Origin of the sequence: Microvirga ossetica, assembly GCF_002741015.1 — a bacterium.
GTDB lineage: Bacteria > Pseudomonadota > Alphaproteobacteria > Rhizobiales > Beijerinckiaceae > Microvirga > Microvirga ossetica.
The window spans coordinates 282,638-513,323 of sequence record NZ_CP016620.1 but is presented as its reverse complement, the minus strand read 5'-3'; the positions used below and the strand labels follow the sequence as shown (position 1 = coordinate 513,323).

197 protein-coding genes, 1 tRNA gene and 21 pseudogenes (1 of these 219 only partly in view) are annotated in these 230,686 nt (G+C 61.1%); 106 read left to right on the top strand and 113 right to left on the bottom strand.

What is annotated here, in order from left to right:
• From BB934_RS45455 to BB934_RS45445, 4 genes and pseudogenes are all read right to left on the bottom strand, one after another.
• A protein-coding gene (locus BB934_RS45455; RefSeq protein WP_418294697.1) for an IS3 family transposase occupies window positions 1-835 on the bottom strand; the annotation gives its coding sequence in 2 pieces (ribosomal slippage) (window positions 1-577 and window positions 577-835; 1,143 coding nt in all); it reaches 307 nt to the left of the window's first position.
• A complete protein-coding gene (locus BB934_RS48270; RefSeq protein ID WP_157934741.1) occupies window positions 816-959 on the bottom strand; it encodes a hypothetical protein in 144 nt (47 codons plus the stop codon). The genes BB934_RS45455 and BB934_RS48270 overlap by 20 nt, the downstream gene beginning before the upstream one ends.
• Window positions 960-1,040: 81 nt before the next feature.
• Window positions 1,041-1,565, bottom strand: a pseudogene (locus BB934_RS45450) (IS110 family RNA-guided transposase); the annotation flags it as partial.
• A 230-nt stretch (window positions 1,566-1,795) separates the two neighbouring features.
• A complete protein-coding gene (locus BB934_RS45445) occupies window positions 1,796-2,395 on the bottom strand; it encodes a M15 family metallopeptidase (RefSeq protein ID WP_157934740.1) in 600 nt (199 codons plus the stop codon).
• Here BB934_RS45445 and BB934_RS51545 point away from each other — a divergent pair.
• Entirely contained in the window at window positions 2,287-2,676 is a 390-nt protein-coding gene (locus tag BB934_RS51545) for a peptidoglycan-binding domain-containing protein (protein WP_472436452.1), read from the top strand. The genes BB934_RS45445 and BB934_RS51545 overlap by 109 nt on opposite strands.
• A gap of 298 nt (window positions 2,677-2,974) precedes the next feature.
• Here BB934_RS51545 and BB934_RS45440 read toward each other — a convergent pair whose 3' ends face one another.
• The 4 genes and pseudogenes from BB934_RS45440 to BB934_RS50095 all read right to left on the bottom strand — a co-directional run bounded on the left by BB934_RS45440 (window position 2,975) and on the right by BB934_RS50095 (window position 6,928).
• Window positions 2,975-3,592 (bottom strand): hypothetical protein, encoded by a 618-nt coding sequence (locus BB934_RS45440; RefSeq protein WP_099516054.1) that lies wholly within the window; start codon window positions 3,590-3,592, stop codon window positions 2,975-2,977.
• 528 nt (window positions 3,593-4,120) lie between these two features.
• A pseudogene (locus BB934_RS45430) lies at window positions 4,121-4,300 on the bottom strand (MbcA/ParS/Xre antitoxin family protein); the annotation flags it as partial.
• 237 nt (window positions 4,301-4,537) lie between these two features.
• On the bottom strand, window positions 4,538-5,152 hold the full coding sequence (locus BB934_RS45425; protein WP_099516052.1) for a peptidoglycan-binding domain-containing protein: 615 nt from the start codon (window positions 5,150-5,152) through the stop codon (window positions 4,538-4,540).
• 1,128 nt (window positions 5,153-6,280) lie between these two features.
• Window positions 6,281-6,928, bottom strand: a complete 648-nt coding sequence (locus BB934_RS50095; protein WP_237050852.1) for a hypothetical protein — start codon at window positions 6,926-6,928, stop codon at window positions 6,281-6,283.
• Window positions 6,929-7,649: 721 nt separating this feature from the next.
• Here BB934_RS50095 and BB934_RS45410 point away from each other — a divergent pair.
• From BB934_RS45410 to BB934_RS45390, 5 genes and pseudogenes are all read left to right on the top strand, one after another.
• A complete protein-coding gene (locus BB934_RS45410) occupies window positions 7,650-7,997 on the top strand; it encodes a DUF3572 domain-containing protein (RefSeq protein WP_099516049.1) in 348 nt (115 codons plus the stop codon).
• A 365-nt stretch (window positions 7,998-8,362) separates the two neighbouring features.
• A pseudogene (locus tag BB934_RS50790) lies at window positions 8,363-8,602 on the top strand (helix-turn-helix domain-containing protein); the annotation flags it as partial.
• 86 nt (window positions 8,603-8,688) lie between these two features.
• The gene (locus tag BB934_RS45400) at window positions 8,689-9,432 is read left to right on the top strand and encodes an IS630 family transposase (protein ID WP_237050850.1); all 744 of its coding nucleotides are present in this window, start codon (window positions 8,689-8,691) and stop codon (window positions 9,430-9,432) included.
• 241 nt (window positions 9,433-9,673) lie between these two features.
• Window positions 9,674-9,856 (top strand): PAN/Apple domain-containing protein, encoded by a 183-nt coding sequence (locus tag BB934_RS51435; protein ID WP_099516047.1) that lies wholly within the window; start codon window positions 9,674-9,676, stop codon window positions 9,854-9,856.
• Window positions 9,857-10,005: 149 nt separating this feature from the next.
• Window positions 10,006-10,998: an IS481 family transposase gene (locus tag BB934_RS45390; protein WP_099516046.1), complete on the top strand. Its 993-nt coding sequence runs from the start codon at window positions 10,006-10,008 to the stop codon at window positions 10,996-10,998.
• A gap of 177 nt (window positions 10,999-11,175) precedes the next feature.
• Here BB934_RS45390 and BB934_RS45385 read toward each other — a convergent pair whose 3' ends face one another.
• Together BB934_RS45385 and BB934_RS45380 are read right to left on the bottom strand one after the other, a co-directional pair.
• Entirely contained in the window at window positions 11,176-11,448 is a 273-nt protein-coding gene (locus BB934_RS45385; protein WP_237050849.1) for an SWIB/MDM2 domain-containing protein, read from the bottom strand.
• A 143-nt stretch (window positions 11,449-11,591) separates the two neighbouring features.
• Window positions 11,592-11,861 (bottom strand): hypothetical protein, encoded by a 270-nt coding sequence (locus BB934_RS45380; protein ID WP_099516044.1) that lies wholly within the window; start codon window positions 11,859-11,861, stop codon window positions 11,592-11,594.
• 110 nt (window positions 11,862-11,971) lie between these two features.
• Between BB934_RS45380 and BB934_RS45375 the strand changes: the two genes are divergently transcribed.
• Complete coding sequence (locus BB934_RS45375; RefSeq protein WP_099516043.1) at window positions 11,972-12,313, top strand: hypothetical protein; 342 nt, start codon at window positions 11,972-11,974, stop codon at window positions 12,311-12,313.
• A gap of 671 nt (window positions 12,314-12,984) precedes the next feature.
• On the top strand, window positions 12,985-13,674 hold the full coding sequence (locus BB934_RS45370; protein ID WP_099514059.1) for a CYTH domain-containing protein: 690 nt from the start codon (window positions 12,985-12,987) through the stop codon (window positions 13,672-13,674).
• 776 nt (window positions 13,675-14,450) lie between these two features.
• Here the strand turns inward: BB934_RS45370 and BB934_RS45360 are convergent.
• On the bottom strand, window positions 14,451-15,020 hold the full coding sequence (locus tag BB934_RS45360; RefSeq protein ID WP_099516042.1) for a hypothetical protein: 570 nt from the start codon (window positions 15,018-15,020) through the stop codon (window positions 14,451-14,453).
• A gap of 742 nt (window positions 15,021-15,762) precedes the next feature.
• Here BB934_RS45360 and BB934_RS45355 point away from each other — a divergent pair.
• The gene (locus tag BB934_RS45355; RefSeq protein WP_099516041.1) at window positions 15,763-16,308 is read left to right on the top strand and encodes a CarD family transcriptional regulator; all 546 of its coding nucleotides are present in this window, start codon (window positions 15,763-15,765) and stop codon (window positions 16,306-16,308) included.
• Between the two features lie 135 nt (window positions 16,309-16,443).
• Here the strand turns inward: BB934_RS45355 and BB934_RS45350 are convergent, their stop codons facing one another.
• From BB934_RS45350 to BB934_RS45325, 5 genes are all read right to left on the bottom strand, one after another.
• A complete protein-coding gene (locus BB934_RS45350; RefSeq protein WP_099516040.1) occupies window positions 16,444-16,722 on the bottom strand; it encodes a hypothetical protein in 279 nt (92 codons plus the stop codon).
• Between the two features lie 67 nt (window positions 16,723-16,789).
• Window positions 16,790-17,284 (bottom strand): c-type cytochrome, encoded by a 495-nt coding sequence (locus BB934_RS45345; RefSeq protein ID WP_099516039.1) that lies wholly within the window; start codon window positions 17,282-17,284, stop codon window positions 16,790-16,792.
• Between the two features lie 887 nt (window positions 17,285-18,171).
• A complete protein-coding gene (locus BB934_RS50785) occupies window positions 18,172-18,414 on the bottom strand; it encodes an excalibur calcium-binding domain-containing protein (protein ID WP_335645693.1) in 243 nt (80 codons plus the stop codon).
• 49 nt (window positions 18,415-18,463) lie between these two features.
• Entirely contained in the window at window positions 18,464-19,039 is a 576-nt protein-coding gene (locus BB934_RS45330) for a thermonuclease family protein (RefSeq protein ID WP_237050847.1), read from the bottom strand.
• A 272-nt stretch (window positions 19,040-19,311) separates the two neighbouring features.
• Entirely contained in the window at window positions 19,312-20,304 is a 993-nt protein-coding gene (locus BB934_RS45325; RefSeq protein ID WP_099516036.1) for an IS481 family transposase, read from the bottom strand.
• A gap of 116 nt (window positions 20,305-20,420) precedes the next feature.
• Between BB934_RS45325 and BB934_RS45320 the strand changes: the two genes are divergently transcribed.
• Complete coding sequence (locus tag BB934_RS45320; RefSeq protein WP_099516035.1) at window positions 20,421-21,458, top strand: IS110 family RNA-guided transposase; 1,038 nt, start codon at window positions 20,421-20,423, stop codon at window positions 21,456-21,458.
• A 365-nt stretch (window positions 21,459-21,823) separates the two neighbouring features.
• Here BB934_RS45320 and BB934_RS45315 read toward each other — a convergent pair whose 3' ends face one another.
• Both BB934_RS45315 and BB934_RS45310 read right to left on the bottom strand, forming a co-directional pair.
• Window positions 21,824-22,969 carry a calcium-binding protein gene (locus BB934_RS45315; RefSeq protein WP_099516034.1) on the bottom strand — a complete coding sequence of 382 codons (1,146 nt, stop codon included), beginning with the start codon at window positions 22,967-22,969 and terminating at the stop codon, window positions 21,824-21,826.
• 388 nt (window positions 22,970-23,357) lie between these two features.
• On the bottom strand, window positions 23,358-26,255 hold the full coding sequence (locus BB934_RS45310; protein WP_099516033.1) for a DEAD/DEAH box helicase: 2,898 nt from the start codon (window positions 26,253-26,255) through the stop codon (window positions 23,358-23,360).
• 333 nt (window positions 26,256-26,588) lie between these two features.
• Here BB934_RS45310 and BB934_RS48515 point away from each other — a divergent pair.
• A pseudogene (locus tag BB934_RS48515) lies at window positions 26,589-26,718 on the top strand (IS6 family transposase); the annotation flags it as partial.
• Here the strand turns inward: BB934_RS48515 and BB934_RS50390 are convergent.
• Window positions 26,680-26,811, bottom strand: coding sequence for a hypothetical protein (locus BB934_RS50390; protein WP_257792404.1), 132 nt, complete (start codon window positions 26,809-26,811; stop codon window positions 26,680-26,682). The pseudogene BB934_RS48515 and the gene BB934_RS50390 sit on opposite strands and share 39 nt — an antisense overlap.
• Before the next feature lie 31 nt (window positions 26,812-26,842).
• Complete coding sequence (locus tag BB934_RS45295) at window positions 26,843-27,301, bottom strand: YybH family protein (protein WP_099516032.1); 459 nt, start codon at window positions 27,299-27,301, stop codon at window positions 26,843-26,845.
• 214 nt (window positions 27,302-27,515) lie between these two features.
• On the opposite strand from BB934_RS45295, the pseudogene BB934_RS51430 reads away from it, so the two are divergent.
• Window positions 27,516-27,853: pseudogene (locus BB934_RS51430) on the top strand (SWIB/MDM2 domain-containing protein).
• Window positions 27,854-27,895: 42 nt separating this feature from the next.
• Here BB934_RS51430 and BB934_RS50780 read toward each other — a convergent pair.
• On the bottom strand, window positions 27,896-28,366 hold the full coding sequence (locus tag BB934_RS50780; protein WP_099516031.1) for an HU family DNA-binding protein: 471 nt from the start codon (window positions 28,364-28,366) through the stop codon (window positions 27,896-27,898).
• A 250-nt stretch (window positions 28,367-28,616) separates the two neighbouring features.
• Window positions 28,617-28,988 (bottom strand): hypothetical protein, encoded by a 372-nt coding sequence (locus BB934_RS45280; RefSeq protein ID WP_099516030.1) that lies wholly within the window; start codon window positions 28,986-28,988, stop codon window positions 28,617-28,619.
• Window positions 28,989-30,862: 1,874 nt separating this feature from the next.
• On the opposite strand from BB934_RS45280, the gene BB934_RS48265 reads away from it, so the two are divergent.
• Window positions 30,863-31,012, top strand: coding sequence for a type 2 periplasmic-binding domain-containing protein (locus tag BB934_RS48265; RefSeq protein ID WP_157934738.1), 150 nt, complete (start codon window positions 30,863-30,865; stop codon window positions 31,010-31,012).
• On the top strand, window positions 30,994-31,338 hold the full coding sequence (locus BB934_RS51425) for a LysR substrate-binding domain-containing protein (RefSeq protein ID WP_099516029.1): 345 nt from the start codon (window positions 30,994-30,996) through the stop codon (window positions 31,336-31,338). Before BB934_RS48265 ends, BB934_RS51425 begins: the two co-directional genes overlap by 19 nt.
• Window positions 31,339-31,437: 99 nt before the next feature.
• On the opposite strand, the gene BB934_RS45270 is transcribed toward BB934_RS51425, so the two are convergent.
• Both BB934_RS45270 and BB934_RS45265 read right to left on the bottom strand, forming a co-directional pair.
• Complete coding sequence (locus BB934_RS45270; RefSeq protein WP_157934737.1) at window positions 31,438-32,190, bottom strand: LuxR C-terminal-related transcriptional regulator; 753 nt, start codon at window positions 32,188-32,190, stop codon at window positions 31,438-31,440.
• 372 nt (window positions 32,191-32,562) lie between these two features.
• Window positions 32,563-32,820, bottom strand: coding sequence for a hypothetical protein (locus BB934_RS45265; protein WP_099516027.1), 258 nt, complete (start codon window positions 32,818-32,820; stop codon window positions 32,563-32,565).
• Between the two features lie 838 nt (window positions 32,821-33,658).
• Here BB934_RS45265 and BB934_RS45260 point away from each other — a divergent pair.
• Window positions 33,659-34,189: an ImmA/IrrE family metallo-endopeptidase gene (locus BB934_RS45260; RefSeq protein ID WP_157934736.1), complete on the top strand. Its 531-nt coding sequence runs from the start codon at window positions 33,659-33,661 to the stop codon at window positions 34,187-34,189.
• Between the two features lie 312 nt (window positions 34,190-34,501).
• Here the strand turns inward: BB934_RS45260 and BB934_RS45255 are convergent, their stop codons facing one another.
• Together BB934_RS45255 and BB934_RS45250 are read right to left on the bottom strand one after the other, a co-directional pair.
• Window positions 34,502-35,797: an ISNCY family transposase gene (locus BB934_RS45255; RefSeq protein WP_099513308.1), complete on the bottom strand. Its 1,296-nt coding sequence runs from the start codon at window positions 35,795-35,797 to the stop codon at window positions 34,502-34,504.
• Window positions 35,798-36,020: 223 nt separating this feature from the next.
• A complete protein-coding gene (locus BB934_RS45250; protein WP_099516025.1) occupies window positions 36,021-36,563 on the bottom strand; it encodes a hypothetical protein in 543 nt (180 codons plus the stop codon).
• Between the two features lie 493 nt (window positions 36,564-37,056).
• Here BB934_RS45250 and BB934_RS45245 point away from each other — a divergent pair, with 493 nt between their 5' ends.
• Window positions 37,057-37,401 (top strand): translation initiation factor 2, encoded by a 345-nt coding sequence (locus BB934_RS45245; RefSeq protein ID WP_237050843.1) that lies wholly within the window; start codon window positions 37,057-37,059, stop codon window positions 37,399-37,401.
• Between the two features lie 532 nt (window positions 37,402-37,933).
• Here the strand turns inward: BB934_RS45245 and BB934_RS45240 are convergent.
• From BB934_RS45240 to queC, 3 genes are all read right to left on the bottom strand, one after another.
• Window positions 37,934-38,914: a DMT family transporter gene (locus BB934_RS45240; RefSeq protein WP_162299293.1), complete on the bottom strand. Its 981-nt coding sequence runs from the start codon at window positions 38,912-38,914 to the stop codon at window positions 37,934-37,936.
• Window positions 38,915-39,077: 163 nt separating this feature from the next.
• Window positions 39,078-39,644, bottom strand: coding sequence for a VUT family protein (locus BB934_RS45235; protein ID WP_099516156.1), 567 nt, complete (start codon window positions 39,642-39,644; stop codon window positions 39,078-39,080).
• A gap of 46 nt (window positions 39,645-39,690) precedes the next feature.
• Window positions 39,691-40,407 (bottom strand): 7-cyano-7-deazaguanine synthase QueC, encoded by a 717-nt coding sequence (gene queC, locus BB934_RS45230; RefSeq protein WP_099516022.1) that lies wholly within the window; start codon window positions 40,405-40,407, stop codon window positions 39,691-39,693.
• Between the two features lie 321 nt (window positions 40,408-40,728).
• Between queC and BB934_RS45225 the strand changes: the two genes are divergently transcribed.
• Window positions 40,729-41,295, top strand: a complete 567-nt coding sequence (locus BB934_RS45225) for a TetR/AcrR family transcriptional regulator (protein WP_162299292.1) — start codon at window positions 40,729-40,731, stop codon at window positions 41,293-41,295.
• A gap of 275 nt (window positions 41,296-41,570) precedes the next feature.
• Here BB934_RS45225 and BB934_RS45220 read toward each other — a convergent pair whose 3' ends face one another.
• Complete coding sequence (locus tag BB934_RS45220) at window positions 41,571-41,789, bottom strand: dodecin (protein ID WP_099516020.1); 219 nt, start codon at window positions 41,787-41,789, stop codon at window positions 41,571-41,573.
• Window positions 41,790-41,881: 92 nt separating this feature from the next.
• The gene (locus BB934_RS45215; protein ID WP_099516019.1) at window positions 41,882-42,667 is read right to left on the bottom strand and encodes a Crp/Fnr family transcriptional regulator; all 786 of its coding nucleotides are present in this window, start codon (window positions 42,665-42,667) and stop codon (window positions 41,882-41,884) included.
• Between the two features lie 2,077 nt (window positions 42,668-44,744).
• Between BB934_RS45215 and groES the strand changes: the two genes are divergently transcribed.
• Both groES and groL read left to right on the top strand, forming a co-directional pair.
• A complete protein-coding gene (gene groES / locus BB934_RS45205) occupies window positions 44,745-45,059 on the top strand; it encodes a co-chaperone GroES (RefSeq protein ID WP_099509915.1) in 315 nt (104 codons plus the stop codon).
• 43 nt (window positions 45,060-45,102) lie between these two features.
• Entirely contained in the window at window positions 45,103-46,752 is a 1,650-nt protein-coding gene (gene groL / locus BB934_RS45200; protein WP_099516017.1) for a chaperonin GroEL, read from the top strand.
• Window positions 46,753-47,406: 654 nt separating this feature from the next.
• On the opposite strand, the gene rpoD is transcribed toward groL, so the two are convergent.
• A complete protein-coding gene (gene rpoD / locus BB934_RS45195) occupies window positions 47,407-49,302 on the bottom strand; it encodes an RNA polymerase sigma factor RpoD (RefSeq protein WP_418294842.1) in 1,896 nt (631 codons plus the stop codon).
• Between the two features lie 809 nt (window positions 49,303-50,111).
• On the opposite strand from rpoD, the gene BB934_RS45190 reads away from it, so the two are divergent.
• From BB934_RS45190 to BB934_RS45150, 8 genes and pseudogenes are all read left to right on the top strand, one after another.
• The gene (locus BB934_RS45190) at window positions 50,112-50,486 is read left to right on the top strand and encodes a tudor domain-containing protein (protein ID WP_099516016.1); all 375 of its coding nucleotides are present in this window, start codon (window positions 50,112-50,114) and stop codon (window positions 50,484-50,486) included.
• 490 nt (window positions 50,487-50,976) lie between these two features.
• Window positions 50,977-51,414, top strand: coding sequence for a Thoeris anti-defense Tad2 family protein (locus tag BB934_RS51420; protein ID WP_418294851.1), 438 nt, complete (start codon window positions 50,977-50,979; stop codon window positions 51,412-51,414).
• 460 nt (window positions 51,415-51,874) lie between these two features.
• Window positions 51,875-52,084: pseudogene (locus BB934_RS45180) on the top strand (terminase small subunit); the annotation flags it as partial.
• Between the two features lie 55 nt (window positions 52,085-52,139).
• A pseudogene (locus BB934_RS45175) lies at window positions 52,140-52,337 on the top strand (IS6 family transposase); the annotation flags it as partial.
• A 54-nt stretch (window positions 52,338-52,391) separates the two neighbouring features.
• On the top strand, window positions 52,392-53,120 hold the full coding sequence (locus BB934_RS45170; protein WP_099516014.1) for an IS6 family transposase: 729 nt from the start codon (window positions 52,392-52,394) through the stop codon (window positions 53,118-53,120).
• A 925-nt stretch (window positions 53,121-54,045) separates the two neighbouring features.
• Window positions 54,046-54,327, top strand: a complete 282-nt coding sequence (locus tag BB934_RS45160) for a hypothetical protein (RefSeq protein ID WP_099516013.1) — start codon at window positions 54,046-54,048, stop codon at window positions 54,325-54,327.
• Between the two features lie 100 nt (window positions 54,328-54,427).
• Complete coding sequence (locus tag BB934_RS45155) at window positions 54,428-54,772, top strand: integration host factor subunit beta (RefSeq protein WP_099516012.1); 345 nt, start codon at window positions 54,428-54,430, stop codon at window positions 54,770-54,772.
• 234 nt (window positions 54,773-55,006) lie between these two features.
• A pseudogene (locus BB934_RS45150) lies at window positions 55,007-56,124 on the top strand (IS110 family RNA-guided transposase).
• 305 nt (window positions 56,125-56,429) lie between these two features.
• On the opposite strand, the gene BB934_RS45145 reads toward BB934_RS45150, so the two are convergent.
• From BB934_RS45145 to BB934_RS50075, 3 genes are all read right to left on the bottom strand, one after another.
• Complete coding sequence (locus tag BB934_RS45145) at window positions 56,430-56,927, bottom strand: hypothetical protein (protein WP_099516011.1); 498 nt, start codon at window positions 56,925-56,927, stop codon at window positions 56,430-56,432.
• 365 nt (window positions 56,928-57,292) lie between these two features.
• Complete coding sequence (locus tag BB934_RS45140; protein WP_099516010.1) at window positions 57,293-57,688, bottom strand: hypothetical protein; 396 nt, start codon at window positions 57,686-57,688, stop codon at window positions 57,293-57,295.
• 877 nt (window positions 57,689-58,565) lie between these two features.
• Window positions 58,566-58,901 (bottom strand): hypothetical protein, encoded by a 336-nt coding sequence (locus tag BB934_RS50075; RefSeq protein ID WP_237050841.1) that lies wholly within the window; start codon window positions 58,899-58,901, stop codon window positions 58,566-58,568.
• A 664-nt stretch (window positions 58,902-59,565) separates the two neighbouring features.
• Here BB934_RS50075 and recD2 point away from each other — a divergent pair.
• The gene (gene recD2, locus BB934_RS45130; protein ID WP_237050839.1) at window positions 59,566-61,824 is read left to right on the top strand and encodes an SF1B family DNA helicase RecD2; all 2,259 of its coding nucleotides are present in this window, start codon (window positions 59,566-59,568) and stop codon (window positions 61,822-61,824) included.
• Between the two features lie 470 nt (window positions 61,825-62,294).
• On the opposite strand, the gene BB934_RS45125 is transcribed toward recD2, so the two are convergent.
• Window positions 62,295-62,699, bottom strand: a complete 405-nt coding sequence (locus tag BB934_RS45125) for a DoxX family protein (RefSeq protein ID WP_099516008.1) — start codon at window positions 62,697-62,699, stop codon at window positions 62,295-62,297.
• 368 nt (window positions 62,700-63,067) lie between these two features.
• Between BB934_RS45125 and BB934_RS48260 the strand changes: the two genes are divergently transcribed.
• The gene (locus tag BB934_RS48260; protein ID WP_157934735.1) at window positions 63,068-63,646 is read left to right on the top strand and encodes a hypothetical protein; all 579 of its coding nucleotides are present in this window, start codon (window positions 63,068-63,070) and stop codon (window positions 63,644-63,646) included.
• A gap of 154 nt (window positions 63,647-63,800) precedes the next feature.
• Here BB934_RS48260 and BB934_RS45120 read toward each other — a convergent pair whose 3' ends face one another.
• Both BB934_RS45120 and BB934_RS45115 read right to left on the bottom strand, forming a co-directional pair.
• Window positions 63,801-64,259, bottom strand: a complete 459-nt coding sequence (locus BB934_RS45120) for an IS1096 element passenger TnpR family protein (RefSeq protein ID WP_099516007.1) — start codon at window positions 64,257-64,259, stop codon at window positions 63,801-63,803.
• Between the two features lie 228 nt (window positions 64,260-64,487).
• Window positions 64,488-64,994: a GNAT family N-acetyltransferase gene (locus tag BB934_RS45115; protein ID WP_099516006.1), complete on the bottom strand. Its 507-nt coding sequence runs from the start codon at window positions 64,992-64,994 to the stop codon at window positions 64,488-64,490.
• 712 nt (window positions 64,995-65,706) lie between these two features.
• Here BB934_RS45115 and BB934_RS45110 point away from each other — a divergent pair.
• Window positions 65,707-66,192: a Ros/MucR family transcriptional regulator gene (locus BB934_RS45110; protein ID WP_099516005.1), complete on the top strand. Its 486-nt coding sequence runs from the start codon at window positions 65,707-65,709 to the stop codon at window positions 66,190-66,192.
• A gap of 435 nt (window positions 66,193-66,627) precedes the next feature.
• Here BB934_RS45110 and BB934_RS45100 read toward each other — a convergent pair whose 3' ends face one another.
• On the bottom strand, window positions 66,628-67,113 hold the full coding sequence (locus BB934_RS45100) for a DUF6398 domain-containing protein (RefSeq protein WP_099516003.1): 486 nt from the start codon (window positions 67,111-67,113) through the stop codon (window positions 66,628-66,630).
• A gap of 81 nt (window positions 67,114-67,194) precedes the next feature.
• On the opposite strand from BB934_RS45100, the gene BB934_RS45095 reads away from it, so the two are divergent.
• The 3 genes from BB934_RS45095 (at window position 67,195) to BB934_RS45085 (ending at window position 70,353) form a co-directional block, all read left to right on the top strand.
• Window positions 67,195-67,893, top strand: a complete 699-nt coding sequence (locus tag BB934_RS45095; RefSeq protein WP_099516002.1) for an IS6 family transposase — start codon at window positions 67,195-67,197, stop codon at window positions 67,891-67,893.
• A gap of 629 nt (window positions 67,894-68,522) precedes the next feature.
• Window positions 68,523-69,179, top strand: coding sequence for a TerC family protein (locus BB934_RS45090; protein ID WP_099516001.1), 657 nt, complete (start codon window positions 68,523-68,525; stop codon window positions 69,177-69,179).
• A 220-nt stretch (window positions 69,180-69,399) separates the two neighbouring features.
• Window positions 69,400-70,353, top strand: a complete 954-nt coding sequence (locus BB934_RS45085; RefSeq protein WP_099516153.1) for a D-2-hydroxyacid dehydrogenase family protein — start codon at window positions 69,400-69,402, stop codon at window positions 70,351-70,353.
• 176 nt (window positions 70,354-70,529) lie between these two features.
• Here BB934_RS45085 and BB934_RS45080 read toward each other — a convergent pair whose 3' ends face one another.
• The 6 genes and pseudogenes from BB934_RS45080 to BB934_RS45060 all read right to left on the bottom strand — a co-directional run.
• The gene (locus BB934_RS45080) at window positions 70,530-71,198 is read right to left on the bottom strand and encodes a transporter substrate-binding domain-containing protein (RefSeq protein ID WP_099516000.1); all 669 of its coding nucleotides are present in this window, start codon (window positions 71,196-71,198) and stop codon (window positions 70,530-70,532) included.
• 62 nt (window positions 71,199-71,260) lie between these two features.
• Window positions 71,261-71,512: an AbrB family transcriptional regulator gene (locus tag BB934_RS50170; RefSeq protein ID WP_157934734.1), complete on the bottom strand. Its 252-nt coding sequence runs from the start codon at window positions 71,510-71,512 to the stop codon at window positions 71,261-71,263.
• Window positions 71,488-72,348: an AbrB family transcriptional regulator gene (locus BB934_RS45070; RefSeq protein WP_099515998.1), complete on the bottom strand. Its 861-nt coding sequence runs from the start codon at window positions 72,346-72,348 to the stop codon at window positions 71,488-71,490. The genes BB934_RS50170 and BB934_RS45070 overlap by 25 nt, the downstream gene beginning before the upstream one ends.
• 29 nt (window positions 72,349-72,377) lie before the next feature.
• Window positions 72,378-72,533 (bottom strand): DUF3422 family protein, encoded by a 156-nt coding sequence (locus BB934_RS51415; protein WP_157934752.1) that lies wholly within the window; start codon window positions 72,531-72,533, stop codon window positions 72,378-72,380.
• Window positions 72,530-72,829 (bottom strand): antibiotic biosynthesis monooxygenase family protein, encoded by a 300-nt coding sequence (locus tag BB934_RS45065; protein ID WP_099515997.1) that lies wholly within the window; start codon window positions 72,827-72,829, stop codon window positions 72,530-72,532. The genes BB934_RS51415 and BB934_RS45065 overlap by 4 nt, the downstream gene beginning before the upstream one ends.
• Before the next feature lie 63 nt (window positions 72,830-72,892).
• Window positions 72,893-73,669 (bottom strand): annotated as a pseudogene (locus tag BB934_RS45060) (electron transfer flavoprotein subunit alpha/FixB family protein); the annotation flags it as partial.
• A gap of 43 nt (window positions 73,670-73,712) precedes the next feature.
• Here BB934_RS45060 and BB934_RS45055 point away from each other — a divergent pair.
• Window positions 73,713-74,423 (top strand): IS6 family transposase, encoded by a 711-nt coding sequence (locus tag BB934_RS45055; RefSeq protein WP_099515996.1) that lies wholly within the window; start codon window positions 73,713-73,715, stop codon window positions 74,421-74,423.
• A 116-nt stretch (window positions 74,424-74,539) separates the two neighbouring features.
• Here the strand turns inward: BB934_RS45055 and BB934_RS45050 are convergent, their stop codons facing one another.
• On the bottom strand, window positions 74,540-75,058 hold the full coding sequence (locus tag BB934_RS45050) for a YsnF/AvaK domain-containing protein (RefSeq protein ID WP_099515995.1): 519 nt from the start codon (window positions 75,056-75,058) through the stop codon (window positions 74,540-74,542).
• Window positions 75,059-75,326: 268 nt separating this feature from the next.
• Here BB934_RS45050 and BB934_RS45045 point away from each other — a divergent pair.
• The 4 genes and pseudogenes from BB934_RS45045 to BB934_RS45030 all read left to right on the top strand — a co-directional run bounded on the left by BB934_RS45045 (window position 75,327) and on the right by BB934_RS45030 (window position 78,223).
• Window positions 75,327-76,278: pseudogene (locus BB934_RS45045) on the top strand (IS630 family transposase).
• Between the two features lie 82 nt (window positions 76,279-76,360).
• Window positions 76,361-76,723 (top strand): PepSY domain-containing protein, encoded by a 363-nt coding sequence (locus BB934_RS45040; protein ID WP_173909582.1) that lies wholly within the window; start codon window positions 76,361-76,363, stop codon window positions 76,721-76,723.
• Between the two features lie 79 nt (window positions 76,724-76,802).
• A complete protein-coding gene (locus BB934_RS45035) occupies window positions 76,803-77,819 on the top strand; it encodes a YsnF/AvaK domain-containing protein (protein ID WP_237050837.1) in 1,017 nt (338 codons plus the stop codon).
• A gap of 122 nt (window positions 77,820-77,941) precedes the next feature.
• On the top strand, window positions 77,942-78,223 hold the full coding sequence (locus tag BB934_RS45030; RefSeq protein WP_157934733.1) for a hypothetical protein: 282 nt from the start codon (window positions 77,942-77,944) through the stop codon (window positions 78,221-78,223).
• A gap of 97 nt (window positions 78,224-78,320) precedes the next feature.
• On the opposite strand, the gene BB934_RS45025 is transcribed toward BB934_RS45030, so the two are convergent.
• The 8 genes and pseudogenes from BB934_RS45025 to BB934_RS44990 all read right to left on the bottom strand — a co-directional run bounded on the left by BB934_RS45025 (window position 78,321) and on the right by BB934_RS44990 (window position 86,653).
• On the bottom strand, window positions 78,321-78,521 hold the full coding sequence (locus tag BB934_RS45025; protein ID WP_099515993.1) for a hypothetical protein: 201 nt from the start codon (window positions 78,519-78,521) through the stop codon (window positions 78,321-78,323).
• Between the two features lie 112 nt (window positions 78,522-78,633).
• Window positions 78,634-79,332 carry an IS6 family transposase gene (locus BB934_RS45020; protein ID WP_099515992.1) on the bottom strand — a complete coding sequence of 233 codons (699 nt, stop codon included), beginning with the start codon at window positions 79,330-79,332 and terminating at the stop codon, window positions 78,634-78,636.
• Between the two features lie 340 nt (window positions 79,333-79,672).
• Window positions 79,673-80,920 (bottom strand): ABC transporter substrate-binding protein, encoded by a 1,248-nt coding sequence (locus BB934_RS45015; protein ID WP_099516150.1) that lies wholly within the window; start codon window positions 80,918-80,920, stop codon window positions 79,673-79,675.
• A 68-nt stretch (window positions 80,921-80,988) separates the two neighbouring features.
• Window positions 80,989-81,825: a carbohydrate ABC transporter permease gene (locus BB934_RS45010; protein ID WP_099515991.1), complete on the bottom strand. Its 837-nt coding sequence runs from the start codon at window positions 81,823-81,825 to the stop codon at window positions 80,989-80,991.
• Window positions 81,822-82,757, bottom strand: a complete 936-nt coding sequence (locus tag BB934_RS45005) for a carbohydrate ABC transporter permease (RefSeq protein ID WP_099515990.1) — start codon at window positions 82,755-82,757, stop codon at window positions 81,822-81,824. The genes BB934_RS45010 and BB934_RS45005 overlap by 4 nt, the downstream gene beginning before the upstream one ends.
• On the bottom strand, window positions 82,750-83,904 hold the full coding sequence (locus tag BB934_RS45000) for an ABC transporter ATP-binding protein (protein ID WP_099515989.1): 1,155 nt from the start codon (window positions 83,902-83,904) through the stop codon (window positions 82,750-82,752). The genes BB934_RS45005 and BB934_RS45000 overlap by 8 nt, the downstream gene beginning before the upstream one ends.
• Window positions 83,901-84,727 (bottom strand): annotated as a pseudogene (locus BB934_RS44995) (metallophosphoesterase family protein). Before BB934_RS44995 ends, BB934_RS45000 begins: the two are co-directional and overlap by 4 nt.
• A 552-nt stretch (window positions 84,728-85,279) precedes the next feature.
• On the bottom strand, window positions 85,280-86,653 hold the full coding sequence (locus tag BB934_RS44990; protein WP_157934732.1) for a metallophosphoesterase: 1,374 nt from the start codon (window positions 86,651-86,653) through the stop codon (window positions 85,280-85,282).
• A 1,100-nt stretch (window positions 86,654-87,753) separates the two neighbouring features.
• Here BB934_RS44990 and BB934_RS44985 point away from each other — a divergent pair.
• From BB934_RS44985 to BB934_RS44975, 3 genes are read left to right on the top strand one after another with little or no spacing between them, the layout of a single operon-like run.
• Window positions 87,754-87,981, top strand: a complete 228-nt coding sequence (locus tag BB934_RS44985; protein WP_099515987.1) for a hypothetical protein — start codon at window positions 87,754-87,756, stop codon at window positions 87,979-87,981.
• Between the two features lie 24 nt (window positions 87,982-88,005).
• The gene (locus tag BB934_RS44980) at window positions 88,006-88,998 is read left to right on the top strand and encodes a magnesium transporter CorA family protein (protein WP_099513670.1); all 993 of its coding nucleotides are present in this window, start codon (window positions 88,006-88,008) and stop codon (window positions 88,996-88,998) included.
• Window positions 88,999-89,034: 36 nt separating this feature from the next.
• Window positions 89,035-89,850, top strand: coding sequence for a DUF1194 domain-containing protein (locus BB934_RS44975; RefSeq protein ID WP_099513669.1), 816 nt, complete (start codon window positions 89,035-89,037; stop codon window positions 89,848-89,850).
• A gap of 678 nt (window positions 89,851-90,528) precedes the next feature.
• On the opposite strand, the gene msrA is transcribed toward BB934_RS44975, so the two are convergent.
• Window positions 90,529-91,275 carry a peptide-methionine (S)-S-oxide reductase MsrA gene (gene msrA, locus BB934_RS44965; protein ID WP_099515985.1) on the bottom strand — a complete coding sequence of 249 codons (747 nt, stop codon included), beginning with the start codon at window positions 91,273-91,275 and terminating at the stop codon, window positions 90,529-90,531.
• Window positions 91,276-92,060: 785 nt separating this feature from the next.
• On the opposite strand from msrA, the gene BB934_RS44955 reads away from it, so the two are divergent.
• Both BB934_RS44955 and BB934_RS44950 read left to right on the top strand, forming a co-directional pair.
• Window positions 92,061-92,830 (top strand): IS5 family transposase gene (locus tag BB934_RS44955; RefSeq protein ID WP_099511788.1). Its coding sequence is split into 2 segments (ribosomal slippage): window positions 92,061-92,382 and window positions 92,382-92,830, totalling 771 coding nucleotides; the frame shifts between segments, so codons are not numbered across the junction.
• A gap of 369 nt (window positions 92,831-93,199) precedes the next feature.
• Entirely contained in the window at window positions 93,200-93,898 is a 699-nt protein-coding gene (locus BB934_RS44950) for an IS6 family transposase (RefSeq protein WP_099516149.1), read from the top strand.
• Window positions 93,899-93,954: 56 nt separating this feature from the next.
• Here the strand turns inward: BB934_RS44950 and BB934_RS44945 are convergent.
• Together BB934_RS44945 and BB934_RS44940 are read right to left on the bottom strand one after the other, a co-directional pair.
• Window positions 93,955-94,389: pseudogene (locus BB934_RS44945) on the bottom strand (IS6 family transposase); the annotation flags it as partial.
• A 202-nt stretch (window positions 94,390-94,591) separates the two neighbouring features.
• The gene (locus BB934_RS44940; protein ID WP_099515984.1) at window positions 94,592-95,233 is read right to left on the bottom strand and encodes a PRC-barrel domain-containing protein; all 642 of its coding nucleotides are present in this window, start codon (window positions 95,231-95,233) and stop codon (window positions 94,592-94,594) included.
• A 593-nt stretch (window positions 95,234-95,826) separates the two neighbouring features.
• Between BB934_RS44940 and BB934_RS44935 the strand changes: the two genes are divergently transcribed.
• A complete protein-coding gene (locus BB934_RS44935; protein ID WP_210422189.1) occupies window positions 95,827-97,557 on the top strand; it encodes an ABC transporter ATP-binding protein/permease in 1,731 nt (576 codons plus the stop codon).
• Window positions 97,558-98,047: 490 nt separating this feature from the next.
• Here the strand turns inward: BB934_RS44935 and BB934_RS44930 are convergent, their stop codons facing one another.
• Window positions 98,048-98,659 (bottom strand): hypothetical protein, encoded by a 612-nt coding sequence (locus BB934_RS44930; RefSeq protein ID WP_099515369.1) that lies wholly within the window; start codon window positions 98,657-98,659, stop codon window positions 98,048-98,050.
• Window positions 98,660-98,717: 58 nt separating this feature from the next.
• On the opposite strand from BB934_RS44930, the gene BB934_RS50385 reads away from it, so the two are divergent.
• A complete protein-coding gene (locus tag BB934_RS50385; RefSeq protein ID WP_257792394.1) occupies window positions 98,718-98,999 on the top strand; it encodes a dodecin family protein in 282 nt (93 codons plus the stop codon).
• A gap of 27 nt (window positions 99,000-99,026) precedes the next feature.
• Here the strand turns inward: BB934_RS50385 and BB934_RS44920 are convergent, their stop codons facing one another.
• Window positions 99,027-99,839 carry a class I SAM-dependent methyltransferase gene (locus tag BB934_RS44920; protein WP_175608903.1) on the bottom strand — a complete coding sequence of 271 codons (813 nt, stop codon included), beginning with the start codon at window positions 99,837-99,839 and terminating at the stop codon, window positions 99,027-99,029.
• A gap of 1,146 nt (window positions 99,840-100,985) precedes the next feature.
• Between BB934_RS44920 and BB934_RS50065 the strand changes: the two are divergent.
• The 8 genes and pseudogenes from BB934_RS50065 to BB934_RS44870 all read left to right on the top strand — a co-directional run.
• A pseudogene (locus BB934_RS50065) lies at window positions 100,986-101,343 on the top strand (PAS domain-containing protein); the annotation flags it as partial.
• A 519-nt stretch (window positions 101,344-101,862) separates the two neighbouring features.
• Window positions 101,863-102,699, top strand: a complete 837-nt coding sequence (locus BB934_RS44910) for a universal stress protein (protein WP_099515367.1) — start codon at window positions 101,863-101,865, stop codon at window positions 102,697-102,699.
• Window positions 102,700-102,871: 172 nt separating this feature from the next.
• Window positions 102,872-103,342: an aminoacyl-tRNA deacylase gene (locus tag BB934_RS44905; protein WP_099515366.1), complete on the top strand. Its 471-nt coding sequence runs from the start codon at window positions 102,872-102,874 to the stop codon at window positions 103,340-103,342.
• Window positions 103,343-103,409: 67 nt separating this feature from the next.
• Entirely contained in the window at window positions 103,410-103,733 is a 324-nt protein-coding gene (locus BB934_RS44900; RefSeq protein ID WP_099515665.1) for a cytosolic protein, read from the top strand.
• 395 nt (window positions 103,734-104,128) lie between these two features.
• Window positions 104,129-105,274 (top strand): alpha-hydroxy acid oxidase, encoded by a 1,146-nt coding sequence (locus tag BB934_RS44890; protein WP_099515981.1) that lies wholly within the window; start codon window positions 104,129-104,131, stop codon window positions 105,272-105,274.
• A 553-nt stretch (window positions 105,275-105,827) separates the two neighbouring features.
• A pseudogene (locus BB934_RS44880) lies at window positions 105,828-107,214 on the top strand (transposase).
• 334 nt (window positions 107,215-107,548) lie between these two features.
• The gene (locus tag BB934_RS44875) at window positions 107,549-110,038 is read left to right on the top strand and encodes a class I SAM-dependent methyltransferase (protein ID WP_099515979.1); all 2,490 of its coding nucleotides are present in this window, start codon (window positions 107,549-107,551) and stop codon (window positions 110,036-110,038) included.
• Between the two features lie 325 nt (window positions 110,039-110,363).
• Window positions 110,364-111,476, top strand: coding sequence for an endonuclease/exonuclease/phosphatase family protein (locus BB934_RS44870; RefSeq protein ID WP_099515978.1), 1,113 nt, complete (start codon window positions 110,364-110,366; stop codon window positions 111,474-111,476).
• Here the strand turns inward: BB934_RS44870 and BB934_RS48250 are convergent.
• Window positions 111,463-111,852, bottom strand: a complete 390-nt coding sequence (locus BB934_RS48250) for a hypothetical protein (protein ID WP_157934730.1) — start codon at window positions 111,850-111,852, stop codon at window positions 111,463-111,465. The two genes, BB934_RS44870 and BB934_RS48250, sit on opposite strands and share 14 nt — an antisense overlap.
• A 130-nt stretch (window positions 111,853-111,982) precedes the next feature.
• On the opposite strand from BB934_RS48250, the gene BB934_RS48245 reads away from it, so the two are divergent.
• Window positions 111,983-112,288: a hypothetical protein gene (locus BB934_RS48245; protein WP_157934729.1), complete on the top strand. Its 306-nt coding sequence runs from the start codon at window positions 111,983-111,985 to the stop codon at window positions 112,286-112,288.
• A 48-nt stretch (window positions 112,289-112,336) separates the two neighbouring features.
• Window positions 112,337-113,257 carry a recombinase family protein gene (locus BB934_RS44855; protein ID WP_099515975.1) on the top strand — a complete coding sequence of 307 codons (921 nt, stop codon included), beginning with the start codon at window positions 112,337-112,339 and terminating at the stop codon, window positions 113,255-113,257.
• A 270-nt stretch (window positions 113,258-113,527) separates the two neighbouring features.
• Here the strand turns inward: BB934_RS44855 and BB934_RS44850 are convergent, their stop codons facing one another.
• Together BB934_RS44850 and BB934_RS44845 are read right to left on the bottom strand one after the other, a co-directional pair.
• Window positions 113,528-113,869 carry an HVO_A0114 family putative DNA-binding protein gene (locus tag BB934_RS44850; protein ID WP_099515974.1) on the bottom strand — a complete coding sequence of 114 codons (342 nt, stop codon included), beginning with the start codon at window positions 113,867-113,869 and terminating at the stop codon, window positions 113,528-113,530.
• The gene (locus tag BB934_RS44845; RefSeq protein ID WP_099515973.1) at window positions 113,866-114,150 is read right to left on the bottom strand and encodes a toxin-antitoxin system TumE family protein; all 285 of its coding nucleotides are present in this window, start codon (window positions 114,148-114,150) and stop codon (window positions 113,866-113,868) included. Before BB934_RS44845 ends, BB934_RS44850 begins: the two co-directional genes overlap by 4 nt.
• A gap of 203 nt (window positions 114,151-114,353) precedes the next feature.
• Here BB934_RS44845 and BB934_RS44840 point away from each other — a divergent pair, with 203 nt between their 5' ends.
• The 12 genes from BB934_RS44840 (at window position 114,354) to BB934_RS44785 (ending at window position 135,769) form a co-directional block, all read left to right on the top strand.
• On the top strand, window positions 114,354-115,709 hold the full coding sequence (locus BB934_RS44840) for an IS1380 family transposase (RefSeq protein ID WP_099515972.1): 1,356 nt from the start codon (window positions 114,354-114,356) through the stop codon (window positions 115,707-115,709).
• A 1,015-nt stretch (window positions 115,710-116,724) separates the two neighbouring features.
• Window positions 116,725-117,945: a plasmid partitioning protein RepA gene (repA, locus tag BB934_RS44835; RefSeq protein ID WP_099515971.1), complete on the top strand. Its 1,221-nt coding sequence runs from the start codon at window positions 116,725-116,727 to the stop codon at window positions 117,943-117,945.
• Window positions 117,945-119,006, top strand: a complete 1,062-nt coding sequence (repB, locus tag BB934_RS44830; protein WP_099515970.1) for a plasmid partitioning protein RepB — start codon at window positions 117,945-117,947, stop codon at window positions 119,004-119,006. Before repA ends, repB begins: the two co-directional genes overlap by 1 nt.
• A gap of 481 nt (window positions 119,007-119,487) precedes the next feature.
• Complete coding sequence (locus BB934_RS44825) at window positions 119,488-120,648, top strand: RHE_PE00001 family protein (RefSeq protein ID WP_237050836.1); 1,161 nt, start codon at window positions 119,488-119,490, stop codon at window positions 120,646-120,648.
• A 330-nt stretch (window positions 120,649-120,978) separates the two neighbouring features.
• Window positions 120,979-124,260, top strand: a complete 3,282-nt coding sequence (locus BB934_RS44820) for an adenylate/guanylate cyclase domain-containing protein (protein WP_162299290.1) — start codon at window positions 120,979-120,981, stop codon at window positions 124,258-124,260.
• A 159-nt stretch (window positions 124,261-124,419) separates the two neighbouring features.
• Window positions 124,420-127,791: an AAA family ATPase gene (locus BB934_RS44815; RefSeq protein WP_099515968.1), complete on the top strand. Its 3,372-nt coding sequence runs from the start codon at window positions 124,420-124,422 to the stop codon at window positions 127,789-127,791.
• A gap of 205 nt (window positions 127,792-127,996) precedes the next feature.
• Window positions 127,997-129,442, top strand: a complete 1,446-nt coding sequence (ugpB, locus tag BB934_RS44810; RefSeq protein ID WP_257792393.1) for a sn-glycerol-3-phosphate ABC transporter substrate-binding protein UgpB — start codon at window positions 127,997-127,999, stop codon at window positions 129,440-129,442.
• A 178-nt stretch (window positions 129,443-129,620) separates the two neighbouring features.
• On the top strand, window positions 129,621-130,640 hold the full coding sequence (locus BB934_RS44805; RefSeq protein WP_099515967.1) for an amino acid ABC transporter substrate-binding protein: 1,020 nt from the start codon (window positions 129,621-129,623) through the stop codon (window positions 130,638-130,640).
• A 155-nt stretch (window positions 130,641-130,795) separates the two neighbouring features.
• Window positions 130,796-131,779, top strand: a complete 984-nt coding sequence (locus BB934_RS44800; RefSeq protein ID WP_099515966.1) for an ABC transporter substrate-binding protein — start codon at window positions 130,796-130,798, stop codon at window positions 131,777-131,779.
• Window positions 131,780-132,454: 675 nt separating this feature from the next.
• Window positions 132,455-133,978 carry a peroxidase family protein gene (locus BB934_RS44795; RefSeq protein WP_099514567.1) on the top strand — a complete coding sequence of 508 codons (1,524 nt, stop codon included), beginning with the start codon at window positions 132,455-132,457 and terminating at the stop codon, window positions 133,976-133,978.
• A gap of 239 nt (window positions 133,979-134,217) precedes the next feature.
• The gene (cax, locus tag BB934_RS44790; protein ID WP_099515965.1) at window positions 134,218-135,312 is read left to right on the top strand and encodes a calcium/proton exchanger; all 1,095 of its coding nucleotides are present in this window, start codon (window positions 134,218-134,220) and stop codon (window positions 135,310-135,312) included.
• A gap of 22 nt (window positions 135,313-135,334) precedes the next feature.
• Complete coding sequence (locus tag BB934_RS44785; protein WP_099515964.1) at window positions 135,335-135,769, top strand: potassium channel family protein; 435 nt, start codon at window positions 135,335-135,337, stop codon at window positions 135,767-135,769.
• A 264-nt stretch (window positions 135,770-136,033) separates the two neighbouring features.
• Here the strand turns inward: BB934_RS44785 and BB934_RS48240 are convergent, their stop codons facing one another.
• Together BB934_RS48240 and BB934_RS50055 are read right to left on the bottom strand one after the other, a co-directional pair.
• On the bottom strand, window positions 136,034-136,177 hold the full coding sequence (locus BB934_RS48240; RefSeq protein WP_157934728.1) for a hypothetical protein: 144 nt from the start codon (window positions 136,175-136,177) through the stop codon (window positions 136,034-136,036).
• Between the two features lie 74 nt (window positions 136,178-136,251).
• Window positions 136,252-136,764 carry a response regulator gene (locus tag BB934_RS50055; protein ID WP_099515963.1) on the bottom strand — a complete coding sequence of 171 codons (513 nt, stop codon included), beginning with the start codon at window positions 136,762-136,764 and terminating at the stop codon, window positions 136,252-136,254.
• A gap of 613 nt (window positions 136,765-137,377) precedes the next feature.
• Between BB934_RS50055 and BB934_RS44775 the strand changes: the two genes are divergently transcribed.
• The 8 genes from BB934_RS44775 (at window position 137,378) to BB934_RS44740 (ending at window position 146,194) form a co-directional block, all read left to right on the top strand.
• The gene (locus tag BB934_RS44775) at window positions 137,378-138,670 is read left to right on the top strand and encodes an epoxide hydrolase family protein (protein ID WP_099515962.1); all 1,293 of its coding nucleotides are present in this window, start codon (window positions 137,378-137,380) and stop codon (window positions 138,668-138,670) included.
• Between the two features lie 25 nt (window positions 138,671-138,695).
• On the top strand, window positions 138,696-139,433 hold the full coding sequence (locus BB934_RS44770; protein WP_099515961.1) for a hypothetical protein: 738 nt from the start codon (window positions 138,696-138,698) through the stop codon (window positions 139,431-139,433).
• A gap of 260 nt (window positions 139,434-139,693) precedes the next feature.
• Window positions 139,694-141,004 carry an epoxide hydrolase family protein gene (locus BB934_RS44765; RefSeq protein ID WP_099515960.1) on the top strand — a complete coding sequence of 437 codons (1,311 nt, stop codon included), beginning with the start codon at window positions 139,694-139,696 and terminating at the stop codon, window positions 141,002-141,004.
• A gap of 149 nt (window positions 141,005-141,153) precedes the next feature.
• Window positions 141,154-142,362 carry an epoxide hydrolase family protein gene (locus BB934_RS44760; RefSeq protein WP_099515959.1) on the top strand — a complete coding sequence of 403 codons (1,209 nt, stop codon included), beginning with the start codon at window positions 141,154-141,156 and terminating at the stop codon, window positions 142,360-142,362.
• A 121-nt stretch (window positions 142,363-142,483) separates the two neighbouring features.
• Entirely contained in the window at window positions 142,484-142,897 is a 414-nt protein-coding gene (locus tag BB934_RS44755; protein WP_099515958.1) for a cupin domain-containing protein, read from the top strand.
• Window positions 142,898-142,948: 51 nt separating this feature from the next.
• Complete coding sequence (locus tag BB934_RS44750; protein WP_099515957.1) at window positions 142,949-143,605, top strand: VOC family protein; 657 nt, start codon at window positions 142,949-142,951, stop codon at window positions 143,603-143,605.
• Between the two features lie 192 nt (window positions 143,606-143,797).
• Window positions 143,798-144,916 (top strand): thioredoxin family protein, encoded by a 1,119-nt coding sequence (locus tag BB934_RS44745; RefSeq protein WP_099515956.1) that lies wholly within the window; start codon window positions 143,798-143,800, stop codon window positions 144,914-144,916.
• Between the two features lie 243 nt (window positions 144,917-145,159).
• On the top strand, window positions 145,160-146,194 hold the full coding sequence (locus BB934_RS44740; protein ID WP_099515955.1) for an IS630 family transposase: 1,035 nt from the start codon (window positions 145,160-145,162) through the stop codon (window positions 146,192-146,194).
• Window positions 146,195-146,491: 297 nt separating this feature from the next.
• Here BB934_RS44740 and BB934_RS44735 read toward each other — a convergent pair whose 3' ends face one another.
• A complete protein-coding gene (locus BB934_RS44735; protein WP_099515954.1) occupies window positions 146,492-148,495 on the bottom strand; it encodes a DEAD/DEAH box helicase in 2,004 nt (667 codons plus the stop codon).
• Between the two features lie 88 nt (window positions 148,496-148,583).
• On the opposite strand from BB934_RS44735, the gene BB934_RS44730 reads away from it, so the two are divergent.
• From BB934_RS44730 to BB934_RS50380, 3 genes are all read left to right on the top strand, one after another.
• A tRNA-Lys gene (locus BB934_RS44730) sits at window positions 148,584-148,659 on the top strand.
• A 386-nt stretch (window positions 148,660-149,045) separates the two neighbouring features.
• The gene (locus BB934_RS44725) at window positions 149,046-149,978 is read left to right on the top strand and encodes a phosphatidylglycerol lysyltransferase domain-containing protein (protein WP_099515953.1); all 933 of its coding nucleotides are present in this window, start codon (window positions 149,046-149,048) and stop codon (window positions 149,976-149,978) included.
• 777 nt (window positions 149,979-150,755) lie between these two features.
• A complete protein-coding gene (locus tag BB934_RS50380; RefSeq protein ID WP_257792392.1) occupies window positions 150,756-150,881 on the top strand; it encodes a hypothetical protein in 126 nt (41 codons plus the stop codon).
• 51 nt (window positions 150,882-150,932) lie between these two features.
• On the opposite strand, the gene BB934_RS44720 is transcribed toward BB934_RS50380, so the two are convergent.
• Window positions 150,933-151,853, bottom strand: coding sequence for a phosphatidylglycerol lysyltransferase domain-containing protein (locus BB934_RS44720; protein WP_099515952.1), 921 nt, complete (start codon window positions 151,851-151,853; stop codon window positions 150,933-150,935).
• A gap of 520 nt (window positions 151,854-152,373) precedes the next feature.
• Here BB934_RS44720 and BB934_RS44710 point away from each other — a divergent pair.
• A complete protein-coding gene (locus BB934_RS44710) occupies window positions 152,374-153,198 on the top strand; it encodes an alpha/beta fold hydrolase (protein WP_099515950.1) in 825 nt (274 codons plus the stop codon).
• A 14-nt stretch (window positions 153,199-153,212) separates the two neighbouring features.
• On the opposite strand, the gene BB934_RS51410 is transcribed toward BB934_RS44710, so the two are convergent.
• Window positions 153,213-153,362, bottom strand: coding sequence for a hypothetical protein (locus BB934_RS51410; protein WP_157934727.1), 150 nt, complete (start codon window positions 153,360-153,362; stop codon window positions 153,213-153,215).
• Between the two features lie 159 nt (window positions 153,363-153,521).
• On the opposite strand from BB934_RS51410, the gene BB934_RS51405 reads away from it, so the two are divergent.
• Window positions 153,522-153,839, top strand: a complete 318-nt coding sequence (locus tag BB934_RS51405) for an endonuclease domain-containing protein (RefSeq protein ID WP_099515949.1) — start codon at window positions 153,522-153,524, stop codon at window positions 153,837-153,839.
• A gap of 80 nt (window positions 153,840-153,919) precedes the next feature.
• On the opposite strand, the gene BB934_RS44700 is transcribed toward BB934_RS51405, so the two are convergent.
• The 5 genes from BB934_RS44700 to BB934_RS44680 all read right to left on the bottom strand — a co-directional run bounded on the left by BB934_RS44700 (window position 153,920) and on the right by BB934_RS44680 (window position 163,456).
• Window positions 153,920-155,125: an alpha/beta hydrolase family protein gene (locus BB934_RS44700; protein WP_099515948.1), complete on the bottom strand. Its 1,206-nt coding sequence runs from the start codon at window positions 155,123-155,125 to the stop codon at window positions 153,920-153,922.
• 494 nt (window positions 155,126-155,619) lie between these two features.
• Window positions 155,620-158,634 (bottom strand): CapA family protein, encoded by a 3,015-nt coding sequence (locus BB934_RS44695; protein WP_099515947.1) that lies wholly within the window; start codon window positions 158,632-158,634, stop codon window positions 155,620-155,622.
• 171 nt (window positions 158,635-158,805) lie between these two features.
• Window positions 158,806-160,311, bottom strand: a complete 1,506-nt coding sequence (locus BB934_RS44690; protein ID WP_157934725.1) for a tetratricopeptide repeat protein — start codon at window positions 160,309-160,311, stop codon at window positions 158,806-158,808.
• A 110-nt stretch (window positions 160,312-160,421) separates the two neighbouring features.
• Entirely contained in the window at window positions 160,422-161,789 is a 1,368-nt protein-coding gene (locus BB934_RS44685) for an HlyD family type I secretion periplasmic adaptor subunit (RefSeq protein WP_099515945.1), read from the bottom strand.
• On the bottom strand, window positions 161,786-163,456 hold the full coding sequence (locus BB934_RS44680; protein WP_162299289.1) for a type I secretion system permease/ATPase: 1,671 nt from the start codon (window positions 163,454-163,456) through the stop codon (window positions 161,786-161,788). Before BB934_RS44680 ends, BB934_RS44685 begins: the two co-directional genes overlap by 4 nt.
• A 906-nt stretch (window positions 163,457-164,362) precedes the next feature.
• Between BB934_RS44680 and BB934_RS44675 the strand changes: the two genes are divergently transcribed.
• Both BB934_RS44675 and BB934_RS44670 read left to right on the top strand, forming a co-directional pair.
• Window positions 164,363-166,126 carry a transposase gene (locus BB934_RS44675; protein ID WP_099515943.1) on the top strand — a complete coding sequence of 588 codons (1,764 nt, stop codon included), beginning with the start codon at window positions 164,363-164,365 and terminating at the stop codon, window positions 166,124-166,126.
• 115 nt (window positions 166,127-166,241) lie between these two features.
• Window positions 166,242-167,150, top strand: coding sequence for an alpha/beta hydrolase (locus BB934_RS44670; RefSeq protein ID WP_099515942.1), 909 nt, complete (start codon window positions 166,242-166,244; stop codon window positions 167,148-167,150).
• Between the two features lie 183 nt (window positions 167,151-167,333).
• On the opposite strand, the gene BB934_RS44665 is transcribed toward BB934_RS44670, so the two are convergent.
• The 7 genes from BB934_RS44665 to BB934_RS51400 form a co-directional block, all read right to left on the bottom strand.
• Window positions 167,334-167,957: a hypothetical protein gene (locus BB934_RS44665; protein WP_099515941.1), complete on the bottom strand. Its 624-nt coding sequence runs from the start codon at window positions 167,955-167,957 to the stop codon at window positions 167,334-167,336.
• Window positions 167,958-168,021: 64 nt separating this feature from the next.
• Window positions 168,022-169,560 carry a DnaB-like helicase C-terminal domain-containing protein gene (locus tag BB934_RS44660; protein WP_099515940.1) on the bottom strand — a complete coding sequence of 513 codons (1,539 nt, stop codon included), beginning with the start codon at window positions 169,558-169,560 and terminating at the stop codon, window positions 168,022-168,024.
• A gap of 129 nt (window positions 169,561-169,689) precedes the next feature.
• Window positions 169,690-170,490, bottom strand: a complete 801-nt coding sequence (locus BB934_RS44655; protein ID WP_157934724.1) for a YdaU family protein — start codon at window positions 170,488-170,490, stop codon at window positions 169,690-169,692.
• Window positions 170,487-170,843, bottom strand: coding sequence for a hypothetical protein (locus BB934_RS44650; protein WP_099515938.1), 357 nt, complete (start codon window positions 170,841-170,843; stop codon window positions 170,487-170,489). The genes BB934_RS44655 and BB934_RS44650 overlap by 4 nt, the downstream gene beginning before the upstream one ends.
• Window positions 170,833-171,159 carry a winged helix domain-containing protein gene (locus tag BB934_RS44645; RefSeq protein ID WP_099515937.1) on the bottom strand — a complete coding sequence of 109 codons (327 nt, stop codon included), beginning with the start codon at window positions 171,157-171,159 and terminating at the stop codon, window positions 170,833-170,835. The genes BB934_RS44650 and BB934_RS44645 overlap by 11 nt, the downstream gene beginning before the upstream one ends.
• Window positions 171,152-171,349 carry a hypothetical protein gene (locus tag BB934_RS48230; RefSeq protein ID WP_157934723.1) on the bottom strand — a complete coding sequence of 66 codons (198 nt, stop codon included), beginning with the start codon at window positions 171,347-171,349 and terminating at the stop codon, window positions 171,152-171,154. Before BB934_RS48230 ends, BB934_RS44645 begins: the two co-directional genes overlap by 8 nt.
• Window positions 171,350-171,423: 74 nt before the next feature.
• Window positions 171,424-171,651, bottom strand: a complete 228-nt coding sequence (locus BB934_RS51400; RefSeq protein WP_157934722.1) for a helix-turn-helix transcriptional regulator — start codon at window positions 171,649-171,651, stop codon at window positions 171,424-171,426.
• Window positions 171,652-171,949: 298 nt separating this feature from the next.
• Here BB934_RS51400 and BB934_RS44640 point away from each other — a divergent pair, with 298 nt between their 5' ends.
• Window positions 171,950-173,287, top strand: coding sequence for an ISNCY family transposase (locus tag BB934_RS44640; RefSeq protein ID WP_099508213.1), 1,338 nt, complete (start codon window positions 171,950-171,952; stop codon window positions 173,285-173,287).
• Between the two features lie 1,029 nt (window positions 173,288-174,316).
• A complete protein-coding gene (locus tag BB934_RS51540) occupies window positions 174,317-174,448 on the top strand; it encodes a glycine zipper domain-containing protein (protein WP_472436451.1) in 132 nt (43 codons plus the stop codon).
• A 69-nt stretch (window positions 174,449-174,517) separates the two neighbouring features.
• Here the strand turns inward: BB934_RS51540 and BB934_RS44630 are convergent, their stop codons facing one another.
• The 4 genes and pseudogenes from BB934_RS44630 to BB934_RS44610 all read right to left on the bottom strand — a co-directional run bounded on the left by BB934_RS44630 (window position 174,518) and on the right by BB934_RS44610 (window position 177,063).
• A complete protein-coding gene (locus tag BB934_RS44630) occupies window positions 174,518-175,093 on the bottom strand; it encodes an IS630 family transposase (protein WP_237050334.1) in 576 nt (191 codons plus the stop codon).
• The gene (locus BB934_RS44625) at window positions 175,057-175,479 is read right to left on the bottom strand and encodes a helix-turn-helix domain-containing protein (protein WP_099510510.1); all 423 of its coding nucleotides are present in this window, start codon (window positions 175,477-175,479) and stop codon (window positions 175,057-175,059) included. Before BB934_RS44625 ends, BB934_RS44630 begins: the two co-directional genes overlap by 37 nt.
• A gap of 341 nt (window positions 175,480-175,820) precedes the next feature.
• Entirely contained in the window at window positions 175,821-176,054 is a 234-nt protein-coding gene (locus tag BB934_RS44615; RefSeq protein ID WP_099515934.1) for a hypothetical protein, read from the bottom strand.
• Window positions 176,055-176,105: 51 nt separating this feature from the next.
• A pseudogene (locus BB934_RS44610) lies at window positions 176,106-177,063 on the bottom strand (IS630 family transposase).
• 310 nt (window positions 177,064-177,373) lie between these two features.
• Between BB934_RS44610 and BB934_RS44605 the strand changes: the two are divergent.
• A pseudogene (locus BB934_RS44605) lies at window positions 177,374-178,078 on the top strand (IS6 family transposase).
• Between the two features lie 13 nt (window positions 178,079-178,091).
• Here the strand turns inward: BB934_RS44605 and BB934_RS44600 are convergent.
• A complete protein-coding gene (locus tag BB934_RS44600; RefSeq protein ID WP_099515933.1) occupies window positions 178,092-178,280 on the bottom strand; it encodes a metallophosphoesterase family protein in 189 nt (62 codons plus the stop codon).
• 1,047 nt (window positions 178,281-179,327) lie between these two features.
• Between BB934_RS44600 and repC the strand changes: the two genes are divergently transcribed.
• The 5 genes from repC (at window position 179,328) to BB934_RS44570 (ending at window position 184,507) form a co-directional block, all read left to right on the top strand.
• Complete coding sequence (gene repC / locus BB934_RS44590; RefSeq protein WP_099516146.1) at window positions 179,328-180,482, top strand: plasmid replication protein RepC; 1,155 nt, start codon at window positions 179,328-179,330, stop codon at window positions 180,480-180,482.
• Window positions 180,483-180,601: 119 nt separating this feature from the next.
• On the top strand, window positions 180,602-180,952 hold the full coding sequence (locus BB934_RS44585; RefSeq protein ID WP_237050833.1) for a WGR domain-containing protein: 351 nt from the start codon (window positions 180,602-180,604) through the stop codon (window positions 180,950-180,952).
• A gap of 255 nt (window positions 180,953-181,207) precedes the next feature.
• Complete coding sequence (locus BB934_RS44580) at window positions 181,208-182,434, top strand: type II toxin-antitoxin system HipA family toxin (RefSeq protein ID WP_099515931.1); 1,227 nt, start codon at window positions 181,208-181,210, stop codon at window positions 182,432-182,434.
• Window positions 182,435-183,041: 607 nt separating this feature from the next.
• Window positions 183,042-184,076, top strand: coding sequence for an AAA family ATPase (locus BB934_RS44575; RefSeq protein WP_099515930.1), 1,035 nt, complete (start codon window positions 183,042-183,044; stop codon window positions 184,074-184,076).
• Window positions 184,073-184,507 carry a hypothetical protein gene (locus tag BB934_RS44570; protein WP_099515929.1) on the top strand — a complete coding sequence of 145 codons (435 nt, stop codon included), beginning with the start codon at window positions 184,073-184,075 and terminating at the stop codon, window positions 184,505-184,507. Before BB934_RS44575 ends, BB934_RS44570 begins: the two co-directional genes overlap by 4 nt.
• A 50-nt stretch (window positions 184,508-184,557) precedes the next feature.
• Here BB934_RS44570 and istB read toward each other — a convergent pair whose 3' ends face one another.
• Together istB and istA are read right to left on the bottom strand one after the other, a co-directional pair.
• Window positions 184,558-185,304 carry an IS21-like element helper ATPase IstB gene (gene istB, locus BB934_RS44565; RefSeq protein ID WP_099508289.1) on the bottom strand — a complete coding sequence of 249 codons (747 nt, stop codon included), beginning with the start codon at window positions 185,302-185,304 and terminating at the stop codon, window positions 184,558-184,560.
• Window positions 185,305-185,317: 13 nt separating this feature from the next.
• Entirely contained in the window at window positions 185,318-186,856 is a 1,539-nt protein-coding gene (gene istA, locus BB934_RS44560; protein WP_099508288.1) for an IS21 family transposase, read from the bottom strand.
• Between the two features lie 145 nt (window positions 186,857-187,001).
• On the opposite strand from istA, the gene BB934_RS44555 reads away from it, so the two are divergent.
• The 3 genes from BB934_RS44555 (at window position 187,002) to BB934_RS44545 (ending at window position 188,898) form a co-directional block, all read left to right on the top strand.
• Window positions 187,002-187,220: a hypothetical protein gene (locus BB934_RS44555; RefSeq protein WP_099515928.1), complete on the top strand. Its 219-nt coding sequence runs from the start codon at window positions 187,002-187,004 to the stop codon at window positions 187,218-187,220.
• Between the two features lie 107 nt (window positions 187,221-187,327).
• Entirely contained in the window at window positions 187,328-188,269 is a 942-nt protein-coding gene (locus BB934_RS44550; protein WP_157934721.1) for a P-loop NTPase family protein, read from the top strand.
• A gap of 344 nt (window positions 188,270-188,613) precedes the next feature.
• Window positions 188,614-188,898, top strand: coding sequence for a MucR family transcriptional regulator (locus BB934_RS44545; protein WP_099515926.1), 285 nt, complete (start codon window positions 188,614-188,616; stop codon window positions 188,896-188,898).
• Window positions 188,899-189,236: 338 nt separating this feature from the next.
• Here BB934_RS44545 and BB934_RS44540 read toward each other — a convergent pair whose 3' ends face one another.
• Window positions 189,237-190,190 carry a hypothetical protein gene (locus tag BB934_RS44540; protein ID WP_157934720.1) on the bottom strand — a complete coding sequence of 318 codons (954 nt, stop codon included), beginning with the start codon at window positions 190,188-190,190 and terminating at the stop codon, window positions 189,237-189,239.
• A gap of 954 nt (window positions 190,191-191,144) precedes the next feature.
• Complete coding sequence (locus tag BB934_RS44535; protein WP_099512825.1) at window positions 191,145-192,500, bottom strand: IS701 family transposase; 1,356 nt, start codon at window positions 192,498-192,500, stop codon at window positions 191,145-191,147.
• A gap of 45 nt (window positions 192,501-192,545) precedes the next feature.
• Between BB934_RS44535 and BB934_RS44530 the strand changes: the two genes are divergently transcribed.
• The gene (locus BB934_RS44530) at window positions 192,546-193,205 is read left to right on the top strand and encodes a DUF7986 domain-containing protein (protein ID WP_099510067.1); all 660 of its coding nucleotides are present in this window, start codon (window positions 192,546-192,548) and stop codon (window positions 193,203-193,205) included.
• A gap of 387 nt (window positions 193,206-193,592) precedes the next feature.
• On the opposite strand, the gene BB934_RS50045 is transcribed toward BB934_RS44530, so the two are convergent.
• The 8 genes from BB934_RS50045 to BB934_RS44490 form a co-directional block, all read right to left on the bottom strand.
• Window positions 193,593-193,940 carry a hypothetical protein gene (locus BB934_RS50045; RefSeq protein WP_237050832.1) on the bottom strand — a complete coding sequence of 116 codons (348 nt, stop codon included), beginning with the start codon at window positions 193,938-193,940 and terminating at the stop codon, window positions 193,593-193,595.
• A gap of 39 nt (window positions 193,941-193,979) precedes the next feature.
• On the bottom strand, window positions 193,980-194,141 hold the full coding sequence (locus BB934_RS50040; protein WP_237050831.1) for a type II toxin-antitoxin system PemK/MazF family toxin: 162 nt from the start codon (window positions 194,139-194,141) through the stop codon (window positions 193,980-193,982).
• A 28-nt stretch (window positions 194,142-194,169) separates the two neighbouring features.
• A complete protein-coding gene (locus BB934_RS50035) occupies window positions 194,170-194,253 on the bottom strand; it encodes a hypothetical protein (RefSeq protein WP_237050936.1) in 84 nt (27 codons plus the stop codon).
• Window positions 194,254-195,934: 1,681 nt separating this feature from the next.
• A complete protein-coding gene (locus BB934_RS44510) occupies window positions 195,935-196,522 on the bottom strand; it encodes an RES family NAD+ phosphorylase (RefSeq protein WP_099515924.1) in 588 nt (195 codons plus the stop codon).
• Window positions 196,519-197,052 carry an antitoxin Xre/MbcA/ParS toxin-binding domain-containing protein gene (locus BB934_RS44505; RefSeq protein ID WP_237050829.1) on the bottom strand — a complete coding sequence of 178 codons (534 nt, stop codon included), beginning with the start codon at window positions 197,050-197,052 and terminating at the stop codon, window positions 196,519-196,521. The genes BB934_RS44510 and BB934_RS44505 overlap by 4 nt, the downstream gene beginning before the upstream one ends.
• Window positions 197,053-197,661: 609 nt before the next feature.
• On the bottom strand, window positions 197,662-198,048 hold the full coding sequence (locus BB934_RS44500; protein ID WP_099513992.1) for a DUF6262 family protein: 387 nt from the start codon (window positions 198,046-198,048) through the stop codon (window positions 197,662-197,664).
• The gene (locus BB934_RS48215) at window positions 198,023-200,329 is read right to left on the bottom strand and encodes a tyrosine-type recombinase/integrase (protein WP_157934460.1); all 2,307 of its coding nucleotides are present in this window, start codon (window positions 200,327-200,329) and stop codon (window positions 198,023-198,025) included. The genes BB934_RS44500 and BB934_RS48215 overlap by 26 nt, the downstream gene beginning before the upstream one ends.
• Complete coding sequence (locus BB934_RS44490; RefSeq protein ID WP_099513993.1) at window positions 200,320-201,507, bottom strand: tyrosine-type recombinase/integrase; 1,188 nt, start codon at window positions 201,505-201,507, stop codon at window positions 200,320-200,322. The genes BB934_RS48215 and BB934_RS44490 overlap by 10 nt, the downstream gene beginning before the upstream one ends.
• A gap of 185 nt (window positions 201,508-201,692) precedes the next feature.
• On the opposite strand from BB934_RS44490, the gene BB934_RS44485 reads away from it, so the two are divergent.
• Complete coding sequence (locus BB934_RS44485; RefSeq protein WP_099515923.1) at window positions 201,693-202,646, top strand: tyrosine-type recombinase/integrase; 954 nt, start codon at window positions 201,693-201,695, stop codon at window positions 202,644-202,646.
• 663 nt (window positions 202,647-203,309) lie between these two features.
• The gene (locus BB934_RS44480; RefSeq protein WP_099515922.1) at window positions 203,310-203,681 is read left to right on the top strand and encodes a hypothetical protein; all 372 of its coding nucleotides are present in this window, start codon (window positions 203,310-203,312) and stop codon (window positions 203,679-203,681) included.
• Window positions 203,682-203,729: 48 nt separating this feature from the next.
• On the opposite strand, the gene BB934_RS44475 is transcribed toward BB934_RS44480, so the two are convergent.
• Both BB934_RS44475 and BB934_RS50030 read right to left on the bottom strand, forming a co-directional pair.
• Window positions 203,730-205,061, bottom strand: coding sequence for a hypothetical protein (locus BB934_RS44475; protein ID WP_099515921.1), 1,332 nt, complete (start codon window positions 205,059-205,061; stop codon window positions 203,730-203,732).
• Between the two features lie 124 nt (window positions 205,062-205,185).
• Window positions 205,186-205,996, bottom strand: a pseudogene (locus tag BB934_RS50030) (LVIVD repeat-containing protein); the annotation flags it as partial.
• Window positions 205,997-206,170: 174 nt separating this feature from the next.
• Here BB934_RS50030 and BB934_RS44465 point away from each other — a divergent pair.
• Entirely contained in the window at window positions 206,171-206,503 is a 333-nt protein-coding gene (locus BB934_RS44465; RefSeq protein ID WP_237050828.1) for an RES family NAD+ phosphorylase, read from the top strand.
• A gap of 257 nt (window positions 206,504-206,760) precedes the next feature.
• Here the strand turns inward: BB934_RS44465 and BB934_RS44460 are convergent, their stop codons facing one another.
• From BB934_RS44460 to BB934_RS44450, 3 genes are all read right to left on the bottom strand, one after another.
• Window positions 206,761-207,195: a VanZ family protein gene (locus BB934_RS44460; protein ID WP_157934717.1), complete on the bottom strand. Its 435-nt coding sequence runs from the start codon at window positions 207,193-207,195 to the stop codon at window positions 206,761-206,763.
• Between the two features lie 333 nt (window positions 207,196-207,528).
• On the bottom strand, window positions 207,529-208,104 hold the full coding sequence (locus tag BB934_RS44455; protein WP_157934716.1) for a helix-turn-helix domain-containing protein: 576 nt from the start codon (window positions 208,102-208,104) through the stop codon (window positions 207,529-207,531).
• 32 nt (window positions 208,105-208,136) lie between these two features.
• Entirely contained in the window at window positions 208,137-209,402 is a 1,266-nt protein-coding gene (locus tag BB934_RS44450) for a porin (protein ID WP_099515917.1), read from the bottom strand.
• Between the two features lie 679 nt (window positions 209,403-210,081).
• Here BB934_RS44450 and BB934_RS44445 point away from each other — a divergent pair.
• Window positions 210,082-210,723 (top strand): annotated as a pseudogene (locus BB934_RS44445) (spore photoproduct lyase family protein); the annotation flags it as partial.
• 68 nt (window positions 210,724-210,791) lie between these two features.
• Complete coding sequence (locus BB934_RS44440) at window positions 210,792-211,436, top strand: IS6 family transposase (protein WP_099516143.1); 645 nt, start codon at window positions 210,792-210,794, stop codon at window positions 211,434-211,436.
• A 260-nt stretch (window positions 211,437-211,696) separates the two neighbouring features.
• On the opposite strand, the gene BB934_RS44435 is transcribed toward BB934_RS44440, so the two are convergent.
• A complete protein-coding gene (locus tag BB934_RS44435; RefSeq protein ID WP_157934715.1) occupies window positions 211,697-212,143 on the bottom strand; it encodes an SDR family NAD(P)-dependent oxidoreductase in 447 nt (148 codons plus the stop codon).
• 92 nt (window positions 212,144-212,235) lie between these two features.
• Between BB934_RS44435 and BB934_RS44430 the strand changes: the two are divergent.
• Window positions 212,236-213,187 (top strand): annotated as a pseudogene (locus BB934_RS44430) (IS630 family transposase).
• Window positions 213,188-213,206: 19 nt separating this feature from the next.
• Here BB934_RS44430 and BB934_RS44425 read toward each other — a convergent pair.
• The 10 genes and pseudogenes from BB934_RS44425 to BB934_RS50375 all read right to left on the bottom strand — a co-directional run.
• Window positions 213,207-213,503, bottom strand: a pseudogene (locus BB934_RS44425) (SDR family NAD(P)-dependent oxidoreductase); the annotation flags it as partial.
• Between the two features lie 28 nt (window positions 213,504-213,531).
• Complete coding sequence (locus tag BB934_RS44420; RefSeq protein ID WP_237050826.1) at window positions 213,532-215,190, bottom strand: ABC transporter ATP-binding protein; 1,659 nt, start codon at window positions 215,188-215,190, stop codon at window positions 213,532-213,534.
• Window positions 215,187-216,617, bottom strand: coding sequence for an NAD(P)-binding domain-containing protein (locus BB934_RS44415; RefSeq protein WP_157934714.1), 1,431 nt, complete (start codon window positions 216,615-216,617; stop codon window positions 215,187-215,189). The genes BB934_RS44420 and BB934_RS44415 overlap by 4 nt, the downstream gene beginning before the upstream one ends.
• A gap of 52 nt (window positions 216,618-216,669) precedes the next feature.
• The gene (locus BB934_RS44410) at window positions 216,670-217,305 is read right to left on the bottom strand and encodes an ABC transporter permease (protein ID WP_157934713.1); all 636 of its coding nucleotides are present in this window, start codon (window positions 217,303-217,305) and stop codon (window positions 216,670-216,672) included.
• A 114-nt stretch (window positions 217,306-217,419) separates the two neighbouring features.
• The gene (locus BB934_RS44405) at window positions 217,420-218,625 is read right to left on the bottom strand and encodes an IS701 family transposase (protein WP_237050104.1); all 1,206 of its coding nucleotides are present in this window, start codon (window positions 218,623-218,625) and stop codon (window positions 217,420-217,422) included.
• Window positions 218,626-218,866: 241 nt separating this feature from the next.
• Window positions 218,867-219,847: an ABC transporter permease gene (locus tag BB934_RS44400; RefSeq protein ID WP_099515912.1), complete on the bottom strand. Its 981-nt coding sequence runs from the start codon at window positions 219,845-219,847 to the stop codon at window positions 218,867-218,869.
• A gap of 22 nt (window positions 219,848-219,869) precedes the next feature.
• A complete protein-coding gene (locus BB934_RS44395; protein ID WP_237050934.1) occupies window positions 219,870-221,351 on the bottom strand; it encodes an ABC transporter substrate-binding protein in 1,482 nt (493 codons plus the stop codon).
• Between the two features lie 525 nt (window positions 221,352-221,876).
• Window positions 221,877-222,086: a WGR domain-containing protein gene (locus BB934_RS44390; RefSeq protein ID WP_257792401.1), complete on the bottom strand. Its 210-nt coding sequence runs from the start codon at window positions 222,084-222,086 to the stop codon at window positions 221,877-221,879.
• Between the two features lie 162 nt (window positions 222,087-222,248).
• Complete coding sequence (locus tag BB934_RS44385; RefSeq protein WP_237050916.1) at window positions 222,249-222,725, bottom strand: hypothetical protein; 477 nt, start codon at window positions 222,723-222,725, stop codon at window positions 222,249-222,251.
• A gap of 958 nt (window positions 222,726-223,683) precedes the next feature.
• A complete protein-coding gene (locus BB934_RS50375) occupies window positions 223,684-223,812 on the bottom strand; it encodes a hypothetical protein (protein ID WP_257792400.1) in 129 nt (42 codons plus the stop codon).
• Here BB934_RS50375 and BB934_RS44375 point away from each other — a divergent pair.
• From BB934_RS44375 to BB934_RS44355, 5 genes and pseudogenes are all read left to right on the top strand, one after another.
• Entirely contained in the window at window positions 223,811-224,791 is a 981-nt protein-coding gene (locus BB934_RS44375) for an NUDIX hydrolase (protein ID WP_099515908.1), read from the top strand. The genes BB934_RS50375 and BB934_RS44375 overlap by 2 nt on opposite strands.
• Window positions 224,792-224,949: 158 nt before the next feature.
• Window positions 224,950-225,948, top strand: coding sequence for a quinolinate synthase NadA (nadA, locus tag BB934_RS44370; RefSeq protein ID WP_099515907.1), 999 nt, complete (start codon window positions 224,950-224,952; stop codon window positions 225,946-225,948).
• 9 nt (window positions 225,949-225,957) lie between these two features.
• Window positions 225,958-227,556 (top strand): L-aspartate oxidase, encoded by a 1,599-nt coding sequence (locus BB934_RS44365; protein ID WP_099515906.1) that lies wholly within the window; start codon window positions 225,958-225,960, stop codon window positions 227,554-227,556.
• A complete protein-coding gene (gene nadC, locus BB934_RS44360; protein ID WP_099515905.1) occupies window positions 227,553-228,428 on the top strand; it encodes a carboxylating nicotinate-nucleotide diphosphorylase in 876 nt (291 codons plus the stop codon). Before BB934_RS44365 ends, nadC begins: the two co-directional genes overlap by 4 nt.
• A 453-nt stretch (window positions 228,429-228,881) precedes the next feature.
• A pseudogene (locus tag BB934_RS44355) lies at window positions 228,882-229,839 on the top strand (IS630 family transposase).
• Here BB934_RS44355 and BB934_RS48210 read toward each other — a convergent pair.
• Window positions 229,836-230,054 (bottom strand): hypothetical protein, encoded by a 219-nt coding sequence (locus BB934_RS48210; protein ID WP_157934712.1) that lies wholly within the window; start codon window positions 230,052-230,054, stop codon window positions 229,836-229,838. The pseudogene BB934_RS44355 and the gene BB934_RS48210 sit on opposite strands and share 4 nt — an antisense overlap.
• A 279-nt stretch (window positions 230,055-230,333) precedes the next feature.
• On the opposite strand from BB934_RS48210, the gene BB934_RS44350 reads away from it, so the two are divergent.
• On the top strand, window positions 230,334-230,582 hold the full coding sequence (locus BB934_RS44350; RefSeq protein ID WP_099515904.1) for a hypothetical protein: 249 nt from the start codon (window positions 230,334-230,336) through the stop codon (window positions 230,580-230,582).
• Window positions 230,583-230,686 lie beyond the last annotated feature (104 nt).

Sequence of the window (230,686 nt, the reverse complement as noted above, 5' to 3'; positions counted from 1 at the left end):
GGTCTTCGGATCGCCAGAGCCTTGCGCAGCGCCTCGAGCGCCAGTTCCTTGTGCAGCCGGTCGCTCACCGCCCAGCCAACCACCCGGCGCGCGAAGAGATCCAGGACCACGGCCAGGTAGAGCCAGCCCTCGCTCGTCCACACGTACGAGATATCCGCGTTCCATTTCTGGTTCGGGCGCTCGGCCGAGAAGTCCTGCTCGAGCAGGTTGGGAGCAATAGGAAAGGCGTGGTGGCTGTCGGTGGTGCGCTTGAAGCGACGTTTCTGCCGGGCCTTGAGCCCATTCTCGCGCATCAGTCGGGCCGTCCGACGGCGCCCGATCGGCAGGCCCTGATCCTGGAGTTCGCGCGTCATCCGTGGGCTGCCATAGGTGCCATTCGATTCTCGAAAGGCGGATCGGACATGGGCGAGCAGCACCAGATCGTCGCGCTGACGCTGGCAGGCCGGACGACTTCGCCAGGCAAAGTAGCCGCTCTGGCTCACCTCAAGAACCTGGCACAGGCGCTGGATGGGGAATTCCGCTTTCGCCGCATCGATGAACGTGAACCTCATCGACTTCCCTCCTTGACGAAAAAAGCGGTGGCCTTCTTGAGGATGTCGCGCTCTTGCCGCAGCACCTCGTTCTCGCGACGGAGGCGCTTGAGCTCGTCCATGACATCCTCATTGGGCGGCGGGGCCGACGAAGGCCGCATATCCTGGTGCTCCGCCATCCAGCGCGCGAGCGTCGAACGGTTCACCCCAAGATCGTCGGCGATCGCGCGTTGCGAGCGCCCACTCGTCAAAACGAGGCGGACGGCCTCATCCTGAAACTCTCTCTTAAAACGGGTCTTCGGCATGGAGATCCTCCTGCTTCATCAGAAGCTCTCCATTTTTTCGAAGCAAGACCACATGGCAGGAATGCCCCGCCTCAACAAAGCGCACCACCCGTTGCCGCAGATCCAGCGAGTAGGACTTGGTCATCGCTCATCTCCTCTAAAGAGGGCCGAGATAAGGGAATCACAAAGCCGTCACGCCGCATAGCCTCCGATTCAATCAGAACAGCCGATGCTCTAGGATGCCTGGCAACGCCTGCCTCAACGGCGCAAGCCCCTGGCGCACGGAGATGCCGCGCTCGAGGAGCAGGCCTCGGATCTGGTTGGTCACGCCCGTGCGCTGACCCACCAGGCGCGAACGCACCCGGTGCAGGGCGAGCAGATCCATCTGGTCCGGGGTCTTGATCGCCACGAAGGACATGGTGGGCCGCTGCACCGCCTCCGCAATCGCCTCCGCATCGCGATAGTCATTCTTGTGCCCCTTGAGGAAGGGCTTGACGTACTGGGCTGGGATCAGGCGCACGTCATGGCCCAACGCCTGGAGCTGGCGGCCGATGTAGTGAGCCCCGGCACAGGCCTCCATGCCGATCAGACACGGCGGGATGTTGGCCAGCCGCTGAGAGAGTTGGGTGCGGGAGAGCTTGATGCGCAGCACGATGGCGCCGCGCTGATCCTGGCCGACGAGATGGAACGTGTTCTTGCCCAGATCGATGCCCAGGGTGGCAACGGCGGTAGAGGCAGAAGACCGTGACATGAGACGTGCTCCTTGCGTGGCTCAAAGCCCCACAGCTTACAGGCAAGCGGGGCAGAAGCACGGCCGGACCATCCCATTAGGAGACCTTCCCGACCGAGCACAGCCGCTGAATTCGCCTCTAACATAATGCGAGGTTTCTCCATCCTTTGCCGGATGTGCAGCCCGAGAGCGCAAGCCCGGCCCGGCTCCCCAGGCCCTCGAACCCAAAAGACAAAGGGCACCCGTTCCGGTCATGGCAGCACGAGCTCAAAATGTGAGCGGTCCAAGTCCTTGAAGCCGTGGAAGTGACCACCCCAGCGGATAGGCACATCCAGTTTGGCGGCGGCCTTCCTGAGCGCGGTGGCAATCCTGTTCTGGGCCTGGGGCTCAAAGAAGACCCGGCCCTCCTGGTCGAGCGGCCACAGGTCCACCGCGTCACCTGTCCGATGCGGACTGTCGTGTGTCCTGGACCAGCCCCAGGCCACCGCCATTCGTTGGAGCCGACCGTTGCGCCATCCCGAGCCGATCACAAAGCGCAGGCCAGGATTGTCGGCCTGCGCCGTCCGTACCACCCTGGCGAGCGCCGGGTTGAGGGCCCTGAGGTTGGCCTCATGGTTTCCGACCGGGTCCGGGTTCCACGCGCGGAACATCGCAAGTTGATCCCGCCCGAACTCATCCCTCGCGGGGATCTTCGCGTAAACGCCGCCCGGTCCGTTGAACGGATTGGCAGAAACATCCGGAGATGCCCGCGATCCGCTGCCGGGTCCGGCCTGGGGCCCGCCATCCAGACCGGAGCCGAGGAGCGCAATACCGAGCGCCCAGAGGCAGGGGGAGAGTAAGGTCCGAGCCATGCGGCACGAACCGTCGCAACCCAATGGCGCCAAAGGAAGGCAGAACAGCTCGGCGTCCGCGGGCATCGCGCAACGGACGTCCTGGCCGGGACCGCATCGGCGACCGGGGCGTCGTCCATCCGGCGCATGGCGCGGTGGCGAGATACCTGCCCCTCACCCGAGCGCCGCCCCATAAGGCCATTGAGGTCTTCGAACAGGTCAAAGGACTTCCTATTACTGGGAAGCTCGGACCTGCGACTCTTCAGGCTTTGAGAAACCACACGGCCTCTGCAATTGAGTAGTTCGCACGGCCATTCTCATGACATCCTGCCCTTTATCACTGGCAAGAGCGTCATTGACCATTGAGTCTCAAGATCAGCTTGCCGGTTCCGTTCAGTGAAGTCTTCAACGCTGCCTTCGAATGAAGAATGACGAGAGCGAATTACGCTGAATAAGCATTTTGACAAGAAGTCCTGTGCGCCTTCCGCCGCGCACAACCTCCTCATTGCGCTGTGCCGGAATTCTGAAGATGGCGAGCGGGCAGAAGTTGAGCCAGTAGCCGTGGACAATCGGCCTAGGAAGTTCATGAGCGAAAATGGTTCAAGGATCCACGGTCAGGTAAGCGGCGACCAGTTCGGCAAAATCACCGAACGTCAGTTCGTCGGGCTCTAAGCCACGATCTGCACAGATCGCTCCCAGCTGAGATTGAAAGACCTCAAACTCCTCGGAAATCTTTCGGCCGCCGGGAATTTTCGTGTCCCGGCTTTGGGTGCGAAGCCACGTCGCGACTTGTTCGATGCACTTACCCGGATCGGCGCCATGGGCGTGGATGTCTGCGCCGGCAATATCGGAGATGAACCGTTGGTAGCGGTACTGCTCCCGATCGAGAACAAGTGCCCGCTTGGTTCTCTGGTCATTGTTCCCATAGCGCTTGGCCCCAAAGAACAGGCCGAGCTCAAGGGGCATATTGAAACGGGGCAAGGGAGGGTCGCCATCCACCTCCGTCCGGGAAATGTCGTGAATGCCGTATCGGCACTCCTCAATGATCGCCTGGATCCTGGCAAGCCGGTTCTCCGACGAATCGTCGGCCTCAAGCGCGCACCGCGGACTGAAGCCGGAGCGCAGGACCGTAAACACGATTGCCCAGAAGACAGGCTTATAGGTGGAATCGAACGGGCAGTTAATGAAAACGTCCCGAGCCGCGGTCGACGTAGGCATTAACGGCGGGCGGTCGACTTATCGCTTAGCGCCAATCCGGTCCGTTGGATTGTCTCGCGAATCTGCTTGGCCGTGAAATGGGTCGGCTTGGCCTTGGCCCGGAGCACGATAACACCGTCGCTGGTCTTCCCGGCGATCTTGGAATTGCCCACACGGCCGGGTTTGGTCAGTGGTCCAGATTTGGTTGTGTGCTTCTTCGCCATAGTACTCATATTGAGACCCGACCTGCTCCGTTCAAGCTCCCCTGCCCTAGCCTGGAGAGGAATCATTATAGCCTTCAGCGGCCTTACGGACAAGCTCGCAGCCCAGTCGTTTAGACTTCCTGATCACTCGGCTCCTTGGCCCCGAGCGATGTCCATGACGCCCTTGAGGCGCCCTGCCCTAAGAGCCTGAAGCGGGGGAAATCCTTTCCAGCGCATCGTCCGAGACCAAGAGTCATTCAACGGGCGGTTTCGCGAGCGGCACAGTCTCGACGACTACGACCCCAACTCCGTGATCAACCTCGTCGATCCGTGCGCCGGCTCTGGTTCATGCATAGACGCCGGCTCTGACCGCCTCCAGATAGGCGAGGACCTCATCCGCCTTACCCTCCAGGACAAGGTCAGAGGCTGTCTTTCCGGCCCAGCCTGGAATCGGCTGATGCTTGAACCAGATCGCAGCGCGCTGCTCATCGCCCGCCATTTCTTCAGCCATCGTGAGGATCCGGATCGTCGCATCATCCATCAAAAGTTATCCAATCTCGTTTTATCGAGACCAGTATAGGCCAAGGCCTATGCCGACACGACCCTCACGCCCAATAGCGCCGCCAGTTGGCAGATTCCGTCGGCGGCACCCTTTGGCAGGAGCGCTCGCTTGGAGATGCAGGATCAGACGTCGGGCAGGCTCGGGTCGACGCCGAAGGTCCACCACCAGTCGCAAGCGGTGTAATGAAGCTCGAAGTGCGTGCTATTGAGTTACCGAGGCCATATGGGTTCTCAGCGCCTGAAGGGTCGCATTTCCAAGCTTGCCCGTGACAGGAAGACCCGTGGCTCGTTCAAAGGCCGCAACGGCCTTGCGCGTAGAGGGCCCTAAAGACCCGTCGGCCTTTAGTTTTCCATATCCGAAGTCGACAAGCGCTTCCTGTGCGGCGCGGACATCTTGCTTGGAAAGACGAACTGATGACGTTGTGCTGACCATGGGATTTTCCGTCAGAGCGGCCGGAGGATCTGACGGTCCAGTCAATTCAAGGCGGGCTTGTTCGATCGCTTGGCTAACGCTCGCCTGGAGAGAATTCAGCTGCAGGATCTCTTCGGTGGCTGCTTCAATCCGCACCAGCATCGTGTTCAGATCCTGTCCTGCCCGGATTTTCTGTTCATTGGCTCTTGCCTGTTGATCGCGCTCTGCTGTGACGGCCTCAATCTGCTGCCGGAGGTGCGAAACCTCCCGCTGGAGCGCGTGCTCCTCAGCTCCCGTAGAGAGGACGGAGTAGATGAACAATCCCCACCCGATGACCGTCGTAGCTGCGAGGCCTATCCCGACTAAACCAACCTGCAAATGTTCGCGGGTTCTATCATAGCTCATGAGCTTACTCACCGATCGTTGGCTGACATTCGAAGCGCGTTGTGTGCTCACATCAGCGCCGCATTGGGTCGAGCGTGTGACGCAAATCGGATCGTCCAAAGCCCATGGCTCTGCATGGTTAAGCAAACGTGTTCCTGCGCTGGCACCGCACAGTTGACCCAGGACGTGTTGGGGTGCGGCGCTTCGACTTGGAGATTTAAACAGGCGGCGCCCAATCGGGTTCTCTCCTGCCGCGAGATTCATGCCCGGCAGCCAATAGCGTCCGGCCTAGCGGGGCTTGGTCAGATCGAATATGTAGATTGTGATGAAGATGTAGTCGATGAAGCCGTCGATGAGGGCCGATGCATAGGCCCAGCGCCCGCCCGTATATCAGATCCTGTGGATGCCCCTGCCCTCGACAGACATGAAATCGATCTACCAGGGTTCCTTTGGACGCGATATGTCGTAGACCACCATGCCTGCAGTCCAGTCACGCGTCTCCTGCGTGGACCTGATTTGCGACACCTTCTCCCGGCTCGCCCGAGCTTCCAGCAATCGCGACGAGGGCTAACGCCTTCAGGGGCGGGGCTTACCGTCCCCGCCCCGTTTCCCCTGAATGGAGGCTGCAGTGTCAAGCCAAACCGCGGACGTTCGGCACAGTGTTCCGCGCACAAATGCGCTTGAAATGCGACTGTTGCCGGTCGAGTGGCGCGCGGTCCTATTCGGCCTAGGCTCGTTCATCCTAGACCTTCAGCATGCGGCCAAGGAACTAGAGGAGGCAGATGCCATTGCCCCGCCGACTCTTGCAACGACGCTCACTGCATTCCAAATGACGATCCGCACAACCCTCTCTCTCCGCTCTGCTATTGAAGCCGCACTCGAGCGCAGCCAGTCACCGCAGCGGTACAATCGTGTGAGGGCTGGTTCTCCACGCCGCGTGTCGGTCCGCCACGCCTCGGTGAGTGTGCTTCCGTCAATCTTGGACGATGCCGCTCAGAAGCTCCGGGACACTGGACACGCCGCGCAGGCTGAAGCCATGCGCTCGATCGCTCGTAAGGTTTCCTTTTCGCTACCCTGAGTGGATCGCAGAGAACCGAGAGCGCCTCCTTCAAGTCTATTCACGGCGTGCGGATGATCGCGGAACACGGGCTACTTGGGGCTCGACGGCCGTGCTGTCAGGCGAAAGGATCCCTCATCGCTCGTCAACTTCGGCTGGTCGAAATTCAGATTCCCCAGCTTCCAGGACTGGAGAACCACGGATGTGCTGCCGATCGACTTCGGCTTCACGCCGCCATCGGCTGCCCGCTCAATGCTCAGTGCCTCGCCGCTCCAATCAAGCAGCAGGCGATCGTCCGGACCAAATCCTGCACGGTCCCACAGCGCACGCGGCATGCGGATCGAGGTGTAGAACCGGTCTTTGCCGTTGGCATCCGCAATGGACTTTACCACGATTTCGGCGGGTTTGCCCTGGACGGTCTCGTTCTTGGCCCTCCGTCTGCCCTTGGACCGACGGGTCGGTTCATGCACCTCCGGCTCTTGTGAAGGGGCCAGTTCGGCATCGGCGGCAGCCTCCGCCGTAGAGGCCCGATCTGTCACATGATGCGGAACAGGGGAGGCCCTATGGATAGCATGAGCCACCTGCCGAAGTCCCTCCAATAGGCCCTCCGTCGATTGGACGAGAGTGGGAGGCAGCTGGGCGAGGACTTCGAACTGCCGGCCGCCAAGCGCGACCAGCTGGCTCACCTGATCAGCCATCAGCTCCACAGCGGAGCGCAGGCCGTTCAGGTCCGCGGCCATGCCGGAGAGAGTCAGTTCTACCTCTTGTGAAAAGGCCGGCGTGGACTGCGTTGGCTGGGGCACTTTTGGAGCAGAGGACTGGGCGGGTTTGACTTCTCTAGGCCGGAAGACTTCGGCTGCGAGTTCCTTCGGCTTGCCCAAGTGTCGGGCCAGGATGTCAGCTATCTCGCCGTACCGATTATCCAAGACTTTGGATCGCGGGGTAGTCGCTCCCATCCTCTGGGATTGGCCTGGTCGGGCGAGGCAGGCTGGGCAGATGTCAAAGGACGCAGCCCGGCCGAGCAGCCAGCCGCGATCTTTGAAGTATGCCCGGACAGCGTCCTGGCTGCTGGACCTGGAAGCCTCGTAAGCGTCAGTCGTGTCGCACTCAGAGCAGCGGATCGTGAAGCGGTACTTGGAGGGAGCGCCACCACTACGGGTGATCTGCGGCTCGAATTGACGTGCGATGCCGGGCATCTAGCAAATCCCGTTAGTTAGAAAAGATCTTTAGGCGGAGGGGCGCGGTGTGCTGATCTCTCCGCCCAGAAAAGCAAAGTGTGGGAATCGGCAGGGGATTAACATCTGTCCCGCCAAATGCCAAGCGGTCGGTTCGGGTATGCCTTCTGAAGATGGAACAGCATCGGCACACTTCCAAGCTTACCCAAAAGCGCTACTATAGGAGGGCCATTGTCGAATATGTGCGGACTGATGTGGACACGGTGGAAGCTGACATGACCGAGACATTCCAGGGAAGGGTATTGCCGGTCGAGGCGATGCCGAGAGTATCGCCATCCAAGTCTTGAATTTCATCGTCGCAGACGTTGATCGAATCATTCAGTTTCTGAACATTACTGGCCTACAGCCCGAGACGATCCGTGAGTCGGCGACGTCATCACATTTTCTGCTGGGCGTCCTCGAATATGTAGCGAACGACGATGAATTTTTGAAGGCAATTGATCAGGAGATGCAAATCCGGCCGGCAGCGATCCAGCTGGCCATTATACACCTGATACAAGAGTCCGAGACTAGGCCAATCGACAAGAAAATCGATCCGGCGCCTCAACTGCCAAGACGCAACCTGTTCCAATAAAAGCAAAAGCTTCTCCACCGGTTGTCGCCGGGTTTATAGAGAGGCCTCCATTCTGAAAAATCTGGATTGGAATTTCGGCTTTCAACTGTTGTAATGCTTGAGCGCAATTTCAAAAGAAGCTCCGGCTCACGGCTGGCTTCCCCTCGTAACAAGAATGGTAGATCAGCATACCGGCGGAGATGCATCTGTATCACTTGATATTTACTGCCAGATGTAGAACACCATGGTGAGTTGTGACTACCAATCCCCCAGCCATCTCGACCCGTACCGTCGCGCTGAACAAGCCAGCTGAAGCATACTAAGCAGGTTTCAGCGGGGTGGCCAACGGATGCTGTCTGTGATTCCATCTCATAGTTTGGTTCGGGATGCGGATCATGGCGGGCAAATCCCCTGTTGTCGCAAGCGCCGCGCAGCGGCGTGAGCTCATGGCTCTCAGCCACTCGCGCGATCGGGGCGAGGCGGATCGGGCGCGGGCGCTCCTGCTGACCCTGGCGGGCTGGACGAGCCCGCGGATCGCCGAGGCCTTCGGCGTGCGCGAGGATACCGTGCGGCTCTGGCGCAGCGCTTTCATGACGGGTGGGGTCGACGCGCTGCGGCGATCCGTTGCCCCGGGACCGGCACCGGTCAAGGCCGAGCGGGCGCTCGCTGTAGCCGAGGCGGTTCTGGCGGGATCGGTCGCAAATCGCCCCAATTGGACCTTGCCGCGGCTGGCCGACGAGATCGAGAAGCGCTCCGGCGTGCGCATCTCGCGCTCACGGCTCTCGGTCGTGTTGCGCCAAAAGGGGATTTCCGCTGGCGCCGGCCGCGCCATACCCTGAAGGGCCGCCAGGATGCAGACGCCGTGGACCGCGCTGGCCTGCGCCGCAAGCTCCTGAAGGCGCAGGCCGAGGCGGGCGATATCGTGCTCTTGTTCGGGGATGAATCCGAAGCGCTCACCCACCCCTATCTCGCCCATGCTTGGGCCAAGAAGGGCGCGGATCTGCGCATTCCCGCGCCCGGCCAAGCCGCCAAGGTGGCGATGCTCGGTCTGCTCGACTGGGCCCCGCGGGACCTGATCGTGCGCACCAGCCGGAGCAAGCGCAGTGCCGATTTTATCGCGCTGCTGGACCAGATCGACACGCAGTATGGCCCAACGTCCGGTCGTGCGACGAAGCCGATCGTGCTCGTCCTCGATAATGGCCCGATCCACACCAGCAAGGCGACGCGCGCCGCCCTCGCCGAGCGGGCGCCCTGGCTCACGGTCGAATGGCTGCCAAAGTACGCCCCCGAACTCAACGCCATCGAAGAGCTCTGGCGCGATCTGAAGCAGCATCATCTTGCTCACCAGACTTTCGCGGGTCCAGAGACCCTCGATGATGCCATCCACGAGGCGGTCGCGATGCTCAATTGCGAGCGAAGTCGCCATCCGTTGGCCAACCACCGAATCGCTGCTTAGCTGCGAAGGTTGTTGGAATAGCGACGCCTTGACTCTTGCTTCCAAGTGCCCTTGGTTGGACGGGGAGATCAGCGTTGCAGCTCTCCAAGTTCCGCCGACTGCGAAAGGGCCAATACCATCTCCGCCTCTGGTACAACCGCAGCTGCCGGCTCCCGCTGTACCGCAGCCGCAACAGGAATTTGTCGCCGCCGACGAGTTCGATATCCCTGGCGGTGACTAACGGGTCGAGAAAGAAGTACCGTTGGAGCTCTGTGCGTCACTGTGCCGATCCGAGTCTCAATGCAGAGCATATACTTACAACAAGACTGCCCGATGGTGCTTCCTCAAGGACCGCGTCGGCGAGGCGCAGCGGTTCATTGGAGCTTTCTCTGGCATGAAGAAGACCGCGCCGACCGCTAATGCCATTACCGGCGAGTGGCGCTAGGGCTCTATCCAGCTGTGGCTTTCCCACTTTCGGAACGGAGCCAGTTCCTGCCCTCGGCTTCACTTGGCACGGTCCTGACTGAGGCTTTCTAGATGTTTGATCCCAGGGTTTGATGGTGCATTCTTATCGCCGGAATGGAGGGATGCGCTATGGGCCAGGTTCTCCATGGGAGCGCCACAACGCTCGATCCAGTCCGTCGAGCAATACAAAATAGTCAAGCGAGCCTGAGGGCCTTGGCCGAGCGCCATGGCATCAACCCGAAGACGGTCGCCAAATGGAAGAAGCGGGATACCACCGCAGATCGCCCGACGGGGCCGAGAGCACCGCATTCAACGGTGCTCTCGGTCCAGGAAGAGGCGATCGTCGTCGCCTTCCGCAAGCACACCCTGCTGCCGTTGGACGATTGCCTTTACGCCCTTCAGCCCACCATCCCGCACCTGACGCGCTCATCCCTGCATCGCTGTCTGCAGCGGCATGGTATCAGCCGCTTGCCAGAGGTGACCGGTGACAAGCCCACCAAGAAGAAGTTCAAGAGCTACCCGATCGGCTACTTCCACATCGACATCGCCGAGGTGCATACGGAAGAGGGCCGGCTTTATCTGTTCGTGGCCATTGATCGCACGTCTAAATTCGCCTTTGCCCAACTGCATGAGAAAGCCACAAGGCGCGTGGCGGGTGACTTCCTGCGGGCGCTGATCGCGGCCGTGCCTTACAAGATCCACACGGTTCTCACCGACAACGGCACTCACTTCACCACACCCGGCAACACCAGTTCGGCTGCCCCTCTGATCAAAGAGGCGATGGCCCACGGCGAGATCTTCCGGGCCCATTCGTTCGAGCTCGCCTGTGCGCAGAACGACATCGAGCACCGCCTGACCAAACCACGCCATCCCTGGACGAACGGACAGGTTGAGCGCATGAACCGGACCCTCAAGGACGCGACCGTCAGGCGCTACTACTACGACACCCACGACCAGCTGCAGGGGCACCTGGGCGACTTCCTCGCCGCCTACAACTTCGCCCGCCGGCTCAAGACGCTGCGCGGCCTCACCCCCTACGAGTACATCTGCAAGATCTGGACAAGCGAGCCTCAACGCTTCAGGCTCGACCCGCTCCACCAAATGCCGGGACTAAACATCTAGGCACAAGAAAAAGCCCCAGCGGAGAGTGTAAGGTCTCTCTGCCAGGGCCAACTCCAAGCATTGGGAGCTATGGAGATTGTTCGGGCAGATACGCAACGCACCCGGTACCTGCATGTTGGAACGGCCACGCTTAACAATTCGTGCACAGGCACGAAGCCTGGCCCAGACCATGACTTCTCAGGAGAGATGCTGAGCGAAGTGCTTGTTCATCTCGAACATGCTGACCTTGTCCTTGCCGCCAAATACAGCCTGAAGCTTCTGATCCGCCAGAATCTCTCGCTTGTTCTCGGGGTTCTGGAGGTTGTTGGCCTTGATGTACTCCCAGACCTTGCTCACCACCGCAGTCCGCGGCAGCGGGGTCGATCCGACAACGGCCGCCAGTTCGTTCGAAGGTTGCAGCGGCTTCGCTAGAGCAGGATTCGGCTTCTTGGCGGCTTTGGCTTCAGTCATTGTCATACTCCTAAACTACGCCTCGCTGCCATCGGCAGGGGCAAAGGGGCGGGACCATGGCGAGCAAGAGCTGAACACTTCCTTAATCCCGCTCTGACGGTGCATATGTGGGAATGATTGTCACAAATGAAAGCACCGGGTCTTTATCGTCCGCGCCGTTTGCTTTGGGGCTTTGACATCATCTGCCGCATCGCTTCCTCTGCCCGAGCTCTGGCTTCTGCATCGCTGTTGAGGTTGCGGACTTCCGACGACTCCTCTTGTTGACTGATGCCATTCTTGCGTGCCCGCCACTGCTTGGCCTGGGCAGCGCTGGCAGCCGCGTTAGCCAACTTTTCCAACCGGTCCAGCTGCGGCGTGCTGGCTTTCCCACTGATTTCAGGTTGTTCGGCCTCTTGCTCCGGGCTCTTTTCCATCTGTTCGCTTCCTTAGGCTCGACATCGTTGATTATGCTATGCCGTTACGTGCTTCAATGTCAGGGGTATTGGTTAACTTCGTCTTACCCATAAAGGTCCGAGGTACGCCGATGCGGAAGATCCACCCCGGCTTCATAGCGGTCGCCATCCTCTTGGGACCCGTCACTCTCATTTTGGCCCATGAGAAGATCACTCGAACCCCAGCCCAAGAGGTCTTTGAATCCTTCGACCCACTGCCGGTCTTGCGACAGGCGTATACACGGTGCGCCAAAGCTCCGAAGCAACAGCGCTCAGTCGAGTGCGACGAGTACGTCAGCTTCTTCGAACAATGCGCTGCCGGGAAGAATGAGTGCGGACCACAATCCGTCTATAAGGTCCTCACCAAGTTCATTCTCTCAGCGGCCCCGAAGAAGCTGAAAATCGAAAAAGTTGCGACTGCAAGCGACGTCTGACCGTGCTTCCAGTGGCGATGCTTTTTCACTCGCGGCGCACTACCACGATAATAGCCTGTTCCCACGAAGCCAGGGCCAGATGGCGTGCGTCGTCACACATCGTCTCGTCGTGGGTCGATCTAAGTGGAAGGCGCAATGCCGGAACACATCGCGCGCTCTGGTAGGGTCTGGTGCTCACCCTCCAGCCAGAGCGCTTCGGACTTGTACACAGCGTTCAATTGCACTTCACGCGTTCGTGGTTCATTGTGGAGGCGTGGTGTTGCAACCGGCATCACAAAAGCGCCCTGACAGCGAGCTCATACGGCTAACTCTGTCAGGGCGTTGTCATGTGTGAAGGATCTTCGCTCATTGATGAAGAGCCTATCCTCAGGGCATAGTCTCCCTGTTGGACGACCAACGCCTGCGTATCTCCCTCTCAGGCTATAGCTGGTCGATGACATCTCACTGCGTGGTTCGGCGTAGAAGATTGTAGAGCTCGGCGAACCTGCGCTGATCAACTGTTTCTCCGAAATCGAGCTTACCTGATCCCAGCAGATCAGCGAGAACCGAAGGTGGCAGGCTCAAGGCTGGCGGCCGATCGGAAACCATAGTGCGGGGTTCAGGGTTGCTTGCCTCTTCCTCTGCCATATACGAATAAAAGGCTTCTCGATCCCTTACCGGCTTTGGGTTTCATGACCGTTCACCGCCGTTTTCTCCTCACCCCGTCCTTCGCCCGCCTAATCCGGCGTGAGAGGGGCGGGCTGCGCCTCGTCGAGGGCTTCTTCCCTGAGCAGGAAAATCGCTCTTCCTGGGTTCGTCTGGAAGAGGAGAGGAGCTTGCTGTTCCTCAAAACGGTCGGCGCTCACGGCGAGGTTGAGGATCAGGCGGAGATCCCGCTGGGCCATGCTCACGCGCTACTTGATGTCTGCGCCGCCAAGGTCGACTACTCCCGGACAGCCCTGCCGATCGGTGAGGGTCACGCCCTGGTCGACGAGATCACCCGGCCCCGTGTCCTGCACCTCGTCACTGTTGAATTCGCCTCTGACGGGAAGGCGAGGGGCTTTCGCCCGTTGGAGTGGTTCGGGCCTGAGGTGACGGCGGATCCCCGCTATACCAACCAAGCCATCGCTCTGAGAGGCCTCGACGAGGCTCCGGAGATCCCGCTGTCCGATGAGGCGCTCAACAGCCTGATCGATACGCTGGAAGGCCGCTTTCCCGCTCAGGCGCAGGTGGCCGTCAACCGGCCCAAGACCAAACAGGTACCGGTGACCCGAGCCAAGGCCCAGGCCAGCGGCGGCACCGTCAAAGTCAACCTCGATGAGATCGAGCAGGCCATGATGCGCGAGATGGAGAAGACGCTCCAGAAGGGCAAGCCCGAGTAAGGGATAGCCAGCCCGATGCCCGACGCCCGCTCGCCCATACGGTATCACCTGGTGCTCTACCGGCGTGATCCGGAGCAGGGTAGAGCGCGCTTCTTCAGCCAGATGATCGAACGCGACCTGTTCGGCACAATCCGGCTGGTTCGCAACTGGGCTTCGTTGGCGGCAACAGCGCAAAGGGTCAGGAGAAGGTCGAGATCTTTCCTGACGAGTCCGAGGCCGGGCAAGCTCTGGAACGCAGGGCAGCGCCCAGCGACGGAAAGGCCATTTGGACCTGTGACGAGTCTACATAAGGCTCAAGCCGGTCCAGACGACCCGTCCCGCCGCCTCAATCCAGCTATTCCGCACCTCGGAAGCCGCCTGCGCCCGTAAGTACAAGATTAAACAATTCGCAGCCGACTTGATTGGGGAAGGCCCGCTGCGCTGGCCTAGGCAGTGTGTCAATTCCTGGATGCCTCAGCGTCTGGCCTGGCGTTTCGCGGACCGCTTCACGATGACCTCCTAGCGCCGAGCAGAGGAGGTATCAGGGACCGAGATGGTGACCTTCTGGCCAGTGCGCGGATCAAGGATGGTGAGGGTCATGGAAACCTCCTGCGATTGACCCCAGCATCGCCCGAAGCCACCCGTCGTTCTGTGGCAGTCGTCACACAAGCCCTTTGTGACCTGGCGCACAGTCATTCATCGACGACACGACTAGACTTTACGAGTGACTTTTGTTCCTCCCTAACCTCAGCGCCTCGGTTCACTACCGAGGCGTTCTTTTGGCCCGTTACACAGTCTTATCGGAACTTCGCATCTCGACGCGCGAGCAGCTTTGCCGCCTTGGCGATCTTGAGCGGACGCGGAGAATGAACGACCGGGAGCCGGGGAGATCGACGCACAGAGAGCCCGTCCGCGCGAAGCGCCTCTTCGACGCTGAACTGCAAGTCCCGGGCGGCTTCATGAAGCTTGTGCGCCGGGACTTGGGACTTGGGTCCGGTCTTGATGTAGCGCGCCTCCGTCGGCTTATCGAAATCCCGGGCTGCATCGCACACGAGCCTGACCCGCTTTCCGATCACTAGCCCCCTCCGCTCCGCCGCATCCGCGAGGTTCGTCAGGCTGTGACTGTAGGGTTGTCTGCCCAGTTCACTCTCCGCGATGCCCTGAAGCCTCAGATAGGCCTTCAGGAACAGTTCGATGGAATGGAAGTACAGAAATCGCACTGGCTCCTCATAGAAGCCGCCCGATGGCTTCGGAGCGGCTTTCAGGACAGCCGCATCGTGCAGATAGGCATGAGCCAGGTTGAACCATGCTAACGGTGTTTCACTCACGCCTGCCCCTTCCAACAGCGTGTCTCTGATCGTCATCATGGCCCTCCAGAGGGGAGGGACAAGCGGTACGGCAACCGAAAAGCGATCTCAACGAGAAGCGCTGGAATCCTGTGCCCGTGAGCGCTGCCCTTGGATTGTCAGCACTCCACCGGCCACGAAGTCCAGTCTGAAACGCTCCGTCCGCTCAAGCGCGACCGACAATATCCCAGAATGAAGGCCAGGCTGCATCGAGATCATGAGACGATCTGCCGGCGTCGGAATGTTGTCGTTCGATGGTTTCGGCGCGATTGGCCGCTTGTCGATATGTCGCTTGCACATGGGAGCCCCCTTTCCCTGTCACCCACTTAGCGCTCCAACATTGTGCGAAGGTCGCTTCACCAATGGGGATGATGGCAAGCGGTGAGGAATTCCGCCCGCAAGTTCGGCAAGAGACTCGGCAAAGGGCAGGGCTTAAACCACCTTGTTCTGGGTTGCAGCCCTTGCCGCTGACGTAAAGACAACGTTAACCAAGGCATTCTATCATCTTATGGTTGCGATTAGGCGTCGGCATCGGGCAGCCGGTGATGAGACTACGCCACAGTGAACCCAGCGTAGCGAGCATTAAGCATCGCTGATGAGCCCTCTTGCACGGCGAAGGTGGGCATCCGATATGCGGGAACCGCACGAAAGTTATCGAGTTCTGACAACCGACGCTCCACAAGCGAGCGTAGCGAATTCGACATCTGCGACACCGATCGTCTCATGTGAAGCATGATCTGTGGCTCAAGGAGATCTTTCCTGAATGACAACGAAGAACAATGCTCTTAGCTTCCAGGCCGGTGAAACGGTCGTGTATCCCGGCCATGGCCTCGGGGTGATCACAGGGATCGAGGAACAAGAAGTTGCCGGGTTCAAACTAGACCTCCTTGTGCTTTCACTCGACTCGGGAAAAGTCACGGTCCGCATTCCCACTGCCAAAGCGAAAAGCAGCGGCCTGAGGAAGCTGTCCGAACCGGCCGTCGCCAACCAGGCACTCGAGATCCTGAGCGGAAAGGCTCGATCCAAGCGTGGCATGTGGAACCGCCGGGCGGCGGACTATCAGGAGCGCATGGGGAGCGGGCAGTTGACTGCCGTCGCAGAGATCCTGCGGGATCTGAACCGTGGGCCGCAGCAGGAAGAGGCGTCCTACAGCGAGCGACAGATTTTCGAAGGCGCCCTGGATTTCATGACGAAAGAGATCGCAGCAGTAAGACAGATAACGGAAACCGAGGCCCGCAAGCTCATCGAGCAGGGTCTAGCCAGCGCTCTCCATTCCAGCAAACCGGCTGGGAGCGAAGCGGCGGCATAACCGCATTGCACACAGTTCCCATATAGGGTTCTCAGAGGAGAATAGGCTATCAGGCCCAGCGCCAGGCCGCGGGTGAGAAGTATCAGGAGCGCAGCACGAGTATCCATGCGGACTATCCAGGCCGCGCCGCGAAGTTCACACCCCCAGCCTGATTTTTGCTGATACGTCCTCGCCTTGCGGCGAGAAGTCGGTTGCGAGCGTGTGCTGTAGGATCCTGTCGCGGATCATCCGCTTCATGCTTCCTACCATTCTCGCCATCTCGTAGACCCGGTTCTGCAGGGCCGTCACATCTGCCATGACCTGGAACGGCGGATCTGGCGGGTGCGGCAGTGCGAGGCTGTTCTCCAGTTCTTGCAGTAGTGCTGCAATCGCCAAGTTGTCGTCGCGCAGCCGCTGCAGCTCTGCCTCGAGCATGTCTGATGTCTCCTGAGCCTATCCAGAGCTGCCGGCTTCTGAATTTTGGGCACACTACGCCGAAAGGCTACTGGGGCATGACCACGGTCAGGTAAGGGGCTGAGGGCTTCTCGTTTGCCCCAACCAGACCCGGCACCTGGTTCCTGACCGGCTTCAGGCTCTTGAGATAGCTGGCGAGAGCCCGGGCATCCCCATCGGTGAGCTTGCCGTAGGAGTGGTACGGCATGATCGGCACAAGCTGACGACCGTCCGGCCTGACGCCGGTCCGCACAGCCTTGATAATATCGGCCTCGCTCCACTTGCCCAACCCAGTCTCGGGATCGGGAGTGAGGTTGGGCGGGTAAAAGATCCCGAGCCCAGGGGTTTGAAATCCAACCTCTGATCCGCCTAAGTAGCGCTGCATATCGGGTTTGCCGAGGAAGGTGCCAGGAGTGTGGCAGCCCGTGCAGTCCATGATGGTCACGAGGTACTCGCCGCGTTGAGTTTGCGTCTGGGCGAAAGCCAACGAGCCTGACATGAGGAAGCTACCGGCTGCCAGGGCGGTCCAGATGATCGATCTCATGTGTCTCTGTCCAAGGTTGAACCCAGCCAAAATGGCAGAGGCCAAGCTGGAGTGAAGTGCGCATAAGGCGTAGAGTGACCTTGGCAGAAGCCTCAGGCTTCTTGTAAAAAGGACACTTGTACGAAGTGTTATAATCTTTTATCGAACTGCCAGTCGTCGACTCCCCGCTGTCGTGATCGGGCAAAGTACTAGCCCTCGTTTCAGACTCTCCTAGAAAAACTGCGGTTTCCCTGAGCTGATAATCACAGCTCTCTGCACACGATATTAGCTCGGCAGAAGCAATCTTGAGCGGCAGAGACCGCCTCGTTACGCTGCTTTGTGGACTGGGTAATCTGGAACCACCAAGTACTCGTAAGGCCTAACGCGATCCGCAGCCGCTTCGAGCCGGCTGCAAAAGCGCAGATGGGCATCCCTGAGAAGCCGCCGCGCTCGTACGCTAGACTGCGGGAACCTGACGTTCTCCCCAACCAGTGCTACCGCCGCCGCATATAGGTCATCGGCAGCGGCCTCGATGCCGGGGTTCCGCTCAAACAGGCGTAGAGCACGAACGAGATGTGAGCTGAGATCGCGCAGATCAGTGCCCCGACCACCTCGCTCGATCTTCTTTAAGACGGGTGCAATTAGCGCAAGGTTCTCGTCAACTGCTTCCGTGAGAGCCTTGAACATCATTTGCCTGCCTCGCGAGAAACAGCTCTGCGACCGCCTCAGAGCACGAGCGAAGAATGTGCGAGTATGATTAACGAGCCGTTACTCGCTCAGCGCATTTAGTTCGCTAAATTCCTCGACTGGACACAGCGGAAGCGATCGCAGGATCTTTTGGGTCGCCGCTAGCCCGAGATATCAGAATCCGCAAGCCAATACCCCGGCAGAAGCAGGTACTGCTGAAATCAGCAGCTGATCTGTTGCTTGGTCCTATCGACCTGAGCCTTCGAACGACAAACGCTTTCACACGGGATACCGTCCCTGTCACGATCAGCCCCGCTATAGCCACCGCACCACATTTCGACAGCTTCCTGGCAGGTGCTGGCGGCGCTGCAACTCCGACGCTGAGCCACTATGAACTCTTTCACCTTATCGACGCTCGGCTTTGCCGACGGGTTCAAGAGGCTTCCCGTTGCTGGTCCAGCCATCGCCATTGCGGCAAATGCCGCGATCAGTGCTTTTCTCATGAAAGGCCCCCTAGCCTCCTGGAGCGCGCCACCCGGCTGCCCTCGCTTCATCTTCGGTGCAGAACCAGCGCTCACCGTTGGATTCCTCGATGTTGGTCTTGGCGTAGTTCTTGCTGCCAGGCACATGATAGATCTTGCCCGAGCTCGAAATGTTGCCCTTGATGGCACATTTGCGGTCTGAGCCCGTCGAAGCCTCCGACGCTAAGCGCTCACCACGGCGCCAATCCCAGGGCTCCACGAACTTTCCGGCCCACAATCCCCGCTTGGCTTTGCGCGCCTCGGCCTCGTCCCCGGAATAGCGGCCATCGGAATATTGCTTGTACTCAAGCGCCCAGCCTTGACGGATCAGCTCAGCGTTGATCTCGCGCCCATTCGCCTGGCACACAGCGACGATCCGGCCGTAACGGTCCCGATCCTCTTCCTGGCAAGACACCCGGCCATTGCGGCCAATCAGGGCTGCGAGAGCGTCCGCCGCCTGAGAGCCACAGAGATAACGCTTGCCTGCAGCATCTTCACAGGTCTGCTGTCCCTCAGGAGTATCGACGCCATAGAGACGAATGCGAGCGGACTGGCCACGAATGGACAAGGTGTCGCCATCGACGACGTCGGCTTGGCCAGACAATGGTGCGGCAGAGATGCCAGTTATGAAAAGAATGCATAGCGCAACGGCGCCGAGGAAAGGCTTCATTCGGGAGGGAAACATCGGTGATGGACGAGACTCGAAGACAGGGATCGACCGGCTGTTTACAGACCAAATCGGCTCTCGTCCATTGCTCAAACAGATGCCGAGATTGGACAGTATGATTTTGCCAAGGGTAACCCGCGCTCCGGCTGCGGCTCCTTTGTTGATAGCGTGTTCTAGATGTTTAGTCCCGGCATTTGGTGGAGCGGGTCGAGCCTGAAGCGTTGAGGCTCGCTTATCCAGATCTTGCAGATGCACTCGTAGGGGGTGAGGCCGCGCAGCGTCTTGAGCCTTCGGGCGAAGTTGTAGGCGGCGAGGAAGTCGCCCAGGTGCCCCTGCAGCTGGTCGTGGGTGTCGTAGTAGTAGCGCCTGACGGTCGCGTCCTTGAGGGTCCGGTTCATGCGCTCAACCTGTCCGTTCGTCCAGGGATGGCGTGGTTTGGTCAGGCGGTGCTCGATGTCGTTCTGCGCACAGGCGAGCTCGAACGAATGGGCCCGGAAGATCTCGCCGTGGGCCATCGCCTCTTTGATCAGAGGGGCAGCCGAACTGGTGTTGCCGGGTGTGGTGAAGTGAGTGCCGTTGTCGGTGAGAACCGTGTGGATCTTGTAAGGCACGGCCGCGATCAGCGCCCGCAGGAAGTCACCCGCCACGCGCCTTGTGGCTTTCTCATGCAGTTTGGCAAAGGCGAATTTAGACGTGCGATCAATGGCCACGAACAGATAAAGCCGGCCCTCTTCCGTATGCACCTCGGCGATGTCGATGTGGAAGTAGCCGATCGGGTAGCTCTTGAACTTCTTCTTGGCGGGCTTGTCACCGGTCACCTCTGGCAAGCGGCTGATACCATGCCGCTGCAGACAGCGATGCAGGGATGAGCGCGTCAGGTGCGGGATGGTGGGCTGAAGGGCGTAAAGGCAATCGTCCAACGGCAGCAGGGTGTGCTTGCGGAAGGCGACGACGATCGCCTCTTCCTGGACCGAGAGCACCGTGGAATGCGGTGCTCTCGGCCCCGTCGGGCGATCTGCGGTGGTATCCCGCTTCTTCCATTTGGCGACCGTCTTCGGGTTGATGCCATGGCGCTCGGCCAGGGCCCTCAGGCTCGCTTGACTATTTTGTATTGCTCGACGGACTGGATCGAGCGTTGTGGCGCTCCCATGGAGAACCTGGCCCATAGATGGAGTATTCGGCCTGCCATCCCATGGCTTGGGCTAGAAAGGCGCGCGCCGCGGGACGATGATGAAACCTGGTCTGTTGGATCAAGCACAAGCATCAGGAAAGGAAGCCTAGCATGAAGCACTATGCTGGACTGGACGTCTCCGTGAAAGAGACGTCGGTGTGCATTGTGGATGAAACGAGGATCTGCCGCGAGACAAAGGTGCCGAGCCACCCAGACGATCTCGCGCAAGTCCTCCACGATCCTGCTTGGCGGCTCGAGCGGATCGGCCTTGAGGCTGGCCCTTTGTCGCAATGGCTGTTCAGTGGGCTTGCAGAAGCCGGTCTGCCTATCGTCTGCATCGAGACCCGCCATACGAAGGCATTCCTCAAGGCACAGGTGAACAAGAGTGACCGCAACGACGCACGTGGCATTGCGCAGATGATGCGGGTGAATCTGTTCCGACCGGTTCATGTAAAAACCCTGACCAGCCAAAAGCGGCGCGCCCTCCTGACCGCCCGCAAGTTGCTGCAGGAGAAGGCGATTGCATTTGAGAATGATATTCGCGGCCTGCTGCGCAACTTCGGCCTCAAAGTCGGCATCGTTGGCGCAGCCAAATTCGACATCCGCATTCGCGAACTCCTTGACTGTCTGCCTGACCTGGCAGAGATCATAGAGCCGCTGCTGGCCAGCCGGCGAAAGCTTCGAGAGGAGTTCGAGCGTCTTCATCGAAAGCTGCTATCGATTGTCCGCGACGACGGTGTTTGTCGACGCCTGATGACCATTCCAGGGGTCGGTCCCGTTGTCGCTTTAGCCTATGCCAGTACTATCGACGTTCCGGCTCGCTTCCGGAACTCCAAAGCCGTGGGTGCCTCCCTGGGGTTAACGCCGGTGCTTCATCAGTCGGGTGAGAGCAACCGGATCGGCCGCGTCTCCCTCTGCGGGGATGGCATGATGCGAACGCTGTTGTACGAAGCCGCTCAAGTCATGCTGACGAATGTTCACGTGAAGTGGTCGTGGTTGAAAGCATGGGCGATGAATATCGCCAAACGGCGTGGTGGGCGAAAAGCCATTGTTGCGCTGGCCCGGCGTCTGGGCGTGATCATGCACCGCATCTGGAGCGATGGCACCGTATTCCGCTGGACGAGGGAAAGCATACCCGCAGCTGTCTAAGATGCCATACCGGAACGGGCAATGAGATAACTCGAATTCCGCCAGAAGGCGGAAGAAAGACGTCCTTCGCAGGACGATGGATCAGGCGAGCTCGTGGATGCGCTTGTATCGGCCGCGCTGCCGCGGCCAGAACGCCCCATAGATTGAGCCACCTCATCCTACGAATCCCATGGTGGGAGGGCAAATGTGCCGATCCCGGAGAGAAGCAAGGCCCTGCGAGAGACGACTGCCTGGAGGTGGGATGGCCGATGCCTTAAAAGCGCTTGACTTGGAGGGGCCGAATAGAGAAGCGCATCCCTCCATTCCGGCGATAAGAATGCACCATCAAACCCTGGGATCAAACATCTAGAGCATCGGACTGGAAATCAGGCGATTAGCCACCCATCCCCAACATTCAGTCCCATGTCCTTCATGATCGCCAAGTCGATCTGCTCGATGTCGTAGCGTAAGCCCCGCATGTAGCCGATGTTCCCCTCCATCAGGTTGTCGTCGAGTCCGTCCGAGGTCTCGTGCCCGTAATGCGCGTAGTTGTTCGCGTCACCTTGAAGCGAATTCGAAAGCGGCAACGGTCCGCCGAACACTGCGGCCGCAGTTTGCCCGTTGAAGAAGGGATTGCCGCCCTGGAACGTGATGAGGCTGTCGTAGACGGAAGCGAACCCCTTGGTCAGCGTGCCGTCCTCATTTCCAAATCCGGCCATGCCCAGTGCATGGCCGAACTCGTGCATGAACACGCTTACGCCGTCGGTCCTGTTCACGGGGACCGGATCGGTGCGCCCGGCCGGGTTCGGGTCGAGCCAGAGCTCATTCAGCAGGTAGTCGATCGGAAGCTCGACACGGGCGTCGGCCTCAGCCCCGTTCAGGTCCTGTCCGGTAATGAGTTCATGGGGAACGCCGTCCCTGACCAGGACATTGCCGTTGAATTCGCCGATCGGGGTGTTGGCCACGCTTGCGGCCGATGCCGTGTCATCTCCCTCCACGATGACGATATCAATGTCGATGGAACCGTCTCCTGAGATGTACTTGGCCCAGTTCTCGACCGCGGCGCTCATGTTTGCGATGATCGCGTCGTGCTGGGAGGTCGCCATGCCGTTCGGGTCGACGACGCGCACGGTGAAATCGAAACCGTCAGCCCCGGGCGTCAGTATGTCGTCGAGGCTGCGCGTGCCGTCCGCGAACTGGAAGCTCTCGACCTTGCGTACGGTGTCGGTGCCGTCGGTCGTCAGCTTGTCGCCCGGCCTCAGGTCCTGGATCGTCAGGGATCCGTCGCCATTCTGCGTGATCCGGTAGTCGGACAGGTTGCCTCGGTATTCCGCCGTGTCCGTGCCCTTTCCGCCAATGATGATATCGTCGCCGTAGCCGCCCCGAACGGTATCGTCGCCATGGCCCGCATGGATGAAATCCCAGCCCCGCCTGCCGTCGATGGTGTCGTCGCCGGATCGGCCGAAGATGAAGTCGGCCGAGTTCCTGCCGGTGAGAGTGTCTGCCCTGTTCGATCCCCAAATGAACGCCATGGAATTTCCTCCCGGATTGCCCCTTGGAGACCCACCTTGGCCGATCGACGGCGTGACGGGTTCATTGGTTGCCCGGTTCCCCAACACCGTTGGACTGGAATTGTGCGCTTCTTGGGACGCGTCTCATCCCCCAGACGGGGTAGGTTCGAATGCCACGCCGAGCCCGTAGGAGTGTGACCTGTCTGGAGCGATGTCCGACAGCCAGGAGCTAGAGAAGGCGCTGCCGGCTCCGATCGCATCGGCCGCTCAATGTCCATCAGGCCAAGGCACTCTATGATGAGCGATGGACAGCCCGCCGCCATGCAGGCCGGGTCGGCGTTGCTCGCTCTCCTTGGCCCTTCGAGGTGGGATCGTGCCACTCCACAACCAAACGAGCAGCCACAGATGATTATGCCCGCAGCCTCTGCTCCCGCGACGCGCTGCTGGCCTGGGACTGCAGGTAGGCATCCCGATTGCGCTTGAACGTTGCGGCCTTTTCGAGGTCCTTGAGGATCTTCTTTTGCGCCGGCACTTGGCGCTGGGCGTATCGGGCGCAGAGCCGGGGCAGTGAGAATGGGACCGCTATGTCGGCCCGGTTCTTGCGGATGGCGTCCTGAATGAGCTCGACTTGCTCGCCTGGCAGCGGTATCCCATCTTCCTCACCGAGGAGCAGCAATAGGTTCATCACCGCAGAAGGCATTGCTCTGACGAGTTCCTTCCCTGGTTTTGCAGCGGCGATCCCGAGATACTCGGTCCTTGCAAGTGTGATTGTCAGCGTCTGGTCCTTGCTCAGGGGAGCATCGGAAAGATCGGTGAGGTGTTCCCGGAAGCTCTGCTCCCTTGCACGAGCCACATCGTCATGGCGGACGAACCCTGCCTTTTGCCGGATCCACTGCTCACTTGGACCTTTGGGTCCAACTGCGACGATGGAGGACTTGATCAGACCCTCAGCGAGACTCGGGCGGAGTTGCTCTTCCTTCTCCGGGTTATCGATAATGAAGAAGCGAACGTTCGTGTTCGCCACGATAGATTTTATTTCCGGAAGCACACTCGGGTCGAAGGTCGTGACAGAGAACGCGGTTGGCTTTCCTCCGAACGCATAGGGGTAGAGGTCGGCAAACCGCTGACGGAGCCGACAATAGGCGGCGAGGAGATCGCGCCGCTGTGGCGTGAGCTGGTTGGGCCGATCCAAAACCACCGAACGAAGGTCAGGTCGCAGGCTGTGGGCGCCTGTTGCTCGCTCGACCAACCGGACAGCAGCGACGTTGAGCAACCTGGCAAGCAGCCCTGCCTTATCCTTGAGGAGATCGATTGCAGCCGACATCTGGGTGGCATTGGCCGGAGCCGCGAACCCTGTCAGCCACGGGAGGGCGAGAGGCCGCGCCTGCTGAAGGCTTGTGACGAACTTACGCTGCTTGTCGGTTGGGCTGGCGCTCTCATAGTCGCCATCGTGCCGGATGCCGACGAAGGCCACGAACTTACGGGCGACGTCCTGGGTCTTGCAGAGGAAGGCCTGCTGCGCTCCTGTCCGTTCATCGTGGGTGGCCACCAGCCAGCGTGGGAGATCCGGGGCGGCTTCCTCATCGTAGAGACCAAATTCTTTGAGGTCGCAGAACAGCGCCACTCGGCTGGAGAATTTCTTGGTTTCGGAGTCATAGCGGCGCATACCCGTTGTCATAAGGCCAGCCGCAAAGGGCTTCGGCACCGGAAGGGTGTCCTCGTCGCCAATCTCCATCGTGGGGTCGAGCGGGTCATCGTACTGCTCGCAATCCCCCTCGCCCATCCGAAGACGGATTTGACGCTGGCGCTCCTCGATCTGCTCACGAAGGCTGGGATCTTTGTCGAACCAGGCCTCGAACTGCTCCCGGATCGGTGCGGCGAGCCCACGCACCTGACGGCGGCAGCGCTCTGGGTCGTTCCGGCGCATGGCGTCGATGTCGCTGAAAATGCGCAGGATGGAATTGCCGACATCGACAAAGACCTGGTGGGTCTTGCCCGACGCCTTATGAGCCCGTTCTCCTCGACCGCTGATCTGCTTCACCGGGCCGATGGAGCGCTCCTGGCAGGCGAGGATATTTAGGTCGGTCTGCGGAACGTCGGTACCGACGCCCAGAGCATTGACATTGACCAGAATGTCGAAGCCGCCCGCGCGTGCCGCATCAAGGAGATCGTCGCGCTTGATCTTGCGACCGGGCTCCTCGCCCTCCTTCAGCCCCTGCTCGGCGCCGTTGCGCCAGACGCGAATTTCGCCGGCCACGACAAAGGCTACGCGGGGCTTCTCTCCTTCCCTGCTGTGACCGGGAGGGAGGCTTTCTTGAGCCAGATAGCCGGAGAGTTCCCTGGCGAACTCGACGCTGTCGCAATGGATCATCGCCAGGGTGGCGCTGGCCGCGCGCTTGGCCCAGATCCGGGCAACGGCTGCCACGATGAGAGACGCAATAGCTTTGTCACCTTCGCTTGCTCCCTCTTTGAAGAAACGGGAGAACGCCTGCTGGGAGGCTTGGTCGACTGACTTGTTTTCGGCCAGCAGCGCGAGGAACGCGCTCTCGATGAGTCGGACGGCATCGGTGCCGAGATGGGCCTCGAATTCACCAGTAGCGATGTCGAACCTGGTGGGAACCGTGCGTCCAGTCGCCAGGACCTCGTCATAGGTCGCAACGTCGATCAGGTCGTGCTCGATGCTGGCGCCGAAAGCCTCCAGAGGGTCTTTGCCGTCGGTTCGAAACGGTGTAGCCGTCAGAACAATGCCGGAGCCGCCGGCGTGCGCGATACGGGACAGAACACGGGCGAGCTCCTCGGCCGCTGCCTTGTGGCCCTCGTCGATGAGGACCACCCCTCCCCTTTTGCCGAAGCGGTCGAGGGAGCGCAGGAATTCCTCGTCATCGAGCTTGTTGACGAGGGACATGTTCGTGGCGGGGATCACATCCGCGTCGAGCGAGTTCCGAACCATCGGGTGCTCGCCGATGGTCTCGTTCTTGGCGACGTAGAAGGCGGTCTGAGCGCCTTTCACTGCCGGAACGCTCTGGAACTGGGCATAGTTCTGGCGCAGGAGGCTGACATCGGGATGAAGGACGAGAATGGGCTTTCCTATGTCAATCGCGTCCTCGGCTGCCCCAGCTGCCAAGAGGCTTTTCCCGCTGCCAGTAGGCGCGAGGACCGCGCCAGAGCGCCCACGGCGAATTGCCTCTCGGACCGATGCGGAGATCCTGGCCTGATAGGGCTCGGCCTGCTTGTCGCCGATCCGTCGGCTGAGTTCCGAAACGGAGGTTTGAGGCACGGTATCGGCAGTATTGGAGATTGGCCGCATTGGTCAAAGATCTGAAAATCAAGGGCAAGGCGTGTGAAGTGGCGGACCAGCCATGTGCCATGATTCGCAAATCAAACCGCAGTCTGCCGATTGCAGTGATTATACCCTGAAGGATTGCGTAGGGCAGCGCTTATTGTCACGTTGTGCTCCAGACAGACGGGAATGCGAGATAAACTTCGGAATGCCGCGACGGAGGGTTCGACTCGTGCGCAATCTTTATAGCTCCTTTGCAACACAGGCGGCGATGCGCCCGGCGTTCAGTGTAACCCGTGATCGTGCGGGTGGAGATGTCACGATAACTGTAGGTCAGGGACCTCTGGCTCGTGCTATGGCATGACCAAGCCTGTCAGCGACAAGCGCCATCGGTTCCCACCCCCGGTCATTGCCCATGCAGTTTGGTTGTGCTTCCGATTTCCCCCTGGGCCTACGGCTCGTCGAGAAGATGCTCCTTGAGCGCGGTATCGTCGCCGGTGCAGAGGAATAGGACATTGCAGGTTCGCTCGGTCATGGGTGCCCCGTGCCAGACACTGCCCCTCAGCCCTGTGCTCCGAAGCACCAAGTTCCTCCAATCGACTGGGTTGCCGCCGCTACAAAGCGGGCGGATGCTCCCGCTTGGTGCCGAAGGAGCGTGAGGGGGTACCAGGGAACAGGGACACGTGCGTGTGCTGGGCGATCCACTCCGCGCCGACAGCCTGCCGCCCGAGCACCACCGTCGCCCGTCCGGGCCGATCAAACGCTTTGCCACCTTCGGTGTAGCCGGTGGACTCGAACACCGCCATGCCGACCGCCGTGAGGCGGTCGGCTGAGATGATGGTCCGCAGATCATCCAGACGCCGGCGGAACTGGTCGATATGGCTCCAGACGTGACGCCACTGCTCTTGCTCGGTTGCCTCGCGCCCAACAGTGAAGGCTGCGAAGGTCCCAAAGGTGACGATGTCGTCGGCGAAGAGCGGGCGGGAGCCCGTGAAATCCACCGCCTGGATGCAGAGTTGGAGCTTCTGGAACCAGCGGCGGATCAAGGCGACATCATCATCTTGTTCAGCCATGACGGGCTCCAAGGGCCGAGGCTAGGTGACAGGATGGTGCGCCTGCGTCAGGACGGGGTCAAGCCGCCCGCCGACTTCAGGTTCGCACCCGAAAGGGCTGGAGAAACTGGCACGATCTTGGCCCGGATCAGGTGATAAAGGCCGCCCTCCAGCAATCGAAGGCCGCAATTTCCATGTGAAGCCGTCCTTGGTTCCACCCAGAGGGCAGGATCATATGCCGACTTCCGAACCTGAGAAACCGACGAAGGCAGCCAAGAGTGCGACCCAAGATCAGACCTCAGCATTCCTTAGCCGTTACAACCGTCGAACGACCTTGCTGCTATTGTCGGCGCGGCATCCTTGCCGGGCCCCGAGGTGGTGACCAAGGTGCGGCCGTCCATCAAGACGCACAAGCTCCAGAACCCGCAGAACAAGCGCGAGATCATGACTGACGAGAAGCTTCAGGCGGTGTTCGGAGGCAAGAACAAGGTGAGCATGTTCGAGATGAACAAGCACCTTGCCCAGTCTCTTCTAAGCGTGCGTAGCGACAGGCCCACCTGGCCAGAGTTCTGACGAGGCGGGCGTGCCATCAGCTCCCCTGTTGATGGCTTCCCATCAGACCGCCTCCTTGAGCTCCTTGGCGGGCCGAAATGCGATCTTCTTGGACGCTTTGATCTTGATCGGCTCGCCGGTCTGCGGATTGCGGCCCATGCGGGCGGCGCGCTTGCGCACCTGCAGGATTCCGAGACCGCTCAGGCGGATCTTGTCGCCCTTCTTCAGGCTCTTGGCGATCATCTCGATCACCTGCGTCAGCACCTCATTGGCCTGGCGCTTGGGCAGCTCATGCGCTTGCGACAGCTGCTCGGCAATATGGCGCAGGGTCAGGATCGGGCTGGCCGATGTGCTGCCGGACTTCTTCGCGACCTTGGGGGCTGCTTTGGCTGTCGCCTTTGGGGCCGCGGCCTTCGTTGACCGCTTGGCGGCCGCGCCGGCGGATCCCGCCGCTTTAGCCGATCCTGACTTCGATGCGGCCACTGTGCGAGTCGGCGTCTTTTTGGCGGTGGTCTTGGTTGTCGCTTTCGCCATGGGTGAATCCCTCCTGATAAGCGCTAGTTCTGGTGATCACCCGATGGGCAATGGGCTTGCCGCCCCAAGGTTGAAATCACCAGCGAACTGCTTCGTTAATATGCATGCCTGAATGTGTTCACAGGATCTTGCGGCACCACAGGATCCTGTGTCGGATTGCGCGCTGGGGCAAAGCGGATCAGGATCTCTTTTGGTGTGAAGGGGCCTGGGTTCCGGCACACCGCGTTGCTGATGCGAAATCCATGGTGCGTTAGGCGGCAAGGAAGAGCTCGTTTCGCCTCCACGGAGCAGAGGGGTTCCTTTCATTCGGGCGTGCCGTCGCGATGCGCTCGTGGAAGCGTGCTTGAGCCTCCTTGAGCAGACGGCGCTTCCGGGCAAGGGGCTGACAAGCCTTTGTGCTGTCGTTCACAACGGCGGCCGCTGCAGCGTACAGGTCGGCTGTTGCTGCATCCAATCCGGGATCTCGCTCGAACAGAACAACAAGGCTTGCGAGGTGCTGCCTGAGCAGCGTCTGCAACTCACCAAGATAAGGCCGATCGCCTCCGAACTCGATGGCCTTCACAGTTGGAGAGATCAAAGCCAACTTTTCCTCAAGCGTGTCGGTGAAACGTCTTTCTGCCATGAGCAACCGTCTCCAAGTCAGAGGAAGCCCGCCCAGCTCCACATTCACAGGTAAGAGCATGGGCTGTCATGGTTAACCAACGGTTTCAGAGGGCTGGTGAAAATGCTGCTTAAGAGCTTGCTGCCATTGTATTGTGATCTGCCCAGGCCACTCTCAGCATCATGATCTGCGATCGTGTTCCTCGGGCGATATCGGAATCGATCGCATGCGCCCTGGCTTAAGCTTGGAAGAGGCTCCCGCTGGGATGGTCTTCCTCCGACAGCTTGCGAAGGTGCCGCGTCGGCCGGGACCGTCTGATGGTGGGCGTCGGATATGCATCCGAAATATTCCACACAGTTCCGATCCCGTCGACGTTTGTTGGGAAGGCTGAAGCGGCCCGGTAAGGCTCTAGCTTAAGATTAGCGAGTTGTCGAAGCGCGCTCGAAGTTACTCTGCACAGATCCCATCGGTGATCACCTCGTCGAGCAACTCGCGGCAAAGGCAGAACGTCTCCACGCCGGCCTGCCTCACCGCCATGCTACTGGACATGGCAATGCGGAAGCTCGTCCCCGCTATAGGAATTAGCTCCGCCTGCTTGGCGCGAAGCTGTTAGATCTCAGATCTCAAACGCCACGCTTCCAAGCTCTGCGGGCGACGTCCATGGCTGAGTGGGATGTTTTTCAACGCCCGGAAGGACGGAGCAGGGAGACGACTGACTGCGGCATGATCGGTTTCCGAGTGTACAGGTTGCACAAGATCTGCGACGGTGCATGACGCGGCTTCAGGAGACGCGGTCTCTATGATCGGTAAAATCCCGGGCCTGACGATCTTCGTCCTGCAAGCGCTGTGCATTGTTGCGATCGCCCTTGCTCCCCGCATCATCGACGCTCTGGGGCTGGCGTCGCACTAATCTCTAAGCGGCCCATGCCGGATGCCTGGTCATGCATCTCCGGATGGAAGCGCAGTCGAACTCTAAGAAGTTGAACCCGACCAAGTCCAACATTGAGAGGGATTGAGGTTCTTGGGCTTGGCCGGGAGTACGGTCGGGCAACCGGCGTCCCAAGATGCGGCTCTGTTACTGAACCATCGGTGAACGCGGATCAGCGTCCCATGCGGATCTGTTCCTAACGGGGTGTCCACCGCTCCAAGGCGCCGCCATGGCGATTGTCGGATATCATCTGTTTCGCGCTCAGTGAAGATGCTGGCCTCCGAGCGGGAGTTACATCCTTGAGCCGCTCTGCTGTTCAGGTGCAAGGCTGGGATGAGCTGTTGCGCACCACGCTGCCCGCGACCTCGCCATTCAGGAGCAGATCATATGCGCCCGGCGTCCCCTGGATCAGGCGATAGGTCATTCCAGGTTCCTATCGCAAGTAGGTGTCGATTAGCCTGCTCCAACGCCTTAGCGGTGGCAGCATTGCGATCAGAAGCTATATGATCAGGGTCGGACGCTGTTCGGGTGGGGCTCGAACGCCACCGATTTCAAGAAGCCGCGGATGTCGGAGATCAATGTTCGCGATCGTTGTAGCCAGCGATCTCGGTTCGTGTGTCCTGTCCAAATTACGGAGCCCTATTTCATCGGAGCCAAGGGCAGGGACCGCATTGACGGCTCCGCCTGAGGTAATGGGACGGTTGGAGGATCTGAAGCCACGCTGGTGTAGAGGAGCGCACGATCGAAGATGCCGCCAGCTAAAGCCAGCTAGGTCCAGACGTGCCTATCCATAAGGCCCTCGTGTCAGAGGAAGCGACCAGTATTGACATGGTTTGAGTCGCTAAGATGGCCTAAGGCTGTTGCATACTGACACTCATGCGGAAACACTCCTCCGGTTTGGCGTCCTGAGCACGGACACCTTTTTTGCGCCTCCGCATCCGCGCTCTCCCCGTCAGGCATCGTTCGCATGACGGCAGCCCAGCACTCAGCCGAGACGGTGCTCTGGCCGCGGCTGTCGAAGCTGATGCGCGATTATCCCGATATTACGGTCGAACTCGTGACTGACGAGGGTCTGACCGACATCGTGAGCGAACGTTTCTGCGGCAGGCGATTGTAGGAACGCCGGATGACTTCAAGTCTCGCCCGCTGCCGAAGCGTCCCGAAGACCTCACTGGCCATCGCTGCATTAACCTGCGGCGTGTCACGCGCGGAGGATACTTCCCCTGGGGGTTCGAAAAGCGAGGCCGCGAAATCAACGTGCGCATCGAGGGCCGGCGTGCGGTCAACAGCCTGGAACTCGCACGGAGCGTCGCACACCAGGGGTTCGGGCTAGTTTACCTGCCGGAGGACTTCGTCGAAGAGCAGATCGCGAAAAAACGCGTTATGCAGGGCTGGAAGATTAGTGCGAACCTTTCCCCGGCTACCAACTCTATCCCCGAGTAGCCGGCAGCACGCGCCTCTCTTTGCGGTCGTGCTCGAAGCGCTTCGAGCACGCGGCTGACAAATCGCAGCAACCCCAAGCCTGCGAAAGCAGCTCCCTGATCAGTTCACGAGAGGACGTTTCTCCGCAACCCGTAGGTTCTCATTGGCCCACATCGCAGCTTGGGTGCGATTGGCGGCACCGATCTTGCGCAGGATCGATTTCACGTGAACTTTGATCGTCGACTCCGTGATATCGAGCCTCCTGGCAATGACCTTGTTGGCGTCACCGCCCATCAGGGACTGCAAGATCACGGTCTCTCGGGGCGACAGTTTCGTCACCTTCGGATCAGGAGTGCTTTGCTCAGAGGGCAAGGACGTCCGACCAAGGCCCGAAACCGTTGACGCGTGAGTGAGAAGGGAGTCGACTGCGCTTCTGGGCAGGATCTGCTCACCGAGCACTGTCAGTTCAAGGACGTTGATCAGCACCTCACGACTTACTGTGGCAAGGCAGAAGCTATCAACCCCGGCCGAGACCGCAAGCTGGATCAGGTTAAGGTCAAAGCTGTCGGCGATGGCCACAATGTGAGCTGAGGGGTGTTGTCTCTTCGCGGCCTCAATAAGTGTGATTGTTTGCTGGGGGGATCCACTGGCATCGACGATATACAGAGCTGGTGTTGGGGCAACTGGATCGAATGACGAGCTATCCCCGATACGTCCTCTTTCAGCCACACTGAAGCGAGTACCAGCGAGAAGATGCGTCAGACCAGCCCCAAGCAGCGCATTTCCGCAAAGTAAGGCAGTTGCGACATGCTGGCTTAAGCCAACCGTCTGCCCATTGGAGTTAGTCGCGCAGCCGTATTCATCGCCAAACATCCCCCGCCCCCATATCGTCCGACGCGAACACCGCGCGTTTAGCAATGATGAAGAAGAACCCTGCACGAGCAAGAGCGGGCCGCTCCATTTAGCCATTAAGGCGTAAGCTTTAATACGTAAGGGTGCCGCAGCATTGCGCTTGATTTATAGAAGCCACGGACGGGGCTCTGATCAGCCCCCGCCATTTTCCGCACCGCGCTGGCAACCTGACGAGCAAGCAAAGTCCTTACGACGAACTGAGGTAAGTTGAACGAGGAGCGAGCGTTGGTCAGCCAACGCTCAATTTAACGCTGCTTCGAGCCCAATTTCGCTCGGCGTGGTGCGTGCGCCCCAAGAGGTGCCGCTCGGCCTTTAGCGGGCCGCCAACGCGGCCTAGCGGGACCGCTCCCACCGGATGGGCTTATACGCCCTGCCCCTCAGCTTCGCGTCGCCCCAGATCGTGTCGAGATATCCCGCATCGGCGAGAATGATGGCGTCCAGCCGGGCCGCGCGGTTGATGTCCACGTTCGCCTTGCCGTTCCGGAGGCGCTCGTGATCCTTCATCGATAGTCTGGTGACAAACGTCACGACAACGCCGGGCGCGCCCTCGACTTCGTAAGCATTGAACAGGGCGAGGCCATCCGGCCTCACTTCGATGAGGTGTTCCTTGAATGCGAACCCATTGTTCTGGGCGTAGGCTCGGATGTCGGCCAGGGTGGTTTTACCGTAGACGAAACCTGGGAAATCGGCAGGCTTGCCGTTAGCGCCACCGCCCCACCTCGTGTCGGCATAGACAATTTTCTGCGTCCCCGGATCTGCGGCGACAGCGAGCTTATTCCCGTTGGGCAGCTTCCATCGCCGTTCCCTGTGCGGATCCCCGCTCTTGGAAGGCAGCGGCCGCGCATCGAGTCTGGAGGCGGACTAGATCTCGTCGCCGACCTTGATCCCCGAAAGGGATTGCGCCTGGGCACTGGTGCCGAAAAGCACGCCCGCAGCGACCGCGACCGCGGCGATGGCCTTGAGATCAAGTCGTCGCATAATGCCCCCGGTGCTTGATTTTGGCGGGAAAGTAGGGACTTGGCTGCTTGTGCGTCAACCCATGCGGGCCGCCAGGAGCATCCTTGGGGCAGACGGTGTCGTATCCATGCAACACTGTCCTACGCGGCGCAGAGGCGTGTCGCCGCCGGCTCTACGGCCTCAGGTTAGCCAGGAGGGGGAGGTTGATCCCTTCGACGTTGAGCGCCTCATAGGTTGGGCAAGAGGCACCTCAAGTTCGCTAGCGGCGCGGGCCAAGTTCAGAGAGGAGTCTGCGTTATACCTCCTGAGCGGGATTGCAAACCCAAGAGACTCCGCGTAATCTAATCTACATTTAGTAGCCGCCGTCCATTCGAGGCCCGATATGTTGCGGCATGTCACGGATGAAGAGATCGAGCAGCGCGTGAGGGTCCTCCGGCAGGAGATCGATCTTCAGAACCAAATCCGCCCTGACATGATGACCGTGATCGAGAGGCTTACAAAGATCTTTCGGCACTTCGCCTATCAGCAGGTACCAGACTCCGAGATGCCCGATGCAGAGGCGCAATGGGATGCCCGAAAAGGCGTCCTGCACATGCGTGAGAGTGTCGTCGGTGCCATACAGAGGGGTGAGCCAAGAGCCCGGATGGCCATCGCCAATGAGATTGGACACTTCGCCATGCGGCACGCGGGTGTTCGCAGCAGGAGCACTATTCAAGCGACGACTGGAAAACGCTTGTTAGAGGCCAAGAAGGAGGAGAGTGAGGCCAGACGCTTTGCTGCGATGTTCTTGGCTCCCAATTATCTCCTCAGTTCGACTGATACGGTTGAAGACATTGTGGACCGTTTTGGCATGAGCTTTGAGGCGGCGATGATCCGCAAGGGCGAGTTCGATGCGTTCCAGCGACGGGCCTCCGGGCACCGGCGCGAGCTACCATCTGTCGTGGTCGATTACCTCAAGGACGCTCAGAGACGGGGCGCGAAGCTGCGGACAGAGTTGAATTAGGGACCTCTGACGTTGGCGAATGAGCTGGTGCGGGGTACCAGGCCCGGCTGGCGGCGCGGTGTAGGAACGCCAATTGCAATCACTGAGCGTCCGGTGCCAGGACCCGCCAACCTGGGGTCGCTTCAAAGAAGGTCTGGATTGCTTCGGCCAGCATCCAGCGCCGGATAAACTCCACACCCAGATCAATGCCGTGCCGCTTAGCGAGTTTCTGAGGACATTTTAACTTTGCCTACAGGAATGTCAGAACTCGTTAGACAAGTCTCTGATTGTCCTCATTAGAGATGTCACCTCCGGGGAGTGACTGCTGAGAGCTCAACCCACCTTGAACAGGCTCTTGCCTTGGCCGCGCCGCCGCGGGGCGCTGTTGCTCCGGCTCATGTCGAGCTCCTTCTGCCGCTCGGCAATGTAGGCCAGAACCGGACCCAGCCGCTTGTTCTCGACGACCGCCGCCTGATCCACCTGCTGGCGTCGGTCAAAGGGCCTGTAGGGCAGCTCCAGGCCCTTGTGCTTGATGGCAAAGCGCCCATCCGGATAGTCGTAGACGGTCACCCGCTGGCGGGCGAGGGACAGCGTGATCGCGTTCGGCTCGAGAATGAACAGCACCTGGTCGTACTGCAGGGTCAGATTGCGCGAGACCGTCCGCTCCTCCCGCCAGGCGAACACGTCATCCAGCTCATCGTCCTCGCTGAGCGGGCGATGCAGGTCCTTGTCGCTGTAGGGCGCCTTGGCAAAGCGGCGGTTGAAGTCCGCCATGAATGCCGGCAGGAAGGCATTGCCCGCCTCAAGGGTCGAGATCCCAGCCAGTCGCATCTCCTTGACCAGGCGGTCCTGCAAGGTGCCGTTGGCGCGCTCGACGCGGCCTTTGGCTTGGGGCGAGTTGGCGCAGATGATGTCGATGTTGAGCTGATGCAGGGCTCGCCCGAACTGGGTCATGCCGTCACCGCCCACCGCTCCTTTGCCGTTGACGCGGAAGACGGCATGCTTGTCGGAGTAGAACGCCACCGGCTTGCCGTAGGCCTCCAGGTACTCCCGGGTCGATCGGAAATAATCAAAGGTCGACTCGGTCTCGACGAACTTCAGGTGCATCAGCCGGCTGGTGGCATCGTCAATGTAGACCAGAAGCGTGCAGGGTGGGCCGCGATCCTCGAACCAGTAGTGCTCGGAGCCGTCGATCTGGACGAGTTCGCCGACGCAGTCGCGCCGATAGCGCGGCTGGTGCACCCCTTTGAGCTTCTGCCGGCGCTCCTGCCAGAGACCCGCCGCGATCATCCAGCGCCGGATCGTCTCGACACCCAGATCGATGCCGTGCCGCTCGGCGAGCTTCTCGCAGGCGAGCGTCGGGCCGAAATCGGCATAGTTGGCTGTGATCAGCGCCAGCACCTCGGTCCGCAGCGCCGCCGGGTAGGAGCGGTTGCTGGGCTTGCCGCGCCGGCGCGACACCAAGGCCGTGGGACCACCGGTCTGATAGGCCTTGAGTAATCGGAACACTTGGCGCCGTGTGATCCGCAGCAGTTGGGCAGCTTCGCGCACCGTAATTCGCTCCGCCACGACGTCCCGCAGAATGTGAACCCGATCGATCTCCGGCCGGCTCATCCCGATCACCGTCATCAGACCCAATCTCCCCAGCACCATCACCCAGGGAGAGTGACATTTGTAACGGGGAGAGGAGTGACCTTTCTAACGGGGTTCTACATACAGGAAATTTCGTTGAACATTTTTTATGGAACCGAAAATTCTGAATCCCGTGCTCTGTGCGCTTGAACCATGTCTAGAACGCAGCTGTTATGGAGCCTTGCGCCTGTCACTGATCGCATCTTCGAGCCCAGAATGATCACTGTGCCTGCGCTTCCGCCGATTTTGTCAGCTGACGCAGACTCGCGGTATCCAGGTCAGGTGCCGGAGCCAGTCTCGCGCTTCGTCGGGACCTTTCGATTACCTTCTGTTCAACCGGAGCTGCGATCCTGACCTCCGGTTGACGATTACTGTTCGATGGCGATGGCTTGTCTCGCGATGCTGCTTTGGTGGTCAGCGACTTAACTGCCTTTCCCGCGATCGATCCGGTGTTGGCTACGGTGTCGCTGGTCGCGATGGCGTTTAGGCTCACCTTGGTTTGTCCAACCAGTGGCGGCAGCCGGGCAATCTCGGTGCGTGCGGCGGCAAGATCGGCGCGCAACTGTGCCATCTCAGACAATGAGACACGGGTTTTTGACTGCTCGGAGAGGAGCTTCGTTTGAGCATCCTGCAGGCTCGCCAAATCACGGCGGAGCTGACCCTCCAGCTTGCTCGAGGACTGACTCGAGACGGCATACGAAACCCACCCTGCGGCGGCCGACAAACTGAGCGTCAGGACAAGAACGCGGTGGGTGCTCAGCACTCGGGTTACAGCTCGCGGACCATTGGACCCTGCCCTCATACACAGCCGATTCCGGTGCGGCTTATTCATGTCGAGCAGTGTGGGCACAAAGAGGCAGACGATGCTTCCGTCTCCGCAAGGGCGGGATTTTCGTTGCTGTGGTTAAGACTGTGTTGCCAACGGCGAGCGCTCATCGGGCTTCAGATCTGGAACTGTGGGAGCGGCATGGTCTCCCAACGATGTCAAAGCCAGGTGTTCCCTAGAGAGCACAGTCTGGTGGCAAGCATTCGACCCAATAAGAAATGTTATTGCCAGAGGGCTGCGCAGCCACCTAACGAGTTATTTGTGAGCTTTCGCGAGGTGCATATCGCCCAAGTGGAAGCCATCTCTGGGGGCAACAATGCGTATCTCATTACTCGCGATTCTCGCGGGCAGCCTTTCTTTGGGTGCCTGCGCTACGGTTACCCGTGGCACGACTGAACAAATTACCTTTGATTCCGAACCGCCGGCAGCCATGAGGACCTCGACTGGGCTGACCTGCCCGACGACCCCTTACACCCTGCAGGTCGATCGGAAATCAGAGTTCGTCGCGACCTTCTCGAAAGACGGCTACGCGAGCCAGGACATCATGGTCCAGACCCGAGTGGCTGGAAGCGGCGCGGCTGGCTTTGCCGGTAATGTTCTGATTGGCGGTATCATTGGGATGGGCGTCGATGCCGCAACGGGGTCGACCCTTGAACACTACCCGAGCCCGGTGACGGCAAGCCTTGCTCCACTCGCAGTGTCCTCGAAATACCGGGGACGCAAGCCCGCAGCTGCTCGTGGGCCTGTGAAGGAAGCTGCCCCACCGACCTCATGATGAGTGGATCGGCGAACGCACAACCCCGGCCTTTGGCCGGGGTTTTTGTTTGGCCGCCCTCAATTCTCTCTTCACCCCACCCGCATCCTCCCGATCTAGCCCCCCTCCTTATGAGCCTACCCGACGAGAGTCCCTGCCTTAGAACCATCGGGAGTGGCCATATCTCCAGAGGGACGACAACGGTTCACGACAACCATGAGCGGAACGGCTTCCCGATAAGCGGCGGCAGGACGTTAAGACCCGTCTGGCCCGCGAAACACGGGTTGGCTTGCCGATCAAAGTCCTTGTGGCCGTAATCATCGTTACGGCTCTGTTCATGTTGCTATACTCGGTTACTTGACAGGCACGAACAGCCTGAACTGATCGACGATGCTGAGGCGCGCGCAGCCAAGGATCCCAACAGTGCAACGATCAGGCGTCGAAAGGAGGAGCGGCCGAGCATCGTGTCCCGGGAATCAAAGAAGTGAGATCGGTCCTGGCAGCCTCAAGCAGCATCCTTGGGCAAGCTCGTAGACGGAGTCTTGTGAGCAACTTAAGACCGGCGGATCCCGGCAGCCGCAAGCCTTGCCTCCCGGGTCCTGATGCGCTCGCGGTGGGCCGTGTAGAGACCGCTCGCCGCAATGACGAGACCGCCGGTGAGGGTCATAGCCCCCGGCACGGTGCCGAAGACGCCAAAACCCAGCAGTCCGGCAAACAGGAGCTGGACGTAGGAGAACGGCGCGATAGTAGACGCTGCGGCCTTGCGGTAGGCCAGGATGATGAGCCAGTGGCCCGTGGTCGAGCAGGCGCCCATCAGGACAGCCAGGCCGACCTCTCCAGCAGTGGGTGTGCGCCAGTGGAACGGCACGAAGGCTGTCAGGGCGATCAGTCCGATCACCGCCGACCATGCCAGGGTCGCCTCGGGCCGCTCAGAGCTCATCAGGCGGGTGGCGATGGCGGCTACGGCCCAGGCAAGCGCCGCGCCGATCGGCAGCAGGGCGGCCAGCTGGAAGGCCGAGCCGCCGGGCTGGACGACCAGCATCACGCCAAGAAAGCCCACGGCGGCGGCGGCCCAGCGTCGGATGCCCACCTTCTCGCCGAGAAGCGGAATCGAGAGGGCGGTGATGAAGATCGGTGAGATGAAGTTGATCGCTGTCGCCTCGGCCACCTGGAGGTATCCCAGTCCGAGAATGAAGAGGACAGCTGAGCCGGCGACCGCCAGGGCCCGGATGATCTGGAGGCGCAGGCGCGGCGTGTGCATCGCCCTCGTGCCGCGTGCGACGAACACCGTCGGAACGACCACCAGGCCGAAAATGAGGTAGCGCAGCCAGGTGACTTCGATCGCGGGTAGCGTGCCTGTCAGCACTTTTGCGGCAACATCGCCCATGGCGAAGAAAATGGTCGATACAAGGGCCACGCCTATGGCGGCGAAGGTTGCGTCTCTGGCAGGAGCGCTGCTCTTCGTGCTCGGTCTCGCGGGGACGACCTCAGTGATGGACGGACAGTCGGCGACGGCGGAGGGAGGTGGGCTCATAGGTGCTTGGAGAATCTCTGCGAGAGCATGGGGCTTCACGCGCTCTGTTGAGCCAGCACGATGAACCGACACTGCTGAATCTTGCGTGAACTGAGCTTCCAGCCTCGCGCAGGACATCCCTGCGCCGGCCGCATGACGTGGCAGAGGTTACTTCCATACTCAATCAGGTCCGCACGGGCATGCCGACCCGTGCGTCGTGCTCGCGCAGCCAAGCCATCACCGGGATGCTCACCAGCACCATCCAGACTTTGCCGAGGATCTGTGGCAGCAGGAACTCGAGGCTGCCGAACGCCAAGAACAGGAAGACGGCACTGTCGATGATCAGCCCCACGACACTGCTCGCGACCACTGCCAGGATGAGGCCCCGCCGCTGCAACGGCGTGTAGACGCTCAAATCCGCCAGTTCGGACAACAGAAACGCCGCTGTCGATGCGAGAATAAGGGACGGAGGCGCAAGAACAGCTGAGAGGATTGCACCAACACCGATGGCAGCCAGCGCCCAGTACCGCCCCAAACGCCGCTGCACGAGGTCGCGCAGCACGAGGGCTAGGCCAACCACGAGCACGCCACTCGGGGCTGCAAGGCCAGGGGCTATAGGGATGAGACATGGGCCGTCCGGAACGCAGACCGTTCCGACATGGCCGACGAGCCAGTTGGCAGCTGGAATGCAGGCCGTAAAGCCCACGAGAAACGCGATCCCCTCAATCCGGCGCCGTCGATCAGGCGTCATGGTCGTGTCCTCCACAGAATTCATCTCATCAGTGTGGTTGCTCTGGCTAAGCCTGAGGCAGCTGCCCGGCTTGGTGCTCGCGGCAAGCCTCGATCCAGTAGTCCGGATCCTCATACGGGGTTGGATCCTCAATACCGGCGAGATGAAAGGCCTCGCGCCGCTCGACACAGGTGCCGCAGCGCCCGCAATGACGCTCGCCACCCTGGTAGCTGGACCAAGTGTCGGCAAAGGGCACGCCCAGCCGTGCTCCTTCACGCACGATGTCGGCTTTGTTCAGCCGCACGAAGGGAGTGTAGAGCGCGATGCGAGCGATCCCCTCCAGCGCATGGCGCTGCATGGTCTCGAAGCTCTCGATGAAGTCCGGGCGACAATCCGGGTAGATGAAGTGGTCGCCACCATGGACCGCAGCCGCCACCGCCTCGACCTGCCCGGCAGCAGCGCCGCCGAAGGCAATCGCCAGCATGATGGCGTTGCGGTTCGGCACGACCGTAATCCGCATCGTCTCTTCGGCATAATGCCCCTCTGGAACAGGCTCCCCGCTGGTGAGGGCCGATCCCGTTAACAGGCGCCCGACTGCGGTAATGTCGACGGTGTCGTGCGGCACAGCGAGGCGAACCGCGCAGGCCCGCGCGGCGTCGAGTTCCTTTTTGTGGCGCTGGCCATAGTCGAAGGACACCAGGCGCGTGAGCGTGTGCTCAGCCGCAACTTTGTGCGCGAGCGTGACGGAGTCCAATCCGCCGGAACAGATAACGAGGGTTTTCACCAGAGCTCCTTGTTTTGACCGGGTAGGCTGCGACCGGATCGGCTGACGTGCCGACGAACGTTGAGCACATGGAAGACGTGAAGGCGTGGCTTCACCAAGCCTTCACCCCATCTGCGTCACGGTATAAGGGCCAAGGCGGGTGCACGTGTCAACGAGAATACATTCCGGCATACTCTCTTCCAAAAGCCTGACCTCGATTGCGCGACAGGACCGCGCCGAGACCCTCCGCCGCGAAGTCATGCTCTCTTCTTGACGCTGGCAGGAGGGGCGCCGATATGGCGAATGGATCTTCGGCTGGACACTTCAGGGCAAGAGTGGTGCATGGCGGGACGGGTTCGAGGCCGAAAGAGTTCCCGTGAGAAAATTCTCGACGCGGCTGCGGAGCTGGTGAGTGAGATCGGGTCGGGACGGCTGACGCTGGACACCGTGGCCGAAAAGGCCGGTCTCAGCAAGGGTGGGCTTCTCTACAACTTTCCCAGCAAGGAAACGCTGCTTCAGGCCATGGTCCAGCGCCTCGTTGACGAGGTTTCTGCGGAGCGGGAGGCCCTTCGCGCTCAGGCCGAGCCCGGGCGCAACCTGGAAGCCCGCCTGTGCACGGCGGCGCTGCTCAAGCTGCGCCAGGACAGGACGAAGGGGGTCGCCAATGGCATGCTGGCCGCGTCGGCCGAAAACCCGCGCCTGCTTGATCCCGTGCGGGCGGTCATCAAGGCGACCCTGGAGACCCTGAAAGCCACGTCGGATGATCTGGACGCGGCGCTGGTGGGCTGGCTGGCCATTGAGGGCCTGAACAGCCTCGAGATGCATGAGCTGAGCCCATTTTCGGAGGAGGAGCACGAGCGGGTCGTCCAGGCGGTCAACCGCCTGTTACTCAGAGGAGTCGCTGAGTAGAGGCCCCAAGCGCAGGGCGGACGAGCCGGATTTGGAGGCGCGGAATCCATCCTTCGTGCTGCTCGAGGTAGCACATCCATGAGCCTACGCTCGCAGGGGCTGCGCTAGTTCCTGATCATGTCAATGCGCTTTGGCAGAAAAGGTGTTGTGGCTCTCAATACACCAGAGCCCTCCGACATCATCGATAAACGCAAATCCGCTGATCATCGACGGTATAAAAAACCGCCGAGCGCCATCGCTTTAATAGGCTAAAAGCGTTCGCTCGCCGCACCCCGCTATGGCCCTTCGCCTTCCAGCGTACAACCGGCCTTGAGCACGACCTGATAATGCTGAACCTCGTCGTTCTCCACGTGACCACGGGTTTGCATCACCTCAAACCAGCGCAGGTTGCGCAAGGTCTGATCGGCCCGCTTGATCGCCGTCTGGATCGCATCCTCGATGCTGTTGGGCGATGAGCCCACCAGTTCAACGACTTTGTAGACGTGATCGGACATCACGCTCCCATCTCCTATCCCAGATCCCAGGTAGCGCAGACAACGTCGCCTGCGAATCCTGCCGGCTCTCAACAGCTGGCATGGCACGACGATCAGGAACCACGACGTGGCTGGCGGAGATCAGGTGTTGGGTTGTTCCTATAGGTGTGAGGCAACAGCCGCTCGAAGCTGCGGCGCACCGTGCCGTAGCACTCGCAGGAGGTCTGCTCCAGGCCGGCCCGATCCATCACCGTGATCACACCCCGGCCCTGCCGGATCAGCCCCGCCTCCTGCAGCGCTCGTGCGATGCTGCTGACGGTGGAGCGCTGCACCCCCAACATGTCGGCCAGGAACTCGTGTGTGAGCGGCACAGCGTCCCGATCCAGCCGGTCGTGCATGCTCAAGATCCAGCGGCAACACCGGGCCTCGACACTGTGGACCGCGTTGCAGGCCACGTTCTGCAGCACGCGGGCCATCATGGCTTCGGCAAAGTTCAGCACCAGCTGGCGCACCTTCGGACGGGTGCCGATCACCTCCTGCAGGCGCTCCAGCTCGATTCGGGAAGCGGTACCGTCAGCTTGTACGATGTAGCGCCCAAAGGACTGGAGGGCTGTCATGGAACTGACGAGGCCCAAGGCCCCTTCCCGGCCATAGACCGCCATCTCGGCCGAGCGGCCATCCTTCAACACGGCCACCAGCGACACTACCGTGTCATGGGGAAAGAAGGCATGGCGCAGGGGATCGCCGGCCTCGTACAACACCTGATCCTGTTGCAGGCTGACCCCGTGCAGGTGCGGCTCCAGTGCCGCAAAGTCATCGGAATCTAAAGCCGCCAGGAGCCGGTTGGTACGGTGATCGACCTTCGGAGCTGGAGCAAGGGCGTAGATATCGGGTTTCATGCCCCAAGCTAGGCAGCGGATGGTCCCGAAGAAAAGCTGGAAATCACACAGGAGTCAGCAAGCTCTGGCTGACGGACGGGTGCGACCTCTCTGACCCGAAGAGCATTGCCATGTCTATGGCCTGCCTTTCAATGATCGCGCGATGGCGACACGCGTCACCTGATGGCCCCATCCCAGCACACCAAATGTTTACTCTGTCGGCTCAGGATGCTTTCACCGGGTCTGATGCGAACCATCTCGATCCGGTGCGGAGCTCTACCCTCCGCTCAACGCCCTGGGTGAGGTTTCAGACAGCCCTCAGCCGGGGCGTTTTCCGTTCACGCCTTGGCGCGCCGATCGTGCGCCACGCTGCCGCGCCCCATTCGTGCCGCTTGTCTCTTCCAGCAAATCACCTCACTCTGGCTTCAGCTGCCTGTCGACGACAGCTGTCGACGAGACCCGGGAGACGGCACGGATGGACTGCCCTCCCGGGCTCCTCGTCGGACTTCAACACACTGCAGGATCTGCACTGGAGCAAGGTACGCAAGCTCTCTGCGCCTTGCGACATCATCGGCGCGTTCTCAGCAAAGTAGGCCCGGTGGCTGTCTTACCTCCGAAGCGCTATGGCGCTTCATCCGGCTCCACAGGCAAAGTGTCACCAGGCGTTTATCCGTAGGGATAGCAATGACAAGGGTCGTTTCCACCATCCTGAATACTGGCGCAGATAGGCTGCTCTCCGCGGCCAATCTCAATCAACAGTATTCGCTGACAGATCCGGAAGCTCAGATTCTCCGCTGCTTGAAGGCCGGCAAGGAGCGTTCCACAATCGCGGCTGAAGTTGGCGCTGACGATGTCGCTGTGAAAGAACACATCAAGGCCATCTTGAGAAAGGCCATTGGGTCACAAGGCGAGCGGCCTTATCCGATGAGGAATTTCGACCTCGTCCCGATAGCATCCTATCCCGTCGCCGAGCCGTGAGTTCCGAGAGCGCCCTTATCACCATGCGTGGCTTCTCGATCAGTCAAATCCCCGGCCAGATGATCTGAGTCCCGCAAGCGCTGCTGACCGTCGTGCTCGCTCTTGCCTGACGCATTTACCGGGGGGTTGGCGTCGCGCCGAGATTGATGCCGTCCAAGCCGGCCGTGTCCCAATGAAAATCCGCCTGCTACGCCTTGGACCCGGCCAAGTCCACGATAAGAGGAATTATGTGTCCTGGGCTTGGCCGGGAGTGCGGTCGGGTAACCACTGTTCCTAGATGCGGCTCCACCATTGAACTGACGGTAAACGCGAAACGACTTTTGTCCGGAATTCATGCGCATCCCAGAATTGGTTTTAACGCAGCCTGCTGAGCCTCATCGCGACTGCTGATGAGCACCTTTCGCGCTGGCACCCGCTCGCCGGTCGACTTCAGTCGTCACGGCCGACCAGAACCGAAATCCCTGCTCGCTGCCTCTGGCGCGGCAGTAATACGCCTGCTGCCGTGCTCGGGCGTAGGCTGCCGCTCCCTCATACGCAATCAGGCAGACCGCTTCATCTTCAACGGCGGTGAGGCCCGCTTGAGTCCTGGTCCTTGGACGACGGGATAGCAGGGTTCGGAGGGATCCGATCAGGCGCTTCATGAGAGCCAGTATGGACACATGATGGGACGGGTCAATGAGCGCCCAGGACGATCAGGAGATCAGCGCCAAGTGGATGGCGTCATCGTCCTGTCAAAGTTCACAAGCAGAGGTGGGTCACTTTCATGTTGCGTAACTGAGTATCACCAAGGCATTTCATCCGCCCCGCTGGCCTCAGGCTGGCGGGGCTATTTTGTTGCCTTTTGGGGCGCCAGCCGCGGTAACAAAGGCCAGACCATTCGTCAGCTGTCGAACGGCGTCGCGATGGACCTCAGCGGATGAGCGACGAGGACCGCAGGGGCAACCGGCTCCGACAGTGCTCTCAAGAGTCCAACGCACCTTAAGCTTGGCCTCGTCAAGAGGTCTTGCCTGAACCGGGGCATCAGGCTATCAACTCGCGTTAGCACTCCCATGCGTCGAGTGCTAAACGTGCTGCTCGGCGCAGACGAGTGCCTCCAATTCCATATTGAGGAGGCTTGCCCATGAAGTTCCGTCCGCTGCACGACCGCGTCGTCGTCCGCCGCATCGAAGCCGAAGAGAAGACGGCCGGCGGCATCATCATCCCGGACACCGCCAAGGAGAAGCCGCAAGAGGGCGAAATCGTCGCCGTCGGCCCCGGCGCCCGTGACGAGAGCGGCAAGGTCGTCGCCCTCGACGTGAAGGCCGGCGACCGCGTGCTCTTCGGCAAGTGGTCCGGCACCGAGGTGCGTATCGATGGCCAGGATCTCCTGATCATGAAGGAATCCGACATCATGGGCGTGATCGAACAGTCCGCCGCGGCTCAGAAGGCAGCTTAAACAGCCCAGCCCGAACAGATAACAAATAACAGGAGTTCAGCTCATGGCTGCCAAAGACGTAAAATTCTCCACTGATGCACGCGATCGGATGCTGCGCGGTGTCGATATTCTGGCCAACGCCGTAAAGGTCACGCTGGGCCCCAAGGGCCGCAACGTGGTGCTGGAAAAGAGCTACGGCGCTCCGCGCATCACCAAGGACGGCGTCACCGTGGCCAAGGAGATCGAGCTCGCCGACAAGTTCGAGAACATGGGCGCCCAGATGGTGCGCGAAGTGGCCTCGAAGGCGAGCGATGTGGCTGGTGACGGCACCACCACCGCGACCGTTCTGGCCCAGGCCATCGTCCGCGAGGGCGCCAAGGCGGTTGCCGCCGGCATGAACCCGATGGACCTCAAGCGCGGCATCGATCTTGCCACCGCCGAGGCGGTGAAGGACATCCAGTCCCGCGCCAAGAAGGTGGCTTCATCTGAGGAGATCGCTCAGGTCGGCACCATCTCGGCCAATGGTGATGCCTCCATCGGCGAGATGATCGCCCAGGCGATGCAGAAGGTCGGCAACGAGGGTGTCATCACCGTCGAGGAGGCCAAGACCGCCGAGACCGAGCTCGACGTGGTCGAGGGCATGCAGTTCGACCGCGGCTACCTCTCGCCGTACTTCATCACCAACGCCGAGAAGATGATTGCGGAGCTCGAGGATCCCTACATCCTCATCCACGAGAAGAAGCTCTCTTCCTTGCAGTCGCTACTGCCGATCCTCGAAGCCGTGGTGCAGACCAGCAAGCCGCTGCTGATCGTGGCGGAGGATATCGAGGGCGAGGCTCTCGCCACCCTCGTGGTCAACAAGCTGCGTGGCGGCTTGAAGATCGCTGCCGTGAAGGCTCCCGGCTTCGGCGACCGCCGCAAGGCCATGCTCGAGGACATCGCGATTCTCACCGCCGGCCAGACGATTTCTGAGGACCTCGGCATCAAGCTCGAGAATGTCACCCTCGACATGCTCGGCCGTGCCAAACGTATTCGCATCGACAAGGAGAGCACCACGATCATTGATGGCGCCGGTGCAAAGGACGCGATTGAAGCTCGTGTTCAGCAGATCAAGGCGCAGATCGAGGAGACCACCTCGGACTACGACCGTGAGAAGCTTCAGGAGCGCCTGGCCAAGCTCGCAGGCGGCGTCGCGGTGATCCGCGTCGGCGGCTCGACCGAGATCGAGGTGAAGGAGAAGAAGGACCGCGTGGACGACGCGATGCATGCCACCCGCGCTGCGGTGGAAGAGGGCATCGTTCCCGGCGGCGGCACGGCTCTGCTGCGCGCCAAGGCTGCGGTTGCGAAGCTCACGACCGACAACCCGGACGTCCAGGCCGGCATCAAGATCGTCCTGCGCGCGCTCGAGGCTCCGCTCCGTCAGATCGCCGAGAACGCCGGTGTTGAGGGATCCACAGTGGTCGGCAAGATCAACGACAACACGAAGTCCGACACCTACGGCTTCAACGCTCAGACGGAAGAGTTCGTGGACATGCTCCAGGCCGGCATCGTCGATCCGGCCAAGGTCGTCCGCACGGCTCTGCAGAACGCGGCTTCGGTCGCCGGCCTGCTGGTCACCACCGAGGCCATGGTGGCCGACGCTCCGAAGAAGGAATCCGCTCCAGCCATGCCTGGTGGTGGCATGGGCGGCGGCATGGGTGGCATGGACTTCTAGATCCTGCTCCTGTCATCCCATAGGAAAGGCTCCGGATCACTCCGGAGCCTTTCCTATGTGGATCTGACCGTGAGACGCTGATCGTTGGTGAGGCATCGCCGCGCGAGCAGGGGTGCCCTTTGGGCTTCGGCGCTTCGGCCGTCTCGGATCGGCAGAAGGCGATTGCAGCCTTCAGGAAGACTTGCCGGACTTGTGAGTGTTGGCTGACCGCCTTGATCCAAGGTTTGTCCGCGACGAGTGTTACCAGCCGCTCGGGCATCAGGCGGCGCTTCTCGTCCTCGGCGGCCACCATCCGTTCGTAGGCATTCAGCAAGTTTGATGGTTTGGCCATGGACACTCCGGACAATGACGGTCAGCAGGCCGGACAGGGTTCCGACGCACCTTTCGTTGTTTACCGGAGATCGGTCTAGCGATCGTTAAGTCGCGTCGGCAGCCTCGGGGAGGCCGTCAGCATGCCTGGTGACAACCCACCGCTGGGCTGTGCCCTATTTGTCACCCGGTGCCACTGCTTGGGGATGCGATGACGGCGAGCGGCATTGGTCTTGAACGGCATGATGGAGATCCGAGATCAGGAGGACGCAGTTCCCCTGTGCCGTGCAGCTTCGGTCGCCAAATCGCTCATCCGCGCAACATGGCACTTTCAGCGGTGAGATGTCAGATGTCGAGGAAGCTCCGGAGCATCCGGCTGCGCGACGGATGCTTCAGCTTACGCAAAGCTTTCGCCTCGATCTGCCGGATGCGCTCTCGAGTCACGGAGAACTGCTGGCCGACCTCCTCGAGAGTGTGGTCACTTTTCAGCCCGATGCCGAAGCGCATGCGCAGCACGCGCTCCTCGCGCGGCGAGAGGGTGGCAAGCATTTGCGTCGTGGTATCGCGCAGGTTCGACTGGATCGCTGCCAGGTCAGGAGAGACAGCATTGTCGTCCGCGATAAGATTGCCGAGATGTGTGTCCTCCTCGTCGCCAATCGGCGTCTCGAGGGAGATCGGCTCCTTGGCGATCTTGAGCACTTTCTGAATTCGGTCCACGGGCATGGCGAGCTTTTCGGCCAGCTCCTCCGGGGTCGGCTCGCGGCCGATCTCGTGCAGCATCTGGCGCGAGGTGCGGACGATCTTGTTGATCGTCTCGATCATGTGCACCGGGATGCGGATCGTGCGGGCCTGGTCGGCGATCGAGCGGGTGATCGCCTGCCGGATCCACCAGGTGGCGTAGGTCGAGAACTTGTAGCCGCGCCGGTACTCGAACTTGTCGACCGCCTTCATCAGGCCGATATTGCCCTCCTGGATCAGGTCCAGGAACTGCAGGCCGCGGTTCGTGTACTTCTTGGCAAGGGCGATCACGAGGCGCAGGTTCGCCTCGATCATTTCCTTCTTCGCCTGGCGCGCCTCGCGCTCGCCCTTCTGCACCATCATGACGATGCGGCGGAACTCCTGGATCTCCAGGCCGGTCTCGCTCGCCAGATTGTGGATGTTCTCGCGCAGGTCGTGGATGCCGTCCTTCGCCTTGGCGACGAAGTCCTTCCAGCCCCTGCCGCCGAGCTTGGAGACGCGCAGCACCCATTTGGGATCGAGTTCCCATCCCTGGTAGTGCTTGAGGAACTCCTCGCGGGCGACGCCGTGGCTCTCGGCCAGGCGCATCAGGCGGCCCTCATGGGAGATGAGGCGCTTGTTGATGTCGTAGAGCTGCTCGACCAGGGCCTCGATGCGGTTGTTGTTCAGCGACAGCGACTTCACCGCGGTGACGATATCCGCCTTGAGCTCCTTGTACTTGCGCTCCTGGGCCGGGGTCAGCTGCTTGTTCTGCATGCGCTGTTCCACATGCTCGACCTGCAGGCGGCGCAGCTTCTTGTAGTTGTCGGCGATGGAGTCGAAGGTCTCGAGCACGCGCGGCTTCAGCTCGGCCTCCATGGCCGAGAGCGACACGTTGTTCTCCATGTCGTCGCCCTCGCCCTCTTCCTCGGACGGGGCCGCTTCGTCGCCTTCGGCTGCTCGTTCCTCCTCCGGAAGGTCTTCGCCGATCCCATCGACATTGGGGAGGATGGTTCCGTCCGGGCCCGCATAGGTCGCCCCCAGGTCAATGATGTGACGGAGCAAAACCTTGCCGGCCAGGAGCTCGTCACGCCAGATGATGATGGCCTGAACGGTGAGCGGGCTTTCGCACAGGCCTGCAATCATCGCCTCGCGGCTGGCCTCGATGCGCTTGGCGATCGCGACTTCGCCCTCGCGGGACAGAAGCTGGACCGAGCCCATCTCGCGCAGGTACATGCGCACCGGATCGTCGGTGCGCTCGGTCGGCTCCTTGGCGGTAGTCTCACGCACCGCGATCGGATGGCTCTGGGAGGCCTCGACGAGGTTACCGCCGTCGGCTTCCTGCTCCTCGGCCTCTGCCTGCTGCCCCTCGTCCACCTCTTCGGACTCGACGACGCTGATCCCCATTGCGGAGAGCTGGCCAAGCACGTCCTCGATCTGCTCGGAGGAGAAGTCCCTGGAGGGCAAACCTTTGTTTAATTCACCGTGCGTCACATAGCCCCGCTGCTTCGCGAGCCTGATCATCTGTCGAACGGCGGCATCAGTCAGGTCGAGCAGAGGCCCATCTGCTTGGTCAGGGTGTGAAGTAATGATGTGATCATCCTTGGAGCGAGTATGTGAGGAGGCTTCTGGCGTTCGGAAAGAGAGGTTAGCGCGGCTCTGATTCAAGGTCGTCTCCAGTACGAAAACATTGTACCAGACTGACCTTGCGACATTTGCGCACGCCACTGCCTTACATGAATCCGGTTAAGAAGGAATTGGTCTGGAATCATGTCCATCTTAGGTGGCAGTCAATGAGGCTGTTGAGTTTGCTTTGTGGCCATAGGAAAATCGGCCGAGGTTATAAAGATAGAGTGCCGGCACAGCCTCCATGGCAAGATGAATGGTTCGAGGCGATGGACCACCTTTGTGCTCATGGCCCCGATGTCGATGAGTTGCCGAACGGATTTGGGGCATCGTCAACTTAACGGGTTTCGCCTGCGTTTTGTGCATTTTTCGTCCAGAGTGGATGACGTACTTTCAATGGCTTAGCGCTGAGCGTGATGACTTCAGACAACCCTTATCGGTTTAAGTTGACGGTGCCTCTGAGAGTCCCATCCGCAACATGTCGCGATGCTCAACCTTTACGTTGAAGAGAGCATCGCTGAGAGGCTGGGACTGTTGAGGTAGCAAGTGAATATGCTCACTTCATGGAGCCGTTCCTCTTTGCCACTACTGTGGGTATTAAGTATCTCGAATGTTAAGCGGCCAGAGTGCCGAAACGTCATTGATCTCTGATCAAGGTATCTATACCCAAGATTTAGCCGTGATCGTGCGGCCTCTCTGGGGGCAATATGAAGAATTCCGTTAAGCTCGGGCTCATTGCCATGGGCCTCATTGCTGGCATCAGTTCAACTCACGCACAGTCAAAGGGCGATTGGGTTTTGGCCAACTACAAAGGTGGTGGCTACTGGTATCCCGGCGTTATCCAAGCTGTGTCTGGTGGAAATATCACCGTGTCATACGATGACGGCGATCGGGAGACCCTCTCTGTTAGCGCTGTAAGGCCATACAACTGGGCTATCGGCGGCCGTGTCGAGTGCAACTACAAGGGTGCCGGAAAGTGGTATCCTGGAAAGATCGCGTCATTAGGTGGTGAGACCATCAGTATCAACTATGATGACGGTGACCGTGAGACAACCAAGACCGGTCGTTGCCGCTCTCAATGATCTTGCTGCCTGGTGATGGTAATGTTCCTTCGCCAGGCATGACTTTTAGCTCGACGCCTCCGGCCAGCACAGGGAAGAGAGCCTCGCTGAGACGCTGGGGCTATTGAGGTAAGCTCGGATGCGTGCCCTCCAGATCAACCGAGACGTCCGTCACAGTTTCCAAGACTGTCCCCGCTACAATGGGCGGCGCTCCTAGCGAGACGCTGATAGCGGCAGAGCATGCCGGGCACGCATAGACCGTGCCGCTCTGTAGGACACCTGAGCTTTCAATGTCGACGCTGTAGGTCTTCACGCTTAATAGTGGTTCTGCGCAGTTTGGGCACTTAGCTGACATGGCACACCCTTAGGCACCTGATCCAAGTGAACCCAGTCGCGATAACCGGTCAATTGAGACTGAATGCCCAAGTCCCTCGACCATAGAGCAAGGCAGAGAGAGCACGACGTCAAGCGTAGGGCAGAGAAGCCGCAGGAAACTATGTAATGCCCTGCCATCATTGCCAGAGCGCCCGACGCGAACTCTCCCAAGCCATCCGATCCGTCGCATCAGGAAACTTTCAACAATCCGCCCAGAGCGCCAAGACTGCCGCCCAGCACGTGGCCGACAAGGCCATGGAGAGCGAGCGCATCAGGCGACTGCTGGGAAGGCGATAGGATTTCTCAGACCGGCCAGGTAGCTGAGGTCTTGCCGTACATCATCATGAAGACGGCAGACGACAAGATCCTCATGGGCTGGCTCGCCTCCCAGACAGACACGCTCGCTGAGGATTGGATTGAGATCGAAGCTCCCGAGCACCGCCGTTCCTACTGGGATATCTGCGCGATCATCAAAGCGCAGAAGCCGAGGCCGCCAATGAGGCCAATCCATCTGAATAGGCGGTCCGTGGACCTGTCAGGCCGAAGGACCTTTGGGCCCACAACGTGGTCCTGATCATCGAATTCATCATCGTCTTGCATTGCCAAGCCTCCCACACGCCCGCGTTATAGGCTTCTCTACGTGGTGGACGATTTCGACTTTTGGCTAATCCATCGGTGCAAAGCCCGAAAGCCTCTTATGGCGCTGATCCTTAATCCGCTAACTTGCTTGAGCGTCTCGCTCGCCTCCCAGTCGGACATGCTCGCTCAGGATTGGGTGGAACTCGCATAAAGAGTCACACCTGAAAGGCCCACATCAGGAGCAATCCTCCGATCCCTATGATCGCGATCCCGATCATAATGGCCCAGAAACGTCTTCTCCCTGACGGGGAGTCACCGAACATGGTCGCCTCCAGACCGCATGCATCTCGCGCAACCGCAGTGAGCTAGACCCTAGCCCGAAATGATCTTGATGCGCATCCTCGACCCTCGCATCGGCTTGTGCGCCTTGCGCGCCTCCATCACTCGTGAAACCCATGGCACTGACCGACAAGCAGAAACGGTTCGCTGAAGAATACCTCATCGATCTCAATGCTACCCAGGCCGCGATACGCGCCGGGTACAGCGAGAAGACGGCTTACTCGCAAGGTGAGAGGCTGTTGAGGAATGTTGAGGTCCAGGCTGCGATTTCGGAAGGTCAGAAATCTCGCTCTCAACGTACCGGTATTACAGTAGACAGGGTCGTATAGGGGGGATGTCACGGTAACTCTCGAGCAGGGCTTCTGCCTTATTAACTGAGGCATGACCAAGCCCGTCAGCTACAAGCGCCACCGGTTTCCACCTCAGATCATCGCCCATGCCGTTTGGCTGTACTTCCGGTTCCCCCTAAGCCTCCGGCTCGTGGAGGAGATGTTGCTCGAGCGCGGCATCCTCGTGTCTTATGAGACGATCCGGCGATGGGGAAAGAAGTTCGGTCCGGAGTACGCCCGGCGTCTCCGGATCTGTTGCAGCCTTGAAGCTTGCTCTGTCTGAGCTACGGGATGAGGGTGGCGGTTGGGGCTAGCGAAGAAGCAAAATAACAAGAATCTGTTCAAAGGTCGGCAGTTCACGGCGGAGATCATTCTGTGGGCCGTGCGCTTGTACCTGCAGTTCCCGATCAGCTACCGTGATCTCGAGCGCATGTTCTCCGATCGAGGCATTCAGGTCGATCACACGACCCTGTTTCGGTGGATCCAGGCCTATGCGCCGGAGTTGGACAAGCGCATCCGTCCGCATCTTCGTATGAAGAACGGCTCCTGGCGGGTCGACGAAACATATATCCGAGTGAAGGGAAAATGGGTGTACCTGTACCGTGCTGTTGATGCGACAGGGCAGACAATCGACTTTCTGCTTTCGCCCAAGCGGGATGCGGCCGCCGCCCGACGGTTCTTCCGGAAAGCACTGAAGCAGGCACATACGGTCAATCCGCGGACCATCACGGTCGACAAGAATGCGGCCTATCCTATTGCGACGAAAGCTATGAAGCAGGGAGGAGAACTCCGGCGCTTTGCCAAACTCCGGCAGGTGAAATTCTTGAATAACATCGTTGAACAAGATCACCGGCGTATCAAGCGCTTGGTCCGGCCAGGACTGGGCTTCAAGAGCTTCACGTCCGCCTCGCAGACGCTTTCTGGTTATGAGGCGATGGCGATGATCCGGAAGGCACCGGTCGCCGGTGTACCAGCGAATGACATGGGCGCTCAGCGCGACTTCATTGCTACCCTGTTCGGTGCCGTCGCCTAGCCTGCGTTCTTGTCCGGCCTTCGCTTGGCCTACGTCAGGAATTGCAACGGAACCCTCGGAAATAGGTGCGGCAAGTACCGCCTCCCTATGAAGCGTCGTCTCGCCAGTGTTGCGGAACCCGTGCCGGTGTCCTGCCGGAATGATCACCGACTGCCCGACCGTCACTGGCGCATGTTCGTCGCCGACCAGACCTCAGCGCGGCCCTCAAGCACAGTCAGGATCTCTTCCACCGCATGCAAATGGGTGGGGTGCGCCGCAGCCAGGATCACACCATTGCTCACACACGCATAGCTGGGCTGCCCCAGCCATGGCCGAGACCCGCATGCGCGTCGTCACACTGGGTCGCCATTGCTCCCTCTTCTGCCCTGCATGATCGACGATGTGCATTATAGCCTCACCTACTGACGGTGTGACTGAAGTGATCGCCCCCTGCTCCCATTGTCGAAGGCGGATCGGGCGGGGCTAATACACAGCCGTCAATAGAGCGCTAAGTACGATGGACCGATGCGTGTGCGACTGCTCCTGATCTGGATCAGCAGCAGTCAGAGCACCTTGGTCGAGCCCGGCAGATGACTGTCCGTCCACGTCGCACCCGCATCAAACCCAACCGACCGGCCCCTGTTTGCTGTCCAGACACGTTCGATGAGCCGATGCCGATACTGATCGTGTGATGTCATAGGCACGGAGAATACATTTCAGGTGAAATCCACCCCCTCTTCGTATCGACAATCGCGAAACGATGCGCAGTGCGTGCCTGAGCTTTCGGGTAAGATCAATTCAAATGCGGTAACTCAGTGACCTCATAGCTATGGCGTGGTCCCAGCAGGGTCTTGGCAGCAGAGGGTTTACCTTAAATTGGAACTCAGTCTGGAAATCCCTGCCTTTAGCCCTCATATGGGTTGGTTTACCACCGAAAGGACATCCTTTGTTCGAGAAGAAAGACAGCTATTCCCCTACGGAAGCGAAGCGGGCCTACGATCACCTGGACCGGTTTGTTGCCGAGAAGACCATGAGCCCGCGACAGGCAGGTGCTCATCGCAGGCACATCGCTAACCACACTCGGGTCGCGTTGAAGTCTTCCTATACTGCGCGAGCCGCACAACGTGCGAAGACCGAGATCGTGAAGCTGACGGAAGCCGGGACAATCACCATGAAGTCAGCAGCGGCATATCGAGCGCATATTACCAAGCGTACCCAAGCAGCTTGACCTCCATGCGGCAGGGCGGTCTCACAGCCGCCCTTGACGGCTTCAAGGCCCTCTGGCAACTTCGCAAAAGTTAGGACCAGATCAAGGGCTTACCCCAGATATGATCAAATCCGAACCGGTCCAGAAGCTCTCTGAGCAAAACCCGCATCTGTATCAGCGTGACATCGAGAAGATTGTAAACGCGATCCTCGACACCATCAGTGATGCCCTCGCACAGGGCGAGCGGGTCGAGCTTCGTGGCTTCGGGACCTTCTCAGTTAAGAAGCGGGGTGCTCGTACCGGACGCAACCCCCGTACAGGTAGGGCTGTTTCCATCTCTGAGAAGGTCGTTCCTGTGTTCAAGAGTGGCAAGGAGATGCGTCACCGCCTCAATCCAGCCTCGCAAAAACGAGCTAAGAGAAGCGTAACGAGTTCGACTTACGTTACGGGTCTCGTAGACGCTTAATCTCCTCGAAGATGGATTTGGTCTCCTTGAACCGGCGCTCTGCCTCTTCCCGCTTATGCGCTGGATAGGTATCCGGGTGGAGGATCACTCGGAATGACCTTCTGGCGGCGGTTAAAACATGGTTTGGACAGACCGTATGTTCGTTGCCGGCGGAGGTGGCTCGTCCACACTATGCGATGAGCGAGGGTTGCGCCGGATGGGCCGGCGCCGAGCCTCCCGCACAGGGGACGAGCCATGCAGCAGAATAGCAAAGTGTTTGTCGGTCTGGATACGTCCAAACTGAAGATCGCGGTCGCCGTGGCTGAAGACGGCCGTCAGGGTGAAGTCCGTTTTCTGGGCGAGATCGACAACACACCCGAGGCAGTGCGGCGCCTCGTCAGTAAGCTCAGTGGCAAGCATCGCGAGTTGCTGTTCTGCTACGAGGCCGGCCCGACCGGCTATGGCCTGCAGCGGCAGATCAGTGCTCTGGGACATGAGTGTGCGGTCATTGCGCCTTCGCTGATCCCCAAGCGCCCGGGCGAGCGCGTCAAGACCAACCGCCGCGATGCCCTGACCCTGGCCGGCTGCATCGGGCCGGGGAGCTGACCGCCATCTGGGTGCCGGATCCAGGCCATGAGGCCGTGCGCGAGCTGGTGCGGGCGCGCGAAGCGGCCATGGCGGACCTGCGCGAGAAGCGCCAGCACCTGCAATCGTTTCTGTTGCGCCATGGACGGATCTTCTCCGGCCACAAGCCCTGGACCCGAGCGCATGCGCGCTGGCTATCCGAACTCATCTTCGAGCATCCGGCCCAGTATCTCGTCCTGCGCGAGTACCGGCAGGCGATCGAGGATGCCGAGGCGCGATTGGAGCGCCTGAACCAGCAAGTCGCCGAGGTGGTCAAGACCTGGTCGATGGCGCCCGTGGTCGAGGCTTATCAGGCCCTGCGTGGGGTGGCGCTTCTGACCGCGGTGACCTTTGTAGCCGAGATCGGCGATGTACGCCGCTTCGAGAGCCCGCGCCAGCTGATGGCCTATCTCGGTCTGGTGCCGTGCGAGAGCTCGACCGGCGAGCGGGTGCGGCGCGGCAGCATCACCAAGGCGGGCAACCCACGGGTTCGCCGGGTGCTGATCGAGGGCGCCTGGACCTATCGCTTTCCGGCCCGGATGAGCCGCGTGCTGCAGGAGCGCCAGGAGGGCTTGCCAGCGATCGTGCGGGCGATCGCCTGGAAGGCGCAGGTGCGGCTGTGCGCGCGGTATCGCCGGCTGATGGCGGCCGGCAAGCGCCAGACCGTGGTCACCACCGCGATCGCGCGGGAGATGGCGGCCTTCCTGTGGGCGATCGGGCGCGAGATCGAGCCGCGCTCGGCCGCATAAAGCCGAACGAGCTCACGGTCATTGCGGAGGACCTCCTCAGTTTGGACTGACATCTGCGGTTGCCCAGCGCCGGCGGCAGGGCCTCGGAGGGGAACCCTCGCGAGAATTGTGTGGCCGATGATGTGTCATCGACGCCCGCTGACAGATCGAGGCAGCCCCGGACGAACACACGGAAATGCGGTGATCAACCCGCGCATCAGAGTTTGCTCAACCGTCGTCTTGACGGCTCTGCCGCCGGCCCTGCGCAATCGCTCCATCCTGCCGCGCCCGGCTTCTGCCCTGGGATCGCACACCCACGTCCAAGCTCATTGACAACGAACATCAGAGTTCTCATCCAGTCCAACCTTTCGATACAACGACTTTGAACGTTCAGCGGTGCAATCCTGGGCAACCATATGAGCCCGAATACGGCTGCGCTCTTTAACCAGCGTCGATATGAGGGAGATCACCGCATCGCGTTCCCCTTTCATCCGACCAAGAGCGCCGAAGAGAATCTGAATCATGTTATCGGCGGAATGATGATCCTCGATGAGGAACTCGTCATAGCTGGACTTCGCAGCCTTTAAGGTCCACTCGCGAATACCCTTATCACCGTCCTCGAAGAACGGCTCGACACCCTTTTCTCCGGATGATCCACCGGGATGCTCTTGGCCCTTCCGAGCCTGCTCTTCACCCTCACGCCGCTTTCGTTGCTGTCTCTGCCGAAGAACCTCCTCGCGCCGCGCCTGATAGGACGCTCTTCGACATTTATTACTCTCTCGTTCCCGATCCTTCTCAGACAATGAAACTCTGGTGGTCGCCATCCTGGCTTCCAGCGCTTCCACCACTCGAATCGTTTTATGACCTCCCGCTCGGCATCCTTGCGTCTCAGGTGAGATCCGGACGCAAGAATGAGCGTCAGAAGTTCCTGCGGATCGGCAATCTTCGATTTGGATGGCCGAGTCGGGGCATTCGGATGGACGCTCATGATCGGCCTCAGGGTCGGTAGACCAGGCTCGGAAGAACATTGCCCTTTGCAAGGAAACGACCCGTTGCATCGCGGGTCTCATTGAGGCTTTTGTCATAATACCCGAGCCACCGACCGCTCGCATCACGAACATTGATCCGGCCAGACACGTTATTGTCTTCGTACCAACCGAGCACCTTTCCAGCCCGGTCTCGAACGATTTCACGCGGCATGGGAAATCCTCTGGTCCGGATCGCTGAACTCATCGTCAATTAGATCCGCGTTATCTCTGAACGGGTCGAGGATACGCGCCAGCCGCGCAACGCGATTGAAACGGACAGCCTGCCAGTGCCGCGCTGGAATCTGGACCCCACAAGCGTGTAGTTTCTCAAGTACGATCCGAGTCGTCGCGGGATCTACGGACGTGTTCTTCACGCCATGGACGGACTCGAAGACCCATCCATCAGAAAGGCTTACAAGCTGAATGATGCAGGGTGTCGGCAGATACTCGACGTAGAGCACTCGCCCAAGCGCACACTGTGTGATTTTGCCTTCAAGGCAATTTTCAAATTGTTTTGCGACATCACGCAGAGCGGCGGCGCTTTGGAGGACGACCATCTCCGATTCATTCACGTCCGGCACAGGGGTCCAAAACTCGGTGGCCTTGTCCAGCCATCGAGTTACCCAGCCCCGGAGAGGCGTTTTAGATTTCAGAGCCTCCAGCGAACTCGTGAGAACGTCGTCGGTGACGCCTGGGTTGACGGGCTTGATGAGTTCGATGGCCCGAACGAAATCTGACGCCTGTTCGACGGATCGTAAGCGGGTAAGGAGGGGTAAGCGGACATAAGGAGCCGGGAGGACCCGGCAGATTTGGATGGCAGACTCGGGAATGCTTGGGAGATGGTAAAGAACAGCAAGCGGGTCCTATGCACAGGTAGAGAGTGTAGCTCGACCAATGCTCTGTAATCGCTTCGAGAATGCGTTTCAGAGAACTTTATGAGCGCTCCGACCAAGCCAACGGCTCCAGGATGAAGTGTCCGCACGAGATCCCGGACCCGCCGATGCAACATGACATGACTCACGAACTCCAAGGGTGAACTGCCCTCGAACTTATGACGCTCACCCAGAGGGCGCAGATGGTCCGCCAGATATCCGGGATGCTCTGGGTCGAGACGGCTCACGACAAGAGCCATTCCATGCTTGCGAAGAGTGCTCGTGCTGCCGCTCAAAAACCGACGTAAGACACCTGGATACGCCGCATCACAAGCAACGAGAGCATCCAAGATCCATCCGGGTATTGGACAAGATTTACAGATCTGACTGGCTGTAAGCGAAATCAATGGCTGCTCCGTGAGAAGTCTCAGACGATTTGAGACTCTCACAGAAGATCGATCTGTCTACTAATTTCACTGCTCTCCAAAAGGGCTATGTCATAGTGAGCAGAGGGCTTCGAAGAGCCGACCTATTCCAGCGGACGGTGCTTCGAACGATCAGGCTACACCGACGAATGGACCACGGGCTTGTATCCGGCAGACAAGACACGCAGGGTCGGTTCTGGCGTGAGCACTATAACTTCTTCATCGGCGATTATAGAACGGCGGTCGTGATAGCCTTCATGCGACCAGCGGTGCAGGTTTCCTTGCCATATCAACCATGCTGCCCCTGGCTCTTCTGGAAAACTGACAATGGCTCCGTCCGGCAGATCGCCTAAACCCGAATGGATTCTGATCTGTCTCTTGTCTTGGGCGACCCGTGCCTGATGCAACAGGTTGTCGATCTCCCCTGCTCGCGGTGGAGCTTCAAGACCATAAGCCTGCTGCCACGCGTTCATGTAACGCCGATAGTCTAAGGGACGACATTGACCACATGGCCGGTGGCCTGCTGCCAGCGCAGTAGCTTCGTCACAGAAAAACAACTCAGTGTAATTGCCGGGCTGCATGAGCGTACGGCGTGCACCCTTGTATGAGAGAACGCACGTGACCCAAGTCTTATGCTTCCATCGAGCCCTTCCAAGATTGCCGTTATCGTCATGAAGGATGCCTCTGTTCCCCATAAAGAGCCCACGAGCAGGGTTGGCCTCGAACTCTCCGAAGGGGGTTACACGATTCTGCCGAGGCATTGGGAGGCCCTTATGTGATGGAGTTGCGATGTTATGGCCTGGACGGACCACGTAACATAGATCCAGCTATTGATACGTTCGTCATCCCAGCCACATCCGTTAGCCTACGGTCCATCTTGACCTCTTGGGAGAATGCCGTAAAAACTAGAACATATCATGAACAAAATAAATCGCGCGTGAGGATGCAATGCTCGGCGAGTTGAACTTCCATAGCAAACCGCGACGGTCTGATTGGGCGTGCTCTACCGTCATCCTCGGAACCATTATGTTCGCGACGACGCTCCTGATGGCTATGTAATGTCTGCTGGGCCTTCTCGTCATCGGTTCAGTCCAGCGGTAGAGTTGGAGAGGCCGGGAATTCCTCCTGGCAGGCACCATGAACCAGATGCTTCGACCACCACAGGCTGATCAGAGATCTGTCTTAGAGACCCTCGCGGGCTCGGTAGAGCGCGTCACGTTCCACAATGCCGAGAATGGCTTTGCTGTCCTCAAGGTCCATACGCGGGGCAAGCGGGATCTTGTGACAGTGGTCGGCCACACCCCTGCGGTCTCTGCCGGGGAATGGATTACTGCCAGCGGCCTCTGGATCAGCGACCGCACGCACGGGCTTCAGTTTAAGGCCGAGGTCCTCAAGACGACACCGCCGACCGGTGTGGAGGGCATCGAGAAGTACCTTGCTTCCGGCCAGATGCGCGGCATCGGACCGGCTATGGCCAAACGGATTGTCACTGCTTTTGGCGTGGACACCTTCGAGATCATCGAAGCCAGCCCTGAACGCCTGACGGAAGTCTCCGGAATCGGCCCGATGCGAGCCTCCCGCATCGTCTCAGGCTGGGCCGAGCAGAAGGCAGTACGGGAGATCATGATCTTCCTGCATGCCCATGGCGTCGGCACCGCACGGGCGGTCCGCATCTTCAAAACCTACGGCTATGAATCCATTCAGGTTATGACCGAGGACCCGTACCGGCTGGCCAAGGATGTGCGTGGGATCGGTTTCAAGACTGCGGATGCCATTGCAGCCAAGCTCGGGATGGAAAAGACCGCGCCGCAAAGGATTCGGGCAGGGATCTCCTTCGCGCTTCAGACCGCAACCGATGAGGGTCACTGTGCTCTGCCGGTCGAGGCGCTCACGCGATTGGCCGAACAGTTGCTCGAAGTGGAGGCTGCCTTAATCCGCGCGGCCATCGTGGACGAGCTTTCCAAAGGAGAGGTCGTCTCGGACACCATTGGTGACGAAACCTGTCTCTTCCTCAAGGGCCTGCACTTGTCCGAGCAGACCATTGCCTCACGGTTGGCTGAGCGAGCCTCCGGCCCACCGCCTTGGCCCGAGATCGACCTCGACAAAGCTGTTCCATGGGTGGAGAGCCGCACGGGCAAGACCCTGGCGGCTTCCCAGCGTGAGGCTTTAAAACTGGTGCTCGGCGCTAAGGTGGCGGTGGTGACCGGTGGCCCTGGTGTCGGAAAGACCACCCTCCTCGATACGATCCTCCGGCTCCTGGTGGCCAAGGGCGTGAAAGTGCTTCTGACAGCCCCAACCGGGCGTGCGGCCAAGCGCATGACTGAGCAGACCGGATTGGAAGCCAAGACCATCCACCGGCTGCTGGAGATTGATCCGAAGCATGGCGGGTTCTCACGTAACGAGGAGAACCCTCTCGACTGCGATCTCCTTGTGGTGGACGAGACCAGTATGGTCGATGTGCCGCTGATGAACGCCCTCACCAAAGCTGTTCCGTCCCATGCTGGCCTATTGCTGGTTGGGGATGTGGACCAATTGCCGTCAGTTGGACCAGGGCAGGTCTTGGCTGACATCATTGGGTCGGAGCGTATTCCTGTCGCTCGGCTGACAGAGGTTTTTAGACAAGCAGCGGAAAGCCGAATTGTCGTCAACGCCCACCGGATCAACCATGGCCAGATGCCTGATCCACCCAAAGCCGGAGAGGAAAGCGACTTCTACTTCATCAGCATCACCGAGCCAGAACAGGGCGTTGGCAAGATCATTGAGATGGTCAAGGAGCGGATGCCCAAACGGTTTGGGCTCGATCCCCTCAAGGACATCCAGGTGCTCTGTCCCATGAACCGGGGCGTGCTCGGAGCCCGCAACCTCAACATCGAACTCCAGCAGGTGCTAAATCCTAACCCACCGGCCACCGTCGAACGATTTGGATGGCGGTTCTCGCCGGGCGACCGAGTGATGGAAACTCAGAACGATTATGATCGTGAGGTCTTTAATGGCGACCTTGGGATGGTGGTCCGGATTGATGATGAGGAAGGCGCTCTGATTGCCTCGTTCGACGGTCGCGAGGTCTCATACCCATTCGGCGAACTCGATACCTTGGTGCCCGCCTACGCCACTACAATCCATAAATCACAAGGCTCCGAGTACCCCGCTGTCATCATACCTGTCGTGACGCAGCATTACACGATGTTGGCCCGCAATCTGCTCTACACGGGCGTTACGCGCGGCAAGCGGCTCGTTGTGCTCGTCGGCCAGAAGAAGGCTGTGGCTATGGCGGTTCGGGGCCGCAACACGAAACGCCGCTGGACCAAGCTGCGGGAATGGCTTGCAGGAGGCAGATTGACCAATTCATCCGCAAATGACCGAGCGAGAGCTAATCACGGGTCCGAAGCGCATTGATGGCGGCAGTCAGGTCCGACTGGTATTTCTCGCGCAGCAGAGTGACCACGTTCTCTGCCGACCCCCTCCCGATTTTATCGACAAGGAAGCGACGCAGCCTGTTTTGCTCGGCCCGACACCTGTCTAAAGCGTCCTCTGCAAGAGCCTCGGAGGTCTGCTGAGATTGGAGCCGACGCCTTACAAACGAAGCCGCACATGCCTGCCACCGATCATTCAGGGGTCGCGCTTCGCTATAGACGGCAAGCGGATCGAATTCGTCTGCGCCAGCAGGAGATCCGCCGACGAGTAAGGCGATTAGGAATGCGGCGGCAGATTCGATCAGCCAACCCGTTTTTGAAAGTTTGATGTATGATGAGCTATGTTGGCGATACGGCCTTTTAAACCGACTTAATCCAACAGCCATCCTCTGCCCCTTTTCGGAGTGCATGGTGCCTGGGGCAAATTGAGAAACTGTTGCCCTTCGTTCAGTCTCACCGAAGGCTGGTCCGGCCCCATCCGCCCGGCCCACTGGCGAAATAGAACAGCAATCCCCCGATGGTCGCGAGATTTTGGAAGAACTCCAGATTCTGTCGGGGGCGGAAGATTAGTCCCGTCACGGATGGGCCGTAGGTCATCCAGAGGGTGACGGCTGTGAAACCGATGAGCGCTAAAGCCGTCCATCGTGGCCACAGGCCGATGATCAGAGCCAATGGGCCGAGAAACTCTGCGGCCACCAGCAAGCCAGCAATAACACTTGGATAAGGGATATCCTTCGCGGCGAGCGAGGCAGCAAAAGCCGAGAAGGCCATCAACTTGGCGAAGCCGGAAGGTAGAAACAGGGCCGCGATGAACAGACGACCCAGCAGCAGTGCTGCATCCTCACTTCGGCTTAGCATGAAATCCCTCCCAGTCTGACTTGGACTCGCGGCGGCACTGATGAGGATCAGACCCTTCCAAGGGGACCGAGTGGATACGAGGCGCGTTAAGAACGGATTACATTGACAGGGTTGTTATCAATCTCGGCACAAGGCGAGCGACAGCATCCGTTTCCCCCTACCCGAAGGAATGCGTATCGACTGACCATCTCGGATCTGAGGACGACCAGATAATTCCAGGCCAAGCATCGCGGCACTCGCTTCCGCCCTCCCAGCGGCGATTGAAGCATATGGTGCATGCTTCCCACCCAGGCAGGAGCTACCTCGAAGGTCTTACACAAACAGGCGGCGCATACGGCCCAGGTATTTCGTGTCTATCAATACATGGAATGACCGAATACTCTTGGTGCTCTTCGGGTTGCGGCAATGGAAACGATATCAGCTTTCTCTTTATCATATCAGGTGTAGCCATCGTCTGTAGTGAGGTTCGCATGCGAACAAAGTACACGCCGGTTTTCGCCATCGCGCTCGTGCTCGGATGGTGGGGGCCAGATGACAGGCAGCAGCCGAGCTTTGGAATTTCCGCAGAGGCGAAGGTCAAATCCCGCGTTTCTGAGACAACAAAGAAGCCTCAGCGCATGGTGCGCAAGAGTGCACCCCGAAAAGCGATCACGAAGCGAGCGGTTGCACCACCAAAGCCCATTGTGGTGACCCAAGTCCCCTCTCCTTCTTCCTCCCCAACTTTGGATTTTCCCGTCCCTCCGATTCCTCCCATCATGATCTTCCCGCCACCTGAGCTACAGGCTCCCACACGCGAACATCAGATGGAGAAGCTCAGACGTGGCCTTCTACGGCTTGCCAAAACATATCCGACCCCAGAAGACCACATGGAGAGGCTCAGAGTTGGTCTTGAGAACCTTGCAAGGGCTATGAACAACCGTGGATCTGAGATCATTGCGCAGCGATGACGTGATGTAATAAGTTACATTCTCGGCGTCCGAGATTCTGCCCGGCGACCGCTCCTCAAACCATTTTTCCAGACAGTTCGCCGTGCGTCCTGGCCCCTACCCTCTTCAAACGATTTTGAGAGCGCCTTGAGATCTTGCGCCAACCCCAGAAGCCTTAGAGTTCGTCCTCATCGTCGTCATCCCAATTACCGTACTGCTCGGGAGCCTTGCCAACCTTTTTGAGCACCTTCGGGTAACGGGTCTTCGCCGCCTTTTGGCCCAGGCGGATGACCTCGACGACGAAGCGCCAGTCGTCGCCATAGTCGAACATGAACAGCATGATGTGGCCCACGTCTGGGAAGGCATCGACAATGCGGGACTTCTCCACGCTTTTGGCTTCGGTCGCCTCTCCCATATCGGCAAACAACTCGTACTTGGGCTGGGAACGCATTACGTCTTGGCCCGTGAGCTTCGAGTAAAATCCGAAGGCGTGATCGAACTCAAAGCCGAAGGCATGCACGATAGCCTCGGCCAGATTACTCAACGTTTTACGGCTTTCGACCTCGATCTCCCGGTAGGTGGTCGGCTCGTCCTGGAGAGTGACCCGGATGATATGCGTGCCAGCCTCAGCCATTCCGATCTCCTCCGTAGCCACCGTGGCCCCTGATACGAGGCCCACCTGTCATCGATCTCGGCACGCCTATCCCAGATTCAAATGACTTTCGCTCGGATACAGGCTGCTCGGTATCCCCAACTCTATCTGAGTCACCTGTACCTTGTGGACCACCCAACCGCTCATTCCAAGGTCGTGCTACACATGCATTATCAATGACAGTACCTGACTGGCGAACAACGGTTTCACTCACGTGTAGGACGTGGGTTGGCGCAACGCAAATTCTATCCGGTTAGGCCGAGGGCCTGGACGCCCTGTCGCATAGAAACCGGTCTTGGTCAGCAGCCAGATGGAAGCGGCATTGTCGGGTCGTGTTTCAGCAAAGACGTGTCGAGGAGCAAGCGTAGGATCGGCGGCAATCTGATCGAGCGTCGCGCGAAGGGCTTCGGACGCAAAGCCCTTGCCCTGGTGATCGACACCAAACCAGCAACCAACCTCGATAGTCCCATCCGGGTGATCAATCACGCCCATCGCTCCGATCAGCGTCCCATCGGGGAGCCGCACGGCGAAGAAATACTCTTTAGTCTCGTTCTGGTTGGCGATGAGGGCCTCGGCCTTCTCCAGTGGAAAGCCACCTTCCATGAAAGCCATCCATTGGCTCACGGCTGGGGTATCGCTGATCCTGGCCAGTTCGGGAGCGTCCTGGATCTGAAATTGACAGATAGCCAAGCGTTCAGTGGTGAATGGCTTCAACATGAGGCCGTCCTCCAGCCTACCATTCTCCTACCATCAAACTTGGACGTGGTGAGGGCGCAGTACGACCAGGAAACGGACGCAGCGCGTCTGCTTAGGATCTTGGGCTCCTGAGGATTGCTGCGAAGCAGGAAATCTTCTGGGGTGATGCACGGGTGGAAGAGGCGCTGGCGTGGGCAACCGGAAGGCACCCCGCCTTTCCAGAATATCGGCTCAAGGCAATTGCAAGCTTAGCCGTTGCCAATAATCTTGTTGGCCAGCGCTGGGCCAGCAGAAATGAGGCTGACGGACAGGATAACGCCCCAGGTGATGATCGTGGGCAGTGCTAGGGCGGTCAGACGCGTTAGCATGGCCGATCTCCTACGCCTTTGACATGGGTGGGTATCAAACGGTTTGCAAGGCCACGGTCGGTCGGCAAGCGGCCCCCTCGGCTCTCACCCTGCCCGTCTCTGCCGGTTCAAACGGTTTTAGCCCCATTACCGATCCGGCACCCCCGAAGCTCCAATCCGTCGATCACCTCGGCGTGACGCGCTTCGGATGCAGAACTGTTTGTCGGCGAAATACCCTATGACAATGCCAGGAGCGCGGAAATCGGGTATAATACTTGCAATTCCTGGACTGCGCCGTTAGCTGCCGCTCATTCGAGACTTGTAACTCGCGAAGGTAGCACACGAGGTCACCGCCCTGGCAGGTGCCTCAAGCAAAGGCTTTTCTGATGTCCGACGATACACCGAACTACATTGAACTTGCGGCTGACATTGTATCAGCCTTCGTCAGCAACAATTCCGTGCCAATTGCTGATTTACCCAGCCTAATCGGGAATGTTCATTCAGCCCTTCAGAATGCTGGCCAGCCCAATCAGGAAGAGGCGAAGCCAACTCCTGCTGTTTCCATCAGGAAGTCGATCACTCCGGATTATCTGATCAGCTTGGAAGACGGGAAACAGTACAAGTCGCTCAAGCGGCATCTCACAAAACTCAGGCTCACGCCCGAAGCTTACCGCGAAAAGTGGGACCTACCCCGCGACTACCCAATGGTAGCAGCAACCTACGCGGCCAAACGTTCCGAGATGGCCAAGAGCATCGGCCTTGGTCAGATGCGCTCAAAGGCAGCCCAGGCCAAAGCCGCCGCTAACGACGCGGTGACGACTGCCCCCGCGAAAGCGACTGCCAAGCGCGGACGGAAGAAGGCTGCTGCTTGAGAGCACAGTCGAAAAACTGCGAGAGGCCGCTCAGGATGAGCGGCCTTTTTGTTGCTCCAGTGCTTCTTCACGGTGCAACCGGCCAGGGCCATCGATTTAGACTGCCTGACCGGTAGACCGAGGCCGCTGCTCCTATCGCGAGAGGATGACGTGACGATTGGAAGCCTTCGAGATCTGTTATGGTATCTCGCCCTCACCTTTGGATGGCTGGCAATCATCCTGCTCGGAAGCGGCTGGTACGCTCGCAGAAGGTTCCACGCCCTTTTGAAAGCTCCTCTGACGGAGGAAGTAGAGCATCTAACCCATGTCTGGGAGCGGCGCGTCACTCATTGGATAAGGATTGGGCTGTCCATGTCAGCCCTTTCAATTCTCTGCCTCGTGTCGTCCTTGATCGCGAGGCAACTCCATACTGTCAGCATCTGAGCGAGGCGGAACTCATCCTCCGTCGCGGTCAGCCGGGATGTACGGGATCATGCCCTTCTCGTAAGCGATTTCCTGAACCTCACGCGGCATTTCACGCAAGTCCACGAGGAAGCCATTGACCTTGGCCATCCAGACCAGCGGATTCCTCTCTATCAGGCTCGGCAAGGACCATTCCGGGTTGAGCGGACTGATTTTGAGCGCCCGTGAAATTGCCTGCGCCTTCGCACTGGCCGTGCTCTGGCCGACGCCGAACCCAGCACACACATCGGCCATGGTCATAAACGGTTTGAACGATCTGTCTGAGAGGTAGTTTGTCTGGCCAAGAGCATAGATGATGCCGCAGGCCCAGGTGCGCGGCTGCCCTGACGCGACTGGGCTCGGTCGCTTCCGGCACAGAGTCGCTGCCATGTCGCTCGCCAGTTCAAGGTATTCGTCGTTCAGGTGCTCTCGGCAGAAAGCATCCGTCAGGGCCGTAATGGTTTCGTAGAGGGCCTGCATGCTCTTGGGCACAGACCTGGAGGCACCGTTGCATTAACCTTGGCGGTTTAGAGGAATGCGGCCAATCGAGGAGTCGCTCTGTTGTCTCTGTTCAAGCGCCGCCGCTTTCCGGTCAAGATCATCCTTCTATGCGTGCGCTGGTACTGCAAGTATGGGATCAGCTACCGCGATCTCGCCGAGATGATGCAGGAACGCGGTGTCGCCGTTGACCCATCCACAATCTTTCGTTGGGTTCAGCGCTATGCTCCGGAGATCGAGAAGCGGATCCGACCCTATCGGGGACCTCGCTCAGGCTCCTGGAGAGTGGACGGGACCTACGTTCGCGTCGGAGGCAAGTGGAAATACCTGTTCCGCGCGGTCGACAAGCACGGTCGGTTGATTGCCTTCATGCTGTCCGATCGCCGGAATACCCACGCCGCTTATCGTTTCCTGCGTAAAGCTCTGAAGGCGATGAGCGACTATCCACCATCCTCCATCACGACGGATAAGCTGGCGCCGTATCCCAGGGCAATCCTGCGCCTGCAGAATGAAGGCCTGCTGTCGAAGGATGTCAAACACCGCACCTCGAAATATCTGAATAACATCCTTGAGGCGGATCATGGCGCGCTCAAGCGCGTGGTCCGGCCGACGCGTGGCTTCCAGACGATGAAAACCGCCGCCGCAACTCTGACCGGTTTCGAAGTCATGCGAATGATCCGCCGAGGTCATTACATCCAGCGGGAACGTCGAGTGACTGGCGAAATCCGTCTCATCAATCAGCTCTTCGGTCTTGCTGCCTGAGCGGCCTGTTCGACGGGGTTCGTTATGCCCTTTTCAAGTTACTGCAACAGTGCCTTGAGCATAGCGTCTAGCGCACGCCTGAGGAGGGCGCAGAAGGAGCATAACGCTAAGGGCGAGTAATTCGCAGAACGCGATGTCATGGAATGCAGCGACCCGCGAGTGTCCGCTCAGGGTCAGGCACGGTAGTTCCATTGCCCTTCAGGAACATCCGGTGTTCGCTGCCAGAGCTGACAATCAGTTTACATCAGAGAAGTGCCAGTTTCGGACCTTCCTTGGGAATGCAAAGTGGAAGGAACTGAACTGCCTCTGGCAGCCCCCTTCCCGCGCTGAGTAGGCTGCAGGGAAGGGTCCGTGGGGAGCCCCTGGGCCCTTAGGTTGCCCACTTCCCTCTTGAGGTCACGTCGCCTCGCCTGCACAGGTTGAGTACCAGACCGGGCCCCTCTGGCAGTTCCGATGAACTGCGATGTCGGACTGGATGTCCAGTCGGGTGCCCGGCACATGGTGTTCTGTCGACCGTAATTTGCTTCGCAACATGCTCTGCTTTGCGGCAGGGCCGATGCTGCGTGGCTGATCTCGCGGTCACTCCAGACGGCATGCCGGCTGCCCCTGTTCATGCAAACGGGAGCCACATGAGCGAATTTTTCACCACAGAAGCCCTCTCCGCCCTCCTCCAGGTCATTATGATTGACCTAGTCCTGGCGGGTGACAACGCCATCGTCATCGGTCTGGCCGCCGCCGGCCTGCCCAAGGAGCAGCGGGCCAAAGCCATCCTGATCGGCATCATCGCCGCCACAGTTCTACGTATCGGGTTCGCCGCAGCAACGACCCAGCTCCTGCAGATCGTCGGCCTGCTGCTGGCCGGCGGCATCCTGCTACTCTGGGTGTGCTGGAAGATGTGGCGTGAGCTGCGCACCAGTCATGCGGAGGAGATCCAGGGCGAAGAGGCCCTGGAAGGACGTGACCTCGACCAGGACGGCAAGATCGCTGGTGCTGCCCCACGCAAGACCTTCGCGCAGGCCGCCTGGCAGATCGTCATCGCCGACGTGTCCATGTCCCTCGACAACGTGCTCGCCGTGGCAGGCGCCGCAAGGGAGCATCCCAACGTGCTGATCTTCGGCTTGATCCTGTCCATTGCCCTCATGGGCGTGGCGGCGACCTTCATCGCCCGCCTGCTTCAGAAGCACCGCTGGATCGCCTATGTGGGTCTTGCCATCATCCTCTATGTCGCCGTCGAGATGATTTACCGTGGCGCTCTGGAGGTCTGGCCATTGGTCAACGGTGGATAGCACTGATGCCTTAGCTTGTGCGATGACCCGCCTTTGACCTCAGAAGCGGGCCATCGCAGAACCAGCACTGGTCCAGGGAATATCATCATGATCAATGCCCTCCAGAGCTCCTGAACTTCTATCCAATGCCTCTCTGAGCTAACCAATTCCATGAATTGGCCGCTCGTGCTTCATTTGGCATGGGGCACACCTTAGGAGGCGCTGCCGGGAGGACATGGCCATGAGAAAGTGCGTTATCCTCGACGATTATCAGGGCGTGGCCCTGAACTATGCCGACTGGAACGCCATCGCTGACCGTGTCGCCGTCACGAGCCTGCGCGAGCACATCGCTGATGAGGACGACCTCGCGGAGCGGCTTGCGGATGCTGACATCGTCGTCCTCATGCGGGAAAGGACCCCATTTCCCGCAAGCCTGTTCAAGAGGCTGCCGAGACTTCGCCTGCTCGTTACCAGCGGCATGCGCAACTCTGCCATCGACCTTGCGGCGGCGGGCGATGTAGTGGTGTGCGGCACCGACAGCAGCTCGGCTCCGCCGGCCGAGTTGACCTGGGGCCTCATCCTGGGTCTGGCGCGGCAGATCCACATTGAGAACGCCCGCATGCGGCAGAATGGGCCGTGGCAGAGCACGGTCGGCGTTGACCTGCACGGTCGCCGCCTCGGCATCATCGGACTGGGCAAGATCGGCACAAGGGTCGCTCAGGTGGGACAGGCCTTCGGCATGCATGTCACAGCCTGGAGCCCCAACCTCACGGACGAGAGGGCTGCCGCCGCCGGCGTCGAGCGGATAGCGTCGAAGGAGGAGTTGCTGGAGAGCAGCGACTTCGTCACGATCCATCTCGTGCTCGCACCCACGACGCGTAGGATCATAGGGGCCAACGAGCTGCGCCGCATGCGGCCGAGCGCCTTCCTGATCAACACGTCCCGCGCGGCGATTGTCGACCAGGCTGCCCTCGTTCAAGCACTTGAGGGAAACTGGATCGCCGGCGCCGGTTTGGATGTGTTTGAGGCCGAGCCCCTCCCAGCGGATCACTCGTTCCGGTGGCTGCCCAATGTTCTGGCGACACCACACCTCGGCTACGTGTCGGAAGCCAACTACCAGACCTACTTCACGGAGGCCGTGGAAGACATCGAGGCATGGCTGTCCGGGTCGTCCATCCGGGTGCTCGGCCGATGAAAGCAGCTGCGTCCGCGGTCCTTCTACGCCTTGCTTCGTGCTGGTTGGCCTTTCAAGGCAGGAATGGCGGAGCCGCAGCTGCGGCTCCTTCCCTCAGGATTGCGACCCGGCCGGTGCGACCGTCGCGTTCTCCATGCCGTGCTGATCGAAGATCTTTCGCACAACCCCTTCGCTCTTCAGTTCCTCGATGATGCGGCTGAAGACCTCCAGTGCCGCCGTGCTCCCCTTCGGCACGGCGACGGCCGTGCCGGCCGCATGAAGTGGCCGTCCAGCATCTTCGCACCGGGAAACTGCGGCAGGAGGTTACGGAGCGACTCCTTGCCGAGGGCAAGCGCATCGACTTCGCCATCGCGGAATTTTGCCAAGGCCTCATCGAGGCTGGAAAGCCCTGTCGCCGTCGTGCGGGTGAGCGTTCGGCGGGCGCTTCGAATCGTGGCGGTGTTCTCGACGCCATAGACCCGCACCCCTTCCCGGTCCACGTCCTCGATGCTGTTGATCGTGGAGCCGTCCGGGACCATGTAGGTGCTCTCACCAAGGAAATAGTTCGGGCCGAACTCGACGACCTTCTTTCGCTCGGCATCGACGGGCGTGAACGACACGTCCCACGCACCCGAGGGCGCCGCCTCAATGATGGCGCCCGAACTGGGATACTCGACCAGGTCCAAGGGCGCTCCAATGCGCGCGGCGATGAGCCTGGCAAGCTCGATGGATGGGCCACCGGGCTCGCCTGTTTCATTATCCCGTGTTGCCCAGACGGCGGAAATTGCGCTGCCCACCGCGATTGCGACCCGCAGCCGTCCCGTTGGCGCCACTAGGTCGCGAGTCTTCTGGTCAATATTCGACATCGAAAGCTCTCTCCTTCAATTTTCCGCCTGCCAAGGACTGATCTCTGACAAGGCACGAACCATCAAAGGCGGCGCAAGATGGCGAACACCGGCGGCGCCGCCAACATGACGATGAACACCCGGACGATGTGATGGGCGGCCACAAAGGCCACCTCAATGCCAAGGGAAAGTGCGACAAGGCTCATCTCTGCCAGACCGCCAGGCGAGTAGGCCAACAGCAATGGGACCTGGTCATAGGATGACACGTGACTCATCCCAGCCGCGAACACGATCGTGATGGTGAGCAGGATCACCGTGGAACCGAGCGACAGCACGAGGATGCGAACGATCTCCCGGGGGCCGTGTTGGCGAAGCGGCACCCAATGCTTGTGCCCAGCGCCAACTGTGCGAGGTTGACGATCTCAACGGCGGGAGCAAAGCGCGTCCAGCCTAGGGCGTGTACCGCCGCGCTGACCAGCATAGAACCGAGAAGTAACCGGGCTGGCAGCCGCAGGATGTGCCCGAGGAAGGCTCCAGCCAGCGCGGTGCCCAGAAGCCATAACTCGTCGCGCCAGGGCGTTTCGAACACCGACGCGCCAAATTGAGGCCTCGAGCCCAAGGGGGCTCCGCTGATCAAGCTAACGAGAAACGGCAATGTGAGCACAATCAGGAGAACACGGGCCGAATGGATGAGCGCGATGACGCGGGTATCGCCGCCTTTGTCCTCACCGGCGAGCACCATCTCGACCAGGCCACCCGGCATTCCTGCAAAGTAAGCCGTCGGGCGGTCAAAACCTGCGATCCGGTGGAAGTAGGTGACGCAGGCCGCGCCACTGACGAGAATAAAGCCCACAAGACCGAGCACCGTCGGGATCCAACTCCCCACTCTCTCGATGATCTGCGGCGTGAACCCAGCCCCCAACATCACGCCGATGATCATCGTCATTGGAGGCCGCACGGCGCCAGGCGCAGCAATTGGCGCACGTACGAGGGAGGCCAGCGTGCACGCCGTCATAGAGCCGAGCATCCACGGCAGGGGCAGGCCTGCTCGCGCGAAGATCCATCCTCCCAGTGCGCCGACCAGCATGGCGGCGAAGAACCGGGCGTAGGGAAATGACGCTGGCGTGAAGGTTCGCAGCCAGCCCTTCAATGCCCTTCGGATCCCAAGCACCTCAACTCACCTCTTTGATGTTCCGGTCCTCAATCCTCGCTGTGGTCCCGGCGAATTCGCATGACCAACCGGGCCACTCCAACGAGGGCAAATGGCACTGCGAGCGCAGTTGCTGCATGGGGACCGACGTGAAGGCCAGCGGCATCAGCACCTTCGAATAGAAAATGGACGAGGTTGGCGCTCAGAACCCAGTGAGCACTTCGGACGTATGCTCAACCACCGACAAACCTTCGAAACAATGTGAGACCAGCCTTCGCCACTCGGCAAATCCCTCCGAGTTCCGGAATTGGGTTATGTGGTCCTCTATCGTGTCCCAGCCGACGATGAGCTGATAGTTGCTCGGGTTCTCAATCAACCGATGGAGCTTAAGACTCCTGCACCCCTTAGCCTTCCGGAATATAGGAGCCGCTTCGGCGACACCCGCCTCGAATTCGGATTCTATTCCCGCCTCGACGTTGATTGCCGCCACTTCCCAGATCACGTTAAGTCCTCCTTATATGGTCAGGTATTGCGATAGGACGACGTTAGAAACATACCATCTTGGCTAAGTGCCTTTGGTCAAATCCTCCTTGAGTTCGGGGAGGATGGTGAAGAGGTCGCCGACGAGGCCGTAATCGGCGACCTGGAAGATCGGAGCTTCCTCGTCCTTGTTGATGGCCACGATCACCTTGGAATCCTTCATGCCGGCCAGATGCTGAATGGCCCCTGAAATCCCGACCGCGATGTAGAGATCGGGCGCCACCACCTTGCCGGTCTGGCCGACCTGCCAGTCGTTCGGCGCATAGCCGGCATCCACCGCCGCGCGGGAAGCGCCCATCGCCGCCCCGAGCTTGTCGGCGATCGGCTCGATGTACTTGGTGAAGTTCTCGGAGCTTCCGAGCGAGCGTCCGCCCGAAATGATGATCCGGGCCGAGGTCAGCTCGGGCCGGTCGGATTGCGCGATCTCCTCGCCCTTGAAGGACGATGTGCCCGGATCTTCAGCGGCATTCACCGTCTCGATGGCAGCCGAGCCGCCCTCGGCCGCTGCCGGGAAGGCGGCGGTGCGCACGGTGATCACCTTCTTGGCGTCGGTTGCCTGCACCGTCTGGATGGCGTTGCCGGCATAGATCGGCCGCTCGAAGGTGTCGGGCGAGACCACCTTGGTGATGTCGGAGATCTGCATCACGTCGAGCAGCGCGGCGACGCGCGGCATCACGTTCTTGCCGGTGGTGGTCGCCGGCGCCACCAGGGCGTCGTAGGAGCCCGCCAGCGACACGATCAGCGCCGCAACCGGCTCAGCGAGCTGGTGCTCGTAAGGAGCGCTGTCGGCGAGGAGGCACCGTCAGGTTAACGCGGCAGTGACCACATGGGGTCATACGTGGGGGATGAAATCGACCCGTCCTCCTCGTTACGCCCGCCACCGCTTTCCCGCCGAAGTGATCAGCCATGCCGTGTGGTTGTACTTTCGGTTTCCCTTGAGCCTGCGCATGGTCGAGGAGATGCTCGCCGCCCGCGGCATCCAGGTCAGCCACGAAACCGTGCGGAAGTGGGCAATGAAATTCGGCCAGAGCTTTGCCAACCAGATCCGCCGGCGCCTGCCCACACCCGGAGACAAATGGCATCTTGATGAAGTCGCGATCAGCATTGCTGGCCAGAAGCATTGGTTGTGGCGGGCTGTGGACCAGCATGGGGTCGTGCTCGACATCCTGGTCCAGAGCCGGCGCAATGCCAAGGCTGCCAAGCGCTTGCTGAGGAAGCTGCTCAAGAAGCAGGGCATGGCACCGCGCGTAATGGTCACGGACAAACTTGCCAGCTACGGCGCAGCCAAGCGGGAGATCATGCCGGGTGTCGAGCATCGGCAGCATCGGGGTTTGAACAATCGCGCCGAGAACAGTCATCAGCCGACCCGACGACGCAAGCGCATCATGAAGCGCTTCAAATCAGCCGGGTGGGCGCAACGCTTCCTCTCCGTTCATGATCAGATTGCAAACCTCTTCCGCCGTCCTGCCAACACCAACGCTGCCGATCATCGTATGGCCCGAGCTCACGCCTTTCGAGTCTGGGCCGAGGTCTCGGGTTTCGCCCCTGGCCTCTGATCTGACGCTCCAGGAGGGGCAGACCTATTTCAAGCCGTTAAGTTGACGATGCTATCCATTGTCATGCAGGAACCGACGCATGCACCTGCCCTCACGATGATGGAGTGCTGCGGTCGTCAACGCGGAACGGAGTTGTCGGTTTCTCCTTCTCTCGCTTCCTCATTGCTGCTCAAGCCTTCCGGAGTTTCACGCTCTACGATAGCGCGCTGTTTGCGCAGGGCGACCGGCACCTCGACGGTCTCGGTCGCGATGCGGCGCCGGATATGCACTTCCTCCTTGAGCAGGAGGCGCTTCTCGACCACGAGAACCTCCTCCACCACCGGGATGATCGTCACATCGCCCTCGGTCCTGATCTGCGGGGCAGACTCGACCACCTTGTCGATAGGAACACGGGTGACATCAACGTCCTCGCGCTGCACCTCTGCACGGGCCAGCTCCTCGACCGTCTCGGTAAGCGTTCGCACGCGCACACGGCCAGTCACGACCTCCTGCTTCGCGACTGTCGCGGTCTCCTCGACGATGGGGATGACCTCCTCCGCCCCTGCTTGGGGATTACTTCTCAAGGCATCATCAAGGACAGGCAACCGCTCTTGATCATCCAAGCGCTTGCTCTGGTCTACGATTGGGTTGGCCATGGTTACTCTCGGTTGAACGACAAACAACGGCCGCTGGGAGTGGGAGTTCCCGGTGAGGAAGTGGCTTCACAGCTCTCGTGCAATCGCTTCGGTGCGGTCATCTGAGGTCAAGCTTGATCGGCTCCAGTGTTGGACTGACATTCCAAATCAAACCTAGCCTTGGGAACAAACAAACCTAGAGCATCGGCTGTTCTGATTGAATCGGAGGCTATGCGGCGTGACGGCTTTGTGATTCCCTTATCTCGGCCCTCTTTAGAGGAGATGAGCGATGACCAAGTCCTACTCGCTGGATCTGCGGCAACGGGTGGTGCGCTTTGTTGAGGCGGGGCATTCCTGCCATGAGGCCGCGCGCCATTTTGAGGTGTCGGTCGCGTTTGTGGTGCGGCTCATGGCGGCGTATCGGGCCACCGGCAGCCTGGCGCCCAAACCAGAGGGCGGCTGGCGCTACTCCAAGCTCGACCCGCATCGCGAGTTTCTGATCCGTCGCGTCGCCGAGAGGAACGACATCACCATGCCCCAGCTCGCGGCCGAACTGGTGGCCTTGGGCACCAAGATCACGCCGGCGTCCATCGCGCGCTGGTACATCCGCCACGGCTATAGCGTCAAAAAAAACTTTGCGGGCCAGCGAACAAGAACGCTCCGACGTGCGCCAGGCCCGCGAGCATTGGCACACAAAACGCCAGCCGCGCATGCGCCAGGAGCCGCACCGGCTCGTGTTTCTCGATGAGACCGGCACATCCACCAAGATGACGCGCCTGCGCGGCCGCTGCCTCAAAGGGCAGCGTCTGTATGCAAGGGCACCATTCGGCCACTGGCTGACCCAGACCTTTGTCGCCGGGCTGCGCTACTGTGGTCTGACGGCGCCTTGGGTGATCGATGGGCCGATGACCCGTCAGATCTTTGAGACTTATGTGGAGACCCAGCTTGCTCCGACCTTGTCCAAGGGCGACGTGGTGATCCTCGACAACCTGCCGGCGCACAAGAGCGAGACGGCGGCGCAGTGTCTGAAGCAACGCGGCGCCTGGTTCCTGTTCCTGCCTGCTTATTCGCCCGATTTGAACCCAATTGAGCAACTCTTCGCCAAGATCAAAGCACATCTGCGCAAAGCCGAAGCCCGCACCTTTGACGCGCTCTGGCGGGCCATCGGGGACATCTGTGATGGGGTCGAAGCTGAGGAATGCCGCAACTACTTCACTGCCGCAGGTTATGGATTCGTCTGAACAGCCGATGCTCTAGCACTAGGAACTGTTGCCGCGGTCAATCCATTGAGAACCTACGCGTTTGTAACATTGGAGAAGAACATTGACACGTCTCGGCTTCGCAACACTGGCCGTCCTGTCGACCCTAGCCACAGCGGCTGCCGCCCAATCCACAAACCCGCAGACATCCGGTTCCCCGTCAACGCAGCCGATGAACAGCAGCGGATCTTCCAATCCTGCCATCGCCAATAAGCCCGCAAACAGTCCGCAGACCACCGGCGCTGTCGAGCCCGGCGCCAACAGCTTCACGGAAGATCAAGCCCGCTCACGCATCGAAGCTCAGGGCTTCAAGAACGTCGCCGAGTTGCGTAAGGATGACCAAGGCGTCTGGCGCGGCAAGGCAGAGCGCGACGGCAAGTCCGTCAGCGTGGCCATCGACTACAAGGGCACGGTGCAGGTCCAGTAAGGCCGATCTGCATCACGTCTCCGCCGGATCTCGCAACGTCGCCTGGCGACCGACCCCTTATCGAGAGAGTAAAACGATCATGACCAACAAGACCATCACGGCATTCTTCGACAACTATGAAGATGCCTCCGAGGCAGTCCGCCGCCTGGAATCCGCAGGTATCCCAAATCGCGACATCAGCCTTGTCGCCAGCAATGAGGGCGAGCGCTATTCATCGCACGCCACACGCACCTTCGATAAGAACAGCAAGTTTGATGATGATGTCAGCGACGGTGCTGGCACAGGGGCTACGGTCGGCACGCTGGCCGGCGGTGGTGCGGGCCTTCTGGCCGGCCTCGGCATGCTGGCCATCCCGGGCCTCGGCCCCGTGGTGGCGGCCGGGTGGCTGGCATCCACCCTCGTGGGCGCCGGAGCCGGAGCGGCCATCGGCGGGCTTTCAGGCGCATTGATCGATGCGGGTGTCGACGAGAATGATGCCCATTCCTATGCTGAGGGCATTCGCCGTGGCGGTGCTCTGGTGACCGTGCGCGCCTCTGAAACCGAGGTGGATCGGGTCCTCGACATTCTCGACGATGAAGGCACGGTCAATTTCGACGAGCGTGAGAACTCCTGGCGCTCCGAGGGTTGGACCGGTGCGGGCACGACCGCGTCTGCCGTCGCGTCGACCTCCGATCGCGCCGATAAGGTGATCCCCGTCGTCGAGGAAAAGCTGAATATCGGCAAGCGCGAGGTGAACCGCGGTCGCGTGCGCCTTCACTCGCGTATCGTGGAGCAGCCTGTGCAGGAACAGGTGAGCCTGCGCGAGGAGCGTGTGAAGGTTGAGCGCCGCCCCGTCTCTGGCAACGCGCAGAGAGGTGCCGTCGGCGGTGATGCTTTCAAGGAGCGCACCATCGAGGTCGAGGAGCGTGGCGAGGAGGCCGTTGTTTCCAAGGAAGCGCGTGTGGTCGAGGAAGTGGTCGTGCGCAAGGAAGCCGACCAGCGTACCGAGACAGTGTCCGATACGGTGCGCAAGACCGAGGTGGACGTGGAGGACGAGCGCGGCAAACAGATCCCGCGCACCGGTACCACGGGCAAACCGAGCGACCGCAATCGCTGACGAACCAACAGAAGCTCGGCTCACGCCGGGCTTCTCCCTCCGCTTTGGGCCAACACTTCATCAAGAAATTGCGCGGCCTGCCGCGAACGCTGATCCGCAGCCTTCGTAGCCGAAAGGAGAACATGATGCTCAACAGGCTCCAGGCTTTTACGATCGTGACGCTCGGTGTGGTGAACGAAGCCCTCGCTCAGGCCACGCCGCCTGCTACGCCCTCACCCGCTGCTCCCGCACCAACAGATGGCGGTTCCTCCTGGCTGTGGATCATCATCGCTTTGGCGATCATTGCCGCTATCATCTGGTACTTCATGCGCGTGCGCTCACGGGCTGCGACAACCGCCACTTCGGCAACCTCTGGGACACCCACAAGCCGCACAAACGTGTACGACAGCGATAAACGCAAATAGGCGGAACGTCATGGGCATGGCAGCTCCTAGCCGAGCTTCGCAGATCGTGGTTCACACCCGAGGAACCGCATAGGAGTACGCCAAGAGGGACGCGCCGTCATTCACCGACTGGTAGCCTGTCATCAAGCCCAGCCCAATACGGCATGCGGACCTTCATGTGGCTCGGGAACTTCGCGTTCATGAGCGGCTCCGCGGACGTAAACAGCAGCCTTCGACGGAAAGCCGGAGGCGTCTCCACGATCTCGATGTCCCGCGCAGTCGGCTCCGTAGACCAGAAGTCGGGAACGCCGTTCCCCATGAACTCTGGCTCCTGGGTCCACTGAGGCACCTTGAGCGCCCGGTGTTGCGCCAGAGGTTTTGTCGCAAATCTTGGCTGCGGACAGAAAGATGCCGGAGTGGCTTGCAACTGCTTATGCGGCGAGCCACTCGAACTGCTCGGCAAGCGACGGTCGCGGACTCCCTGCGCATTTCGCCTGTCCTTTGCGGATCACGTGGATCATCTCGATCCCGCTGAGAATCGCGCGAGCACTGTCCATGGACTTGAAACCGAGCATCGGTCGCACTCGGCGCTTGATGCGCCGATGGTCCTGTTCGATACGATTATTCAGGTAGCGGCTTTGTCGGATCTGGATCGGCTTGAGCTCACGCCTTGACAGATCCTGCAGTCGGGTTGCCGTATCGCAGGCCAGGATCGCTTCCCGGTTGGTCTGGCTGCCATCGATGACGATCCGTTCCGGGCGGCCATGCCGCTTGAGCGCTCGGCTTAGGAAGCGCTTGGCGGCAGTGAGATTGCGCCTTTCGCTGAACCAGAATTCGACGGTATCTCCGTTGCTGTCGATAGCGCGGTAAAGGTACATCCATCGACCACGGACTTTGATATACGTCTCGTCGACGTGCCATCTGCCCGTGACGGCCCGCTTGCTGAGGTTGAATCGTTCAAGCAACAGTGGCGCATAGCGTACGGTCCAGCGGTGGATCGTAGCATGGTCGACGGCGATGCCGCGCTCGGCCATCATCTCCTCGAGATCTCGCAGGCTTAGGTTGTAGGCCAGATACCACCGCAGGCAGAGCAGAATTACTGACCGGTCGAATTGTCTGCCCTTGAACATCTACTTCATCCCCTCCCGCCAACTCAGGCCATAGCCCCGCGAGAGGAAAGAAAGAGTTGCGACAGAACCCTTTGGTCCGTTGCATCTGCCTGGCCCACTCCTGCGCCATACTCGCAGATTGGGAGGTACGGAACGTAGCGTCGAGAGGGAAGATCGCTCCGTGCCAACACACAATCCTCACCTATGGGCAGGGCAGCGGATAAACACCCCCAAGGCATGCCACGTATCGGCTCTTGCGATGCCATTAAAGACGTGCTTGCTAGAAGATCTAGCAGCACGGCGCGCAGCGTACCTGCCCCTTGAGCCGGGCAGGTACGCTGTTTCGTTGAGCCGCCTTGTCCTACATGCGGCGCAGCATGCGCTGGACGTCCCGCCCCGCATCGGCAAGGACCTCCTCGGGGGTCGCCTTCTGCTCAACCACACGCGAGAGGTTATCCACGATCGTCTGGGTGACCTTCACGCCATTGGAGCCGGGAAAGGCATACCACGGGATCATCTTTGGCATCTGCTCAAGGCCCGCCTTGAAGAGCGGGTTCTTCTGGTAGAGCTCACCAAGGTACTGAGAGGACTTCGCGGCGAGTTCGTTGTTCGGGACATAGCCCGTGCCGGGAACGACGACGGAAGCGCCGTACGGTCCAGCAGCGAACTTGATGAACTTCCAGGCAGCTTCCTGCTTGGCGGGGTCCTTGGTCAGCATGACGGCCGCATTGCCGCCCGTGGGCAGACGTCCCTTCTCGGGCGACAGCAGGGGAATCGGGGCGGTCCGCAGGTCGAACTTCTCGCCGACGTTGTTGATCACGTTGCGCAGGGCGCCCGTGGTCTGGAACGCAATGCCGATCTTGCCCGCAACGAAGGCCTGCTCACCATTGCTCTTGGTGAGGACAGGCATTCCTCCCTCCTTCACCATACGGTCGAGAAGCCGCAGGGCTGCGAGGCCCTCAAGACCGTCGAAGGCGACCTTCTTCTCGTCCGGTGTCAGCATGGTTCCACCGGCGCCGAAGAGAAGCGCGCTGAACATCCAGTCGTCGCCCTGCCAGCGGAAGTCGATGCTCTGGATGCCGTCGCCCAGCGTCTTGATCTTGGACGCGATTGCGATCACCTCGTCCCAGGTCCTCGGCGGGACATCGGGATCGGCGCCGACCCGGCGGAAGAGGTCCGCGTTGTAGTACATGATCGGATTCGAGGTTGCGAAGGCGAGTCCGGCCTGCTGCCCGCCGAATTGTGCGAGCTTCAGGATGTTGTCGCTGAAGCCCTGCGCGGCCAGGTTCCCGTCCTTCCCGACGAACGGCTTCAGGTCAACCGAGATCTCCCGCTCTGCCACGACCCGAAGGCGGTTCAGCCCAACGAAGGTCACGTCCGGCATCTCGGCGGTGCCCGCCTGACGGAGGATCAGTTGCAGCCCTTCCTCGTAGGTGGGTGACGGGCTGGCAAAGTTGATCCTGATCCCGGGGTTCTCCTCTATGAACTTCTTGGAAATCTTGTCCATCACGTCCTTGAAGAAGCCCGGCATCGGGTAGTGGACGTTAAGGGTCGTCTCCGCCAGCGCTCCGCTGGCGATCGAAGTGGCCAAAGCCACCCCAGCGAGCATCGTCCTGATCCTGATCACGTATCGTCTCCTTGCATGGTTCGTGGTTGCGTGTTGTTGGGGCTGAGGCTTCAGCCCTTCAGTCCGGTGAGGGTAATGCCCTCGATGAAGCGCCGCTGAGCGAACAGGAAGGCGGCGAGCAGCGGCACGGTGACGACCACGGTTGCGGCCGTTAGCGCGCCGTAGTCGTCGCCAGCCTCAGCCGCGCGGAAGAAGATCAGCCCAAGCGGCGGGGGCGCCATCGCAGTCTCGGTCACCACGATCTGCGGCCAGAACAGATCGTTCCAGTGCGCCACGACGGAGAAGATCGAGAACGCGGTAATGGCGGGCCAGGCATTCGGGACAACGATCCGCAGCTCGATGGCGAGCTCCGACATGCCATCGAGGCGCGCCGCATTGAGCAAGTCGTCTGGCATGGCCCGGAAGAATTGCAGAAAAAGGAAGATCGCGAAGACGGAAATCGTGAACGGCGCCGCGAGCGCGAAGTAGGTGTTCAGGACCCCTGCCCCACTCAATGCGACATAGATCGGCAGCGCGGTCGCATGGATCGGCACGAGGAGCCCGAGCATGATTCCGGCAACCATCGCCCGGGAGCCCGGGAAGCGCAGCTTCGCGAGAGCATAGGCGCATGGTAGTGCGACCAGGACCTGCACCATGAGGATGATGGTGCAGACGATCACGCCGTTCGTCAGGAGTTGCAGCATCGGCACGCGCGTGAATGCCTTGGAAAAGTTCTCGACAATTGCCCAGCGTTCCGGGATCAGAGTTAACGACGAGGAGAAAATCTCCTCGCGCGGCTTCATGGCGGTGGAAATCATCCAGACGTAGGGCGCGAGGAAGACCAGCGCACCGACTGATAGGATCGCCAGGCGCACGGCACGCGCAGGATTCCAGGCCCGTGTCGTCATGTGTAGTGAACCCGTTGATCGAGTGCGCGGTACTGAAGCACCATGAGAACCATGAGGATCGCCAGGAAGACGACCGTCATGGCGGACGCGTAGCCGACGCGCAGATACACGAATCCTTCCTGGTAAATCGTCCAGAGGAGCACCTCGGATGCCCGGTTCGGGCCGCCCTGTGTAACTGTCGAGACGGTCTCGAAGACCTTCACGGCGTTGATCACGCTGATGGTCACGACGAAGAGAGTCGTCGGCCCGAGCATCGGCCAGGTGACGAGCCAGAACCTGTCCCAGGCCGTAGCGGCGCGGTCGACCTCGGCCGCCGCATAGAGTTCCCGCGGGATCGCTGTGAGCCCTGCCAGGAACAGCACCATGTTGAAACCGACCGCCTGCCACACGCCGATGAGGGCGAGGCTGAGGAGGACGGTATCGCTGCTGCCGAGCCAGTTGGGACCATCGATTCCGACGAGGCGCAGGAGCGCGTTCATGGGGCCGATGGTCGGGTGCAGGAGGTACTGCCAGACGGTCGCCATCGCCACGAGCAGCGAGACCACAGGCAGGAAGTAGATCGTGCGGAATAACGCGCGTCCGCGGACCTCCGCGTCGATGAGGAGCGCCGCGCCAAGGCCGAGAACCACGGACAGCGGTGTGACGATCAGCGTGTAGCTCAGGGTGTTGCCGAGCGAGAGCAGAAACGTACGGTCCTCGAGCAGTTCGAGGTAATTATCGAAGCCGACGAACTGGATCTTGTCATACCCCAGTTCGAAGTCGGTCAGGCTCAAGGCCACCACGCCGATGGTCGGCAGCAGAATGAGCAGAGCTAGCAGGACGACGGCGGGCCCCGCCAGCCGCCAACCCGCAACGGCTTCCGAGCGCCTGGCGACCGCCGCTGCATTCGACGTCTTGGCCCGAATTCCAACGGGAAGCGCGACGCTATCCATTGGCGGCCATCCTGATGGGTGGGGCGACCGACAGGCGCGCGCCATCGGCTCCAAAGACCAGGACGTTTTCTGAAGCCACCGAGATCGTGATCGGCTGGCCCGGACCGAAAGCCAGCGCCTCCGTGGGCGTGAGCTTCGCGACCAGTGATGCGCCGCCCCCCGCAAGCTCGACAAAGACAAGGGTTTCGGAGCCGAGGAACTCGATCCGGCGCACGGAGGAGCCCAAGCCCGCTTGACCGGCGCCGCTCAGCTTGAGCGCCTCGGGACGAATGCCGATGGTGACGGACGACCCCGGTGTTGCCTTCACGCCCTCGGCGAAGAGCCTACCGCCGATACGCACCCCGTGGGCCGCATCGACCTCGCCCGTGAGGAGATTGATCTGAGGACTGCCGATGAAGCGCGCGACCTCGAGATGGGCCGGGTTCCTGTAGATTTCCTCAGGCGTGTCGAACTGAAGAAGGCGGCCAGCCATCATCACCGCTACGCGGTCGGCCATGCTCAGGGCTTCCGCTTGGTCGTGGGTCACATAGAGCGTCGTGACGCCCGCTCGTCGGTGCAACTCGACGATCTCCGCACGGGTGTGGACACGCAGGTTGGCATCGAGATTGGAGAGTGGCTCATCCATGAGGAACGCGGCCGGGCTGCGGACCAGAGCCCGCCCGAGGGCGACACGCTGGCGTTGCCCGCCCGACATTTGTCCAGGCTTGCGGTCCACCAGGTGGTCGATCTTCAGGCTGCGGGCCGTATCAATCACCCGCCTCTGGATGTCGGCGCGGATTGCCCGCTGGCCCGGCAGGAGGTTTCCGATCCAGGGCAGCCGCTGCCAAGCCGTGAGGTTGCGCATGGCCAAGGGCACCGCAATGTTCTGTCCTGCGGTCAGGTGCGGGTACAGGGCATACGACTGGAACACCATGGCGATGTCCCGCTCTGATGGGCGCATGGCGGTCATGTCCCGCTCACCCAGCCAGACGCTCCCATAGTCGGGATAATCCAGTGCGGCTGCGATGCGCAGGAGCGTTGTCTTACCGCAACCCGAGGGACCAACCAGGGCGACGAACTCGCCCGGATCAGCCTCGATGGTCACGTCATGCAAGATGGGATTGTCCCCGAACGCCTTGGAGACTTTGCGGAGGGCCAGCCCGCTCATGCCAGCGATGCCTCCACCGGCACGGGCGGGTAGACCTCGTGAAGAACATCGTCGAGAACGATTCGGTTCAGAACATCCAAGGGGACGATGGTGCTCTCGATCGTTGCCCCAAGGTCGTGCACGGCAACGCCCACGATGGCATCCCCGAAGGGCATGTCGACCATCGGGCCGACGACGAAGCCCGAGGATGGTCCCCAGACGCGGCGGAACGGAGCGCCATCGACGATCCGCGCACGGTGCAGGTGGCCGCTGGCGACAAGTTCCACCCCATTCGCGGCAAGGAGCGCGAGCAGCCGACGCCGCGGCTCGGGACGCAGCCCCAGTATCCGGTCTCGCCCTCCTCCGGATCCTCGACAAAGAGCGGCTTGTGCTTGAACACGAGAACCCGTCGTTCCGCGCGGGTGCGGAGGGCGCCCTCAAGCCACTCAACCTGGTCGCTCTCCTCTGAAGAGCCCGATCCTATGATTAGGCTGTTCAGCCCGATCAGTCGCCAGTCGCCGAAATCGTGCGCCCAGCGATCAGGGCCGATGATTTGGCGCCAGCGGGACAGCCGCTCCGCGTCGACGGGCTGCTTGCCCCTCGGCAAGTCACCGATGTCATGATTTCCCGGCACGCACAGCGTGGGGAACCGAAGGTCACGCAGCATCTTACGCCCGTGGATGAGGTCCTCCTCGAAGTCTGCTCCGTCGACCGTGAGATCACCCGTATGAACGATCAGGTCCGGATCCATCGAGTCGATCCATTGCACCAACGGCTTCCAGTTTTCCTGGAAGTGGGGCTTCAAGGAACTCAGATGTGTATCGGTGATCTGGATGATCTTCACGTTCGTCGGCCTCCGGGCACCATGCGTGGTTATGGTGGCGGTGGCTTAGACGTCCCTCGTGACAGGGATGCTAAAGTTCGATGAAGGTTGTGTGTCGCTAGAAGTGCTTGTGTTCCTGCATGTCCCCTTTCATGGGCAGGGCCCACGGTGTACCGTCGCGTACCGTGACGGCATAGGCGAGGACATCGCGACTGAGCTAAGGGTTAATCAGTTCCATGACGGAGAGCGGGGTTACCATCCATGACAATGGAATGCGCCGCATTCGGTGCATCTTGTTCAATAGTTGGTTTTTACCCGAAACCCAGAACTTGACAGACTCACCCTGCGAGCTTCACCGGTGATCCGCGCAGGTCGTTCTGAAAACTTGAGACTTGGCGTTGGAAAAATCGCCTAAGAACCAAAGGAGCGTTCTGGGGCAGCCACGGTGTCCGCGATCTGGACGAGAACCCAGTCTACCAGCGGCGTAGGATGATTTTGTCGGATAGAACCAGCTTCCGCGCATCCAGCAGGTACCATCGAAGTTGCCCCTACCAGGTGGGAGCGCGCTCCCTATCATTGATGGCAATAACAGGCGGCGTAAGAAGAAGAGGCCAGGTTGCTGATGGCGCAGGCGTGGGCCGACAGTGCCCCGGCTGGGATCTCGCCGTGCCCGACGGGGTAAAGTCGACGGAAAGTGCTGCGAACTCCTTCCCCTGATGCCTCGGCTCCCAGCATGGCGTCTGCAATCCGCTTGATAGAGGCGGCCGAGTACGACCGTTCGTTATAGGCTGCGCTGAAGACGTACTCCCGGCGCCACTCGCCTGGAACCGTTGCTGAGGCTTGCTCAAGATTGGTGAGATACCATGTCGAGAAGTCTGTCATGTCACCTGTCTGCCGATCATAGTCGAACAGGTGAAAGCCGGGATTGTTGCCGAAGATCGGGCTGATCGATGGTGTGACCTTCTCGACCCCAACCGGGATACCGGCATCCATCACCAAGCGGTAGCTGTCTTGATGGGTGTGGCCAGAAAAGCCTGCCTGGATAGTGGGGGCATAGTCCCGAAGCAGCCCCGCGAAGCGAGACGCAAACGGCTCCTTGAGAAACGGGGTGACCTGCGCCGGGCAGTTCAAGCCAGTAGGCGCACGAAGCGTCGCATAGGGATCGATGCCGACCGGGATGTGATGCACTAGCCAGATACGTCGACGAGCCGCCCGCGCATCCTCAAGTTGCCGCTCGAACCAAGCCATCATCGCCTCTGCTGTCTGAACTCCATGGGTGCCACAAGTGTCCCTGTAATCGGTCGACCACAGCACGTCATTGACGACGAGGATCGTGACGCCCGCCAGTACCGGATGGTGCATCGCGTAATATCCGCCAGCCTGGTAGGTTCGGGCAAAGTCCTGCGGGAGCCGATCAGGCCCTGCGAGATCGCGAACGGTGTCGCTCAAGGAGGCGAGAAACGGGCCACCCGGCTCAAGCTGGTAGTCGCCGCACTCGGAATCATTGTTGCCCAAGGCGATGAGGATGGGCCGGCCCGGCAGCATCTTGCGCAGGGCATCCGCAACATAGAGCGCAGTCTTGGCGGCAAGCTCTCTTACCGCGCTAGAGCCTGGTAAGACCCCGAGCCGTTGGGCCGCGACCTCCTCGAAGCGATGCGCCAGGAGATCACCGGACACGATGACAAGATCGGCATTTCCTGCGCTTTCGGAGAGTGCACCGATTGCGGAAGTGAGCAATGGTTGGTTCGTATCCTCGCCGCGACCTGAGAAACTCTGCCCGTCGACCGAGGCGAAAATTGCGGGCCACTCCTTGGGCTCAGAATTGGCAAGCCGAGGCGCGAGGTCGCGTGTGGCGAAGGGATCGAAATGAATATCGGAGACGACAGCAATGATCCCGGGCGGATCTGCTGCATAACCAGGCATGTGGGCTGTGGTGAGCCCGGCCAACGCGAGCAGAACACGCATAAAGAATGCCGAATGCCATGAGCTCGCAAGAGTTCGACGGCTCCTCAAGAGGCCGTAAGTGTCATCATGCATCCGCCCGCTGCCTGATCCATGCATCATGGTCCCGCTAGACTAGCTGCCGTTTGATCGCCCGCTCGATCCATTCGTCTTGCGGGCGATCAAGCAAACGTGATTCCAAGCCAAATCGCAACAAAGGCAAGAGAACCGACGATAGCGCCCCACTCCAGCACCGTCAGCCTGCCCGAACGTTGCGTTGATGAACTGTCCTGGACCATGGTATCCCCCGCGGGGTGTGCGTAAGGTACTGACAAGGATATCCCAGGCACTCAATCACACCTGTTCGAGGGTACGGCAAGCCGCAGCATTCGGATGGGCTGGATGACACATCCGTTGCCAAGCTCGCACCTATCGCAGAGGCCGCACTCACGACGATGAGGGTCGCAATCGGCCCAGGGGCAGCCCGGCCAGGCGAAGATCCGGTCGGCTCCTCACGATGCGTCAATCCATCGCGAGAGAACCGACGATGTACCGCCACAAGCACCAACGCCTTGTAGAGCAGCAGTACTGAAACCTTCTCGCACCATGGATAGTCGGCGTCCTGAGTGTCTGCGCCCTGCTGGTGCTGATCATCTAAATTGGCACCATGCCTTTGTGACCCGTGATGGCCGGAGCTGAGAGACTCCAAGCGCAGCAAAGATTATACCATTCGCCTAATCCTGATTCCATGATCGGGATAAAGTGGCCTGCAAGCCCTCCCAATCCAACACCTTCAGGGAGCCGTCTGCGGTGGTGGAACTTGTATTGGGGGCAAGGACAACCCGAGCCACGGCGCTGCTTCGCCCTTCAGGTGCTCGCTGCGAGCGGCCTATTTTTCGGCTTGACCTGGAACCACAACAGGCGCATCTGCCTGTTCATCCGCAGCCTGCTTCGGTGGGCTGCGGACCCACAGGAACCCTGAACCCCATGCCAAGCGACAGTCACAGTCGATTGACCACGCCGTTGCCGGCCTGCGCGCACGCCTGATCGCTTGATCGGCTCCCCCGCGACCGGCCTGCAATGGCTGGTCGGAACCGAGGTGAGCCATGACCCTCCTGAACCTGATCCCGCTCCGCGCCCGTGCGCGCCCCGAGCCTGCCTCCGCGGACGACCGCAGCATCATGCTGATGGTGGTCCTGCTGCTTGGCCTTGTGTTCGTGCCGATCATCGGCCTGCACGTCGCCGCCGTTGCCTTTGACCTCGAAGCGGCGGCCTCTCCGCCGGACAACCTCGCCCATCACGTCATCCCGCCAGCGAAGCCCACGCGCGGCTGATCGTTTCCGCCTGAGGACTCCCCGATGATGAACTTCCATGGCCTGCGCCAGGGCCGTCTCGTGCGCTTGGCGCAGGATGGCACTACGCTCCCTACGCCTTCTGACGTGCTGTGGATCGACCTCCTCGATCCCACACACGAGGAGGAGAAGGCCGTCGAGGCGCTGCTCGGGCTCCAGGTGCCGACCCGGCAGGAGATGGCCGAGATCGAGGAGTCGGCTCGTCTGTACCAGGAGCACGGCGCCCTCGTCATGACGGCCGTGATCATCAACGGCGTGGCCGAGGGCCGGCCCTCCCGCACCCAGGTCACCTTCGTGCTGACCCCAACCCACCTGGTCTCGGTGCGCTACGCCGACCCGGTGCCCTTCCGCACGTTCATGGCCAAGAGCCAGCGGCAGCCGGAAGCCCACAGCACCAGCGACAGCCTGCTGGCCTCGCTGCTGGAGAGCATCGTCGAGCGCGCCGCCGACGTGCTCGAGATGGTGGCGGCCGACCTGAACGAGGTCTCGACCCGCCTCTTCATCGAGGACCGCGATCCGAAGCGCCGGAAGGTCAAGCGGGTGGAGGACGAGCTCCAGGTGCTGATCAAGCGGCTCGGGCGTAAGAACATGACCGTGGCGATCCTGCGCGAGAGCCTGCTGTCGCTGTCACGGCTGGTGCCCTACCTGCGCCAGGGCGCCGAGGAGTGGCTGACCAACGGCAGCCCGGCGCGCCTGAAGCAGGTCGAGCGCGACCTGCGCTCACTCTCCGCTTACGAGGGGCAGTTGTCGTCTGAGATCGTGTACCTGCACGAGGCGACGCTTGGGCTGATCAACCTCGATCAGAACCGCATCATCAAGGTGTTCTCGATCGCCGCCGTGCTGTTCCTGCCGCCGACCCTGGTGGGCACGATCTACGGCATGAACTTCCAGGACATGCCGGAGTTGCAGTGGGACTACGGCTATGCCGTCGCCCTGGTGCTCATGGTGATCTCGGCCGTTCTGCCCTATCATTGGTTCAAATGGAGGGGCTGGCTCTAGCCCTCGCCCCTCCGGCCGGTCGCCAGGAGGGTTGCCATGCTTCACCCCTTGCGTGTGCTGCTGGCCGCCCTCGTCTGGGCCGCCCTGATCCCAGCCATGCCGGCACAGGCGCAGACGGAGGTCGATCTCGCTCTCGTCATCGCGGTGGACATCTCCTACTCGATGGACACGGACGAGCAGGAGTTGCCGCGGGAGGGCTTTGCCGAGGCCTTCCGCTCGCTGCTCGTCCATGACGCGATCCGCCATGGCATGCTGGGCCGGATCGGCGTCACCTACATGGAATGGGCCGGAGCCTACGAACAGCAGGTGATCATCCCCTGGACGGTCCTCGACAACTCCGAGAGCCTGATGGCCTTCGCCGACAGGATCGCCTCATCTCCCTTGCGGCGGGCGCAGCGCACGTCGGTCTCGGCCGCCATCGACGTAGCCGCGAACCTGTTTGATCGCAGCGGGCTGGAGGCCACCCGCAAGGCGATCGACGTGTCGGGCGACGGCACCAACAACCAGGGCCGCCCCGTCAGGCACGCCCGCGACGAGGCAATTGCGAGTGGGGTCACGATCAACGGCCTGCCCATCATGTTGAAGAAGCCGGGTTCCCTCGACGATCCGGACCTCAACCTCTACTTCCGTGACTGTGTCATCGGCGGTCCGGGCGCCTTCATGGTGCCGGCCCGTGAGCGGTCGCAGTTCCAACTGGCGATCAAGGCCAAGATCCTGCTGGAGGTGTCCGCGACGCCTACGGTTGGAGAACCCCTGATCAGGCCGGCACAAGGTGACGTGGCCCGTGACGTGGCCCGGCGGGCGAACTGCCTCTCGGGCGAGGCCGGGTGGAGAGACCGGTTCGGCAATTAGGGTATCCAGAACTGAGAAAGGCCCCGGCGATGCCGGGGCCCTCCCCTTTGACAGGCGCAATGCGATCTTGGGACCGCGCCCTGGAAGCCTGGACTACTTCCGACGCCGGGAACCCTGATCCGTCCTGGCCGGGTTCCGCGCCATGGCCAAGCTCCTGATGCCCATCCAGCTCGCCACGATGCCCAGCACGCTGGCCGGGATGCTCAGCAGCAAAGCAGCAATCTGAAGCAAAGAGAGATGGTCTTGAAGCAGTGTCAGGTAGTAAAACATGGTGGTCGCCTCTGCGAGGCGAGAACCTAACGCCTTTCCTCGTGTCAGCGAGAGTCGCCATTCCTTTCAAGAAGCACTTGGTTCCAGTAAACCAAGTCGATCTATAATATCCTGGACAGGCACCAGCTTGCGCCGGCAGGTACTCACCCCATCCATACTGACACACCTACCAGATACGCCGGCAGCCTACCTTAACTAACGGCAGCCAGTAGGTTGCTCCATCGCGACGTTCCCTGAATTGCTCAAACGGATGGGCCTTCCAGGAAATCCGATCGGCAAACAGCCGCGCGTGAGGCTCTTGCCCCACCTCCTTGACCGACAAGCCACGGGCATACCCAAACGATGCTGGCCATTCGTTCGCAGGCTCGATCAGGAAGACGGTCGGTGGAAACCGGCCTCCGTTCATGATCAGTTCGTTCGGCTCGTCTGCAACGCCAACACCGGTCGTTCGCGGTAAAGGTCCGGGAACAGTCGCTTCAGGTTCTCGATCTTCGGCAGGTCGTTGTACACGATGTAGGGGTAGGTCGGATTGAGCGTCAGGAAATCCTGGTGATAATCCTCCGCCCGGTAGAATTGTCGATCCGGCTCGAGCCGCGTGACGATGGCCGCCTTGTACGTCCGCGCCTGGGTGAGTTGCGCGATATAGGCCTTGGCCACCGCAGCCTGATCCTGGTTGCGGGGAAAGACGGCCGTCCGATACTGGGTCCCGACATCCGGCCCCTGCCTGTTGAGTTGGGTCGGGTCATGGGCCACGGCGAAGAAGATCTGGAGGATCTTGCCGTAGCTGATCCTGCTCGGGTCATAGCTGATCTCGACCGCCTCGGCGTGCCCGGTCGTGCCGGAACCGATCATCTCGTAGTGCGCCGTCTGCTTCTCGCCGCCGGCATAGCCCGAGACGGCGTTCGTCACGCCTGTCACATGCTGGAAGACGCCCTGGACGCCCCAGAAGCAGCCTCCCGCCACGACGGCGGTTTCCGTGGCAACCGGGCGGACGGGGGTATCCAGCACGGGGGCGGGAATAGCAATGCCCTCCTGTGCGCTCGAAGGCTGGGAAGCCGCGACACCTGCCGCCGCAAGCAAGATCGAGAGGAAAACGGCAACTCTCGCACGCCGCCGTGAGTGATGTCTCTCTTTGTCGGATCCGGCTTGTTTCATCGGTGAGCTCCCAGTGGATCAGGCGACAGAAATGAAGTTCATCGCAACATGACTCGACATGGGAGTGAGCCTTCGAGTGTCAACATCATGGCGGATACCTCTCCTCCCTGGGACTGTCATTGGAATCACGTGCATGTGATGGCGACTGAATTTTCTGGTGTCGTTCCTTCGCAATTGCCACTCCGTTGATGCCGGCAACAATGTCAGGCCCAGCAGGTTCGGCGACTGGCAGGATCAAGATCCGCCGGGCGAACGTCGGCGAACCGATGCTTGGTCAGCGATCCAGGTTAACCGAAAACGTGCTTGCTGCACTAGCCCGCTATCCGAGGCAATGATCAGTTCGTTAGCCCCAGTCTCCGTGGAAAAGATCGGCAAAGGGGCATCTGCTGCGTGGTTGCCAGCCGGAGTGCCTCAGCTTGCGTGTCCGCAGCGATGATGTTGACGCCGGCCATGGCATAGGATCGGTCGTCCTGATCGGAGGCTCGAAGCGGCTGCGGTAGACTTGGAGAGCGAACAAGAAGCTATCGGGTGCGAAATGCCGTGCGGAGAAATAGGGCAGGCCGAGCTCGGCTGCGAGCATCGCCCCAATGGCCGCCAAGCCTCCCGATTCAGATATTCGTTCGGTGCGCAAAGGCGGAATCCCGATCAAATTTCGTCTCGTGCGATCAGCGGACTTTCAACGCCAGCTCACTTGAGGTTCCTTCAAGGGCGACGCCTTACGGCCTGTTATGACTTGAACCCTTTGCACCTGGAGGCGTTTTGCTCGTCCTGTCTGAGGAGGAGCCATGCTAACGGAAGCACAATGGGCCATGCTGGAGCCACTGGTGGAGCAATGCCGTCCCAAGGGCAAGACACCGCCACAGGATCTGCGTCGGACGTTCGAGGCCATTCTCTGGCGCCATGAGAACGGCGCCAAGTGGCGCGCCGTGCCGGCTGAATTGGGGCCGTGGTGGCGCGCCGCTCAGACCTTCATCCGCTGGGCCCGTCTGGGTGTCTGGGAGCGCCTGCTCAACCTGGTACAGAAGTGCGGCATCCAGCTCGGGATGACCTTCCTCGACGGCACCAGCGTGCGCGCGCATCAGAAGGCCGCCGGGGCTCGTCGAAAAGGGGCTCTCAAGCTCAACGAGACCATCGTGAAGCGCTTGGTCGGTCTCGTGGCGGCTATGGCACCAAGGCTTGCGTGATCGCCGACGGGCTCGGACGCGCCATCGCGTTTCGCATTGCACCCGGTCAGGCGCACGAGCTGCCTGACGCCATTCCGCTGCTTCACAGTTTGCCGAGTGTGCCCAGCTGGGTGGTGGCCGATCGCGGTTATTCAAGCCACAGCTTCCGCGAGCACATCTGGAGCATCGGTGCGAAGCCGGCGATCCCGGCTAAGTCCAATGAGGCGCCGGTGGCCTGTCCGGACTGGATCTATAACAACCGCAATGTCGTCGAGCGGCTCTGGGCCAGGCTCAAAGAGTGGCGAGCCGTTGCAACCCGCTACGAGAAGACCGCACGATCCTTCATGGGCGTGCTCTGCCTCGCCGCAGCAATCGACTGGCTCAAGCGCTAACAGGCCGTAGTGCCAGGGTCAAAACTTTGTCGATAACAGGACATTGCGACCGTTCGACTTGCTTTTCCCTCGAAAGCCAATACGCACCCGAGCCAACCTGGCAGCGGCTATATGCGCATTTAGGCTCGATGTCGTTCAGAATTTACTTGGAAATGCCGACAATAGTTTGGGTAGATACTTATTAATTATTATAATTCAACTCTGCAAAAATTGACACCCATTTTGCGCGGGCCTACACAGCCAGGCTGGTCCCGGCACGCATCGGGATATTCCACGAAGAGGCATCCATGAAGAATTCCGGCTTTGTCGCAAACGTTTTGTTTTAGAGTTTCAGCTATCGGGATGGGGATTTCGATAGCGGAGGATGACGTGTTCAAGGGCAGGCATTTTGATCGGTCGGTGATCCTGCTCTGTGTCCGGTGGTATCTGGCGTACAATCTGAGCCTGCGCAGTCTTGAGGAGATAATGGCCGAGCGAGGGATCTCCGTCGATCACGCGACCATTCACAGATGGATTGTCCGCTACTCGCCTGAACTACCGAAGCGCTTCAATGCACGCAAGCAAGCCGTCACTGCCAAGTGGCACGTTGACGAGACTTACATCAAAGTCCGAGGCCAATGGAAATATCTCTATCGAGCCATCGACAGCCATGGTGACACGGTCGAGTTCTGGTTCAGCGAGCGGAGAAACCTCACTGCGGCCAAGCGGTTCCTGCGCAAGGCACTCAAGCGTCATGGCAGGCCCGAGCAGATCGTCATCGACGGCAGCCAGACCAATCGGGAAGCCATCCTGTCGTGTGATGCCGAGAGCCGGCTGCAGGACCGGTCAAGGCGCAGGCTCAAGCTAATCAGGATTCGACAGAGTCAATACCTCAATAACCGCATTGAGCAGGACCACCGCGCCGTCAAACGCCGCGTGCGATCAATGCTCGGCTTCAAGTCGGCTGACAGTGCCCGCGTGATCTTGGGTGGCATTGAGTTGGTCCACATGATGCGTAAACAGCAGGCGAAATATGCCTGCAGGAAGCAGCTGTCGCTCGCGGAGCAGTTTCACCTGCTCGCCGCATGAGCGCGTCACGATACATCTGCTGCTTTCTCGCCCCTGTTCCGGATTTGCGACAGAACCCCATAGCTGGGCAGCTTGTCCGTAATCATGACGCGAGGTGACTGGCACTGCCGCTTCAACAGTTTGCGTAGCAGACGCTTGGCCGCTTTGGCGTCGCGACGACTCTCGAACAGGATATCGAGCACGATGCCGTGCTGGTCTACGGCGCGCCAAAGCGAATGCTTTTCGCCACCGATGCTGATAACAACCTCGCCAAGATGCGATTTGTCTCCGGGAGTTGGAGCACGCCAGCGGATTTGGTTGGCAAATCTCTGACCGAACTTTAGCGCCCACTGCCGGACGGTTTAGTCGCTGACCAAGATACCTCGGGCAGCGGGCGCCTCCTCGACCATGCGCAGGCTCAACGGAAATCGGAAGTACAACCAGACGACATAGCTGATCACCTCAGCTGGGAAGCGGTGACGGGCGTAGTGAGGATGAGGGGTCGATCTCATTCCCTACCTATGCCAGCATCCCGTCACCTCCAAGTTAAGCTGATGGTGCCCCTACCGTGTCAAGCACCCGACTAGGATTGGGAGGCTGTCTCGCCGCAAACGAATATATGCTCCGGCCGATTGATGCACCATAGCAAGTTAAAGCATGCGGGAAGAGGCCGAAACGCAAAACCGATCAAGCCCATCGGTTGTTCAGCCTCATTCAGGGCCTTTGAGTTGCCGGTGGAGCAGGAGCGGTGGCGCCTGAACTCTCGATGTTCGAGGAGCTGTCACTCACATTGTCCCGGAAGGCGGGAGCGCTCTGGAGTTGCTCTTTGGTCATCGTCAGAATGAGGCGGTCTGGAATCCCATTATCATGCCGTGCAGCTGCGCTGGTCGCTGGAGGAGATGTGCCTGTTGCCGCTCCAGGTTGGGCATTAGTGACCGGTGGAGATGGGCTCACCGTCTTGCCCATCAGTGAGGTGTCCTGCGAATCTGCTGCAACGGCCCCAGGTTGAAACAGCAACATCGACATTGGAATGGCGACATCCTTCTCACCAATCCCCAGGAAGCCACCCACGCCGATCATGACCGCCACCACCTGTCCATTGCGATTTATCAGAACATCATTGATCTCCCCGATGTTCTCATTGTTTGCCCCGTACACACGTGTTCCACGCAAGTTGGTTGAGCGAAATTGATCCGGTTGGCGATACTCAAGGAAGACAGGGCCTTTAGTCGCTGAGCCTGTGGGCGAAGTGCCCTCCCCCGTTGAGAGCGGCGGCGACGAGGGAGCCTGCGCGGTCGCCTGTCCAGCCACGATCCAAGAGACCATAAGGCAGACGCCCATGTAAGGCTTGTACATGCGTACTTCTCCATTCGACGCAGCATCATTCTGCACTTGGCGGCCAAAAGATACAATCCGCTAAGCAATGGCTCCTATGCTGCGGCGACCGCAGATCCCATAGATATCATACTTGCGCGCTGCAAACCGCATCAGCTCTCTCGTCTGACAAGCATAGCCGTTATTACGATTGGCCGTTGCCATCAACATTGTGATCTCAGGTTTCCTGGAACCTACCGATTTCCATGAGACAGCTCGCCGTCACCTTAAAAAAGCTCATGTGGATGGCGAGGTTGTGCTGTGCGTGGCCGCACGCGATCGTCGCGCATTCGCAGGCGCCCGCAATTTCCGGCCTGCGCAAGCGGGCCTCGGACAGGGGAGCGGGCAACAATCCGTGCCACGACAGATGCATGCATGAACCAAAGGACCTGTCGGGCCGCCATAGCCCTCTTCCCGCCGCCGCTACCGGCGTTGAGCAAGAGGCCAATCTCAGTCCGCCGATTGAGACGGTCGAAGCTGTCGAGCAGGCGACCCAGCACGTCCTGAACGCGGAGGCTGACGGACCTCCACGCGGAGAAGGCGTTGCCGAGGATCTCTACCATATCTTCCGTGACATGTTGCAAGGTCGGACAGGCTGGCCGGTCGTCCGGCTCGTCCTTGCCATTGTCGTGGTGCTCATCGGCAATATGTTCGGGCAGGTTCGGCTGAACGAGTGGAACGGCGCATTCTTCGATGCTGTTGAGAAACGAAACTCTGTGGCGTTTCTCAACCAGCTCCTTGTCTTTCTCATCATCATCGCCGCCTTGCTGGCACTGGTTGTGGCCCAGACTTGGCTTCAGCAACGGCTCAAAATTCGCCTAAGGGAGCGACTGACCCACACCCTCTTCGATAGCTGGCTCCAGCCAGCCCGAGCCTACCAGCTGGGCCACGTTGGTCCTTCCGGCTCCCAAGCCGATCAACGTCTACAGGAAGACTGCCGGCTGTTCTCGGAATTTACCACCGAGCTTGGCGTGGGTATGCTCCAGGCGCTTCTTCTGCTTGTCAGCTTTCTCGGCGTCTTGTGGACACTCTCCTCCTACGCCAGTTTTGAGTTTGAAGGGCGTGAGATCGTGATCCCGGGCTACATGGTGTGGGTCGCTGTCGCTTATGCCGGTATCGGGTCAGGGTTGACGTGGCTCGTGGGCCGGCCTCTCATCCGCCTGAACACCGAGCGATATGCGCGAGAAGCGGACCTGCGCTTTGCTATCGTTCGAGTGAGTGAGAGTGCCGAGAGTATCTCCCTCTATTCCGGGGAACCGGACGAACGTCGCAATCTCAATAGTTTCCTTGACGCTGTCCTCCTGTCGACCCGCCGACTGTCTGGCGCTCTGGCCCGATTGACCTGGATCACGTCGGGTTACGGTTGGCTCGCCATCGTTGTACCGATCCTTGCTGCCGCCCCAGGCTACTTCAGCGGGCGGCTATCTTTCGGCGAGATGATGATGGTCGTCGGAGCCTTCAACCAAGTTCAGGCCGCCTTGCGATACTTTGTCGATAACTACCCCAAAATCGCAGACTGGCGATCGGCCGTGTTGCGACTGGCAGGATTTCGACAGGCTGCGCTTGATCTCGATCGTATCGCGATGGGCACTCGACGCATCGAGATTTGCAATCATCCCGACGGGTGGCTCAGCTTCGAACACCTTTCCATTGCACTGAATGATGGTAGCATCCTCATCGAGGAAGCGACGGCCGAGGTCCGTACCGGCGAGCGCGTTCTGATCATCGGAGTCTCTGGATCGGGCAAGAGCACGCTGTTTCGCGCGATCGCCGGGCTTTGGCCCTGGGGATCTGGCATTATCCGTACACCTTCTGGCAGTGACATGATGTTTCTGCCGCAACGGCCCTATCTGCCGCTTGGCAGTCTCCGCTCGGCGATATGCTATCCCGCAGGCCCTGATGCGTTCGACGATGCAACAGTCAAGGCGGCGCTGCACCGGGTCGGCTTGCATGAATTTGCTGGGCTGCTCGATCGCGCCGAGCGCTGGGACAGATCGCTTTCGCTTGGCCAACAGCAGCGTGTCGCCTTCGCGCGCGTCCTTCTCCACAAGCCGCAATGGATCTTCATGGATGAGGCCACATCGGCTCTTGACGACGATAATCAAGCCTCAATGCTGGCCATATTTGCGCAAGAGCTCGCGCGTGCATCGGTACTGTCTATCGGCCATAGGCCCGGCTTGGATCAGTTCCATGCCCGTACACTGCATATCCGCAAGACCGATGAAGGCGCCATTCTGTTGGCGCTCCCGGTTCCTGCGAGAAGCCGATCTTGGCTTCGCTGGCTTCCCCGAAGGCGTGCGAGATAAAGTTAGGGCCACTCGTTTGCGGATCTAACGCCTTTGAGTGCGTTCATTGTGCTCCATTCTCAGTCGCTGCAACGGAGTCCTTTTTGCCGCGGCCCTATTGCTCCCGCCATCGCGTCGCAGAGACCAGCGGGCACCGTCAAGTTAACGTAGGAGAGACGAGATGCTGGCATAGGCTAGGACATGAAAATGAACCGTCATCCTCGCTATGCTCGTCATCGCTTCCCCGCTGAAGTGGACGTGCTTCGCTTTTGTGGAGAGCGGTTTGCTAGCTATTCGGCCATCCTTTCGAATTGAGCCCAGGAGTTGTAATATCCACTGAACACGGCCGAGGGCCGTTCACAAGAAGTACTGGAAGGCGTCGGGCCGTTGTCGCGATCGGGTCCAGATCGCTGCCGCTCCGCCTGATTGGGCGCCACTGGAACAGGGCGGCACTGCGGGCAACAGGGATGACCTACAGATCCTCATGCTCCCGATCTCGTCCCACCAGGTGTCACGCTGTCGTGATTTGGTCCTCCCGTCCCTCGACCGGCGTCTCGGCGGCACGCCGCAGGATCCCGCGCCGCCGATCATACAGGGGCATGATTCTATCGGGCGCCAGTGCGTCCGGCCAGAACCTAAAGCCGGCGTGCTGCTGCAGGAATGGGTCCCGTCCGCACCCTGGGACCAGGCATTCCCGCTTGCCCTTCGGGCACTGCGAGAAGGAGCAGAGCCGGCCGCAATAGGCGTTCACTTCTCCTTGCAGGATGAAGATCTCGACCTGATGGTGAGCAACCCCGATCTGCTTTTCCTTGAACAACTGGTGGAGGGCCAGGCTACGGGCCCGATTGAGGGTCTGGAGCCGGTCCAGGCGATCGAGCCACACCGCCAGATCGACATCCTTGCATTCGTGCCAGATCGGAATGTCCCAGTATCGGAACGGCTGAAACCGCGGTACCTCTCGCCACAACGGCCGAGCCACTGAGCCGATCAACGCCACCGCCTCGACCTCAGGCACCCCAGCGAGCGCTGCGGTCACGGCATCCGCTGCCAAGCGAAACTGCGCCTGTCGGTCCAGCATGTGGCGGTCCTGCGCGGCAATCTCCCGGTGTGTGGGTCGTCTCATGGTCAAACCCGTTCCAATCGGGCGTCATAAATGCGGATCGTAACTGACTCCATCCCCGTTGAGATCAAGACCTCCGCCAGGGACTAGTAAGCGGGGCATTTTCGAAGGCATTCGTTTTCATGGGGCATGGGCGACAAGCGTCCGCCAGGAGGTAGAGCAAGCCCCGCGCACATTGCGAAACATGCGCTCCGTCTGGGTCAAGGAGTTCGAGGCCGTCGTGGAGAACGATCAGGTCTCCCAGTTCCGGGCCATCCTGAAGATTGCGTTCAAGCTCGATGAGGGCGCCAACGCGCGGAGCACAAGGAGCATGGGAAGCGAGGAGATCCTGGGCTTGGGCTAATGCTCCGGTCAGCTTGGCTCCATCACATCAGGTCCTCACTCCTTCGGCCCAGGCGACACCATGCCAAAGCGCAGCGTCCGGTCGCCTGTGCCATGTGGCAAGCACATCCAGCAGAGCTTGCACGGTCTCGCGCGGCGTGCCGGTCTCGACAATCGCGTCCATGGCTTCCTCGATGATCTTGACCAGGTTGGCGACATAGCCCTCGAAGTCCGGCTGCCCGGAGCAGCCGCCAAAGAACACCCAGGTGTTCCGCCGGGGCTGCGCGCCAGCCTCATGCAGAAGCTGCACGAGGCGGCGGCCGACAATAGGATCGTTGCCGTGGCGGTCGTACGTGCGCTGGTAAGCGTGCCAGACCGGGGCCAGCCCCGGCGGCTCCGGCCAGAGCCGCATCACGTCGTAATCATCGTCCGCCAGGATGATCCGTCCGCCCGGGCGCACAGCGCGAACCATGGTTCGCACGATGAACAGCGGATTGGAGACGTGCTCGAGTAGAAACCGGGCATGCGCCAAGTCGAAAGCGCCCCACTCGCCGTCGGTCAAAGGTGCGATCTCTGCATTTCCCTGCCGCATATCGATGAGATGGGCTTCGCCGTCAGCGTCGGCCTGCCTCTTCGCTTCGAGGATCTGCTCATTGCTGCGTTCGATCCCCACAACCGGCACGCCTGTTACCTTGGCCATGGCTCGCGAGAACTGGCCCAGACCAGCGCCGAAATCAACGATGCGTTCTCCGGGGGCGAGAGCGGCTTGTGCGAGGAACCGCTCGTTGAGGAGATGGTTCATCGCCGTGAGCCGTTGCTGCTCCTCGGGGCTGGTTCCGTGGATGTAGTGAGACGAGGACATGCAGCGCTCCCAGGATGATCTAGCGCGACATCCCAAGCCATGGCCACGAGCGTTCACAGCTTGGTTCCTCTGCTTGCATGAGGTCACCGTGCTGCCGGCGCAGGATACCACCAATGCGTTTCGGCGGCGACGTTGTTGGATGGACGATCGCTCGGTCGGCAGCGCAGTTCCAGGGACCGCATCGGCTCAGGCTGTGATGCCCTTAACAGAACCCGCATGAGCCGAAGCGCTGACCAAAGCGCCTGATCGCTTGATCGGCTCACCCGCGAGCAGCCTGCGACGGCTGGTCGGAACCGCCGTGAGCCATGACGCTCCTGAACCTGTTCTCCTCCCGTGCCCGCGCGGGCACGGGGACGCTCCAGCCGACGACCGCAGCATCGTGCTGATGGTCTTCCTCCTGCTCGGCTCTTCTTCGCGCCCGTCATCGGCCTGCACATCGCGGTCACCGCCGTCAGCCCGTCCCCTGAGGCAGCCTCGCCGGACAGCCTTTCCCGCCACACTATCCCACCGGCGAAGCCGACGCGCGGCTGATCCCATACGCTGAGGATTACCCGATGAGGAACTTCCATGGCCTGGGTCAGGGCCGTCTTGTGCGCCTCGCGCACCCGTGTTGGGGTGCAGCCTTTCATCTCGGCTTGACAAACCGGGGGCTTGGGCCGACAGGCGGTCAAGTCCCGTAGCCGCGCAGCGGTGCGCCAGAGGCGCAGGGCTTGACGGCATGGCGGAGCCCCAAGCGATCAATCATAGGCCGGGATGAATTCGGTCGGACACTGTCCGTCAAATCAAGTCCAGGATTCGACACACCTGTCGTGATGAGGCGTCGCCCGTCTACCTCTTCAGTGTGGCTGGGGGCTGACCACCTGTTGAGGTGGTCCACCTTGAAGGAAGTCCTGTGGCCGCATTCGCCCTCGTCTTGGGATCCATCCTTGTTTGAGCTCCTCACGCTGACCATATCAGCAGTGCTTCCCCCACTGATCTGAACTGCTTACCCGAACGGGTGCCACGATGGCAGAGCAACCGAGATCCGAGATCATTGGCGCTGATTTTGAGCGATTGGTAACAGAGTACAACAAAGCACTCGCCAATGGCGAGGCCGGCCCCATCAGCGCGATCCAGTGTGACGGGACTGAAGCAAGCTCGTGCGCGAGCGAGCAGACATTCCGAAAGCTGCTCGATGCATTCCCGGCCCCGGTCTACACCACAGACGCTGCGGGCCGGATCACCTTCTACAATGAAGCCGCCGTCAAGTTTTCAGGGCGGCAGGCACGGCTAGGCACCGATCGATGGTGCGTGACGTGGCGCTTGTACTGGCCGGATGGAACGCCGCTGCCGCACGACGAATGTCCGATGGCAATTGCACTCAAGGAAGACCGAGCCGTCCGGGGAACACGGGCTGTCGCCGAACGGCTGGACGGCACGCGCGTTTCGTTCATCCCTCATCCGACCCCGCTGCGGGATGCTTCGGGCGCTCTCGTCGGGGCCGTCAACATGCTGCTCGAGATCGATGAGGTCGAGCAGGTCGCGCTGGACGGTGTGCAGGTGCTGATCGTTTCCGATGACATCTTCGTGGCTGCTGAACTTGACCTGTTGATCGACGAGGCTGGAGGCGTTGCGGTGGCCATTGCAGCAACCGGCAGCGAGGCCCTTGCGCTGCTCGACGAGCATTCGATTGACGCCACGCTGGTGAGTCTGCCGCTGCGCGAGGGGCATGGACCTCTCATCAACGCACTTGTGAGACAGGATATCCCCTTTGTGCTGCACGAGGGCAACGAGGAGCATGTTATTCAGATGCTCGGGGATGCCCTCAAGCTTCGTGGCAGGAGGAACCAAGAAGCGATCCTCTAGGATCGCAGACCCCATGCACACGACAAGGTTGCTCGGGGGGCCTGAACCGTGGGTCTGGCGCCCTTAGCAAGGTAAGAGCCGATCCACGGGACTCGGCCTGGCCCGAGACAGATCTCTGCAAGAGGGGTATCATTCATCCTCGCTTCAAGGGGACCATAGTCTGCCGTGAGGATGAGCCATGAAGTCAATCCTCATTCCTGTTGAAGAGCATGTTTTGATCCATCCGGTGCTGGAGACCGCGCTGCTCCTGGGGCAGGTCCTGGACGGCTATCTGGAGGCCATGGCGATCACACCCAACATGCCGCCGTACATCGCCTCCGACATCACCATTGGTGACCTGTCGTTTCTCGATCCCGAGCTTCGCCGCGAGCGGGCCACCGCTTCCCGGCGGCTGTTCGAGACGTTCATGGCAGCACAGGGTGTTCCGCGGTTCGACGCAGAATCCACGGGTCTGTCCTTTGGCTGGCGCAGGATCGATCTGGAGGATGACGACTTCGTCGGCAGCTATGGACGAGCCTTCGACATCATCGTTCTCGGGCGACCCAGCGATCAGCCCAACCACCCGCGCCTGCCATCGGTCGAAGCTGCGCTGTTCGACAGCGGCCGGCCGGTTCTGCTCGTGCCGCCGACCGCACCCGCCACTCTTGGTACGACGGTGGTGATTGCCTGGAACAGAAGCACCGAGACGGCTCGGGCGGTGGCCTTAGCCATGCCGCTTCTGGCTGAGGCGCAACGGATCGTCGTGATCGACTTTGACGACTGGGGCGTGTCCGGCCCCTCAACCCAGGATCTCAGCCACACGCTCGCACGGAACGGGTTGCCGGTGGAGACGCGAACCGTCCCGAACCCGCATGGACATGCCGGCGAGGCCATCCTGACAGCGGCTGTGTCGCTCGGGTGCGATCTGCTGGTCAAAGGTGCTTACACCCAGAGCCGGTTGCGGCAGTTCATTTTCGGCGGGGCCACCAGCCACATTCTGTCGAACACCACAATGCCGGTCCTGATGGCGCACTAGGTTGGGGCGCCCCAGTTCGCCATCGCGGCGGATCACCAGAACGGCAGTTCGATTGTCGCTCGCGAGCCAGAGGCGTATAATAGATGAGTGCGAAGCAGCCGCGCCACGCGGCGCCGGTCTATCAGGACATGCCTCGTGACGCAGGGAACTCCTTGCCAATGGGAGGCACATCATGACGATCGCACCCACACTCCAGAAGTACATGGACGAGCAAGGGATTCGGTACGACCTGGCCCCGCATGAACCGACCCGGTCGGCGCTTGGGTCCGCCCACGCGGGTCACATCCCGAGTGACAGGCTGGCCAAAGCTGTGGTGCTCAACGATGGTGGCCGCTACACGCTCGCCGTTCTCCCCGCCTCGCATCATCTCCGGCTGTCCGACCTCAGGACGGAGCTCGGTCATGAGATTCACCTGGCCAGCGAACCGGAAGCCGCGGAGGTCTTCCGCGACTGTGCGCTCGGCGCGGTTCCGCCAGTGGGCGCCTGCTATGGGCTGGCTGTGATCATCGACAACAGCATCGACCAGAAGCAGGAGCTGTATTTTGAGGGTGGTGACCACGCGACTCTGGTCCATGTGAGCGGGGCCGAGTTTGCCCGGCTCAATCCTCAGGCTCAGCACGGATCCTTCAGCGCCCGCGATTGATGGCAGGGCTCAGGTGAAGGTGGGCATGGAGTCAGACAGAATACGGCTCAAGCTAAGGAGAATGATCATGAAAGCAGCTCTGGTGTTTGCCGGCAGCGGACCCATCGTGATCCTGACATCGCACCCGTCCTTGTCCGACACTGGCCTGTTGCGCGCTCTGAAGGCGCACGGGATCGGCAAGTTCATTGCGTACGAGCTTCCGCTCGATATCGTAGCAGCCCGCTATGGCGGCCATTTCCAGGTGGTGATGAACGACGCGCGCGACAGCGATGACCTGCGGGTGCTCGACGTCAATGGCGATCGTGCCTTCCGGCTCTTCCGGTTTTCCGAGCTTGGTCCGCCGGTCATGCATGACGACGAGCAACCGGATCGGGCAGAGACGGCAGCCTGAAGGGCTGTGTTGCAGTCACTCGGATAGAGCACATTGAGCCCAACCCAATAGGCCATTTAGGCATCAAGACCGAAGAGCTGATTGACGAGACGGGTTTCGGCTGTCCCTCCTGGCGCCCGAAGGATGCAGTGGCTTCGGCGGGTCACGCCCATGACCTCGAGCCCCTTGATCATTGCTGAGGCCGTTTGCAGTCTCTGGAAGACGCGCATCGGCAGGTTCATGCTCTTGAGAGCACCGTGATCCGCCCGGGCAGGAAGTTCGGACCTGATTATGCTTGGCGCCTTCGTCGCAAGCCGCCACGCCCAACTGACATTTGGCAGCTGACGATTTTCAGTCCACGATTTCCTGCGGCGCGGCTATGGTGTCGTCGTTCAAAGCAATAAAGGTTAAGCGTCGTGCGTCTGAAACATTGCCTTAATTTTCATGACTTCCGCCGATTGGCCAAAAAGCGCCTGCCCGGTCCAATTTTCAACTACATTGACGGCGCCGCCGATGACGAAGTCACCTACCATCGCAACACGGCCGCATTCGACACTTGCGACCTCGTCCCCAATGTGCTGCGTGGTGTCACCGAGGTCGACCTTTCGGTAACGGTCATGGGCCAGAAGCTGGCCATGCCGGTTTATTGCTCGCCGACCGCCCTCCAGCGGCTGTTTCATCACCAGGGTGAACGAGCCGTCGCCGCGGCCGCCGCACGTTTTGGTACGATGTTCGGCGTGTCTTCACTGGGCACAACAAGCCTCGAGGAAGCGCGCCGGATCAGCTCTACGCCTCAGGTCTATCAATTCTACTTCCACAAAGATCGCGACCTTAACCGGGAGATGATGACACGGGCCCAAAAGGCTGGTGTCGAGGTGATGATTCTGACCGTCGACAGCATCACAGGTGGCAACCGAGAGCGTGACAAGCGCACCGGCTTTTCGATCCCGTTCAAGCTCAATCTCGCCGGTATCACGCAGTTCGCGATCCGCCCGGCCTGGGCGTTCAATTACTTAACCCACGAGCCGTTCAAGCTGCCACAACTCGACGGTCATGTGGACATGGGCCGTGGGGCCATGTCGATTAGCCGCTACTTTACCGACATGCTTGATCCATCGCTGTCATGGCAGGATGTCGCTCAGATGGTCGAAGAATGGAACGGTCAGTTCTGCCTCAAGGGTGTGATGTCGGTAGAAGACGCAAAGCGGGCGGTCGAGATCGGGTGCACCGGCATTGTACTTTCCAATCATGGGGGCCGGCAGCTTGATGGTTCCCGCACCGCCTTTGAACAGCTTGCGGAAGTCGTTGATGCCGTCGGCGACCGCATCGACGTTATTATGGATGGCGGGGTACGGCGCGGTAGTCACGTCCTCAAGGCGCTTTCGCTAGGGGCTAAGGCCGTGGGCCTCGGTCGATACTATCTGTTCCCGTTGGCAGTTGCCGGTCAGGCTGGCGTAGAACATGCTCTCGAGCTTATGCGCACAGAGCTCGTGCGCGATATGAAGCTTATGGGCTGCACCTCAATCGATCAACTCAGTCGTGACAATTTACGCTTCCGTTGAGTCTTTTTATGTCAGCTTAGGAAAACCCGGATGTCCGTCGTTTCGCAGGGCCCCAGTTCCATCACACATTCGGAGCCGGTCCCCTCTGGGGCTCTGTTGCATTAACTCGGATAGCGCAACCCGCAGTGTGCTTTCAAAGCGCAATTGCCGCTACATCCTGTGGCTTGGCAGATTAACGCAACACAGCCCGGGGTGCCGCGGGCTATCAAGATCAAGGCTCATTCGAAGCTGGAAGCGCTGAAGAACCTCGGCAAATACTTGCGCTTGTTCACCGGTAAGCTTGAGGTGAGCGGCGGTCTCGACATGGTGTCACAGCTGTCCGCCGCACGCCGGCGGGCGAGAATAGCCGCGGACACTGTTGGGATAGGTGAGAATAAGGGAGATACGGCCGCGTAGGATAGCCTCAGACTTATATCTCAACAATGACCGCTTCCGGATCGAAAGCTGAAGTTCGGCTTTGGTCCGCTTCGTGCCGATTTCGTTGAAAAACTCCTCGTGAACGGCGTCGGATCGTGCTCTCCTGAAGAGGCATTCTCAGCAGGAGGCTCGGGCCATGATGGGCAAGCGTCTCGTGATGCAGGAGAGCCTGTTCTACGCGTTCCTGCTCGAAGACCACGTCCCTTCCGATCACCTGCTGAGATCCATCGACCACTTCGTCGACTGCTCGGAGTTGCGCCGGCATCTGGCCGGCTTCGACAGCACGACAGGCCACCCCTCCATCGATCCCGAGCTGATGATCCGCATGCTGCTGATCGGCTACTGCCTCGGCATTCGATCCGAGCGGCGCCTGTGCGAGGAGGTGCACCTGAACCTGGCCTATCGATGGTTCTGCCATCTCGGGCTGGAGGGCAAGGTGCCGGACCACTCCACCTACTCCAAGAACCGGCATGGCCGCTTTCGCGAGAGCGACCTCTTCCGTCACACCTGTTCGAGGCGGTGGCGCAACGCTGTCTGGACGAGGGGCTGGTGGGTGGTGAAGGCTTTGCGGTCGATGCCAGCCTGATCCAAGCCGATGCCAACAAGCAGCGCTCCCTGGCGGGCTCCGACTGGCAAGCCCAGGACCATACTGCCGCTGCCCCGCGAGCGGTGCGGGAGTATCTCGCCACCCTCGACGAGGCCGCCTGGGGTGCAGCGACTGATATTGAGCCGAAGTTCGCCTCGCCTTCCGATCTGGCGGCTCAGTGGACCGTTGCGATGCGTGGCACGGCGTTCTTTGCCTATGCGGACAACGACCTCATCGACCTCAAGTCGGCCGTGATCGTGGATGTGGAGGCTTCGATGTGGAGGCTTCCCGGGCCGTGCGGCAGGCCGAAGTGGGGGCTGCCCGTACCATGCTGGAGCGCACGGCTGAACGCTTTGGCCTCAAGCCCGACCGGCTGGCGGGCGACAGTGGGTATGGCTCGGCCGAGATGCTGCACTGGCTCGTGGAGGAGCAGAGGATCGAACCCCATGTTCCGGTCATCGACAAGTCCACGCGTCAGGATGGCACCTTCTCACGAGCGGACTTCAGCTATGACCCTGGCGCGGACACCTACACCTGTCCCGAGGGCAACACCTTGACGACCAGCGGCCGGATCGTGAACGAGGGGACCACCCGCATCTATCTCGGCAGCACCTTTGACTGTGGTCCGTGCCACCTCAAGGAGCGGTGCTGTCCCAACACGCCAGCGCGCAAGATCCCGCGCAGCATCTACGAGCACGTCCGGGGTAGGGCCCGAGCGCTGGCCGGAACGCCAGCCTTTGAGCAGTCGCGGCAGGATCGCAAGCGCGTCGAGATGCTGTTTGCCCATCTCAAGCGGATCCTGAAGATGGGACGTCTGCGGCTGAGAGGTCCGTGCGGTGCTCAGGATGAGTTCCTGCTGGCAGCGACCGCCCAGAATCTGAGAAAGCTCGCCAAACTGGTCGTCCCATCAAAGCCTCGGGTGACACAAGCGGCGTAAGGGGAGCGAGAGGGCTCGGCTCATTGAGGTTTTGACTTCAGCAAACAAAGCCACGTCGCTGCCTCAGCCAATCCGAGCGCCGACTTTTTCAACGAAATCTGCCAGAAGGCGACATTCCACCTGGCAATATGTCGGCGCGATCCAGCACCTCGGCTTCGATCTCCGAGCGGCATGAGCAACCGAAGCCAGACGGCTTTGCTGCCAAGCTGACAGCGCTCGCGATTTGTGGGAAAGTCCTTCTGCGTCGGATCTCCTGCCGATGAGCCTGCCGGGATCGTTCGGCTGACTGAATGGCAAGAGCCGCGATCGATCCGCCAAGATACGGGGACGACGATTGCAGAAGATTGCGCAACGACTGTCGTTCTATACAGGCCTCGGCCTGATCACCGCAGCAACCCTGATGCTGCAGATCGTCGAAACCCGGATCATCTCCGTCACATCCTGGTATCACCTGGCATTTTTCGTCATCAGCGTCGCGATGTTCGGCCTCACGGCCGGAGCGGTCTGGGTCTATCTCCGGCCCGAGCGGTACCGCCCGGGGCAGCTGTCCTATCACCTGAGCACCGCCTCACTCAGCTTCGCCCTCGCGACGATCCTGGCACTCCTGGTGCAGTTGACCATTGTCACGAGCCTGCCCGCATCGGTCATGTCACTCGTCGTCTGGACTGAGTTCGCCGTTGCCTTGTCTCTCCCGTTCTTCTTCTCCGGCATCGTCGTCAGCCTAGCCCTGACCCGCAGCCCCTTCCCCGTCGGCGTGGTCTATGGGATCGACCTGCTCGGCGCGGCTCTCGGCTGCCTAGGGGCCCTCGGTCTGCTCAATCTGGTCAGTGGTCCCTCGGCAGTGCTCTGGATTGCGGTCCTTATTGCCGCCGGCGGCCAGTTCTTCGCGCGGGCGGATCTCGGGGATGTGCCACTGGGCCGGTCTGTGGCCGGCTGGCTTTTCCGGTATCGCGGCCCTGTGCTTGCAGGCCTTGCGATCCTCGCCTTCGCTAACAGCTTGATCGAGGGCGTCCGGCCGACGGTGGTGAAGGACCAGATCGAGCATCCGGCGACGATCGCCTATGAGAAATGGAACTCGTTCTCGCGCATCACGGTCGGCCAGCCTGAGAGGACGCGACCGGCGCTCTGGGGGCCGTCCCCACGCTTTGTCGCAGATCCGATCGAGCAGCGCTGGATGAACATCGACGGCGGTGCCGGGACCGCGGTTTATCGCTTCTCCGGCGATCTGAACGAGTTGGCCTTCCTCCGCTACGACGTCACCAACCTCGCCTACGCAGTTCCCGGCCTGCAGACCGGGGCGGTGATCGGCGTCGGCGGCGGCCGGGACCTCTTGTCAGCGCGCGTGTTTGGTGTCTCAGAAGTGGTCGGCGTCGAGATCAACCCGATCTTCATCGACCTGTTGACCCGGCGCTTCGCGAACGACACCGCCATCGGTCGGCAGCCCGGCCTCTCCTTCGAAGTCGATGAGGCGAGAAGCTGGTTCGCCCGCGCCGAACGCTCCTTCGACGTCATCCAGATGAGCCTGATCGACACCTGGGCGGCCACTGGCGCCGGCGCCTTCACCCTGTCGGAGAACGGCCTCTACACGGTCGAGGCCTGGCGGATCTTCCTCGAGCGCCTGACGCCGTCGGGTGTCTTCACCGTGAGCCGTTGGTACGCCCCCGGCGAGGTCAACGAGACCGGCCGCATGGTGAGCCTGGCTGTGGCAACGCTCCAATCCCTTGGGGCGACGGACCCGAAGAGACACCTCTTCATGGCAGCGTCAGACAATGTGGCGACCTTGGTCATGTCGCGCTCGCCGCTGTCGGCCCAAGCCTTGGCGGCGCTCCGGCAAGCTGCGCACACCTACGCGTTCTCCGTCCTGCTGAGCCCGCAGGCACCGGCCGCCTCGCCGCTGCTCGAGCGCATCGTGGCGGCGCCCGATCGCAGCGCTCTCGCGCGGGCCACCGAGGCCTCCTACCTCGACCTGAGCCCGCCGACTGATGCACGCCCGTTCTTCTTCAACCAGTTGCGGCTCGGTCGCCTGCTTGATCAGGACGTCTTCACTCTGGCTTCGAGGGTGGGCGTCTATGGAGGCAATCTGAGCGCGACCCTGACACTCGCCATGCTGATCCTCATCTCGGCCATTCTCGTCGCAGCGACGATCATCGTTCCGCTGCGGTCTATGGTGAGTTCGAGGCCATCCGGGCTGATCGGCGCCGGAACCTTCTATTTCGGCCTAATTGGCATCGGCTTCATGATGGTTGAGATTGGCCTGCTTCAGCGCATCAGCGTGTTTCTGGGCCACCCGGTTTATGCTCTCAGCGTCGTCCTCTTCAGCCTGATCCTGTCGACCGGCATCGGCAGCCTGGTGTCCGAGCGTGCCCCACTCGACAGCAGCGCGAGGCTCGTCAGCTGGTCGGCTCTGACCAGTCTGTACCTCCTTCTCCTGCCTTTCTGGCTGCCCGACATCCTGCTCCGGCTTGAGAGCGCAGGCCTCTTGCTCCGAGCCGGACTGGCGGTGCTGGTTCTCTCGCCAGCCGGCTTCCTCATGGGCTTCGGGTTTCCGACCGGAATGCGGCTGGTGTCGGCGATCGACAAGAAACCAACCCCTTGGTTCTGGGGCATCAACGGAGCAGCCGGTGTGCTCGCGGCCAGCGTCGCCGTGCTGACAAGCATCGAGTTCGGCATCGATACGACGCTTCGGATTGGGGCGATCTGTTACCTTCTGCTGCCCGGACCTGCTTTGCTTCTCGCCAGATGTGCCCGGGCGATGCGAGAGAGCGGCCGTTCAATTGGAGACGAAGGTCCACCTTCGACGCTCGACCTGACATCCATCTCATGACAGAGATCCCACGAGGAGTGCATCTCTGCTGAATCCTGATGCGTTGAGGGGTAAGCCGACCGGCCGGACTGAAAGATGGTTATGCCGACATCAAACGCTGCGGGCACCGCTGCTCGGTTGTCGGTGAAAGCGGTGGAGGACTGGCGGAGGGCCACCGCGGGTCAAACTCGGCTCTTAGGCTCGGCCGTATAAAGGTCCGCTTCCGAAATTTGACACGCCCTCCCCTCCCATGCGGCTGCCAGACATCGCGATGCCTCGACCGCTCCACGTCCACTTGGGTGTCACACTCCTGTGCCATGATGCTCCAGACACGGAGGACACTGCGATGGTGTGGCTCGCCCGAACCCTGCTTGTCGTGATCGCGGCTGCCGCCGCAACAGCGTCAGTGGGTCAGGAGTTCCGGACCGTCACGCTGATGTCCTGGAACGTCGAGAACCTCTTCGACACAGTCGATGATCCTGCCAATCCCTTTGACGATACCTTCCTGCCCAAGGCGGTGAAGGACGCGCGCCCGGGGCACGAAGCACACTGCCGGCAGTTCACCCCCATTCCAGCCTTTGCCCGGGAGTGCCGCGACATCGACTGGACGGACGACAAGCTCCGCCGCAAGCTCCAGGCCATCGCCGACGTGATCCGCGCAGTGCGTCCGCAGCCCGACGTCATCATCCTGCCGGAACTCGAGAACCCGGCCATTCTCGCGCGCCTGAACACCGAGTTCCTGGCCGGTCTGGGCTACACGACAGAAATCGAACTCGACACGACGGTCACCGACCTCGACCGTGGCATCGATGTCGGCATCCTCTCGCGCCTGCCCTCCGCCTCCCCGCCCACGGCCCACAAGGTGGAGTTCGGGACTGACAGCGACCTGTGCCGGGCGACGCGGGACATCGTGGCGGCCCCGCTCGCCCTGCCGGATGGCCGCGCGCTCCACCTGTATGCCGTCCACTTCCCGTCCGGCGGCAATCCGATCGAATGCCGCGAGCGTGCCATGCGGACGTTGAACGCTCTTAGCGCGGCGCTGCCCGCAGACGCCATCGCGGTTGCAGGCGGGGACTTCAACTTTCCCTGCAACGAGCCGCAGGGCGACCTGTTCGGGCGGCTCCTGTCCGAGGGCCGCTGGACCGTCCCGCCCGAGGTCAGGACCGGCTGCGACGAGCCCGGCTCCAACAAGTTCCGCAACGCGCGGCCTGGCAACCGCTCCTGGTTCACCTGGTCGTTTCTCGATTTCTTCCTGGTCTCCGACAGCCTGCTGACGGAGAGACCGAGCCCGGTGGGCTGGTTCGCCAATCTGGGAAGTTTCCGGACGGCCGTTGTCTCAGCCCAGCAGGTCGAAACGAACGATCAGGGCTTCGTGTCGCCGCGCCGCTACGATTTTGATGCGGGCAGCGGTATCTCCGACCACTGGCCCGTGCTGATCGAGCTCGTCACGAGACCCTGAGGGCCGGAGGGCTGGATGTTGTGCGGCAGCCGTCGACCGCATCCCCGCCGTCATCCGACACCTTATTCTGGTGCTGGGCGGGCTTCCTTGTGTAGCCGCTATGGCGACCCGCAATCCTGCCAGGCGGGTCCTGGGTGCTGCCCGTATTGCCGCGAGGCTCCATCGGCCGCACGCGGGGCTTTATGATCTGGTGCATGCGAGCCAGCGCCTCATGAACCTCGGGGCGATCGGCGATCTCCTTGGCGGCGAATTCGTGCCGGCACAACCGACAGACAAGATCGGCACCGAACTGCAGCTTCCGGAGCCGGACCTTGAACAACTGCTGGCACTTGGGACAGGCCAGATCGATGCGTGTGCTCCCAACATCCTCGAACAAGCTGTGGCCTCCGTTTCGGATGGATCTGTCGCCCGTGAAGCATGGCAGTAAGGCGACAGAGAGGCGCGGCTCCGCTCCCGGAGGATGCGAGCGGAACCAGCGCACCAGGTCCGGCAAAGAAGTGGGGCCGATGACAGTCGGAGCGGCTAAGTTACTGGCAAAGCTTGGGCATGAGCGGGGTGGAGGTAAAAAACTCAGCGCTCACTACGGTGTGGTAGAGGGCAACCTGCCGTTGCAGGAGTGGCTTCCACGCTACGAACCGAATGGTGCCTGGATGAACCTCGGCCAGAACGCCCGCGCGGGCTGTCAGAGCAGCAGGAAGGCGTCAAAAGCCCTTATTTTAAGCCAGTTTAGCCAACTTGTGGGAAGTCCTTCCTTCCTTAGCTGGTTAACAAAATGGCTCGAAGGACGTTTGCAAACGATCAGTTGCTCATAACAAGCAAAAGTGTACAAAAGGCCTATAATCAAGGTCGGAACCTTGTCGATGGCCCCCTCCCCTATCAAGAAGCGCCTCATTGGCTACGCCCGTGTGTCTACTGAGGATCAGGCGCACGATGCCCAACTCGATGAACTGCGTGCTGTTGGCTGTGCCGAGATCCACCAGGAGCATGGCTCCGGGGCAAGTCGAGCTCGGCCGGTGCTGTTGCGGCTCCTCCGTGAGATCAAGGCAGATGAGGTTTTGGTTGTGGTGCGGCTTGATCGACTGGCGCGCTCGGTGAGCCACCTTCTCGAGGTCATTGAAACCTTGGAGGCCAGGAAGGCACATTTCCGGTCCCTGCGCGACCCCATCGACACCTCGACCCCGCAAGGTATTTTTTCCTTGCAGGTTCTCGGCGCCGTTGCGCAGCTCGAGCGCTCGCTGATCTCAGAGCGAACACGAGCTGGCATCATGGCCGCCAAGGCGCGAGGCAAGAAGCCAGGCAATCCGGGCATGCGCGAACGCAGGCCGGAGGCCATCCGCAAGATCGCCCTCGCCCGTGAGAAGGTCTACCTCGACGAGTTGATTGTCGGTGCCGACCAATGGATGCCAACGGTTCAGCGGATGCGGCCGCACCATCCTTGGGAAGATGTTGTCCGGGTCTTGCATGACAACGGTCAAGCGTGGACGGTAGCGCGGTTGCGGCGTGCGGTCGGCAAACTCGTGTCGCAGCATATGGCGGACCCTGCCCTCCTCCGCCCTGCCCCACGCAAAAACCCGGAGGACCGGCTCATGACGCTGATCGCCGGCATCGCCATGGCCGATCCACATCGGTCGCTGCGGGACATCGGCGCGCAACTCGAGCGCATGCGGGAACGGACGCCGCGCGGCGGCCTCACATGGTCAGCCTCGTCAGTGAAGAAGCAACTTGATCTGGCGAAGAAGCACGGACTTGCGCTCCCGTCAGTGGCTCAGGGCGATCGCTGATCTCCTCCAATACACCGTCCAACTGCATCAGCCACTTCGGTCAGCCTATACTGCGACGGAATTTATCGCGCATGCGGCCAAGGTGCGCGGCCAACGTATAATTGTTGCCCCCTTCACTCTTCTGGAGGGCTTTCCTATCGGCTCAATTGGCGGAGCGTGATCGTCGGTCTCTCCCGGTTTCGCCTGCTGGACCGCCGCGATCTCCCGACCCCGACGCCGGCCGATCTCCGCAAGTCCCGATCGCCCCGGCGTAGTCGGTTCCTAATGGGCTCAAGCGGCCTTTAGCATGAAGTCGACGTGAACCGCGTCATAGGGAAAGACGACGAGTTTCTCGTCAGTCCGGTCGATGATGCCGGCCTCCAGAAGCGCATGGACGTCCCCGTGCACGGCCTTCACATCACGCTCGAGGCGGCGGGCGATCTCGCGGATCGTCAAGGGACCCTGCCCTGTCATCATCTTGAGGATCTCCCAGCGCTTCTTCGTCAGCGTCTGCCAGAGGAGTTCGACGGAAGCGAACGAGATGTGCGCGCCCTGAGCCTCACCCCCGAAGGCCGCAAGGGCGCGCCTGGTCACATCCTCGCGGGAAGCAACAGAAAGGGTCACGGTGGTCATTCGGGCCTCCATTGATCGACGTCACGCCAGAAGTCGGCGAGTAGTTGGGCCGGTGTCGTAAAGCGGTAGCCGGTCTCAACCGACCCGACGTGCTTGTGATCGCCCTTCCCGGCTTCGTTGTCGTAGCGGAGCACGCAAATGCCCTTCACGATATAGGCCAACGCGTACTTGTACTCGTGCTCCGACCCGCGCACCGAATTCGGAACCCGCCAGACCCGAAGCTCAACGAACGCGTCATCTGCTGTTTGGTGGCGCTCACGGAGCAGGAGTTTGGCCTTCATGTTGGAGTTTATGCCAACACGAAGGGGTGTTGTCAAATACTCCAACGCTCGAGGAAAGCGTTTGTGCCGTGTAGAGGTCTAGCCGTTCTTATGCACGAGATGGCTAGAAAGGGCTGGCGGATGTAGCTTAAGCGCTTGAAGCAGCGTAGGATTTGGTTGCTGAGACCAACCCCTGCCACCGATTGCACTGTGCCACACCCGCCATGACGGACGATACAACCCCGACGTTCTCGTTTCCAGCCGTATCCCGCAAGAAGATCACCGCTGCTTTCGACGGTGGGCGCCTGTCGTCGGACGGTGGCGTCATGCTCCTCGCCCAGGCCGAGCGCCGGCTCGGGATCGCCGAGCGGCTCGCTGGTTTCATTCCAGACCGGCGCACTCCAACCCGCGTCAGGCATGCTGTGGCGGACATGATCCGCGCCCGCATCTTCGCCATCGCCTGCGGCTATGAGGATTGCAACGACTTCGGCCCGCTGCGGACGGATCCGGCCTTCAAGCTCGCCTGCGGGCACTTGCCCGAGACGGGTGCGGATCTGGCCTCGCAGCCCACCCTCTCCCGGCTGGAGAACGCTCCGACAATCCGCGATGCGATCCGGTTGACCTATGCTCTGATCGATCAGTGGATGGAAAGCTACGCCACCGCGCCGGACGGGGTGGTGCTGGATATCGACGATACCTGCGATGTCGTGCATGGGCATCAGCAGCTGTCACTGTTCAACGCCCATTATGATGAGCGCTGCTTTCTGCCGATCCATGTCTACGACAGCGCCACCGGCCGCCCCGTCGCCATCGTGCTGCGGCCGGGCAAGACGCCCTCGGGCGTGGAGGTGCGGGCGCACCTGCGCCGGTTGGTGCGCCGCATTCGCACGCGCTGGCCGCTCACCCACATCACGATCCGCGGCGACAGTCACTATGCCCGTCCCGAGGCCATGGACTTCTGCGAGCAGAACGGCATCAGCTACATCTTCGGTCTGGCTGGCACGAGGCCGCTGACAACTAAGGTGCAGGATGTCGCCGATGCGGTGCGCACCCAACGGGCGGTAGAAGATCGTGACGTCGTCCGTGGCTTTGCCGAGACGACGCACCGGGCCAGGAGCTGGTCGTGCGAGCGTCGCGCGGTTGCCCGCATCGTGGCCACCCGCCTGGGGCTCGACATCCGCTTTGTCGTCACCAACCTGATCGGGACGAGCCCGCGCGTCATCTATGAGAGCCTGTACTGTGCCCGCGGTCAGGCCGAGAACTGGATCAAGTTCCACAAGGCGCAACTCGCCTCCGACCGGACCTCGTGCCGGCGGGCCGTGGCCAACCAGGTTCGGCTCGTGCTGCACACGGCCGCGTACTGGCTGATGCTGGCGGTGCGGGAGGCCATCCCGGCGGCACGCGATCTCGCCCGGGCGGAGTTCGTGACGCTGCGGCTGCGCCTGCTCAAGATCGCCGTGCGGGTGCAGGAAACCACCAGTCGCATCCGGCTGGCCTTTGCCTCCTGTTGCCCGGACGCCGACCTCTTCCGCCGCCTTGCGAGCGCTCTGGCACCCCAGCCCCGGGCGGCCTCGCCCTGAGCGACGGGGCTGCTGTCGCCCCGGTCACCCCATGTCTTCTCCGCCAACGCGTTCCGACGTTCCAAACCTCGCCGCGCTGAAAAAGACGCAACGGATTGGCTCGCCCAAGCCGCAAGTCAGGTCATCGCAACCAGCGCAGGTGAATACGATCGGCTAGGCAGCTGGCTACTACGAGGCGCAGGAGCATGCTCGAAGCAAGGCTGTCAGGTGAGAAGTGTATCCTTTTATTTCAAGCCTCAATCGAAAGGGAGCCAAGTTTGCAGCTGCAAACCAGGTACAGAGGCGAGGGCACATCACGGTTTGATCTCGACACGCCCCGAGCTTCTGATGAGTTGAAGACCGCCTGCCGTAGGATCCACTAGCTTTGCGGCCGCAAATTGGACTGCGGACTGATCATAGGTCCTGAAGTTGCTCACCTCGATTGCGGATGATTCCGAAGATTAGGATTTCGGCAGCACTTTTCGGAGGTTGTTGGTGGCAAATGAGATCCAGTAAAGTGGACGGTACTCGCCTGCAATGCCGCAATGAGGGGGCGGCACTCCAAAGAGCCCGGACAGCTTGGGCCCAGCGCATTTTCGAGTTTGTAGCTGCAAACTGGCAAGAGGGATCGCCGATCATGCGTCGACTAAGGGGGGAGGGTGGTCTCCAACTGCTCTCGGATAGATCGGACACTCACTGGTTCATAGCTGCAAACCAAGTGCCATTTCCTCCACGAACTCTACTAGTCGAAGAGCAACAATGTTGCGATACTCGCCGGATGACCGATATCCAGTCCGCTAAAGAGGTTTCATCTGTTGGCGGCTTGGGGTGAGCTTAGGTTGCGACCCTCCCGACTGGTCGGAGATTTCTAGTTTGCAGCTACAAACTGCCTATTCGCACACAACGCTTACAAAGAATGACGCACCACTAAAAATTCATATCCAGACCGGGAATGTTAACAAATCATAAAGGATTTAAGGGCCAACTACGGAAACAGCCATTTTTTTGGCCCGTTTCCGTATCCGTGAGGAATGCCATGGCTCTGGCGCAACAGAAAACTGAGGTACCCGTAAACGAGAACCAGTGGGTGGATGAACTGATTGGCATTCATGCAAGGGATCTCTCCAAACAACTTCAATCCCAACGCCTTGCTCTCTATCCACCGCTCGCTCGCAAAACTCTTCGCAAGTTCACATCTGGTGAGGCTGCCAAGATCCTCGGTGTCGCCGATGCCTACCTGCGTCAGCTCTCCCTGGAAGGGAAGGGGCCCCAAGCCGAAATGCTGCCGAATGGCAGAAGGCAGTATAGCTTGGAAGATCTCCATGCACTTCGGCAGTATCTTGATGAAACGGGCAAGTCCGACCGGCGCTATATGAAGCACCGAACTGGAAGCGAACATCTGCAGGTCATTTCCTGCGTAAATTTCAAGGGTGGAAGCGGAAAGACCACCACCTCTGCTCATCTTGCTCAATATCTTGCCCTGCAAGGATATCGGGTTCTGGCTGTCGATCTCGACCCTCAGGCAAGCCTCTCGGCACTCCATGGCATTCAGCCAGAATTCGATGTTGATCCAAACCATACCCTTTACGGATCGATCCGCTACGATGGAGAACAGCGACATCCGGAGGAGATCATCCGGAAAACCTACTTCCCTGGCCTCGATATCATCCCGGCTAATCTTGAACTCATGGAGTTCGAGCACGAGACGCCTAAGGCGCTAATGGACCGGCAGAATCCATCAACGCCCTTCTTCAAGCGCATCGGCATGAGCCTCAAGGCCGTTGAGGAGAATTATGACGTCGTCGTAATCGATTGCCCACCGCAACTTGGGTTCCTCACGCTTGCGGCGCTTAGCGCCTCCACGTCGATGGTCGTCACTGTTCATCCCCAAATGCTCGACGTCATGTCGATGTGCCAGTTCCTCACGATGGCTTCTGAAATGCTTCGCGTCGTCCGGGAAAATGGCGGCAGCATGAAGTACGATTTTACGCGCTACCTGATCACTCGATTCGAGCCGGGCGACGGACCTCAGAGCCAAATGGTCGACTTCATGCGTACGATGTTCGGACAGCACGTTCTGTTGAATGCTATGGTGAAAAGCACCGCGATTTCGGACGCCGGTCTGACAAAGCAGACCATCTATGAGGTGTCACGGGAGCAGTTCACAAAATCCACGTTCGACCGCGCAATCGATGCGATGAACAATGTGAATAGCGAGATTGAGGCACTTATCAAGCAGGCCTGGGGGAGGGTCTAATGGCACGCGACTTGCAGGCAATTTTGAAAGCCAACTTGGAACAAACCGACGAGGTGGAAAGCCCGAAGACGGTTGTCCAGATGCCAAAGCAACCGCAGCCGAACGTTGACGAGAAGCGTTCCAGGTTCGCTGCTATGATGACTGAAGGCCGCGCTCCTGTAGGAGCGATGGGAGCTGCCCTTGAGAACATGAAAGGGCAATCAGAGGCTGAGATTTCAGCTCTCAAAGCTCAGATCGAGTCCGGCCAAACCATCGTCGAGATCGAAACTGACAAAATCGACAGATCCTTTGTATCTGACCGAATGGACGAATCCGATGACGCCTTGACTAGTCTGAAAGAGCAGATCAAGAGTCAGGGGCAAATTGTCCCCATCCTTGTGCGACCTCATCCAGGGATCGCGGGGCGGTACCAGATCGCATTTGGTCATCGCCGTGTTGCTGCCGCGGCAGCCCTGGGCATCAAAGTCAGAGCCGTCGTCAAAGATCTGAGCGATGAAGATCTGGTGATTGCCCAAGGTCAGGAGAACAACGAGCGTCTAGATCTTTCCTACATCGAGCGAGCACGGTTTGCGGCGACACTAGAGGAGCGCAAATTCACACGCGCGACGATTATGGCAGCTCTTTCCGTCAGAAAGGGTGATCTATCATCACTCATCTCTATCGCAAGCAAGATCCCTGTAGATATCATTGATGCAATCGGGCGGGCGCCAGGCATTGGAAGACCTAGGTGGTTGGACTTCCTTGAACTTATTCTGGGAGCTAATAGCGTCGACCGAGCCCGTGAAATCATCAAGAAACCAGACTTTGTGAAGCTCGAATCCGACGAGAGATTCCTGACACTCTTTGCGAAGCTGTCAAAGAAGGAGCGTGCGGCTCCGCAGAATTTGGCCTCAGAGTCCAGCTTCTGGAAAGCTCCGGATGGGCGTCGTCTCGCAAGAGTCAATGATACAGAGACGAAGTACACCCTGCAGATAGATAAGAGTATCGAGCCGGAGTTTGGTTCATTCGTCTTCTCAATGCTGGACGAACTCTACGCAGCCTACAAAGCCAACAAGCAGTGATGCTGTGGGGCAGGACATAGGTTCTGCCCCTTTTGCGTTACGCCTGTTCTCAAACGTCAATCCATCATTGCACAATGCGCTAATTTATCAGAATTGTGGAACTGATCTGGGCATTAGTGGGTGTTCACCAACCTTACTGGAGGAGTAAGAGGAGAGGGCGCCATTGATGTCAATTATCCCCTGGACAACGTAGGCGTTGTATTCAACTGATCGTTTCTTCGCGTGGTTAGAGGGCTCCGGAGCTATAACATAACCTGCATTTCTAACGCCCTCCCCGTAGGGAGAATGGCCTACGGGAGGCCTTCCAAGGCCTCAAAATGCGGATTTCGGCCTGTCTGGACCCTTGGGGCGGCAGGAGAGGCTCAAAGAGGGCAAAACAGGTCGCTTCAGCGTCTAACGGCAGACCGTAATAAAGCTTTCATTCCTTTGTCCTAATCGTCATGCTAGCCGATAAATCAACGGGTTAGGCAAGGGATAAATCGTGTCGAACGCGCATTTCGGGCTGCGGTTCTCAATTCCCGACGAGGAGACGGGAAAGGTCTTTCCACTCCCGGAAATTCCGTGGGAGAAAATCGTCGGCCGGCTGGAGAAGATCGCGCTCGAAGTTAAATCCTTCGACGCTCGCCTTGAGGCATCCGGGTTAGCCGCCGGCTGGCAATCCCGGTGCGACATGAACGAGGCGGTCCGCGCCCTGATCCTAGATGGCTACTTGGTCGATATCGGCGATCTGGTGCTGCATGACGCTGGCATGGACGTGCGGAGCCCAACCCACGAGCTCACGCGGGCTGCTTCAGCCTTAAGGGCGCGACGGACTGCAATGGTTAGGAAGGCGCCCTGGCCGATTTCCTACGACGGCTTGGCGGCTCTGCGTGGGATTGGACCGGTGAAAGCCGATGAGCCGAAGGCCAAGGGCAAAAGGAAGATCGATCCGGACGATGAGGAGGCCTATCCAGCCTTCGCCAACGATGCCGATCCGTGGGAAGCGCATTTTGCGGAAATCGACGCGCTTCTCGATCGGACGGACAAGGTTCTGGCCGGAGAGACTCCGCTGCCTAAGAGCCGATCCCATCTCGTCTACGATCCGGATCAGGACGAGGCCGAGAATGAAGATGCCTGGCTTGATGTGGTAAAGCGGGTTTCCCACTGGCCGGCCGTCGCCGCGGCCGCCGTCGCCTGGGACGCCTGGCTCGATCTGAACCTCTACACCCGGCAGCCGTGGCTCGGACTGATCATGGCCGCGTCGATCCTCCGGGCTCGAGGACTGACAAGCCACCTCCTGCCTCTGGCCGCTGGGTTTAAGCAATCGAAATTCCGGCCGCAGGGCAGGGAAGGGACCCTCGAAAAGCTGCAGGGTTTCTGCCAGGTGCTCGAAGAGGCCGTTGAGATCGCGAACAAGGATCTGGAGAGGCTGATCCTCGCTCAACAGCTCATGAACCGTGTGGCCGATAAATGCCGCAGCAATTCCAGTCTGCCTGGGCTCGTGAACCTATTCCTGTCGCGCCCTCTGGTGACGGTGCCGCTGGGCGCGAAACTGCTCAAAGTGACACCCAAGGCTGTGGACCTGATGCTCCTGCAGTTGGGCGGTGCGTTGCCAAGAGAGTTGACCGGCCGACGCCGCTATCGGGCTTGGGGAATCGTCTAGCTCCTGCATGTCAGCCAAATTATCCAATCCTGACTTACCTGATCCGACTGCAGCAAATGCTGTCACCTCGTGCGACCTGAGTTCAAGTGCAGCTTTCCTCGGAGAACCGGACATTCCGGAAAGTCCGCAAATTTCGCCACCTGACCCGCAAGAGACGTTCCGTGGTGGGCTTGTGTAAAGAGAAGTCGAGCATGGCCTGCCGAGCCCTACCTCTGGCCGCTTCAGCATTATGCCTTTCGTCAGGGATGGGCTCCTCAGATGTCGCTCGATGGATGAGCGGCCTCGGTGTACCCTCTTGGCAAGCTGCGGCCTCTCGGCAGGAGACAGGACGTGGATGTCGCACAGTGGCTACGAAGCCTTGGACTGGCGCAGTATGAACAGGCCTTCCGCGACAATGCCGTGGATGCCGACACCCTGCCGCGGCTCACCTCCGATGATCTGAAGGAACTCGGCGTTCATGCCGTCGGCCATCGCCGCAAGCTCCTGGACGCCCTTGCACGCCTCGATGGCTCGCCAGCCCATTCCGCCAACACCGGCGCAGAAGCGGAGCGGCGGCAACTGACGGTGATGTTCTGCGATCTCGTCGGATCGACAGCCCTCGCAAACGCTCTCGATCCCGAAGAGTACCGCCCAATCCTCAGCGCCTATCATGAAGCCTGCGCCAGAACGGTCACCGAGTTCGGCGGCTTCGTGGCGAAGTACATGGGCGACGGCGTGCTCGCGTATTTCGGCTATCCGCAGGCTCACGAGGATGATGCCGTCAGGGCTGTCAGGGCCGGGCTGGCCCTGACGGAGGTGGTGGCGCGCGTTCCGGTTCTGTCCGGCGTGGATCCGCTGCGCGCCCGGGTCGGGATCGCCACGGGCCTGGTGGTGGTAGGCGACCTGGTCGGCGCGGGTTCGTCCCAGGAACGCAGTGTCGTGGGCGACACTCCGAACCTTGCGGCGCGGCTCCAGAGCCTTGCGCCGCCGGGCGCAGTGGTGATTGCGCCAGCGACCAAGCGGTTGCTCGGTAACGAATTCAACCTCAGCGACCTCGGTCCCCAGAATCTGAAGGGTTTTGCTGCCCCCGTCGCGGCTTGGCAGGTGCTCGGCACCAGCGCCGTCGAGAGCCGCTTTGAGGCCCATGGGACCGGGGACACGCCCTTGATCGGGCGAAGTGAGGAACTGCGGCTCCTGGCACAGAGATGGCAACAGGCCAGGGGTGGAGGCGGGCAGGTGGCGTGGCTGTCCGGCGAAGCCGGGATCGGCAAATCGCGGGTCGCGCGCGAGTTCCGCGACCGCTTGCGATCAGAGCCGCACGCCGATGTGCAGTGCCAGTGCTCACCCTTCTTCAGCAATTCTCCCCTGCATCCGTTCGTGGAGCGGATCGAACGGGATGCCGGGTTCCGGCTGGACGATCCGCCTGGCGCGCGACTGGTGAAGCTGGAGACCCTCCTGGCCCGGGCGACGGATGAAATCCTGGCCATCGCGCCTGTGTTCGCCGGGATGCTCTCGCTCCCCGTTGGCGATCGATACGGTCCATCCCCGTACGATCCAGGACAGCAGCGGGAACTGACAATCGAGGCGCTGATCGGGTATCTGCTTGGTCTCGCCCGAAGGCGGCCACTCCTCCTGCTGATCGAGGATGTCCACTGGGCCGACCCAACGACTCGTGAGGTGTTGGACCGACTGGTCGACTGTGTGAGGTCCGAGCGCGTCCTGGTGCTGATCACCGCCCGGCCAGAGTTCTCGCCCGGGTGGCGCGCGCGGCCGGACGTCACGTTGCTCCCGCTGGCTGGCCTGTCGCAGCGCGAGACTGCCGAACTCGCTGGAGCGATTGCAGGCCATGCGGAACTGCCCCCGGACGTGATCCGCCAGATCCTTGAGCGGACTGACGGCGTGCCGCTCTTCGTCGAGGAACTGACCAAGGCCGTGCTGGAGCGCGAGTCCGGCGCCGTTCCGGCCACGCTGCACAACAGCCTCATGGCACGCCTTGATCGGGTCCCGGCCGTGAAGGCTGTGGCCCAGCAGGCCTCCGTGATCGGTCGGGAGTTCAGCTATGACATGCTGGCCGGCATTGACCCACAGGGCGAACCCGGGTTGCAGGCTGCGCTTCGGCAGCTCGTCTCAGCCGGGCTGGTTTCCACGCGCGGCACACGCTCCGGCGCGACCTACACCTTCAAGCACGCGCTGGTGCGCGACGCCGCCTATGGGAGCCTGCTCAAGAGCCGCCGGCAGAACCTGCATGCGAGGATCGCAGAGGTGCTCGAACGAGGCTACCCCGATGTGGTTGCCCGCCAGCCCGAACTCGTCGCCCACCACCTGAGCGAGGCGCGCCTGCCGGAACGGGCGGTCTCCTACTGGCAGCGTGCCGCGGATCATGCCGCGCGCCGGCAGGCTCATCAGGAGGCGATCGCGCACTGCCTGCGGGGACTTGAGATGGTCAGCCTTATTTCCGACCCCGGACTGCGCGACCGGCACGAACTGCGGTTGCAGGTGCGCCTGGGAAACTCCGCCACCAGCGCCAACGGCTATTCAGCGCCAGAGGTCGGGAGGGCGCTGTACCGGGCGCGGGGTCTCTGCACGGAGTTGGGCGACGAGCGGCTGATGCACCCCATCCTGGTCGGGCTCTTCCTCTTCCATGTGAACAAGGCAGATCTGCGCACGGCCGAGAAACTTGGTGTCGAGCTCCTGGCGCTGGGTGATACCCGGAATGATCGTGTTCTCCAGGTCGATGGCCACAAGACACTGCTGAACGCGCGCTACAAGCTCGGGAAGTTCGTGGCGGCGCAGGAGCATTTCGAGCGAGGGATGCGCCTCTATGAGGAGGATCCCTGGCCCGCGGCCCTGCTCGAGCAGTTTGACGATCCAGGACCGCACCTGCTGGTGATCGGCGGATGCGTGCTGTGGGTCCGGGGCTACCCGGACCGTGCCCGGCGCGCGGTGGCCGCTGCCATTGCGCTCGGTCACCGCGGCGGGCACCACCTGAGCACCGCCCATGCGGTCCACCTGTCGGGGCACCTGGCTGAGTTGATGGACGACTGGGACGGCGTCAGAAAGGCCAACGAGACGACCATGGCCCTTGCCACGGAGTGGGGCCTCTCCGGATTGCGGCACCAGGTGAGCTTACGCGAGCGCCTCGTGGCGGTGGCCGTGCACGACGATCCGGAGCAGATGGAGTTCAAGCGCCAGCATCCGCAGCCGGGGTTCGCGCGCTCGTTGCACGACGGCGTGCTGGCACGGGCCTACGGTCGTCGGGGTGCGCCCGAGGAGGGTTTGCAGGTCATCGAGGAATCCTTGGCCTGGGCCGAGGAAACGGGCAGTCAGTTCTTCGATGCCGAGTTGCACCGCCTCCGCGCTGGACTGCTCCTGCGCATGCAGCGCAGGGACAAGGCCGAATTCAGCTATCGCAAGGCCTTGGAGGTCGCCCGGGGGCAAGGGGCATGGTTGTGGGCGCTCCGGGCCGCCTGCGATCTGGCGCGGATGCTGCGGGATCAAGGGCGGCAGGCACACGCCCATGACCTCTTGGCGCCCATCCATGGCTGGTTCACCGAGGGGTTCGACGTCATCGATCTGCAACGGGCGAAGGCGCTGCTGGAGGACCTGTCACGCCGTGTGCCATCCATCCGATGAGAGCCCTGAGCAGTGTCCTCGAATGCTGTATCCAGCCGGGCCGACACCTACCACCTGTCGTGAAGGAGTCGCTTGAAAGACGCTCCATAGCGCATTCCGTCTCAATTTGCGGTAAGCTGAGGCCGGTGCCGGAGGCGGGACGCCCGAGCGGAGGCGAACGTGGAGGTTGCGGCTTGGCTACGGAGCCTGGGCCTGGAGCAATACGAGGCTGCGTTCCGTGACAACGACATCGATGTTGAACTTGTGCCGCGGCTGACGAGTGAGGACCTCAAGGACCTTAGCATAGTCTCGGTGGGACATCGCCGTAAGCTGCTCGATGCTATCGCCGAACTGAACAATGTGGCCGACCGCTCAGATGGCTTCCCCGTCGACCCTGGGCCAACATCAGCGCCGCCCAATCCATCCAATCTTCCTCAACGGCCCGACGCAGAGCGGCGCCAGCTCACCATCCTGTTCTGCGACTTGGTTGGGTCAACCGAGCTATCTCGTCACCTCGATCCTGAAGAGTATCGAGGCATTCTCGCTGCCTTCCAGCAAGCCTGCGCCGGTACCATCGCCCGGTTCGATGGCTTCCTCGCGAAGTATATGGGCGATGGGGTGCTTGCCTATTTCGGCTACCCGCAGGCCCACGAGGATGAGGCCAGCCGCGCAGTTCGCGCGGGGTTGGCCCTTGTTGAAGGGGTCACCCGCATTGCACTCCCGGCCGGCTTGAACCCGCTGCACGCTCGTGTTGGCATAGCGACGGGCCTGGTAATCGTCGGGGACCTGATCGGGGCAGGATCTGCTCAAGAGCAGAGTGTCGCGGGGGAGACACCAAACCTCGCAGCACGGCTGCAGACCCTTGCGCCACCCGATGGGGTGGTGATTGCGCCATCAACCCGGCGGCTCCTTGGAAGCGAGTTCAACATTGCGGATCTCGGATCTCAGGACCTCAAGGGCTTTGCCGCGCCAATCTCAGCCTGGCGTGTACTGGGGATCCGTGCGGTCGAGAGCCGCTTTGAGGCCCGCGGCATGGGTGCCACGCCCCTGATCGGGAGAGCGGAGGAGTTTGGCATCCTCGCACGCTGCTGGGAGCAGGCCAGCGACCGAGAGGGTAAGGCGGTGCTGCTGTCGGGCGAGGCCGGCATCGGCAAGTCGCGACTCGTACGAGCGCTGCTCGACCACGTGCAGTCCCAGACGCGCGCTCAGGTGCAGTACCAATGCTCCCCTTTCTTCGCCAATTCGCCTCTGCATCCCTTCATCGAGCAGATTGAACGGGATGCCGGTTTCCAGTCTGAAGACACACTCGAAGAACGGCTGGTGAAGCTAGAGGCTCTTCTAGCTCAAGCAATCGACGATGGAGTGGCTTTTGCGCCGCTGTTAGCCACAATGCTATCCGTCCCAACAAGCACGCGATATCCACCATCATCTCACGATCCTGAACAACAGAAGGAGCTCACTATCAAGGTGCTGATCCAATACCTCATAGGTCAGGCTCAGCGGCACCCGCTGCTGATTGTGGTTGAAGACGTACACTGGGCCGATCCAACAACTTTGGAGCTGCTGGATCAGCTCATCGATCACGCTGCCTCTGAGCGCATCCTACTGCTCATGACCTTCCGACCAGAGTTTGGCGTGAGGTGGCAAGGGCGCCCTCACGTGACACTCATCCCGCTCAACCGCTTGGCTCGCCGACAGACCACCGAACTTGTCAAAGGGATCGCAAGGGAGGCGGAGCTGTCCGACGAGGTGTTGAAGCAAATCCTCGAGAAGACTGAGGGCGTACCGCTCTTTGTCGAAGAGTTCACCAAAGCCGTGTTGGAGAGCGGGTTCCGGGCAGAGGGGGCCAGAGGTCCAGCAGGTCGTAGCTCACTGCCGTTCGTCATCCCGGCCACACTCCACGACAGCCTCATGGCGCGCCTGGATCGTCTCCCGGCGGCCAAGACGGCCGCCCAACAAGCGGCTGTGATCGGTCGCGAGTTCAGCTACGGAATGCTCGCTGCCATCAGCACACAGAGTGAGCCCGAACTTCTGGCGGCACTCCAACAGCTTGTCTCGTCTGAACTTGTGTTCAAACGTGGTGCCCCACCTGAGGCGACATACACGTTCAAGCATGCACTCGTGCGGGATGCTGCCTATGAAAGCCTCCTCAAAAGCCGGCGGCAAGAACTCCACGCTCGGATCGTGGACGTTCTTGAGGCGGATGCCTCCGATGTGCCCGCCCGGCAGCCGGAGGTCATTGCTCATCACCTGAGCGAAGCACGCCTTGCAGAAAGGGCAGTCACGTACTGGCAGCTGGCGGCGGACGCCGCAGCGAGCCGACAGGCTCATCAGGAGGCGATCGCCCATTGCACCCGCGGCCTCGAGATGGTGGGCTTGATCCCTGACCGGAAGCAGCGTGAACAGAATGAGCTGCGCCTGCAGGCGCGCTTTGGGAACTCTGCTGTCAGTGCAAAGGGCTGGGGAGCGGCAGAGGTTGCAAAGGCGCTCTACCGAGCACGAGATCTCTGCGCAGAGACCGGGGATGATAGTCTGCTGCACCCGGTTCTAGCGGGTCTTTTCGCGTTCCACGTGGTGAACGCGGAATTGAGCACCGCTGAGAGGCTTGGCCTTGAACTCCTAACCTGGGGCGAGGCGCTAAACGATCGCATTCTCCTGGTGGACGGCCATAAGACCCTCATGCACGTCCGCTACAAGCTCGGGAAGTTTGAGGCGGCGCGGGAGCACTTCGTGCGAGGGATGAGCCTGTATCAGGAGAGCCCTTGGCCCGAAGTGACTGCTGAGCACCTCGACGACCCAGGCTCACAACTGCTTTTTTACGGTGCTTGCGCGCTCTGGGTTCTGGGCTACCCAGATCGGGCAAGGCAGGCAGCGGCTGATGCCATTACACTCGGTCGCCAACGTGGGCACCACCTCAGCTTGGTTCATAGCGTCTACATTATAGGCCATCTGTCGGAGCTGATGGATGACTGGGAGGGTGTTCAACGATCAAACGAAGAAACCGTTGCCCTTGCCACAGAGTGGGGCGTCACTGGCATTCTGGAGGCGGTTGCCCGGCGCGAGCGGCTCGTTGCGGTGGCTCTGCACTGTGATGCGGAGCAGATGAAATACAAGCGACAACATCCGCAGCCGGGCTTTGCGCGGTCGCTGCACGATGCTGTGTTGGCGCGGGCGTATGGCCGGCAAGGGGCACCGGGAGAGGGGCTGCGGGTCCTGGACGGGATTTCAGGCTGGGCAGATGAGACGGGCAGCCGGTTCTTCGACGCGGAGGTCTACAGAATACGAGCTGAGCTGCTCTTGCTCATGCAGCGAATGGATGAGGCCGAAGGCAGCTACGGCAAGGCTCTGGAGATTGCACGTGAACAGAACGCTCGTATGTGGGAGTTGAGGGCCGCCTGCGACCTGGCCAGGCTTTGGCGGGATCAAGGCCGCAGAGCAGAGGCACATGGTCTATTGGCGCCGATCTATAGCTGGTTCAGCGAAGGGTTTAGTACCCGGGATCTCCAAGTGGCTCGAGCCCTGCTCGACACGCTCCCTCCGTCCCCGTCCTGATTCGAAAACAGAGCCTTCGCTAGCGCCTCCCGTGCAATGCTTACAGTTTTGCAGCTCCATGAAACAGCCTCCGCATTGACCATGCGGCTCAGCCAAGCTGATGACGCCGCGCGGCTGCAGCTGTCGATCAGCTTGCGTCTTCCTCGGCTGAAGCTTCGGGTGTAGGATTTTCGGCAGGTCGACTGGACCAGCGATGGAACGCTCTATGGACCACAAGCTGGGTACCGTCATGGATACCAACGCCGCAGGCCGCTCGCGCTCGATCAGGCTCGGCTGGAAGGCGATACCTGCGCGGCCTAGGGCGCGCCGCCAAGCTTCCATCGGTCCCGCAGGGCTATCAGTGAAAAAGACGGTTGTTCTTGCCACCCTGATGCTGAGCCTTGGCTCGACATCATCGCTTGCCCAGACCGAGATCCAGTGGTGGCACGCCATGACCGGCGTCAACAACGAGGTCGTGAACAGGCTCGCCCAGGAGTTCAATGCGAGCCAGAGCGAGTACAAGGTCGCGCCTACCTTCAAGGGCACCTATGCGGAGACGCTGGATGCCGGCATCGCAGCGTTCCGTGCGGGCGGCGGCGCCCATATCCTGCAGGTGTTCGAGGTCGGCACCGCCACCATGATGGCTGCGCCCGGTGCGGTGAAGCCGGTATATCAGCTGATGGCGGAAACGGGTGAGACGTTCGATCCGAGAGCCTATCTTCCCGCGATCACCGGCTACTACTCGACGAGCAGGGGCGAGATGCTTTCGTTTCCCTTCAACTCATCCTCCATGGTGATGTGGGTGAACCGGGACGCTCTGAAGAGCGCTAATATTTCCGAGATTCCAAAGACGTGGCCGGAGACCTTCGATGCGGCCAGGAAGCTACAGGCTGCAGGCCACCAAAGTTGCGGCTTCTCCACTGCCTTTATCACCTGGGCGATGCTCGAGCAGTTCTCCGCCTGGCACAACATCCCGCTGGCCACCAAGGCAAATGGGCTCGATGGTCTCGACACACAGCTGAAGTTCAACTCACCCCTGCATGTCAGGCACTTAGAGACTCTGGTGAACCTGCAGAAGGACAAGACCTTTGACTATTCCGGCCGCGACTTCAGAGGTTCGGGTCGCTTTACCTCTCGAGAATGCCCGATCTTCCTGAATTCCTCGGCCTTCTATGGCGACGTGAGAGCGAATGCGAAGTTCGATTTCACGGCAGCTCCGATGCCGTACTACCCGGACGTGAAGGATGCGCCGCAGAACTCGATCATCGGTGGCGCGTCGCTGTGGGTGATGGGCGGCAAGAAGCCCGAGGAGTACAAGGGCGTGGCCAAGTTCTTCACGTTCCTGTCCGACACGGATCGCCAGGTGCGCTTGCATCAGGAGACAGGCTATTTGCCGATCACCAAGGCCGCCTACGAGACAACGAAGGCGTCTGGCTTCTACGACAAGAACCCGATCCTCGAAGTGCCTTTGCAGGAGCTCAGCAACAAGGAGCCGACGGAGCACTCGCGCGGTCTGCGCCTCGGCAACATGGTGCAACTGCGTGATGTCTGGGCCGAGGAGATCGAGGCGACGCTCGCCGGACAGAAGACCGCCAAGGCGGCGCTTGACGCAGCCGTAGAGCGTGGCAACCAGATGTTGCGCCAATTTGAGCGAACCGCTCGTCCACGGTGAAGTTGCGTCTCTCGGCCGGTTGCCGAGCCGGTCCTGCGGGAGGAGATCTGGTGGTATAGGAGGGTCGACTCTGTCGCGCGAGGTGCCCTGAGTCGCACATTCATAAAGGTCCACTGGCGGACAACGGCCACGCCGCCGGTGGCTTCGCGTCGCAACCGACATCACGGGAGGCACCGGTATGACAAAGATGCTCGTAGCGATCGCCTTCGGCCTGACGGCAAGCGTGGTTGCGACTGGCGCCTCGGCCCAGGTGACGCTCGCCAGCGTGAAGCAGAAGGGTTTTCTGACCTGCGGTGCGAGCAGCGGCTCCATTGGCTTTGGCATGCCCGATGCCCAGGGCAACTGGACGGGCTTCGACGTGGAGTTCTGTCGCGCCATCGCCGCCACCATCTTCGATGACCCGACCAAGGTTCGCTTCATCCCCCTCAATGCCAAGGATCGCTTCTCCGCGCTTCAGGCAGGCGAAGTGGACGTGCTGTCCCGCAACTCCACCATGACCATGTCGCGCGACACGCAGCTCGGCCTCGACTTCCCGGCGGTTACCTACTTCGACGGTCAGGGCTTCATGGTCCGCAAAAAGCTTGGCGTCTCCTCGGCTAAGGAGCTGAACGCCAAATCGATCTGCACCCAGCAGGGCACCACCACCGAGCTGAACCTCGCCGACTACTTCCGCGCCAACAACATGAAGTACCAGGCCGCCCTCTTCGCCACGGCGGATGAGGCGAAGAAAGCCTATGATGCCGGCCGCTGCGATGCCTTCACGACCGATGTCTCTGGCCTCTATGTTGCCCGCTCGTGGGTCTCGAACCCTGATGAAGACCTCATTCTGCCCGAGATCATCTCGAAGGAGCCGCTGGGTCCAGTGGTGCGCCATGGCGATAACCAATGGGGCGATATCGTGCGCTGGACGCATAATGCCATGCTGAACGCCGAAGAGCTTGGCATCACGAAGGTGAACGTCGAGCAGATGAAGACCTCCGAGAACCCGGAGATCAAGCGGCTTCTCGGTACGGAGGGCAAGTTCGGCGAGGCCATCGGCCTGACCAATGACTGGGCCGTCCGCATCATCAAGCACGTGGGCACCTACGGCGAGGTGTTCGAGAAGAACGTCGGCGAAGACTCGCGCCTGAAGATCAAGCGCGGTCAGAACGCCCTCTGGACCAAGGGCGGCCTGCAATTCGGCATCCCGGTTCGCTAGCCTAGCAGGCACATCAAAGTATCAGGTTCCGCGAGGCCCCCATAGGGTGTCCCTCGGGCGCTCAGGCCCTCGCCAGCGATTGGATGGAATCTCTCAGGCTGTGGCTGATGCCATTCCATGGTAGCCTCCAGCAACTCGCTTGAAGAGGTGGTCGCATGAGGCGGCGCGATCTCGTCCAGCTCCTCTGCGCATCGGCGCTGCTCCGTCCGACACAGCCGGCGGCCCAGGTGTCGGGTCGAATTCGGCGGATCGGTTGGGTGGAAACCTGGACCCTTCTCGCGCGGAATGACTGGGGGGAAGTTGCCGAGCACCTCCAGCCGCTGGGTTGGAGGAGGGGCAGCAATGTGCGCGTCGAGATGCACGTGGCGACAACCCCGGCTCAACTGTCGATGCTGGCAAAGGAGGCCGTCGTAGCGCACCCCGATCTCATTGTGACAAACGGGACGCCCGCGACACTTGCAGTGCTCGCCGAAACCCGCAGCATCCCGGTGCTCTTTTTCGAGATTGCCGACCCGGTCGGGAATGGCATCGTCGGCAATCTCTCCCGCCCAAGCGGCAACGTGACCGGGTTCACAACCTTTGAGCCTTCGCTCGGAGGCAAATGGTTGCAACTTCTCACGGAGGTCGACCCGCGAGTGCAGCGAGCGGCGATCCTGTTCAACCCTGAGACCGCCCGCAATCGTGCGTCGCCTTTCGTACGCGAGTTTGAGGCGGTCGCGGCCTCACTTTCGATTGAGCCGATCCTGGCTTTCGCCCAGGATGCGTCCGGGATCGAGCCTGTGATTGCAACTCTTGCAGCCGAGCCTGGCGGGGCTCTTCTTGTTCTGCCGGATGTCTTTACCTTTTCGCAGCGGCGCTTGATCATCGACCTTGCGGAACAGTATCGTGTGCCAGCGATCTATGGCACCCGCTACATGGCGGCAACAGGCGGGCTGCTCGCCTACGGTCCCACCACTGAGGGGCTTTACCGAGGTATCGCCTCCTACATGGATCGGATTCTCCGGGGCGCCAACCCGGGCGAGTTGCCGATTCAGGCACCGACGCGATACGCGCTCGTCGTCAATCTCGGGACCGCAAAGGCGCTGGGCCTCACAGTACCGCCAAGCCTATTGGCCGCCGCCGACGAGGTGATCGAGTGAGGCACACCCAAACTTTGTGACCAGATGTTCGCCGCTGATCCAGATGTTCGCCGCTGATGTTGCTGCCCAATAGCAGAATGCCGGTTCATGGTACGGGCTGAAGTAAGCGAAATGTCAGCTTACGGCGGCAACACCAGGCGCTCCTAAAGAGCAGGGAATATCCTGGTTTGACCCACTGCGGACCATCCCGTGGTTGGAGCATATACCTGGACGGAAATCGAAATGTCATCAGCGCTAGTTTCCATAACGCCCAGACGGTGAATTCTCTTGAAAGCATTTCCAAGTAATCATCGACAGGCTGTGGCTCTTGTCAGGGCGGGTTAAATTGGATGTTTACAGGGGTCGAGTGGGTTCCCCGAAAATCAGCTTTCGAATACGTTGAAAAGTCACGCTATCCGGTTCCATATAGGCACTTCTTGGAATTTCCGCTTTGTGCTCCAGTGCACACGTGTCATCCTTACCGAGGTCTAGAGTCAACATAAGACATAACTTGGCACATAACACCCGAGTCGGTAGGTCAGAGACAAGTAGAGAAAAGCATGTTGGGAAACACGCTCTAACCCGGAGCGAGAACAAGGGGATCCAATGCCAAATGATGTAACGGCACCTGCGTCAAAGACCCCTGCGGGCAGGGCAGCGGCTACCCCAGCAAAGGAAATTCTCAAAACAACGTCTATGTCGGCCGATGCCGTGAAGGTCATCCCCGGGCATGGCATCGCTGGTCGTCATCCAAAGCGAGAACATCTTGATACCCTGTCCGGCCACAAAGATCCGGGCATGTTTGGTCGTATGTTCCCAAGGCTCCCACCGCTAGAGGTGAGTGATGCCAAGCTGCAGGCGCTTGCTGCCGCGATGCTGGATCCTGATCCGACTGATACCACTCGCGACAACCCTCATGTCCCTGCAGGCTTCACCTACCTGGGACAGTTCATCGACCATGACATCACTCTCGATCTGACTTCCCTTTCCGAGAAGGACAAGGATCCGCTCGGCATTGAGAACTTCCGAACCCCAAGCTTGGATCTTGACGCAGTATATGGCCTCGGGCCGGACGGAAGCCCGCATCTGTATGCCCGCAACCCTGAGAATACGAGCAAGCACGGCCCCAAACTGCTCATCGGCAAGAACATCAATGTCGATTTCGGCGGCGTCACTGGGAACTTCCGCAACGATCTTCCCCGCAGCCCTGAAGGCTTCGCTCTGATCGGCGACCATCGCAACGATGAAAACCTGCTCGTCGCTCAGACGCATCTCGCCTTCCTGAAGTTCCACAACAAGGTTTGTGATCTGATCGCGGGATCTCCCACACCGCCAGCCGATATCTTTGCCGAGGCACGCCAAACAGTAACATGGCACTATCAGTGGATGGTGCTCCACGATTTTGTGGAACGTCTCACTGAACCCGGGATCGTCGCGAGGATCCTTAACGACGGGCGTAAGTACTACCGTTTTAAGAAGACGCCCTATATGCCGGTCGAGTTTTCGGCTGCTGCCTACAGACTCGGCCATAGCATGGTTCGGCAGACCTACAGCCACAACCGGGTCTTTCATAATCCCCCTGCTGATTTCAGCCTGATTTTTGGCTTTAGTGGCCTCTCAGGCCAAATCATCGGTGATCTTGCTCCGAACCCGCCCACAGCCCCCCTGCCGGTTCCTGTGCTGCCGAGCAATTGGATCATTGACTGGCGCCGCTTCTACGATCTCGCCACCCCGGAAGGCACACCCGATTTCACCCTCAACCATGCACGGAAGCTGGACCCGTTCCTTATCCCAGAACTGCACACCCTGCCTGGCGGTGGGGGCAATCTAGCGTTCCGGAACATGAAGCGCGGCGTCAATCTCGGATTGCCCTCAGGCCAAGACGTTGCCAAGGCAATGAGGATCAAGAACCCACTCACGCCCCAAGAGATCGCGAGTGGTCCGGAGGGACAGGTGGCCAAAAAGCAGGGCCTCGATAAAGCAACCCCGCTTTGGTACTACATCCTGAAGGAGGCGCAGGTCCGCCATAACGGCGAGCGCTTAGGTCCTGTGGGCTCGATCCTCATCTCTGAGGTGTTCGTGGGTCTGATCCACGGAGACACAAAATCATTCCTGTGGCAGGCAAAGAACTGGAAGCCGACGTTGCCGGCAGCAAAACCTGGTACGTTTCTGATGACCGACCTGCTTCGTCTGGTGGATGAGATCGATCCGATTGGCTAGCGTTAGCAACCAAGGAAGGCGGGAAGTTCTCATTCACGCCCGCCTTCCCGCTTCAGCTGATTGTCTTTGTGAAGGGCAAGCAGCACTCGCCCGTACGGTCATCCGGGAGGGCACTGCAAGGAGTTCCATAAAGGGTGTTCTGCGAAACTTGGCGGCGATGCTAGGATGCTTCTGTCGTGCAGCGCCTGAGCGATACTTGAGAGAAGTAGGCGCAACCGAAATTGGCCGAGGCTGCACCTATGAACCCTTTGCTTAAGGAAATCCGCCACAATCCGCTGCTCTGGCTGCTGGCCTTCGTGCCCGTGGTGTTCGCCGCTCACACGCTCACGCCCGAAGCGCACACGCTGCTGTTCGTGCTGTCCGTCCTGGCCATCGTGCCACTGGCCGTGCTGCTGAGCCACGCCACCGAATCCGTGGCGGCCAAGACGGGCGATGCGGTCGGCGGCCTGCTCAACGCCACGCTCGGGAACCTGACCGAACTGATCATCGCGCTGGCCGCGTTGCGCGCCGGGCAATACGGGCTCGTGAAGGCCTCCATCGCCGGGGCGATCGTCACCAACTCGTTGTTCATGCTGGGCGCGTCGTTCCTGCTCGGCGGACTCAAGCACCACGTACAGGAATACAACCGGGGCAACGCCCGCCTGCAAGCGGGCCTGCTCTTTCTGGCCACGATCGCGTTGCTGATGCCCTCGGCGGTCTCTGGAGCCGATCCCACCGCAGGATCGGCGGTGACCGACAGGTTGAGCGTGAGCCTGTCCGTGCTGCTCATCGCCGCCTACGGATTGGGCCTGCTGTTCACGCTCAAGACACATCGCGAATTCTTCGGTGGCGCGGATCATGCCGAAACCGGCGAGGCGCCGTGGCCCATGGGCTTGGCTCTGGCCACGCTGGCCGGTGTCACGATCCTGGTCGCGCTGGTGAGCGAGGTGTTCATCGAATCAGTGCAGCAGGCGGCGGTGGCGTTCGGGATGACCCCCGCATTCGTGGGTTTCGTCGTCGTGGCGTTGGTGGGCGCTGCGGCGGAGATGGCCTCAGCCTTTGCCGGCGCGCGCAAGAACCGGCTCGACCTGAGCGTGGGCATTGCGCTGGGAAGCTCGGCCCAGATCGCACTCTTCGTCGCCCCGGTGCTGGTGTTGCTCAGTTACCTCATCGGCCCGGCACCGATGAACCTGCAATTCTGGCCGGGTGCAGTGGTCATGATGCTCATCGCCACGATGACCGTGTCCCTGGTGACCAACAGCGGGCGCTCGGCGTGGTTTGTCGGCGTGCTCGTGCTGCTGGTGTACCTGATCTTCGCGATGACGCTTTATCTGTTGCCACCCCAGGTCCCCTGATCGGCTCACCGGAGCGGTCTGCATGTTGCGCCAAATTCTCGTGGGTGCTGCCGTCAGTCTTGGCAACATTGCCATCCATGCGTTGTTGATGGCGGCCGTACTATGGGCGGCGCGCACCGCGGTTGCGATTGCAACGTTCCGTCAATCGCTTCGATTGATCGCCGTCATGATTGCGACCGTGTCGTTCCTGATGGCCGCGCACCTTGCGGAGGTGCTCGTTTGGGCCTTGGCTTACGCAATCGTCGGTGCTGCACCTGACGACACCGATCTCATTTACTTCGCCTTCGTGAACTACTCGACGCTCGGCTACGGCGACGTGACACCGGTGGAGCGCTGGCATTTGCTTGGGCCGATGACGGCGATGAACGGCGTGCTGTTGTTCGGTTGGTCGACCGCAGTGATTTTTGAGGTCCTACGGAGGGTAATGACGACCACCCGTAGCGAAGGACGAAGGTGACTTGGAAAAAGGGGAGGCTGGCGGCACCGGCAACGCTTTGGCTGCATCAGTGGCTGTCGCTCGCGTCTTTCCTAAATGGGCTCCAGCGAATTTCAACGTGTAAGCGGCCGGTGATTTGGAAGGCGCTGTGAGCCCGGAATGTCTCCAATTGGCACTCCTGAGACGTAAGCGCTTGGTCCGCTTCGGCGCTTAAAAGCCGACGTTCGTTGAGCGGCCGGAATGTGAATGGTTGACCCGGTCCGGACCATCAGCCTTCATGGAACATCAACGTTCCAGGAATACCCGGAGGTCATCGGTGAGCTTGATCGAGTTCTCAGACATGAGGAAGTATTCGCCCTGCTCGGCGCTGGTGTCGGTGTAGGGCCTCGCATTCGGGATCGCCGAGGACGCTAGGCGCCGGCTGGCCAAGTTGTTGCTCTCCCCGCAAGAGTGAAGCGCTTCGGGCACGGAGATCTGGTGCTGTTTGATTCCGAATGCCGTTTTTATTCCTCAGCCTCAGGAAGGGGCTGTGCGAGGCCGCCCGAGATGCCGATGCCGGTGTCGGGCTGACCGACGTTGGAGCCAGCGGGGAGCATAGAAACAGAGGTTTTGGACGCGTTGCCTGCCTGAGGTGGATGGAGGACCGTCCGTACGGCATCCACCAGAGCCGCCAAGCTGTAGGGCTTGGCTATGAAGAGGGTGCCGGATGGAAGATCCCTTGGCCCAGGTCTCACTCTACCTGAAGTCACGACGATGCCGATGTGAGGCCAAGCCTGCCGCACCAGCCGGGCGAGCGTGAAGCCATCCAGGGAACCGGGCATTTCCACGTCGGTCACGAGGGCCTGTACGTTTGTCGTCGCCTCAAGCACGGTCAGGGCCTGGTCCGCATCAGCAGCCTCGATGACCTTGAAGCTGTCCTCTTCCCTCAGCATCTCGGCAGCCACCATCCGAACCAGCGTTTCATCCTCGGCAAGGAGGACAATCACCGGTGCCTGGCTATCCTGGCTGCTGCTCATGGCCGCTCCACCTCCCTTGTCCGCACTCAGACGAGAGTGCTGGGGCGCTCGGGCTGGGTGGCATGAAAGCCTCAACCATGTGCAACGGATCGGCCGATGAGCGGTTCCATGAACTGGATCAGCCCAAAAGCGCGGCTTTTCTTCAACAGATGCAGGTTCCAAGTCGGTTTGGACCCTCACCGGCGGTCAGGAACCCGTAGAAGCGGGGACTGGGCAAACCGTACGCTCCCGTCTGCAAGACCGAGGAGGGCTATCTGGACACACAGCCCCGGATCTCCGTGGCTGAAGCCGAACACCAGGCCACGACGCGGCAAGCTCGGCATCCGAACCATCCACCCATCGCAGATGCATTTCCACGGGCCGCGGAAAGGCACTTCAAGATAGCGTGAAGGCAAGGCCTCTTCTGGGGCCGGTGTTTCCATTGTCAACCACGCTGGAAGGCGTATCCTGCCCGGCCTGTGAGCGTCCCTGCGTTGGACCCAGGCTCCCGGCGGGCCGATCCCGATCGACAGTGTTGCGGACCTCTTTCCCGAACCGCGTCTTCGTCCGATCGACAGCGTTGTCGACTTCCCTCCTGAACAGCGTACTCGCCTGATCACCAAGGAGAATGACGATGTCCCTTCTCAGCAGTTCGGCCGCAGTGCTTCTTGCCACATCGGCAGTGGCGGTTGCCATCGGCGTGCTTCCCACGCGGGTGGACGCGCAGTCCGCCCAGGTGGGCACGGCGGCTGAGGGCACGGCGAGCCGGCCATTCAAGTTCCGCGCATCCGACGAGGCGCTGGCCGACCTCAAGCGGCGGATCAAGGCAACGCGATGGCCCAGTCGGGAGCTGGTCGCGGACGACTCGCAGGGCGTGCGGCTCGCGACCATGCAGAAACTCGCCGACTACTGGGCGAACCGGTACGACTGGAGAAAGGTCGAGGAGCGGCTTTCCGCACTGCCGCAGTTCGTCACCAACATCGACGGCGTCGACATCCACTTCATCCACGTCAAATCGAAGGATTCGAACGCGCTGCCGGTGATCATCACGCACGGCTGGCCGGGGTCGATCATCGAGCAGATCAAGATCATCGAGCCGCTGACCAACCCGACCTCTCACGGTGGGAACGCGACAGACGCCTTCGACGTCGTCATTCCCTCGATCCCGGGGTACGGCTTCTCCGGCAAGCCCACCGAACTCGGATGGGATCCGCAGCGCATCGCGCGCGCCTGGGCAACCCTGATGGATCGCCTGGGCTACCAGCGATATGTCGCGCAGGGCGGCGATTGGGGCGATGCCATCTCCGAGCAAATGGCGCTCCAAAAGCCAACAGGGCTGCTTGGCATCCACACCAACATGCCGGGAACCCTGCCCGACAACATCTCGGCGGCGCTGGCCGGCGGGCCAGTGCCCACGGGTCTCTCGGGCGACGAGAAGTATGCCTGGGACCAGCTCGACTTCTTCTACAAGCACCGTGTCGGCTACGCGCAGGAAATGGGCGCCCGCCCGCAGACGCTCTACGCCCTGGAGGACTCGCCCATCGGCCTGGCCGCATGGATGCTCGACCATGATCCGGCCAGCCAGAAGCTCATCGGACGCGTCTTCGACGGGCAGTCGGAGGGGCTCACGCGCGACGACATCCTCGACAACATCACGCTCTACTGGCTGACCGAGACGGCTGTCTCGTCGGGGCGTCTGTTCTGGGAGAGCAAGCTCGCGTTCTTCTCTCCCAAGGGCGTTGCCATTCCGGTCGCGGTGAGCGCCTTTCCCGACGAGATCTATACGGCGCCGCGCAGTTGGACCGAGAAGGCCTTCCCGAACCTGATCCATTACAATCGCCTGCCCAAGGGCGGGCATTTTGCGGCCTGGGAGCAGCCGGAACTCTTCAGTGCGGAACTGCGGGCGGCGTTCAGATCGTTGCGCTGACCGGGACGGGTGAGGGAGTGTCGGGATGGACAGGTTATTGACGGCGGTGCTCGACGCGCATGGCGGCCTGCGGAACTGGACCAAGGTCACCAGGATCTCGGCCGACATGTCGCTGGGTGGGCCCTTCTGGGCGGCCAGGGGCTGGCCGGACGTCTACGTGAACCAAAGCGTCGTGGTCGATCCGCATCGTGAGCACATCACCTTCGAGCCGTTCACGGCGCCCGACCTCATCTCCGTCCTCGACGTCGGTCCCGAGCGGGTGACGATCACGACCCGCGACGGCCGGATCGTCGATGAACGAGCCTCTCCCCGCGGCTCGTTCCCATCCCCCTTCGTCGATGGCAGCACACCTTGGGATGCAATCCAGGTGGCGTACTTCACGGGTGCAGCCGTCTGGAACTATCTCACCGAACCGTTTGTCTTCAATCATCCCGACGTCGTGGCGCAGGAAATCGCTCCGTGGAGCGAGGACGGGCAAACGTGGCGGCGGTTGGCGGTGACATTCCCGAAGTCGATCGCCAACCACAACCCCGACCAGGTCTTCTACTACGACGATGCCTTCATGCAGCGGCGGATGGACTATTCGCCCGACGTGACGGGGAACCCGCCGGTCGCGCACTACACCCATGACCACAGGACCTTCGACGGGTTCGTATTCCCGACACGTCGGCGCGTGCACATCCATGACGCCGACGGCATCGCAGACCAGGGGTTCGCGCCGATCACGATCGACATCTCCGCCGTGAGGGTCGATCAGCGGTAGTCCGCAAGTGAGGAGGCTTCAGTGATAGAAAGGATCGGAATGCCCAGGGCCGTCAACGAGCACCGCCGCCGCTTCCGGGGCGCCGCGTCGATGACGATCGCGGCTGCCACTCTTTTGCATTCAGACCGTCGTTCTTGGTCATTACCTCACCGCCTCACTCCGTTGACGTGTGTCATCCGGCCGGCACACGAGAGGCTCATCGTCATGGGTGGAACCATTCACCTGTATCCAGCCTCGCTACTGCAGCAAGGAGATTGATGATGTTCATACTTGCCACTTCAGCAGCCGCGATTCTTGCCACGTCGCTAGCTGCGGGTGCTCTCGCCCTGCTCCCCTCACAGGTAGCTGCAGATCCCACGCAACAAAGGGCATCGACGGAAGATACCGCGATCCGTCCCTTCCGCATCAACGTCCCGGAGCAGGCGCTCGTCGACCTTCGCCGCCGCATCGAGATGACCCGGTGGCCCGAAAAGGAGACCGTCGCAGACCAGTCGCAGGGCGTGCCATTGGCGACAATGCGCGAACTCGCGCGGTACTGGGCGGCAGATTACAACTGGCGCAAAGCCGAGGAAAAGCTGAATGCCTACCCGCAATTCGTAACGAACATCGACGGATTGGATATTCACTTCATCCACGTCCGTTCGCGTCATCCGAACGCGCTGCCGTTGGTCATCACGCATGGCTGGCCGGGCTCGGTGCTTGAGCAGATCAAGCTCATCGGACCTCTGACCGATCCAACCGCGCACGGCGGGATGGCCGAAGAGGCGTTCGACGTCGTGATTCCGTCGATGCCCGGCTACGGGTTTTCCGGTAAGCCGACGAGCACCGGTTGGGGCCCTGAGCGCATGGCTCGATCCTGGCCGGAACTGATGAAGCGCCTCAGTTACACCCGCTACGTCGCCCAGGGTGGAGACTGGGGTGCGTTTGTCGTCGACCAGATGGGCTTGCAGGCGCCTGCGGGATTGCTCGCCATCCACACCAACATGCCTGCCACCGTTCCAGCCGACGTCGACAAGGCGCTCCTGGCCGGCGGCCCAGCACCATCGGGTCTTTCGGCTGAGGAAACGCGCGCCTACGATCAACTGGTCAGAACGTTCAAGCAAGTCGACTACGCCAGGCTGATGGGGTCCCGTCCGCAAACCCTCTACGGCATTGCGGATTCACCTGTCGGGCTTGCCGCCTGGCTCCTGGATCATAACGATGCTGATGGCCAACCGGCTGCGGCGGTCGCCTCGGCTCTGAACCGGACCTCGAGCGCCACCGGCGAACTGACACGGGATGAGATCCTCGACAACATCACGCTCTATTGGCTGACGAACACGGGTGTCTCCGCGTCCCGTCTCTACTGGGAGTACAAGGGCGGCTTCTTCAACGCCAAAGGTGTCTCCATTCCGGTGGCGGTAACCGTCTTCCCCGGCGAACAGTACGAGGCCCCGCGGAGCTGGACAGAGCGGGCCTACTCCAAGCTCATCTATTACAACCGAGTCGAAAAGGGCGGCCACTTCGCCGCGTGGGAGCAGCCAACGATATTTGCTCAGGAACTGAGGGCGGCCTTCAGGTCGCTGCGCTGAGCTCTTGGAAGCGCACTCCCCCCCACTTCCACGCGTGAGGCGCCTTGAGGAGAATTGCCGTGATCAGCAGATATGTCCTTTCGGTGTTGCTCTCGCTATCAGCGATACCTGGCGCCGCCCACGCGGAAACGCCGGCGCCAGTGTCTGGGATGGCGAGCGCCCAGCCAAATGAAGATACTGCAATCCGTCCCTTCCGCGCCGACATTCCGGAAGAGGCGCTGGTCGAACTCCGCCGCCGCATCGCGGCGACGCGGTGGCCGGACCAGGAGACGGTCCCCGACCAGTCGCAGGGCATCCAGCTCGCGAACATCAAGCCGCTCGTCGAATATTGGGGCACCGGCTACGACTGGCGGAAGGCGGAAGCCAAGCTCAATGCCCTGCCGCAGTTCATGACCAGGATCGACGGCATCGACATCCACTTCATTCACGTCCGCTCGCCGCATCCGAACGCCCTGCCGCTGATCATGACCCATGGCTGGCCGGGCTCGGTGTTCGAGCTGCTCAAGACCGTCGGCCCGCTGACCGATCCCCCGGCCCACGGAGGGGGCGCTCAGGACGCGTTCGATCTCGTTCTTCCCTCGATGCCGGGCTATGGCTTTTCCGGCAAGCCGACGGACACCGGCTGGGGCCCCGACCGCATCGCGCGAGCCTGGGCGGAGCTGATGAAGCGCCTCGGCTACACCCGTTATGTCGCCCAGGGCGGTGACTGGGGCTCGCCCGTCTCCAGCGCGATGGCACGCCGGGCGCCCACGGGCGTGCTGGGCATCCATATCAACTTGCCGGCGACGATCCCGCCCGAGGTGGACCAGGCACTAGCTACCGGTGGGCCCGTGCCGGCGGGCCTATCCGACAAGGAACGCGCGACCTTCGACGAGCTCAGCGCCTACGCGATGATGGGGAACCGGTCGTATGCCGTGATGATGGGTACGCGGCCGCAGACGATCGGCTTCGCCATCACGGACACCCCGGCCGGCCTCGCGGCGTGGATGCTCGGGCACCCGGGCTTCGCGACGTGGACCTATAGCAGCAGTGATCCGGACAAGACCCCGGACGAGGTGCTGGACAATATCACGCTGTACTGGCTGACGAACACCGCGACCTCGGCCGCGCGGCTCTACTGGGAGAATAAGTCCAACATCTTGTCCGCGACCGCGGAGAAGACCGTCGAGATCGCGCTGCCGGTGGCGATCACGGTCTTTCCGGGAGAGGTCTATCGGGCCCCGGAAACATGGGCCCGGCGCGCCTATCACAAGCTGGTCTACTTCCACGAGGTCGACAGGGGTGGTCACTTCGCCGCCTGGGAACAGCCGGAACTCTTCAGCGCCGAGCTCAGGGCGGCGTTCCGATCGCTCCGTTAGCCATGGTCGTCAGGGCTAAGTCGGGATCGCTGGTGGGACGCCCGTTCTGAGCCCTGATCCGTGATTGCCAGATGACGCATAGCTTCAACTACACATGCTTGAAGGACGAAAGGAGGTTCACATGAAAACGACTCAAATTATTGCGGCAGCGGTGCTGTTCGCCGGGAGCGGACTGGCGTTGCAATTGGCGCAGGCGCAGCAATCAGGAATCGGGCGCACCGAGGTCCTGCGGCACGATCTTGGTGAGACCGGACGCGAGGTCCTCCAGGTGCGTGTCGACTTTGCCCCGGGAGCGGTGTTCGGCATGCACACCCATCCGGGCGAAGAAGTCGCCTATGTCCTCGACGGCTCGCTGGAATATCAGTTCGAGGGCAAGCTGCCGATCACGCTCAGGGCTGGCGACTCCTTGTTCATCCCGGCCGGGACGCCCCACGCGGCAAGGAATGTCGGCAACGTCAACGCGGCCGAGCTCGCCACGTATCTCGTCGAGAAAGGGAAGCCGCTCGTCGTGCTGGGTCAGGTGAGCGCCCCGTGAGCTCACTGGAGGCGGCATGTGCGTACCAAGTGGATGTGAAGGGAGATCGTCATGAACCAACTCGACACTATGATCGAACGAGATGTTGCACCCTCCGCGGGGACAATCGACATGAAGCTTGAGGTCGTCGTCATCCCTGTTTCGGATGTCGATCGTGCCAAGCGCTTCTACGGCGGCTTGGGCTGGCGACTCGATGCCGATTTCATCGTCGGTGAAGAATTCCGGGTCGTCCAGTTGACGCCTCGAGGCTCGCCATGCTCGGTTCACTTCGGCACCGGGATACCGTCGGCCGTGCCGGGCTCGACACGCGGACTTTATCTTGTCGTCTCGGACATCCAGTCAGCGCGTGCCGAGCTCATCGATCGCGGCGCCGACGTGAGCGAAGTGTTCCACCGTGCGGGTCCGGGTCAGCCGCCTCTCAGTGGTCCGGATCCGGCACGGCGCAGTTACTTCTCTTACGCCACGTTCAGCGATCCTGACGGCAACGAATGGCTGTTGCAGGAGGTCACCACCCGGTTCCCAGGCCGGATCGACTCGAATGCGACGAGTTTCGCCTCCGCATCGGATCTGGCGAGTGCAATGCGGCGCGCGTCGATCGCCCATGGTGAGCACGAGACGCGCACGGGCGGCCAGCGAGATGAGAACTGGCCTGACTGGTATGCCGAGTACATGGTGGCGGAGCAGGCCGGCAAGGAACTGCCGGCATGAGCTGCGGCTACGACGTCATCGACAGCCGCTCGCCGGGCGGGCACTGCGCCAGCGCGCTCGCACCGGGCTGGCTACGCATCCCATTCATCAAGCACAAGCTGGTCGGCGACCAACCCAGAAACCGCTCTATGGCCCGAACGTGTCATCGCTCAAGCACGGCAACATCGCTCAGAATCCAGGAGGCATTCATCAATGAACACAAACAAGCTCTTGGTAGCTGCCTTCCTTGCCACGTCAATGGGGGCGCCGATTTCGGGCCTTGCAGGGGACACGAAAGTGCCGCAGCCGATCATATCCACTGAGATACAGGCTCCGTTCCTTCACGGGCTTCTCTCTGGCCAAAGCGGTAGTCAGACTGAACTGGCCTCTCTTGATCGCGCGGACGAGTGGCTGAATTCGCCGCCACTGACGGCGCCGGCTCTGCGCGGAAAAGTCGTCCTCATCGATTTCTGGACCTACACCTGCATCAACTGGCTGCGGACAGCTCCCTATGTCCGCGCGTGGGCCGAAAAATACAAGGATCAAGGATTGGTGGTGATCGGCGTCCATGCGCCGGAGTTCATTTTTGAGAAGAACATAAATAACGTTCGCTGGGCCGTGAAGGAGATGCGGATCGATTACCCGGTCGCGGTGGACAACGACCATGCCATCTGGCGAGCCTTCAACAACCAGTATTGGCCAGCGCTGTATTTCGTCGATTCGCAGGGCCGAGTTCGACACCATCATTTTGGCGAGGGTTCATACGAACAGTCGGAGATGATCATCCAACAACTGCTCGCCGAAGCAGGAAATGGCGGGATCGACCATGAACCCGTGTCGGTAGATGCCCGCGGTATCGAGGCCGCCGCCGATTGGGGCAGCCTGAAGTCGGCGGAAAACTATGTCGGCCATGAGCGCACCGAAAACTTTGCCTCGCCCGGCGGGGTCACCCTGGACATGCCCCGCATGTACCAATTGCCCGCCATGTTGCGCCTGAACGAATGGGCGCTGTCCGGTAACTGGACGGTGAAGAAGGAAAACGCGGTCTTGAACAAGCCAAATGGCGGCATCTCATATCGTTTTCACGCCCGCGACCTTCATCTCGTCATGGGCCCGGCAGCACCAGGAACGACCGTAAGATTTCGCGTGCAGATCGATGGACAGCCGCTGGGCGCTGCTCACGGGATTGACGTTGACGAAGAAGGCAATGGGGTCGTTACCGAACAGAGGCTGTACCAGCTGATTAGGCAGCCCAAACCCATCGGCAACCGGCAATTCGAAATCGAGTTTCTCGGGTCAGGCGTAGAGGTGTTCGCGTTCACGTTCGGCTAATCCAGTACATGACGATCGAGAGAAGGAGAGGCCAGCTGGACACCATCTTGGAAGCAATCAACCGGCGCCGCTGTCACTGGGCACTTTGGCGTGAGACAGGCGATCTAACCATTTCAGTGACTTAGCTTGGGTGCTGAGACGAAAGGTTGGGCACTTAACCTGAGATTCTCGTTGGCTTTGGGCAGTTATTGATCCGGCTTGGGTGAACTTGAAATCTAGGGCCAATCGATCCAGTTTGGCGGGATGAAACATGTCGACATGCGCAAGCTGCCAGCAGCAGCGCAAGAGGAGCGTCGGCGACAGGTGGTTGGTCTGCGCGAGAGCGGCCTGACTTATGATGCCATTGCCGCGCAGGTGGGCCTGACCCGGACAGGCGTATTCGATATCTGCCGCCGCTTTGCCGAGCAGGGCCTGGCCGGATTGGCCAGCGGAGCGCGGGGCCCGGCTCCCGGCACGGGGCGATTTCTCGAGTCCCAGCAGGAAGCGCAGATCCGCGCTCTGATCCGCCGGCACACGCCCGATGAACTTGATCTTCCCTTCGGCCTGTGGAGCCGGGCGGCGGTGCGGATGCTGATCGAGCGGCAATGTGGGGTCCGGCTGGCGGTGCGGACCATCGGCACCTATCTGGCGCGCTGGGGCTTCACGGCCCAGAAGCCGCTCCGACGGGCCTATGAGCAGTCACCGAAGGCCGTGCGGCGCTGGCTGCGGCAGGACTATCCGGCCATTGCAGCACGAGCCAGAAGGGAGAAGGGCACGGTCTTCTGGGGGGACGAGACCGGCTTGCGCTCCGATGACGTGCGCGGTCGCAGCTTCGCCCCGCGGGGCCGGACGCCTGTGGTGCACCCCTGCCACAAGCGCGCGGGGCTGGGCTTGATCTCGGCTGTGACCAACAAGAGCGAACTGCGCTGGATGGTGCTCAATGGTGCCGTCAAGGCCCCGAGCCTGATCCGCTTTCTCGGCCGGCTGATCCAGGATGCTACGGGCAAGGTGTTTCTGATCTGGGACAACCTGCCGGTCCATCGGGCCCAGGCGGTACGGGGCTGGCTGGCCGAGCGCACGGAGCAGATCGAGGTCTTCTACCTGCCATCCTATAGCCCTGAGTTGAACCCGGACGAGGGCCTGAATGCTGACCTGAAGCACGCCGTGACCCGCAAGCCGCCGGCCCACAGCAAGCCCGAACTCAAGCGCGCCGTCATCAGCCACATGCGCCGACTGACAAAGCTTCCCGAACGGATCCGAAGCTACTTTGGGCATCCATCTTTCCGTTATGCCGCGTAGTTCAAGATCACCCAAGCCGGATCAATAACGTGAGATTCCGGCTCTCAAACGTTGTCTGGATTTTGAGTGTGCTGAGCCCAGCCGGCCAACAAACGATCGGAGTGTTTGATCGCGCATCAACGCCAATAAGATCATAGCGTTAGCCGAAAGGGAGGAGGGCAGGGATGTTCCCGAAGCCGTCCTACATGGGCAGTTAACTTGAGATTCCAAAGCCCCAGAGTCTCACGCCAAGATGCCTACAGCTGCTCCAAATCGAGAATCTCACGCCAAAGTGCCCAGCGACAACCAAGGGGTCTATCAACCCTGCCGTGGCAACCTAATGCTCTGTTGGGGGAAGCTGCCCTTCGGGATGATCTTCGCCGACGTGGCCGAGGGATCAGACGCAGAGCCGGAGTGGGAGGACCGTTGGTCCCAGACCAAGCGGCGCCGTCGAGCCGCCGTCCAAGCGTAGCGAGGATCGCCTTCCAAGTGGTGGAGGTGATCACTGAGGCGGTTGCGCTCCAGCCAGGTCAAAGCTGCCTCGAGTTCAGGCAGGGTCATCTGACCTCGGCCCTTGTTGCCGAACACCCGCTTCAGCACCGCATTGTAGCGGTGGTAGAGCCCCTCACCAACATGCGGTATCTGCAGGCCGGCTTCGTCCTCCACTGCCTGAGCGGCAACGGCCTCACCGATGCGCGCCCGCAGCCGCCGTTCCGTCGCGGAAGGCGGCTCGATCAGATGTGCTTGGTCGGCCTTTCGTTCTCGGCGCGTCTCTTCGAACACCGGGCCGGGCTTCAGCGTTGCAAAGCGCAGACCCAGCGCATTACTCTCCAAGGGCGTAATTCCACGCCCCTCGCCCTCATCCCGGTGTGCCGCGAGATGCTCGGCGAGCCAAGATGGTGTCTCCGCCTCAGCATTGCGCCGACGCTGACGGGCCAGCATCCCCTGCTCAGCCTCGATGCTGCGGCGGAAGCGGACAAACAGCGGATCGTCCGGGTGGAAGACGAGGGCGCGCTGACTCTCGTAGGGACCCGCATGAGGATCCACTCGCGTGGCTCGGGCGATCATCTGTTCAAGCCAGGGGCGGCTGCGGATGTGGGTCAGGGCAGCCACCACCGCGACCTCCGGCGCATCCAGCCCTTCGTAGGCCATGGCCACCGTGACCAGGATCGCCGGCTCTGCTGTCAGCCGAAAGGCGGCCAGCGCCTCGGGTGCACCACGCTCATTCGAGATCGCCAATCGTACCTCCCTCTCGGCCTGCCGGGGTGGCATCCAGCTTCGCAGCATCTCACAGTAGCGCCGGGCACTACGCTGATCAGGCGCGACCACGAGCAGCTTGCCGAGACCCCGGACGACTTCATCGGCAGCCAGCCCCCGCTCGGCCCGCCGGCGTGATCTGAGATTGCGTGTGGCCCTAAAAGCCTCCTGGAGCAACTCCCGGGCAAATCCTGTCCGCAGAGCGGTGAACAGGGCAGGGCGGGTGGTCTCGGTCGGGTAGGGGCCTGACAGGCGATGGGGGCCCAGCCGGACGTCGTCCGTCGCGGTTCGTCCTGCTTGCAACCAACTGGCTTCACCATCGAGGGCACCAAAGGTGATGGGGAGCACCGCGCGCTCCGCTACCGCTTGAGTTCGTGAGTAGCCGGTGATCGCCCAGCTGGGAGCCTCCAGATCAACCTCCTGCGTGCCAGCGTCGGGTCCAGTGCGATAAGGCAGCCACAGGATGCGCCGGCCATCCGCACGCTCCAGGGTCCCCGAGAGAAGCAAGCGCAGAGCTGCAGATTCCAGAAGCGGCAGCAGCGCCCGGCTCCACGCTGAGGCATCTTCGTTCAGGGGAGGAGCTTGACCGGAACTTGCAGATGCGGCTGGCTCGTACTCGCTGAGAGTGGGCAGGTGATGCACCTCATCAACCACGAGCAGGGTGCGATGGCGGCGGAGTTCGGCAAGATGCAGGTCCGGTGCCGCCGCGATCGCCTGGTACGTGGTGATGTACCCAGCCAAGCCCCGGCTCGGGTCTGGTTCGTTGTCGGCTGCACGAACTGAGAGCGCATGGCCAAGCGCGGCTCGCCAGACCGGATCGGCAAAGGCCTCTTCGGCTTGGAGGCGGAGGCTGTCGCGGGGCACAACCCAGCAAATCCGCTCGACGTAGCCGGCCTCGAGCAGGCGAGCCGCAGCAATCACGGGGAGGAGGGACTTGCCGCCGCCAGGCGTCACGGCCGCCAGGATGTCGGTAACCCCTGTCGCTTCGCCGCGTGTCATTGCATCAACAAGGCCTGCAAGAGCCTGCTGATGCGCCCGCAGGGGCCTCAGAGGAGACGTGGACATATGGATCGGTCCGAAGGCAAATCACCAGCATCCAGCATGGGGCGTTTCCGGCGATCTGTGAATCCCTCCGCTAGTGCGGTACGCTCTTGGGATCTTTCAGCGGCCGGAAGACGCTCTGACTTTTAATCAGAGGGTCCTGGGTTCGAGTCCCAGCGCGCTCACCAAGCATTATCAGGCACTTAGATGCCGATCAGGTTTGGTCTTGCTTCCCAGAAAACCGGATTGGGAAGCGTATGGGAAGCAAGCTCGACTGAGTGAGCTAGTTCCTCTACTATCGCATCGGTTCAACCGCCACTGGAGCCGGATCGGCACGAACACAGGGGCTGGCGGAGGTGTTCGCCAGCGAGGCCGAGGCAGGACGAGCCCTTGAGACTATTGCTCAGACCAAACGGCAGTGGGGCTATCGGGATCTGTGATTTCGGAGAAGACCGGTCGTGAAACTCGGACGGCAGGGGAGCTCCGGCAGAATTACCTCAAATGCCGCCTAACAATGTATGAATGCGAAAGCTAAGCTGGCCAACCAAGGGAACCACTTGCCAGGAGCCCTCACATGCTGATTCCAGTCCGTACCGGTGAGTTGACCTCTCTCTCACCCATTGCGGTCGAGGACGCCGAGGCTTTCCGCGCCGCTGCGGAGCACGCAGGTGCGAGGGCGGCCTCCTATTACTTTCCCCGTCTGTACTTCTACGGACAGTCCGAGGCGCATGCGCTGCGCTGGGAGCGCCATGCCGGGGCGATCCTGACCTACCAGATCCGCCAGCGAAAGGTCGGCTCGCAGGTGAAGTCGCAGATGAACCTGTTCCTTCCGCCTTTTCCCTTCGATCCGGCGGCACTGCGGCATGCGGTGCAGTGGATGCGGGATTTCAACGGCGACCGCTCGGGCCGGATCATCTTCGTGGAAGAGGGGCAAGCACTGCGGATCGCGCGGGAAGGCTTCGCGATCTCCGTGAGAGGCGAGGAATTCATCTACGACCGTGACGCGGTCGTGGCGCTGCGAGGGGCGGCCTTCAAGGGATTGCGGCAGGAGCTCTCGCGCGCCCTCAGGGCGGGGGTGGTCGTCACGCGTCCCTATACGAGGGCCGATTATTCCACCTGCCTCGCTCTCACCAAGGCTTGGCGGGAGCGGCTTGCCGCCAGAGGCGTAAAGCCGGAGGGCTACACGAGCACGCTCGCCTGCCTGGCCGCAGCGGATCGCTTTCCACCCTCGCTCCTCCAGGGGCTGGTGGCCGAGGTCGACAGCACTGTGCGCGGCTTTGCCTTCGGAGGCCCGCTCACCTCCACCTTGGGAAGCCATTATCTCGGCATCGCCGACCCGGGCGTTCACGGGCTTGCCTATCTCCTCAGTCACCGCCTCATGGCCGGGTGGCCGGGCCTGACCCACTTCAACGACTCGGACGATGCCGGGCGCCCGGGGGTGCGCGCCATGAAGCAGCAGTTCAGACCCGTGGAGATGCACGCCGTCTTCAGTGCACGGGAGCACTGAGCCGCGGGACGTTTGCTCCGGCCGGGACCCATAATGCTTGATTGTCATCCAAGTTGCGCAAGCCTCTGAACGAACTGGAGGAGACAGGCATCGCAGACGACCTCTTCGGCCTCGATCTGCTTCATCTTGCGATCGAAGGTGGCCCAGTACATGCCCTTGGGCTTGGCGATAGGGTTGCCAATGCCGCAATCCGCTCCAAGGGCTCCGCTGCATTAACCTTGGTGGTTTAGAGGATGGCAGGTATCCGAGGAGCGACCGTGATGCCTCTACTCAAGCGCCGTCGCTTTCCTGTCGAAGTCATCCGGAACTGTCAGCGAGCACCTCGCCCATTGGCTGGCGTCGAGCGTCTATCCGCTGGCGGACGCCTATATCGACCTCTATAGCGGAGACCTCGTCGAGTCCGTCGCGCCGTTCACGATCTTGCTGAACCGGTGCGACAGATCCAAGGCGCTCGCCACGGCGTTCGGCATTCCGGTCGCAGCCGGAGGAGAGGGCTACACCGTCAACGCCGCCTCCAGACTCGGCGTGCCCAGCCTTCTGCCCGAGGTGAGCGAAAACGGCCTGTAGGGCAGCGACACTGTCGGGCACATGACGGCGGGCATCCTGCGAGTGATGCACCATCTCGGCAAGATCGAGGGGCCGGTCGAGTCTCCGCCGCAGTCCGAGCCGGACTTCGTCACCAAGTGAGTCCCGTCAGCCCCGTGCGGCGGCCTCTGGTATCCGGCGAAGGACCTGTCGGAGCTGGTCACCGGCGAGATTCTCGGAGAGATCAGGGACGTGTTCGGTGCGATCCTCGCCACGGTGACTTCGGACACGGACGGCTTCATCCTCTATCGCCTGTCGGGCCTCGCCGTGAACGAGGGCGAAGCCCTCCTCGGAGCCGGCACGCCCGTCGGCCGGTGACCGGCCGAGACCGTCCCGCCGCGCGAGCCCCTGCCGTGACGTCGAACGCCGTCACTGCTCCCGTGCCGAATACAGGCCGTGCATCCGTACCGGCCTGAACGTCCGCTTCATCTGGGCCAGCCCGGCCCGCCCGCTGTCCGAGAAGTCGTTGAAGTAGGCGACGTGGGGATGCTTCTTCATCAGATGGTAGCGTTGCAGATACGCGAGGCCCGGCAGGTCGTGGTCGGAGATGGTAATGAAGATGCTGCCGAATCTCTGATTGATCGTTCCCCCGAACGTGAAGGCCCGGACGGTGCCCTCCACCTCGATGACCTGGCCGCTCAGCACATCGCTCGAGAAGACTTCCGCGTTTGCCAGGCATTCTTGGCTGTACCGGTAATAGGGACCGACCTTCACACCGGCGTTGAGCAGGCCCTTGTACCATTTCTTCCTGAGCTTCATGCAGTCCTGCGCGTCCTCTTTCCGGAAATCCCGCACGACGACGCTCGCGGTGTTGGCGTAGTGCGAGATCTTCCTGCGGAGCGCCTCGTAGGAGCCGCCCCTCATCGCGAGAACGGCGGCGCAGTCGTAGATGTACTCGTCGCTGTGGAAGCGTATCTCGAGACCTTCGCGCGCGAGCGGCAGGGCGTCACTCTCCTGGATCCGGCTGATCCGGCCCACCCGGTTGTGGTTGAAGTCCCGCATGCGCTCGAGGGCCCGTCGCAACGGGAGACGAGCGAAGGGGAACGGCGGGAGAAGGAGGCCCAGCCTGAGCTTCTCGTCGCGCTCCTGCAGCCTGTAGAGGAGGATCGATCCTTCGATCTGCTCGAACAACAGGGCTTGGCGAGGTTCGCTCATTCCTAGGAAATAGAGATACGGGAAGAAATAGGACCAAGATACGGCTTTGTGCAGAGCGGCGGCATTCGAGAAATCCGCGTAGTGGCTCAGCTCGATCTTGTTCAGATCCGCCAATTCCTGTGGAATCGTGAGCATGCGCTGCTCTCCTCGGTTCGTGGCGAGACATTGCGCCGTCGCGATCGTCGACGGCACCGGAGGGCGGCCTGTCAGCCACGACCTGAAGCTACAAGAATCGTCGCTCCTTCGTGAGATGGCATCCGGTCTACTCCTTTGGATTGACCCATGCCTGCCTTTTCGGCGACGGCGGCAGGACACGAGCCCGCCTGCCGACACGACGCCATCATACGCAACCGGGAGGGCCCCGGACCGGTTCGCTCCGCGCCGCGCGACGGGGCGGCCATGGACAGGATCCGTCACGGGCTTATCATGAGGCGCGCCCGCGAGCCTTGGTTCGCGAGCGTGAGCGGCTAGCGGAGGCAGCGTCGAGCGTGGATCAGCAAGCGCAGAACCCGTCCGGATCCGGCCCGCCGGCGGCCTCATCCCGTCGGCCGGAGCCCCCGTCCGGCTCTCGACGGCCACGCCCGGCCGGCGAATGCTCCGTGCGGGGCATGGCCGCGCCCGGGCGTAATCCGCTGCGTCACGTTGTGAGACGACCATGATCCCCTCCGGCTCCGCAATGCTGCACGCGACCCTCGACGGCACCGCTTTCGAGGTCTACACCTACAAGCCCGACGGGGCGATCAACGGCATTCTGCTCGTCTACCACGGCACATCCCGTACAGCGGCCCATTACCGCGATCACGCGATCGACCTTGCGGATGTCGCGGGCTTCGTGGTGGCCGCGCCCCTGTTCGACAAGGAGCGGTTTGCCGTTCATGATTATCACTATGGCGGATTGCTGGACGATTCCGGCGACCTCAAGCCCGCCCGCCGATGGACCACCCGCTTCGTGAAACTCCTGGCCGACTGGATGCGGGCCGAGGAAGCGAACACCGCCCTGCCGTACTGGTGCTGGGGCCATTCGGCTGGTGGACAGTTTCTGTCGCGCGCTGCAGCGTTCGAGCCCCATGGCGCGGAGCGTATCGTGGTGGCGAACGCATCCACCTACGTACTGCCGCTGCTCGGCCGCTATCCTGAGGGCGAGGCCGTGCCGTACGGCATGGGAGGAGTCTACATCGCCGCCAAGGAGCATGAGAAGCTGAGAGCCTACTTGGGGGCGCCGGTGACGATCTATCTCGGCACCGAGGACGATGACCCAGAGGATCCCCAGTTGACCATGACCGTGGAGGCCCAGCGCCAAGGGGCGCACCGCAAGAATCGCGGCAAGCGGACCTTTGCCCTCGGCCGGCGCCAGGCCTCCCGCCTGGGCTGCCGGTTCGGCTGGGAGTTGGTCTATGCCCCCGAGACCGGGCATTCGACTTTCGAGATGATCCGTTCCATGTCGGTGATCCGGGCCCTCGAAGGCGGCGGATCGATGTGATCCGACGTCGAGGATCACCGCTTCCGGCACGTCGCGTCGTCTTTGGCGAAGGTGGTGTCGGCGGCGTCGACGAGGATGACGCGCACGTTGCCGGTCGCGAGCGAGGCGTGAGTCGAACCGGAGAGCAAAGCTTCTTTGTATTTCGGGTCGACCAGACGGGCCATTTCGATTGGTCCAGGCGTTGCGATCGATGGGAGACGAAACGCAACAGGAGGCAGGCTTCGCCTGACAGTCATCCGGTGAGTTGCCGCTCGTGCGACCCCACGTCCGTGGAAGCCTATCCGCAGACTGATGGCGAATGCGAACGCAGGTGCCTTGCACGTATGTGTCATAAGCTGCGGGTTTGCAGCCTTGCCTCCGAGGAAAACCCAGCTCTTTTTGACGCGCAGCGCGGATGCTGCGCGATGCTTGCTCCCCCCGAAAATGCGGTGCGCCGTGGCAAGAAAAGGGACCTCGCGGTCAATCACTGCCATGGCACCGGTCAGGTGCGCGCCCTGCTCTGCACATCGCGCCATCAGGACATCGGCTGTTGTAGGGAAGATCCCGAACTGCTTACGAAGGCGATCGGGGGTGTCGAGGGCGCAGGCCACGAGAAAGCCCCCGGAGGAATTCTCCCGAGGGCTCGTGGCGCTTTTGGCTAACGCGGGCCGAGAACGGACCGCCGAGGTGAACGCAGCCCTAGGTGGCGCTCGCCGTCAGCGAATCAACACATCCGCTGGGTTCAGAGAATGAAGTCGTTGGCCGTGAAGGCGTGGTGGCCTTTCACCTCAAGCCGGAACTCGTAGCCGGTGTCCCGATCGACATTGCCGTAGATGTGAGTCTCGTCGAGCTCCGCGTCGTAGCGCACGCGCAACTCCATGCCGCCCGTGGTGAACGCGCTCGAGGGCACTAGTCCGAGAAACTTGAAGGCCTGGTCGCCGCTGAGGGCGGTGGAGGCGTCGATGCCCGAGAAGTCGAACCTGTCGCCGTCGACGTAATTGGTGATGGTGGCGGCGCCGTTGGCCGCCTTGGCAGTGTCGAAGTCGAAGATCTTGCCGGCCGGGACTGGTGGCGGGATAGGAGTGGGGGTCGGCGTCGGAGTCGGCGTGGGGATCGGCGTGTCCGTGTCGATCGCATCGAGCAGCGCCGGGGAGCGCAGCATCCCGCCGGCCGTGTGGCCGACGCCGTCGGCGATGACGAGTTCCCAGTTGAAGTCCCAGCCCTTGGCCTCGGCCATCTTCTTGGCCGCTTCGTACGTGTTGAGGCCGCGCTCCAGGCGGGTCGCACCCTGGCGCATGGCCGCCGAGCCTGTCGCGAGGTTTTCCCCGCTCGAATCGTTGTCCTCTGAGCCGAGATAGATCGTGATCGGATCGGCGAGGTAGTCCTTCAGCAGGGCTTCCGATTCCTGCGACGAGAAGTATCCGCCGCCGAAGCCGTAGGTGGCCTTCTCGGTCAGGCTCGGCAACACGTGGGTGGAGGGATTGGCGATGATCATCTTGTCGAAGGTGCTGTCGTCGCCATAGGCCGCAAGGCGGCTCAGGAACTGACCGCCGGCCGAGTGGCCGAACAGGACGGTCTCGTCGCTGGCATCGGTCCCGACGCGGGCGTTCGCCCAATCGGCAATGTCGTTCACGATGGAAATGGTCCACTCGTCCCGGTCGGCGATGAATTTGCCGCCGTCGATGATGCCGCCCTGCTGATACAGGTCGCTGTCGCCAAACCGTGCTTCGTCGAACAACGGGGCCACGACATAATAGCCCTTCTCATCCGCAATCTTCATCGCGGCATCGCGGGCGCTGCTTGCACCACGGCTGTCACCGTGAAAATTGAGCAGGACTCCCTTGATCTCACCGGCCGGTCGATAAGTGTAGACCTGCAGCGTCGTCCCGCCGAAGTCGACAGAAAGGGTCTGCTTGCCCGGCGGGGCAGAAGTTACATTGAGCGCCATGATTGATTGTCCCCAAGTATCACCGAGCCCCTTTTCCTGGGGCTTTTGTGCGGTGCTAGAATGATATTGAATAAACCCTATTAGGATAGGCGATTAGATGATGTGAAGTGGAAAGAGGTACTAAAATCAGCAGATCAAACATCTCTGCAGTACTTCAGTCAACAAGACTATAGCCTCGTCGACTGGCGTAAGCTTCTCACTGCTGAATGAGGCGAAATCGTGGCAGTGGAAAATTTTTAGGTACCACCAAATGATTAGTGCGCCACCGCCGGGAGAAGTTGCGGTAACGTGGAGACCCTAAGCCCGAACGGATCACAGCGTCCTGTGCCCGTCCAAGCGCCGCTCACCCCGATGGCACAGGCTCGCATGCGCCGCAAGCGGGCGGTGCCGTGGCCCAGTGGAACGGCGGCGAGATGTTTTCAAAGCCCAGCGGCAGGGTCCTCTTGCCGCGACGCCCGCCGCTGCAGCGACGCGGGGGTTGATACGGGCGATGGTCATCGCACCGCGTCGACAGGAATCTCCAGGTAGGACCCGCGGGGATCCTCATGGAGTCCCGCCTTGCCGGTCGGCCCGTCGAGGTTGCGGGTGAGAACCGCCAGGGCATCCGGGAATTCCGCCGCGCTCACCCTCCGGCTTTGGAATTTTGTCACCGCGTTGTCCGTGAGCAGCGGGTACAGCCGCAGGGATAGTGTCTCCCGATCGTCCACGCACCGGAAACACACGGCAGCCGCGAGGCTGTAGGGCGTCGCTTGGAGCTTTGTGTAGCGCCCTGGCGAATTCCACACGAAATTGCCGAGGCCATAGACGACAAGGCGGCCGGCAACCTGCTCCACTCCCTGCAGGACGTGAGCGCCGTGGCCCACAATCAGATCCGCGCCGGCAGACATGAGCTGTCGGGCGTATTCGCGCTGGCTCTGCTGGACATCGAGATAATCCGTTCCCCAATGCGGATAGATGATGAAAAATGGCGACGGGACGGCTACGCGCAAGGCTTTGATCTGAGCTGCGATGATCTCCGGCAGGATCGGATTGACTCCGGGCCGATCCGGCCCGGCATACCACCTGTACTGCCGCTCGTACTTGCTGCGATGCTCGAAGCAGCCGAAGACCACAATCGTTCTCTCGGACGCTCCGATCCTGACCGTCTTCATGAAGGGCTGGCTTGCAGCCGCCTGATCCATGTCCGCACCGAACGATGCAATCCCGGCTTCGTGCAGCTTTTGGATCGTGCTCCTGAGCCCCTGTTCGCCGCCGTCGAGCGAATGGTTGTTGGCAAGCGACACGGCATCAAAACGGGCTTTGACGAGGGCCCGGACGGTTTCGTCGGGATCCGACCAGCCGAGATATTTCTTATAGCCCTGGAGGATCGGGTCCGGCGCAGGGGCAAGCGGAACTTCGAGGTTTCCGATCCTCAAGTCTGCGGCAGCGAGAAGTTCCGACACGCGACGCAGCGAAGATCCGTATCCGCCCGTTGCGTAGAGCTGCTTCAGTTCCAACGCGCGGGGGTGGCCGAAATAGGGCTCGCCGAAGCCGATATCTCCGACCAAGAGAGCGGTGAACTCGGCCGTGTCGGACCTCCCGCGCATGTCGGTTGGCGCGGAAGTGCGCGCGACTGGAAAGGTCTGCGGCCGTGCCGTTTCTCTGACGTCTGCCTTGCCATGTCTCGCCAGGGCAGGCTTGAGAGCGTTACGGACGCGGTCGACAAGCTGCGGATCGTCCGCCGTGATCAGGTTCCCTCCCGAAACGCGATCGAGGATCCCGCGAGCCGCCTCGCTCCGGGCTGATGCCTCACCGGCCGGAACGATTGCCAGGTCCACGTGATCCAGGCCCAACCCGAACCTCACGATGTCGTGCGGCGGCACCACGACGACAGCCGCCTCGAGATCGCCGTCCATCGTGATCGCGCCAATCTGCTCCAGGTGACTGGCGCAGGGGACATGCGAGCCCCGGATTCCGCCTGGTCCCGGCGCGACTATTCCCACATGGCGACCCTTCCTCGCCGCTAGCGCAACGATGGCGCGTTGGACGCTTTTCTCGTCGCAATCGCCGGAGATCGCCACGACCCGCACGCGACTGGGAGCGCCATCCGGGAAGAGCCGCTCGAGAACGGCGGCCGCCATGTCGCGCGGTGTGCCCTCCGACACCACCATGTGGACGCTCAGGCCCGGACGGGAATTCACCTCGCAGATCGCACCTCCCACCTCCCCATGCGGACGCGAGATGTCTTTCGTAATGTAATCCACGCCACACACGTCGATGCCGAGAATGGATGCCGCGCGCTCGGCGATCTCGCGAACCGACGGATGAACGGAGTCGGTCACGTCGACCGTGTCGCCGCCCTGGGAGATGTTTGACACCCGGCGCAGGAACGCCACACGTCCGGGCTCGAGAACCGTGTCGAGCGAAACGCCCTGCTCGCTGAGGCATGTTTGCGCCTCCCGGTCGGCCATCAGAGGATAGAGATTAGTGTGCGCGCCGAACTGTCTTTCAGGGTTCCTGTTCTCCCGCTCGATCAGCTGGCGAATCGTGCTCCGGCCATCGCCTTTCACGTGGGCGGGACGCCGCATCGCCGCGGCCCGAAACTGCCCGTCGATCACCAGGATGCGGTATTCGTCGCCGGGGATGAGGGACTCGACCACGACGCGGCGCGACACGGCCTGGGCGCTCTTGAAAGCGCTGCCCATCTGAGCGTCGTCGGCCACGCCGACCGTGACCCCCTTGCCCTTCTTGCCTTCCGCGGGCTTGACCACCACTGGAAAGCCGATCCACCGCGCCGCCACGAGAGCCTCGTTCAGGGTCCGCGCGGTTCTCTGGATCGCCATCGGCAGCCCCACGGCCGCCAGCATCGGGTTGGTGATCTGCTTTCTCTTGGCGAGTTTCGATGCCATCGAGGAGGAATACGACGATTCAGAGGCCGACATCACCGTCTTGTAGCGGCCGTGCCCCAGCTGGATGAAGGTGCAGTTCGGAAGGCTCATCCAGGGAATGCCCCTCCGCCGGGCGCGCTTGGCGATGTCCAAGGTCTCGGCCTCGGGGATGGTGCCGGCCGTGCTTTTCACGTACGCCGCGAACTCTTTTTCGAACGCCCTGCGGACGCGGCCAGCATCCGAGCTCGCAAGTTCGGCGAGCAGCCGGACGGCGATCTCTCCGGCCTGGAGACCCGCATCGGTATTCTCGATCTCGAAGATCGCATGGCTCTCGCACGCGGCGATTCCGGCTGCCGTGGCAGAGAAGCTCACCGGGATGTTCACCGCTCGCTGGATCAGCAGCGCGAGGGCTTCGACCACGAGGGCGGCGCGAACGGGATCTTGCCCATCGTGCAGGATCTTCCAGGCCTGGAAGTCCAGCGTCTCCTCCCGCTGAACGGGAATGGCCTTCAGGATCAATCGAGAGGCGGACAGTGATACTCGGAGCTGCGCTTCATGGTCGAGGAGCGCGAGCTGTAGGACCGGCTGGTTGCTGAAGAGGTTTCCTGCTGCAAGCACGCGCATGCTGGCTGTTTTCATCATGCGCTATCCGATCCAGACCCGCTGTGGAGAGAAGACTACAACGAGATTCGGCCGGGCGGAACGCAAGCGGCAATACCCAAAGGAAGTATCCTGCGAGCGAATAAGTCGTCACCGCTCCCCAGGATGAGGTAATCGCCGTCGGCGCGGCAGGCGACCCACGGGCCGCGCAAGCTACGCCTGAATCCATCCCGCCTTCGTCCGTTTGTCAAGAACCTTCGCGGGAAGCTCCTGCGCGACCGCAGCAAGCCCGTGGCGTCTCCCGAGCCGGCCCGCGCTGATCCATTCCCGGTCCGGGTACAGCTTGGCGTGCTCGCGCACGAGCAGCGGGACAATGCCGTCCAGGTGGTCGTGTGCGGCACGCACGCAAGCGGCCCACGACGTGCCAAGAGGGCTGCCCACCGCGTAGCCGACGACGTCGCCGTCCATCACCACGGCTACGTGCTTCACCCCCAGGGCTTCAAGCAGAGGCAGGTTCTCCAAGATCCAGGCCGTGCGCGCCCGCTGTGACGCCGGCGGTCTCTCGCCCGTAGGCGCGGCATGCCGCCGCTCCTCGCAAGCAACCACGCGCGCCAAGTTCCCGGGGCCGACCGGCTCCACCTGCGCGCCGGCCTCTTGCAGCGTTCGGATGCTCCGCCGACACGCCTGAAGGGACGCCCCGGGCATTCTCGCCAGATTCTCCCGGCGCCATGCCACCTCGCGGTGGCTCATGACGAGGGCCGCGCCGTTCGTCCATACGCTCTCCGGCCGCGCGGGCACGTATCCGAGCAGGTCGCTCGGACGCAACGCCTTCGCCTCCCGCGTGAGAAGCCCCGCGTAGTCCTCCAGGCTCGGCACCAGGGGCAGCAGCTTGGTCCGCCGTCCCAGGCGCAGGAGAATGCAGTCGCTCTTGACCTCCTCCGACGCTCCGGCGGCGAAGTCCTGCGCCAGCGCCAAAACGCTCATGCCGAAGGCGGGTCTGCCCAGGGCCTCGAGATGCCCGCCCCACTCGGCGGCGCGCAGAAAGGTCTCCCGCCCAAGCCATCCGCTCTCCATGGGCGCGAGGCCTGATGCGGTCGACCGGGGCAGCCTCTCGAGCCGCCGCTGGGCGACGGCATGGCCCGGCCGGTCGGCCAGGATGTCGCGATAGACCTGCTCCGCCTCGCGGAAGCGCGACAGCCGGCGCAGCTGCGCGGCGGCGTGGAGTTTCAGGTCGGCCCGGGCCGGGTCGGCCGCCGCGGCAGCCTGATAGTAGCGCAACGCCTGCCTGGGCCTGCCGCGCAGTTGCTCGATCTGCCCGAGGCCCGCGAGCGCACGCACGAGATTCGGGTGCCCCTCCATAAGGCCGCGATAGAGATCCTCCGCCTCATCGAGACGCGACAGCGTCCGCAGCTCCACCGCCATCTCGAGCTGCGGGCGAGTGCGGACCGGATTGACGCCCCGCGCTGTCGCGAAATAGTCCAGGGCGGTGACCGCGTCACCGCGCTGCCGAGCCAGGTAGCCCAGGCTCATCAGGGTCCGGTAATCGGCGGGCTGCTTCTCCAGGATGAACCTGTAGACGACCTCTGCAGCCTTGCGCAGCGCAGCCGCCGCCTCGTTGGGGGCCCCGTCCCGCGTCGGGGCATCGCCATGCTCCAGGAGCTCCCGTTCCTCGGAAGCTGCAGGGAAGAACGGCCCCATCTCAACGGGATGCATGACCATGGCGCACTCCGACCGGTTCGTCATGGGGCGCGGAGCCCGGGAGGGGCCGGGCTCCGGCCGGAACCTGGGCCGCTCGATGTCGAGGCTCCCGCCGAACGAGCGGCCCGGGTTTATCCTTCTCTGAAGGCACGGCGCATCACCTGGGACAGCGGCGCGGAAATGTACTGCCAGAAGGTTCGCGCCCCGGTGCGGACCATCACGTCGGCACTCATGCCAGGCTGGATCACCACCTGCTGGGCATCCTTCGTGTCGGTGTCGAGTTCGACGCGGGCCAGATAATAGGGCTGGCCGCTCTTCGCATCCACGAGCCGATCGGCAGACACCGTCTGCAGGCGCCCCTCGATCGAGGCCTGGTGTCTCCGGTTGAGGGCCCAGAGCCAGATCGTCGCGCGATACCCTGCCTTCACTTCGTCGATGTCCTGCGGGTCGATGGAAGCCCAGACCACCAGCTTGTCGTTGCTTGGAACGATGTCGAGCAACGCCTGTCCGGCGCCGATCACGCCTCCGATCGTATGGACCTTCAGGCCGACGACGATGCCGTCGATCGGTGAGCGGATTTCCGTGCGCTGCAGGACATCCCGCGCCGCCGCGAGCTTCTGGCCGGCCTCGTAGGCCTGCGCCCTCACGCGCTCGAGGCTTTCCACCACCTCCTTGGACACGGCTGCGTCGAGTTCGGCGATCTTGAGCCGGGCCTCGCTCATGCGCTGTCGCGCGACACCAATGGACGCGGTGTAGTTGCCCAGCCGGCCTTCGATCTCGGCCTTGCTGCGCTGGAGGGCCAGCACGCGCGGCTTGTTGGTCAGGCCCTGGGACAGGAGCTTGTTCGCATCGCGAAGCTCCTCATCGATCAGGGCCAATTGCTTGCGCGAGGAATCGACCTGTCCTTCCAGTCCGCCCACCTCGATGCCAAGCGCATCGATGGTCTGCGCGATGATGGTGCGCCGCTCTCCGGTGAGCCTGCGCCGGCTTGCGAAAACAGTCTGCTGCCCCGAGATCGCCTCTTGGACGACCTTGCTGTCGGCCGCCGACGACAGCTCCTCCGGCACGCGGATCTCGGCAGCGTTGTCGCGTTCCGCGATGAGCCGCGCCTCGGTTGCACGCGCCTGGTAATATTCGGCCTCCACCTGGTTCATCGTCGCGGCCGTGATCTGCCGCCGCAGCTTGATGAGAACATCTTCGCTTTTGACCGGCTGCCCTTCCTTGACGAGGATCCCGTCGATGATTCCGCCCTCGAGGTGCTGAATGGTCTTCACGCTCGTATCGACGGCCACGACGCCGGAGGCTCTCACCGCACTCTCGAGCGGCGCGAGAACGGCCCATGTGGAGAAGGCTCCCAGGAAGACGGCGATCATCACGAAGCCCAGGAGAATGAGCTTCACGCTAAACGGCGAGGACGACCACAGGACATTCTTGGCTCCACCCAAAGGACTAGATGACAGCAACGGGTGGTTTCCCTGAGCGTGCGCACTGACACTCATTTGACCCTCCTCATTTCAGATATGTTCTCTCCACGAACGTCGGACGCGACCGTAAGCTCCGGAGTCCCGCCGCCCAGGATCAGGAACTTGTCGGCGATCGTGTTCCAGCGGGACGATTTCGTGGCCTGCGTGATGATGATCGAAGCCCCGGCCGCCCTCAGATTTGAGACGGCCGCCTCCAGGGCCTTTCGGGAGCGCCTGTCGAGATTTGCCGCCGGCTCGTCGAGTACCAGAAGGCGCGGTCGCCTGTAGACGGCGCGGGCCAGGGCGATCCGTTTCTGCTCGCTGCCCGACAGGGCCGTCAACTCGTCTCCGATGAGCGTGTCGTAGCCGTCCGGAAGACGCACCAGGACGTCGTGGATCGCCGCCAGCTTGGCCGCGGCCACAACGTCGTCGAAATTTGCATCGCCCATGCACGCGATGTTCTCGCGAACGGTCCCACGGAAAAGCTCGGTCTGCTGCGGCAGGTAGCCGATCAGTTGCGCCTGCCGGTCGGGCGGGATCCGCCGGATCTCGACGTCGCCGAGACGAGCTTGCCCATGGCGCGGCTCGAGCAGCCCCACGGCGAGCCGAGACAGAGTCGTCTTTCCGCTGCCGGCGGAGCCGGTTATCACCAGAATCTCACCAGCCGCTAGGGTCAGGCTCAGCTTTCTGATCGTGTCGCTCGCCTGGCCCGGATAGCGGAAGCTCACCTGATCCAGCATGAGCTCCGCCTTGTCGGTGGCGCTGTGGACGGAGATACTGCGGCCCGGCTCATTCGCCAGCTGGGCCTTGATGGACCTGTACGCGGCCACGCCGTCCTTGAGGCTTCGCCAGCTGCCTGTGGCCCGCTCCGCGAGCCTGTAGCCTAAGCCGCCCATCATCCGCGCGGCGAACACCCCTCCGAGCGTCAGGACTCCGTGGAGGAACAACCAAATGCCGACGCCGATCATGATGATCCTGAGGCAATCGCCCAGGCCTCTCGACATCAACCGGTAGACGGTTGAGCGCGCCTCCGCCCGCTCGCGTTCGTCGAGGTGCGCAGCGGTCGTCTGGCGCCACCGGCTGGCCAGATTCGACGCCATGCTGAGGGCTCCGACCGTTTCGTACTTCCGCTCCGCGTTCAGCACGATCTCGCCCGCGTCCGCGGCGGCTTTCCGGGATGCGTGCCGCGACTCCCGCGTGGCGGCCTCCTGGAAGGCTCCCAGCCCGATCATAATGACGACGGCACCGAAAGCCACCAGGCCGAGCAGGGGCTCGATCAGGTACACGCCCAGCAGGAAAACAGGCGCCCAGACCACGTCGATCCAGTGAACCGCCGACTTGGCGATGAACGAGCGGAGCCGCGAGAGCTCATCGAGCGAGGCTTGCACCGACGGCGATTGGCCGATCGACCTTTCATTAAGGCCCCGGTAGACGATGACATGGCCAAGCTGCTCTTCGATCCACTTGCCCCATTGCCCGAGCAGACGCTTCCGCACGGCATCCAGCGCGATGCCGGCCACGATCGCCAGAAGAGCGATGATCGTCAGCAGGATCAGCGTCTCGACGCTTCGGCTCGCCGGAATGCGGTCGAAGATGTGCAGGATGTACAACGGGGCGATGAATCTCAGCACATTCACGATGATGCTGAAGACCAGGATCGACAGAATTCCCCCGAAGGACGCGCGCCAAGCCAAGCGGACCACCTGACTTCCTTCACTAGCATTTCTCTTCCTCAGTCTGGGCATTCGATCTCTGCATTTCCGAGCAGCGGCGCATTTTCGGGCAGGGGCTTGCGCGACGACTCAACTCTTGTTCGCTTCGTTCAAAAACCTCGAGTCCATTCCCTCCCGGACTGGCCCGGCCGGCGGAGACGGCAGTCCCTCAAGTATCTCCCCTGTACAGAGGATGCAGGGCAGCCTGGATGGGCATCCATCATCCTACTCTGGCCTCTCCGGGAGAAGAAATACGAATACTACAGTCGAGCTGAAGAATAGAAAACGACGACGCTGGGTTCTGACCTGATCCTCCATGACGTCGATTAGTAAGTCCTCGCACGATCAATGCGCGTGAGGAATGTGAGTAATCCATTCGGGTGCTGCCTCGCGCCACGCCGGCGCGACAGCTTGATCGCGCCGATCGACCAGCGCCGGATCCGGACGTCGAGTCATTGGCACTGTCCACGGCAGATCCTCGCAAGCTCTTCGGGCCGGACCGGAAGACGTCGCCTGGGCTCACCGCGACGCGTTCCTTGTCATGAATGTGGGAGATCATCCGTGCACTTCTTCGCGCTTGATGCCTGGACCTTGACATCACGGATGCCGATGGTGGGCGATATCACTATGTATCTGCGTACAATATTTGCTGCGTAGCGTGCCGGACAATACCTCTTCTTCTCACGTACACTCGCTTTCTTCGCAAATTTTCCAGCGAATGCCCCGAGTGGGTAATCTACATGGAGATCCACATTTTGAGCACTTCGGCGTGTGTATTTTCGCGTTGACAGCAGGAGTCCCGGTATTCAATCTATCAGAACAGTGCGCCAACAAATTCAGTATTCGGCCTAAAAATCCGCGCCAACAATACGTTGGGGAGGATTTGGAGACGAGGAAATGTCATTAGAAGTACTGGATGCTGCGCGCGTGGCACGTGCGAAGCGAGCGTATACGATCCGCCGCGTCGCCCCGGACGCCATGAAGACCCTCATCGTTGGGCCGTCTGTTGTTCCTGCGTCCGGCGATCTTGTGCTGGTCCGCATCGACGAGATCGGCAAGCAGCGGCGCATCGAGCTGACCGACGGTCGGCGCGCTCATCTCTTCTCCGGCGATGAAGCTATCGTCTGCTTCGGCAACCGATATGCGCCCGACCAGTACGAGGGAGTGATCGGAGAGGATTTGAGCAGCTGCGATCTCGTGGCCGCAGGCGGCATAGCGTCGTGCGAGATCACGCGCAACGAGCGGATGATTCCGTCGACTCGCATCACGCCCCTCGGCCTCATCGGCGATGCACAGGGCAAGCGCCTGAACCTCAGGAATTTCGCGGTCGACGGATCGGGTTCTGCCCCGTCCATTCCGGTGGTGCTCTCGCTGGGAACATCGATGAATGCCGGGAAGACATTCACCTCGACATCGTTGGTGAGAGGATTGAAAGCAGCCGGCTACCAGGTCGCTGCCATCAAGGCGACCGGGACAGGCGCGGGAAACGATCTCTGGATCGTGCGCGACGCAGGCGCCGACGTCGTTCTCGATTTCACGGACGGGGGACTCGCAAGCACCTACCTGATCCCGCTGGACGACATCGTCGCGGCAACGAAACGTCTGATCGGCAGCGCCGCCAAGGCCGGCTGCGACATCGCGGTCGTGGAGGTTGCCGACGGGCTGCAGCATCTGGAGACCGCCGACGTCATCCAGGCCAAGGGGTTGTGGGAGAGCTGCGTCGGCGTCGTGTTCGCGGCCTACGATTCGATGGGCGCGAAATGCGGCGTGGATACCTTGAGGGCGGCCGGTCACAGGGTTCTCGCCGTCAGCGGACGCCTAACCCAATCTCCCCTGATGATGCGGGAGGCCGCGCGCTCGACGGGCCTGCCTGTCTACACCCCCTGGGAGATCCAGGACGGCGCTCTCACGTCCGCCATTATGGGCACCAAGGTTGCCGACGAGATCAACGGGCAGCGCTGCCGCGTCGAGATATGGAGGGACCACGATGGTGCGATGCTCGGCGCCGGCGCCGCGAAGGCGCATGCTGGCGAGCGGCTGACCGCCCCGCCGGCTGCTCGGGATAGCACCGCGGGAGGCATCCGCGAGCTTCTGAAGATGGTGGCCGACAAAGTCATGGCCGAGGAGGTGTCCCTGGCCTGCGGCGCCGGGACGAGGAAGCGCTGCACCGGCCGGATCAACCACCGGAGCGGTTACCGAACCCACACATGGAAAACCGATCTCGGCAGGATTGACGTCCGGGTGCCGAGAATTCGCAAGGGCGGCTACCATCCGGCCTTTCTGCATCAGGAGCGAATCCCGGCGAAGGAACTGGTTTCGCTGATTGCCCGCGCCACCGCGTCGGATGCCACCCCCTGCGACCTCGAGCAACTGCTCGCGCGGATGGGCACGTCCGGAACGTCGCCGCAGGCGATTGCGGATTGGAGCCTCGAAGTCAAACAGCAGGCGCACCGTTTGGGACTCGATCTGGCCAGCATCGGCACGATCGACTCCGCCCTCAGGGGCGAGCCTAGTGCGGAGCAGCGACGGAAATCCATCAGGGATGAATATGGCGTAGTCGCGGGCTATGGTGACGACCATGCCGAAATGGACCCGTTCGTCAGGGTCGAGACCATGCCGATGAGGCCCGCCCGGAGCGTGTCGGGTTTCGGCGGCAAATGACGGCCGGTCGGACGGTGACGGCGCCCGGGTTCGGGTATCGCGCGCAACGGCGAAGCGTGAAAGGCGGACGGCGCGTCGGGATCTTACGCGAGATGGAATGATGAGAGTGGAAGGGTTGTTTCGTCGGTCCGCGGCCCTGGCCTGCACGACGGTGCTCGCGGCGGCGCTGGGCCTGCTCGCAGTCGCCTTCGGGCCGTTGGAGAGCTTCGCCCGCGAGCCCGGGAAGGACAAGATCACGGCCTATCTTCGCGAGGGTCCGATCACGGTCTACACCTATCGCCCTACAGGCTGCGAGAAGCCGTCGTTGCTGTTCGTGTTTCACGGTCTCGGGCGGAACGCGTACTCGTACCGCAACTCGGCGCGCGAGCTGGCCGACCGCAAGTGCATGATCGTGTTCGCGCCGCTGTTCGACCGGGAGCGGTTTCCGACCTGGCGGTACCAGAGAGGCGGAATCGTTCAGGACCAGAAGCTCCTCCGCAGGGAGCAATGGACCGTATCCCTCGTGGCGGAGCTTGTCGCCTGGGCCAGGCTGGAGGAGGGGATGCCGAGCGCGCCGTATTACCTGTTCGGCCATTCGGCGGGCGGGCAATTCCTGTCGCGTGTGGCGGCCTTCGACCCGCCGCGCGACGCCGCCCAGATCGTGATCGCGAACCCCTCCACCTATGTCCTTCCGTCGACGTCGGAACCCGTCCCCTTCGGCTTGGGCCGCGTGTTCGGGCCCACCGAGGGCGAACGCCAGCTGAGCACCTATCTCGATCTTCCGATCACAATCTATCTCGGCAACGACGACACGGGCGATGAGGACCTCTCTCAATTCCCCGAAGCAGTGCGCCAAGGCGGGAACCGGCTGGAGCGCGGCCGGTTCGTGTTCGATTCCGCGAAGTCGATGGCCCGGGCCAACGGCTGGAACTTTCGCTGGCGGATGGTCACCGCCTCCGATGTGGGGCACACGGCGCGGGGCATGCTCCAGGCCGACGAGGCGATCAAGGCCTTCGGCTTGGACGAGCCCGCAACGGTGCACTAGCGCCTGAACGGCACCTTGTTGCTCGATTAGGCGAGTTGATAACTGGACGCCTTGTTGCACGAATAGGCGATTTGGCGGCGGGAGCGGGATGGCATAGGAGAGCTGGCCCCACTGATCTCGGATGCCTATCGTGCCATTCAAAGCGAACGCTGCTCGCCGTCACCACATCCGAGATGTCCTGCCCTATGCGATAGACCTGCCCAGCATTTTCTCGGTGCTGGAGATCAGAAACGCGAGCGTTTGCCGGTCTGCTTGGTGGCAGGCCTCCACATACCGCCAGTACGTTGCCCAGCGCATCCATTTCGGCTTCGTGGGCAGTTTCTCCAGCAAATTCGAGCTGCCGCCGATCCGTGCTCGTGCCCTGCGAGCGCGCCGGCGGGCCTGCTCGCCTGCACCCTCCCGCTGGATGGCATAGCCCAGGCCATAGGCCTGCCGGGATGCGAAAACACGGGCATCTGGGGGAAGATGCAGCTTCATCACCCGTTGGCCAGTCTGCGGGCATACAAACCACCACCGGCGGCCACCATAAGGTGGAGTCGTCGCTACCAGCCGGATGCTCTGGCTTGGTAGATGACCGAACCTCCCATAGGGGTCAAAGCACGTGATGTTCATCAAGTGCAGTAGGCCAGTATCCTCGCCGAGATGGGCCTGGTAGGCCGCCTGGCAGGACGGCCGGTTGTTGGACCACATCCATTGCAAAGTACCGGACTGGGTACGGCCCAAGACGAGGCCGGCGCGCGGGAGGTGGCGGACATCGAGAGTGATGCTGTTTTCAACCGTCGGACGCCCGCCGCCACACCTTGCCATTCACTTGCTCCTGAATCCTAAATCTTCTGGCAAACCATACAACCGAGTTAACAGGCGTGTTGTCTTAGTGGTTGAGAGGCACTCGGTTGAGGCCTGCATAGCCTGGGTAGTCCGCTGAGTGGTACCGGCCCGATTGCAGGTCGAAGGTCATCTTGAGCTTACAGGGGTAGCCCAACTCCTCGAACCGGCTCTTGCGCTGATAGAACTCCGCCTCGGTGTTGCGCCCGTTCTCGTCCACGAATTTCGGGCGGTGCACGACAAAGCCCTGATCGACCATGTTGTCCCAGTTCTTGGAACCGGAGATATCCTCCAGCTCCGGCGCTCTTCCCTTGCGGGTTGCGTCCATTTTGGCCGGATGCGCCAGCACCTGCACGTGGCAGTTCAAGTCATGTGCGAAGGCGTGCAGCGTGCGCAGGCAGCGGCCGATGTAATCGGTCTCATTCTCGTTGCGCTCGCGCGCTGCCTCAAGCCGGTTCCACGGGTCAACCTGGATGATGCGAGCACCATGTCGGATAACCGCGACCTCCGCCATGTCGAGAAACCATTCGAGGGAGGGGCGCTGCTCCGGATGCAGGATCCAGAGGAAGTGATCATTGATCCAGGCATCGGCAGCCCGGATGTCCTGTTCTGACATGGCATGCTCCAGCTTGCCTGCATAGAGCTGACGGAGCGTGCGGCGGTGATGTGGCTTGGCTCGCGTTTCGAAGGAGGCTATGGCGGCGGATAACCCGTACTGCTTACAAATCTGATACCAAATCTGCATGAATAGGGTGGTTTTGCCGTGGCCTGGATGGCCGGTGACAACGCTCAACGTGCGGGGTGCGAGGTGCACCTTGCTCTCCCATTCAGGAAAACCAGGATGCCAGAGCGTCAGGGGAGGGAGCTCTGGCACCTCGCTTAGCCGGTAAACGCCCTCAACCGGCCAGGACAGGGCACGGTGCGTTACAAGCTCCTGGAGTGCTGCCGGTCCGTGCCGGCGCAGAACGTCATTGGCGTCCTTACAGCCTTCTGGCCACTCAATATAGTGGAACCGGGCAGGGCCGAACAACTGTATCATGTCGGCACGCAGCGCGAGGCCCGGGCCGTCATTGTCGCCGCACCAGACGAAGCGCCTCACTCGGCCAAGACCATTGCGCAGTGCCTCTTCCACATAGCCATAGCCCCGCAGTTCCGTCGGAGCATCGGCCGGGCGTGAGCGGGCACCGTTCGGCACGCTGATGATCTGTTCAACTGGGACGCCAGCCTCGACCAGGGAGGCTGCATCGATCTCGCCTTCGGTGCCGTAGATCGTCTCCGAGCCTGCGGCACGCTCAATGTTGAAGAACTGGAGCTTGCCGCCCTTTTTAGATGTGAAGGCTTTCACCGGAAACGCCGCCGCCTTCCAGTTCACCACCTCGTCTGCGGTGCGGTAGGGGAACACCAGAGCCTCGCTCTGGCCGTTTAGCTCAGGGAAGAACATCGTAGCGGAGCCGACGCCGAGCCGCTCCAAAGTCGCTCGGCTGATCCCGCGCATGTTCTTGGCGTAGGCCACGGCCGCGGGACTGAGTACCGACGGCACTACCGCTCCAGTCGCAGTGCCAGCAATGGAAGATTGCCCCGTCATTGTTGATCCTCACAGAAAGGCATCGATCGTGTTTCTTGCGGCGGGTCGGCGAGCAGCGCGGGCATGGCGTGCGGTGCTCGCCGGGACGGTTTGGGACACCGATCCCGAGGCCACGCAGGCGCTCCAGCATCACCATCCCACGGCCTCACCCGCTTCGTTCAGGAGTTCGCCTAGGCAGCGCCAGTGCCGGCCATCTCGCTCAACCAGAACACCGGTAGCCCGACGTTCAGTGACCCAGGAGGGCACTTGTGGACTAGGGGAGGACGCCTTCCCGCTTTGCTGCAGGTTGCGAATGATTGCGCCTAGGTACTGACCGGGTTTTGCCGCCTGCTCGGCACCATCCAGCGCTCGGTTCGCCTCGATGAAGTCGTGACCGGTGAGCGCCAGAAGCTCTGTGCAGCGGGTGCGGCTGATCCCTTTGTCCTTGAGATCTTCCAGACGAGCCCAGAACCGGTCTTCCGCCGAGATGCCGGTTGGACCGGGCGTTGCGCTCTGACTCTCTCCTTGATGTGATTGTGATTGTGGTTGTGATTGTGATTGGTTTGGCCCGGCTTCGGCAGTACTCTGCTCGGGCTGAAGCATTGCTTGAGCATGGGTTGGCTTTTGCTTGGCCCGACCTGAAGCAAGGCCGCCCTGCCGACCGGCGGCGGCGCGCCTCTGGTACTTCTCCTGGGTTACCTGCAGTTCCGTGTCGATGCGCTTGTGCCGCCAGCCCGGCGCGAAGAAGTCGGCGAGGGTCGGGCGGATTTCCAGCCATTGCTCCAGCGGCAGACGAACAATGCGGGCGAGTTTCGTATCATCATCAGGCAAGCCTTCATTGCGCCAGTAGTGGAGGATGAGCATGAGGTAGGCCCCATGCTCGAGGGTGCTCAGATGCACGGTGTCGGCGAGATAGTCGCCGGGGTAGAAGGGCATCCAGGGGTGGCTCATGCCGCCTCCTGTTCCAACATCCAGGCCCGATTGAGCCATGCTGAGAGGCGGTTGAGCTGGGGCGCCCACGCGATGATGTCCTGGGCCTCGCCCTGCTTGTCGAGGATGAGGAAGAGGAAGGCGCGAACGCCCTCCATTTCGTTGTTGTCGTGGCGGCAAAACTCGAAGCCAGCCTCGTCGAAGACAACATAGCCCGCACGGATGGGTGCCGATCCCAACAGGGAAGGCAAGGGAACGCCGTACCGGGCTAATTCATCAGGCTCGCGGCGAAGGAGGTCCTGACTGGTCCAGAAGGCGCCGGCGATCTGAACTGAGCTGGCGACCCGTGTGCGAGAAAAAGGGTTAGTCGGCATAGTTGAAAGCCTCCGTCAGATCGATACCGGTGATCAAGATGTCACTGTGCAGGACGTAGCGAAGGCGAAAGCCGCGACCCTTCAGATCCTTTGCACGAACAGTTTTGATGCCAATCCCCACCTTGCGGAGCTCGCAGATCAATTGGCTCAGGCCTGGGGCCATCAGGCTCTCAGGCGAGCATCCCAATCTGCCAGCCTGCATGAGGTGGATCAGAGCCCAGGCGAGCTCGTCTTCGAGTTTGAGCTTGTGGCGCTCGTCAACATAGCCGCGGATTTCCTTGAACGGGTTATGGAGGATCGGGTTCGTCCTAAGCATGGGGCACCTCATGAAACAGGCCGGAGAGTTCGACGAGCACAGCCGCCGTGACGGGGCTGACATGAGAGCGACGGACGATGGCGCGGACGGCCGGGATGGCCAGCAGTTCGAGATTGCGCTGGTGATCGATGCGCATTGGACAAGCAGAAGCCTTGCGCCGCCTGCGCGCTGTGATAGACAGATTGTGCATGAAAATATCCTTGCCCCGCTGGAGCCGCGCCTCTTGTGGGGCTTTTCTTTGAGGCGCTGGCGTCGTGGGTCTGATTAGGCGGTCACTGGACGGCTCTGACGCGCTGCAACCCAGTCAATTAGGTCGCCAAGCCGCCATCCCAATTTTCTGGCGCCGAGCTGAATGGGCGCAGGTATGCCACCTCTACGATAGAGCCGCCTGAGGTGCGATACGCTGAAGTTCAGAAACGCCGCTGCTTCGGACGTATTTAATACGCGTTGACGGACAATGCCGTCAGGTAGAGAGGTTAGGGTCTGTGTCATCCTCAGGCTTTCTGCTCATCGAGAGTGATCAAGATTGATCGAGCGAGAGAATGCGTAATTCTAGTGAACTTGCCTAAATGGTTGAGGAATTTTTTTCAAATAAAGTTCTACCATAAGAAAACAGTCTCGAAAGCCCACCGGCCCTTGTGGCGGGTAAGACTAGCTAGTTTCCGTCCACAAACGGCAAACGTTTGATTTCATTACGTGAATCATATCTTTGCGCGAGCAAGGCCCGGCGGTTTCAGGTATCTTGGATCATGCCACTGAGTCCAAAGCCCTGCCCCCGCCGGAGCCGACAATGCGCCAAGAACGCACCGTCCAAGCCAGCATATTCGATCTTTTCGCCACGCACGAGATCGGCTGCGAGTTGAAGGCGATGTCGCAATGGCTGGATGAGCATTGCGATCTGTTTGCCGTGGTGGCGCGAGACCTGTGTCGGGGCGGCATCAAGGCGACCGGACGGCAAGGTCTGCCAGCCGAAGCCGTATTGCGCTGCGCGATCCTCAAGCAGTACCGGCAACTGAGCTACCAGGAGCTGGCCTTCCACCTCGAGGACTCCGCTTCATTTCGCGCCTTTGCCCGACTGCCGTGGTCGTGGAGCCCGCAGAAGTCGGTGCTGCAGAAGACGATCAGCGCGATCCGGCCCGAGACCTGGGAGCAGATCAATCGGGCCCTGCTGTCGGTCGCTCGGCAGGCGAAGCTCGAAGACGGTGCGGCGGTTCGGCTGGACAGCACGGTGACCTCGGCGCTCATGCACGAGCCGAGCGACAGCAGCCTGCTGTGGGATGCTGTGCGGATCATGGTGCGCCTTCTGAAGCGGGCCGATTCCTTGGTCGGCGGCGCCGGCTCATGGCGCAATCATTGCCGCGCAGCCAAGAAGCGCGCTCACAAGATCCAGTTCACGCGCGGTCGACCCAATCGGGTCCGGCTCTACCGCGAGCTGATCGCCATCACGCGCGCGACCTTGGCCGATCTGGAGCAGGCGAGCGAGCGTTTGGCCGTGGCAAGCACGCCGCTCATCGCCCTGTGGCAGGTCCAGGTTCGTCACTATCGGGCGTTGGTCGAACGCATCATCAGGCAGAGCGAGCGGCGGGTGTTGGCCGGCGAGCCGGTCCCCGCCGACGAGAAGGTGGTGAGCCTGTTCGAAGAGCATGCTGATATCATCGTCAAAGGCAGTCGCGACACTGAGTATGGTCACAAACTCAACCTGACCACCGGCAGGAGTGGCATGATCCTCGATCTGGTGATCGAAGCCGGCAACCCGGCCGACAGCGACCGCTTGCTGCCGATGCTGGCGCGCCACGTCGCCTTCTATGGCCAAGCGCCGCGGCAGGCGGCAGCCGATGGCGGCTTCGCCACGCGCAACAACCTGGCCACAGCGAAGGCGTGGGGCGTCTGCGACATGGCCTTCCACAAGAAAGCCGGCCTCAGGATCGAGGACATGGTCAGAAGCAAGTGGGTTTATCGCAAGCTGCGCAACTTCCGCGCCGGCATCGAAGCCGGCATCTCATGCCTCAAACGCGCCTACGGCTTGGCGCGTTGTACCTGGCGCGGCCTCGATCATTTCAAGGCTTATGTCTGGTCCTCGGTCGTGGCCTATAACCTCGTTCTCTTCACCCGCCTCAAAGCGACCTGAACCGAGCAGGCATCGCGATTGCGTCACGCCGGCCACAGTCGGCCCTCGGGACGTGCGCCTAACCGCGCCCACGACACCATTTTTGTCGACACTCAGCGCTCTTCACCCTGCCTATCCTCGTCAAAGCCGCTCAAACTCGGCACAACCTATTGTAAATGCTCCGAAATGCGCACGTTTATGGACGGAAACTAGGCTAGATGTTGGGGATCTCGCAGGTTCCTCTGCGAATTTCTCGAAAGTTTCCTCAGCATCGCCTTCACATGTTCCTTTACGGCATGCTGATTGGGCTCGAGGGCGCTCTGCTTCGGTTGCGTCATCCAACCCTCCTAGGTCATGCGGCGCACATGACAGGTCAGGATGACGATGGCTTACTCAAGAGACTTCTTCTGTGACCTAAGTCACACAATTCTCGGTCCAGAACTAAAGTCTCGATTGCAAATGCTCTCTGCCTTGTCCCGCAGTTAATAGGCTCGGGCATTCAGCCTTGATTGACCGGGCACCAATCCTGGGGTCACTTGCGCCAGGCGGCTAAGGGTGTGCCATGTCAGCGAAATGTCCTAACTGCACAGAGTCATTGTTGAGCGTGAAGACCTACAGCGTCGATATTGAAAGCTCAGGGGTCCTACAGAGCGGTACGGTCTATGCTTGCCCAGCGTGCTCTGCCGCTATCACCATCTCACTAGGAGCGCCGCCTATTGTAGCCGGGACGGTTCTGGAATCTGTGACGGATGTTTCAGTCAATCCGGAGGACGCGCATCCGCGCTTATCTCAATAACCCCGGCCTCAGCACGCGTGGCACGAAAAAGGGGCCTCGTTACGCACGAGGCCCCTAAAATTCTGGAGCGGGCGTGCGGTGCTGCCCCGCCGCCGTGCAAGGTGGAACCTCGCCGTTGCCTGCTTCACCCGCGATGCACCAAGGATAACAAGCATTCGAAGCCGAGCAACCGAACTCGTGAGCTACCCCAACATCCCACTACATCAGACGCTGCCTTTCAAACTATTGCCGCATCTACCACACAGGGTCCAAGGATGGCCTTAGGAATTGCAGTTGGTGTCGGTGTTAGTGCTGCCCTTGGTGCAGCACTGAACAACATCGCTATCGGCATCGCGATAGGCATCGCCCTTGGTGCCGCAGTGGGGCATTTCTCCAAGCGCTGGTAAGACTGCCGCTTGATCACCGTAGGCTCTCTACCTTGATCCGAAATCGAGCCGCCTAAAGCGCTTTTGGGATCAGTGTAGGGCATAGCCGGCATGCCTGATCCAGCCTCGGGCATCCTTTGCGGTGATGGTGTCGAGGGCGGGTTTGAGTTCCGCTTCCAAAGCTTCAAGAGTGCGAGGCGCTTTCGCCTTGAGCCGCTCTTTCATCTTGGCCCAGGCGGGCTCGATCGGGTTGAACTCCGGGGAATAGCGCGGCAGGTACAAAAGCCCGATCCCGGCCTGCGCGAGCAGGTCTCGCACTTCTGTGGCCCGATGCGGGCGCAGGTTGTCCAACACCAGAATGGCATCCGGCTTGGTGCGTTTGAGGGCCGGTACCAGGATTTGCTCGAGATAGGCCAAAAGCACGGAGGTCGAGGTCGAGGCCTCGATGCTCATCGTAGCGACCAGGCCCTCACAGGCGAGTGCGCCCAAGACCGTCAGCCGCTGCCACGAGCCGAGCGGGATGGAGCCATAGGCGCGTTGCCCACGTGGCGCTCGCGCATGAGTGCGGGCCATCTTGGTCGTCACTCCGCTCTCATCGAGGAACACCAGGCGTTCCACGGGAAGCTCGCTCATCTGCTGGCGATAGGCCTCGCGCTCGGCGGCAATCTCGGGCCGCTCCTGCTCGGCCGCCCGAAGGGTCTTTTTTTCGGACGCAGCTTGAGCCGCTTGAGCGCCTCGCAGATCACCGCCAGACACACCGTCACGCCCGTTCGCTCGGCCAGGCGCTCGCGGTACTCGCGCAGCAGCGCGTCATTGTCTTCGGCCACGAGCTGACGCAGCACCTCCAGAGCTGCTGCATCCAGGCGCGAGGGCACGCCGCCGCTGTGCGGCTTGGGACAGCGTCGGCCCTCCTCGCGCTCTTGGCGGCGCCAGTTCGAGACGGTGGCGGGGCAGACCTGGAAGCGGCGGGCAATCTCAACCTGAGGAAGGTCGCCACGCGCACAGGCGACAAGAACACGCTCACGCAGATCAGGAGAATAGGGCTGGGGCATGGTTTGCCTCCCGGGCCATATCCCAGTCAACGCACAGACCACCCGAAGCGATTCAAGTCCAGATCAAAAGCGCTTTAGTGGACCGTCAGGCCGAGCATCGGCCCTACGAGATTCGTCAGACTGACGGCCAGCATGAAGGTGGTTAGGGTCACGCTGACAAAAAGGGAGGCGATAAATACGGCCTGCATGACATCACCTGCATTGGACTGGAGCGGAATTCTGTCCTGTCCCAGGAGGTTCAGCAATGGTATCGCCCGAGGTAATTCTTTCTCGCTCGCCGCAAGCTGCAATAGGCGCAAACCTCTTGGCCAGTTCCTTCTCGACTTGCTGCCAGAGAGCGGTCAGCAGCCGACACAGATACTCTTCGTTGTCCTTTTCAGCTTCTCGTCGCGAGTGCGTTCCAGCGCTTCCGACTTCTTGCGTTGGGCCTCGGCCATGGCAGCGCCCTCTTCGGGGCTGAACGTCTTTGCAGCTACGGAGCCATTTGCCGCCCCCTTTGTCGCCTGTCCTTGGGCCTGAGCAGCGTGAGAAGCAAGTGCGAGTACAAGTACGGCGACGGCGGTGACAATGCGCATTGAAATGCTCGCTAGGAGAGGTCTCACTCCTAAGCCTAGAGCATCGGACGGTTAAACGGACGCATATCCGGCAGCCTTAAGGTAGTTCCAGCACTCTTGTGGTTCGAACAGGTTGCAGATCTCACCGAGCGCTCGCCAGAGCGCGTCGAACGTTCGGGCCTCGGCCTTGCGCAAGTGCGCTTTGATCTTGGCAAAGGCCTGTTCAATTGGATTAAGATCAGGCGAATAAGCAGGTAAAAACAGGAACCAGGCTCCGCGTTGCTTCAGACACTGAGCGGCCTTCTCGCTCTTGTGGACAGCCAGGTTGTCGAGGATCACCACATCGCCTTTGCGCAGCGTCGGCGCGAGCTGCGTCTCAATGTAAGCCTCGAACGCCAACCGGGTGATCGGGCCATCGATGATCCACGGCGCGCACAACTCGTTGCACCGTAGCCCAGCCAGAAAGGTATGGGTTTTCCAGTGTCCAAAGGGAGCTTTCATGCGTAGGCGCTGGCCCCTGCGGCTCCGCCCGCGCAGGCGCGTCATCTTGGTGTTGACATACGTCTCGTCCAGGAACACCAGCCGGTGCGTCTCCTGGCGCATGCGCGGCTGGCGCTGGGCATGCCAGACCCGGCGCTCATCCCGCACATCGGCGCGTGCGCACTCCGCCGCCATCAGGCATTTTTTTATATGAGAAGCCGTGCCGGCACAGGAAGCGCGAGAGCATCGCGGGAGCCGCAACGATCCCATGCTCAGTCAGCAGCCTTGCGGCCAGCTCGGGCATGGTGATGGCCGGCTCGGCCTCGACCGTCTGGATCAAGAAGCTCTCATAGGGCACCAGCTTGCCGCGTCCGGGCGGACGGCCTTGCCGGGCCGGTGCCGGCGAGCCGAACCGCCGCTTCCGCTGCACCAGCTTGATGGCGAAACTCTCGCTGACGTCAAAGTGCTGGGCTGCCGCCCGGCAGGAATGACCTGCATCGACAAAGTCGGCGACGCGCACCCGCAGATCCAGGGAATAGCAATGACCCATAATCCACCTCCCAGTCCAGGCAGTGAATCACAGCTCGGCCTCGCACAGAAGCCAGGAGTCTCATTTCCGGTCCGAGGCTCTAGCACGCAGATGGGAGCCGCACGGCCGTCTATTCCGCGGCTAAGTGCACCATTAATGGTGGCAGCCCTTCTTTACGAGTGAGCCCTAACTCTCAGAGACCTTCCTCGACCTAGACTTTGGGACTGATTTCGATCATCCGGATGCAACCTCGGGTGCGGCGGGCTTTGTCGCAAACCGTTTGTTTCAGAGTTTCAGCTATTGCTCTCTCGGTTCAGCGACGGAGGATGGCATGTTTAAGGGCAGGCATTTTGATCGATCCGTGATCCTGCTCTGCGTGCGGTGGTATTTGGCTTACAATCTGAGCCTGCGGAACCTGGAGGAGATGATGGCTGAGCGGGGCATCTCGGTCGACCATGCGACCGTTCACAGATTGGTTGTCCGCTACTCGCCTGAGTTGCTCGAGCGCTTCAATCTTCGCAAACGAAGCGTCAGCCGGAAATGGCACGTGGACTAGACTTACATCAAAGTCCGAGGCCATTGGAAATATCTCTATCGAGCCATCGACAGCAACGGTGACACCATTGAGTTCTGGTTCAGCGAGCGGCGCAACCTCACGGCAGCCAAACGCTTTCTGGCCCGAGCACTGAAGCGGCATGGCCGTCCGGAGCGGATCGTCATCGACGGCAGCCAGACCAATCGCGAGGCGATCCTGTCCTGTGACACGACAGACCGGCTACGGAATACGTCTCGGCGAAAGCTGAAGCCAATCAGGATCCGGCAGAGCCAATATTTGAACAACCTCATTGAGCAGGATCACCGTGCCATCAAGCGGCGGGTGCGGCCGATGCTCGGGTTCAAATCCACGACCACTGCCCGTGTGATCCTAAGTGGAATCGAGATGGTGCACATGATGCGTAAACAGCAGGCGAAGTACGCCTGCAATCCGCAGCCATCATTGGCCGAGCAGTTCAATCTGCTCGCCGCCTACGCCTGAGAGGAGATCTCAGCTATCTTCGCGCCTCTGCTGCGAATTTGCGACGCAACCGGTCGACGCGCTCATCGACGGCGAAGTCGGCGAGCTTCTCGAACGCGCGCCTGGTTGCGCCGATGAGCTTTTCCGCCTGCTCTCCGGCTCGCTCCCTCAGGCCCGATAGCGGGCTATCGAGGTGGAGATCCGCCGCATGAATGAAACGCATGTGCCCCCGCGCTGGGGCGTGACACTTGTTGCTGCCCCAACGCTCAGCTTGGGGCAGGTGTGAGGGCAGCGACAAGTGAACAAAGAAGGAACTGCGCTCCTGGTTAGGCGCGAACCTTGGACACGTGATCTAATAGTGACACCGCTTTCCATCGAGTTGGTTTCGTAGCGATTAGGATGCCCACTCAGCATCGGGTTAGATGGGCGGCAACCAGACGAATGGGGCGTGTATTCAGCGCAACGATGCGAGTGCCGCTAGATACCATACGACCAAGGCGCAGTACCGGCATGGTGATATCAAAACGAATTCCGCGCGCCGATTCTGGAGGCTTCCAGAGTCTATTTCAAATAATCAAGGGCCTCAGCAGTTCGGTTAACAGTTATTAACCGAGGAGCGCCCCCGTCGCCGAATCGTAATGTGAGGTCGCTTGTTGAAGTTTAGGGCGAATACTAAGGCACTGCGAATCGAGTGTGTAAGTACGAGTCGCCTGGAACCGGGCTTTTACATGCGAATTGACTCCGCCGTTTTGGCTAAATGATTCTGCGAAAAGAAGTTTCCCACTGCTGAATCGATCTATTGTGAATGGATTCTTGACGCGCGACTCCACAGCCAACTCAGAATCGGTCATTCCTCGTATCGCTACGAGCAATACGGGTGAATACCATGGCTGATGAAGCGAGCCGCAAGCGGACTCAACGCCTCCGTCAGACACGTCGCGAAAGGGGTGACCGGGAAACCAATATTTGGCTTCCACGGGAACTCGGCGATGCAATCGACGAAGCCGTCGTTAGCGGGCGCTATCCTTCGCGCCAAGTGGCGATCACGCGTGCTCTCGAAGCAGCCTTCTTCCGTAAGGAGCCAAACACGGTGACATAACCGGCAAAGCAAAAGGCCCACGAAGCTGGAAACTTCGAGGGCCTTTGGAGAACCACCGAGGGGTGGCCCAAGATCTGTGTGACAACGATCTTATGCCATCCCGACAAGCTGCGTGTCAAGAGCATCGGTTTCGGTGAGCGCTCCAGCTTTGCCCTCAACATGGAGGGTACGATGCAGATCGCATCGTCAGGAGGCCGGCGGCTGAGACATGCTGCTTTGGCCGCGAGAGAACTTGTGCTCGAAAATGGGCGCACGGTAACGCGAAAAGAACTATCTGCGGCAGCGCGTGAGGCTGCCAAGGCCCTGGAATTGCGGAACGGACCCCGATCGGTCCTGTCCGAGCTCGTCGCCTGCTGGGGCGAGCAGGAATGGGAGCGGCTGCTGGTGTGGCCGTCCAACGATTACCTGATGAGCCGGACCGGTCTCTCGGAGCGCTCCGTCCGGTATGCGTTCAAGGTCCTTATCGAGCAGCAGCTCATCGTCCCGAAGGAATCTCCGAACGGAAAGCGCTACGCGGTCAAAGACTTGGCCGGAGAGCTGGTCGACGCCTTCGGCTTCGACCTGACCCCCGTGTACGCCAGGCGAGGGGAGTGGGCTGAGCGTCTCATCGAGATGAAGCAAGTCCAGGAAGCCCGTAAACGCGCCTTTGACGAGATCACCATTGCCAGGCGGGCCGCCGAAGAGGCCCTACGTGCTTTGGCCGAGCATTATCCCGATCTCGATCGCTCCGACCTGGAAGAACAGGTTAAAGGCCTGAAAGCCCGCACGCCTGTGCGCAGCACGAAGGCCATGCCGCATGCGATCCTCGATGAGTGGATAGCGCTGAGGATGGCATGCGAGCAAGCTTTCTTAAAAGCGGGCAATGGCGGCAAGGACTGCCGTCACACTAATAACAACAACGGATCTCCTAGTGAGTCTTGTAACAAAGGCTTTCCGAAGAAAGCTGAGGCGGTTCGTCAAAGCGAACAAACCTCAGAGCACCTATCACCGGAATTGATCCTTGAGGCCTGCCCCACCCTCAGTGACTACGGTCAGCCGGTACGGGATCTCGCGGACCTCGTCTCGGCCGGCCGCTACCTGCGAGCCGCGCTCGGGGCGCACGAAAGCGCCTGGGCCGAGGCGGTGGAGGACATCGGAACCGTCAGGGCGGCCATTGCGGTGATCTACGTCCTGCAACTCTACGAGGACGATGCCGCCCGGAACGGCGGGGAGAGCCGGATCAAGAACCCGGGCGGCTACTTCCGCGCGCTCATCCGCATGGTCAAATCCAGCAAGATTGACCTCGCCGTCGAACTCCTGGCCATGAGGAGGCGAAGAATGGCGTAGGGAGGGGAACCGTGCGCGTCGAGATGACGACTGGCCAGCGTACCTGGGTTCAGAGCGCGGCAACAGCAGGGTGCATCACGGATGTGAATCGTTGGTGTGCAAAGGATTCAGGAGTTTGATTGGACCTCGCCGAGGCCTTTGCGCAACATGGGGGCATGTCTGAAGACGCGATCCAGTACCTGGTGCTCGACAGGTGTGATCCCACCTGCAACATGGCTCGCTACTATGTCCTGGCCATCGAACCCAGCCTGTTTGGCAACCCCACCCTGATCCGTGAGTGGGGCCGCATCGGCCTGCCAGGGCAGAGAAGGGTTGAGCTTCACGAAAACCAATCCCGAGCAATGGAAGCTCTTGAAACATGGCTCCAGAGAAAGCGGCGACGCGGCTATGAGCTCAGAGATGGGGCTGCCGCGAGGGCGGCCCCGACCGGTAGCAACTCCTGCCAAAGCCGGGCGGACGGCTCATGGTAAAGGTGAACTGGTCCGAGAGGGAATTGTTTTTCACGCAAGCTCGTTTGCAATCACGACATCGAACAGAATTGGCCTCAATCTGTTGTGATGCATGCATCATACCCATGACACAGATGGCCGACGACGATGGTCTGGCCGAACTCCCGACCATGTTGCAGCGAGGTCCAGATGCCACTCAACGGAAGTGATCGAGAGTCTACGCCTTACACGGTAGAGAAGGTCGACCCTCATTCGCCCAACCAATCGGAAACCTGAATGTGGCACGTCTCCCCCAGTGGGCGCCTGGATAGGCTCACGGTCTTCAAGCATGTCGGAGGCGGCTACGTCCCGGCCGGCGAGATGACATTCGAGGGCAGTGAGTTTCTTCGTCCCGGTGCATTTCAATATGACCAAAGTTATCTTGAGACACCTGGCGCAACGCCGCTCGATCCTCTTGGCCTTCCCGTCGTGTCACAGGTTTTCCCAGGTGTCCCAGAGGCTCCACTTGCGCTGCTCGACGCCGGGCCGGAGGGCTGGGGTCGAAGCGTCCTTGCCATGGCCTTCGAGGGATCGGTTCTTGGTGCAGCTGAATTTCTCGCGGCAGGCACCACAGACCGCACCGGTGATCTGGCCTTCGGCGCCTCTGGTGAAGGGGGACCTGGACATTGGCGGCCTGATGGCTCCCAGTCGTCGGGGATCTCCAACCAATGCGACGATCTCGAAGCCTTGATGCTTGCCGCCATCGCGGCGGATGAAAGCGACGCGACAGCCGATCAGCTCGGGATGCTCGTCCGAGCCTGTGCCGATGTTGGCGGCGCCCGCCCGAAAGTGAGATGGCGCGACCGGGAAGGGGAATGGATTGCGAAGTTCCCGACCTGGGGCGACAAGTTCGACGATCCGCGCATCGAGGCCGTTTGCCTGGATGTCGCGGAATCCGCCGGTCTCCCAGTTCCGCAGCGCCGGCTTGAGACCTTCTCGGGCAGGACCGCTTTGCTGGTGCGGCGCTTCGACCGGTCGGAGGATGGCAAGCCCTATGCTTACTTGAGCATGGGAACGCTGCTCCAGGAGCCTGCAAGCAGCTATGGAACGACCAGAACCTACACCGACATGGCTGCGGCTGCCCGGGCGATCGGCATTGAAGCGCCGGAGGAGCAGATGTTCCGCCGGCTGCTGGTGAACGCCTTTCTGCACAACACCGACGACCATCTGCGCAATCACGCAGTCATCAACACAGGGGAGGGGTGGGAGCTCTCGCCGGTGTTCGACGTAGTTCCGTATCCTGGACGGAAGCAACACGTCTGCGCTCCTGGACCCGGATTCAGCCCAGAGTGCGATCCGCAGGTGGCGTTTGCCTCGCACGCTGCCTTCGGGTTGGCTGAAGAGCAGGCTGAGGCAATCCGCGATGATGTCGTGGCGGCGGTGCGCCGCTTGCCTGAGTTTTTCGATCGTCGTGACGTGAGCAAAGCCGATCAGGAGCTTCTGCGGGGATTGGGGCAGCAATGATCCAGATCCCGACTGTGCCTTCGACACGTTCCGGACGTTGGTCCAGATCACTGATAGCATCATGCGCCGCTTCCAGGCACTCTCAGGATGCGCGTGCCGGACGTGCTCAGTCAAACGCGCCTTGTCGGCACAGTCTTGATCTTGCCTCCCGCCTCCTGAGCCTCGGCGTTCGGGTGGCACGCGTGGTTGATGAAACTCACCGTGGTCCCAAGTGGTGACCCATCGATGGTCGAGCGAGCGTTGTAGGCGAACACGGATCGAGCCTGAGGCCGGTTGTGACCTCGGCGTTGGTGCTCCTCGGGCCGATGTCGTCGATGATCAACGAGCCCTTCTCGATGACAGCGATGGTAAACGGGCCGAGGCCTGTCCTCGAGCGTCCCACCCAGTCGGCCCTTGGATGCCCTTCATCAGTTCGTCCTTCCACACTGACCCACCAGCCTCGCCATACCGCGGCTCCCGTGCGGCCGATAAGAGAGGTCACCACCGGTGAGACAGGCGCTGCTTAACCAGACAGGGCGGGCAGGGACGTTCCAGTCCCAGAAGACACAGAGAGAGAGGATTACCAGAAGAGATTGAGACGAGGATAGAAACGTAGAAATCCCGGAAAATGACAGTTCAAGACGCAACCCAGCCCCTGCGGGCCGGGCGGGACGCTCTCTGCCTCGATCGCGCGCCGCTCACCATCGTGCAGCGGTTTCCTTCAAACCTTCTGACGAAAGCCTTTATCGTGACCACACCCCCTGACAAACCCGCCTTGAGCGCCGACGAACTCGCCTGGTCTCTCAAAGAAGACGTCCTCGGCCAGGATGCCGCCATTGACGCCTTTGCGGCCCAGTTCACCCAGCGCCGCACCACCCATCCTGCGGATCGACCGCTCGGCGTCTTTCTGTTCGCGGGCCCTGACAAGGTGGGCCGAGACGCGATCTATCACCGTCTCACGAGCGAAGCTCACGTGAAGGCGGGCCGCGGCAGCCTTTTCGGAGGAGAGGCCAACGCGGACGAGATGTTGCGCCTGAGCGAGCCGACAGACACCCCCAGCACTCTTGCCGATCTCTACAAGGCCGACCCCAGAAGCATCGTCCTTCTCGACAACATCGACAAAGCTCACCCAGGCATTATCGCCCGCCTGCAGCAGGCCTGGAGCACGGGCGTCCTGCGCAGTGCCGAGGGCGAGGCCATCTCGGTTGCTGGGGCCACCTTCCTGGTCGCAACGGAACTGGCCAGCGATGCGATCGCCGAGCTGGCCCGGCGCGGGAGCGACCCGGATCGGCTGCACATTGAGGGCCTCAAGATCCTGCTCGATGCGGGCTTCCCGGCTCCTCTCCTGACGCGGATCGACTGGATTGTCTGTCTCCGCGACGTCACGCTCGACGATCACCTCCGGTCGGTTTATCGCGGGATCGCTGAAGCCGTGGCTTCTCATGGTCTCGAGCTTGAGGCGGGTGGGGTCGATGCGCGGATCCTGATTGAGTTCATGGCGCCACTTCTGGGCGGGCGCGCCACGGCCGGCCGTGTCACGGACGAGGCGCTGGCGGCTTGCCTGGCCGAGGCTCGGGCCCAGGGGATGACGCGGGTGCGTCTGATCCAGGGCGAGAGTGGTGTCCTTGTGGTGCCGGCCATGACCCCGGTGACGGGCGCATGAGCGGCCTTGACCTGGATCCCGCCCTGCGGTTGCAGGCCCACGCCCTTCTCGACCGTCTGGTCGGGGAGGGGGCCACCTTCTCATCCGGCGATGCCCGGCGTCTGATCGCGCTTGTGCCGATGACACGAGCCTCCCGGCTCTCGTTTGTGGGCACCCTCACGGGCCGCGGCGGCCGCCTGCGCGGGGATGCCGCCGGCGTCGGCCCGGTGGACCTGGAGGGGGAGGCGAGGGATAAGCGCCTGTCGTGGAAAGCGCCCAAGCTTTACCGGATCGGGGGCTATGAGGTGACCCATGCCCCGGGAGAGATCGGGATCAGCCTGCTGTGGCACGATGAGGATACCGACGAAGCCGTCCACTTCGTCCAATCTGAAGCCGTCCAGGCATTCCGATTTCAAGCCGTCCGTGGTTCCGAGGTGAAGTCGTCCACCTGAGCGCCGCTCTTCGGGTCGTTGATGGATGGTGGTTGAGGCGGTGGCGCTGGTCAAGCGTCGGCTTGCGCGTGGCGGGTCTTGCGCAGGCTCTCGCCGGTGAGAGTGATCCGGTAGGCGTTGTGCACGACCCGATCGAGAATGGCGTCAGCCAGAGTTGGAAGGCTGCCGATCATCGCGTACCAGTTCTCGACCGGCACTTGGCTGGTGATCAGCAACGAACCGGCATCATAGCGGTCCTCGACGATCTCCAGCAGATCGCGCTGCTGCTCGCCGGTGAGCGCCTCAGGACCCCAGTCGTCGAGCACCAGCAGCTTGGCCCGGGCGAGTGTGCGTAACAGGCGAGAGTAGCGGCCATCGCTGCGGGCGAGATCGAGCGCTGCAAACAGCCGCGGCACACGATGGTAGAGCACCGACAGATCCTCCCGGCAGGCGCGGTGTCCAAGGGCGCAGGCGAGCCAGCTCTTTCCGACGCCGCACGGGCCGGTGATCAACAGATTGCGCCGCTCGCGGATCCAGTCGCAGGACGCCAGCTTGAGAAACAGTGCCCGGTCGAGGCCGCGCGCGGCCCGGAAGTCGACATCCTCGACGCTGGCAGGATGGCGCAGTTTGGCTGTCTTGGCCCGGGTCTCGAAGCGCTTCTGCTGGCGCGTCGTCACTTCATGATCGAGGATCAGGCCGAGCCATTCGGCATGGCCGAGCGCGTCAGCCTCGGGATTGGCGCCGAGCGCCTTGAAGCCCTTGGCCATGCCGTGCAGGCCCAGCGCGTGGAGCTGGTCGAGGGTGGGATGGGTCAACATGGTCGGTCTCCGTTCAGTGGAAATACCCCGGTCCGCGGACGTTGGGGTGGGTGATCACGGGCGTGTCGGCCGCCGGGGCGGGAGCACGCTCGTGGTAGGTGTCGAGTAGCGACACGATGCTCTTGTAGGTCAGCGCCCGGATCGCCAGGGCTTTGGCCGCGACCGCCTCGACACGCTCCTTCGGGATGCCGCGCATGTGCTGCAAAACCCCGATGCAGGTGCGAAAGCCCTGCTCGGGATGGCGGCGCGCCGACAGGATGGCGGCAATCAGTCCCTCGGTGTGGGGGCCGATCACCGCCGCCCAGGAGCGGAAGCGCTCGGGCGACCAGGCGGCATAGCGGCGATGAGAGCTCGGCATGTGCTCGGCCTGCGTGCCGTGCGCCCGTCCCGCGAAACGCCGCGCGTGGGCAGCCACGCGCCCGCCCTTGTGGAAGGCCTCGATCGTGCGTTGGGTGACGCGCACCTCGACCTGCTGGCCGATGAGGCCAAACGGCACCGAGTAGAAGAAGCCCTCGACCTCGATGTGATAGTCGAGCCCAACCCGGGCGAACTGCCAGTGCGCGAAGACGTAGTCCTGCGCCGGCAATGGTGCGAGGGCCGGCTTCTCGATGGTCTCGAACACCTGGCGCCGGCTGACGCCGAGCCGGCGCATGGGCACACTGTTCATGCGCGTGACGGCCTCGGCGATGGCCGCATTGGCCTCCTGGAGCGAGAAGAAGGTGCGGTGGCGCAGGCGGCCGAGAATGTAGAATTGGGCGAAGCGCACGCCGGACTCGACTTTTGCCTTATCCTTCGGGCGACGCGGTCGGGCCGGAAGAATGCCGACCTCGTAGTGGGCCGCCATCTTGCCGTAGCTGCGGTTGATCTCGGGATCGTAGAACGAGGCCTTGTGGACGCCGCTCTTCAGGTTGTCCGGGACAACGAGCTTGGTCACGCCGCCATGGAAGCGGAACATGCGCACATGGGCTTCGATCCAATCCGGCAGGGTCTGGGTCCAGGTCGCTTCGGCATAGGTCAGGTTGGAGGCGCCGAGTACGGCCACGAAGATCTCGGCGTGGCGGATCTCGCCGGTGAGCGGATCGACGATCGGCAGCTTCTTGCCGGAATAATCGACGAAGACCTTGTCGCCGGCGACGTGATGCTGGCGCATGGTCGGCGTCAGGCGGCGCTCGAAGGAGCGAAACAGATCGCAGAAGCGCGAATAGCCGTATCCGTCCGGATGATCCGCGAGATATTCCTCGTGCAGGATGGCGATGCTGACGCCAGGCCGCTTGAGCTCCTGGACCAGGTGGGCCCAATCCGGCTCCGGCCGGCGGCGCGTTCCGATCCGGGCGCCCGCCCGGGCGAACAGCTTCTCCTCGAGGGCGGTATCGCTCAGGTCCTCCGGCAGGGGCCAGATCAGCCCGGCCGCCTTGGCCCGCTGGATGGCGTCCCGCACGGTCGAGCGCGCCGCGCCGACAATCCGGCCGATTGCGCGGTCGCTGGTTCCACTCGCGTGGAGCCGTAGCACTTGCCGCATCTGTCGCATGGTCATCTCTCTGTTTGCCGGCATCGCGTCCCTCTCTGGTGGAGAGGTCGAAATGCCCCAATTGGATGACCCGGTGCAGCACGGTTCTTCCGCCTGAGCCCTGGACGGGATCAAATCGGAAGGATGGACGGCTTCAGTTCGGAAGGGTGGACGGCATCAAATCGGAACCATGGACGACTTCAAGTCGGTACACATGGACGGATTGCGTCGGTATCCGCAGCACGAGACGCGGATCGATCAAAGCGGGCAGAGCTGCGTGCTGGTTTACGACGCCATAGCCAGTGAGCCGCGGGAGATGCTGATCGCCCGGCACATGGTGTTGAGGCTCTTCGTCCTGCGCTTGGGCTACGTCTCGTACATTCACTGGAAGACACCGGTACCCGAATAGGGAAGACCCTTCAGGCCCTCGGTACAGCCCTTCCGACCACCCTTCCCCACACCGTTTCAACCAGCGCCGCCATGAGCGGCGCTTTTCATTTCGACTTGGACACCTTCATGACGACCCTTTCTTCAAAGCCAAAGCCCGTCCCCACCGCGGCCATGATCGCCGACGCCCTTTCTGGCGCCGTGATCGGGCAGGAGACGACGCTAACCGCCCTAGCCAACGCGGTGCACGATCAGCTCACCCGCGATCAGCCCGGCCGCTCATCCGGCATCTTCCTCCTGGCCGGCCCTGACATGGCCCGGGCCAAGGACGCGATCGCCTGTGGCCTCGCCAAGGTCCTCGGCTATGACTGGAACCTCTACAATCTCGCCGACCCGGGGCTGTCCGCCGCACGGCTGTTCGGATCTGAGCCGACAGGTCCGCGTCCAGGTTCGATCGCCCATCAGCTAACGACCGCGCCGCATTCGGTCATCATCCTCGACGGCATCGAGCATGCCTATCCGCCCGTGCTCGAGCACCTGATCGCGGGCTGGCGCAGCGGCTCCATTCTGGACGCGGCGGGAACCCGCATTCCGACCGAAAAGGCGATTTTCATGCTGACAACCGCCATCGCCCAAGTCGGCGTCAGTCAGATCGCCCGCTCCGGCCTCTCGGCCGATCAGCGCCACATCGCCTGCCTCAAGCTGCTGTCCGACGCTGGGCTTTCAGCGGCGCTACTGCGCCGTGTCGACGCCGTCCTTTGCTTTGAAGGCTTAAGCCTGCCGGATCTCGCCCGGGAATGCCGGCGCAGTCTTGAACAACAGGTCGCGTCGCACGGACTGACGCTGACGGAGGATGGTCTCGACACCGCGGTGCTCACGGGCGCCATGACCTCGGCGCTTGGCGTCTCGGCGCCGGCGTTCCAGCGTCGCCGCGCCACCCTCGACCTTCGCCTTTCAGAAATTCGCAAGGCCGGCGCTACGCGCATCCGGCTGGTGATGGACGGCGACGCCATCGGCGTCGTCCCGGTCGCGCCGGCGGCTGGAAAAGAGACCCGCCCTCTGAACCGCTAGAACCAGAAAGCTTCCACTCGCAGGGAAGCCTTGCTGCCGGTGCAAGGACGTCGCCCCCGGTGCGCAATTCCTCACCGGGCCATCAGGCCGACGCGTTGCAATGACGACAACGGGATTCCGTCTCGTTCCCTTTTCCTTGCGCGTGACGTTTCGAACTCCAAGCCAATTTTCAACGAAGTACAATCATGACACCACCACCATCATCATCATTTTTTCGGGATTGAGGAGATCGTCGACTTGAGCGTCCGGTTCGCCCTGATCCTGTCGCAGGCGGACACCTCGAGTGCCCCGACCGCATCAGATGCCGTCTGACCCATCTGTTTGAGGAGATTGCGCCGATTTCCATGACACCACCGGCTTGTGCGATCCCGGCTACCGCCAGGCTTGGTGCGGTGCTGCCCGATGCAATCATCTCGCTTGAGGACGGCGAGTCGTACAAGAATCTCTACCATCATCTGAGAACCCGCGGCCTGACCCCAAAAGGGTATCGCCGGAAATGGGGGCTGCCGCGCGATTATCCGATGATCGCGCCGAATGAGAGCGAACGCCTGCGGCTCTTGCGGGAAGGTTGTGGTGAACCGCCCTGCTCCAGGACACGCCGCCGGGGTCGGCCCCGCCGTTGCCGGTGATCACCTCGCTCTTCTTGCTCGGTGGGTCGGGACGGGGCTTTCAAGCGCTCGACAAAGGGCGCGTGGTTCGGGGGCCGCCACTGAACTGCCGTGAGCCAAGGTCGAGAATTGTCTGCGACAGTCCGCCGTATGCGCCGTCGGTCGAGTTGCGGGTCCGGGCTTTCAGCGCTCAGTCTTCCGCCACCGCAGCGGCGCGGAGGCGCCGTTCTAGCCGCTCAGTTTGAACAGACAGAACCGAAACATTCCGGGAGGCCAGAGACCAAAACCTGGCGCATGGGCGGCCTACTCAGGAGAGGGCAAGATGCTTGGGTTCTTCCGGGCTGGTCCGGTCCGCGGGACTAATTCCCCTCTCCATTACCTGATCTCCCAGCCGACCCAGCTTGCTGACCCACGCGGTCCTTCTGATCTGAGAGCGCCAGAGCTCGCGCCAGATGAGGAGTGATGCCCCACGGCTCGCGGGGGATTACGACCTGTAGCCCGTTATCATCGGTAAACACAGCATGGGCGTCGCCTCGAGTTCCATACCTCCAGTGGGAACCGGCGTGCGGAAACGCCGCCGTCCGGGCGAACTCCGCGCGTTTCTCCTGGCTCATGCCGTCGGTTTGCGAATCGATCCACTCCCAGAAATCGATAGCCATGGGTCCAAAGGAAGCCGCCAGAGCCTGATCTTCGGTCTCGAGTGGCATAGCATCTTTCTGAGGCGGCAGCAGACCTTGCAAAGCCTTTTCGACCTGTTGCGAGTATCGTCTCATGGCGTCATCGAGATCACGGTTGAATTTCCACGCTTCGTCGCGATTGGCCTCGAGCTGCTCGATCCGACGGTTGAGATTTTTCTTGGTCGCAGCTGTTCTTTCCTCCTGCAGCTCCATTTCCTGACGAAGGGCGGCAATCTCCGCCTCAAGTGCTGCCTTGTCCGTTGCTTCCTGGGGCGCAGCTATTCCGGCCAAGCCACCTGTTGACCCGACGGCAGAGGGGTCGCATCTGTCTTCCGCCGGCCCAGTTGCGGGTGCTTGGGAAGGATCCTGGTGAAGACCAAGTCTAGCCTTGATGGCGGTCAATTCGTCGAGGATGAGCGTGACATGCGCCATCAGCGCATTGTATCGCGTGACGTCTTTTTCTTCGATGACCTGCGCCAGTTCCGCGGCTTTGGCCTTGTCCCGGGCTCGTTTGATCCGAGACCGCTCGGTATTCGATTTCGCCATTAGGTCTTCCTCAATCAAGTATTTGATAAAACTGTAATTTCGCATTTCGTTGCCACCGGACGCAACGCGCGTAAAGTGTGTCGGCAGCATCCTTCTGTGGATTAATTAGGACCAGGCTGCGGGTCAGGCTCCCGCGGAACCGATGGCTCCCGCAGAGCCTCGTGCGCTAGTTGACGGTGATAGGGATCGCTACCCGCTCCCGCCAGCACGCCGCGGGAATATGGCAGGACGTTCTGATGAATCGGATCCCTTATTAGGTCTTTCAGAGCTCTGCTGAGGCCGATGACAGGTTCACAAGGAACGCAACGAAGATAATCTAGGCTCAATACCGCAAACGTTGTGGGTCCCCCTTTTGGACGCCCCAACGTTTGCTGCGCTCCTCCGGGTGCTGCTCAGCCGACGTTGCAGGGTTTTGGCAACGCGTTCAGGAGGGAGCGGCATGGCTTCGAGGGCCGAGCAAGGCCATGCCCGCTGAAGTCTGCGCTGTGCGGAAGAAGGCGGCGCGAGCCCAGCGTGATGAAAGCAATGCGTGGCGCCACAGGGGCCAGGATCAGCGCTTGGGACCCGGCTAATGCCGGAACCGCAGGCACCCTCATCAGATCCTTGGTGGGCCCCGAGGTCAGGACCGATGATCCCAAAGGGACCACGACCGTTTCCGCGGTAAATAGACCAGCTTCAGGGTCTCGGGTACCTATCAAAATAAATCGGCTCAATACCGCAGTTTTTGTGCACTTCTCCGGAGCGGATGAAAAACAGCGGATGAAAAACTGCTTTGCTCCCGCGAGCGTTTTTCAGGATCGTTGCAAACGCTTGCAACGGCCGTAGGGTGCCCCCTCGTCGTGGACTACGGCTTCGCCCGGGGGTCGTCGCCAGCCCGAGAAACAAGCAGGGTCTGACTGAGCCGTTAGAGGTCCTCGTCATCGAGCCTAGAGCTTTTGGCCCCACCGTCCGGAATCAGATCTCCGAGACCCTGCCTCTCGAACGGCAACGACGCTTCCCATCGAGGATACTAGTTACAGACTTTCTTAGCTCGACTTTGGCCATTTATGCTGGATAGCAGAGTGTCGCCGTCAATCGCTTCAGAACATCGATTTGGCCTTTTGTCATGTTGGCGGGCCGGCGTGACGCATCAGAAACTGCGGCGGCCCAGAGCGAGCGTCGGACGGCCGCCAGAGCATCGCTGAAGGTGATGGTGCGCTTATTGTACCAAGCGGCACACTGCGGGCGAGCCAAGCGCCGAATGGCGGGGTCAGCGGTCCAGAGACTGACCAGCGAGAACAGCCCCAGCAGGGCTGGTGTCGTGCGGGCGATCGCCTTGTCCGACCATTGGCGTTGCGTCTCCATCCCCAGGTGTCTGCGAGCCTCGGCAAAGGTCACCTCGGTGCTCCAGCGCCGCACGAACCAGCGCACGATCTCAAGAGGATCGGCTTGCAGGTCCGTACACAGAAACGCCTGTGGCTTGAGGAGGCCGGCCACGTCCCGCACCAGAACATAGCGGATCGGCACGTGCTTGCCGGGATGGTGCCAGATCGCCGTGCCCGAGATGAACTCAATCAGGCGTTCGCCACCGCCGTACCAGCCGTCGACCCAAACCTGCCGCCACGCCGTCTTGGGATTGGCCAGGCGTTCGGCCAGGCTCGGAAGACGTTGACCAACAACGCGAGGGCGTCCTCGGGTTCCGGGCCGACGGCGCGGAGCCGGCGTGAACAGGCGCGCATCCAGGCGCAGGCGCGTGATCATGCACAGGCGATGCCGAACCGCGTTCAGCAGCTCAATCGCCGCGTAGCTCTGATCAGCCACTGCCACGAGGCGCCGGTCCGGCAGCCAGCGGGCGACCTGGAGAAGGGCTTGTCGGGCCCAGTCCGTGAGCGCCTTGTGACGCTGGCGATGCTCACGCGAGAAGCGCTCGGAGGGCGCCAGCACCGTCAGGAAGGGCAAGGCCCACACGCGACCGGCCCACGGGATGGGAGCGAGCATCATGATGGACAGCCAGCGCAATCCCGAGGCTTTGACGAAGTGGCCATGGGAGGAGCGGACCGGATCCCGGTAGATGCCACGGGCCCTGATCCGGGCACCCCAGCGACGCTCAAGGGTGTCATCCAGGCCAATCACCACTGGCCCGGTCGGCACAAAAGCTGCCACCAGCAGGCCGAGCAGACGGCGCGCCACCTCGCGGCTGGACCACTGGTTGCGGTTGAGCACACGGTGATAGTTCGTGAAGCTGCGGGTGCGGGCGAGGCCAACAACGGTGAGCATGGCCGTGACGGTGCGACGGCCCGGGGTGAGAAGAGCCCCCAGGACGAGCACAAGGGCATGGCGGAAGGTTGGTCCGGTCAGGCCGGACCGGAACGGAGCCAGCCAGGTGGACAGGAGGTCAGGAACATGGGGCTGGACGGGCATGGCCACGATCTCCCACAATCAGGCTCAAGAGCCTGGGAGGTCGCCATGGCCGAAATGGGTCGGACCGAGATCCTGACGCGCTATCGTCATCTCCGCGCGATCAGCACCCACCATCACAACGAGGCTCTTCGCTGCGTACCGGATTCGGCCCTGATGGAGCAGGCGCGCCGGCTGGGGCTCACGGCTGGCAAGATGCTGGTGGCCGAGAGCCTGGACGAGGTGACGTTGGCCTACGACCTGGCTCTCTACACCGCCCCGCCGGGCCGCTCGCGCGGGATGGACCGCTATACCCGCAACGCTGTCGTGGTGCCCGGCTCGGATGAGGACGTGATGCTGCAGGCTCTGCTGCGGGCCCGCTTCTCGGTCTGGCGGGTTGAGCGTCGCCACGAGACGGCCGGCTTGGTGGTGCTGGATCTCATGCGCCAGGAAGAGGTTTGGCTGGTCGATGAGCATCTGGAGCAGACGGCTCATCCTGGCACATCGCTGGCGATGCGGCTGAGTACTCCGGAGGCCTTTGCGATGACGTGTGGGGTTGTCGTGCCGGTGGATGTGGAGATGATGGAGGAGGTGTTCGACACCATGCTGGAGCGCGTGCATGGCGATGCCGACGCAATTGCCAATGATCGCCGGTTTGCTACCGCAATCTATCGGATTGCCGTAATGGACGCGCTCATGAGCCTTGTGAGATTTGCCGATCCGGACTGACCCGCAGGTGGCCTACTGGCCCGCGAAATTGGCCAAAGTCGAGCTTAGGCTCCCAGAAAAATAGGCTCAATACCGCAAACGTTCCGCACTCTGCCGCGCCCAGAAAGGTTGCTGGGCCCCTTCGAGCCATTTCACGCGCGCGTTGGCAACGCCGCGCAACAGCATCAAGGGGATTCTGCTCGACAGCAACTTACATCGGACGATGGAATGCGAGACATCCTGAGCAAAATGTTTGGCTGGACCTCCCGTTGCGCATCTGACTCGTTGAATGGCCAGCGGGCGAAGCATCTTTTTGATCGGCAAGGAAACTCAGCAGAAACGCGTTCGTTACCTCGATCGTTGATAGACGCAATTCCTTAACCAGCCGGTCCTGCATCGTGCCGAAGGTCAAGAACGATGATCCCAAGGAGACCACCACCGTTTCCGGCAAAACAGACTCGTTTCAGGTCTCAGAGGGTTGTCAAAATAAAATAGGCTCAATACCTCAGTTTTTGTGCACCCCTCCGGATCGGGTAAAAACTGCTTCGCTCCAGCGCGTTTTTCAGGCTCGTTGCAAACGTTTGCAACGGCCGTGCGGCGCTCCATGTCACGAGCTATGGCTTCGTCGGCCCCAGGTGCCGCCAGCGCGAGAAAACCGACTGGGCCTGATTGAACCTCAAGAGACTCGTCATCGAGGCGGCCGACATGGGCGCCAACCTTCCATTTCCGGACCGTGGTGATCTTGTCCACCATCATGCGGCGGTTAGTGTGCAAGCCAATTGCGTGCGCTCGGCTCTACCGACAGGTGAAACAGGGGGCTTCGGTCAGGTCCGTGGTGAGAGCGCAGATCGTGATCGAATCTGTTCCGTCGAAGCTGTCGTCCTGGACCAGGACGACAGGACGTGGCTCGCCCGCGTAATCCTGGTCTCCGCAGGCCGTCCAGATATCGCGTCTCATTCTCGTCCCAGTGACACGGCGTCAATACTCATCCTTGGCATGCGCTGGTGGCCACAGCCAAGGATTGGTGAGGAGCCTCGGATTTGAAGGCAGGGGCGTGTGTGGCGGGCACCCAGTTCCGGATCGGGCGCAGCCCTTGCAGGCGCAGGTGCGCTCGCGGTGCTCCCGCACCCTCTCGTGGGACGCTCTGGACTTTGCTGTCGCGACCATGGCGGGATCTTTGGCGGTTACATTCCCTGTCACGATCCGACGCTTCCCACCAAGGCTCAACGATCGTCGCCCGCACGCCCTGAAGAAGGATTCCGAAACACAATTTTCTTCGAGAACGCAACAGCAGTTCCAGCAAGGAGACCCATTACAGGGCCTCAAGCGTCCCAGAGATAAAATAGGCTCAATACCGCAAAGGTGGCGCACCCTTTCGTGCGCATCACTTTTGCTGGGCTCGCTCGATTCCTTCTCAGACGTGCGTTGGCAACGTCGCGCAACGTTTTGCGAGATGGCATTTTAGCGACGCTACAACGATTTGGGCTCGTCGTATGCGACCTGCAGAAGCTGCTTCGCGGTTCAATCGGCTACGACCAAAAGTGGTCCGATGTCCTTGTGCGTTGTCAGGGCTCACGCTCGACGATAGGTGTCTCGCCATTCTTGGAATGCTGATGACCACTCGCAGATCCGCACGGCAACGACACTGTCTGCACTCCTCGCAACCGCCCGGCCAAGCAGGTCGAAGGCATTGATATCCGGATGGCCGGTGGAAAGACGTTGCGACGCGGCGGAAGCGGAGGCCGAGACGGCGGTGCTGCACCAGATTTCGGGTGATTTCGAGCCGTGCACCGAACAGCTTGGCGCGGGCAATCGCTTTAGCGCGCCTCGCTGAAGACCGTCACCGGTGATGTGCGGGCGCAAGTCTGCTGGCCGAAGGACACGAAGGGAGGAAAGGATGCGCTCGGTCTACGGCGGACACGGCGCACGATTTCGACTTCCGCACTGCGGCGCAATGGAATGGCGCTGGCGAAGCATTTGAGATGGTTTGTCGCGACCTCTCGTCATTCCTCATTAGATTTTGTGGGGCGCCGCTTCGTGCCAAGAGTTTGCCAGCGGCGTGAAAGAACGTCGTCGCGACCGCGAAAGAGCGCGCGAACAGCGAAATCTTTTCTGGGGCGGAGAGCGCGGCGGTGGTGGTTTGGGGAGGCCGGAGGTCCGCTTCGCGGCGCCGCCTCAATGCATCCAAGACGATGAGGTGGCCGTGCTCTTCGGCGAGTTCGGCAAGGCGGCGGGTCAGCGAACCGATCTCAGCTTCCTGATCCTGATTGGAAGTCAGTCTGGCACCCTGGCATCCGCGCGACTAAGACACCGGAAATCGCCGGCGGCGGCAAGTGGCCCGGATGCCCGGAGAGACGAACTGCAGTGCCGCAGGGCAGGCGGGAAGCGCCGGAGCAATCTACCTCGGGTACGGCAGACACGGCGCACTCATTCGACATTTCATAGGCCGATCGGTGTTTAACGGAACGCCGGGATGCAGGAGATGATATGGAAGCGCAGCCGAAGCCGCCGCCTCTTACCGCGGAACTGCAAAGCTGCCGAATCCGCTCAATGTCTGGAGCGAGGGCAGACGGGAGGACGCGGCGGACCGGGTGAGGTGCTCAGCTCGGGCCGAGGCTCGTAACTCGTCCGATATGCTGACACGCTTCGCTACGCGCGGCTTTAGGGTGTGTCCATTGCCGAGAGGCTGACGAAGAGCGGACCATGAAGGATGAGGGGCATTTTCTGGTGACTGAACCCTCTGCCGGCACTTATGGCGCCAAGCCGACGCCGTAGGGCTCGGCGAGATCCCAGAACCAGTCCGCATCAAGACGGGTTTCTCGATGGACTTCCTCTACAACTTCAGGTTCATGGTCATAGAGTGCGTAGCAAAGCGCCTCGTCATCGTGACGGGCATAATAGGCAACGCCGGCCGCTTGTATCGGATGATCGCGAAGGGCGGCAGACCAAGCCTGGGGAACATGGTACGGCAAGCTGCCATGGACCACCTCAGCAGTTGCCCCTAGACGTGCAAGTCCAGGCCCACCGAGCTTGATCAGCACAAGGGGACGAGCCACACGCAGCCGCACATAGGCTTTCCTTGCAAGCAGATCTGACGGAATGAGAGTGCGTCCTGGCTCGCGAAGGAAGGTTTCGGCAAAGGCGCCCCGCGCGTCCTTGGCCGTGTAGAGGACGCCATACGACGCATTAGGCGCATTGAGGCGACCATCCCGGCTGCGATCGAAATGGATCGGGTTGAATGCTGCTGTGAAGAACCGGTGGAGGATCTCGCCAGCCTCAAGGGTGACGAGGACCGGATCCCGCGAAGCAAGATCCGGTGGCGGCAAAGGTGCCGTCACGATCCTTGCTGACCCATGCGCCGGGCAGCGTCGACAACCAGGTCGATCTCGCCAGCCTTGAGGAGATCAATCGGCGTGCGCCCATTCAGGCGCGGATCAGGGCGAACAAGAAAGTTCAGCACCGCCCAGGGGTTCTCAGTTGGGAGCGCCTCCCGCACAGCCTTCAGACCAAGGACGACCGTGCCATCGCGGTTGAATTGCACAGTAGGATAGGCTCGGCGGTTGCTCGGACCCGGTACGGCCAGCAAGCTGCCTTCGCGCACTTTTCGATCCACCATCTGCCGTGAGATGCCGTTCATCAGGACCCGAACCTGATCCAGGTCGTAGGCTCCACCCGATTCCTTCAGATCGTTCTGGGCGATCTGAACACCTCTGAGGAGTGCCTTGGCCCGCGAGTTGGGCTCGAACGCAGAGGCGTCGACAACGGGTCTTTTCTTGATTGCGCCTGATCTGACCCGGGCGAAGAGACGGCCCTGAGGTCCTGCCAGGTGCCCTCGAAGCCGTTGGATCCGCCCAGACCCTATACGCAACAGCTTCTTCTCTGTCGTTGCGTCAGGAGGGACTAATGCGACCAGTACTCCGTCGGGGATCTCCCGAAGCACCTGTTCTGGATCTCCGACCACTTTGTATGAGTGAACAGACGGGGGCACGGATGACTTCGCCCTGGAGTACCGCCGGGCAGACGACCGCTTTTTCGCTTGAGAATCTTTGATGCGAGCCATCTGCTCCTCCCTTGGAGCTAAGATATGCCTTGTACTGCCGATTGGCAACTTGGACAACTAAGGCAACTTTGGAAACGAACTACATTTCGCACAAAGTGTTCCCGCAGTTACCCGTGGAGATGAGAGACAGGAGGGGATCGCTTACAGAAGCCGGTGTCAGCATCTAGCAAAATGCTAAACGAGATAACATTTCGCATTTACCTGGAGGTGTTCTGTAAATCCTTAGGCAGGCCAGGCGATTAGACCTGATTGACATGTCATCCATGGGCATTTGCGATCGAGGTGCCACCGCCATGCTCGCTGTCAAGAACAGGCCTGCGGCCTGCCGCCTCCGGCGGGGCCCTGCGGGCCTTCTTGACCGCTCCGCGTGCCGGCGGCTTGGGGTGTCCAAGCCCTGACGGCTTTGCCCGTCATGGCTCATGACGACCCATAACGTGTCAACCGGCTGCGCACCTCAAGAAGCTCGGTCACGGCGCGCTGATGGCGGCTACGCCATTCCTCTGCTTCGCCGAGCGCGCGCTCATAGCGGCGATCCAGCTCCATTTTCTGCTGGCGGACCTCGGCCAGCTCCGACTCCAGCCGCTTGACCTTGTTGCGCAGCGCCACCTCGATCGTTGCGGCACGGCCCGCCGAGCGAACCCGGACCTCCTCGCCATCGACCGTCACAACCTGCTGAAGCGCTGTCGTGCGAAGTTGCTGGATCACCTCCTTGAACTGGCGGTAAAGGTACTCGCGGCTGACGTTGGCGCGCTCGGCCACGGTCTTGAACGAGATGACCTCACCGTTCCGGCGCATGGTGCCCAAGATCTCTTCGACCGCACGCCGCTTGGTCACACTCCGCTGCCGCGCCGCTGCCAGCAGCCCGCTGGTATTTTCGAGCCTGTCCACTGAACGTCCCCTCCGCCTTGATCGTCTTGATGATGGTCTTGACGTTCGCAAGCCCCTGCTGGGTTCGCTCCATCCGCTTGCGACCGATGTCAGCCATGCGCCGATGGCCGTCGTGCTCGAAGCCTTCCACCTCACCTTTGAAGCGGGTGAGGCTGGCAGCCATGGTGCGCATTTCCTTCTCGAAGAACGGCAACTGCCCGATATCGGCCCGGAAGTACGTGCACGTGAAGCAGGCTCCGTTGTGTTCGCACCATTCACCGATCTGGCCCGGAAGCGAGCAGAGGCCGCCGGGGACGTCAACCGCCAGAGTGGCACCCTTGCGCAGCGCCAGTTCGGCGACCTTGTCGTCGACCTCGCCCTTGATGGAGATGAACTTGCCACCACCCTTCTCGAGGACAGCTTTCTTCTTCAGCTTCAGACGCTGATTGACGTAGATCAGGCTCATGTCGGCCGAGGCATGGCCGAGTTCCATCTGGATCATCATGATGTCATAGCCGGCCAATGCCAGTTCGGTGCCGTAAAAATGGCGCAGGTCATGCCAGCCGAACTTGTAGATGCCGCCGTCCTTGTCACGAATGCCTTGGCGGATGATCCACTTCGCGATCACGTCCCGGGTGTGCCCTGGACTGAGATGGACTTCGGCATCGCCGAGCCTGTGCGGGAACAGGTATTGTGTCTCGCGCCGCCATGCTGTCCGGACGTCGTCCTGCTGCTCCTGGATGGCCTGGATGACCAGAGCATGGGCAGCATCGTTCTTGTGCAGCGGCTTGGTGTTCCAGCGCTTGACCTTGGACTGGTAGAAGGTCAGCAGCATGAAGTCGGCATCGTCCGGATCCGGTGCCAGGCAACCGAACGCAAGGGCGTGCAGGTCGATGGACCGCATGCCCGTATAGCGGGCGATGATCAGAAGACGTTTACAGACAACCGGCAGGGAGTCGAACCTCAGGAAGATCTGCTCAATGACCTCCTCGGGCACCATCGCGTCTTCGAGATTGCGCGCATATTCATGCGTCCGGGGATGATAGCTACGAACCCTGCGAACGTTCCTCTTATCGAAGACAAGGCGGCGCCAGCGGTATTCCGGGAGGTAGGCGGAGGCCCATTGGACCATGTTGAGCGGGTCCGTATACCAGTTCTGCCCGGTAAAGCCCTTGTCGTTGCCCCATGACAGGAACGTATGCTCGATGAACTCCTGTGTGATGTGTTCGGGGCGAGGCGAGGAATGAAGACTGTACAGGCATGCCTCGATCTGTCCCAGGGAGGCAATGTAGGATGGCAGAGTGCGCGGCGAGAGTTCCTTGTGCTCGATTTTGTTGAGAACGTAGCGCCGCGCTACGGTGCGCAGCCACGGAAGTTGAATGCGGAAGAAGCTGAGATAGGGTGCTTTGGACCGCGTCACCGGAACTTCATCGGCGGGATAAACATCCTCCAGGAGAACCAGGTCCCTGGCCTCCACCGGCTTGGCTTTCTCGCGCAAGAGGATGAGGGTGAACACCAAGAGGTTGGCCACGGCACTGGCCACGGGCCCATAGGCTGTCTCGTGGATCGTGGCGTCCCGACGCCATTTGAGCTTCGTGGGGCGAACCGAGTATTCCCTCCCTGCCAGCCAATTCTCAAACAGGCTCCGAAGGGGCGTGCTGCCGCAGCCTAAACCGCTCTCGATAGGGCGACCGAAGTCGATCAGGTGGCGGACCGCAGGTGCTTGAGTGGATGCAAGGTCAGCACAGAAGGGAATCAACTGAATCGCTCGCGTGTACCAGCGGTAGTGCCGGCTCTGTGGCCGTGACAGGCGCCAGGCAAAAAATGCCTTGAGCTCCGTCTTGTAGAACTCCGGCACAGCGGCGAAGTCGAAGCCAATCCCACCCAGCAACTCATCGGACAGCGTTTGTCCGCGCTGCCGGATGATGGATGCCGGGCGGCCCTTTCTGCTGCGTTCTCCATGGGTGTTTCTCTCAACACAGCCACTACTGGGCCCAATCTCCTGGGCGTCGCGGAGGATTTGAGCGTGCCGCGCCCCGCCATAACTGTCCGGCGCGTATAACGCGGATCCGGCGTCGATCCCGAAGCATTCCCGAAGCGTATGGAAGCCCCACAGGTCTCGTTCGAGCAGGGCAGGGTGCAGGGCGGCCAGAAAGGCTCGCAGGCTCCCAAGATACGCGACGTCCGGATCGTAGCTTCGGGCGAGCTTCAGAGCCATTTGAGCTTCTCCTCCGCCAGGCCGATACGCCTCAAGTCATTCAGGCGCTCTTCGACCTCCGTGTGGTTCCTGAGCTGCAGCTTCTTGTACTCGGCATTGAACAGGTGCTTGTAGATGGCATTGGTCGTCTGCGGGCTGGCATGCCCGAGGCGGTCAGCGACATCGAGCAGGCTATAGCCCTGAGCGATCGCCTCGCTGGCATGGGTGTGACGGAACATGTGCCAGGTAAACGCAATCCCCGAGTTCCGGACCAGACGCTTTTGAATGTCGTAGGCGTTGCTCTCAGACAGCCCGCGGCCGATTTGCGCTTTGGCGATGTTGCAGAACACATAATTCGTGCCGGTCTCGAAGGCCGGAAGGTATTCGTCGCTGGCGACATAGTCCTCATACATCGTCATCACGAAGTCGAGCACCGGGATCGGCCGCGCCCTGCCGTTTTTGACGCGCGCCTTGTTCTCGTGAAGGCGGGGCGTGACCCAGATGACGTTCTCCTCCAACCGGAAGTCCTCGTGCAGCAGGCCCCGGGCCTCGCCGATCCGGATGCCGGTCGTGTACAGGAGGACCACCAGGAAGGCGTCGCGCATGAGGCTGGCCGCCTCGATGATCTTCAGGACCTGCTCGGGCTTCAGCCGGTGGTCGACGGCCCGTTTGGCGGAGGCCGCCTTGGCCTTGTGGTCCGACCGGCTTTCGGTGCGGCGCCGCGGCTTGCGCTGTGCGATATGAGCCAGGAAAGGCTTGTAGGCGTCGGGATGATAGGCGCGCGGCCTCTCGTCATTGCCAAAGATCAGCGCGGCGTGGCGCATGTCCAGAAAGGTGTAGAAGGCCTTGATCGCAAACAGGATCTGGTTGTGCAGGCTGGCGGAAACGTCCACGGGTTCCGGGCGCAGCGGGATGATGTTGAGGGCGATCTTCAGATCCAGGATCGGGCCATGGCGGATCAGCGCGGGAATGAAGCGGTCGAGGTCCAAGGGTGTGATCTCCCGGAAGCTCTTGCCCATGGCCGCGAGATAGTTGCCCAGCCGGACCACGTGCCGGGCATAATGGGCGACGGTGCTCGGGGCGTGATGGCGCGCCTCCAGGTAGATGACGAACTCGCGGATCTCGGTGACGATGGCGTCACCGTCATAGGCGGTCCAGGTGACGTGGCCGCTTGGGAGGACGCTGCGCTGCAGGTGCATGGGCCGTCATCCGCGTCGTTGATACCTGATGGTACGACTGTCAGGGACCAGCGCCAAGCGTCCAAAGGGGTAGGTCGATCACGTCGTTGACATGACCAAGCGACCTAGAGGTATTCGCATAACAAACGTTTTGACAAGAAGTCTGTAACGGGTGCCGTGACAGGGTCCTCCTACAGGAGGATCTCATGCGTTCCAATCAACGGCTGGCCGAACTCTGGCTCGATGCCCTGGCGACGGAGCTCGGAGCCTCGGCTGGCACCATTGCGACCTATACCGACGATCTCAACTGCTACTTGGTTTGGCTCGATGAGAACAGCCTCGGCTTGGACGAGGTCGGCTTGGAGCACATCCGAGATTACGTCGCCGCTCTCGATCGGCGGGACTATGCCGGATCGACCATTGCCCGACGCATCACAGTGGCACGGGGCCTGCACAAGTTCCTGATCGCGGAGGAACTCGGCTCCCGCGATCCCACGTCCAATCTAACTGCCATGCGCCGCTCCAGGAAGCTGCCCTTCGTCCTGTCGATCGCCGAGACGGAGGCGCTCCTGGAGACCGCCCACAGGATTGTGGCCGATCCTTCGGTCGGGCTCTACCGGCGGGCCGGCTATGCCCGCACGGCTGCTCTGTTCGAGACGCTCTATGCCTCCGGCATGCGCATCAGCCAGGCCCTATCCCTGCCCTCCGATGCCGCGCCTCCCGGCACCCGCATGCTGCTGGTGCGCGGCAAGGGCGACAAGCAGCGCCTCGTACCCCTGCATGAGCGAGCCATTGCAGCCATCGCCCAGTGGCAGAGGCTGGCGGGCGCGTACTCTGGTGGCAAGCCGAGCCAATGGCTGTTCCATTCGGTTCGCAACGGCAGCAAGGCTCTGACGCGCCAGGCGGCCCTGCTCAAGATCAAGGAAGCTGCCGTGGCGGCAGGTTTGGCCAATCCAGATCGGGTCTCACCGCATGTGCTGCGCCATGCCTTTGCCACCCACATGCATTCCGGCGGCACCGATCTGCGTGTGCTGCAGGAGCTGCTGGGGCATGCCGGCATTGAGACCACCCAGATTTATACCCATCTCAACGCCTCTCGCCTTCATCACATGGTCCGCGATCTCCATCCGCTGAACGCGCAAGAGAGTTCGGACCGATAGCACTGTGTGGCAGCGTCGCGACCTATTCCTGCGAAAGCCAGGCTGGCTCGCATACTTATGTCGCGTCACTCTCCTCGAGCGGATGCTATGGCTCGTTGACCTTCAGCTGTGTCCATCCAAGCGAGAGCTTCTTTCCGGTGGGAAAATCTCTCGCGACAGATCCTGGGCGTCAGCTTTCCGCGCACAGGGACAATCACGCGCCACGATCGTTTCAGCTCCATTGCATAGGCGGCTGGATATTCCTTCCTCACCGGATACTCCCCTGCCAACACTCAAAGGAATACAGCCGCTCGACCCAAAGAAGTTGCCCAAGGGGCGAGCGGCATCGGGAAGTATCTACTCGGGAAGTATCTACGCATCGCAATGAGCAAGAAGTTAAAGCAACGCGTTCACCCCCCTCGAATGTGCTTGTCCGTACCCCGTGAAGGTAGTGAACTTGCAATGCCAGCGTCGATGCTGATCGTTAAAGCCAGCAGTCGCGGTATGGGATGCCATCGAGGTCTGTGATCCCTTAAGTAGGTGCCTATCCCAAGGCTAGGGAGATCCATCGCCGAGGAGAGGAAACAGGCGAGCGTAAGGCTCGATAAACCATGACCGCACATTATCCTGCTGCCGTGAAACGGGGACTGGGTGGGCCTTATCTCAGAACGGAGACGATTGCCCATGACGGATACGATTTCATCTGAAGTCATTCAGGAGAAAATGGACCACGTCAGTGGAACATTGAACGCGATCCTGTCCGGAGGTGGTGAAGGATACCTTCGCGAACTTCAGGGACTTTTGCAGAAGAACCTCACAGGTCTCCTTAGCCTGTTCGACCGGAACCCCGACCTCGATGCAGCGACGTCCGACTTTTATGCCGCAGCCGCTGCGATCGTGAACGACATCGACGCGGAATCCCAGCCGCTAGCCCGGAAACGCCGTCTACTGCGGGAGGCGCAAGCAAGGTTTGAGGAGCGCATCAGGATAGCGGAGCCGAACAGACGCAAACCATCGGCGGCCTGGTGCAAGAACGAGATCTTTTTGGCGGCCTGAACCGGGCCTCAAATGCCGCTCCGCTGTTTCGTCCCAAGGCGTTTCCGCTCAGGACGATCCGTTCTCCCACCTACCGCCTGTCTTGCGATGAAGCGATGTTGTGGGACTGCGGAATAGCGGGGCGGACATTTCGGTCTGGGAGAGCCTGGCGATATTTGTCATTGCCTCCTCCCTGATGGAGATCTGGAGCCGTTCCGACATCAGCGGGTGGCTGCTGCCGATCATGGCGACGTTCTCGAGGATGCCGTAGGCCGGCGAGCTGCGAGGGATGGATACGGCGGTCCCGTTCAGGATGACGACAGCCTCTCCGAGGGATGCAGCCTCCAGCCACTTGATCCACGGCGTTTGGAAAGGCCCCTCCTGTGGGAAGACTTTCGGGATCTGGGCCGGGGCTCTTCCGAGCGAAACTGTCGCAACCTCGTTGGCCACATCGATGGACTTCACTCGGATGCTGAAACCTGAGCCGAGGACGGACAGGTTTTCCGGCGTGCTGATGCCGCTACCGGCTCTGAATGTGTCGTTCCCGTCTTCGTCCGGGACGAGATAGGAAATGCCCTTCTCGAAGCGGTGGACGAGAATACAGGCAGGTACGCGTGCGTCCCACCCCGTGTTCATCCTGAACTCTATGAAGTATTCGCCGAACCTGGCCGCGAGATAACCGGGAAGATCGCGTCGATGCAGCGGACGCAGTTGCACAGAGGTACTGATGCGGGCTGACCCGGGATCGGTCCAGACGCGGGTCATGTCCAGCAAACCCTTTGACCACATGTTGGCTGCGTTGAGACCGGGACCGATCTCGTAGACGGGCTGCCCGAAGGGGTCGAGGTCTGTGTAGATGGGATGAGGAGCAGACCGTCCCGCATCGACGCTCATGACGTCGAAGGGATCGGTGTAGTCGACGGTAGACCCTTCCCTTCTGGAATGGTTCAGGCCGTATCCATGGCCCATCTCCTGCCCCAGGAAACTGGGGGACAATCCGGAGAGAGCGCTGTTGGCGCCGTCGTCGCCGCATACGATGCCGTTGAGGCCACCGAAGAGGTCACGGCCGGAGTTGAGCACGACCACCACGTTGTGGAAGTCCCCGAGATTGACGCCCTCGGAGGTCGCCTTGTCCTTGGCCCATTGGAGAAGTTCGTCCCGGCCAGCCGGGTTCAGCCCACTCCCCGTGTAATCGGCAGTCGCCTTGTCGAGCGTGTACCACCCGAAGACCTGGGTACCGCTCAGATCGAGCTTCCCGTGGGACATGTCGCTGAAGTAGTCGACCATGTTCCATTTGCCCGTTCCGGCGGTCGTAAAGATCTCCTCATAGCGGAGTCGAGGAAAGGGCTCGTCGTTGTTGTCGTTGAATTTCGTGAGTAGGATTGCCCACGGTGTCTGCATGGCGGCACCCAATTCGCGAGAGAGCTGTCGGGACGCTGATAACGCAGTACGCAGAGAAACTACTCACAGTATAGGAAGATGGGCTGCGTAAGCCAGTACTCCAAAAAATCCTTCGTTTCGGGTTGAACTCAAGGATGTAGAGCCCGCCGTTGTAGTCGTTGCTGTAGACGATGCCATTAGCGTCAACGAAAACATCGCATGACTGGATCACCCGCGGTCGACCGGGGCGACGACCGGCCATCCACGCTGGAGCCGGCGGGACGAACGCTCAGACCTCGGCCGGACAGTACCGGTCGCGGTCGAGGCCCCGCACGCCTGCAGTCCGGTGCATCGCAACGATGAGTTCCGAGTTCGCGAAACTCCCTGGACGGTTCTCGTGAACGTCATGCGGACCTGAATGACCGCCCTTCTTCGCAGAGTCCGCCTCCGACGGTGTCGGGAGGGTCGATATGCTGATCGGATTCGAGGGCTCCCGGATGTCGAACATCCAGATGAACTTGAGGCCATCCTCCATGTTGTCGAGCACTGCCTCATCGAGCACGACGCGCAGGTCCCGGTCGGGCAGCAGAAGGCAGTTGTGCGTGCCGCCGTCGTAGGGAGCCGATCAATTGCGATGCACGACCAACTTGGGTAGGCTGCGGTCGGCGACATCGATCATCACTAGACCTGCATCGCGCCACGCCCCGTAGGCGGCGTCGCCGTGGATGATCGCATGGTGCGGCGCGTGCCGCCTTGTCGGCGCCCAATCGGGTTCTCCCCTGCCGCGAGTTCATACCCGGCAGCCAATAGCGTCCGGCCTTGCGAGGTTTCGTCAGATCGAATATGTCGATTGTGATGAAGATGTAGTCGATGAAGCCGTCGATGAGGGCCGATGCATAGGCCCAGCGCCCGCCCGCATATCAGATCCTGTGGATGCCCCCGCCCTCGACAGACATGGCGGGCGCTGACAAGGAGCGAAGCTCTGAGGGACAACCACGCTCAATCCGCTTAACGGGTAGGTCGCAGTTGTCCTCAACTAGGGCTGCGGCGTGCTGGATGTCGGCCTGAGCCGCGCCGGCGGAAACGCTGCTGCGCAACCCGCAGCGCCTGATGGTCGCCGCCTCGGAATCATGGACCGCGCTGCAACAGAGCTGGTCTGCCGCCGTGACCTGCGCGTCGTGACACTCTATGGTTCCGGCCTGCAAGCGGTCGGCACCGACAACGCGATCTCCACCGGCCCCTACGAGCCCTGCGGCTTGTGGTCGGACGCCTTTTGGGATCATCCAGACCAGCCCGACGGAATTGCGTATCAGTCCCGCCGCGATGCGAGGGAGCTCTGCCTGGCGCTCTTCGCGCGGCCCGACCTGTCATTCGACATCAAATCGACGAAGCCATTGACGGCAATGTTGCACGAGATCGCGGGCCTGCTCGATGGCTACGGTAAGTCCCTGTCGCCTACATAGCGGGCAAGGCCGGCCCGCCTCCCCCCGCGCAATTATCCTGCCGGACAACGTGCGCTCCCACCGGATGGCTTGCGCGATCATTTCACGGATATGGAACCCGGTCGTGAGTGCGGTGTGGCTGCCCATGGGCGCTCTCGTGCCGGCCGGCGAGCCCGCCAACGGTCCAAGCTACTGTGTATGGGGTTGAGTTTGACTTTAGGCCGCCCTCTCGGATGCAATGGGAACCGTGCCACTCAGGCCCGCCCTGCCCTTACCTATTACTGGTTCTGGACGCAGGCGCTGGCAGGCGGTCTGTTCTCTGTGCCAGGAAAGGTGGCGCGCGGATCCTGTCCGGGTCTGGAGCGTGTCCTCAACCGCTCCAACATACGCTCAGCCGCCAATCCAAGCACGATTCCCAGAAGGGCCCCTGCGGCCTTGACGAGGCCGTCCGGAAGCCTGCCATGCCGGCTTGGGCTCACATGCTGGAGCACCTCGAGCAGCCCAGCCAGACCGATCACCAGCCCAACCATGCGCCACCGGTGCTGGGGATAGCCCAGGCAGAGGAGCGCCCCGATCGCCATAAAAGCGGTAAACCGCTCCCAGTTCGCCGGTGCCGCGGTTACTGGTCGGAGTTCAATCGGGGACAGCGTGAAGACGGCAATAGCCAGGACGAGCAGCCAAGCCAGCCACTGGGAGAAGAGTCTGAGGGTCATGACCAACGCTACTAGCGGCTCCGGTGAGCCGGCGCACGTGATTTCCATCGCAGCCTGCCCCGAGGCTGCTCATTGTGTGATGAAAAGTCCCCATCCCACCACAATGGACCTTGAAATCGGCCTTGGGGCTGGTCCCAGGAGCAATTTCAGCTCCTTGATCTTGTTGTGGCCGAGGCGAAGATGGCTGCTCGATCCCAGCGGTGTGTGCCCCATGCAGAATTACGTCCTATTTAGAACGCCGAAATCTCCTCAAACGCCTTGAAGCGCGTTCTGGCCGCAAAGTCCTCGCCGTCCCTCAACAGTCGCACTTATCGTCCCAACCGAGATTTGCTCTCAGCCGATCCAAAGCAGTTCAGCTTCCTCCTCCGCAACAGCAAAGTATGTTTGCTTAGTAATGAGCTTGCAATTGATTGTTGATCCAGGACCCAAAGTTTGACTGAACCCGGCGCTCGTGCGGAGCTGACAGGTGCCTCTGACGAGAATGGCAAATTCATAACCATTTCGGGCGGCGATACGGCTTAGATCGCGGCGAATCCCTTTTTGCAGAATCGTATTTCCAAGGGTTTTGTGGACGACAATCTGTGCAGAGACGTCTTGCCTCGGCTCCTCACCTGCTGTCACGGGTTCCGGAGTTGCAGGCGCGATACCTGAATCCGGGTTAGCAGCCGATGGCTCCAGGTTGAGTGCCGATGTCAGCTTCACCACTATATCCAACGTGGGCGATAGCCGTCCGTTCTCTATCCGAGAGATTGTTGACGCAGCGATACCTGTTACTCGCGCAAGCTCTCGTAGTGAGAGGTTCATGTCCTTGCGCCTCTCCGAGATCATCCGAGCAAAGATTGTCTCTGCCATTTGGCTCCCTTCAAGCGCAAGTTCAACATGGGCAAAAGAAAACCCCGGCGTTGCCACCGGGGTTTCTCTATCCAATCAGGACAAGCCGATTAGAAGTCGCGCTGAACGCGCAGGCGGCCTTCCCAAGCATCGTCCACGTCGCCGAGGAGACCGTTGAACAGGACCGGGGTGTCCGACTCGAGGCGGCTGTACATGACCTCGACACCGAGATCGAGACCGGCAACCGGCGACCAGATCAGGTTGGTGCCGACGCGCCACTCGTTGAAGTCGATGTTAACAACAGCGGTACCGTCGTACGAGACGTCAGCATAGGAGCCGAACAGGTTCTGACGGAGGGTCGGGGTCCAGTAGTGACGCATACCACCGGCAACGGACCAGCCTTCGCCGGTCGCGATGTTGCCAGCAGCGTCGATGAAGGCATCGACGACGTTGATGTTCGTCCGCAGGCCGCCGAAGCTGGTGACGCCGGCGCCCGTGCCGAAGCCGAGGTAGCCAAGAGCGCCGTCAGCGTAGGTTGCAGCGAGCCAAAGGGCATCGCCAGCACCGAGCATCGGCAGGTTCACGGAGCCCTGAGCCGTCACGGCCCAGCCGTACTCGGTGTCCGGGATCGTGCCGTACAGGATCGGGTCAAGACCAGGAGTGTTGACAGGCGTCAGGACGTTGCTGCGCTGCTGGTGCAGAGCGCCGGAGACTTGGAACGAGCCCCAGGTACCAGCGTACTTCAGGTTAGCAACCACGTCAGGCATGCGCTGACCGGCTTCCGCGAGTGCGGTGCCAAGCAGAGTGCCATAGCGGCCTTCTTCTGCCGACAGGGTGGCCGAGAAGCCGTTGCCGAACGAGAAGGTGTAGGCGAACAGGTTCACGTTCGGAGCGTCCGAGAAGCGGAGCGTACCGAAGTGGCCCGTCGGCAGGTCGCTGTTGTCGAACATCGACACGACGCGACCGGCGGTGAGGCCACCGAACTGGATGAAAGCCTGGTCGACGTTCGGCGAGGTCGAGTCGTTGCCATACACGCCGGTGTTACGGGTCATCTCGAAACGCACGAAGGTGCGCAGGAGGCCGTAAGCGGTGGCGGTGCGGGCGTCGAGCTGAATGCGGCCACGAGCGCGGAAGCCGATCGCGTCGTCTTCGCGGTCGTTCGGCTCAACATAACCGAACTCGGCGCGAACACGGCCGCCGACGCGGAGGCAGGTTTCGGTGCCGGGGATGTAGAAGAAGCCTGCGCCGTAGGTGGAGCAGACGCGAACGTATTCGACAGGAGCGGCCTTCGCTACGGGAAGGTCGGCAGCTTGAGCTCCGGCAACAGCCGCGAGACCCGCGACCGATCCGAGAAAGAGGCTCTTAGCGAGCTTCATGGTTAAACCTCCAAAGTTTCGAGACCCTGGGGGGCCGGGTTTTAGTGCCTCGATGACTTCAACAAAGCATCAAACACGTCCCTTTTCCCCTAGTAGCCGGTGGCCCGTCTTTTCATCCGAACTCGCCGTGATGACGACTGGGGCATCCCCGTCGCTGCAGCCACATTATCGAGGAGTGGTTCACGATCAAGCGAGCGCGCTTGTTTTGTGCTCAGGTGCGTTCGATCTTTGACCCTATGTAGCCAAATTCCCACACTTTCGACGGCCAGAAGGGCCGTGGGATGATCGCCATCAACTTCTCGTTTACTTTCCAGCCGCTTGGCCAACAACCGCTACCGTCATCCATGACTTCGCCACTTCGACGGCATGGCTGTCCGCATTATGAAAATATTCCTCAGCGGTAAGAGAATGCGGAGAGTTCGGGAGGTAAGTCGGACTAATGTCCGCTCTGTGGTGCCCGTCCACGCAGTTGTGCTGCCCGTGTTCCAATCCTGCGGATAATGTAAGAGAATTACACGCTCAGAGGGCGTTGGTGCAGGGATCGTGAATTTTGCGGATTATGGTGGCTTTGTTGCGCGGATCGGACTGTGCAGCACCCATATAACGAACTGACCGCCCTGAAGGATTTCGCATGTGGCTGATGTCCTGGCGCACGGGCATGCGGATGGTTGGAACCCTGATGGCGCTCCCAAAGCAACTGCTCGATATCGAGCGCATCTATCTTGAGCCCGCGGTGGAAGCCTATGCCCGCGGCCAGGAGATCCTCTCCCGATACCCACAGGCTGAGCGCTTGACTGTCGGATCGCACTGGAACATCCCATCGCTCCACGGCAATGAGGGCAACGCTGAGGACTGGCTCAGGATCAAGAGCAGCAGTCTCGTGCTAGGGGGCAAGAAAGGGCTCACCATGCGCCCCAACGGGCGCAGTGCTCACTTCATCGCTCCATCGACATCGAACGGCTGCGCGATGGCCTGCGCCTATTGCTACGTTCCTCGGCGAAAAGGTTATGCCAATCCCATCTCGATCTTCGTCAATATCGAGGAGGCCCGTGCGGCCATCGCGCGACATATTAAGCGACAGAATGACCTGACTGTGCCCGACCAGATCGATTCTCAGCATTGGGTTTACGACATCGGCGAGAACGCTGATCTGTCGGTCGGTGCCTCCATCTGCGACAACGTCCGGGATCTTGTCGGATTGTTCCGGCGCCTGCCCAACGTCAAGGGTTCGTTTGCGACCAAGTTTGTGAACCGTGACCTGCTGTTATACGATTCGCAAGGTAAGACCCGCATCCGGTTCTCGCTTATGCCGGAGAAGATGGATCTGTCGCAACAATTTGTTTCAGAGTTTCAGCTACTGTGCCCAGAGTCACAGTTGCGGAGGTCATGGTGTTCAAGGGCAGGCATTTTGATCGCTCTGTAATCCTGCTCTGCGTGCGCTGGTATCTGGCTTACAGCCTCAGCGTGCGGAATTTGGAGGAGATGATGGCCGAACGAAGCATCTCCGTTGACCATGCTACGGTGCATCGCTGGGTTGTCCATTACTCCCCTGAGCTCCTCGAGCGGTTCAATCGCCGCAAGCGTCCGGTCACCGGCAAGTGGCATATCGACGAAACTTACATCAAGGTCCGCGGCCGCTGGATGTACTTGTACCGTGCCATCGACAGCAACGGCGACACCGTTAAATCCTGGTTCATCGAGCGGCGCAATTTGGCTGCTGCCAAACTGTTCCTAAGCCGAGCCCTCAAGCGGCATGGTCGGCTCGAGCGGACCGTCATCGACGGCAGCCAGACCAACCGGGAGGCGATCGGGTCCTGTGACATGACAGACCGGCTGCAAGGCCAAACACGGCAGAAACTGAAGCCGATCCGGATCCGGCAGAGTCGTTATCTCAACAACCGGATCGAACAGGATCATCGGGCCGTCAAGCGGCGAGTGCGGCCGATGCTCGGGTTCAATGCGATGAACAGCGCTCGTGTGATCCTGGGCGGGATCGAGATGATCCACATGATGCGCAAGCAGCAGGCGATCTAAGCCCGGAATCCGCAGCCCTCACTCGCCGAGCAGTTTGAGAGGCTCGCTGCCTGAAGCCAAGGCGACGCCTCAGCCATTCTCTCGCCTCCGTTCCAGATTTGCGACACAGCCGCCGATTTGTCCTCCCCGCTGTTTGTACCTACTACAACTTACGAGCGCGCGGTCACGGAGCGCTAACAGGACTCAAGAGATTTTCGCTCTGCGTAGTCGCCCGATCTCTCGCGGGCATACTGCGGGAGATCGGGCGACTGGTCATCCGTTCAGACGGTATAACCGCCATCGATATTGAGGAGAGCGCCAGTCACGAACTGGCTCGCAGGGCTAGCCACATAGGCGACAAGTCCAGCGATGTCATTAGGATGGGCGAATTCCTTAGTTGCCATAAAGCTGCGAATGGCTTCCGCCACCTCAGAGCCGTCGGGCGCTAGCATTCCGGTGCGTGTCGGACCGGGATTGACCATGTTCACCGTGATTCCGTGCGGGCCAAGGTCACGAGCCATACCTTTCGTCATGCCGACCAGGGCAGCTTTGCTTGTGGCATAGAGGCTCCCGGTTGTGCGAGGCATGCGGGTTGCCACGGTGCTTCCGATATTGATGATGCGGCCGCCCTTGGTCAGATGCCGAATAGCAGCCTGTGATGCGAGAAACGGAGCCCGAACGTTGACGTCCAGGGTCTCGTTGATTTCCTCAAGAGTAAACTCGCCCACTAGAGCATCGGCTGTTCTGATTGAATCGGAGGCTATGCGGCGTGACGGCTTTGTGATTCCCTTATCTCGGCCCTCTTTAGAGGAGATGAGCGATGACCAAGTCCTACTCGCTGGATCTGCGGCAACGGGTGGTGCGCTTTGTTGAGGCGGGGCATTCCTGCCATGAGGCCGCGCGCCATTTTGAGGTGTCGGTCGCGTTTGTGGTGCGGCTCATGGCGGCGTATCGGGCCACCGGCAGCCTGGCGCCCAAACCAGAGGGCGGCTGGCGCTACTCCAAGCTCGACCCGCATCGCGAGTTTCTGATCCGTCGCGTCGCCGAGAGGAACGACATCACCATGCCCCAGCTCGCGGCCGAACTGCTGGCCTTGGGCACCAAGATCACGCCGGCGTCCATCGCGCGCTGGTACATCCGCCACGGCTATAGCGTCAAAAAAAACTTTGCGGGCCAGCGAACAAGAACGCTCCGACGTGCGCCAGGCCCGCGAGCATTGGCACACAAAACGCCAGCCGCGCATGCGCCAGGAGCCGCACCGGCTCGTGTTTCTCGATGAGACCGGCACATCCACCAAGATGACGCGCCTGCGCGGCCGCTGCCTCAAAGGGCAGCGTCTGTATGCAAGGGCACCATTCGGCCACTGGCTGACCCAGACCTTTGTCGCCGGGCTGCGCTACTGTGGTCTGACGGCGCCTTGGGTGATCGATGGGCCGATGACCCGTCAGATCTTTGAGACTTATGTGGAGACCCAGCTTGCTCCGACCTTGTCCAAGGGCGACGTGGTGATCCTCGACAACCTGCCGGCGCACAAGAGCGAGACGGCGGCGCAGTGTCTGAAGCAACGCGGCGCCTGGTTCCTGTTCCTGCCTGCTTATTCGCCCGATTTGAACCCAATTGAGCAACTCTTCGCCAAGATCAAAGCACATCTGCGCAAAGCCGAAGCCCGCACCTTTGACGCGCTCTGGCGGGCCATCGGGGACATCTGTGATGGGGTCGAAGCTGAGGAATGCCGCAACTACTTCACTGCCGCAGGTTATGGATTCGTCTGAACAGCCGATGCTCTAGCTTGTAGATCGATACAGCTGCATTGTTGACGAGAATATCAAGACGGCCGAAATCTTCGGCACAGCGATCGATGACACCGGTTACCGCATCGGGTATGGCATTGTCTGCCTCATAGGCCTCAACCCTGCGCCCTGATTGTCGGATCTCCTCGACAATAGCCCTCGCTTTTGGCGCGGAGGAAGGCTGGACGTAGGTCACTGCCACGTCAGCACCGTCGGCCGCCAGACGCCGCGCGATGGCCGCACCAATTCCGCGGCTTCCTCCGGTAATCAAAGCGACTTTCCCCTCCAACGGTCTCATAAACCTTCATCCTCCCCGAATCTATCGGTTACAAGGTGTGCTCGAAGCAAGCGCTTACAAGCTCATCGGTGCCGCTCCAAGCGCGACCGGGAACGGATTCGAGCAGCCGCCGCGTATAGTCATGACGCGGATTATTGAAGACCTCTGCCGTCAGGCCCTGTTCCACGATTTCACCGTGCCTCATGACGGCGACACGGTCGCAGATCTGTGCCGCTACGCGCAGGTCGTGGGTGATGAAGATGACTGACAGGCCCAACTTCTGCTGCAGGCTTGCAAGGAGCTCCAACACCTGGGCCTGGACCGAGACGTCGAGCGCCGAGACAGGCTCGTCTGCGATCAGGATGCTGGGTTCGAGTGCAAGGGCGCGGGCGAGCCCAATCCTCTGCCGCTGGCCGCCAGAGAATTCATGGGGGTAGCGGTCCATCGTGCTCGGATCGAGACCGACCAGCTCGAACAGCTCGCGGGTCCTGGCCCTTGCTCTTGCGGTTGTTTCTCCATGCACGATCAGTCCTTGCGACACCAGATCTCCTGCACGCCGTCTGGGGTTGAGCGACGATTGCGGATCCTGGAAGACCATCTGAATTTCCCGGGATCGCCTTCGCCGGGCGCGCGGTGTTAGCTTTGCGAAGTCGGTGCCGTTCACATCAACGGATCCAGTATCGGGCCGGACGAGGCCCACAATGCAGCGGGCCAGAGTGGATTTTCCGGACCCGCTTTCGCCCACGACCCCCAAGGTCGACCGCGCAGGCAGAATGAGATCCGTGGGCCTGAGAGCGTAGGTGGTCGCGCCCCCGCCGAGGAAGCTGCGCTTGCGGTAGATCTTGGAAAGGCCTGATACGGTCAAGGCTGCCGGAGATACGGGTGGACTGGACGCTTTGGGCGTCAATTTCGGGACTGCGGCGATCAGCTGCTGCGTATACAGGTCGACTGGACGGTTCAGGAGGGCATCCGTTTTGCCTTCCTCAATCACGCGTCCTGTTCTCATGACGACGACACGATCAGCAATTTCCGAGACCACACCGAAGTCGTGTGTGATAAAGAGAACGGCCGTCCCAGTGCGTTCCTGGACATCCTTGATAAGACGTAGGATTCTCGCCTGTGTGGTCACATCAAGGGCGGTTGTCGGCTCATCGGCAATCAGGAGATGTGGTTCGAGTGCCAGAGCCATGGCGATCATGGCGCGCTGTCTCTGACCTCCAGACAGTTCATGAGGGTAGGAGCGGTAGATGCGCTCGGGCTCGGCAATGCCGACGCTTGAAATCAGGTCGAGCACCTTCTGCCGGATGACCGAGCGCGACAGCCGCGTGTGGAGGGAAAAGACCTCGCTGATCTGCCAACCGATCCGACGCAGCGGATTAAGGGCTGTCATGGGCTCTTGGAAGATCATGCCGATCCTGGCGCCACGGATCTGCCGCATCTCGGCCTCCGACGAAGCCAGCAGGTTCTGGTCGCTGAATGTGATCCTCGCCTTGTCCGAAAAGGCAGCCCCAGGCGGCAATAGCCTCATGACCGCACGTGCCGTCATGGACTTGCCCGAACCGCTCTCACCGACGATGCAGACGGTTTCGCCTGCCCCGACTGTAAGGGAAACATCGTCCAGCACAGTCGCACTCCCCCGCCCCTCCGGGAGGGTCACTGTCAGATGCTCGATCGACAGAACCGGATTGGGGAGACTGGGCATCGTCATGCTGACGCCAGGAGCTCACGCTTTCCTTCGAAATCCGAGCGGTCGAACTGGGTGAACTCGTCCCAGTAGGCGCCCACATCGGACAGGAAGAAGTCGCGGGAAATCGCCTCGACGAGGCAGCGGATCAAGAAGGGCATTCCGTTGATCCCCGTGAAGATCGGCCCAACGCTGGCCAGGGAGCCCCCGTTCGCAAAATGCAAGTTCGAGAGTGTATCGGCATAATCCGGTGATCGGCTGATGCATTGGAGGCCTTCGCCAAGATAGGGATGGCGGCCGATCTCCTGATCCAGCGCATCCAAGCCGAGTTGCATCCTGTCACGCCAAAGCTGGATATGGGGTTGCAGTTCGGAGAGAAAGTCGAGCCGCGTCAGGTCAACCTCGAATCCAGTCCCAAGGATCAGGAAGTCGACAATATGGGTCTCGCCCGCAGTGGTGACTATCTCAACGCCACCATCCACCTCGCTGACGCTTATCCAGCCGCACCCCATCAGGAGATGAAAATTCGGGTGGAAATTGCACCGCTCGATGGAATAGGGCGGAGGTGGGATTCCCTGATCCAGCATACGACGTGTGAAGCGCAGCCGCCACTCGTCGTCGAGACGGATGAAGTTACGAAAGAGACCGGCAAACTCAAGGTAGCGTAGGGTGTTGACCTCGGGATGCTGCTTCCGGCGGACGAAGTGCAGAACTTCTGCCGCACCGCCTTCGAGCGCCGCGGCCGAATTGTCGAAGGCAGATGCATTTCCGCCGAGGACAGCAACTCGCTTTCCCCTTATGGTCTCGAAGTCGATCATCTCTGAGCTGTGCGCCCAGCGTGCCTTCGGCACGGAGGATGACACGAGCGATGGAATGCGTGGTCCGCCGGCTCCGCCGAGGCCAGTTGCCAGGACGACCTTACGTGCCAGAACCTGTTTGATGTCATTCGCACCCTCCACCTCCACCTGGAATCCCGCGCGGTGGGGCGATATCCTCCGGACGCGGGCATTGTTCTCCACGGGGATGCCCATCACGCGCCGGAGCCACTTGAGGTAGGCCATCCACTGCTCTTTCGGGACGAGGTTCAACTGCGCCCAAGCTTGCGCACCGAATTGAGCCTCGTACCATGCTCTGAACGAGGCGTTGAGAAGATCCGCATCAGGACCCGGCATGTTCTTGGTCGTACGCAGGGTAATCATGCGGGCATAAGTTACCCAAGGCCCCTCCTCACCCGCTTCGTTCTCGTCCAGTAGCAGGATGTTCGCAATGCGCTCGCGGATCAGGCCGACGGCCGTTCCGATGGCGGCTTGGCCACCACCAACGATCACCACGTCAAAGACGTGCTCGCCTTCGCTGGAGGTCCGTTGCATAGGCCATATGCGGTCCGGGTAGGCATAAATATCCAGCTCGCGCGAAAGCGCAGCTTCGAGTTCATCGAGATTGCTGACCACAGAAGTCTCCTGCCGCATATGAAATTCGCGCCATCCAATCCGGCCCTGTCGGCTATTTGGCCCGGAGCCGGGGGTTCATGGAATCGTTGAAGGCCTCGCTGACGAAATTGATCGCCATTACCACCGACAGGATGCAGAGCCCTGGAAGGATCGACAGGTAGGCCGCAGAGCGAATGACTGGGCGTCCGACTGCCACCATGGCGCCCCAGGACATCACGTTTGGGTCACCCAGACCCAGGAACGCAAGCCCGGCTTCGGTCAGCACTGCAGTCGCCACCATCACGGATCCAATCACGATGATCGAAGGCAGACAGTTTGGCAGGATCTCCATAAAGATGATCCGAACGGGCGACAGACCTATGAGTCTGCAGGATGCCACGAATTCTCGTCCGCTCAGCGTCAGGAACTCGCCTCGCACCAGCCGCGCCACCGGCGGCCACGATGCGATCGCGATAGCGCCGATCATGGTTGCGAGGGATGGCTGCAGGATCACGATGAGCACAATTACGAAAATGAAAGTAGGAATCGTCTGAAAGATCTCCGTGAAACGCATCAGGCAATCATCAACCCAGCCGCGGGCGTAACCCGCCACCGCGCCAATGATCACGCCGAACAGGACAGCGCCGAAGGTCGCGACGAGGCCGACCGTGAGCGACACCCTCGCGCCATAGAGGAGGCCGACAACCACGTTCCGCCCTAGTACTACAGCCGGGATTTACGGCGGCGGGTGCGCTTGCGCCAGTGACATTCGCGAGCACGCTGCTGATGCCGCCGACGCCACGTCGACCAATGCTCCACCGCCTCAACCGAAGGCGGCCGCTCCCACACCAGATGCCAGAGCAGCCGCCGCACCTCCGGCACGGTGAGCGGCAGCAACCCCGCGGCGCGCACGACGGAGGCTTCTCCCCCCGATGGCGTGCTGGCGCACGACGGTGAGATACGCATGCGCCAGCATGGCCAACGTGATGTGGCGATACCAGCCCGTCCACGAGCGCACCTCGTATTCGTCCAAGCCGGTCTCGCCCTTGGCCTCCTCGAAGCAGCTCTCGATCCGCCAGCGCTGACCCGCAATCCGCACCAGCTCAGAGAGCGGCGTCTCCTCCGGCGAACGGGTGAGATAGAACGTGAACTGATGCGGGCGGCCCTTCTTGCGCCGGATCAGCAGCCCGGTTTTCCAACCCGGCACCGGCGGCGTGCGATACGGCAGATAGGCCCAATCGTACAGCCGTGGCCCCTTGGCGCCATCGCCGGCGCTGAGCCGCGTCCAACCTCTGGCCGGCACGTCCTCGAGCCAATCCTCGACGGGCTTGAACCCGAGCCGCTGGGCCGAGGTCACCGCCAGCACGTAGCCGCGCCCATGCGCTTCGACCAGGCGTCGCGTCTGGGAATCGGCGCCATACACGCAGTCGCCCACCACCCACGTGCACGGCACCCCGGCCGCAAACGCCCGTTTGAGCATCGCCTGCCCGAGCTTCGGCTTGGTGGTGAAGTCAACCTCCTCCGGAATGCCCGCTTCCGTCCGCCGTGCCGCATCGAAGGCCCAGGTCTCGGGCAGGTACAGCGCCCGGTCGATCAGCGCATGCCCGTGCCGGCTGGCATAGGCGAGAAACACCCCGATCTGGCAATTCTCGATGCGGCCTGCGGTGCCGGAGTATTGGCGTTTGACGCCGGCCGACTTGTCGCCCTTCTTCAAGAAGCCGGTCTCGTCGAGCACCAGCACGGCCTCGGGATCGCCGAGGTGCTCGACCACATAGGCACACAGGTCATCGCGCACCGCATCGGCATCCCAGTGCATGCGGGCAAGAAAGTCCTGCACGCCATCGGGGCTGGCATCACCGGCCGCTTCGGCCAGGTGCCAGCCGTTCTTGCGCTTGAGCGGCGCGAGCAGCCCTTGCAGATAGGCTCGGGCGCGTCGGCGCGGTTCGATACGGGCGAAACGGGGAGCAATCCGGGTGCAGAGATCATCCAGTTGATCAGCCCAGCAGTGAGCCTCGGTCATGTGCGTCATGGCGCGACACCTCCGTGTCTAAGACAACGCACAATGCCCGGCTGTAGTACTAGGCCATCGGTGCCCAGCGGCGTTGCCAGCGAGACGAAGGGTGGCGAATACGGGTCGCCGACCCGTGGCCATGGACCTTCCGGATACAGTGCAGAAGCGAAAATGGCCGCGAGCAGCGTGAGAAAAAGAATGATGCAGCCCAGGACGGCGGGTCCGCGCCGCCATGGCCGGAAGAATGTCAACCCGGCGCTCATGAGGCGAGCGCTATCCGTGGGTCAAGCCACGTGTAAAGAAGATCCACGATCAGGTTAACCGCTACAACCAGCAGTGACGACAAGAACAGCACGCCCAGCAACAGATTCACATCCCGTGAGAAGATCGCATCGAAAGTGAGGCGCCCCAGACCGGGCCAGCCGAAGATCGTCTCCACCACGACGGAGCCGCCGAGCATGCTTCCAATCTGCACCCCGAGCATCGTGACTACGGGAAGAATGGCGTTTCCATAGATATGGTGGCGGTAGACCTGACCTTCGGTCGCCCCCTTCGCGCGCGCGGTGGTGACGAAATCCAGCCCGGAAACCTGAAGGACCGACGCCCGCATGAGACGGGTGAAGACAGCAATATAGAACAGCGCAAGGGTCACGGTCGGCATGGCTGCATGGCGAACCAAATCGAAGAAAGCGGCCCAGCCAGTCGCACGACTGCCGATCGTACGCATACCGCTTGAGGGAAGCCATCCCAGCTTGATCGTAAACAGGAGCACCATCATCAAACCGAGCCAGAATAAGGGTGTCGCATAGCCGAGGACGGAGATCACCGAGATGATCGTATCGGCGAATGAGTTTGCACGGCGCGCAGCAAAGGCTCCGAGCACGCCTCCAATGAGGAAGGCCAGCCCGATGGCACTCCCCATCAGCAGGAGGGTTGCGGGGAGGCGTTCGAACAGGACGGTTGAAACCGGAAGATTGCGAGAGAAGGAATAGCCGAGATCGAACTGAAGGAGGTTGGCGAGGTAGTGTCCAAACCGCACGATGAGAGGCTGGTCGAGACCGAACTGCGCACGGATCTGCTCGATATATCCCTCGCCTGCCCCCCCCGCCTGACCGGCCATCACCTCTGCCATATCTCCAGGCGCCAGATTGAGGACAACGAAGTTGATGGCCACGATGCCGAGAACCGTTATCGCCGCTTGGACGATGCGGCTCAGGATAACCTGAAAGTAAGAGGTCATCTGTGTCTTGCTCGACCCTGCCTCAGCCCTCGATATATGCTTCGGCGAAGTTGTCGCTGATCCCGAAGGGTGAAATCTCCGTGTTCTTCACGGCCCTGTTCTTCACCGTGAAGTACGGCACATCACACATCGGCAGGATCGGTAGATCGTCAACGACCTTCTGCTGGAATTGGTGGAAGAGCGCCACGCGCTTCTGCGGATCGATTTCTGTCTGGGCTGCCTCTAGAATGGCGTCGACCTCAGGATTGCTGTAGCCGGTGCCGTTCGAAAACGGGACGCCCTTGATGATGTTTTTCGACCAGAAGAACCTCTGGACGCCGATGGTGGGGTCGGTAAGCGCGGACGCACCACTGCAGGTGATATCGAAATCGTAATCTGTATAGATCCGCCTGTAATAGGTCGCGAAATCGGCGTTGCGAATCTCAGCCACGATCCCCAGCAAGGTGAGTTGCTGCTTCAGATAATCAGCCAGCCTGAAGTAGTACTCGCCGAAGGGGAGGACATCGATCGTCATCTTGAAACGGGTGCCATCGGCGCTACGCTTCTGGCCGGCCTCGTCCAGCAGGCTATTCGCCTTGTCGAGACTATACTCGTATTTGGGTACGTCAGCTGTGTAGAAGGTGCCGATCGTATAGGGAATCGGCCCCGTCGCGACCTGACCGAAATTAAAGAAAATGTTCTTGAGGATGAAATTGCGATCCAGGCTGTGCAGAAGCGCCCGACGCACACGCTTGTCCTGGAGATGAGGGCGCCGGACATTCACTTCCAGAAACGTGTTGTTGCCATATGCCTCAGCCCCACGCTCGGGAATTTCCAGCGTCGGGATCTTCTCCAGCCGCCTCGCGTCCGCAAGCGAGATCGGAATACCTCCACCGATATCGATTTCATTCGCCTCGAAGGCGACGGAGCGGGAGGCGGCGTCTGGGATGACGCGGTAGATGATCTGGTCGAGATAGGGCTTACCCTTGTTCCAATAGTCCGGATTGCGCTCGAGAAGGATATAATCGCCACGCTGCCATTCCTTGAACCTGAACGGGCCATTCCCTACCGGGGCAATGTTGGCCGGATTTGTCAGGACATCCTTGCCCTCATAGAGATGGCGCGGCAGCACCTGTGCTTCCGGGCTGATCAGTGCGTTGAGCACGTAGGGCGAGGGCTTTGAAAACCGAAAGATTGCGGTGGTGGCATTGGGTGTTTCCACGTCAGCCAGGTTCGCCCACGTCGAACGCCCGCGCGGATGGAGTTTCCGCCAGACCTCGAGCGCCGAATATTGCAGGTCACTCGACGTGAAGGGTTTGCCATCGTGCCATTTCACGTCGTTCCGAAGGGTGAAGCGCAGAGTTAGACCATCCGCCGAAAGGTCCCATGAGGTTGCCAGCTTCGGCTTTGGCTTCATGTCGAAATCGTACTCGACGAGGCCATCGAAGATCTTGCCGGAGGTGTAATAGGTCTGGCCTGCCGACGTATAGGCGCTCGTCAACGTTGTCGGCTCGTTGACCCACATACGCAGCACGCCACCTTTGACAGGTGAACTAGCGTTTGCTGACCCTGACCTGCCGACTAGTGCGGCCACGCTGAGAGAAGCGCTCAGTCCAGCTAGAACATCCCGGCGCGTGGCCTTCATCGCAGTTTTCCTCAGCTATGTTTCTGAACAAGAAACTGCCTTGCTCCTTCGCAAAGTTCAATTAGAACGTTCCTTTAAAAGAACCCGCAATGATAGATAAATTTTCTACTGTCGAACCGTAAAGTAGCATATTTTTGTTTTTGCAGGAGAGAAAGCATCAACACATCGAAGGGTCCGGGCGCGCCGCCCAAAATTCGTACGTTTTACCGAACGAGTGTTGCCTCCGGTTGCTTTGCCTCGGGAAAGCCTGAGAAAGTTCCGACTTAGTTAGGCAACTGCCTGGTGAAAGAGGGTCGCTGTAGAATAGATAACCACTGGTGGTCATGATCTTCCGCTTGCAGATCTCAACCTACTGTTGGATCACCCGCAAACCCTCATGCTCTCGAAATGAGGATTGTGTTGCGATCAAAGATCCGTATAGCCCTTTTGCCGCTGGGCTGTGGCCCAGGTCTCCAAAGCCTGAGCCGCTTCCGTTTCATTGGGGAAGATCTCGACCTGCTCCCGGCCCTCGGAGCCGACCGGCCCCCAGTTGCGGACGAGCCGGATGGTGCCGAACAGGTCACGTTCGGTCATCAGGCTGAAAAATCGCCCCCTGCCCTGCTCCGGATCGCCGATGGGCTGGCCCCAGTAATGCCGGGATTCGCTATCGGGAGCCTCTAAAGTCCCTTCGTACCCATTATATCAGCGAGCAACTGCTCGATGTCCCCAGCACGCGTGGTAATTCGCCCGTTGATACGATGGGAGTGTCCATGATCCCCTTCGTATCGGTAGCTGTCCTCAAATTCCTGGAAGGCCTCTTCGCTGAGGGAGACACCTGCTGCATTCATAACCACCAACCACGAAGTTAAAGAGTGCCGGGTTGATGTTCACAACCGGGCCGTACCAGTGAAACACGGCGCCGCACGCCTGCCTGGCTTCCTCCTTGTGCCGTCCCCTCGTCTCGTTGACCGCACTCTCAACGATATCGCTGGGAACGAGGCACAAGATCATCAGGTCAGTGATAACTGGGTAGCTCCCCGCTGGCACGACTCTGACCACATGCCGCAGTTCTTCGTTATGATGGAAGAAATTCCTCAGACATTTCAGCGCTGAAAATTCCTGCAGATCGAAGAAGTCGACGTTGTGGGCGATTTTCAGTCGGTCGTTCAGACTATGAGCGGCCTCGAGGACAGAAAACAGCGTGTCTCGGTTGGGATCGACACAATGGAGGCGATATAATCGAAAGAACCGCTTTGCAGCGTTGCAAGCGTTCATCGGACTGCTCTCTTTGCTGATAGAGCCTGGCACCGAGCGTGCAGGCATTCCGATATTCCGTTTGCTGGCGCTGGTTCAGGAATCTGGCGAGCCAGAGAATAAGGTAAAATACCACCAGGCAACACGTTACAGGTGTCACTTAAGGCCGGCACGCCACGAAAATTCGGGATTTGTCGTTACGGCAGCTGAGCGCACAACAGGAGAGCGACACTGGTTGCAGTCAGAGCTGTCGCCAGCAGGACGCCGTCTACCAGGACGTTCGGGGATGATCTGGCACCTATGAGCCGCCTAATCAACGTGCAGCCCGCCGGACGGAGTAGCCGTGGAACATCTGCGAGGAGAATAAAATCATCGAATGGCTCCTTGTCGAAGAGTACACGTCTGGTGGTGTTTCCCGATTGATCTTCATCTGCGCGGAACACGGGAGCCTCTGCGCTCAACGACCACCACCTGAGTTCGCCGTGAGCGTGGGTGAACCAACCCTGCCCCCGCAGCATCGGCAGATGCTGCCGCCTTCAGAACCTCTGGGCGGACCTCATCTTCCGGCAAGCCCATCAGCTGCGCGGCAATCTCGATCTGACCCTCGACGTGCCCTGTTAAATCTTGAGCCGCTGCGATGGCTTCCTTGAGCGCTGGAGGATCATAGCGCGTTCTTCGGCGGCTCCACTCGGCAGGCGGTGTTTGCTCTTGACCCATCTGACCTTGCCCTTGTCTTGATAGGTCAACGCGCAGCCCAGGAATTTGTGCGTTGCACAATTGCCGCAGCGTATCGAAAAGATCGAGGGAGGAGCGTGCTCTCCCCTGGCTGCGCCTCCCGGCCGGCGTTGGCCCAAGATCGGGTCGTGTCCGGCCGACAGCCCGTGCCGGGTTGAACGGAGGGCGCCGCCATGTGCCTGAACCGCCCTGCCCCGCCATACGGTGCGACTGATTTCGTTTCCTCTCACGAGGCCATTGCCATTCAGCCCATCCGGGCATTCAAAGCTACCAGAGGGTAGGCCGTCTCGACCCATCGAAAGTTCGTCTCGACCAAGGGGGCCAAGAGACCTATCGTGCGCAACTCGTACCCTGTGCGCTTCTGAGTACCCATGGCCTCTTCCTCCCCCGCTCGGCAACCAAAGACCCGCGTGCCGCCTCATGCATCTCCAACCGTGGATCTCAGTGCTGCTATCATGGCGGCCACGCCCGACGAGCCACGGGTTCTCACTGTCCGGATCGATCAGCATGACGGCTTACCCTCTGGGCCGTTGCGATCCGAGCACCGGACGCTGGAGACGGGATTACGCACGTGGGTGGCGGAGCAGACTCAGCTGACCTTGGGCTATGTCGAGCAGCTGTATACCTTTGGCGATCGCTACCGGGCCGAAGCCGTCGATGCGGGGGGCGGCCATACCCTATCGATTGCCTACCTTGCGCTGGTGCGCGAGGCTCGGCCCGCCGGACTGGCGCATGCTGCCTGGCGGAACTGGTACAGCTATCTCCCATGGGAGGACTGGCGCGAGGGCCGACCCAAGGCCCTGGATGTAATCGAGCCGCGCCTGAAGGCCTGGGCTCGGTCCCGTGGCAAATCCCTGCGACAATTCCGCGAGGAGCGGATCGAGCTTACCTTCGGGTTTGGGTCCGAGACCTGGACCGATGAACGTGTTCTGGAGCGCTACGAGCTCCTGTTTGAGGCCGGCCTCGTTCCAGAGGCGTTGCGTGAGGTTGGGGCGCAGGCGAGCTCCACCGTGCGGCTCGCGCCCGGTCAGCCGATGGCGCTTGACCATCGCCGTATCCTAGCCACAGGCATCGGGCGTCTGCGGGGTAAGATCAAATACCGGCCGGTGATCTTCGAACTCATGCCTGCCTCGTTCACGCTTCTGGAACTCCAGAAGACTGTTGAGGCCCTGTCCGGCGTCCGGCTTCACAAGCAGAACTTCCGCCGCCTGGTCGAAGTTCAGGGTCTGGTCGAGGAAACCGGCGAGATCACAACCGAAACAGGCGGGCGTCCTGCCCGGCTCGTGCGCTTCCGGCGCGAAGTGCTGATCGAGCGACCGGCCCCCGGTGTGCGACTGCCCCGCTTAAGGTGAATCACTGTTGGAGCGGATTATGCGTTGACACGAACTTATACTCGTGTCTAGCATAAGAGATGCGCCGGCTACGTAGCCGGCTTTCTTATGAACCGTAAATGCTCTGATCGAGTATAAGTATGACTTATTAATGCTCTGGTTGAGCATAGGAGGTCACAATGTCCGCTGCTGCTTCGATGGTGTCTGCGTCCCTCCCCCTGCCCGACCTCTACGCGCGGGTCAGACATCATGTTCCGGCGATCGAGTGGCCAGTCTTTGCCAATGACATTGAGGCGATCCTTGCGCTCAAGCGCGAACACAATGCCGTCATTCTGGCCCACAATTATCAGACGCCGGAGATCTTCCACACGGTGGCGGACATTGTCGGCGACAGCCTGGCCCTGGCCCGTGAAGCCGTGAATACGGATGCCGACGTGATTGTGCTCGCCGGTGTGCACTTCATGGCGGAGACCGCCAAACTCCTCAATCCGAACAAGACAGTCCTCGTTCCGGATGCGGAGGCCGGCTGCTCCCTCGCCGATTCGATCACAGCCGAAGACGTGCGCCAGCTGCGGGCACGCTACCCGGGCGTACCTGTCGTCACCTATGTGAACACGTCCGCCGCCGTAAAGGCGGAATCGGACATCTGCTGCACGTCAGGCAACGCCAAGAAGGTCATCGAGTCCCTCGGGGTTGATCGCGTGATCATGCTGCCGGATGAGTTCCTGGCACAAAACACAGCAGCTCAGGTGCCAGGCGTGGAGATCATCACCTGGGCCGGCCACTGCGAAGTGCACGAGCGCTTTACCGCGGAGGACATCCGTGAAGTGCGTGCGAGCTACCCGGATGTGGTGGTGCTGGCTCACCCGGAAGCGCCGCCGGAAGTGGTGGCGGAAGCCGACTTTGCCGGATCGACCGCCGCAATGGCCGACTTCGTTGGCGAGAAGCGCCCGGCCCGTGTCGCGCTCGTGACCGAGTGCTCGATGAGCGACAACGTGGCAGCTCTCTATCCCGAGGTCGAGTTCGTTCGGCCCTGCAACCTGTGTCCGCACATGAAGCGCATCACGCTGCCCAAGATCCGGCGGGCGTTGGAGTTGCGTCAGCACGAGGTCACGATCGACCCGGCAGTGGCCGGGCGGGCGCGGCTGGCGGTCGAGCGTATGCTCGCTGTAAGCTGAGGATCGCCCATGAGACCAGCCAATCCGAGCGACCGTGTCGTGGTCGTGGGTGGCGGCATCGCAGGACTGGCAACAGCCCTGCACCTGGCGCCGCTGCCGGTGACCCTGCTTGTGGCGGCTGCATTGGGGCAGCAGGCCTCCACGCCTCTGGCGCAGGGTGGCATCGCGGCCGCTCTTGGAGCGGACGACCACCCTGCCCTGCATGCCGCCGACACTCTTCAGGCTGGCGCTGGTCTCAGCGATCCTGATGTCGCTGCTCGGGTCGCAGCCGCCGCGCCTTCGTGCATTGAATGGCTGGTTGCTCAAGGTGCAGCCTTCGATCGAACCACGTCGGGTGATGACCTGATCTTGGGACTGGAAGCCGCGCATTCGCGCCGGCGGATTGCCCATGCGCATGGTGATAGAACCGGCAAACGTGTTCTGGACGCACTCATCCATGCCGTCAGGAACGCTCCCTCCGTTCAGATCATGGAGCACCACCGGGTCACGGAACTGGCCTTGGACGTCAATGGCGCAGTGGCCGGTGTGTTCTGCTTCCCTTGGCGAACCGAAGGCGGGGATGAGCCGATCCTGATCCCCGGCCGGGCCGTGGTGCTGGCGACAGGTGGCCTTGGAGGCCTTTACGCGCATACAACCAATCCCCTAAGCGCTCACGGTGGGGGCTTGGCGCTGGCAGCCCGCGCGGGTGTTGTCCTGCGCGATCTCGAGTTCGTTCAGTTCCATCCCACGGCCATAGCGGTCGGTCTCGATCCGATGCCGTTGGCAACCGAGGCCCTACGTGGTGAAGGGGCAAGGCTCGTTAACAGCCATGGTGAACACTTCATGCAAAGCATTCCCGGAGCGGAACTGGCGCCGCGTGATGTGGTGGCGCGGGCGATCTTTGCCCAGATTCAATCGGGAGAACGCGTGTTCCTCGACACGCGTCACGTGCTTGGCGAGCAGGTCACCACGAAGTTTCCGGGCGTGACGGCGCTGTGTCGGGCCGCCGGCCTCGATCCGGTTCGTGATCCGATTCCCGTGCGCCCGGCCGCCCATTACCACATGGGCGGAATCCAGGTCGATGATCAGGGCCGCTGTTCTGTCGAAGGGCTCTGGGCCGGCGGCGAGGTCGCGTCAACAGGCCTGCATGGGGCCAATCGGTTGGCGAGCAACTCGCTGCTTGAGGCGCTGGCCTATGCGGCGTGGGTTGCGGAGGACATCAGGGCAATGGAAAGTCGAGCGGCAACGGGCCAGCTGCCCTCATCTTCCCTTGCTGTGTCGCATCGACCTGGCTCCTATCAGCGGTCTGCGTGTCTGCAGCAAATCCGGTCGGTCATGGACCTACAGGTTGGCGTGCTCCGTGACGAGGCTGGACTTCAAGCAGCCATCGGTCACCTGCGTGCGCTCATGCGCAATGCAAACGCGGCAGATATACACGATGCTGCAATGGTCAGCCTGATGATCGCAGTATCAGCGGTTAGCCGGAATGAGAGCCGGGGGGCTCATCAGCGGCTCGATCACCGGGGCCTAGTGCCGGAACAGCATACCGAAATGACCCTCGATCAAGCGCTGCGCCTCGCGGCTGAGATCGATAACGAGACAGCCGCACTTGCCAGGAGAGTTGCATGAAACCGACAGTCACCACACAGGACGTTCTGGCTCCGCTCCCGCGCCTGCTGGTAGAACCCATTGTGCGCGCCGCGCTGCTCGAGGATCTGGGCCGGGCTGGGGACATTACGACGGATGCTGTCATTCCCGCGGACGCCAGACTGCGGGGGGCCATTGTGGCCCGTGAGTCCGGCGTGGTCGCAGGCGTCGATGCGGCGCTTCTGGCGTTCACTCTGATCGACCCTACCATCACAGTTGCCGCCGACCGGCCCGATGGCAGCCGCGTGGAACGTGGAGAAGCGGTTCTGCAAGCGGATGGTTCGGCCCGGAGCATTCTCTCGGCGGAGCGCGTGGCTCTGAACCTCGTCTGTAGGATGTCAGGCATCGCAACAGCGACCGCGGCTCTCGTTGATGCCGTTCGCCCCCATGGACATGCGCGGATTGTCTGTACGCGCAAGACCACACCCGGACTGCGCTCGCTCGAGAAGCATGCCGTCCGGGCCGGAGGCGGATCGAACCACCGCTTCGGGCTCGATGATGCCGTTCTAATCAAGGACAACCACATCGCCATCGCCGGAAGCGTTCGGCGAGCCTTGGAGCGGGCGCGAGCAACTGTGGGCCATCTCGTGAAGATCGAGATCGAGGTCGATACCCTCGATCAGCTGGATGAGGTGTTGGAGGTTGGCGTTGATGCGATCCTTCTCGACAATATGAGCCCGGACACGCTGTCAGAGGCTGTGCGGCGAGTGAATAAGCGTGCCATCACAGAGGCCTCAGGCCGGATCACGGCAGCAATTGCACCCGCAATCGCAGCCACAGGTGTCGATCTGATCTCGACAGGCTGGATCACACACAGCGCACCGATCCTCGATCTCGGCTTGGACGTCGCCTGAGGGAGTTTTTTCCTAGCTTTGGGTGCTCTTCTCATCCTGGGAGAGCAGGGCATCATGGGCCACAGAGAAGGCGCTCGGTGACCGAGAGCAAGGCGCAGCACCCGGGGTGCGCACTCATCTCTAGCCGGCACCGCGTCGCGAATCTCCAACGGCGGCGTGATCTTGAGCATGCCACGCTGTCTCGGAGGCTGCTTCGGTTGTCTGCTAAAGCTGAGGAATGTCATAGGACTCTTGGAGCCTCTCCGAGGCCGCTCCAATCTATGAGATCTTCGCAGCCCCAGCAGAAGCGGGATTGGCGTATTCCTAGTTTGCCACCGTGAACAGTCTTACTCTGCGCCTACACCTAAGCTGGGTTGACATTTTTGTGGAACTAGAGCCTCGGACCGGAAATGAGACTCCTGGCTTCTGTGCGAGGCCGAGCTGTGATTCACTGCCTGGACTGGGAGGTGGATTATGGGTCATTGCTATTCCCTGGATCTGCGGGTGCGCGTCGCCGACTTTGTCGATGCAGGTCATTCCTGCCGGGCGGCAGCCCAGCACTTTGACGTCAGCGAGAGTTTCGCCATCAAGCTGGTGCAGCGGAAGCGGCGGTTCGGCTCGCCGGCACCGGCCCGGCAAGGCCGTCCGCCCGGACGCGGCAAGCTGGTGCCCTATGAGAGCTTCTTGATCCAGACGGTCGAGGCCGAGCCGGCCATCACCATGCCCGAGCTGGCCGCAAGGCTGCTGACTGAGCATGGGATCGTTGCGGCTCCCGCGATGCTCTCGCGCTTCCTGTGCCGGCACGGCTTCTCATATAAAAAAATGCCTGATGGCGGCGGAGTGCGCACGCGCCGATGTGCGGGATGAGCGCCGGGTCTGGCATGCCCAGCGCCAGCCGCGCATGCGCCAGGAGACGCACCGGCTGGTGTTCCTGGACGAGACGTATGTCAACACCAAGATGACGCGCCTGCGCGGGCGGAGCCGCAGGGGCCAGCGCCTACGCATGAAAGCTCCCTTTGGACACTGGAAAACCCATACCTTTCTGGCTGGGCTACGGTGCAACGAGTTGTGCGCGCCGTGGATCATCGATGGCCCGATCACCCGGTTGGCGTTCGAGGCTTACATTGAGACGCAGCTCGCGCCGACGCTGCGCAAAGGCGATGTGGTGATCCTCGACAACCTGGCTGTCCACAAGAGCGAGAAGGCCGCTCAGTGTCTGAAGCAACGCGGAGCCTGGTTCCTGTTTTTACCTGCTTATTCGCCTGATCTTAATCCAATTGAACAGGCCTTTGCCAAGATCAAAGCGCACTTGCGCAAGGCCGAGGCCCGAACGTTCGACGCGCTCTGGCGAGCGCTCGGTGAGATCTGCAACCTGTTCGAACCACAAGAGTGCTGGAACTACCTTAAGGCTGCCGGATATGCGTCCGTTTAACCGTCCGATGCTCTAGCTGCACAATCGTTCTTCATATCCACGACGTCGTCGACGCGCCCTCCTAAAGTCGTCCGCCCGCCCGTTGTGGACACCTTAGCTTCAGCCTGTCCATGACGGCGGTGGAGCGCGTTCAATGCATTGGGTTCGTCCAGTGACAAAGGCATTTGCCAGATTCCGACTTCGCTATGGAGATTGTTCTTAAAGGTCAGTCCCATCGTCTTCCTCCGCTGTTCCAGACCGGGCCCCACCCGACACATTATGACAGGTATGGTGGCCCTCGGAGCGGTGTCCCTACGTTGGAGCGAACTCTCTCCGAAACTGCTATGCTGCACTTTTGGGGTTCGGAGTTAGGCCCGCATCCGGAGCGACCCAGTGGCAAGCTCTCGTGGAAACCAGAGATTCCTTTATCCGTTGATTGGGCGGCTTATCCTTGTGAAGCTCTTTCCAGCATAGCTCGTCATCTATCCTGGTCCCGTGAATCCAAAGGATCCCCAATGACCGGTCCCGGCCTCCACATCTTGATGCCCGACGAAGTTCCTGAGGATCAGAGCAACAACATAACCCTGGCTGAGGTGGTTCAGCCCGAACGGGCGATGGAGTTCATGGTGACAGTGCTCATCGATGGGACGGCCATCGCCGTGAGTGGTCCGTTCGGGTCGATGGAGGAAGCCGTCGACCAAGCCAACGATCTCTCGAAACACTACCAGCTTGAACCGATCTACGTCAGGCGGGAGCAGGCCTAGACAGGCTCCGCCGTGACCTGCATTCGTCCGCCTCTTGTCGGTCCAGCAATGTCATCCGGCGCCATCTATCGGACGAGCAGTCTTTGACACCAAGGTCGTTCTAG

What these genes read in the sequence shown, in the direction of transcription:
- BB934_RS45225 (WP_162299292.1), top strand. Translation starts at nt 40,729, where the DNA reads ATGGCGGGACGGGTTCGAGGCCGAAAGAGTTCCCGTGAGAAAATTCTC.
- BB934_RS44555 (WP_099515928.1), top strand. Translation starts at nt 187,002, where the DNA reads ATGGACGACTTCAAGTCGGTACACATGGACGGATTGCGTCGGTATCCG.
- BB934_RS45125 (WP_099516008.1), bottom strand. Translation starts at nt 62,699, where the DNA reads ATGCTAAGCCGAAGTGAGGATGCAGCACTGCTGCTGGGTCGTCTGTTC.
- BB934_RS44375 (WP_099515908.1), top strand. Translation starts at nt 223,811, where the DNA reads ATGGCCTCTTCCTCCCCCGCTCGGCAACCAAAGACCCGCGTGCCGCCT.
- recD2 (WP_237050839.1), top strand. Translation starts at nt 59,566, where the DNA reads ATGAACCAGATGCTTCGACCACCACAGGCTGATCAGAGATCTGTCTTA.
- BB934_RS44625 (WP_099510510.1), bottom strand. Translation starts at nt 175,479, where the DNA reads ATGCCCCAGCCCTATTCTCCTGATCTGCGTGAGCGTGTTCTTGTCGCC.
- BB934_RS44770 (WP_099515961.1), top strand. Translation starts at nt 138,696, where the DNA reads ATGGACAGGTTATTGACGGCGGTGCTCGACGCGCATGGCGGCCTGCGG.
- BB934_RS44545 (WP_099515926.1), top strand. Translation starts at nt 188,614, where the DNA reads ATGACACCACCGGCTTGTGCGATCCCGGCTACCGCCAGGCTTGGTGCG.
- BB934_RS45270 (WP_157934737.1), bottom strand. Translation starts at nt 32,190, where the DNA reads ATGTTTGGCGATGAATACGGCTGCGCGACTAACTCCAATGGGCAGACG.
- BB934_RS44740 (WP_099515955.1), top strand. Translation starts at nt 145,160, where the DNA reads ATGAAACATGTCGACATGCGCAAGCTGCCAGCAGCAGCGCAAGAGGAG.
- BB934_RS44920 (WP_175608903.1), bottom strand. Translation starts at nt 99,839, where the DNA reads ATGTCCTCGTCTCACTACATCCACGGAACCAGCCCCGAGGAGCAGCAA.
- BB934_RS44900 (WP_099515665.1), top strand. Translation starts at nt 103,410, where the DNA reads ATGAAAGCAGCTCTGGTGTTTGCCGGCAGCGGACCCATCGTGATCCTG.
- rpoD (WP_418294842.1), bottom strand. Translation starts at nt 49,302, where the DNA reads ATGATCAGGCTCGCGAAGCAGCGGGGCTATGTGACGCACGGTGAATTA.
- BB934_RS45085 (WP_099516153.1), top strand. Translation starts at nt 69,400, where the DNA reads ATGAGAAAGTGCGTTATCCTCGACGATTATCAGGGCGTGGCCCTGAAC.
- BB934_RS48265 (WP_157934738.1), top strand. Translation starts at nt 30,863, where the DNA reads ATGACGGCAGCCCAGCACTCAGCCGAGACGGTGCTCTGGCCGCGGCTG.
- BB934_RS44725 (WP_099515953.1), top strand. Translation starts at nt 149,046, where the DNA reads ATGCTGATTCCAGTCCGTACCGGTGAGTTGACCTCTCTCTCACCCATT.
- BB934_RS45360 (WP_099516042.1), bottom strand. Translation starts at nt 15,020, where the DNA reads ATGATGACGATCAGAGACACGCTGTTGGAAGGGGCAGGCGTGAGTGAA.
- BB934_RS44795 (WP_099514567.1), top strand. Translation starts at nt 132,455, where the DNA reads ATGTCGGCCGATGCCGTGAAGGTCATCCCCGGGCATGGCATCGCTGGT.
- BB934_RS45315 (WP_099516034.1), bottom strand. Translation starts at nt 22,969, where the DNA reads ATGGCGTTCATTTGGGGATCGAACAGGGCAGACACTCTCACCGGCAGG.
- BB934_RS44660 (WP_099515940.1), bottom strand. Translation starts at nt 169,560, where the DNA reads ATGACGGGGCAATCTTCCATTGCTGGCACTGCGACTGGAGCGGTAGTG.
- BB934_RS48210 (WP_157934712.1), bottom strand. Translation starts at nt 230,054, where the DNA reads ATGGGACTGACCTTTAAGAACAATCTCCATAGCGAAGTCGGAATCTGG.
- BB934_RS44985 (WP_099515987.1), top strand. Translation starts at nt 87,754, where the DNA reads ATGACCCTCCTGAACCTGATCCCGCTCCGCGCCCGTGCGCGCCCCGAG.
- BB934_RS45380 (WP_099516044.1), bottom strand. Translation starts at nt 11,861, where the DNA reads ATGGAAAAGAGCCCGGAGCAAGAGGCCGAACAACCTGAAATCAGTGGG.
- BB934_RS50055 (WP_099515963.1), bottom strand. Translation starts at nt 136,764, where the DNA reads ATGAGCAGCAGCCAGGATAGCCAGGCACCGGTGATTGTCCTCCTTGCC.
- BB934_RS44475 (WP_099515921.1), bottom strand. Translation starts at nt 205,061, where the DNA reads ATGCAGACACCGTGGGCAATCCTACTCACGAAATTCAACGACAACAAC.
- BB934_RS51410 (WP_157934727.1), bottom strand. Translation starts at nt 153,362, where the DNA reads ATGGCCCGTCTGGTCGACCCGAAATACAAAGAAGCTTTGCTCTCCGGT.
- BB934_RS44980 (WP_099513670.1), top strand. Translation starts at nt 88,006, where the DNA reads ATGATGAACTTCCATGGCCTGCGCCAGGGCCGTCTCGTGCGCTTGGCG.
- BB934_RS44905 (WP_099515366.1), top strand. Translation starts at nt 102,872, where the DNA reads ATGACGATCGCACCCACACTCCAGAAGTACATGGACGAGCAAGGGATT.
- BB934_RS45050 (WP_099515995.1), bottom strand. Translation starts at nt 75,058, where the DNA reads ATGGCCAACCCAATCGTAGACCAGAGCAAGCGCTTGGATGATCAAGAG.
- BB934_RS45145 (WP_099516011.1), bottom strand. Translation starts at nt 56,927, where the DNA reads ATGGCGACCACCAGAGTTTCATTGTCTGAGAAGGATCGGGAACGAGAG.
- BB934_RS44400 (WP_099515912.1), bottom strand. Translation starts at nt 219,847, where the DNA reads ATGACCTCTTACTTTCAGGTTATCCTGAGCCGCATCGTCCAAGCGGCG.
- BB934_RS44580 (WP_099515931.1), top strand. Translation starts at nt 181,208, where the DNA reads ATGTGGCACGTCTCCCCCAGTGGGCGCCTGGATAGGCTCACGGTCTTC.
- BB934_RS51400 (WP_157934722.1), bottom strand. Translation starts at nt 171,651, where the DNA reads ATGACACAGACCCTAACCTCTCTACCTGACGGCATTGTCCGTCAACGC.
- BB934_RS44755 (WP_099515958.1), top strand. Translation starts at nt 142,484, where the DNA reads ATGAAAACGACTCAAATTATTGCGGCAGCGGTGCTGTTCGCCGGGAGC.
- istA (WP_099508288.1), bottom strand. Translation starts at nt 186,856, where the DNA reads ATGCCGGCAAACAGAGAGATGACCATGCGACAGATGCGGCAAGTGCTA.
- BB934_RS45140 (WP_099516010.1), bottom strand. Translation starts at nt 57,688, where the DNA reads ATGGTCGTCCTCCAAAGCGCCGCCGCTCTGCGTGATGTCGCAAAACAA.
- BB934_RS44765 (WP_099515960.1), top strand. Translation starts at nt 139,694, where the DNA reads ATGTTCATACTTGCCACTTCAGCAGCCGCGATTCTTGCCACGTCGCTA.
- BB934_RS44350 (WP_099515904.1), top strand. Translation starts at nt 230,334, where the DNA reads ATGACCGGTCCCGGCCTCCACATCTTGATGCCCGACGAAGTTCCTGAG.
- BB934_RS50045 (WP_237050832.1), bottom strand. Translation starts at nt 193,940, where the DNA reads ATGATGGTGGACAAGATCACCACGGTCCGGAAATGGAAGGTTGGCGCC.
- BB934_RS44405 (WP_237050104.1), bottom strand. Translation starts at nt 218,625, where the DNA reads ATGACGCACATGACCGAGGCTCACTGCTGGGCTGATCAACTGGATGAT.
- BB934_RS44710 (WP_099515950.1), top strand. Translation starts at nt 152,374, where the DNA reads ATGATCCCCTCCGGCTCCGCAATGCTGCACGCGACCCTCGACGGCACC.
- BB934_RS48245 (WP_157934729.1), top strand. Translation starts at nt 111,983, where the DNA reads ATGACAGTCGGAGCGGCTAAGTTACTGGCAAAGCTTGGGCATGAGCGG.
- BB934_RS45115 (WP_099516006.1), bottom strand. Translation starts at nt 64,994, where the DNA reads ATGTTGAAGCCATTCACCACTGAACGCTTGGCTATCTGTCAATTTCAG.
- BB934_RS44365 (WP_099515906.1), top strand. Translation starts at nt 225,958, where the DNA reads ATGAGACCAGCCAATCCGAGCGACCGTGTCGTGGTCGTGGGTGGCGGC.
- BB934_RS44570 (WP_099515929.1), top strand. Translation starts at nt 184,073, where the DNA reads ATGAGCGGCCTTGACCTGGATCCCGCCCTGCGGTTGCAGGCCCACGCC.
- nadC (WP_099515905.1), top strand. Translation starts at nt 227,553, where the DNA reads ATGAAACCGACAGTCACCACACAGGACGTTCTGGCTCCGCTCCCGCGC.
- groES (WP_099509915.1), top strand. Translation starts at nt 44,745, where the DNA reads ATGAAGTTCCGTCCGCTGCACGACCGCGTCGTCGTCCGCCGCATCGAA.
- BB934_RS45385 (WP_237050849.1), bottom strand. Translation starts at nt 11,448, where the DNA reads ATGACTGAAGCCAAAGCCGCCAAGAAGCCGAATCCTGCTCTAGCGAAG.
- BB934_RS50075 (WP_237050841.1), bottom strand. Translation starts at nt 58,901, where the DNA reads ATGAACGCGTGGCAGCAGGCTTATGGTCTTGAAGCTCCACCGCGAGCA.
- BB934_RS44800 (WP_099515966.1), top strand. Translation starts at nt 130,796, where the DNA reads ATGAGGCGGCGCGATCTCGTCCAGCTCCTCTGCGCATCGGCGCTGCTC.
- BB934_RS44540 (WP_157934720.1), bottom strand. Translation starts at nt 190,190, where the DNA reads ATGCTGCCGACACACTTTACGCGCGTTGCGTCCGGTGGCAACGAAATG.
- BB934_RS44750 (WP_099515957.1), top strand. Translation starts at nt 142,949, where the DNA reads ATGAACCAACTCGACACTATGATCGAACGAGATGTTGCACCCTCCGCG.
- BB934_RS45425 (WP_099516052.1), bottom strand. Translation starts at nt 5,152, where the DNA reads ATGAGCTATGATAGAACCCGCGAACATTTGCAGGTTGGTTTAGTCGGG.
- ugpB (WP_257792393.1), top strand. Translation starts at nt 127,997, where the DNA reads ATGGACCACAAGCTGGGTACCGTCATGGATACCAACGCCGCAGGCCGC.
- BB934_RS45035 (WP_237050837.1), top strand. Translation starts at nt 76,803, where the DNA reads ATGACCAACAAGACCATCACGGCATTCTTCGACAACTATGAAGATGCC.
- BB934_RS44760 (WP_099515959.1), top strand. Translation starts at nt 141,154, where the DNA reads ATGGCGAGCGCCCAGCCAAATGAAGATACTGCAATCCGTCCCTTCCGC.
- BB934_RS45005 (WP_099515990.1), bottom strand. Translation starts at nt 82,757, where the DNA reads ATGGATAGCGTCGCGCTTCCCGTTGGAATTCGGGCCAAGACGTCGAAT.
- BB934_RS45245 (WP_237050843.1), top strand. Translation starts at nt 37,057, where the DNA reads ATGAGGACCTCGACTGGGCTGACCTGCCCGACGACCCCTTACACCCTG.
- BB934_RS44535 (WP_099512825.1), bottom strand. Translation starts at nt 192,500, where the DNA reads ATGCCCGTCCAGCCCCATGTTCCTGACCTCCTGTCCACCTGGCTGGCT.
- BB934_RS44850 (WP_099515974.1), bottom strand. Translation starts at nt 113,869, where the DNA reads ATGACCACCGTGACCCTTTCTGTTGCTTCCCGCGAGGATGTGACCAGG.
- BB934_RS44420 (WP_237050826.1), bottom strand. Translation starts at nt 215,190, where the DNA reads ATGACGATGCCCAGTCTCCCCAATCCGGTTCTGTCGATCGAGCATCTG.
- BB934_RS45240 (WP_162299293.1), bottom strand. Translation starts at nt 38,914, where the DNA reads ATGAGCCCACCTCCCTCCGCCGTCGCCGACTGTCCGTCCATCACTGAG.
- BB934_RS45260 (WP_157934736.1), top strand. Translation starts at nt 33,659, where the DNA reads ATGATGACCGTGATCGAGAGGCTTACAAAGATCTTTCGGCACTTCGCC.
- BB934_RS44805 (WP_099515967.1), top strand. Translation starts at nt 129,621, where the DNA reads ATGACAAAGATGCTCGTAGCGATCGCCTTCGGCCTGACGGCAAGCGTG.
- BB934_RS45255 (WP_099513308.1), bottom strand. Translation starts at nt 35,797, where the DNA reads ATGACGGTGATCGGGATGAGCCGGCCGGAGATCGATCGGGTTCACATT.
- BB934_RS48260 (WP_157934735.1), top strand. Translation starts at nt 63,068, where the DNA reads ATGACCGAATACTCTTGGTGCTCTTCGGGTTGCGGCAATGGAAACGAT.
- BB934_RS44530 (WP_099510067.1), top strand. Translation starts at nt 192,546, where the DNA reads ATGGCCGAAATGGGTCGGACCGAGATCCTGACGCGCTATCGTCATCTC.
- BB934_RS44480 (WP_099515922.1), top strand. Translation starts at nt 203,310, where the DNA reads ATGACGGATACGATTTCATCTGAAGTCATTCAGGAGAAAATGGACCAC.
- repA (WP_099515971.1), top strand. Translation starts at nt 116,725, where the DNA reads ATGGCTCTGGCGCAACAGAAAACTGAGGTACCCGTAAACGAGAACCAG.
- BB934_RS45030 (WP_157934733.1), top strand. Translation starts at nt 77,942, where the DNA reads ATGATGCTCAACAGGCTCCAGGCTTTTACGATCGTGACGCTCGGTGTG.
- repC (WP_099516146.1), top strand. Translation starts at nt 179,328, where the DNA reads ATGCAGATCGCATCGTCAGGAGGCCGGCGGCTGAGACATGCTGCTTTG.
- BB934_RS51540 (WP_472436451.1), top strand. Translation starts at nt 174,317, where the DNA reads ATGGCCTTAGGAATTGCAGTTGGTGTCGGTGTTAGTGCTGCCCTTGGT.
- BB934_RS45445 (WP_157934740.1), bottom strand. Translation starts at nt 2,395, where the DNA reads ATGGCTCGGACCTTACTCTCCCCCTGCCTCTGGGCGCTCGGTATTGCG.
- BB934_RS50040 (WP_237050831.1), bottom strand. Translation starts at nt 194,141, where the DNA reads ATGAGACGCGATATCTGGACGGCCTGCGGAGACCAGGATTACGCGGGC.
- BB934_RS45100 (WP_099516003.1), bottom strand. Translation starts at nt 67,113, where the DNA reads ATGCAGGCCCTCTACGAAACCATTACGGCCCTGACGGATGCTTTCTGC.
- BB934_RS44675 (WP_099515943.1), top strand. Translation starts at nt 164,363, where the DNA reads ATGTCATTAGAAGTACTGGATGCTGCGCGCGTGGCACGTGCGAAGCGA.
- BB934_RS44665 (WP_099515941.1), bottom strand. Translation starts at nt 167,957, where the DNA reads ATGGCAAGGTGTGGCGGCGGGCGTCCGACGGTTGAAAACAGCATCACT.
- BB934_RS48270 (WP_157934741.1), bottom strand. Translation starts at nt 959, where the DNA reads ATGACCAAGTCCTACTCGCTGGATCTGCGGCAACGGGTGGTGCGCTTT.
- BB934_RS45010 (WP_099515991.1), bottom strand. Translation starts at nt 81,825, where the DNA reads ATGACGACACGGGCCTGGAATCCTGCGCGTGCCGTGCGCCTGGCGATC.
- BB934_RS44935 (WP_210422189.1), top strand. Translation starts at nt 95,827, where the DNA reads ATGTTGCAAGGTCGGACAGGCTGGCCGGTCGTCCGGCTCGTCCTTGCC.
- BB934_RS45120 (WP_099516007.1), bottom strand. Translation starts at nt 64,259, where the DNA reads ATGGCTGAGGCTGGCACGCATATCATCCGGGTCACTCTCCAGGACGAG.
- BB934_RS44575 (WP_099515930.1), top strand. Translation starts at nt 183,042, where the DNA reads ATGACAGTTCAAGACGCAACCCAGCCCCTGCGGGCCGGGCGGGACGCT.
- BB934_RS50785 (WP_335645693.1), bottom strand. Translation starts at nt 18,414, where the DNA reads ATGGCTGGACCAGCAACGGGAAGCCTCTTGAACCCGTCGGCAAAGCCG.
- BB934_RS44685 (WP_099515945.1), bottom strand. Translation starts at nt 161,789, where the DNA reads ATGAGTGTCAGTGCGCACGCTCAGGGAAACCACCCGTTGCTGTCATCT.
- BB934_RS45015 (WP_099516150.1), bottom strand. Translation starts at nt 80,920, where the DNA reads ATGCTCGCTGGGGTGGCTTTGGCCACTTCGATCGCCAGCGGAGCGCTG.
- BB934_RS45235 (WP_099516156.1), bottom strand. Translation starts at nt 39,644, where the DNA reads ATGACGCCTGATCGACGGCGCCGGATTGAGGGGATCGCGTTTCTCGTG.
- BB934_RS44490 (WP_099513993.1), bottom strand. Translation starts at nt 201,507, where the DNA reads ATGCACCTGCAGCGCAGCGTCCTCCCAAGCGGCCACGTCACCTGGACC.
- BB934_RS45350 (WP_099516040.1), bottom strand. Translation starts at nt 16,722, where the DNA reads ATGCTCGAGGCAGAGCTGCAGCGGCTGCGCGACGACAACTTGGCGATT.
- BB934_RS48215 (WP_157934460.1), bottom strand. Translation starts at nt 200,329, where the DNA reads ATGGCTCTGAAGCTCGCCCGAAGCTACGATCCGGACGTCGCGTATCTT.
- BB934_RS45280 (WP_099516030.1), bottom strand. Translation starts at nt 28,988, where the DNA reads ATGGCAGAAAGACGTTTCACCGACACGCTTGAGGAAAAGTTGGCTTTG.
- BB934_RS44550 (WP_157934721.1), top strand. Translation starts at nt 187,328, where the DNA reads ATGACGACCCTTTCTTCAAAGCCAAAGCCCGTCCCCACCGCGGCCATG.
- BB934_RS45220 (WP_099516020.1), bottom strand. Translation starts at nt 41,789, where the DNA reads ATGTCCGATCACGTCTACAAAGTCGTTGAACTGGTGGGCTCATCGCCC.
- BB934_RS44645 (WP_099515937.1), bottom strand. Translation starts at nt 171,159, where the DNA reads ATGCTTAGGACGAACCCGATCCTCCATAACCCGTTCAAGGAAATCCGC.
- BB934_RS45080 (WP_099516000.1), bottom strand. Translation starts at nt 71,198, where the DNA reads ATGTCGAATATTGACCAGAAGACTCGCGACCTAGTGGCGCCAACGGGA.
- BB934_RS44695 (WP_099515947.1), bottom strand. Translation starts at nt 158,634, where the DNA reads ATGATGAAAACAGCCAGCATGCGCGTGCTTGCAGCAGGAAACCTCTTC.
- BB934_RS44650 (WP_099515938.1), bottom strand. Translation starts at nt 170,843, where the DNA reads ATGCCGACTAACCCTTTTTCTCGCACACGGGTCGCCAGCTCAGTTCAG.
- BB934_RS45055 (WP_099515996.1), top strand. Translation starts at nt 73,713, where the DNA reads ATGAAATCGACCCGTCCTCCTCGTTACGCCCGCCACCGCTTTCCCGCC.
- BB934_RS48230 (WP_157934723.1), bottom strand. Translation starts at nt 171,349, where the DNA reads ATGCACAATCTGTCTATCACAGCGCGCAGGCGGCGCAAGGCTTCTGCT.
- BB934_RS44845 (WP_099515973.1), bottom strand. Translation starts at nt 114,150, where the DNA reads ATGAAGGCCAAACTCCTGCTCCGTGAGCGCCACCAAACAGCAGATGAC.
- BB934_RS44855 (WP_099515975.1), top strand. Translation starts at nt 112,337, where the DNA reads ATGGCCCCCTCCCCTATCAAGAAGCGCCTCATTGGCTACGCCCGTGTG.
- BB934_RS45370 (WP_099514059.1), top strand. Translation starts at nt 12,985, where the DNA reads ATGACCGTTCACCGCCGTTTTCTCCTCACCCCGTCCTTCGCCCGCCTA.
- BB934_RS50780 (WP_099516031.1), bottom strand. Translation starts at nt 28,366, where the DNA reads ATGGCGAAAGCGACAACCAAGACCACCGCCAAAAAGACGCCGACTCGC.
- nadA (WP_099515907.1), top strand. Translation starts at nt 224,950, where the DNA reads ATGTCCGCTGCTGCTTCGATGGTGTCTGCGTCCCTCCCCCTGCCCGAC.
- BB934_RS45090 (WP_099516001.1), top strand. Translation starts at nt 68,523, where the DNA reads ATGAGCGAATTTTTCACCACAGAAGCCCTCTCCGCCCTCCTCCAGGTC.
- BB934_RS44870 (WP_099515978.1), top strand. Translation starts at nt 110,364, where the DNA reads ATGGTGTGGCTCGCCCGAACCCTGCTTGTCGTGATCGCGGCTGCCGCC.
- BB934_RS44690 (WP_157934725.1), bottom strand. Translation starts at nt 160,311, where the DNA reads ATGGTCATGCATCCCGTTGAGATGGGGCCGTTCTTCCCTGCAGCTTCC.
- BB934_RS45390 (WP_099516046.1), top strand. Translation starts at nt 10,006, where the DNA reads ATGGGCCAGGTTCTCCATGGGAGCGCCACAACGCTCGATCCAGTCCGT.
- BB934_RS44940 (WP_099515984.1), bottom strand. Translation starts at nt 95,233, where the DNA reads ATGTACAAGCCTTACATGGGCGTCTGCCTTATGGTCTCTTGGATCGTG.
- BB934_RS44615 (WP_099515934.1), bottom strand. Translation starts at nt 176,054, where the DNA reads ATGCGCATTGTCACCGCCGTCGCCGTACTTGTACTCGCACTTGCTTCT.
- BB934_RS45440 (WP_099516054.1), bottom strand. Translation starts at nt 3,592, where the DNA reads ATGCCTACGTCGACCGCGGCTCGGGACGTTTTCATTAACTGCCCGTTC.
- BB934_RS45325 (WP_099516036.1), bottom strand. Translation starts at nt 20,304, where the DNA reads ATGGGCCAGGTTCTCCATGGGAGCGCCACAACGCTCGATCCAGTCCGT.
- BB934_RS44735 (WP_099515954.1), bottom strand. Translation starts at nt 148,495, where the DNA reads ATGTCCACGTCTCCTCTGAGGCCCCTGCGGGCGCATCAGCAGGCTCTT.
- groL (WP_099516017.1), top strand. Translation starts at nt 45,103, where the DNA reads ATGGCTGCCAAAGACGTAAAATTCTCCACTGATGCACGCGATCGGATG.
- BB934_RS51405 (WP_099515949.1), top strand. Translation starts at nt 153,522, where the DNA reads ATGTGTCATAAGCTGCGGGTTTGCAGCCTTGCCTCCGAGGAAAACCCA.
- BB934_RS45000 (WP_099515989.1), bottom strand. Translation starts at nt 83,904, where the DNA reads ATGAGCGGGCTGGCCCTCCGCAAAGTCTCCAAGGCGTTCGGGGACAAT.
- BB934_RS44655 (WP_157934724.1), bottom strand. Translation starts at nt 170,490, where the DNA reads ATGAGCCACCCCTGGATGCCCTTCTACCCCGGCGACTATCTCGCCGAC.
- BB934_RS44775 (WP_099515962.1), top strand. Translation starts at nt 137,378, where the DNA reads ATGTCCCTTCTCAGCAGTTCGGCCGCAGTGCTTCTTGCCACATCGGCA.
- BB934_RS44720 (WP_099515952.1), bottom strand. Translation starts at nt 151,853, where the DNA reads ATGCTCACGATTCCACAGGAATTGGCGGATCTGAACAAGATCGAGCTG.
- BB934_RS44785 (WP_099515964.1), top strand. Translation starts at nt 135,335, where the DNA reads ATGTTGCGCCAAATTCTCGTGGGTGCTGCCGTCAGTCTTGGCAACATT.
- BB934_RS45025 (WP_099515993.1), bottom strand. Translation starts at nt 78,521, where the DNA reads ATGGGGAACGGCGTTCCCGACTTCTGGTCTACGGAGCCGACTGCGCGG.
- cax (WP_099515965.1), top strand. Translation starts at nt 134,218, where the DNA reads ATGAACCCTTTGCTTAAGGAAATCCGCCACAATCCGCTGCTCTGGCTG.
- BB934_RS45375 (WP_099516043.1), top strand. Translation starts at nt 11,972, where the DNA reads ATGCGGAAGATCCACCCCGGCTTCATAGCGGTCGCCATCCTCTTGGGA.
- BB934_RS45320 (WP_099516035.1), top strand. Translation starts at nt 20,421, where the DNA reads ATGAAGCACTATGCTGGACTGGACGTCTCCGTGAAAGAGACGTCGGTG.
- BB934_RS44640 (WP_099508213.1), top strand. Translation starts at nt 171,950, where the DNA reads ATGCGCCAAGAACGCACCGTCCAAGCCAGCATATTCGATCTTTTCGCC.
- istB (WP_099508289.1), bottom strand. Translation starts at nt 185,304, where the DNA reads ATGTTGACCCATCCCACCCTCGACCAGCTCCACGCGCTGGGCCTGCAC.
- BB934_RS44600 (WP_099515933.1), bottom strand. Translation starts at nt 178,280, where the DNA reads ATGCGTTTCATTCATGCGGCGGATCTCCACCTCGATAGCCCGCTATCG.
- BB934_RS44910 (WP_099515367.1), top strand. Translation starts at nt 101,863, where the DNA reads ATGAAGTCAATCCTCATTCCTGTTGAAGAGCATGTTTTGATCCATCCG.
- BB934_RS44395 (WP_237050934.1), bottom strand. Translation starts at nt 221,351, where the DNA reads ATGTGGGTCAACGAGCCGACAACGTTGACGAGCGCCTATACGTCGGCA.
- BB934_RS45345 (WP_099516039.1), bottom strand. Translation starts at nt 17,284, where the DNA reads ATGAGATCGATCATCTGGACCGCCCTGGCAGCCGGTAGCTTCCTCATG.
- BB934_RS44465 (WP_237050828.1), top strand. Translation starts at nt 206,171, where the DNA reads ATGGACCGCGCTGCAACAGAGCTGGTCTGCCGCCGTGACCTGCGCGTC.
- repB (WP_099515970.1), top strand. Translation starts at nt 117,945, where the DNA reads ATGGCACGCGACTTGCAGGCAATTTTGAAAGCCAACTTGGAACAAACC.
- BB934_RS50095 (WP_237050852.1), bottom strand. Translation starts at nt 6,928, where the DNA reads ATGGCCGCGGACCTGAACGGCCTGCGCTCCGCTGTGGAGCTGATGGCT.
- BB934_RS45355 (WP_099516041.1), top strand. Translation starts at nt 15,763, where the DNA reads ATGACAACGAAGAACAATGCTCTTAGCTTCCAGGCCGGTGAAACGGTC.
- BB934_RS44745 (WP_099515956.1), top strand. Translation starts at nt 143,798, where the DNA reads ATGAACACAAACAAGCTCTTGGTAGCTGCCTTCCTTGCCACGTCAATG.
- BB934_RS45295 (WP_099516032.1), bottom strand. Translation starts at nt 27,301, where the DNA reads ATGGCTGAACAAGATGATGATGTCGCCTTGATCCGCCGCTGGTTCCAG.
- BB934_RS44975 (WP_099513669.1), top strand. Translation starts at nt 89,035, where the DNA reads ATGCTTCACCCCTTGCGTGTGCTGCTGGCCGCCCTCGTCTGGGCCGCC.
- BB934_RS45020 (WP_099515992.1), bottom strand. Translation starts at nt 79,332, where the DNA reads ATGTTCAAGGGCAGACAATTCGACCGGTCAGTAATTCTGCTCTGCCTG.
- BB934_RS45110 (WP_099516005.1), top strand. Translation starts at nt 65,707, where the DNA reads ATGTCCGACGATACACCGAACTACATTGAACTTGCGGCTGACATTGTA.
- BB934_RS44385 (WP_237050916.1), bottom strand. Translation starts at nt 222,725, where the DNA reads ATGAACGCTTGCAACGCTGCAAAGCGGTTCTTTCGATTATATCGCCTC.
- BB934_RS44700 (WP_099515948.1), bottom strand. Translation starts at nt 155,125, where the DNA reads ATGGCGCTCAATGTAACTTCTGCCCCGCCGGGCAAGCAGACCCTTTCT.
- BB934_RS44485 (WP_099515923.1), top strand. Translation starts at nt 201,693, where the DNA reads ATGCGTTCCAATCAACGGCTGGCCGAACTCTGGCTCGATGCCCTGGCG.
- BB934_RS45190 (WP_099516016.1), top strand. Translation starts at nt 50,112, where the DNA reads ATGAAGAATTCCGTTAAGCTCGGGCTCATTGCCATGGGCCTCATTGCT.
- BB934_RS44930 (WP_099515369.1), bottom strand. Translation starts at nt 98,659, where the DNA reads ATGAGACGACCCACACACCGGGAGATTGCCGCGCAGGACCGCCACATG.
- BB934_RS44460 (WP_157934717.1), bottom strand. Translation starts at nt 207,195, where the DNA reads ATGACCCTCAGACTCTTCTCCCAGTGGCTGGCTTGGCTGCTCGTCCTG.
- BB934_RS44840 (WP_099515972.1), top strand. Translation starts at nt 114,354, where the DNA reads ATGACGGACGATACAACCCCGACGTTCTCGTTTCCAGCCGTATCCCGC.
- BB934_RS50375 (WP_257792400.1), bottom strand. Translation starts at nt 223,812, where the DNA reads ATGGGTACTCAGAAGCGCACAGGGTACGAGTTGCGCACGATAGGTCTC.
- msrA (WP_099515985.1), bottom strand. Translation starts at nt 91,275, where the DNA reads ATGAAACAAGCCGGATCCGACAAAGAGAGACATCACTCACGGCGGCGT.
- BB934_RS45310 (WP_099516033.1), bottom strand. Translation starts at nt 26,255, where the DNA reads ATGCGGCCAATCTCCAATACTGCCGATACCGTGCCTCAAACCTCCGTT.
- BB934_RS51545 (WP_472436452.1), top strand. Translation starts at nt 2,287, where the DNA reads ATGCCCGCGATCCGCTGCCGGGTCCGGCCTGGGGCCCGCCATCCAGAC.
- BB934_RS44450 (WP_099515917.1), bottom strand. Translation starts at nt 209,402, where the DNA reads ATGAAGCTCGCTAAGAGCCTCTTTCTCGGATCGGTCGCGGGTCTCGCG.
- BB934_RS45215 (WP_099516019.1), bottom strand. Translation starts at nt 42,667, where the DNA reads ATGAAACCCGATATCTACGCCCTTGCTCCAGCTCCGAAGGTCGATCAC.
- BB934_RS45155 (WP_099516012.1), top strand. Translation starts at nt 54,428, where the DNA reads ATGATCAAATCCGAACCGGTCCAGAAGCTCTCTGAGCAAAACCCGCAT.